This is a genomic window from Mesonia algae (genome assembly GCF_003253545.1).
Taxonomy (GTDB): domain Bacteria; phylum Bacteroidota; class Bacteroidia; order Flavobacteriales; family Flavobacteriaceae; genus Mesonia; species Mesonia algae.
Window position 1 is genome coordinate 288,356 of record NZ_QKYV01000002.1, and the last position, 162,591, is coordinate 450,946.

At 33.1% G+C, this 162,591-nt stretch carries 150 protein-coding genes, 1 tRNA gene, 1 pseudogene and 1 riboswitch (1 of these 153 running past the window's edge); of the genes and pseudogenes, 76 read left to right on the plus strand and 76 right to left on the minus strand.

Annotated elements, in window-relative coordinates:
• Positions 1 to 466 carry the 5' portion of a sigma-70 family RNA polymerase sigma factor gene (locus LX95_RS04510; RefSeq protein WP_111540245.1) on the minus strand. It extends 59 nt beyond the left edge of the window, so 466 of the gene's 525 nt are visible here — the first part of the coding sequence; it begins with the start codon at positions 464 to 466; its stop codon lies beyond the left edge, outside the window.
• A gap of 429 nt (positions 467 to 895) precedes the next feature.
• Between LX95_RS04510 and LX95_RS04515 the strand changes: the two genes are divergently transcribed.
• On the plus strand, positions 896 to 1,213 hold the full coding sequence (locus LX95_RS04515) for a hypothetical protein (RefSeq protein WP_111540246.1): 318 nt from the start codon (positions 896 to 898) through the stop codon (positions 1,211 to 1,213).
• A 144-nt stretch (positions 1,214 to 1,357) separates the two neighbouring features.
• Here LX95_RS04515 and LX95_RS04520 read toward each other — a convergent pair whose 3' ends face one another.
• Entirely contained in the window at positions 1,358 to 1,918 is a 561-nt protein-coding gene (locus tag LX95_RS04520; RefSeq protein WP_111540247.1) for a DUF4494 domain-containing protein, read from the minus strand.
• Positions 1,919 to 2,403: 485 nt separating this feature from the next.
• A riboswitch (TPP riboswitch) is annotated at positions 2,404 to 2,501 on the plus strand.
• Between LX95_RS04520 and thiS the strand changes: the two genes are divergently transcribed.
• From thiS to LX95_RS04555, 7 genes are all read left to right on the plus strand, one after another.
• Positions 2,490 to 2,822: a sulfur carrier protein ThiS gene (thiS, locus tag LX95_RS14720; RefSeq protein ID WP_245924722.1), complete on the plus strand. Its 333-nt coding sequence runs from the start codon at positions 2,490 to 2,492 to the stop codon at positions 2,820 to 2,822. (Overlaps the previous riboswitch by 12 nt.)
• Before the next feature lie 43 nt (positions 2,823 to 2,865).
• Entirely contained in the window at positions 2,866 to 4,725 is a 1,860-nt protein-coding gene (gene thiC, locus LX95_RS04530) for a phosphomethylpyrimidine synthase ThiC (RefSeq protein WP_111540249.1), read from the plus strand.
• 123 nt (positions 4,726 to 4,848) lie between these two features.
• Positions 4,849 to 5,463, plus strand: coding sequence for a thiamine phosphate synthase (locus LX95_RS04535; RefSeq protein WP_111540250.1), 615 nt, complete (start codon positions 4,849 to 4,851; stop codon positions 5,461 to 5,463).
• Positions 5,456 to 6,079, plus strand: a complete 624-nt coding sequence (thiE, locus tag LX95_RS04540) for a thiamine phosphate synthase (RefSeq protein WP_111540251.1) — start codon at positions 5,456 to 5,458, stop codon at positions 6,077 to 6,079. The genes LX95_RS04535 and thiE overlap by 8 nt, the downstream gene beginning before the upstream one ends.
• A gap of 28 nt (positions 6,080 to 6,107) precedes the next feature.
• The gene (locus LX95_RS04545) at positions 6,108 to 6,881 is read left to right on the plus strand and encodes a thiazole synthase (RefSeq protein WP_111540252.1); all 774 of its coding nucleotides are present in this window, start codon (positions 6,108 to 6,110) and stop codon (positions 6,879 to 6,881) included.
• A complete protein-coding gene (gene thiH / locus LX95_RS04550; RefSeq protein ID WP_111540253.1) occupies positions 6,874 to 7,995 on the plus strand; it encodes a 2-iminoacetate synthase ThiH in 1,122 nt (373 codons plus the stop codon). Before LX95_RS04545 ends, thiH begins: the two co-directional genes overlap by 8 nt.
• 1 nt (position 7,996) lies before the next feature.
• On the plus strand, positions 7,997 to 9,061 hold the full coding sequence (locus LX95_RS04555) for a ThiF family adenylyltransferase (RefSeq protein WP_111540254.1): 1,065 nt from the start codon (positions 7,997 to 7,999) through the stop codon (positions 9,059 to 9,061).
• A gap of 91 nt (positions 9,062 to 9,152) precedes the next feature.
• Here LX95_RS04555 and LX95_RS04560 read toward each other — a convergent pair whose 3' ends face one another.
• The 7 genes from LX95_RS04560 to LX95_RS04590 form a co-directional block, all read right to left on the minus strand.
• On the minus strand, positions 9,153 to 10,229 hold the full coding sequence (locus LX95_RS04560) for a ferredoxin--NADP reductase (RefSeq protein WP_111540255.1): 1,077 nt from the start codon (positions 10,227 to 10,229) through the stop codon (positions 9,153 to 9,155).
• A 22-nt stretch (positions 10,230 to 10,251) separates the two neighbouring features.
• On the minus strand, positions 10,252 to 11,445 hold the full coding sequence (locus LX95_RS04565; protein WP_211307637.1) for an aromatic ring-hydroxylating oxygenase subunit alpha: 1,194 nt from the start codon (positions 11,443 to 11,445) through the stop codon (positions 10,252 to 10,254).
• 11 nt (positions 11,446 to 11,456) lie between these two features.
• On the minus strand, positions 11,457 to 11,783 hold the full coding sequence (locus LX95_RS04570; RefSeq protein ID WP_111540256.1) for a DMT family transporter: 327 nt from the start codon (positions 11,781 to 11,783) through the stop codon (positions 11,457 to 11,459).
• Positions 11,784 to 11,806: 23 nt separating this feature from the next.
• Complete coding sequence (locus LX95_RS04575) at positions 11,807 to 12,190, minus strand: DUF2147 domain-containing protein (protein WP_170116580.1); 384 nt, start codon at positions 12,188 to 12,190, stop codon at positions 11,807 to 11,809.
• A gap of 63 nt (positions 12,191 to 12,253) precedes the next feature.
• Positions 12,254 to 12,493, minus strand: a complete 240-nt coding sequence (locus LX95_RS04580; RefSeq protein ID WP_146240737.1) for a hypothetical protein — start codon at positions 12,491 to 12,493, stop codon at positions 12,254 to 12,256.
• Between the two features lies 1 nt (position 12,494).
• Positions 12,495 to 12,758 (minus strand): hypothetical protein, encoded by a 264-nt coding sequence (locus LX95_RS04585; protein ID WP_111540259.1) that lies wholly within the window; start codon positions 12,756 to 12,758, stop codon positions 12,495 to 12,497.
• A 3-nt stretch (positions 12,759 to 12,761) separates the two neighbouring features.
• Positions 12,762 to 13,070 carry a DUF6787 family protein gene (locus LX95_RS04590; RefSeq protein WP_111540260.1) on the minus strand — a complete coding sequence of 103 codons (309 nt, stop codon included), beginning with the start codon at positions 13,068 to 13,070 and terminating at the stop codon, positions 12,762 to 12,764.
• A 158-nt stretch (positions 13,071 to 13,228) separates the two neighbouring features.
• On the opposite strand from LX95_RS04590, the gene LX95_RS04595 reads away from it, so the two are divergent.
• From LX95_RS04595 to LX95_RS04620, 6 genes are read left to right on the plus strand one after another with little or no spacing between them, the layout of a single operon-like run.
• On the plus strand, positions 13,229 to 13,618 hold the full coding sequence (locus tag LX95_RS04595; protein WP_111540261.1) for a hypothetical protein: 390 nt from the start codon (positions 13,229 to 13,231) through the stop codon (positions 13,616 to 13,618).
• 8 nt (positions 13,619 to 13,626) lie between these two features.
• Positions 13,627 to 14,790 carry a hypothetical protein gene (locus LX95_RS04600; protein WP_111540262.1) on the plus strand — a complete coding sequence of 388 codons (1,164 nt, stop codon included), beginning with the start codon at positions 13,627 to 13,629 and terminating at the stop codon, positions 14,788 to 14,790.
• 7 nt (positions 14,791 to 14,797) lie between these two features.
• A complete protein-coding gene (locus LX95_RS04605) occupies positions 14,798 to 15,160 on the plus strand; it encodes a hypothetical protein (protein ID WP_111540263.1) in 363 nt (120 codons plus the stop codon).
• A gap of 17 nt (positions 15,161 to 15,177) precedes the next feature.
• Positions 15,178 to 15,720 (plus strand): YceI family protein, encoded by a 543-nt coding sequence (locus tag LX95_RS04610; protein WP_245924723.1) that lies wholly within the window; start codon positions 15,178 to 15,180, stop codon positions 15,718 to 15,720.
• A 13-nt stretch (positions 15,721 to 15,733) separates the two neighbouring features.
• Complete coding sequence (locus LX95_RS04615; RefSeq protein ID WP_146240738.1) at positions 15,734 to 16,084, plus strand: hypothetical protein; 351 nt, start codon at positions 15,734 to 15,736, stop codon at positions 16,082 to 16,084.
• A gap of 6 nt (positions 16,085 to 16,090) precedes the next feature.
• On the plus strand, positions 16,091 to 16,942 hold the full coding sequence (locus tag LX95_RS04620) for a DUF5777 family beta-barrel protein (RefSeq protein ID WP_111540265.1): 852 nt from the start codon (positions 16,091 to 16,093) through the stop codon (positions 16,940 to 16,942).
• A 51-nt stretch (positions 16,943 to 16,993) separates the two neighbouring features.
• Here the strand turns inward: LX95_RS04620 and LX95_RS04625 are convergent, their stop codons facing one another.
• Positions 16,994 to 17,554, minus strand: coding sequence for a Crp/Fnr family transcriptional regulator (locus LX95_RS04625; protein WP_111540266.1), 561 nt, complete (start codon positions 17,552 to 17,554; stop codon positions 16,994 to 16,996).
• A gap of 344 nt (positions 17,555 to 17,898) precedes the next feature.
• On the opposite strand from LX95_RS04625, the gene LX95_RS04630 reads away from it, so the two are divergent.
• Genes LX95_RS04630 through LX95_RS04645 form a run of 4 tightly spaced genes read left to right on the plus strand, consistent with a single transcriptional unit; the run spans position 17,899 to position 22,437 of the window.
• Positions 17,899 to 19,230: a TolC family protein gene (locus LX95_RS04630; protein WP_111540267.1), complete on the plus strand. Its 1,332-nt coding sequence runs from the start codon at positions 17,899 to 17,901 to the stop codon at positions 19,228 to 19,230.
• Between the two features lie 10 nt (positions 19,231 to 19,240).
• A complete protein-coding gene (locus LX95_RS04635; protein WP_111540268.1) occupies positions 19,241 to 20,467 on the plus strand; it encodes an efflux RND transporter periplasmic adaptor subunit in 1,227 nt (408 codons plus the stop codon).
• Positions 20,468 to 20,470: 3 nt separating this feature from the next.
• The gene (locus tag LX95_RS04640; RefSeq protein ID WP_111540269.1) at positions 20,471 to 21,214 is read left to right on the plus strand and encodes an ABC transporter ATP-binding protein; all 744 of its coding nucleotides are present in this window, start codon (positions 20,471 to 20,473) and stop codon (positions 21,212 to 21,214) included.
• A 2-nt stretch (positions 21,215 to 21,216) separates the two neighbouring features.
• Positions 21,217 to 22,437, plus strand: a complete 1,221-nt coding sequence (locus LX95_RS04645; RefSeq protein WP_111540270.1) for an ABC transporter permease — start codon at positions 21,217 to 21,219, stop codon at positions 22,435 to 22,437.
• 48 nt (positions 22,438 to 22,485) lie between these two features.
• Here LX95_RS04645 and LX95_RS04650 read toward each other — a convergent pair whose 3' ends face one another.
• Complete coding sequence (locus tag LX95_RS04650) at positions 22,486 to 23,379, minus strand: AraC family transcriptional regulator (protein ID WP_111540271.1); 894 nt, start codon at positions 23,377 to 23,379, stop codon at positions 22,486 to 22,488.
• A 137-nt stretch (positions 23,380 to 23,516) separates the two neighbouring features.
• On the opposite strand from LX95_RS04650, the gene LX95_RS04655 reads away from it, so the two are divergent.
• From LX95_RS04655 to LX95_RS04685, 7 genes are all read left to right on the plus strand, one after another.
• Positions 23,517 to 24,929 carry an MATE family efflux transporter gene (locus tag LX95_RS04655; RefSeq protein WP_111540272.1) on the plus strand — a complete coding sequence of 471 codons (1,413 nt, stop codon included), beginning with the start codon at positions 23,517 to 23,519 and terminating at the stop codon, positions 24,927 to 24,929.
• A gap of 139 nt (positions 24,930 to 25,068) precedes the next feature.
• The gene (locus LX95_RS04660) at positions 25,069 to 26,238 is read left to right on the plus strand and encodes an efflux RND transporter periplasmic adaptor subunit (protein ID WP_211307638.1); all 1,170 of its coding nucleotides are present in this window, start codon (positions 25,069 to 25,071) and stop codon (positions 26,236 to 26,238) included.
• A gap of 13 nt (positions 26,239 to 26,251) precedes the next feature.
• Positions 26,252 to 29,413: an efflux RND transporter permease subunit gene (locus LX95_RS04665; RefSeq protein ID WP_111540274.1), complete on the plus strand. Its 3,162-nt coding sequence runs from the start codon at positions 26,252 to 26,254 to the stop codon at positions 29,411 to 29,413.
• A 14-nt stretch (positions 29,414 to 29,427) separates the two neighbouring features.
• Entirely contained in the window at positions 29,428 to 30,840 is a 1,413-nt protein-coding gene (locus tag LX95_RS04670) for an efflux transporter outer membrane subunit (protein ID WP_111540275.1), read from the plus strand.
• A 178-nt stretch (positions 30,841 to 31,018) separates the two neighbouring features.
• Positions 31,019 to 31,411, plus strand: coding sequence for a DoxX family protein (locus tag LX95_RS04675; protein ID WP_245924724.1), 393 nt, complete (start codon positions 31,019 to 31,021; stop codon positions 31,409 to 31,411).
• Positions 31,412 to 31,421: 10 nt separating this feature from the next.
• Positions 31,422 to 32,456 (plus strand): sensor histidine kinase, encoded by a 1,035-nt coding sequence (locus LX95_RS04680; protein ID WP_111540276.1) that lies wholly within the window; start codon positions 31,422 to 31,424, stop codon positions 32,454 to 32,456.
• Positions 32,457 to 32,468: 12 nt separating this feature from the next.
• Complete coding sequence (locus LX95_RS04685) at positions 32,469 to 33,191, plus strand: LytR/AlgR family response regulator transcription factor (protein WP_111540277.1); 723 nt, start codon at positions 32,469 to 32,471, stop codon at positions 33,189 to 33,191.
• 441 nt (positions 33,192 to 33,632) lie between these two features.
• On the opposite strand, the gene LX95_RS04690 is transcribed toward LX95_RS04685, so the two are convergent.
• The 4 genes from LX95_RS04690 to LX95_RS04705 all read right to left on the minus strand — a co-directional run bounded on the left by LX95_RS04690 (position 33,633) and on the right by LX95_RS04705 (position 39,190).
• Positions 33,633 to 34,562: a DUF302 domain-containing protein gene (locus LX95_RS04690; protein WP_111540278.1), complete on the minus strand. Its 930-nt coding sequence runs from the start codon at positions 34,560 to 34,562 to the stop codon at positions 33,633 to 33,635.
• 1,012 nt (positions 34,563 to 35,574) lie between these two features.
• Positions 35,575 to 37,344 carry a hypothetical protein gene (locus LX95_RS04695; RefSeq protein ID WP_111540279.1) on the minus strand — a complete coding sequence of 590 codons (1,770 nt, stop codon included), beginning with the start codon at positions 37,342 to 37,344 and terminating at the stop codon, positions 35,575 to 35,577.
• The gene (locus LX95_RS04700; RefSeq protein ID WP_111540280.1) at positions 37,329 to 38,015 is read right to left on the minus strand and encodes a hypothetical protein; all 687 of its coding nucleotides are present in this window, start codon (positions 38,013 to 38,015) and stop codon (positions 37,329 to 37,331) included. Before LX95_RS04700 ends, LX95_RS04695 begins: the two co-directional genes overlap by 16 nt.
• A 623-nt stretch (positions 38,016 to 38,638) precedes the next feature.
• Complete coding sequence (locus tag LX95_RS04705; RefSeq protein ID WP_111540281.1) at positions 38,639 to 39,190, minus strand: DUF4251 domain-containing protein; 552 nt, start codon at positions 39,188 to 39,190, stop codon at positions 38,639 to 38,641.
• Between the two features lie 248 nt (positions 39,191 to 39,438).
• On the opposite strand from LX95_RS04705, the gene LX95_RS04710 reads away from it, so the two are divergent.
• Positions 39,439 to 40,644, plus strand: coding sequence for a multidrug effflux MFS transporter (locus LX95_RS04710; protein WP_111540282.1), 1,206 nt, complete (start codon positions 39,439 to 39,441; stop codon positions 40,642 to 40,644).
• 67 nt (positions 40,645 to 40,711) lie between these two features.
• Here the strand turns inward: LX95_RS04710 and LX95_RS04715 are convergent, their stop codons facing one another.
• Positions 40,712 to 41,371, minus strand: coding sequence for a hypothetical protein (locus LX95_RS04715; RefSeq protein ID WP_146240739.1), 660 nt, complete (start codon positions 41,369 to 41,371; stop codon positions 40,712 to 40,714).
• Between the two features lie 170 nt (positions 41,372 to 41,541).
• Between LX95_RS04715 and LX95_RS04720 the strand changes: the two genes are divergently transcribed.
• Entirely contained in the window at positions 41,542 to 42,366 is an 825-nt protein-coding gene (locus tag LX95_RS04720) for an OmpA/MotB family protein (RefSeq protein WP_111540284.1), read from the plus strand.
• 83 nt (positions 42,367 to 42,449) lie between these two features.
• On the opposite strand, the gene LX95_RS14570 is transcribed toward LX95_RS04720, so the two are convergent.
• Positions 42,450 to 42,602, minus strand: coding sequence for a hypothetical protein (locus LX95_RS14570; protein WP_170116581.1), 153 nt, complete (start codon positions 42,600 to 42,602; stop codon positions 42,450 to 42,452).
• Positions 42,603 to 42,812: 210 nt separating this feature from the next.
• On the opposite strand from LX95_RS14570, the gene LX95_RS04725 reads away from it, so the two are divergent.
• On the plus strand, positions 42,813 to 43,241 hold the full coding sequence (locus LX95_RS04725; RefSeq protein WP_111540285.1) for an FKBP-type peptidyl-prolyl cis-trans isomerase: 429 nt from the start codon (positions 42,813 to 42,815) through the stop codon (positions 43,239 to 43,241).
• 161 nt (positions 43,242 to 43,402) lie between these two features.
• On the plus strand, positions 43,403 to 44,269 hold the full coding sequence (locus LX95_RS04730; RefSeq protein ID WP_111540286.1) for a sigma-70 family RNA polymerase sigma factor: 867 nt from the start codon (positions 43,403 to 43,405) through the stop codon (positions 44,267 to 44,269).
• Positions 44,270 to 44,405: 136 nt separating this feature from the next.
• Here the strand turns inward: LX95_RS04730 and LX95_RS04735 are convergent, their stop codons facing one another.
• Together LX95_RS04735 and LX95_RS04740 are read right to left on the minus strand one after the other, a co-directional pair.
• Positions 44,406 to 45,356, minus strand: coding sequence for an aldo/keto reductase (locus LX95_RS04735; protein ID WP_111540287.1), 951 nt, complete (start codon positions 45,354 to 45,356; stop codon positions 44,406 to 44,408).
• 4 nt (positions 45,357 to 45,360) lie between these two features.
• Positions 45,361 to 46,089, minus strand: a complete 729-nt coding sequence (locus LX95_RS04740; protein WP_111540398.1) for an SDR family oxidoreductase — start codon at positions 46,087 to 46,089, stop codon at positions 45,361 to 45,363.
• A gap of 178 nt (positions 46,090 to 46,267) precedes the next feature.
• Here LX95_RS04740 and LX95_RS04745 point away from each other — a divergent pair, with 178 nt between their 5' ends.
• Together LX95_RS04745 and LX95_RS04750 are read left to right on the plus strand one after the other, a co-directional pair.
• Positions 46,268 to 47,038, plus strand: coding sequence for a DUF1206 domain-containing protein (locus LX95_RS04745; RefSeq protein WP_111540288.1), 771 nt, complete (start codon positions 46,268 to 46,270; stop codon positions 47,036 to 47,038).
• Between the two features lie 107 nt (positions 47,039 to 47,145).
• A complete protein-coding gene (locus LX95_RS04750) occupies positions 47,146 to 49,464 on the plus strand; it encodes a transglycosylase domain-containing protein (protein ID WP_111540289.1) in 2,319 nt (772 codons plus the stop codon).
• Here LX95_RS04750 and LX95_RS04755 read toward each other — a convergent pair.
• Together LX95_RS04755 and LX95_RS04760 are read right to left on the minus strand one after the other, a co-directional pair.
• Positions 49,461 to 50,363 (minus strand): hypothetical protein, encoded by a 903-nt coding sequence (locus LX95_RS04755; RefSeq protein ID WP_111540290.1) that lies wholly within the window; start codon positions 50,361 to 50,363, stop codon positions 49,461 to 49,463. The two genes, LX95_RS04750 and LX95_RS04755, sit on opposite strands and share 4 nt — an antisense overlap.
• 6 nt (positions 50,364 to 50,369) lie before the next feature.
• Positions 50,370 to 52,589 (minus strand): FUSC family protein, encoded by a 2,220-nt coding sequence (locus LX95_RS04760; protein WP_111540291.1) that lies wholly within the window; start codon positions 52,587 to 52,589, stop codon positions 50,370 to 50,372.
• 149 nt (positions 52,590 to 52,738) lie between these two features.
• Here LX95_RS04760 and LX95_RS04765 point away from each other — a divergent pair, with 149 nt between their 5' ends.
• Entirely contained in the window at positions 52,739 to 54,034 is a 1,296-nt protein-coding gene (locus tag LX95_RS04765) for a mechanosensitive ion channel family protein (protein WP_111540292.1), read from the plus strand.
• 88 nt (positions 54,035 to 54,122) lie between these two features.
• Entirely contained in the window at positions 54,123 to 54,743 is a 621-nt protein-coding gene (locus LX95_RS04770; RefSeq protein ID WP_111540293.1) for a YqaA family protein, read from the plus strand.
• Positions 54,744 to 54,816: 73 nt separating this feature from the next.
• On the opposite strand, the gene LX95_RS04775 is transcribed toward LX95_RS04770, so the two are convergent.
• A complete protein-coding gene (locus LX95_RS04775; protein WP_111540399.1) occupies positions 54,817 to 56,316 on the minus strand; it encodes a DEAD/DEAH box helicase in 1,500 nt (499 codons plus the stop codon).
• A gap of 254 nt (positions 56,317 to 56,570) precedes the next feature.
• On the opposite strand from LX95_RS04775, the gene LX95_RS04780 reads away from it, so the two are divergent.
• Entirely contained in the window at positions 56,571 to 56,936 is a 366-nt protein-coding gene (locus LX95_RS04780) for a hypothetical protein (protein ID WP_111540294.1), read from the plus strand.
• Positions 56,937 to 57,029: 93 nt separating this feature from the next.
• On the plus strand, positions 57,030 to 57,644 hold the full coding sequence (locus tag LX95_RS04785; protein ID WP_111540295.1) for a M15 family metallopeptidase: 615 nt from the start codon (positions 57,030 to 57,032) through the stop codon (positions 57,642 to 57,644).
• Here LX95_RS04785 and galE read toward each other — a convergent pair.
• On the minus strand, positions 57,641 to 58,654 hold the full coding sequence (galE, locus tag LX95_RS04790) for a UDP-glucose 4-epimerase GalE (protein ID WP_111540296.1): 1,014 nt from the start codon (positions 58,652 to 58,654) through the stop codon (positions 57,641 to 57,643). The genes LX95_RS04785 and galE overlap by 4 nt on opposite strands.
• Before the next feature lie 214 nt (positions 58,655 to 58,868).
• On the opposite strand from galE, the gene LX95_RS04795 reads away from it, so the two are divergent.
• Complete coding sequence (locus LX95_RS04795) at positions 58,869 to 59,153, plus strand: DUF3817 domain-containing protein (protein ID WP_111540297.1); 285 nt, start codon at positions 58,869 to 58,871, stop codon at positions 59,151 to 59,153.
• A complete protein-coding gene (locus LX95_RS04800) occupies positions 59,153 to 60,217 on the plus strand; it encodes an endonuclease/exonuclease/phosphatase family protein (protein WP_111540298.1) in 1,065 nt (354 codons plus the stop codon). The genes LX95_RS04795 and LX95_RS04800 overlap by 1 nt, the downstream gene beginning before the upstream one ends.
• On the opposite strand, the gene LX95_RS04805 is transcribed toward LX95_RS04800, so the two are convergent.
• From LX95_RS04805 to LX95_RS04820, 4 genes are all read right to left on the minus strand, one after another.
• Positions 60,214 to 60,603 (minus strand): acyl-CoA thioesterase, encoded by a 390-nt coding sequence (locus LX95_RS04805; protein ID WP_111540299.1) that lies wholly within the window; start codon positions 60,601 to 60,603, stop codon positions 60,214 to 60,216. The two genes, LX95_RS04800 and LX95_RS04805, sit on opposite strands and share 4 nt — an antisense overlap.
• Positions 60,604 to 60,667: 64 nt before the next feature.
• Positions 60,668 to 61,096 carry an NUDIX domain-containing protein gene (locus LX95_RS04810; RefSeq protein WP_111540300.1) on the minus strand — a complete coding sequence of 143 codons (429 nt, stop codon included), beginning with the start codon at positions 61,094 to 61,096 and terminating at the stop codon, positions 60,668 to 60,670.
• Positions 61,096 to 61,965: a DUF72 domain-containing protein gene (locus LX95_RS04815; RefSeq protein ID WP_111540301.1), complete on the minus strand. Its 870-nt coding sequence runs from the start codon at positions 61,963 to 61,965 to the stop codon at positions 61,096 to 61,098. Before LX95_RS04815 ends, LX95_RS04810 begins: the two co-directional genes overlap by 1 nt.
• A gap of 9 nt (positions 61,966 to 61,974) precedes the next feature.
• Positions 61,975 to 64,032 (minus strand): HD family phosphohydrolase, encoded by a 2,058-nt coding sequence (locus LX95_RS04820; RefSeq protein WP_111540302.1) that lies wholly within the window; start codon positions 64,030 to 64,032, stop codon positions 61,975 to 61,977.
• A gap of 113 nt (positions 64,033 to 64,145) precedes the next feature.
• On the opposite strand from LX95_RS04820, the gene LX95_RS04825 reads away from it, so the two are divergent.
• A complete protein-coding gene (locus tag LX95_RS04825; RefSeq protein WP_111540303.1) occupies positions 64,146 to 65,324 on the plus strand; it encodes an acetyl-CoA C-acyltransferase in 1,179 nt (392 codons plus the stop codon).
• Between the two features lie 23 nt (positions 65,325 to 65,347).
• Positions 65,348 to 66,100 carry a C40 family peptidase gene (locus tag LX95_RS04830; protein WP_111540304.1) on the plus strand — a complete coding sequence of 251 codons (753 nt, stop codon included), beginning with the start codon at positions 65,348 to 65,350 and terminating at the stop codon, positions 66,098 to 66,100.
• Positions 66,101 to 66,175: 75 nt separating this feature from the next.
• On the opposite strand, the gene LX95_RS04835 is transcribed toward LX95_RS04830, so the two are convergent.
• Both LX95_RS04835 and gyrA read right to left on the minus strand, forming a co-directional pair.
• On the minus strand, positions 66,176 to 67,426 hold the full coding sequence (locus LX95_RS04835; protein WP_245924725.1) for a tetratricopeptide repeat protein: 1,251 nt from the start codon (positions 67,424 to 67,426) through the stop codon (positions 66,176 to 66,178).
• A gap of 16 nt (positions 67,427 to 67,442) precedes the next feature.
• Positions 67,443 to 69,989 (minus strand): DNA gyrase subunit A, encoded by a 2,547-nt coding sequence (gene gyrA / locus LX95_RS04840; RefSeq protein ID WP_111540306.1) that lies wholly within the window; start codon positions 69,987 to 69,989, stop codon positions 67,443 to 67,445.
• A 242-nt stretch (positions 69,990 to 70,231) separates the two neighbouring features.
• Between gyrA and LX95_RS04845 the strand changes: the two genes are divergently transcribed.
• A complete protein-coding gene (locus LX95_RS04845; protein ID WP_111540307.1) occupies positions 70,232 to 72,796 on the plus strand; it encodes an ATP-dependent Clp protease ATP-binding subunit in 2,565 nt (854 codons plus the stop codon).
• A 71-nt stretch (positions 72,797 to 72,867) separates the two neighbouring features.
• Here the strand turns inward: LX95_RS04845 and hutH are convergent, their stop codons facing one another.
• Positions 72,868 to 74,382 (minus strand): histidine ammonia-lyase, encoded by a 1,515-nt coding sequence (gene hutH / locus LX95_RS04850; protein ID WP_111540308.1) that lies wholly within the window; start codon positions 74,380 to 74,382, stop codon positions 72,868 to 72,870.
• Between the two features lie 35 nt (positions 74,383 to 74,417).
• Positions 74,418 to 75,944 carry an NAD(P)H-hydrate dehydratase gene (locus LX95_RS04855; RefSeq protein WP_111540309.1) on the minus strand — a complete coding sequence of 509 codons (1,527 nt, stop codon included), beginning with the start codon at positions 75,942 to 75,944 and terminating at the stop codon, positions 74,418 to 74,420.
• Between the two features lie 113 nt (positions 75,945 to 76,057).
• Between LX95_RS04855 and gcvT the strand changes: the two genes are divergently transcribed.
• The 4 genes from gcvT to LX95_RS04875 all read left to right on the plus strand — a co-directional run bounded on the left by gcvT (position 76,058) and on the right by LX95_RS04875 (position 79,163).
• Positions 76,058 to 77,140, plus strand: a complete 1,083-nt coding sequence (gene gcvT / locus LX95_RS04860) for a glycine cleavage system aminomethyltransferase GcvT (RefSeq protein ID WP_111540310.1) — start codon at positions 76,058 to 76,060, stop codon at positions 77,138 to 77,140.
• Between the two features lie 121 nt (positions 77,141 to 77,261).
• Complete coding sequence (locus tag LX95_RS04865; protein WP_317047013.1) at positions 77,262 to 78,065, plus strand: sugar nucleotide-binding protein; 804 nt, start codon at positions 77,262 to 77,264, stop codon at positions 78,063 to 78,065.
• 40 nt (positions 78,066 to 78,105) lie between these two features.
• Positions 78,106 to 78,393: a 4a-hydroxytetrahydrobiopterin dehydratase gene (locus LX95_RS04870; RefSeq protein ID WP_111540312.1), complete on the plus strand. Its 288-nt coding sequence runs from the start codon at positions 78,106 to 78,108 to the stop codon at positions 78,391 to 78,393.
• Positions 78,394 to 78,443: 50 nt separating this feature from the next.
• On the plus strand, positions 78,444 to 79,163 hold the full coding sequence (locus LX95_RS04875; RefSeq protein WP_111540313.1) for a YebC/PmpR family DNA-binding transcriptional regulator: 720 nt from the start codon (positions 78,444 to 78,446) through the stop codon (positions 79,161 to 79,163).
• Positions 79,164 to 79,277: 114 nt separating this feature from the next.
• Here LX95_RS04875 and LX95_RS04880 read toward each other — a convergent pair whose 3' ends face one another.
• Positions 79,278 to 79,715 (minus strand): PepSY-like domain-containing protein, encoded by a 438-nt coding sequence (locus tag LX95_RS04880; protein ID WP_111540314.1) that lies wholly within the window; start codon positions 79,713 to 79,715, stop codon positions 79,278 to 79,280.
• Positions 79,716 to 79,884: 169 nt separating this feature from the next.
• Here LX95_RS04880 and LX95_RS04885 point away from each other — a divergent pair, with 169 nt between their 5' ends.
• From LX95_RS04885 to LX95_RS04895, 3 genes are all read left to right on the plus strand, one after another.
• Positions 79,885 to 80,562 (plus strand): response regulator transcription factor, encoded by a 678-nt coding sequence (locus LX95_RS04885; protein ID WP_111540315.1) that lies wholly within the window; start codon positions 79,885 to 79,887, stop codon positions 80,560 to 80,562.
• Positions 80,559 to 81,827: a sensor histidine kinase gene (locus LX95_RS04890; RefSeq protein ID WP_111540316.1), complete on the plus strand. Its 1,269-nt coding sequence runs from the start codon at positions 80,559 to 80,561 to the stop codon at positions 81,825 to 81,827. Before LX95_RS04885 ends, LX95_RS04890 begins: the two co-directional genes overlap by 4 nt.
• A gap of 121 nt (positions 81,828 to 81,948) precedes the next feature.
• A complete protein-coding gene (locus LX95_RS04895) occupies positions 81,949 to 82,806 on the plus strand; it encodes an SdiA-regulated domain-containing protein (RefSeq protein ID WP_111540317.1) in 858 nt (285 codons plus the stop codon).
• A gap of 76 nt (positions 82,807 to 82,882) precedes the next feature.
• Here LX95_RS04895 and LX95_RS04900 read toward each other — a convergent pair whose 3' ends face one another.
• The gene (locus LX95_RS04900; protein WP_111540318.1) at positions 82,883 to 83,362 is read right to left on the minus strand and encodes an Lrp/AsnC family transcriptional regulator; all 480 of its coding nucleotides are present in this window, start codon (positions 83,360 to 83,362) and stop codon (positions 82,883 to 82,885) included.
• A 69-nt stretch (positions 83,363 to 83,431) separates the two neighbouring features.
• Complete coding sequence (locus LX95_RS04905) at positions 83,432 to 84,574, minus strand: M14 family metallopeptidase (RefSeq protein WP_111540319.1); 1,143 nt, start codon at positions 84,572 to 84,574, stop codon at positions 83,432 to 83,434.
• 277 nt (positions 84,575 to 84,851) lie between these two features.
• On the opposite strand from LX95_RS04905, the gene LX95_RS04910 reads away from it, so the two are divergent.
• The 3 genes and pseudogenes from LX95_RS04910 to LX95_RS14730 form a co-directional block, all read left to right on the plus strand.
• The gene (locus LX95_RS04910; protein WP_111540320.1) at positions 84,852 to 85,235 is read left to right on the plus strand and encodes a helix-turn-helix domain-containing protein; all 384 of its coding nucleotides are present in this window, start codon (positions 84,852 to 84,854) and stop codon (positions 85,233 to 85,235) included.
• Positions 85,236 to 85,284: 49 nt separating this feature from the next.
• Positions 85,285 to 85,656 carry a DNA topoisomerase IV gene (locus tag LX95_RS04915; protein ID WP_111540321.1) on the plus strand — a complete coding sequence of 124 codons (372 nt, stop codon included), beginning with the start codon at positions 85,285 to 85,287 and terminating at the stop codon, positions 85,654 to 85,656.
• A gap of 126 nt (positions 85,657 to 85,782) precedes the next feature.
• Positions 85,783 to 85,955 (plus strand): annotated as a pseudogene (locus tag LX95_RS14730) (TerC family protein); the annotation flags it as partial.
• A gap of 20 nt (positions 85,956 to 85,975) precedes the next feature.
• Here LX95_RS14730 and mscL read toward each other — a convergent pair.
• The 5 genes from mscL to ychF form a co-directional block, all read right to left on the minus strand.
• On the minus strand, positions 85,976 to 86,431 hold the full coding sequence (mscL, locus tag LX95_RS04925) for a large conductance mechanosensitive channel protein MscL (protein ID WP_111540322.1): 456 nt from the start codon (positions 86,429 to 86,431) through the stop codon (positions 85,976 to 85,978).
• 3 nt (positions 86,432 to 86,434) lie between these two features.
• Entirely contained in the window at positions 86,435 to 89,059 is a 2,625-nt protein-coding gene (locus LX95_RS04930; RefSeq protein WP_111540323.1) for a DNA gyrase/topoisomerase IV subunit A, read from the minus strand.
• Positions 89,060 to 89,543: 484 nt separating this feature from the next.
• Positions 89,544 to 91,400: a DNA topoisomerase IV subunit B gene (locus tag LX95_RS04940; protein ID WP_111540325.1), complete on the minus strand. Its 1,857-nt coding sequence runs from the start codon at positions 91,398 to 91,400 to the stop codon at positions 89,544 to 89,546.
• A gap of 90 nt (positions 91,401 to 91,490) precedes the next feature.
• Positions 91,491 to 93,617: an ATP-binding protein gene (locus tag LX95_RS04945; protein ID WP_146240740.1), complete on the minus strand. Its 2,127-nt coding sequence runs from the start codon at positions 93,615 to 93,617 to the stop codon at positions 91,491 to 91,493.
• A 420-nt stretch (positions 93,618 to 94,037) separates the two neighbouring features.
• On the minus strand, positions 94,038 to 95,132 hold the full coding sequence (ychF, locus tag LX95_RS04950) for a redox-regulated ATPase YchF (protein WP_111540327.1): 1,095 nt from the start codon (positions 95,130 to 95,132) through the stop codon (positions 94,038 to 94,040).
• 179 nt (positions 95,133 to 95,311) lie between these two features.
• On the opposite strand from ychF, the gene LX95_RS04955 reads away from it, so the two are divergent.
• Positions 95,312 to 95,809 (plus strand): hypothetical protein, encoded by a 498-nt coding sequence (locus LX95_RS04955; protein ID WP_111540328.1) that lies wholly within the window; start codon positions 95,312 to 95,314, stop codon positions 95,807 to 95,809.
• A 52-nt stretch (positions 95,810 to 95,861) separates the two neighbouring features.
• Here LX95_RS04955 and LX95_RS04960 read toward each other — a convergent pair whose 3' ends face one another.
• Positions 95,862 to 96,212 carry a 4Fe-4S dicluster domain-containing protein gene (locus LX95_RS04960; RefSeq protein ID WP_111540329.1) on the minus strand — a complete coding sequence of 117 codons (351 nt, stop codon included), beginning with the start codon at positions 96,210 to 96,212 and terminating at the stop codon, positions 95,862 to 95,864.
• Positions 96,213 to 96,277: 65 nt separating this feature from the next.
• Between LX95_RS04960 and LX95_RS04965 the strand changes: the two genes are divergently transcribed.
• The 6 genes from LX95_RS04965 to LX95_RS04990 are packed head-to-tail and all read left to right on the plus strand — an operon-like array spanning position 96,278 to position 100,869.
• Complete coding sequence (locus LX95_RS04965) at positions 96,278 to 97,327, plus strand: acyl-CoA reductase (RefSeq protein WP_111540330.1); 1,050 nt, start codon at positions 96,278 to 96,280, stop codon at positions 97,325 to 97,327.
• A 17-nt stretch (positions 97,328 to 97,344) separates the two neighbouring features.
• Positions 97,345 to 98,409, plus strand: a complete 1,065-nt coding sequence (serC, locus tag LX95_RS04970; RefSeq protein ID WP_111540331.1) for a 3-phosphoserine/phosphohydroxythreonine transaminase — start codon at positions 97,345 to 97,347, stop codon at positions 98,407 to 98,409.
• Position 98,410: 1 nt separating this feature from the next.
• Complete coding sequence (locus tag LX95_RS04975) at positions 98,411 to 99,367, plus strand: D-2-hydroxyacid dehydrogenase (protein WP_111540332.1); 957 nt, start codon at positions 98,411 to 98,413, stop codon at positions 99,365 to 99,367.
• A 15-nt stretch (positions 99,368 to 99,382) separates the two neighbouring features.
• Complete coding sequence (locus LX95_RS04980; protein WP_111540333.1) at positions 99,383 to 100,114, plus strand: septal ring lytic transglycosylase RlpA family protein; 732 nt, start codon at positions 99,383 to 99,385, stop codon at positions 100,112 to 100,114.
• Between the two features lie 14 nt (positions 100,115 to 100,128).
• On the plus strand, positions 100,129 to 100,536 hold the full coding sequence (locus LX95_RS04985; RefSeq protein ID WP_111540334.1) for a DUF6146 family protein: 408 nt from the start codon (positions 100,129 to 100,131) through the stop codon (positions 100,534 to 100,536).
• 9 nt (positions 100,537 to 100,545) lie between these two features.
• Positions 100,546 to 100,869 carry a DUF6787 family protein gene (locus tag LX95_RS04990; protein WP_111540335.1) on the plus strand — a complete coding sequence of 108 codons (324 nt, stop codon included), beginning with the start codon at positions 100,546 to 100,548 and terminating at the stop codon, positions 100,867 to 100,869.
• 46 nt (positions 100,870 to 100,915) lie between these two features.
• Here LX95_RS04990 and LX95_RS04995 read toward each other — a convergent pair whose 3' ends face one another.
• The 3 genes from LX95_RS04995 to LX95_RS05005 form a co-directional block, all read right to left on the minus strand.
• Positions 100,916 to 101,464, minus strand: coding sequence for a type 1 glutamine amidotransferase domain-containing protein (locus tag LX95_RS04995; RefSeq protein WP_111540336.1), 549 nt, complete (start codon positions 101,462 to 101,464; stop codon positions 100,916 to 100,918).
• A gap of 108 nt (positions 101,465 to 101,572) precedes the next feature.
• Positions 101,573 to 102,520, minus strand: coding sequence for a YihY/virulence factor BrkB family protein (locus LX95_RS05000; RefSeq protein WP_111540337.1), 948 nt, complete (start codon positions 102,518 to 102,520; stop codon positions 101,573 to 101,575).
• Between the two features lie 78 nt (positions 102,521 to 102,598).
• Positions 102,599 to 103,789: a proline dehydrogenase family protein gene (locus tag LX95_RS05005; protein WP_111540338.1), complete on the minus strand. Its 1,191-nt coding sequence runs from the start codon at positions 103,787 to 103,789 to the stop codon at positions 102,599 to 102,601.
• An 89-nt stretch (positions 103,790 to 103,878) separates the two neighbouring features.
• Between LX95_RS05005 and aroB the strand changes: the two genes are divergently transcribed.
• The gene (aroB, locus tag LX95_RS05010; RefSeq protein WP_111540339.1) at positions 103,879 to 104,946 is read left to right on the plus strand and encodes a 3-dehydroquinate synthase; all 1,068 of its coding nucleotides are present in this window, start codon (positions 103,879 to 103,881) and stop codon (positions 104,944 to 104,946) included.
• Here aroB and bcp read toward each other — a convergent pair whose 3' ends face one another.
• Complete coding sequence (gene bcp / locus LX95_RS05015; RefSeq protein ID WP_111540340.1) at positions 104,947 to 105,396, minus strand: thioredoxin-dependent thiol peroxidase; 450 nt, start codon at positions 105,394 to 105,396, stop codon at positions 104,947 to 104,949.
• A gap of 30 nt (positions 105,397 to 105,426) precedes the next feature.
• On the opposite strand from bcp, the gene LX95_RS05020 reads away from it, so the two are divergent.
• Positions 105,427 to 106,095 (plus strand): endonuclease III domain-containing protein, encoded by a 669-nt coding sequence (locus LX95_RS05020; protein ID WP_111540341.1) that lies wholly within the window; start codon positions 105,427 to 105,429, stop codon positions 106,093 to 106,095.
• A gap of 24 nt (positions 106,096 to 106,119) precedes the next feature.
• On the opposite strand, the gene LX95_RS14575 is transcribed toward LX95_RS05020, so the two are convergent.
• Positions 106,120 to 106,272, minus strand: coding sequence for a hypothetical protein (locus tag LX95_RS14575; RefSeq protein WP_170116582.1), 153 nt, complete (start codon positions 106,270 to 106,272; stop codon positions 106,120 to 106,122).
• Positions 106,273 to 106,329: 57 nt separating this feature from the next.
• Positions 106,330 to 106,917: an RNA polymerase sigma factor gene (locus tag LX95_RS05025; RefSeq protein WP_111540342.1), complete on the minus strand. Its 588-nt coding sequence runs from the start codon at positions 106,915 to 106,917 to the stop codon at positions 106,330 to 106,332.
• Between the two features lie 237 nt (positions 106,918 to 107,154).
• On the opposite strand from LX95_RS05025, the gene uvrA reads away from it, so the two are divergent.
• Positions 107,155 to 109,935, plus strand: coding sequence for an excinuclease ABC subunit UvrA (gene uvrA, locus LX95_RS05030; protein WP_111540343.1), 2,781 nt, complete (start codon positions 107,155 to 107,157; stop codon positions 109,933 to 109,935).
• Positions 109,936 to 110,114: 179 nt separating this feature from the next.
• The gene (locus tag LX95_RS05035; protein WP_111540344.1) at positions 110,115 to 111,140 is read left to right on the plus strand and encodes a hypothetical protein; all 1,026 of its coding nucleotides are present in this window, start codon (positions 110,115 to 110,117) and stop codon (positions 111,138 to 111,140) included.
• Positions 111,141 to 111,203: 63 nt separating this feature from the next.
• Here the strand turns inward: LX95_RS05035 and LX95_RS05040 are convergent, their stop codons facing one another.
• From LX95_RS05040 to LX95_RS05055, 4 genes are read right to left on the minus strand one after another with little or no spacing between them, the layout of a single operon-like run.
• The gene (locus LX95_RS05040; RefSeq protein WP_111540345.1) at positions 111,204 to 112,655 is read right to left on the minus strand and encodes an MATE family efflux transporter; all 1,452 of its coding nucleotides are present in this window, start codon (positions 112,653 to 112,655) and stop codon (positions 111,204 to 111,206) included.
• Between the two features lie 4 nt (positions 112,656 to 112,659).
• Positions 112,660 to 113,949 (minus strand): glycosyltransferase family protein, encoded by a 1,290-nt coding sequence (locus tag LX95_RS05045; protein ID WP_111540346.1) that lies wholly within the window; start codon positions 113,947 to 113,949, stop codon positions 112,660 to 112,662.
• On the minus strand, positions 113,950 to 116,376 hold the full coding sequence (locus LX95_RS05050) for a YfhO family protein (RefSeq protein ID WP_111540347.1): 2,427 nt from the start codon (positions 116,374 to 116,376) through the stop codon (positions 113,950 to 113,952). It abuts the gene before it with no gap.
• A gap of 33 nt (positions 116,377 to 116,409) precedes the next feature.
• Entirely contained in the window at positions 116,410 to 116,691 is a 282-nt protein-coding gene (locus tag LX95_RS05055) for a DUF4834 family protein (protein WP_111540348.1), read from the minus strand.
• 102 nt (positions 116,692 to 116,793) lie between these two features.
• On the opposite strand from LX95_RS05055, the gene LX95_RS05060 reads away from it, so the two are divergent.
• On the plus strand, positions 116,794 to 117,762 hold the full coding sequence (locus LX95_RS05060; RefSeq protein ID WP_111540349.1) for a transporter: 969 nt from the start codon (positions 116,794 to 116,796) through the stop codon (positions 117,760 to 117,762).
• 62 nt (positions 117,763 to 117,824) lie between these two features.
• The gene (locus LX95_RS05065; RefSeq protein ID WP_111540350.1) at positions 117,825 to 118,637 is read left to right on the plus strand and encodes an alpha/beta hydrolase; all 813 of its coding nucleotides are present in this window, start codon (positions 117,825 to 117,827) and stop codon (positions 118,635 to 118,637) included.
• A 120-nt stretch (positions 118,638 to 118,757) separates the two neighbouring features.
• Here LX95_RS05065 and LX95_RS05070 read toward each other — a convergent pair whose 3' ends face one another.
• The 3 genes from LX95_RS05070 to LX95_RS05080 form a co-directional block, all read right to left on the minus strand.
• Positions 118,758 to 120,017, minus strand: a complete 1,260-nt coding sequence (locus LX95_RS05070) for an aminotransferase class I/II-fold pyridoxal phosphate-dependent enzyme (RefSeq protein WP_111540351.1) — start codon at positions 120,015 to 120,017, stop codon at positions 118,758 to 118,760.
• Positions 120,018 to 120,160: 143 nt separating this feature from the next.
• A complete protein-coding gene (locus tag LX95_RS05075; protein WP_111540352.1) occupies positions 120,161 to 121,201 on the minus strand; it encodes a PLP-dependent cysteine synthase family protein in 1,041 nt (346 codons plus the stop codon).
• Positions 121,202 to 121,279: 78 nt separating this feature from the next.
• On the minus strand, positions 121,280 to 123,346 hold the full coding sequence (locus LX95_RS05080; RefSeq protein ID WP_111540353.1) for a S9 family peptidase: 2,067 nt from the start codon (positions 123,344 to 123,346) through the stop codon (positions 121,280 to 121,282).
• A gap of 126 nt (positions 123,347 to 123,472) precedes the next feature.
• Between LX95_RS05080 and LX95_RS05085 the strand changes: the two genes are divergently transcribed.
• Complete coding sequence (locus tag LX95_RS05085; protein ID WP_111540354.1) at positions 123,473 to 123,796, plus strand: YbaB/EbfC family nucleoid-associated protein; 324 nt, start codon at positions 123,473 to 123,475, stop codon at positions 123,794 to 123,796.
• 49 nt (positions 123,797 to 123,845) lie between these two features.
• Here the strand turns inward: LX95_RS05085 and LX95_RS05090 are convergent, their stop codons facing one another.
• Positions 123,846 to 124,358 carry a LexA family transcriptional regulator gene (locus tag LX95_RS05090; protein WP_146240741.1) on the minus strand — a complete coding sequence of 171 codons (513 nt, stop codon included), beginning with the start codon at positions 124,356 to 124,358 and terminating at the stop codon, positions 123,846 to 123,848.
• Complete coding sequence (locus LX95_RS05095) at positions 124,355 to 125,581, minus strand: multidrug effflux MFS transporter (protein WP_111540356.1); 1,227 nt, start codon at positions 125,579 to 125,581, stop codon at positions 124,355 to 124,357. The genes LX95_RS05090 and LX95_RS05095 overlap by 4 nt, the downstream gene beginning before the upstream one ends.
• A gap of 203 nt (positions 125,582 to 125,784) precedes the next feature.
• Here LX95_RS05095 and LX95_RS05100 point away from each other — a divergent pair.
• Both LX95_RS05100 and LX95_RS05105 read left to right on the plus strand, forming a co-directional pair.
• Positions 125,785 to 125,859 (plus strand) — tRNA-Pro (locus LX95_RS05100).
• Positions 125,860 to 126,112: 253 nt separating this feature from the next.
• A complete protein-coding gene (locus LX95_RS05105; protein WP_111540357.1) occupies positions 126,113 to 127,339 on the plus strand; it encodes a site-specific integrase in 1,227 nt (408 codons plus the stop codon).
• Positions 127,340 to 127,392: 53 nt separating this feature from the next.
• On the opposite strand, the gene LX95_RS05110 is transcribed toward LX95_RS05105, so the two are convergent.
• From LX95_RS05110 to LX95_RS05170, 13 genes are all read right to left on the minus strand, one after another.
• Positions 127,393 to 128,247, minus strand: a complete 855-nt coding sequence (locus tag LX95_RS05110) for a DUF4138 domain-containing protein (protein WP_111540358.1) — start codon at positions 128,245 to 128,247, stop codon at positions 127,393 to 127,395.
• Positions 128,244 to 129,158 (minus strand): conjugative transposon protein TraM, encoded by a 915-nt coding sequence (traM, locus tag LX95_RS05115; protein WP_111540359.1) that lies wholly within the window; start codon positions 129,156 to 129,158, stop codon positions 128,244 to 128,246. The genes LX95_RS05110 and traM overlap by 4 nt, the downstream gene beginning before the upstream one ends.
• 45 nt (positions 129,159 to 129,203) lie before the next feature.
• The gene (locus LX95_RS05120) at positions 129,204 to 129,821 is read right to left on the minus strand and encodes a conjugal transfer protein TraK (RefSeq protein ID WP_111540360.1); all 618 of its coding nucleotides are present in this window, start codon (positions 129,819 to 129,821) and stop codon (positions 129,204 to 129,206) included.
• A gap of 10 nt (positions 129,822 to 129,831) precedes the next feature.
• Positions 129,832 to 130,674: a hypothetical protein gene (locus LX95_RS05125; protein ID WP_111540361.1), complete on the minus strand. Its 843-nt coding sequence runs from the start codon at positions 130,672 to 130,674 to the stop codon at positions 129,832 to 129,834.
• Entirely contained in the window at positions 130,674 to 131,261 is a 588-nt protein-coding gene (locus tag LX95_RS05130; RefSeq protein WP_211307639.1) for a conjugal transfer protein, read from the minus strand. The genes LX95_RS05125 and LX95_RS05130 overlap by 1 nt, the downstream gene beginning before the upstream one ends.
• An 11-nt stretch (positions 131,262 to 131,272) precedes the next feature.
• Entirely contained in the window at positions 131,273 to 133,669 is a 2,397-nt protein-coding gene (locus tag LX95_RS05135) for a TraG family conjugative transposon ATPase (RefSeq protein WP_111540362.1), read from the minus strand.
• Positions 133,662 to 133,940 (minus strand): hypothetical protein, encoded by a 279-nt coding sequence (locus tag LX95_RS05140; RefSeq protein WP_111540401.1) that lies wholly within the window; start codon positions 133,938 to 133,940, stop codon positions 133,662 to 133,664. The genes LX95_RS05135 and LX95_RS05140 overlap by 8 nt, the downstream gene beginning before the upstream one ends.
• A 32-nt stretch (positions 133,941 to 133,972) precedes the next feature.
• Positions 133,973 to 134,260: a hypothetical protein gene (locus LX95_RS05145; protein ID WP_111540363.1), complete on the minus strand. Its 288-nt coding sequence runs from the start codon at positions 134,258 to 134,260 to the stop codon at positions 133,973 to 133,975.
• A gap of 435 nt (positions 134,261 to 134,695) precedes the next feature.
• Positions 134,696 to 135,358: a P-loop NTPase family protein gene (locus LX95_RS05150; RefSeq protein ID WP_111540364.1), complete on the minus strand. Its 663-nt coding sequence runs from the start codon at positions 135,356 to 135,358 to the stop codon at positions 134,696 to 134,698.
• Complete coding sequence (locus tag LX95_RS05155) at positions 135,342 to 136,094, minus strand: hypothetical protein (protein ID WP_111540365.1); 753 nt, start codon at positions 136,092 to 136,094, stop codon at positions 135,342 to 135,344. Before LX95_RS05155 ends, LX95_RS05150 begins: the two co-directional genes overlap by 17 nt.
• A 2-nt stretch (positions 136,095 to 136,096) precedes the next feature.
• A complete protein-coding gene (locus LX95_RS05160; protein WP_111540366.1) occupies positions 136,097 to 136,381 on the minus strand; it encodes a helix-turn-helix domain-containing protein in 285 nt (94 codons plus the stop codon).
• A 223-nt stretch (positions 136,382 to 136,604) separates the two neighbouring features.
• Positions 136,605 to 137,441 carry an RteC domain-containing protein gene (locus tag LX95_RS05165; RefSeq protein WP_111540402.1) on the minus strand — a complete coding sequence of 279 codons (837 nt, stop codon included), beginning with the start codon at positions 137,439 to 137,441 and terminating at the stop codon, positions 136,605 to 136,607.
• A 20-nt stretch (positions 137,442 to 137,461) separates the two neighbouring features.
• Positions 137,462 to 139,867: an aminotransferase class I/II-fold pyridoxal phosphate-dependent enzyme gene (locus LX95_RS05170; RefSeq protein ID WP_111540367.1), complete on the minus strand. Its 2,406-nt coding sequence runs from the start codon at positions 139,865 to 139,867 to the stop codon at positions 137,462 to 137,464.
• A gap of 241 nt (positions 139,868 to 140,108) precedes the next feature.
• On the opposite strand from LX95_RS05170, the gene LX95_RS05175 reads away from it, so the two are divergent.
• The 4 genes from LX95_RS05175 to LX95_RS05190 all read left to right on the plus strand — a co-directional run bounded on the left by LX95_RS05175 (position 140,109) and on the right by LX95_RS05190 (position 142,287).
• Positions 140,109 to 140,477, plus strand: a complete 369-nt coding sequence (locus tag LX95_RS05175) for a DUF7793 family protein (RefSeq protein WP_111540368.1) — start codon at positions 140,109 to 140,111, stop codon at positions 140,475 to 140,477.
• Position 140,478: 1 nt separating this feature from the next.
• Positions 140,479 to 141,393 carry a helix-turn-helix domain-containing protein gene (locus tag LX95_RS05180; protein WP_111540369.1) on the plus strand — a complete coding sequence of 305 codons (915 nt, stop codon included), beginning with the start codon at positions 140,479 to 140,481 and terminating at the stop codon, positions 141,391 to 141,393.
• A gap of 113 nt (positions 141,394 to 141,506) precedes the next feature.
• Positions 141,507 to 141,935: a MauE/DoxX family redox-associated membrane protein gene (locus LX95_RS14860; protein ID WP_394340389.1), complete on the plus strand. Its 429-nt coding sequence runs from the start codon at positions 141,507 to 141,509 to the stop codon at positions 141,933 to 141,935.
• An 85-nt stretch (positions 141,936 to 142,020) separates the two neighbouring features.
• Complete coding sequence (locus LX95_RS05190; protein WP_111540371.1) at positions 142,021 to 142,287, plus strand: DUF6520 family protein; 267 nt, start codon at positions 142,021 to 142,023, stop codon at positions 142,285 to 142,287.
• Between the two features lie 59 nt (positions 142,288 to 142,346).
• Here the strand turns inward: LX95_RS05190 and LX95_RS05195 are convergent, their stop codons facing one another.
• From LX95_RS05195 to LX95_RS05205, 3 genes are read right to left on the minus strand one after another with little or no spacing between them, the layout of a single operon-like run.
• Positions 142,347 to 145,202 (minus strand): M16 family metallopeptidase, encoded by a 2,856-nt coding sequence (locus LX95_RS05195; protein WP_111540372.1) that lies wholly within the window; start codon positions 145,200 to 145,202, stop codon positions 142,347 to 142,349.
• 23 nt (positions 145,203 to 145,225) lie between these two features.
• Positions 145,226 to 146,629, minus strand: coding sequence for a RagB/SusD family nutrient uptake outer membrane protein (locus LX95_RS05200; RefSeq protein WP_245924726.1), 1,404 nt, complete (start codon positions 146,627 to 146,629; stop codon positions 145,226 to 145,228).
• An 11-nt stretch (positions 146,630 to 146,640) separates the two neighbouring features.
• On the minus strand, positions 146,641 to 149,589 hold the full coding sequence (locus LX95_RS05205) for a SusC/RagA family TonB-linked outer membrane protein (protein ID WP_111540373.1): 2,949 nt from the start codon (positions 149,587 to 149,589) through the stop codon (positions 146,641 to 146,643).
• A 1,165-nt stretch (positions 149,590 to 150,754) separates the two neighbouring features.
• Here LX95_RS05205 and LX95_RS05210 point away from each other — a divergent pair.
• Positions 150,755 to 151,066 (plus strand): hypothetical protein, encoded by a 312-nt coding sequence (locus tag LX95_RS05210; RefSeq protein ID WP_111540374.1) that lies wholly within the window; start codon positions 150,755 to 150,757, stop codon positions 151,064 to 151,066.
• A 344-nt stretch (positions 151,067 to 151,410) separates the two neighbouring features.
• Here the strand turns inward: LX95_RS05210 and LX95_RS05220 are convergent, their stop codons facing one another.
• Positions 151,411 to 151,674, minus strand: coding sequence for a hypothetical protein (locus LX95_RS05220; RefSeq protein ID WP_146240742.1), 264 nt, complete (start codon positions 151,672 to 151,674; stop codon positions 151,411 to 151,413).
• Positions 151,675 to 151,898: 224 nt separating this feature from the next.
• Here LX95_RS05220 and LX95_RS05225 point away from each other — a divergent pair, with 224 nt between their 5' ends.
• Both LX95_RS05225 and LX95_RS05230 read left to right on the plus strand, forming a co-directional pair.
• Positions 151,899 to 155,156, plus strand: coding sequence for a hypothetical protein (locus tag LX95_RS05225; RefSeq protein ID WP_111540377.1), 3,258 nt, complete (start codon positions 151,899 to 151,901; stop codon positions 155,154 to 155,156).
• Positions 155,157 to 155,281: 125 nt separating this feature from the next.
• A complete protein-coding gene (locus tag LX95_RS05230) occupies positions 155,282 to 157,366 on the plus strand; it encodes a M48 family metalloprotease (RefSeq protein ID WP_111540378.1) in 2,085 nt (694 codons plus the stop codon).
• A gap of 161 nt (positions 157,367 to 157,527) precedes the next feature.
• Here the strand turns inward: LX95_RS05230 and LX95_RS05235 are convergent, their stop codons facing one another.
• Together LX95_RS05235 and LX95_RS05240 are read right to left on the minus strand one after the other, a co-directional pair.
• Positions 157,528 to 157,932: a hypothetical protein gene (locus LX95_RS05235; protein WP_111540379.1), complete on the minus strand. Its 405-nt coding sequence runs from the start codon at positions 157,930 to 157,932 to the stop codon at positions 157,528 to 157,530.
• Positions 157,933 to 158,139: 207 nt separating this feature from the next.
• On the minus strand, positions 158,140 to 158,388 hold the full coding sequence (locus LX95_RS05240; protein WP_111540380.1) for a hypothetical protein: 249 nt from the start codon (positions 158,386 to 158,388) through the stop codon (positions 158,140 to 158,142).
• Positions 158,389 to 159,214: 826 nt separating this feature from the next.
• On the opposite strand from LX95_RS05240, the gene LX95_RS05250 reads away from it, so the two are divergent.
• On the plus strand, positions 159,215 to 159,682 hold the full coding sequence (locus LX95_RS05250) for a hypothetical protein (RefSeq protein ID WP_111540382.1): 468 nt from the start codon (positions 159,215 to 159,217) through the stop codon (positions 159,680 to 159,682).
• Positions 159,683 to 159,707: 25 nt separating this feature from the next.
• Positions 159,708 to 160,034, plus strand: coding sequence for a hypothetical protein (locus tag LX95_RS05255; RefSeq protein WP_111540383.1), 327 nt, complete (start codon positions 159,708 to 159,710; stop codon positions 160,032 to 160,034).
• A 263-nt stretch (positions 160,035 to 160,297) separates the two neighbouring features.
• Here the strand turns inward: LX95_RS05255 and LX95_RS05260 are convergent, their stop codons facing one another.
• The gene (locus LX95_RS05260) at positions 160,298 to 160,474 is read right to left on the minus strand and encodes a histone H1 (RefSeq protein ID WP_111540384.1); all 177 of its coding nucleotides are present in this window, start codon (positions 160,472 to 160,474) and stop codon (positions 160,298 to 160,300) included.
• Positions 160,475 to 160,671: 197 nt separating this feature from the next.
• On the opposite strand from LX95_RS05260, the gene LX95_RS05265 reads away from it, so the two are divergent.
• On the plus strand, positions 160,672 to 162,243 hold the full coding sequence (locus LX95_RS05265; RefSeq protein ID WP_111540385.1) for a hypothetical protein: 1,572 nt from the start codon (positions 160,672 to 160,674) through the stop codon (positions 162,241 to 162,243).
• A gap of 52 nt (positions 162,244 to 162,295) precedes the next feature.
• Here LX95_RS05265 and LX95_RS05270 read toward each other — a convergent pair.
• The coding region (locus tag LX95_RS05270; protein ID WP_146240743.1) for a transposase at positions 162,296 to 162,591 on the minus strand (296 nt) is incomplete at its 5' end.

The following is a 162,591-nucleotide window of genomic DNA, read 5'->3' on the forward strand; positions in this document are numbered from 1 at the left end:
CATATTTGCAACATTCTTTAAAATTTTTCTTTAAAATATCTTTTGCCCTCTTAACCCTTGCTTTTACATTTTCAAGGCTAATGCCTAATTCTTTTGCAACATCCTTTTGTTTTAATCCTTTTATATAAATCAGTTCAATTGCTTGTCTATAAATTATAGGTAAATCATTTATAAATTTATCAAAACAGCATATATGTTGATATTTTTGTAAAGGGATATCTTTAGTACTATGTAATTTCTCAACATACATAGATTTATCCTTAAAGTAATTATTCATCTCATTACGAGCAATTTGAAAAACCCAAGCTTTTGCTTTTTCTTCTTTTTCGAGTTGAGATAAATTTTTATGTATTTTTAAGAAAGTATTTTGAAAAATATCGTTTGCAGCATCCTTACTTTTAACTTTTTTAAGAATAAAAAAGTACAGTTGATCATTAAACTTGTTCCATATTTTTATCGTTTCCATAATCAAAATTACAAAAAAAGGCTAGTTTAAAAAACCAGCCTTTTTAAATTTAACAGCAATCACATTTCTTACATTCACATTTAAAACAAGTACAATCATTTTCTAGACAATTTATACAATTGCACTTATTACAGTCACAATTCGTGCATTTACAATTATTCATAATTTTTATATTTTATAGTTTGTCATGTAGACTCATAAACTATAAAAAAGATACAATTATTTTAATATTTTGTATATCTGCCTACAACAATCTATTGTTATAATCCTAGTTTCTTAGTGGAATGCAGATGCTCCTTACCATAGATAATCCCTCAGCCTCACCTTAATGTGCAAACAACCTTAGAACATATTTTACAATTACTCCCTATAGATGAAATGGAAACTCTTGAAGACCTCATTAAAGAAAGTCAAAACAAAAAATAAGATATGAAGAAAAAAAACAAAAAGCTTAGAAAGCTACAGCAATTAGCTACCAGTAAACTGAACGCTTTACGTGAAACCCAAGGAGGTAATTTTAAACCCACCCATTTAAATTTTAAAGGCTATTGGGAATTGTTGGTGACTATAGATTCTTTACTCGCAGTTTGTCTTTTAGCGAGTCAAAATGAGCAATACGATCCGGCTAAATTAGTACCAAAAGAGCATATTGGCAACTGTTTTGACTTGGCTAGAGATCTCTTGCCCTTTGAAGAAGAAGAATTTTTAGATGAAACTCATCAATTTTCTAAAGAGATAGACTCGTAGGTAGTACATAGCAATAACTAACGTTAATAAATTTATAGCTACGCTAATCCTAATTGAATTGAAACAGACTTAAAGTTCCAAAAGCTGTTTTTACACCATTTAAGCTAAGCAAAAACAGCTTTTAGATAGTTCTTTTTATAAAGCTTACTCGGTTTCTGTTACCAGTGAGTCGGCCGTCTCTAATTCTCCATCGGGTTGATTGTCAAAAGGCACCGAATCTTTAAGTCGGGTAAACTCTTCTAAGCGTTCTGTTTCATCTTCATCACCAGAAAAATAAGGAAATACATCTACAATTGGAGATTCAGAAACTGCTGGGATACTATATTCTCCCATACTGTCTTTCATGACGTGGACTGTATTTTCGTAAGCTTCTTTAACATCATTCGCTTGCACCAATAAATATTGATTGGTTTTACGTTCCTTTCCGCTTTCTTCATCAAATGCAATTAAGGCTACTTTAGATTTAAACCAACGATCTGCATTTTCAAACGGGTGAATTTCAGCAAAGTTAGCTACCTTAATATTGGTGATTTTTATTTCCTCACCCTCTAATAAGTAAGCCGACATCTCTTCGGTGATTCTACTTTCAGCTTCAGTATACGAAATCGCATCGACTAAAAAAGGTTCTGTTTTTACTTTCTGTGTCGCCGAAGCTTCATCAAATTTTCTATATTTTACTTTACACTCATACCAAGTTGCACTCATATCTTTTTATTTTAAGGATGCCAAAAGTAAGGTTTAGCTTAGAGGGAACGTGTGTAAAAATAAGATAGATATTCACAATTTAGAGAAGGACTTTATAGCAGTTTTAAAAAGAGGAGGTTAGCGGTTCTAAAATCTATAACCTTTAGAAATTTTAACAATCTCTCACAATTATTTTCAATTCATACTAGAAACCTCTCTCTTTCATATTTCACCCTTCTTTCCCTTATAGCATCCTCCTAGTGAGTCCACACTCAACCCACACCCAATATATAGCCTAGCCACAGTATCGTGGGAAAACGTGGACTCAGTTTAAATTCAACATTTTATAGGTATTCAAAAATGAAAAGGGTGGTATAGCGTATCATGGGTATTTTAGTTAAGTATTTATAAGAACTTTTGTAATCGATCCTCAATTTTAACTGTTTACGTATGTTAAAAAAACAATTAAGATCTTGGTAAGAACTAATATTTTAATAAGTTTGTGGAGTAGACTTTAGGGGTGTTCTAATTTTTTTAGAACTGAGAAAAACCCTTTGAACCTGATCTGGTTAGTACCAGCGAAGGGAAAAGTATGAAACACATCCTAACTTGGGTGTTTACACTCCTTTTCATAAGAGTACCTATTTGCGTACATCTATTTCAAAACAATTTTTTCTCGAAGCCTTTAAAATCTACAGCATATCTAAAAATATACTGTGCTATGATTACTATACAGGTTAATGAAAAAACCTTTGAGGTCCATACTGATTTCAATATTCTACAATTGCTTAAGCAACTAAAATCACGGCAAGATGGCATCGCTGTAGCCGTCAACAATGCCATTATTTCAAAAAATTCATGGGAATCAACAACATTGGTTGAAAACGATTCTGTTTTAATTATTCAAGCCACTCAAGGTGGATAATACCTTCATTTAATTCTCGCTAACTCGCTTAAAACTATACCTTATGAAAAATAAAGACACTGCTCCCAAAAAAGGGACGATCTCAAGAAAACCATTTCCAAATTCTAAAAAAATCTATGTATCTGGTACTATCCATCCGCAAATAAAAGTTGCCATGCGAGAAATAGCCTTAAGCGATACAAAAGACTCGATAACCGGAAAGATAACTTCTAACGAACCTGTTACCGTTTACGATACATCGGGACCCTATACAGATCCTAACAAGGAGATTGATATTCATCAAGGTATTGAAAGAATCCGTGAGCCATGGATTTTAGACAGAAATAATGTCGAACAATTAGATAAATTTTCTTCAGATTATTCCAACCAACGTTTAAACAACAAAGCCTTGGATCATATGCGATTTTCTTTACTAAAAAAGCCTTTTCGTGCTAAAAAGGGTGAAAATGTTACTCAATTGCATTATGCCAAAAAAGGAATCATCACTCCAGAAATGGAATACATCGCCATTCGTGAAAATCAACGAATCGATGAAATGACAGAAATAAGAAAACAACATAAAGGAGAACACTTTGGCGCTTCTATCCCAGATAAAATTACACCCGAATTTGTTCGAGAGGAAGTGGCTAGAGGTCGTGCTGTAATCCCTTCGAATATCAATCATCCAGAAGCTGAACCTATGATTTTAGGGAGAAATTTTTTGGTGAAAATAAATGCAAATATTGGAAACTCTGCCACCACCTCTTCTATAGAAGAGGAAGTAGAAAAAGCCGTGTGGGCTAGCCGTTGGGGAGCCGATAATATAATGGACTTATCTACAGGTCAAAACATTCATGAAACGCGGGAATGGATTATACGCAACTCGCCAGTACCTGTTGGGACGGTGCCTATTTATCAAGCTTTAGAGAAAGTAAATGGAGTTGCTGAAGATTTAACGTGGGAGATTTTTCGTGATACGTTAATAGAACAAGCCGAGCAAGGCGTTGATTACTTTACCATTCATGCTGGAGTATTGTTAAGATATGTGCCGATGACGGCTAACCGAGTAACGGGAATTGTTTCTCGTGGCGGCTCTATCATGGCAAAATGGTGTTTGGCACATCATAAAGAGAGTTTTCTATACACTCATTTTGAAGACATTTGCAAGATCTTAAAACAATATGATGTTGCCTTTTCTCTAGGTGACGGCTTACGTCCAGGTTCTATTGCCGATGCCAATGATAAAGCACAGTTTGCAGAATTGGAAACTTTGGGGGAATTAACGAAAATCGCCCGAAAGCATGAAGTACAATGTTTTATTGAAGGTCCGGGTCACGTACCAATGCATATGATCAAGGAAAATATGGAAAAACAAATTGAGGTGTGTGATGAAGCTCCTTTCTATACCTTAGGCCCCTTGACAACCGATATCGCTCCTGGTTATGACCATATTACTTCTGGTATTGGTGCCGCTATGATTGGTTGGTTTGGCTGTGCGATGTTGTGTTACGTAACGCCAAAAGAACATTTAGGACTGCCCAATAAAGAAGATGTTCGCGTGGGGGTAATCACCTATAAATTAGCTGCACATGCGGCCGATTTAGCTAAAGGTCATCCAGGTGCCCAGCACAGAGACAATGCGTTGAGTATGGCGCGTTTTGAATTCCGTTGGGAAGATCAATTTAACCTAGGGCTAGATCCTGAACGTGCTTTAGAATACCACGATGAAACCCTGCCGGCAGCTGGTGCGAAGTTAGCACACTTCTGTTCTATGTGTGGTCCTAAGTTTTGTTCTATGAAAATATCTCAGGAAGTCCGTGATTTCGCTAAAGAAAATGATATTGTAAATAATGAGGTGATTCAAAAAGGAATGGACGAAAAATCAAAAGAATTTAAAGACAAAGGGTCAGAAGTGTATTTGTAATATAATGCGGAAGTTCCTACGCCTTTTACGATGTAAGGCGTAGGCGGGCTTTTCGTTATATCTTTTGCTAAAAAAAGCAAAAGGATGCCACTGCAATCCCTAACTTAAAAATAAAATAACAAAATGATTGTACTTATAGCACCAGAAGAAGATGTCCCTAATGAAATAGAAATACTCCATGAGTTATTCAAGGCTGGGGTACAATATTATCATTTAAGAAAACCTTTTAAAGATCTAGAACAGCATAAAGACTATCTAAATAAAATAAAGCCAAAATACCACAACCGCATAGTTTTACATAACCATCATGAACTAATAAATAGCTACAACTTAAAAGGTATTCATTTTCAAGAACAAAAACGTAGAGATACTATAGACAATCCTACACGTTATTTTAAAAACTTAAATATGTTTGGCAAAACCATAAGTTCTTCATTCCATGATCCAGAAGAATTAAACCGTTGTTATTTTGAGTTTGATTATCATCTGTTGAGTCCTGTTTTTAATTCTATATCCAAACAAGCTTATAAAGGGCAGGGTTTTAATGTAAATCATATAGACAAAACAATTGTGGGTATGGGAGGTGTTACAGCTAAAAACCTTAGCAAGTTCAATAAATTGGGGTATAAAGGAGTTGGTGTATTAGGAGGCGTTTGGAATAATACAAATCCTTTAGCAGCATTTAAGCAAATAAATGAGGCTTATACTATTTGCCTAAACAACAGAAATAATGATTAGCAAATTACACTATATATCACAAGGTGACAGTCCCGAACAACATCTGGATCACATACAACAAGCCTGCATTTTTGGAGCTAAATTGGTACAGTTGCGTCTTAAAAATAGCGATGATGCCACTATTTTTAAAACGGCAGAAAAAGCGAGGGAGATTACTAAAGTCTATCAAAGTCAATTAATCATTAACGACCATTATAAAATAGCCAAAGCGGTGCAAGCAGATGGCGTACATCTAGGAAAAACCGATGCTTGCCCTTCCGAAGCTAAAAAATTTTTACATGCTTGGCAGCTTATTGGTGGTACCTCAAATAGCTTGGAAGATTGCAACAAGCTTATAGAAAAAAAAGTAGATTATATAGGTTTGGGACCTTTTAGATTTACACCTACCAAACATAATCTAAGTCCTATTTTAGGCTTGCAAAAATATTCAAGCATATTAAATATACTTCATACAGAGATTCCCATTATTGCTATTGGCGGAATTACAATTCAGGATGTGCCCGAGTTAATAGCAACAGGTGTGTATGGGATTGCTGCCTCGGGTACCATTACTAAGGATTTTAATACCATCAATCGGTTTCACCACCTATTGCAAACTGCTACTACACAAGAGTAAAGTTGCAAACCAATTAAAAACGCATAATATGACAGACATACTTAAAATAGCCGATAAAACATTCCATTCCAGATTATTTACTGGAACTGGCAAATTCAATAGCTCGAAAACCATGGAAGAAGCCCTTAATGCTTCAGAAAGCGAATTGGTTACCGTGGCCTTAAAAAGGGTAGAGCTGCATCATGAAAACGATGATATATTAATGCATCTTAAGAAAAAACATATCAATTTACTACCTAATACTTCTGGCGTTCGAACAGCTAAAGAGGCTGTTTTTGCTGCTCAATTGGCTAGAGAAGCCTTAGGTACCCAGTGGATAAAATTAGAGATTCATCCCGATCCTAAATATTTATTACCAGACCCCATAGAAACTCTTAAAGCAGCTGAAATTCTAGTTAAAGAAGGTTTTGTGGTCATGCCTTACATCCACGCAGATCCTGTTTTATGTAAACGATTGGAAGAAGTTGGCGTACCATGCGTGATGCCTTTGGGCGCTCCAATAGGGAGTAATAAAGGAATAAAAACAAAAGATTTTTTAGAAATTATCATTGAACAAAGCAACGTACCCGTAATCGTGGATGCTGGTATTGGAGCACCCTCTCATGCCGCATACGCCATGGAATTAGGAGCTGATGCCGTTTTGGTGAATACGGCTATTGCTGTTTCTCAAAATCCCGTACAAATGGGAATAGCTTTTAAAATGGCTGTAGAAGCTGGTAGAATGGCATACAAAGCAAAATTAGCTTCTGTAAAACATCATGCCGAAGCTAGTAGCCCTTTAACTTCTTTCTTACATGAGTAATTTTATAAACACCTTTAATTTATACGACTGGGACAGTCTGGAACAAGAAATCTATGGATTCTCTTCTCAAGACGTGCAACAAGTTTTACTGAAAGATAAGATCACAATAGACGATTTTAAAGTATTGATTTCTCCTGCTGCCAAACCTTTTATAGAGGAAATGGCACAACGAAGTCATTCGCTTACAAAAAAACGTTTTGGAAATACCATCCAAATGTATGTACCGATGTACCTCTCCAATGAATGCCAGAATATTTGTACCTATTGCGGGTTTAGTTTAACCAATAAAATACCTAGGAAAACACTTACCGATAAGGAGATACTTCAGGAGGTAGCTCATATAAAAAAACTGGGATACGACCATATTCTTTTGGTTACTGGAGAAGCGAACAGTACCGTAGGCGTTTCGTATTTAAAAAACGCCATTTCTTTAATTCAAAAACATTTTTCCAACATTAGTATTGAGGTTCAACCCTTAGACCAAAAAGAGTATGAAATTCTGATTAAAGAAGGTTTATATGCGGTTTTGGTATATCAAGAAACCTACCATAAGGCAACCTATAAAACACACCATCCAAAAGGTAAAAAGTCAAATTTTGAATATCGACTAGACACGCCAGATCGGTTGGGGAAAGCGGGTGTTCATAAAATTGGCATAGGTGCGTTATTTGGTTTGGAAGATTGGCGGATCGATAGTTTTTATACTGCATTGCATTTAAAATACTTGCAAAAGACTTATTGGAAGACAAAATACTCCATTTCATTTCCTAGGCTACGTCCGCATGAGGGCGAAGTACAACCCAAAGTTGAAATGACAGATACCGATCTAGCACAATTAATTTGCGCCTACCGTTTATTAGATGAAGATGTAGAACTGTCCATGTCCACACGAGAGAGCGAAACCTTTAGAAACCATATTATCAATTTAGGAATTACCTCCATAAGTGCTGAATCTAAAACCAACCCAGGTGGATATGCTGTTGCTCCACAGTCTCTGGAGCAGTTTGAGATTTCAGATGAACGGAATACGCAAGAAATTAAACAGATGATACAGTCTCAAGGCTATGAAGTGGTCTGGAAAGACTGGGATAAAGCCTTTTCAAAATTAATTTAAAATGGAATTCACAGTAGAAGAGAAACAGCAATACAGCAGACACCTATTGCTGGAAAAGGTTGGTTTACAAGGTCAGTTAAAACTAAAACGAGCAAAGGTAGTAGTTATAGGAGCTGGTGGACTTAGTTGTCCTGTATTACAATATCTAACGGCTGCAGGAGTGGGTACAATTGGAATTGTGGATGATGATTTGGTAGAACAAACGAACCTGCAACGACAAATACTGTATACTCACGAGGATCTTGGAAAAAGCAAAGTGACAGCTGCTGTTCATCGGTTACAGAAATTAAACCCATTTATCCAATTTAACTCTCATCAAACACGGCTAACAAAAAATAATGCTCTTGAATTATTAGAACCCTACGATATTATTGTAGATGGAACCGATAATTTCCCCACTCGGTATTTACTTAACGATGCTGCGGTATTGTTGCATAAGCCTATTGTATTTGGCTCTATTCATACGTTTACGGGACAGGTATCTGTATTTAATTTTAAAATGGGGCCTACGTATAGGTGTTTATATCCCACGCCGCCAGCACCTCACGAAGTTCCCAATTGTTCAGAAATAGGTGTATTAGGTATCTTACCCGGTATTATTGGAAGCTTGCAGGCCAATGAAGTTTTAAAGATTATTCTAGGTCTAGGATCGATATTATCTGGACAACTATTGACGTTCGATGCACTTTCTATGAAACAGAGCCTTTTTTATTTTGATAGAAATACGACAAGTAGCGTAGACTCCTTAGCGGAAGATTACGAAGTGTTTTGTGGTATTCATAGCACCATAAAGGAAATTAGTTATCAAGAATATATAAAACAAGCATCAAACTTTAACGTACTTGACGTACGAACCCAAGTTGAGCGAGATGCGTTTTATATGGAGAGCATACATATCCCCTTGGATGAATTACCCAAACGCTATACTGAAATCCCAGAAGATAAAGACTTGTTAGTGTTTTGCAAGTCGGGTGCACGAAGTAAATCGGCAATCCACCTACTGCACAAGCATGATTTTAAAAAGGAGTTAATAAACTTGAAGGGTGGATTATTTAACCCAAAATGAAATATTGCCTAAGATTTAAATCTTTATAAATACAGTAATGTTGGTTAATTGAATAGAATGTTGAAAATAATAGAACCTCATTTAAAGCTATTTATGTATAAACTACTTCAACTTGATTTGAAAGAGGAATACTTTGGCAACTTAAAATATAACCTTGTTCCACTTCTTGATCTGTTAGTGCAAGATTAATTTTCATATGTACTTTACCTGATTTTATCTTACACCTGCAAGTAGAACAAACCCCAGCTTCGCAAGAATAGGGTGGTTCTTTTCCAGCATCTATAAGCGTTCTTAAAACAGTTTTACCTTTTGGGATTATAGTATTAATTGTTTCTCCATCAAGTTTTGCTATAAGTTGAGCATTTTCAAAAGCTTCAGTGGTATCTTTTAAGTTACTACCTCCAAAACTTTCTATAAATATACGCTCGTCTGGAACGTCTATACTTTTTAAGGCTTTTGTAGTATTTTCAATCATAGTACCAGGGCCACAAATATAATATTCTGCATTTTGAGCATAAGGTGGATATTCCTCTAGAAACCAATTAATCGCAGCTGTATCTACACGGCCTTTTCTATAAGTTTGTTCTTTAGATGTTTTCCATAAATCACTCCAACTACTTTTAGGTCGGCTTAACGTATATTCCAAGATAAATCGCTCTTTATAATTTTCCTGTAATTTATCTAAGGTATTTTTAAACATGATAGAATCTTCACTTCGGTTTCCATAAATCATGTGCACATAACTGTGTTCTTCTGTAAATAGCACCGTTTTTAATATAGAAAGAATAGGGGTGATACCACTTCCTGCTGAAAATAAATAATAGGTTTTGTAATTTTCTTTTTTTACATCTGCAAAAAAACGACCATCTGGTTTCATAACTTCTACCAAGTCACCTACCTTAATATTGTTGTTGATATGATTAGAGACTAAACCATCTTTAACTCTTTTTACACCAATACATAAAGGTTCACCTATCACTGGAGAACTACAAAGTGAATAAGACCTACGTACATCTTCAGTATTAATCGTAAACCTTAAGGTGAGGTATTGTCCTGGTTTATAATTAAAGGTTTCGTACAGTTCTTGAGGAACCTTAAAAGAAATAGAAGTTGAATCTTCGGTTTCTTTTATTACTTCTAGTACTTTTAGTTGATGAAATTCACTCATTTTTTAGTGATTTTAAAATACATTAGTCTTGATGGTTTTCTATCCATTCTTTAACGACACTTTGAAATTTACTCACGGCAAATTCTCCTTTTTTAGCCTGTGCACCCACACTAAATAATGGAGAACTCAAAGATTTTTGTTGTTGCTCACACGCATAAACATCTTCTAGCATGAAATCTCCTGATGCCATTGGATCGCTAGCCTCTCCTTCATATTTACCTTTATTACCCATGGTTTTCCAAACACTACTAGCCATAGATTTTGTGTATTGTTTGGTATATTCCCATTCGCTCACATTCATAGTTTTAGATCGAATTACCACCAAAGTTCTGTCTGGTGCTAATGGAATGGCGTGAAAGGTATTCCAAGCGCTTTCACTTTCGGTAATACCGATATTAGGAAATAACCACGGTACATAAGCGCCCATTTTATCATCTGGCATTTTATCCATTAAGGGATAAGGAGATGCATTTTTGATGTCAGCCAGATATGCAGGTACTAAAGGTTCATAAAAGTGATAATGCGACCCAGCCCAACCAAATTCCGCTTTAGCGTGATCATACATATTTAAGGTACCTTCATGTAAATGTGCTAAATGATATTGATCGATATAATTTTCAACAATTATTTTCCAATTGGCATTAATCTCTTTGGTATAAAATGGAGCTTGTTTTTTTTCTTTATATTCAATAAGCTCTTCTGGAATATGCGGACCAAGATAGGGGGCAACTTCGCCAAAAAATTCCATAATGTTAGGGGCATTTTTTTCTGGATGAACAAATAACATGCCTTTAAAAATATCTACGGATGCTTCGTGAAGATTTAAGCCACAGTCGTGCAATTCTTTATCACATAAATCTGGAAATTCTTCTTCCTTTTTGGGAATACTTACTAGTTTTCCTTCTAAATTGTACGTCCAATCGTGGTAAGGACAAGTAATTGCTTTTTGTGCTTTACCAACGGCACGTAATAATTGTGTACCTCTATGTCGGCACATATTATGAAAGGCTCGTAACCGGTGATCTCTCCCTTTTACAATAAAAATATTGTTTAAACCTGCTTGCACAGAAACATAATCGCCAGGGTTGGCTACATCTTCTACCAAACCAGCAAATTGCCAAGTTTTGCTAAAAATATGTTTTTGTTCTAAGTCGAACCACTCTTGAGATGTGTAGGCACTAACAGGTAGTTCGTGCATCATGTTTTCTTTTTTCATAATTCTAAAATTTAATGAGCTCCACTCATATTTAATCCGATAATGCCTAGAATAATTAAAGCAATAGAACCAATTTTTAAGGCTGAAAAGCTATCTCCAAACGCAAAATATCCAATAATGGCTAATATAGAAATACCAATTCCAGACCAAATGGCATAAACAGTTCCTAATTCAAAGAATTTCATGGCATATTGCAATAACCCGAAGCAAATAATATAGGCCACCCAAACCGTGATATTCCAAAGCAGGGCATTTTTTCCATTTTGGGAAGCCATTTTCATAGCTGTTGTACCCAGTACTTCAAAAGCAATTGAAGCTAATAAATAAATCCATTTCATAAATAATCGTTTTAATCTGTAGTTTATCTTGTCCAAATTTCGGTATAAGGTTGTTCTTCAACAGTCATTAAAGCCTGTAAAGTATTTTTATCTTTTAGGGTGAAATTTACATTATAAAAGCTACCATTTGGCATGTACATTTTCCCGTTCATATATTTACCGTCTTTATATTCAATATCTGTTAAAAAATAATCTTCTTCTTCATTTTTACCTTCATAAGTTGTGGTTCCATCATTATAATAATGCACTTTCCCGAAGAATTTACTATCCTGTTCTACAATTTCATATACGGCTTCATAGTAATCATTTTTAACCTCCCAAACACCTACAATAGTAGCTTTTTGAGCACAAGAATTAAGTGATAATACACCGAGAAGAATGATAACAACTGATTTAAAATAGTACATAATTGACAAGGTTTTAAGTGTTACAAAGGTGGAAGAACTTTTGAGTTTTAATTTTGACATACATCAAAAAACCGATAAATAATTTAAAATGGAATAAAGCGCCAATATCATCCAAATAAAAACCATAACCCAATAAAGCTTAGGGGTTTCCTTTCTGGTAACGGATTCTACAAAATGAATTTCTCCACTTTTAATAACATTTATTAATCCTAAAACAATAAAAATAGCCCAAAACCAATTCCATTCTAGAATTATAGCAAAAGCCATTAATAAAAGGGCGATAATGGTTTTCCATTTTTTCATATTAATAGTAGAATTGATTATAATCTATAAACAAGGTAGAAATGGAATAGATAGCCATTAAAATCCAGCTTGCGATAATGATCCAGTAGAGTAGTGGGTTTTCCTTTTTTTCTATAGGTTCTATAAAATAGGTGATGCCTGTGTTTATATCTGGTATTACCCAAAGCAAAAATAAAATTCCCCAAGCCCAAGACCAATTCATAATCATGGCTACATACATTAATACCAAGGCTAGAATAGTTCGCCACTTCGTTATTTTTCTCATGAGTTAAGAGTTTACGTTATGAAAGTTAAATCCAAATCTGCGTAACATTTTTTTCTCCATTTTCCAGAAAAAAGCAAACTGACCAAATAACCATCCATAAAATACTAAAAATAGTTGGTAGAAGATAAAACTTGAAATTATAAATAAAGGATAATATAGAAAAGCATTCAAATTTTCTAACGTAATCCCTACAGCTTTTAAAAGCGGTCTACCTAACGCTATAGATGAAGATCCGGTTATAGAAAAGACAAAAAAGATGATTAGCAGTTGCCAAGGATTTTCAATATTCCATCGTCTCATTAATTTATTCATAGTAGAATTTTTTTAGTTACTGCAAATCTATAACCTGCTATAAGATTAAGTTTTGATTTATGTCAAAATCAACACAATGCTGCATTAAAGAAGGATTTTGACTTAAGTCAAAAAAATAAAACAAGCTCCATCATAGATTTGTCCCAAGCAATAAACCAATGAAAAAACAAATTTGTGTTTTACTACTTATCAGCATTTACTCTTGTTCTAAAAACGGAGCAGAATTATTAGGCACGTGGCAAGTAAAAAATAATTACTACAAGGCCACTTATAAAATTATGGAAGAGCATGATTCTATAAAGGCTAAGGTCTTGTATTACCATGACGGCACCACCATTATTAAACCAGAAGATCAAAAAGAATATTATGCTTTTGAAAATTTAAAATATACTAAAAATCAATATGTAGATGCTATTTCTGGAGCTACAAAAACCAAAGAATTACATCCAAATATAGCGCTAAAATTAATCCATAAAGACACGATACACGTGACAAAATATATAAGCAAAAAGCCATTAAAAGAAGTTTGGATAAGAATTAATAAATAACAATGTAAATGAAAAAGACAATTAAATTTTTGAGCCTAAGTGCTGTGCTATCAGTATTTTTAATTAGCTGCACGACCGAAGATGTAAGAAACATCTCTGGACCAAGAGAAGAAGTAACACCACCACCAAAAACTACAGAGGTTATCCCCGTAGATATTAATGTAGACGGGTTTGATTTTATGGAGAAAATGCAAGGCCATTGGGTGGGGAGTAATTTGGTGATTAATGATGAATTTCCATTTTTTGCTTGGGATTATAGAGCCATTTCACCATCGCACACCTTTGGGATTCACGAAGGAGGTTCTGCTGGGAATTTATTAACCTCTTTTTTTGTAACCAATTTTAAAGGGAAACGTACCATTATGGCCAGAAACGGAGGATTGCTTAACGGTATTTATAGATCGAGCTATTTTGTTTTAGATAAAGTTGAAAATAGAGAAAACGGACGTTATTACCGATTAGTAGATGCCATTGGTGGAGATGGTATAATGTATATGGAGCTGCGTTTTCCTAACCATACAGACAGCCTTTATTATAATGCTTATACAAGCGGGTTAGGGAATAGGCTTCCTAATAGACATATGACGTTTAAAAGCAAACGAATGCACACAGAGTTGGCTGAAACTGCGGCAATAGAAACAGGTTACCCACAAAATACTGTAGATACGGATTTAGATTTTGCAAACGGATTTAATAAAGATTATTTGTATGTAAAAGATGGATTAACAGAACCCAATTCGGCAACCTTTTTAGCCGTGCAAGAAACCAATAATATTTTTGATTTGGCACCACTGTCTGGTGATCCATATATCATTACAGATCATCCTAGATTGGGTTATTTACAAGTAAATATAGATCGTGGTATAATTCCCGACCATCAAAACTTACTGTTGTTTCTTTCAAGAGATCCTTTTACAGATGCTAATGGCTATTTCACTTCAAATTTAGATGCTTATAAGACCGCTTTACACTTCCCCATATTATCTGTTGAAGAGAATCAATTTTTAATGACGTATATGCATCCAGATACATATTACATTACCGTGGTAGCAGATATGGATGGTGATTTCGCTATTTCTGAAGGTGATATTACACATCCTCAGCAAATGCTTACCATAGCACCATTAGGACAAGAAGAAATAACTATAGAAAATATAAGCATTCAAAATTAACCCATATATGAATAATAATAAATTTATAATCCTATGCTTTATGCTTGGTTTTACTTTACAAAGTTGTACCACAGCAATTCTAGATGAAGTAGATAAAAACACCTTACCTCCATTAGAGAAAACGGTGACATATGAGTCAGACATCAAATCTATTATGACCAATCATTGTATTACCTGTCACGCTGGCCCCGCTCCAAATGCTGGGTTAGATTTATCTACGTATGCAAATACAAAGTATTCTGCAGAACAAGGGAGTTTAGTTGCCAGAATGAACAATGCAACTAACCCCATGCCGCCGAGTGGAAAGCTATCTCCAGAAACGCTTCAAATTTTAGATAAATGGATAACAGATAATCTACCAGAAAATTAATACTAAAACAACATCTTATGAAATACACATTTTTAGTGATGCTTTTTGTTTCTCAATTAACAATAGCACAAAAACATTTTACAAAAACAGGTATAACCACTTTTATAGCTTCCGTAGATACTTTTGAACCTATAGAAGCTAAAAACGAAAGCACCACAGTAATTTTAAATACAGAAACAGGAGCTATAGCTGCTTTACTTTTTGTGAAAGCCTTTCATTTTGAAATCGCATTAATGGAAGAGCACTTTAATGAAAATTATATGGATTCAAATAAATATCCTAAAGCCACATTTAAAGGAAAGCTGATCAATTTTAATCATGAAAATTTAACTTCTGAAACCAAAACTCTTCAACTTAAAGGTACGCTAAGCATACACGGAAAAGAAAAACAAATTGAAACAGAAGCGCAATTAAAAAAATTGAATCATAAGATCATTTTTACTTCCCACCTAAGTGTAAAACCTGAAGAGTTTGACATTAAAATCCCTGGTATTGTACGTGAGAAAATTGCTAAATCTATCAACCTAAATTTGGATTATGAGCTTATCGAAAAAAAATAAAATTACCTTATTTATGATAATATTAGTTTGTATTGCTGGTTACTCTGCCTACAAATACACCTATAAATCTCATAAATCTATCACAGAAAAAGAAGTCGTATTTTCTGGCAGTACAGCACATTTCTTAGAGAAAGTGAAAACAGGTGGTGCTAAATGGCAAGATGTAGTGGTAGCGTTAAACGGAAAAATCACCTCTATAGGTGAGAAAGGTATTACCCTGGATCATAATACTTATTGTCAATTTAAAAATAGTACAGCACTAACCCATTTAAAGGAAGGTCAACACATTGCCGTTAAAGGAAGAATGATTGGCTACGATGATCTTTTAGAAGAAATAAAATTAGACCAAACCCTTATAAAATAACAATTAATGAAAGCCTATTTATTCAGCATTTCAATTACATTCTTAAGCTTAAATGCGGTATTTGCTCAAGACGATTTATTAAATGAATTAGAACAAAGCACTACAGAAGAAGTTTATGAACAGCCCGCTTTTAAAGCCATGAAAATTGGAAATTTACAATCCACTAAAGTAGCTTCAAAAGGGGATTTATATATGTATGTCTCTCACCGTTTTGGTACATTAAAAGATGGACTAACTACTTTTTTTGGGTTTGATAACGCCAATACTAAAATTCAGTTGGTTTATGGTATTTATGAAGGTATTCAAATAGGTATAGCACGAGAATCTATTAGAAAAACCTATTCGTCTCATATTAAAGCGAAGTTAATGGGACAATCTACCAATTTCCCGTTTAATGTTGCAGCTTATGCCACAGCCAATATTAGAACAGATTTAAGAGAGGAGCAATATCCTTTATTAGAATTTGGAGATAGAATGTCATATGCTACCCAGTTATTAATCTCTAGAAAATTTAGTAACCGTTTTTCTTTTGAAATAGCACCCACTTATGTAAGACAAAATTTGGTTTTAGAATCTTTTCAAAATCACAATCAACTGGCTTTAGGTGCTGGCGGACGTTTAAAAGTAAGTAAGCGAATGTCAATTAATTTAGATTATGTTTATAATTTTAGCAGACATAAAAACTCTATTTACAACGATCCCTTAACCCTTGGGTTGGATATTGAAACGGGCGGACACGTGTTTCAATTGCTTTTTTCTAACGCACAATCTACCAACGAACCTGGATTTATTAGTAATGCCGAAGGAAAATGGTTGGAAGACGTTTTTTTCGGTTTTAATATAGTTAGAGTGTTTTAATTAGTTGTATTAAATACAGCACAAGGCTTTCATCTTGAGATGAAAGCCTTTTTATTTTCCTCTAATTCTACTTAGGGTTTCCTGTGAAATCCCTAACATAGAAGCAATATGTCCTAAATTAGCTCGTTGGGTTATTGTAGGAAAAACGTTGGTTAGCAAAGCGTATTTTTCTTTAGCAGACAAAAAATAATAACCTTTAAAAAAATCATCGATCAAAGCCATTTGTTCTTCTAAAATTAATCTACCAAAGCGTTCTAGAACAGGGTGTTTTAAATACAACTCTTGCCATTGATTATAAGATATTGAAATTAAAACAGCTTCTTCTGTAGTTTCAAGATACTCTGAAGAAGGTTTACGTAACATATAACTGTGCCAAGAAGTGATCATCATGGTATCTGGATAAATCCAATAGGTTATATCTTTACCATTTTGATAATGATAGGTTCTAACCGTGCCTTTTGAAATAAAATATATACGCTCACATATTTCTCCTTCTCTTAGAATCACTTCTCCTTTAGGAGCATTCTGAATAAGAGATAAATTACGAATGTCAGTTTCGGCTTCGCTTGACAGATGAATGTATTGTTGTATAAAAAGTATAAAATCGTTCATACCGGCAAAAATAAGAAATCTATTCCTTACCTATATCTCTTCAAATTTTATACTCTATAGTTTGAAAAATTAAAGAGTAGTTTTCATCTCTTAAGTTGGTTTTATTGAGGTGGACTATTTTGCAACGATCATGGACCTAGCATACATTCTTTTTCTAAAATGATTATTAATTTTAGCTAAAAGCGTGCATATCAACACAACTATTTATTTCTTCCCTTATTCTACCAAAAATCTCATCGATAAGATATAGGCATTGGTATAGATAATATCGCTATACTTCTATTGCAGTTTCATATAGGCTTCAATAGTTTCACTTTTACCATGTTATTTAAAAACATAGTAAAATGAAATTATATATTCTTCTTATAAGTTTTTTGTTTGTTCAATTAACTCGAGCTCAGGAAACGCCTGAATATTTATCTACACAGGTTTGGACTTTACAAGATTGTATTGATTATGCTTTGGCAAATAATATTACAATCAAAAATGCAAAAATAAATAAAAATATAGCTGCAGTAGATTATCAAAAATCAAAATCATCAAGATTACCCGATTTATTTGGGAGTGCTTCACAGAACTTTTCTAGGGGTAATTCTATTGACCCTATAACCAGCAATTATGTTACAGATCAAATACACAGCACCAATGTAGGTCTTAATAGTTCAGTAACTCTATTTCAAGGGAACCAAATCAATAATCAAATCAAACAAAACAAGCTAACCCTAGAACAAAGTGTTTTTGAGGAAGAAGTTGAACAGAATAATATTGTAATAAGCTTGCTTGAAACATATTTGCAGACTTTATATAGCAAAGAAAGTATTGTGATTGCTGAAAATAATTTATCTGCTTCTGGAAAAGAAGAGCTTCGAGCAAAAGCTAGATTAGATGCGGGAAGTATTGCTTTAAAAGATTATACCGAAGCTCAAAGCCAACTAGCGACAAATAAATACCAAGTAATCGCAGCAAAAAATGATTATCAACAATACATTATTCAATTGAAGCAATTATTAGAAATTCCCCTTACGGAAGATTTAGAAATTGTTGCTGTTAATGATAATGAAAGCTCATTACATATAGAATTAGAGAAAACAGAATTATATGATAAAGCTTTAAATTATTTACCAGAAATTAAAGCGAGTAGTTTAAATATTGCAGCAAGTGAGAAAGATTTAGCTATCGCTAAAGGGGCTTATTTACCAACTTTATCATTGCTAGGAAGTATTGGTTCTGGATATACAAGTATCAACAATAGTACATTTTCAGATCAATTTGATGTCAATTTTAATCAAAGAATCGGTTTATCCTTAAGTATTCCAATTTTCAATAGAAATCAAACTAAGGCAGCGGTAAAAACGGCATCTTATAATATAGAAAAGGCAGAGATTCAAAAACAGACGGTAGAAAAAGAGGTCTATAAAAAAGTAGAAACCGCCTATCAAAACGCACTATCGGCTCAAGAGCAAGTATTAGCTTCTGTAGCTTCTAAAACCGCAGCAGAGCAGAGTTATATTCTTGCACAAAAAAAATATGAGCTGGGAGATTTAAGCACCACCGATTTAGTCATTAGTCAGAATACATTTACCAACGCTCAACAAAACTATTTACAAGCGAAGTACCTAAATATTCTATATCATCAATTATTACAATTTTATCAAGGAAACGATATTAAACTTTAATCTATACACCATGAAAATTAAATCAAAAAAAAATATCATTATAAGTGGCTTATTCATATTAATACTAGCTATAACTGCCTATAGCTTTATAAATGCTGAGGATGAAACTCTTATTGAAGCTAAAACCATAACAGTTACTAAGGGAGATATCACTACGATGGTTACCGCTACGGGAACTATAGAACCTATTAATCAAATAGAAGTAGGTACTCAAGTATCTGGAGTGGTAGAAAAAATATATGTTGACTATAATAGTGAAGTAAAAGAAGGACAACTTATAGCCGAGTTAGACAAAACCAACTTAAAAGCTTCTCTTACTCAAGCACAAGCTTCCTATGATAATGCCGTGAGTCAGCGTAACTATATGCAAACTATTTATGACAGACAAAAAACGTTATTTGATAATCAAGTAATTAGTAAATCAGATTTTGATGATGCTACTTATAATTATACTACTGCAAAGGGAACAGTAACCCAGCGATTTTCTGACTTACAGTCCGCACGAACAAATTTAAGTTACGCAGATATTTTTGCACCCATAGATGGGGTTGTACTTTCTAGAGATATTGACGAAGGTCAAACCGTTGCTGCTAGTTTTAGCACTCCAACTTTATTTACTATTGCGCAAGATTTAAAACAAATGCAAGTAGAGGCAGATGTAGACGAAGCAGACATAGGACAAGTAAAAGAAGGTCAAAGGGTGAGCTTTACTGTAGATGCTTATTTAGGAGAAACTTTTGAGGGGGTGGTTACTCAAGTAAGGTTAGACCCAACTGTTACTTCTAATGTAGTTACTTATACGGTTGTGATAAAGGCAGATAATCCTGATTCAAAATTAAAACCAGGACTTACCGCTACCATTTCTATTTATACGTTAGAGCTTGAAAATGTATTAACTGCGGAAGCTAAAGCGATTAATTTTAAACCTACACCGCCTACATTAATGGCTTATAATGAACAGCACCACTTAAATCAAGGTTCAGAAAAAGAACGACCACAACCTATTACCGAAACCAATACCCAACTTTGGGTTCTAAGTGAAGATGGAAAAATCTCTCCTAAAAATGTACAATTAGGTGCTAGTGATGGGGTACACGTTCAAATCTTAAGCGGGGTTACTATAGGAGAAAAATTAGTTTATGATTTAAGTGGTATAAAAAGTACTGAACTGAATAAACAAGGAGAAAACGAAAGCCCATTTATGCCACAACGTCCAGGCGGTAACAGAAAGAAATAAGTTATGAATAAAGAAATTATTAAAATAGAAAACTTAAAGCGTCAGTTTACGATGGGATCTGAAACGGTTCATGCTTTAAAAGGGGTATCGTTTGACATTCAAGAAGGTGAATTTGTGACTATCATGGGTTCAAGTGGTTCTGGTAAAAGTACTATGCTAAATATTTTAGGGTGTTTAGATCAACCAAGTGGAGGTGCTTATGAAATTGATGGTGTAAAAGTAAAAGACCTAAGTAGAAACGAACTCGCTACGATAAGAAATGAAAAAATAGGCTTTATTTTTCAGTCTTATAATTTATTGCCTAGAACTTCGGCTATAGAAAATGCAGAGTTACCTCTTTTGTATAATAGCAAGGTTTCTACAGAAGAGCGCAGAGAACGAGCAATTAATGCCTTGAAATTAGTTGGACTAGGAGAACGCTTAAACCATACCCCTGCACAACTTTCTGGAGGACAACAACAAAGAGTAGCTATCGCTAGAGCTTTGGTAAATAATCCTGTTTTAATCTTAGCAGATGAGGCCACCGGGAATTTAGATACTAGAACCTCTTATGAAATCATGGCGTTGTTCCAAGAGCTTAATAGCAAAGGGATTACGATCGCTTTTGTCACTCACGAACCTGATATTGCCATATTTAGCAATCGAACAATTGTACTTAAAGATGGTCATATTATAAAAGATCAAACCCATGAAAAGGTACAATCTGCCGCAGCATATTTAGAAAAATTACCTAAAGAAGAACATTGATTATGAGAATATTAAATCTATTAAAAATCGCTTTTAAAGCTATTGTTCTTAATAAAATGAGAACCTTGCTTACCATGTTAGGAATTATTATTGGTGTCGCTTCGGTGATTGCCATGTTAGCGATAGGAGAGGGATCAAAAGAAAGTATACGTACCACTATTTCTGCTATGGGTTCTAATATGGTTACCATAAGACCTGGAGCAGATGATAAAGGACCTGCAAGAGGAAGTGGGGGAGACGTACAAACGCTTACGCTTAGTGATTACAATCATATAAAGGAAGAAGCCACCTTATTAAGTTACATTACTCCCGTAGTGAATGGTGGAGGACAAGTGATTAACGGATCTAATAACTGGCCAAGTACTATTTATGGGGTGAACCCCGATTATTTAAATATTAAAGTGGTAGGCTTACAAAGCGGAAGTATGTTTACCGAAGCAGAAGTGACCTCTTCCGCTAAGGTAGTTTTAATTGGACAAACTGTTGTAGATAATGTATTTCCCTCTATAGATGATCCGGTGGGACAAATGATTCGCTTTAATAACATTCCTTTTAAAGTAATTGGTGTGTTAGAAGAAAAAGGAGAAAACACCTTTGGTCAAGATCAAGACGATGTTGTGATAGCACCTTATACTACAGTGCAAAAGCGTATTTTAGCTATAGATTATTTAAATCAAATTATGGCTTCGGCAACTAGTGAAGATGATGCTCCTGAAGCGGTTTTACAAGTAACGAAAATATTACGTACGCGACATCAGTTAATGGCTACTGAAGAAGATGATTTCACCGTACGTTCTATGGAAGAATTAATTTCTACCTTTAGTTCTACCAGCGAAATGTTAACGGTGTTGCTCGTAGCCGTGGCAAGTATATCTTTATTAATTGGCGGAATTGGGATTATGAATATCATGTATGTTTCGGTAAAAGAACGTACCAAAGAAATTGGCTTACGCATGGCAGTAGGAGGAAAGGGGTCAGATATTTTAATGCAGTTTCTCATAGAAGCTATTTTAATAAGTATTACAGGAGGATTATTAGGCGTAATCTTAGGACTCGGAGCAACAATTTTTATTGAAAAATTCTTAAATTGGCCTACGAGTGTGGCGTTATATTCTATTATTATTTCTTTTGCAGTTTGTGCGATCACAGGTATTTTCTTCGGATGGTATCCTGCAAGAAAAGCTTCTGCATTAGATCCTATTACAGCATTACGTTATGAGTAATATTTATAACAAAAAGAGCAAAATATTTTTTTGCTCTCTTTGTTTGCTTTATTTCTTTCTTTTTCTAAACTGAGTAGCTGTTAACCCAGTATTTCTTTTAAAAAATTGATTAAAATTTGCTACTTCTTTAAAATCTAAAGCATAAGCTACATCTGCTACCGAGTTATCTAATTGATGTAAAAGTGTTTTAGCATACATAATTTTGTAATCTATAATCACTCTTTGAGCGCTTTTCCCAGTAGAATTTTTTACGCATTCTGTTAAGTAAATTGGACTAATGTGCAATTTCTTAGCATAGTCGTTCACAGATAAAAAATGATGATCATTAGACAAAATAACGTGCTCAAATTTAGACATTATAGCGTCATACCTGTTAGTGGTAACCATACCTTTATTATTTTGGGTAGAACGTTTTACTTTATAAAGTAAGATGAGAAGAAGCGACCTTACAATTTCAAAAGATTGTATCGCTTTACTTCTAGATTCAGCATATAATTCTTGTGCAATTACTAAAATGCTTTTAAAGTCAATTTCAGATAATTGGTAGATGGGCATGGTATGAATTTTAAAAAACGGAAATTCATTTTGTAATCCATAAGACTGATTCAAATTGGTAAATATAGAAGCATTAAAATAAATAATATAACCATAATCATCATTGGGTGGTACTTTACTATAATTAATGACCTGAAAAGGAGAAACAACCGCCAAACTATTCTTTAATTGTTGAAGTGTTTGATTTCCAATTTTAATATTAGTAGTACTCTTTTGTAAAATAGCGATCTCAAAAAAATCACGCTTATGTGGTTCCCAAAACTCACCATCGGGCTCCACATGCTCCATTTCTTTTGCAATTTTTCTTACAAAAAAACTATTAGCATAATCATTTGCTGGTTGTGTACCATTTAAAAAATAAGAATTGATGTCGCTATATACTTTCATGTAATTAACTATTTCTCCAAAATTAATATTAAAAACCTCTAAAAACTTAAATTATAATCCATTTAACACAAATTATAATACTCATTAAGGTTTTTGGCTGCTATATCTTTGCATTTAAAGAACTTATAACGATTGAAATGAGTACGTTAAAAATAAAATTTCAACAAATAAAACATTTAATAAAAGGAAAAATAGTTTCATATGACGACAAATCTGAAAAAGAAGCATATTCACTCACAGAAGATAGTGTTTTAAAATTATTATTCATTTTTGTTGGCCCTGCAGTTTTAGGGATGCTAATTAACGCCCTTTACAATTTTGTGGATCGTATTTTTGTAGGACAATATGTTGGTGTAGAGGGATTATCTGCGGTAACTATGGTCTTTCCTGTTACGCTTTTGCAATTTGCATTTGTATTATTATTTGGTAGTGGCGCAGGAATTTTAATTGCTAAATATTTAGGAGAATCTCAACCAGAAAAAGCAAGTCATGTTTTAGGAAATGCCATAGCAGGTATTTTTCTAATTACGTTAGTATTTATATTGCTTGGTCTTATATATTACAGACCTTTATTAGAAGTATTTGGAGCTACTGAAACCTTATTAGATTTATCTACGGAGTACTTATTAGTTATAATTTTAGGTTTTCCACTTAGTTTTTTTCTTGCTTTAGAATTTACCTGCAGAGCTGAAGGAAATCCAAAATTACCAGCCAAACTTATTGTGTTTTCTTGTATCATAAATATAGGTTTGGATTACGTATTTATGAAAATATTTAATCTTGGCATTCGTGGTGCTGCCTTAGCCACCATAATAGCACAAGCTACTAATGCCATACTTTTAATGCGATATTATTTGAGCGGAAGAAGTTTGGTAAAATTAAAATGGAAACATATAAGATTACAAAAATCTATTATTTTTCCCATATTATTCATTGGATTAGCTCCCTTTCTAATGGATTTAGCCATTAGTTTTCAAAATGTATTTGCTAATAACTTGTTATTAAATTCTGGAGGAACAGATGGTGTTGCCGCAATGGGAATATTGTTTGGAGTAAACGTCTTTTTTATGATGATCGCTTTAGGTACAGGGGATGGCATGCAACCTATTGTAAGTTATAATTTTGGTGCAAAACGATTTGATAGGACTCGTGAAACATTAGAGATGGCTATAAAAATAGTAAGTGTATTCACTATTTTAGGTCTTTTGATTTTGGAATTATTTCCAACACAAATTACACATATTTTTATAGAAGGTGATGGTAACCAAAATGTAATCACAATTACGAAAAAAGCATTGAAAATTTTCGCGATTTCTATTCCGTTTTATGCTATTCAAATTATAATTACTAGACATTTTCAGGCGCTTCAAAAGAATAAAATAGCTACGTTTTTAGCTTTGCTTAGACCCATCATTTTATTTATACCAATCGCGTATATACTTAATGAGTATTATGGTTTAACCGGTATTTGGATCGCCTTTCCTGTTAGCGATGGTATTGCTGCAATAGTGTCCTTGCTGATCGTAAAAAAATATGCCGTAAATACTTAAGAAACTGACAAATACTAAAAAAAACCATCTATAAAATCATACTATACTTAGATGTGTTTAGCGCATTAGTCTATTCGTATTGGGACTAAAAATAATAATAGATAATTTTCACTAACAAATAAGAATCAATAAAATTCATATGATACATCAAATAAATAATTTAAGGATTCCCTATTTCGTATTTATTATGGCTTTGTTTTTAACATCCTGTAATAGCGAAAAAAAGCAGGAACCTGGTAATGCCATTGCAGACTATGAGGTGCTAACCGTATCACCGAAAAACATTGGGTTATACAGAGAATTTCCTGTGACTATTGAAGGTACCGAAAACATAGAAATTTATCCTAAAGTAGAAGGATTTATAGAAAAAGTACACGTGGATGAAGGCGAATATGTAAAAAAAGGACAAGTCCTTTTTTCTTTAAATGCACCGCAATACAAACAAGAACTTTTAAGTACTAAGGCAGCTATTAGTAGTGCTAAGGCTAATGTGAGTTCTGCTCAAGTTGATGTTGAGAAAGCAAAGCCTTTGGTAGAAAGAGAAATTATTAGCAAGTTTGAGTTAACCTCTGCCGAAAACTCCCTTACCGCCGCAAATGCAGCTTTAGAACAGGCACAAGCTAATTATGTGAATGCACAAACCAATAATAGTTATACAAAAATCATAGCTCCGGTTTCTGGTTATATCGGTTCGCTACCTTATAAATTGGGGAGTTTGGTAAGTAGTAGCATTAGCGACCCCTTAACAACCGTATCTAATATTAAACAGGTATATGCTTATTTTTCAATCAATGAAAAAACGTATTTGGAGTTTGCAAAAGCAGGTTTATTAAAAAATATGGATGAAGTTTCGCTTTTGTTACCTGATTATACGGCTTTTGATCAAAAAGGGAAAATACAAACCGTTAGCGGACAAGTAGATAAAGAAACCGGTTCGTTTAATGTACGTGCTATTTTTGACAATCCAAATAATCTATTGAGAACAGGGAATAGCGCTACCATACAACTTCCTAGAACTATTGAAGAAGCTTTTCTAATCCCTCAATCTGCGACTTACGAAATCCAAGGTGGGGTTTATGTGTATGTAGTAAACGAACAATCACAAGTACAATCTACTAAGATTACGGTAACTGGCACAAATTCGGGTCAAGCTTATATTGTTACCGACGGACTCAAAGATGGAGACCGAGTGGTTCTTGAAGGTATTTCAGGCTTATCGAGTAGTAAAGAAATAAAGCCAGTTGAAGTTAAGGAGAGTGATATTAGTGCTTTACAGCAAATCACCGAAAAAGTAACCTCTACCAAATAAAAAAATAGAAATTATGTTTAATAAATTTATAAAGCGTCCGGTGCTCTCGGCGGTAATTTCTATCATCATATTGATTTTAGGAGTTATTGGAATCACCACATTACCCATCTCTCAATATCCAGATATTGCACCTCCTACGGTTCAAGTATCTGCTTCTTATGATGGCGCCAATGCAGAAGCCGTATTAAATAGTGTTATCGTTCCCTTAGAAGAAGCCATTAATGGTGTAGAGGGAATGACTTATATGACTTCAACAGCAACTAGTGGTTCTGCTAGTATCACTGTATATTTTGAATTGGGTACCGACCCAGATATTGCTGCGGTGAATGTGCAAAATAGTGTTTCTACAGCCTCCAATTTATTACCTTCTGAAGTGGTACAGGCTGGTGTGACTACAAGAAAACAGCAAAGTAGTAATGTATTTATTTTTGGATTGTATAGTGAAAATGATACTTACGACGAGGAATTTATTCTGAATTATGCCGAAATTAATTTAATACCTGTATTAAAGAGGATAGACGGTGTTGGTAGTGCCTCGGCATTTAGTTCTAGAAATTACAGTATGCGTATTTGGTTGAAAGCAAATATTATGGCTAACTATGGTTTAATTCCTGCTGATATTACAACAGCACTTAATGACCAAAACCTGGAAGCCGCGCCAGGTGAATTAGGTTTACAAGGAAATCAAGCCTATCAATATACCTTAAAGTACAAAGGTAAATTACAAAATGCTACCGATTTTGAGGAGATCATTATCAAAACGACAGATGATGGACGAATCCTACGCTTAAAAGACGTAGCAAGAGTCGAATTAGGAGCTCAGTCGTACAGTTCAAAAACGACTATTAATGGTAGGCCAGGTACAGGTGTAGCGATAGCACAATCTGCAGGATCGAATGCGCAAGAGGTCGTTGCGCTATCAATTGCAAGCTTAGAGGAAGCTTCTAAAAACTTTCCTGAAGGATTAGAATATACAGAAATGGTGAATGCCAATGACTTTTTAGATGCGTCTATTGAGAAAGTGATCAGTACATTGATTGAGGCTTTCTTGTTGGTGTTTCTTGTCGTTTTCATCTTTTTACAAGATTGGCGTTCTACCTTAATCCCTGCTATATCAGTTCCCGTAGCTATTGTAGGAACATTCTTTTTCCTAAGCGTATTTGGATTTACCATTAACCTACTAACCCTATTTGCGTTAATGCTCGCCATTGGTATTGTGGTAGATGATGCCATAGTGGTGGTAGAGGCCGTACACGCCAAATTGGATTCTGGTTACAAATCTGCAAGAAAGGCAAGTTTAGATGCCATGAGCGAGATTTCAGGAGCTATTATTTCTATTACTTTGGTGATGTCTGCCGTGTTTATTCCAGTAACGTTTATTAGTGGTTCTTCTGGAGTGTTCTATCAACAGTTTGGTATTACCCTTGCTATTGCCATTATCTTATCGGCTGTAAATGCATTAACCTTGAGTCCTGCTTTATGTGCTTTACTTTTAAAACCACACGAAGAACATAAATCAAAAAGTTATTTGCAACGTTTTTATATGGCGTTTAATGTTGGTTTTGAGAAAACAACTTCAAAATACAAAAAGGCAGTATCATTTCTAATTCGTAAAAAGGCTATTGCCGTTGGCCTTATCGTTATTTTTATTGGGGTGTTTGTCTACTTAATGAATACCACACCAACAGGATTTGTACCCGATGAAGACCAAGGTACTGTTTTCGCCGATGTGAGTTTACCAGCAGCAGCATCATTAGAAAGAACAGAGGAAGTTTTAGATGAATTACAGAAGATTGTCGAAGATATACCGGAAGTAAATGCTTTTTTACGTGCTACCGGTCGTGGATTTATGAGTGGTGAGGGATCTAATTATGGTATGTTTATCTTAAAACTCAAATCTTGGGATGAGCGTAAGGGAGAAGGACAAAGTGTTCAAGACATCATCAATCAGTTATTTGCTAGAACAGCTAATATGAAAGATGCTAAGATGATATTTTTTGCTCCGCCAACGGTTACAGGATTTGGTTTAAGTAACGGATTTGAAGTACAATTACAAGACCAAAGTGGTGGTACTGTAGATGCACTTTATAACGTAAGTCAAGATTTTATACAAGCCTTAAGTAAACGACCAGAAATTCAATATGCAAATACAACCTTCGATCCCACTTTTCCGCAATATGAAGTGGTTGTAGATGTCGCTAAAACCAAACTGGCAGGTTTAGATGTAAAAGCTGTTTTAAGTGTCATGCAAGGTTACTTAAGTGGAGTGTATGCTTCTAATTTTAATAAATTTGGAAAGCAATACCGCGTGATTTATCAAGGGGAACCTAATTTTAGAGCGAATCTTGAAAGTTTAAATGCCATAAAAGTTAAAAAAAGTAATGGAGTTATGGCGCCTATTACCGAGTTTATAAGCTTAGAAAGGGTTTATGGTCCGCAAAGTTTAACCCGTTTTAATCTGTTTACAGCAGCAAAAATAAGTGGAGCGCCTAATGAAGGTTATAGTTCTGGTGATGCTATTGCGGCGGTTGAAGAAGTTGCGGCAGAGGCATTGCCTACCGGTTATGGATATGAATACTCTGGGATCACTAGAGAAGAGATTTCTGCAGGAAGTCAAACGGTGTTTATTTTTATGCTGTGTTTTATATTCGTGTATTTCTTATTGTCTGCACAGTACGAGAGTTTTATACTTCCCATAGCCGTGCTATTATCTGTACCTGCAGGACTGTCTGGAGTGCTCATATTTGCAAATATATTTGATATTAGTAATAATATCTACATACAAATTACCTTGGTAATGTTGATTGGGTTGTTGGCTAAAAATGCCATTTTAATCGTGGAATTTGCCATACAAAGAAGGCGAGAAGGAGAAACCATTGTACAATCGGCAATAGATGGTGCTATAGCGAGGTTTAGACCTATTTTGATGACCTCATTTGCCTTTATTTTTGGTTTGTTTCCGTTGATGATTGCTACAGGTGCTGGTGCTGTAGGAAACAGAGCTATTGGTGCAGGAGCTATTGGTGGTATGTTAGTCGGTACTGTACTAGGTGTATTGTTGATACCAGTGCTTTATATTATTTTCCAATCACTTCAAGAAAAATTAGTGGGAGTTGCGAACCACGATTGGGGAGATGAAGATGTTATGGATGATAAAGACGAACAATTAAATTAGAAACAAATACAGATATGAAATTTAAAAAATTAAAATATATTATTTCCATTACGGTATTCGTTCTAACGTTGAATTCGTGTGGTGTTGTAAATAAAAAATATGTAACACCAGACGTGAAATATGCAGAAAGCTACAGAGATACTATTGTGCAAGACACTATGTCTATTGCCGATTTACCTTTAAAGGAAATTATATCTGATACTATATTGCAAAACTTAATTAAAGAAGGTCTGCAGAATAACCTAGACTTAAAGGTCGCTATTGAAAATATAAATCAGGCAAAAGCAAGTTTGGTAGAAGCTAAATTACAGTTTCTACCAAGTTTAGAAGGTAGTGCCAATGTAACACGTTCTAAAACATCGGAAGCAGCTTTAAATTTAGGAGGTGTTAATGGTATTAATTTAAATACTACCTCTTATTTAGGGCAACTTAGTAGTAGTTGGGAACTCGATGTTTGGGGAAAATTACGCAGTAACAAGCGCTCTGTACTGGCTTCTTTTTTAAAGACGGAAGCTGCAACCAGAGCTGTACAAACACAATTAATTTCTGATATTGCCACAGCGTATTATAATTTATTGGCATTAGATGAACAATTGGCTATTACTCAAGAAACTTTAGAAAACAGGATTGGCGATCAAGAAACCATGAAGTACTTAAAAGAATCGGCTGTGGTTGATGGTGCTGCTGTGGTACAAAGTGAAGCAAGCAGGTATGAGATAGAAACCTCTATACCAGATATAGAAATATCTATTTTAGAACAAGAAAATGCCCTCGCTATTTTGTTGGGAAGATTACCTGGTGTCATAGAAAGATCGTCTTTAAAAAAACAAGTAGCTTTCGCTGATTTAAAAATAGGAATACCATCTTCACTATTAAGAAACAGACCAGACATACAAGAGGCAGAAATGGCTTTTAGAAGTGCTTTTGAAGATGTAAATCTGGCAAAAACCTATTTCTACCCGTCATTGACTATTACGGCAAGCGGAGGTTTATCTTCTTTAAGCTTATCTGATTTTTTTGATAATTCTATTTTCTATAATTTAATAAGAGGATTAACACAGCCCATTTTTGCTAACGGAGAAAATAAAGCGAGACTGAAAATAAATAAATCGGTTCAGCAACAATCTTTCTACGATTATAAATCAGCTTGGCTAAATGCAGGTTCCGAAATTTCTAATGCTTTATATGCATACAATAAAACCAAGGAGAAACAAGAATCTAGAACGCATCAAATAGATGCTCTTAAAAAATCTGTAGAATTTACAGAGGCTCTTTTAGAGTATTCATCTACCACTAATTATATCGATGTGCTTACCACAAAAAACAGTTTGTTATTGGCACAATTAGATGGGGTAGAAGATAAAAAAGAAGAATTACAAGTTATTATAGAGTTGTACCGCGCTTTGGGTGGTGGTTGGAAAAACTAGAAAATGAACAAATAAATTAAAAGTCTTAAATTAAGTTTTAAGGCTTTTTTATTGAGCAGCATTCTATTCAATAGATAAAATGTCGGTTTTGATCTAGTAAATAAGTCAAAACATCTATTATACTAAAAAATAGTCATTAATTAAATTTACATTTGAGAGAAGAAGTAAAACAATTAAAATGAACATAGACATAGGATTATTAATCTTAAGCATAACAGTTGCAGGATTAATGTTATTTTACGGAATAGCTAAATTAAATGCCTTAGACAGAATTAAAAGCCTGCTTTCTGCCAATGGATTTCCAGAGTTTATGGCCTATGGTGTTTTTATAACAGAAATCATAGCCCCCCTCCTTATTGGTTTTAGAGCTAAATTTGCTTCCTTGGTATTTTTCTTCGGAATGTTATCTGCCATGTTTTTAACTCACGCTGGAGAGTTATTCTCTATCACAAAAACTGGTGGAGTAGAAATAGAGCTTATTTTGTTATATGCACTTGGAGCAGTAGTTTTTGTTCTTTACAGAATCAGGAAAATTCGCGGTATCAAAGTCAAATACTTGAGATTAATTTAAAAATAGTACAATGTATAGAAATAAGAAAATAACAATCTTTTCTCATGTATTTGCATGGCTTGTATTCTTGTCTATGCCTTATTTGTTGTCTTATGGACAAGAGCAAGATATAAATAGAATTATTGGACATTTTTGGATACCTATTGCCTTTTATGCTGTTAATTTCTATACCAATTATTTTATTTTAATTGATAAGTTCTTATTTGCAAACAAAATAGTTCTGTTTATTGTAATAAACATAGCATTAATAGCATTAAGCGTATCATTAAAAGAATTTTTTGAATATTTATTTTTTGAAGATACTTTAAAAAGATCCATTAAGAATAAAGAAAGTGGACCTCCAATTAATATGTTTATCTATGTACAAATGCTATCGTATATGGTGCCACTTTTATTTTCAATAACAATAAAGACTACCAAAAGATGGGTAAAAACAGAATCGGAACGTAAAGAAGCTATCAACTTTAAATTACAATCGGAGTTGCAACATTTACATTATCAATTACAACCACATTTCTTTTTTAATTCCTTAAATAATATATATGCCTTGGTAGATATTTCACCAGATCAGGCAAAATCGTCAATCCATAGTTTAAGTAAGTTGATGCGTTATATGTTGTATGATACTAGTGAAGAAACGGTTTCTCTTTCTAAAGAAATTGATTTTATGAAAAAGTATATCGAATTAATGAAGCTTCGAGTTTCAGATAAAACAAAAATAACCTATACTTTTCCTTCAGAAGAAACAGAAATAAGAATAGCGCCATTATTGTTTATATCTTTAATAGAAAATGCTTTTAAGCACGGAGTTTCAGCAAACAAAGAAAGTGAGATTAATTTACAAATGAGTGTGGAAGAAAAAATTGTAAAATTTACCATTGAAAATAACAACCTCCCTAAAAAGACCGATGATAAAAGTGGTTCTGGAATTGGATTACCAAATATTGAAAAAAGGATAGCATTGCTATATCCAGATAAAAGTAAATTTAAAACCTTTGTCAAAGAAAAACGATTTATAGCCACACTAGAAATTGAAACTACTTAAAAAATGAGCAACATGAAAATTACCTGTGTTATTGTAGACGATGAACCTATGGCGCTTAATTTGGTAGAAAGTTATGTTGAAAAAACTCCTTTTTTAGTATTGAAACAAAAATGTAGTAGTGCTATTGAAGCTATGGAGTTTATTAAAAATGAACCTGTAGATCTATTATTTTTAGATATACAAATGCCAGATTTAACAGGTATTGAGTTTTCTAAAATGTTACCAAAAAATACGCGAGTGATTTTCACCACGGCTTTTGATCAATATGCGCTAGAAGGTTTTAAAGTAGAAGCCTTAGATTATTTACTAAAACCTTTTGATTATGCGGAATTTTTAGGAGCTGCCAATAAAGCCCATGCTTGGTTCGAATTAGTAAATGACCAACAAGAACAAAAGCTTTCTAAAAAGAAAGAATTTTTATTTGTAAAATCTGAATACAAACAATTACGAATTAAATTAGCTGATGTTTTATATTTTGAAGGCCTAAAAGATTACATTAAAATTTGGTTAAAAGACCAACCTAAACCCATCTTAACCTTGATGAGTTTAAAATCTTTAGAAGAAGATTTACCTAAATCTCAATTTATGAGAGTTCATCGTTCTTTTATTGTTTCTTTAGCTAATATTGAAGTTATCGAGCGCAGTCAAATTATCATCAACCAACAACGTATCACCATTTCTGAACATTATAAAGCTAATTTTTTTAATTATATCAATTCAAATTCTTTTAAGTAGGTTTTATTTTCGCTTTGGCAATCGCCTTTCCTTCATTTTTTATCGATGGTAACTTTGCTTTTGGTAAAACGGTAGTGGTTACTAAAGCTCATTGAAAAATCTATTCTAAAAGTTTCTTCTACAATATTAATGAAACCGCTTGCTGTTTACGAGCATCTATTTAATAAAATAATTAGGGCGAGTAAAGACTTTTTATGCGAAGCCGTAGGAGGGAAGCGCAAGATGTGTATAACGGGTTACTAATATTAAAAACTCTGTTTTACCTAACCCTGCTGTCAGGTTGCACTTATACATTATTTTAAGGATGCCAAAAGAAATGGGTAAGTAAAAATAAAAGTTTAAAAAATAAAAAAAGTATCCACAATTTCTAGAATGACTTTATTGTCGTTTCAAAAATTATGGATACTTTTTTTTAAACGTGTTCTGTGAACTATATATCTATTATTCTTCGCTGGCTCCAGCGGCAGAAATATTTTGTAAAGCTTCAGAAATGTTAACTAAAGAAGGATTATCACTACTAATATGGTGTCTTGTTGCAATATAAACCGGATCGTTATATAAAATTTTCACCTCTCCATTTACATCTTGATAGACAAGCATTTTTTGTGGTAAATCTAATGCGGTAATTTTAGATTCCGACATTAACGGGGTTCCTAAAGCAGGGTTTCCAAAGATGATAAGCTTTGTAGGCATTAAATTCATCTCCACCGTTTGCGCATTGGCTTGATGATCTAACTCAGCTACAATAGAAATGTTTTCTATACCCTCTAATGTACTAACAATGTTATTATAGGTGGTAACAAAATCATTATTGCTTGAAACGGAGATTACACCACGTGAATCTAAACTACCTTCGGCATTTAAAATAACGTCTTCTCCAGTGGCTGAATTTACTAGATTAGAAAGTGCGTTAGCAATTCCATCTGTAGTAGATACAGTCCCTAATTGATGTCTATTAATTATATATTCTATAGAATTATAAGCCACAACGGTATCTCCATCTTCATCTACATACACACTTATACGCTGAGGCAGATCTAAACCTGCTTCTATATTATCTTGCATTAATGGTGTTCCTAAGGCAGGATTACCAAAATAAACAGTGCGAGTGAAGCTTAATGATGACCCCGCGTTCTGCGCATTAGCCGCATGATCTACTTCTGCCACAATACTTATATTTTCATTGGCGTTTAGGGAAGATACAATGCTATTATATACCGATAACGGAGTTTTATTAGTTTCTACATAACCAATATTTTCTGTTTGAGGAGAGTTGTTTTCTTGGTTTTTATTCTTGGTATCATCACTATCACAAGCAGAACAAAATAATACTGCAATCAATAAGAACGAATAAAAGCTGAGCGTTTTCATAATATTTAATTTTTAGGTCAATTTAAAAAATATATATCCGCTTCTTTCGCTTATAACAAGATTTTAAGAAATGGAGTAGGGCGTAGTCACTTAGATTTAAAACGCTTAACAACTTTTCTAAAATTTTATTCTTATGAATTGATCCTGCTATAAAAGTTGATCATACTTTAACACGTTGGTAGAAATAAGGTTGAATAGAATACACAATGTTTTTAATCCTAAAGGGACTATAATCGCATGATATTAAATAGTACCAATTTGTATGATAATGTTTGGCGTGTTTCAAGTCTATGTTTTTTGTATTGAAAGGTAACTTTGCTTTGATAAAAGTGAAGTCATTAGGCTTAACCGTTATTTTTTTCTCCTAACTAATTCTTTTTTAAAAAAAATGCAATGGAATACTCATTTTACGAAGCGACGATAGGAGAATTTTAGCTAAACAGGAAAGATCGTAAATAAAAGGTCTTGAAGATCTTTTTAGCTAAGGAGGTAGTTGGCAAAATGGTGTTTACCTAAGAGCAATCTTAAAAAGATAAAACAACTAGAGTAGGGGGTATTAAAGATTACAATGGATCCTAAAATTTAAAAATCGCCCCGTATGTTGTTTCTAAAATTAACTGTAAGTGTTTAGTTTATGTTTAGTTCATGCATTAATATTTTTTTTGAGTGTAGTTCGTTAATCTCTTTAACTTGGTCTCTTGAAACTCCTATTCTCAAAATTTATACTCTTGTATCAAGTTTACAAAAAATCTGAAGCATTCTTGAGTTCCAATAATAATATAAAGTCTCGAAAAATCGTCTAGATTTTTTAAAACGTACATTTTATCGAATACGTGATTTTTATTAATATTAAAAAGGCTAGCTTTTATTTTAGCGTTAGCACGAAATGGATACTTACTCCTTAGATGTATATGAAGCTATCAAGTTTATATCAATTAAAAGTTATAACAAAAATGCTAATGATTTAGTATAAGGAATTTAATCCTGACTAAGAAGAAAGTTAAGGTAATCATTAATAATTAAATTTTAAGATAGTTCCAATACCAAATGTAACTGTGTATAAATCAGATAATTTATTTTCAAGGAAGGTTCCATACGAATAACTAACTTTTAACTCCATCGAAGTTTTATTTGAGTTATAGAGGTGATATTTAGCTCCTATTAATCCCTCTAGTGAAATTGTATTCATATTTTCACCTTCATTTTGTTTAAACTTGTAATTTCTCATAATAGTACTAACAAATGGATCGAATTTACCACCTGTAATTATAGTATAACTTAACCAACTTTTAAAATTTGAAGATAAGTTTATTATAAAATCCTTGTAGTACGCTTTATTAGAATTCAAAATACCATATGAAGCTCCAATTTCCAAATTTTTACTTATTAATAATCCCATTCCTATGTCAATAGACAGGAATAATTCTCCGGAATTAGCTTCACTATGATTTTGGTACAAGGCAACCCCCTCCTTTGTTTTAAGGGGTTGACCTTTACTCATCAAAGAAATTGGCCCAGAATCTAAATGAAGATTAAGTAAGCTTTGTCTTATTAAATTATGTGTGATTATTGTTGGCTTACTAACAACATTTTCTTCCCCAAGACTATATAAATAAATTTGATTTTTATTATTGATTTCTGAAAATGGAAACTTAGACTCAATTTCTATTTGAAATATACCATTTTCATTATATTTTTTTAAGAAAGCAAAGTTTATTTCATTTGGATTAATAAATCTTTCATTAATTTTTTCTTGCCTTGTAAATACAGTATTAAAATCTTGATATTCGTTTTTATTATTATTTAAAAAAGCTGTTCCTTTTTGTGTTAAGCTTGAATTATAATTTAATACACTCTGTATATGAATAGTACGAACTATGGAATCCAAAAGTTGAATCTTTTTTGGTCTATCAATAGTTAAGATTTTAAACAAAATTTCTTCTGAATAACTAACTCCATCATAAACTTTAAAGCCAATATTATATGATCCTGGATTATTAATTAATATTGATTGTTTGTCTTTACCATCTAAGAACTTTAATTTTTCAAATGTTTGGAAGGTTTTTTTTGAATCTGGTATATTTCTCCATTCGTACGTAATGAATTCACTATCATAATCACCTGAATTAGAACCATCAAATAGAATTTTTTCGTTCAAAGGTAATTTAACAATATCGCCATCGTTGATATATTTATTATAAATTTTTAGCCTAGCTTCAGGAGATTTATTTGAATGCAAAAAAAGTCTTTCTATTCCATTTTTTATTTTTTCTAAGTAATCATTTGACTTTGGGTTAACGAAAAAATTTTCTACCCCTATGACTTTATCTGTAACGTTAAATGAAACACTATTATTAGTGTTAACAGTTTTATATAACTGAAATTGAAATTCTATGAGTTCTCCTAAAGTATTAGTTTTAACAGATAAAAAATACTCATATTCCATAAGTATATTAAAAATTCTTTTCCTAATTATTTTTTCATGTATTGTATATTTTGAGTTTAAAGTTCTGTTTTCAGGTGTTATTGTTCTAATTAAATCACTCAATTCTGCTTGGTATTTATTATCTGATACAAAACGATTAAATGAATTAACCTTAAAAAAATATTTTTTATTACTCTCTTTATTAGTTAAGTCTTTAATGGTTGTTTCAATGAAAGGTTGTAAAAACATATCTCCCTCAGAATAAATCAATATTGAAATAGAATCATTAATAGTTTGACTAATTGTTATGTTACTAATAAATAAAATAACAATATATAATATTAGTTTTTTATGCATTGAATAATTCGATTAGAAAATATATAGATATTCTCATTGACAATTTTATTAATAATTTTTTGTATCTCATTGGAAATTGCCTTTTTTGAGTTTGGTCTCAATTTAGGAATTTTATAGTCATTATTTATATTACAAATAGTACCATTTATTAAAACTTCGATATTTCCACCAGTAAAAATGTATGAATCAATTCCTTCTGATAATATTAATATTTCACCAGTATGTGTTACTTCAATAGAATTATCTGAATTATTGGTAATTTTTATATTACTACCGCTTTCAATTTTCTTTTTTAATTCTTGACTGTTTTTTCCAATTAATTTATATGTTATAACTTTATTATCAATTACTTTTTGTTTACTTGTTTTGTCTATATAAATATTAGTAGTAGATAAGTCATTATTATTAATAGTAGTTGAGGAGGCATCTATAACATTATTATTTTTAGATGAGTCATTCACAATACGTGAATAATCATTCATTACTGTTGTAGTCTCTATTTTATCATTACTTTCTTTATCTTCTTCACCAGTAATTAAGCTAATTATGTCACTTAAATAAGTAAAAATTAATAGAAGCGACGCAATAGAACCAATAAGTACTTTCTTTTTTATTAAGATGTCTTCACCTATTTTAAACCATCTAGAAATAACTACTATTATTTTTTTCATAAAAAATTATTAGAATACTAAATTATAACATTTAGTAGAAATGACCTTATGGAACTTTTGTAAAACAACATTGCGTACATTTTCTTAACATTTGCCCGTATGTAACTTGAAATCGCAGATTAAGAAATTCATCTAAAAATATTAATTCATCTAAAAATATTATGGTCGTAAGAAATCGTTTAAATTTTTTACAACGGATATCTTATCGAATACGCGAATTTTAAACAAATTTAAATGGCTAGTTTTATAATGGTGGTAGCTATGCGGTTGGAATTTATTCGCTTGATTTATATTATGATACTAGGTTAGACTATAATGAAAAGATTAACCCATATTTAGGTTAAAATAGCTATGACATAATCACTAGTTATAGACCTAAAGGCGCTATTCACTATTTTATTTATAATTTATATTTGTACTATAATGAAACTCAAGTCGGAAAACGGCTGTTACATAAATGCTGATGATATAGAGCTAAAGGCGCTATATCTGCATCTATGTAAAATAGAACAGAAAAAGTTCTATTCACCGTTTTACTCGTATATTATATTTGTACTATAATTTATATTATGTAAAATAGAATATTTTAAAACTAACTTGTCTTTATCAATTATCACCCACTATTATTTTTCTTTGACAAATGCAGAAATTCTCCCATCATAACTAATAGTACTTCGTTGAGAACTGTAAACGTTTATGGTTGTGCTTTGGTTATCAAAAATCGCCAGCGTAAAATCTAAAACCTCATTGGCATTTTTTGCTTCAAACTTTATGGTGGTTCTGTTTTTAGCTTTTTGATAAACCGATGAATAATTTTTCATTTCCGCATTAACTTGAATCCCTCCAGATTGTGAACTTCTATGGCTAATCATATGTCGGGTTCCGTAATATGGTAAATGCACAAAAACACTATCGTTTTGAATACGTAAAAAATTAGGATTACTTATTAAATTAATACTACTGGCATTATTTCCAGCCCCAAAGATTGAAGAATCCAATTGATTGAGTCCGTTTGAAACTTGAGGATTAGCTCTATGAGATTCAATTTCAAATGCTTTGTTTTCGATCCAAGTATGCAGTTCTTTCCTTTGTTCTTTAGAAACCACGATTGAATCTGAGCTTTTACAATTCATTAAAAACAGCGTCATAAAGACTAAAAGGATAAAATTTTTCATTTTCTTTCTTTCAATTATTTTAGATATACTACTTCAAAAACCATTCTTAAAATAACATCAGTAAAATAAATTTATTTCTAAAGATAACATTATCAAAGCTTAAGAACGATTTATCTTGGGTAAATGTGAAGGTCTTTTTAACATGATCTCCTATATAAGTTACTTAGTTTCCAAAATATAAATGATAAAATGCCTAAAATCTATGATACTGGCTTAAGTATGAGGATGGGAAAACCTATTTTTGCCGAATGCAATTTACAAAAACCAAAATTTCCCAATTCGAATTTGTTGCGCTAATGGCAGCATTAATGTCGGTTACCGCTATTTCTATAGACGCATTATTACCTGCCTTAGATGTGATTGGTAAAGACATCAACACTCAGAATGCGGCAGACAATCAGTTATTGATTACCATGATATTTTTAGGTTTAGGGGTTGGTCCTCTCCTATTTGGTCCCTTATCTGATGCTTTAGGCCGAAAACCTTCGGTATATATTGGTTTGGTGCTTTTTACTATTGCTAGTTTTATGTGTGTAAATGCACAAAGTTTAGAGTTAATGATAGCGGGTAGAATCTTGCAAGGTATTGGTTTGGCAGCACCTAGAACAATTGTCGTGGCTATCATTCGAGATTTATATGAAGGAGATTATATGGCGCGTATTATGTCTTTTGTGACCGTGGTTTTTCTTTTGGTGCCTATTATTGCTCCAGCTTCGGGACAGCTCATTTTAGATCGCTATGAATGGGAAGTTATCTTTTATGTACAAATAGTAATAAGTGCAATAATTGCTCTTTGGTTTGCTCTACGACAGCGAGAAACCTTACTTCCGCCAAAGCGAATTCCGTTATCCGCTACTCGCATACTTGATGGTTTTAAAGAAACTTTAGGCTATAAAAAAACTTTGGGTTTTACTTTAATTTCGGGGTTTGTAGTAGGTTCATTTTTAGTTTATCTAAGCGCTTCTCAGCAAATCTTCCAAAATCAATATGGCTTAGAAGATGAGTTTCCCTATATATTTGCAGGTCTGGCTATCACCATTGGTATTTCAATCTTTTTAAATGCAACCTTTGTGGTACGCTTTGGGATGGAAAAATTGGTGACCGCTTCCCTACTCGGTTTTTTTGGTGTTTCCCTAGTATACCTTCTGTTATTTTACGGAACTCCGCAGCCCAATATTTTTATCTTGTTAGGATTTATATCCCTTCAATTTTTCTTTATAGGTTTTCTTTTCGGAAATATTAGAGCTTTAGCTATGGAACCTGTAGGACATATTGCAGGAATCGCCGCCGCTATCACGGGACTTATCTCTACTTTAATGGCGGTACCTATTAGTACTTTTATAGGTAGGTTTGTGGTGAATAGTACTCTACCTCTATTTATTGGTTTTTCTATTTGCGGAGCTTTATCGCTACTTATTTTACTCTACTTAAAAAAGAATCATCACTTAAAATAAATTTCTAAGACACGATAAATAATAGAGAGTTTTTATAAAGTTTGCTTACAGAAGCAGCTTAGAGGTTTTAGTCTTCCTTTTCTTTAACGATGATCATAGAAGCCTTAAAGCCTGTCGCTAAATTCCATATGTTTTTAGAAATAAGTCCGCCTAACTCATCATAGACTTTAAACTCTGCCGTGTTGGGGCCAGACATACCTTGATTAAGAGCCAGGATTTCGATCTTATTAAATCCTACTTCTAGATCTATATATACGTTGGTATAACTACCTAAAAGCGATATTTTTTCTACTTGTACTTTATCATTTACAATAATCTGAACCATATCACCATCTACCGCCATATGGTCTCTACAGACAATTTTTACAAACTTTCCGTTGTTTTTGAAGTCTCCAAAATATTGGTTTTTCTTAAACTCTTCAGGGGTCTTATCGCCTTCTTTTTTTGCTAAATATTTAGGATCAAACTTTTTAGTAGGATCTAAAAATTCTTCTTGATCGGTGATATCTAAACCTTCCTTATCGGAAGTAAGTCGGTCTTTCCTCCCCGAATAAAAAGAATTATTAGGTTTGCTAAGTCCGGGCGTAGATCTTGTAAAGCCTCCGCTATTGATGGTACTTCCGCCAAGGCGACCTCCAGTAGTACTGGTATTAGAATTATCTAACTGGGCATGAGAAATTCCGCAAAAGGCTAAAATTCCCAAAAGGCTGCATATATATTTTATCATTTCTTGATTTTTTTCTATTCTGATAAAGGTATTGTAAGTATTTGTAATACAAGAATCAAACCAAAATATTAAGATTTTCTAAACTCTTTTTAACAAAACAATAGGAACACTCATAAAACAAAACCTATTTCATGTGGTTAATATTGTCGTAACCAAAAATAAAGAAAACCATGAAAAGATTATTGACATTAACCGTAATTTCTGCGTCTTTATTGACGTCTTGTGTTTCGAAAAAGAAATACACAGAGTTAGAGACCGAATTAGACGACACTAAGAGTGTATTGATGAAGACTCGAGTGGACAAAGAAGATTGCGAAGAAAAGTATGCGAAAATTGAAGAACGCGTTTCTAATTATTACGCAAAAATCAACTCTCTACAAGATGAGAATGATGAAAAATTAGAAATGGTAGATAATATTGCTGCTATGTCTAACAAGAACAAAGAAGCTATGCGCAAGACGCTAAAAAATGTAGATCCTAGTTTATTAGCAGGTGCAAAAACATTAGGAGATTCTATTGATCTTGCGGTATCGCACAACTTAAAGAAATCTTTATCTGATGGAGATGAAGGTATTGAGATTGATGTCAACCAGACGGTGGTACAAATTACTGTATCTGACAAACTATTATTTAAAAGTGGTAGCTATTGGGTAAGCCCTAAAGCTCACAAATTATTAGGTAGAATTGCTGAAGTAGTGAACTCTGAGCCTGCTATGGAAGTGATGGTAGAAGGACATACCGATGCTCAAACACTTAAAAAAGAATCTTACATTGAAGATAACTGGGATTTAAGTGTAAGAAGAGCTACCTCTATTGTTCGTTTATTACAAGATAAGTTTGATGTAGATGGTAAAAAATTAATCGCAGCAGGTAGAAGTAGTTTTGTACCTCTTGCAGAAAATGATACTGCCGAAGGACGTGAAAGCAATCGTAGAACAAGAATTATAATTCTACCTAACTTAGACAAATTTTTAGCTATGCTAGAAGAGTCTTAAAAACTTATAGAGTAACCAACCACCTCTAACCAAAAAAAGGAGCTGAATTTTTCAGCTCCTTTTTTTTTGAATGCGTTTCTATATTAAAACCACTCAAAATAAATTCCAGAAATCGCTACCGCAGTAATCAATAAAATAAGGACCACAATGATAAATCCTGCTCCAAATTTGGTTTTCTTATTATCTTGTAAAATATAATCTTCTTTATTTTGACTTTTATTGGTCTCTGTACTCATATAAATTATTTGTTTAGTTAGTTATGTACAATATAAAGAAAGATTTGAAAGCAGTTTCTACAATTTTTGTTAAGATTTCTTTAAAGACTTGGGATTAATGCTGTAATATCTTGGTATTCAATAGAATTCTCATAGCTTTGCAAGCTTTAAGAGAAGATGAGTCTAAAAACTTCATTTTCAATAATCTATAAATTAGTAAAAAACAAATTTATGAGTCAAGTTAAAACGAACGACACGGTAAAAGTACATTACACAGGAAAGTTACAAGACGGTCAGGTATTTGATAGTTCTTTAGAAAGAGAGCCTATCGAATTTACTATCGGACAAGGACAAATTATACCTGGGTTTGAAAATGGACTTATCGATATGCAAGTGAACGAAAAAAAGACCATTGAAATTCCACATACAGAAGCTTACGGAGAAGTACAAAAAGAGCTTTTTCAAGAAGTACCTAAAAGCCAACTTCCTCAAGAAATTGAGCCACAAGTAGGAATGGGACTTGTTTCTAAAAATCCTGACGGAAGCGAAAGACAATTAAGAGTTGCTGAAGTTAAAGAAGAGTCTATTATCATTGATGCTAATCACCCATTAGCAGGAAAAGATCTTACTTTTGAATTAGAAGTTATGGAGATCAAGTAATTTCTTACTAAGTATTACGACTAAAACGCAGGTTATTGTTTTTAATAGCCTGCGTTTTATATTATTACATAAAATGTATTTATATTGAAAATAATTTGTTTTATTGATTTTTTTATCGTATAATAAAACTTATTAGAAATCACAAACATAAGTAGAGATATATGAGGCAACTTAAAATTACCAAACAGGTTACTAATCGTGAATCAAAATCGTTAGATAAATACCTACAAGACATCAGTAAAGTAGATTTAATTACTGCTGAAGAAGAGGTAGAATTAGCACAGCGTATTAGAGAAGGTGACCAACGAGCATTAGAAAAACTAACTAATGCCAATTTAAGGTTTGTTGTTTCGGTAGCAAAACAATATCAAAATCAAGGTTTAAAACTACCCGATTTAATTAATGAAGGGAATGTAGGTTTAGTAAAAGCTGCAAAACGTTTTGATGAAACCAGAGGTTTTAAATTTATTTCTTATGCTGTTTGGTGGATTAGACAATCTATTTTACAAGCCTTAGCAGAACAGTCTCGTGTAGTTCGCTTACCGCTGAATAAAATTGGAGTGATTAATAAAATCAATAAAACTTTTTCTCATCTAGAACAGAGTTTACAGCGCCCTCCTTCGGCTGAAGAAATTGCAAAAGAATTAGATATGCCTACGGGACAAGTGAAAACAGCATTGAAAAATTCTGGAAGACACTTATCTATGGATGCACCATTTAAAGAAGGAGAAAATGACTCTAATTTATATGATGTTTTAAGTTCGGGAGAATCCCCTACTCCAGATGATAACTTAATGCAAGATTCTTTAAGCATTGAGATTAATAGAGCTTTAGATACACTTTCTACAAGAGAAGCCGATGTTATTCGCCTTAATTACGGAATAGGAAATCAACCTGCGATGACCTTACAAGAAATTGGGGATACTTTCGATTTAAGTAGAGAACGTGTAAGACAAATTAGAGAAAAAGGAATTAGAAGATTGAAACATCAATCTAAAAATAAAATTCTCAAAAAATATTTAGGTTAAACATAACCTACTTAGTAAAGAAAAAGGCTGCTTAGAATTATCTAGCAGCCTTTTTTTAATTCATAATTTTAAATTCCAAAGCAATAACGTCTCATAAATATTTAAAATATCTTAGATTAACTCTATTGGCTTTAGTTTACATTTTACTTACTTCATCTAATTTTCCCATTTCCTCAAAAGAAAGTTTCATCTCTATTGCCTCTGTAAAATTTGCTAGATGTTTAGATTTCGTAGCACTTGCGATGGGAGCGGTTACAATATCTTTTTGCATTAACCAACGCAAAGCAACTGCAGCATTATCTACTTGGTGTTCTTCAGAAATTTGATCTAATACATTTAAAATTTCTAATCCCCTCCTATTTAGATAGTCTTTTACGAAACCCTTTCGAGAAGAATCTTCCATATCTTTCTCACTTCGGTATTTACCCGTTAAAAAGCCGCTTGCTAAAGAAAAGTAAGGCGTAACTCCCAACTCATAAGTTTTACAAAGAGGAGCTAAATCTTCTTCAAATTGCTTTCGAGACATTAAATTATATTCGGGTTGAAAAACTTGATATTTGGGCAGATTTTTTTCCGCGGAAGCGTCTAAAGATTCTTTTAAACGATTCGCCGATAAGTTAGATGCACCAATTACTCTCACTTTTCCCTCTTTTATAAGTTGTTGATAAGCCTCAAGCGTTTCCTCTACTGGCGTTTTATCATCATCCCAATGGGTAAAATACAAATCTATATAGTCGGTTTGCAGTCTTTTTAAAGAATCTTCTACCTTATCTAAAATGTAATTTTTAGAAATATTGCGAGATCCTTTCCCCATATCGGCGCCTACCTTAGTGGCCAGAGTTATTTTATCTCTATTTTTTCTTTCTTTTAGCCACTTTCCTATAACACGTTCAGACTCTCCGCCTTCATTACCGTCTACCCAACGAGAATATACATCGGCCGTGTCGATCATCGTAATTCCGCGATCTAACATTTCATCTAAAATTCTAAACGATTCCTTTTCATCGAGTGTCCACCCAAAGACATTACCTCCAAAAATAATAGGAGAAGCTTTTAGGTTAGACGTTCCTAATTGTAAAGATTTCATATTTTTATTTTTGTGGAGGTCTAGAAGGTCTAATTTCTACTTTACTAGGTAAACTCCTCTTATTCATTTTAAACAAATCAACTACCAATTCCCCAATGTCTTCTTTTTGTATCTTCCAAGCTTCATCACTTTCTTCTTGATGTGGATCGTGCCCATTAAAATGAGTAGAAACAGATCCTGGCATTATGGTAGATACACTTACCCCATCGTTTCTTAAATCGAGCATCATAGCTTGTGTAAAACCAGTAACTCCAAATTTACTCGCATTATAAGCAGCTCCGCCAGCAAAGAAATTGGTTCCTGCCAAACTAGAAATGCTAATAAAATATCCTTGGGTATCTTTTAAAGCTTCTACGCTCGCTTTCGCGGAATAAAAAACTCCCGTTAAATTGGTATCAATAGTTTCTCTCCAATCGTGATCTGTTAAACTGGTAATGCTACCAAAATGTCCGATTCCCGCATTGGCAATCACATAATCCAACTGGCCGAATTTTTCGATTGTATGGCGTACTGCTTCCTCTTGATCAACTAGATTTCTAACATCTGCTTTGATACCTAAAGCCTTTGCGTTAGTATTTTTTTCTAATTCTGCAGCAGCGCTTTCAGCATTGGTTAATGACCTACTTGTTATGGCTACATTAACTCCAGCTTTCATTAATGCTTCGGCTACACCGTAACCAATTCCTTTACTTCCACCCGTAATGAGTGCAGTTTTATTGTTTAAGTTTTGCATGATTTTGTTTTTTGAAAAATAAAGATAAAAAGAAGTATGCATAATTTTAAAGGATTGAAGGGCTTTTACATCACTTTAACGCATAAAATAACTTCTTGTTAATCTTACTATAAATAACTTCATTTTTATTTAGGATGACTTTATATTTATTTCAAATTAAAGATAATCAACCTAGTATATGGACAAAAAATACAAAACTATCGCTAAATTAGGAATGTTTTCTAAAGGTCTAATTTACTTTTTAAGTGGTATTCTTACTTTAATGACTGCCCTTAATTTGGGAGGTTCAACCTCAGGAAAAAGTCAAGTGTTTGATTTTATAAAAAAACAACCTTTTGCTATGGCGCTATTGGTAGTGATTGCCGCCGGGCTAGTATGTTACGCTGTTTGGAGGTTTATTCAAAGTATTAAAAATCCTGAACATATTGAAGATGATTGGAAAGGGAAAACCAAGCGAGTGGCATATTTCCTTAGCGGAATTATCTATTTAGTTTTTTCATTTTTAGCTGTTAGACATTTATGGAGTTCATCCTCAGGAGGTGGAGGAAAAAGTATTTTAAGTAGTTTAAGTCCGACTCTCTTCACCATTTTATTTTTGCTTATTGGTGTAATTTTAATTATTAAAGCGGGTTATCATATTAAACAAGCCTATCAAAAAGAGTTTATGAAACGTTTCAGCATTAGCGATAGAAAGTGGCATAAAGCTGCTAAAAATGCAGGATATTTTGGATTTTATGCGCGTGGGTTTGTAATTTTAATAATTGCTTATTTCTTCTTAAGAGCCGGTTTATATTCTAAAGAAAATGAGGTTAAAGGTACTAAAGAAGCTTTTTCATTCTTGCAAGAATCTGATTATGGTACTATTTTAATGGCCACTGCTGCTGCAGGGTTAGCAGCCTATGGTTTGTTTATTATTCTTTTATCTAGATATAGAAGATTTGACGCTTAGAGATTGATTTACAGTTTTTAGATAAGGTAAAACGTTATAAAAATTTTAAAATCAGTATTCTTCGAAGAACTTATTCGTTAATTTGTGCTCCTTATTGAAACCAAGTTATGAGTTACAAATCTTTTTTTAAGAAAAAGTGGGTGAAATTTTTACTTTACGGAAGTCTTTCTATTATAGTCTTATTGATCGCTTTTTATGCCAGTATTTATACGGGAATGTGGGGAGAAGTACCCACAAAAAAAGAACTCGCTAGCTTAAAACAAAGTCAGGCTACACAAGTATTAGATAAAAATGCCGACTTGATTGGGAAATTCTACATTTACGATCGTCAATCTATAAAGTTTGAAAGCTTTCCAAAACATTTACTTCATGCTTTAATCGCAACTGAAGATGCTCGTTTTTATGAACATGATGGTGTGGACAATAAAAGCTTGCTAAGAGTCTTTTTTAAAACCATCTTAATGTCTGATGATTCTTCTGGAGGTGGAAGCACCATCACGCTACAACTAGCTAAAAATCTCTACGGAAGAAACGATTACGGGTATTTAAGTATTGTTGTAAATAAAGTAAGAGAAAGCATTGTAGCTCAAAGAATTGAAGATATTTATTCTAAACAAGAAATATTAACACTTTACCTGAATACTGTTCCCTTTCCCGATAACACTTATGGTATAGAAAGTGCCGCTCAAAAATTCTTTAATACAGAAACTCGTCATTTAAATTTACCTCAATCTGCCACCTTAATTGGTTCTTTAAAAGCCAATCATAGCTACAACCCGAGACTTTTCCCAGAGCGTTCTCAACTAAGAAGAGATGTGGTGATTAATCAAATGCTTAAAAATGATTATCTCACTTTAGATGAAGCCAATCTTGCCAAACAACAAAAGATAGAATTAGATTATCAATACTATGCTCCTAACCAAGGTTTAGCTCCGTATTTTAGAGCACACATTAAAAAACAATTAGATACTTTACTTCAGCAAAGGAAATTTAAAAAACCCAATGGCGAATTCTATGATGTTTACCACGATGGTTTAAAAGTTTACACCACTTTAGATAACACGTTACAAACGTATGCAGAGGAAGCCATGCAAGAACATATGAGTAATCTGCAACGTCAGTTTGAAAAAGCTTACGGACAGCGTGCTCCATGGTTAAAAGGCAAAAAAGCTTTTCTCGCCGCCAAGCAGAGGCTTAAAATTTATAAAAAGTATGCTTCGCAAGGTTTATCCGCGAAAGCGATAGAAGATTCTTTAAGTAAGAAGAAAGAAACTGAACTTTTCTCGTGGGATAAAACTGAAATTAAATCTATGTCTGTTTTAGACAGTTTAGAGTACTATTCAAAATTCTTAAATGCAGGAATGGTTTCCTTAGAACCGTCGAGCGGAAATGTCTTAGCCTATGTAGGTGGTATTGATTACAGGTTTTTTCAATATGACCACGTTTCACAAAGCAAGCGCCAAGTAGGATCTACCTTTAAACCTATTGTTTATACCGCAGCTTTAGAAAATGGCATGGAAGCTTGTACTTATTTTCCATTAAAAGCAGTTACCTATACTGATGTGGATGATTGGAAGCCTACCAATGCTTCTACCGTTGAGGGTAGTGAAAATTTAAATTATTCTTTAAAAAAGGCGTTAAGCAACTCGGTAAACACCATTGCAGTAAAAGTATTGTATGAAACAGGAATAGAAAGTGTAATTGAACAAGCGCGCGCTATGGGGATTACTAGTGACATTGAAGAAGTTCCCTCTATAGCATTAGGTTCTTCTAACCTTAAACTCATTGAAATGGCACAAGCTTATACGAGCTTTGTCAATAAAAGTATTCCCTCCTCTCCTATTTTTATTACGAAAATCGAAGATAAAAATGGAAATACTATTGCTTCTTTTGAAGATTTACATCCCCAATCTCGAAATGAGAAACAACAAGCCTATAGTGACGATACACGCCAGATAATGTTAGATTTTTTAAAGGCTACGGTAAATGAAGGAACTGCCACAAGATTGCGTTCTACCTATGGTTTAACCAATGAAATTGCTGGAAAAACTGGAACAACACAAGACAATAAAGATGGTTGGTTCGTAGGAATTACACCTCAATTAGTTACCCTTACTTGGGTAGGAAATGACAACCAGCAAATAGGATTTAGTAATACTAGAATTGGACAAGGGGCGAATTCTGCTTTACCTCTTTTTGCTAAATACTACCAGAAAATAGACGCCGATAATAAGTATAATTCTATTGCTAACGCACAATTTGAGAAACCATCAGATCATGTGATAGAAATGTTAGATTGTGAAGATAGCAAAGAGGATGGCTTTTTCAAACGCCTGTTTGGAGGGAATGAAGACGAAAAAGAGTTTGAAAAGAAGAAAAAGAAAAAAGGAATCTTTGGTTGGTTGAAAAAAGATAAAGAAAATTAATTCTTTACTTTTTTCTCTGTACCCCCTGTGTTTTTTTCATTTAAACTTACTTGTAAGATATTAGCAGATTGTAAATCTCCTTCATTAGAGATGAACATTTCCCCATTCGAATTAAAACTTAGACCCTCTGGTTGTTGAAACGCATCGGGATCTAAAACGAGTAACTTTTTAGCTTCCCATTTATTATTAAAGATCAAAATTTTTGGAATAACTCCGTCAAGCATATAGATATCATTAGTGGTAGGATGTACGCCTATCTCTGAAGTTCTAAATAATTTTTCATCTCTATCATCTTCAAAATCTTGAAAGATAGGATTATCATACATAAGTTTAAAAACCGGTGTTTTTAATAACTCCTTAGTCGGTAAATTAAATGCGTAAACCGATTTGAAATTACCTCGATGATCTTCATTCTCCTTACAAGCTAATAAAAGTCTATTATTCTTTTTATCGTAGCATAAACCTTCAATATCATAATCTTTAGTCAAGAAATTATTATGCGTAATCACCTCAAAATCAGTTTTCATAAAGTTTTTCACTTCGTATAAGGTTCCGTTGCTTTTTACTACAAAAGCATTATTATCCACGATGCTAATACCTTCATAATCGCCTTGTTCTCCAAAATTGACAGTTTTTTCTATCGATTTTGTTTCTAGATTATAAATAAAGATTTTACCCTCTTCATCTTGTACACAGGCTATTCGTTGATCATCTATATGAACAATACCCGAAACCTCTTCTAGAACACTAGGTAGTTCCCATTTTTTCTTTACGACTACCTCTAAAGGATTATCATAATTTGTAACATACTTATCTTTAAAATTAAAATACATAAAGGTCACAAAAGCCATGATGATAAGGGTGATAAAAAAAGGAGGACTTTTAAAGTATGAATTCATGTTTTTTTATTTTTTTGGTATCTTTTTTAAATTTAAAGAAATCTCATAAAGCCATTTTAATTGCTCTGTGATGAGTTGAGCTTCCTTTCTGTGGGATTGTAGCTCCTCTCTATGTTTTAAATTTTCTTTTTTTAAATATTGCGAATTTAATCGAATTGTTTCATTTTCTAAAAAAGCAGAAGCCTTTTTTAAATCTTCCGTAGAAGTAATTTTTTTCTGAGGATTTTTGTGCTCAATTCTATTAATCGTTTGTCTTAAATTACTCTCTATATGATTGATATAAGTTTCAAAGGAGTGAGAAGCTTGGGTGGTTTTATGGTTTCTTATAAAAGTTCCCAAACTCGCTAAAGAAGATAAAAAAGTGTAGTTAAAAACATTGTATTTATAGAGTCTTCTATACGCCGTCCTCTTAGATTTTGGTTCTTGTGCCATACGTTGAAAGGTTGCACTTAGATTACCCATAGCAATAAATGCCTTTTTTCTAGCTACTTTATAACTGTTGGGTAAGTTTACTTTGGTATGATAAAAGTGATCTATTTCTCTTAAATAATTAATATTGGCTTCTAAAGCATCTACTACATTCTTTTTATAAAAAGAAGATTCCCAAGAAGGCCATAGAATAAAATTACCAAAAAATGCCAGTCCTGAGCCGATGATGGTATCAATAACACGATATTGAATCACATTTAAAACATTGGGCTGTAAAAGCGCATAAATAAACACCACATTGAGCGTAATAAATGCTGCTGCACCCACATAATTTTTTTGAATCATGGAGAAAGCAAGAATCAAACAAATTACTCCTAGTATCATATAAACCAATGGATTCTGTACAAATAAAATGATAATAAAAGCAACTGCTCCTCCAATAAAAGTCCCTATAATTCTGTGTTTTGATCTTTGTTTGGTCAGACCATAACTTGGTCTTAAAATCACAATGAGCGTGAGTAAAATCCAATAAGAGTTTTGTACCTGAAAATAAGAACCTATTAATACACCAATGATCATTAGTAATGCCAATCTTAATGCATGTCTAAAAATGGGGGAATTTAAACTTAGCTGCTGAATTAAGTTTCTAAAACTATAATCTATTGGGGTTATAAATTGTTGAATTTCAGCTTTTGGTTGAATTTTGATTTTATTTCTCTGGTGTATATTTTTTAAAACCCGCTCTATTGAATTAATTTTTTCGATCTGTTTCATTTCAAAATCAAACATATTTTGTAAAAACAAAAAACGATTTGAGTTGAGCGTAGATGATTTTTCCTCTTGTAAAAAAGATTCTATCTCTTTAAAAGATTGGTACACATTAGAGGAAGATGTGATTTTTGAATTATCTATAAATACTTCAGAAATATGAAATAACTGCTGACTCATTTCAAAAATGAGTTCTTGGTACTTGGTAATCATCGAAGGCTCCTCCTCCTCTATTTCGTCGATGTATTGGTAATTGATAGGATGGGCAACCACTAATTCTAGCAAGTCTACCAAATCGATAAAAATTAATAGTTTTCTACGGGAGGAATTAGAAACCCCAGATTCTTTTCTCGAACTTAGAAGCGCTTCCCGTAAATCTTCATGTTTTTCATTGATGCTTACTTGTAACTTAAACTGTTCTTCTTTGAGTTGCTCTCTGTTATTTTTTTTTGAGAGTAATTTCCCTCTTAATATTAAAAAATCTCCTGTAAGCTTAGCGGTTTCACCTAATAGCAATTCGGTATGTTTATTGGGCCTCAAGTAAAGAAATAAAGAACTTAATCCTATATACCAAAGACTCCCTAAACCTATGTATACCGCATGTAGCCAAACCGCTACTTCTCCTAAATTAGCATAGGATAACACTATAGCTATCAAACCTGTAAAAGTGACCAAGGAAGCTCTAAATCCGTACACGGAAAGTAAAGAAACCGCAAATACAAAAATAAAAACCACCAATAAATTGAGCCAAAGAAATTCTTGAGAATATCCTCCTAAAAGCGTTCCTAAAATTCCTAATAGAGCTGCACAAAGCATACCTAATAATCGATGTCTTAAATTTCCCGCCACGTCGCTAGGCGCAACCATTAAAACTCCCAGAGCCATCGCCACTCCAATAGGTAATAAATTAAAAAGATTAGTAACATATAAGGGTACGACCATAGCTAAGGCTAAAACATAGCCTTTCGCAAAATCTAATCCGGTTACATAACGAACCGCATTTTTCTTAATTTTTTGTAGGTTGTACACAATTATAATTTCGGATGGTATGCAAATATATATCTTCCGTAAAGCTTAGCTTCCGCTTTAAGAATAGTTTTGTATTTTAAAACTAAAAATAGCGTTAAGATTTTGCTTAAGCTGTGAATCCACGTTACTTTTGTAGAAAACTGCAATTAATGACTCCATCAAAATTAACACGTTCTTTTTATCATCTATTTAAAGATTGGGGATGGCAAGATTCCCTAGCTGTGTACGGTAATTTAATCATCAATTTTACGGTGTTGATTATTGTAGTTTATATTTTCAATTTTATTCTTAGAACCATTTTAAGAAAATTTATGGTTCAGCTTTCTAAAAGAACCAAGACAGAGTTTGATGATTTTCTCTTTAAAAACAAAACCATTTATCACTTCTCACATTTGCTTACATTGTTCTTGGTGAGATGGCTTACGCCTTTAGCATTAATAGATTTTGAGCATTATAGTGATGATGCGAAAATACTTATTGATGTGGTTACGGTTATTATTGTTATTATGGTAATAAGGAGTGTTATCCTCACTTTTAGAGATTTTCTTAAAACCTTAAGTAGTTTTAAGGACAAACCAATTGATAGTTATATACAAGTGTTTATGATTTTCACTTGGTTCTGCGGATTCTTAATTATTTTCTCTCACATAACAGGAAAAGATATTTGGACCTTCCTAACGGCTTTGGGTGCACTCTCTGCTGTAATACTGCTAATTTTTAAAGACACTATATTAGGTTTTGTAGCCAGCATACAAGTTTCTGTAAATGATACTGTACGTATAGGTGATTGGATTACTATGGAAAAATATGCAGCAGACGGAGATGTGATTGAAATTAATTTAGCCTCTGTGAAAGTGCGTAATTTTGATAATACCATTACCACCATTCCCACTTATTACTTAATTTCCGATTCTTTTAAAAACTGGCGCGGGATGAGTGTTTCGGGAGGTAGAAGAATAAAAAGATCGATTTTAATTAAATCATCAAGCATCCATTTTCTTTCGGATGCTGAAATTGATCAACTTAAAGAAATTCACCTTATAAAAGACTATTTAACTACTCGTCAAACTGAAATTAATAATTACAATATAGAGAATCAAATAGAGAAATCTACTTTGCTTAACGGAAGAAATCAAACCAATTTTGGTGTATTTAGAAAGTATGTAGATACTTATCTTAAACAACATTCGGCGATTAATAAAGAAATGATGACGATGATTAGGCAGTTAGAGCCTACATCTCAAGGAATTCCGTTAGAAATATATGCTTTTAGTAAAGATAAAGTGTGGCAGAATTATGAATATATTATTGCCGATATTTTTGATCACGTTTTAGCTGCTGTTCCTTATTTTAATTTAGAGGTTTTTGAACTTCCTTCTGGAAAGAACTTTCAAGTCTCTTTAAAAAATGAAGAAGCTTCTCAACCATCAGATAAGGATGCCTGAAGCTTATAAAAAGAAATACTAATTCTTACTCAAATAGACTTGTAAACCGCTGTAGAAGCTATTACATTTGCAGCTTTTAATACTAAAGATGACACAAAAAAATAAACCAAATAAAAAACCTAGGTGGAAATTACTTCACCAATATTACTCGTATACAGGATTCTATTCGTTTGTAGGTAAGAGTTTAATAAAGGCAGCATTACCCATAATTCTATTTATCATAGCTCTAATTTGTGTACATTTTTTTGTTATTGATATTAACGATATTCTGACGTATGTAACCGATAATTTTCATCCTATTGGTGTTTTAGCGGTATTTTTTGCCTCAGAATCTATTTTAGGACTTATTCCGCCAGAGATATTTATCGCTTGGTCTGGGAAGTCTGCCCATCCTAACCTATACCTTACCGCTATTGCTTTTCTTTCTTATTTTGGAGGAATTGTCTCTTATTTTGCTGGGAGAGGAATTGCAAGTATTCCTTCTGTCTTTGTGTACCTAGAAGTAAAAATGGCAAAACACATTAAAAATATGCGTAAATGGGGTGGATTTTTAATTGTGGTAGGAGCTCTTCTACCAATTCCTTTTGCTATCTCTAGTATTGCTGCAGGAGTCATTAAATTTCCTTTTAAAAGTTACCTTTTATTTGGGTTACTAAGATTTGTACGCTTCTTACTTTACGGAATTATGATCTTTGGAGCGTTAAATTAAAACGTTTCCTTCTATAAAATAAAAAAAGCCCGATGTGAATTCTCACATCGGGCTTTTTAATTTATCAATTTCTCTACTCTTGAAATAGATCGTTAATTCTAGATCGTAATTTTCGATTATAATCTTCAAATAACCAATCTCGGTAGTTTTTAGTATTATTGATGATACAGTAAGAATATCTCTTTACACGATCTCTAATATCATCTTTTAACTCTCTAGCTAAGATTCTTGCATCAAAAACATCTTCACTATTTTCAGCACACATTTGCGCATGTTGATTCACAGATTCTTCTAATACAGCCTTAGATTTTTGTCCGTTGTTAACTGCTTCATTATAAGCTTTCTTAATATCGAACTCTATATTTTCAGAATTTTTGAAGAGTTCTCTCACCTCTTCAGGCATTTTGTATTTAAATTCTCGTTCAATTTCCTCATCTCCAGTAATATTTTCTAAGAAATAATCTGGATTCTTGAAGATTTGCTGCCAATCTACAGGAGCATCCCACATTCCAAAACGAGCGGCATTATTTCCTAAATCAATTACGTTAAAAATATCTTTATGTGGAAGTTTTCTTGATCCACGACCGATCATTTGGTAATAAAGGGTTAATGATTTGGTGGCACGGTTAAGAATAATATTTTCAACTGTAGGTTCATCAAAACCTGTGGTTAATATACTTACTGAAGTTAAAATAGCATCAGGCTTATGCTTAAACCATTTTAAAATTTCTTTTCTCTCCTTTTTACTGTGCGTATTATCTAAGTGCCTTACTTCATATCCTGCATCTTTAAAAGTCTGGTAAACGTACCAAGAAGTATTAATACCGTTATTGAAAATAAGGGTTTTCTTACCTTTACAACGCTCTTCATAAGCTTGTACCAACTTTTCTTGCATAGACATATTGGTGTACAAATCTTCAGAAGATTTTACGGTATAATCTCCGTTAATTCCTACTTGTAAAGAAGTTAATCCCACATCATAGCTATAGGTTTCCGCTTTAGCGAGAAAACCTTTTTCAATAAGTGAAGGAATAGAGTTTCCTACAATAAGTTCTTTATAGTTATCCTTCATAGGTAACTTAATATTAGAACTTAAAGGAGTAGCGGTTACCCCAAGGATAAAAGAATCTTCAAAGTATTTAAATAATTTTGTAAATGAGTTGTAGTGAGCTTCATCAATAATCACCAAACCTACATTATCTACCTCTAATTTTTCATCGTTAAGACGGTTATTAAGGGTTTCTACCATCGCAACGAAACATTGGTATTCATCTTGGTCTGGCAACTCTTTTACCTTACTATTGATAATTTTGTTGCGCACCCCAAATCCGTTAAGCATTTTAGAAGTTTGCTTACACAATTCAATTCGGTGCGTTAAGATCACTACTTTTTTGTTGGTCTGCTCAATATACCTTCTCACAATTTCAGAGAAAACTACTGTCTTTCCTCCTCCAGTAGGTAATTGATACAACAAATTAAAATTATCTGGTGCGTCGTTTAAATAGGTAAAGATTTTTTGTAAATCTCTTTCTTGATAGTCATATAATTCTTTTTCAACTATTTTCTCTCTCATAAAGCTAATTTCCTCCTTCTTATTTTTCTTATAAAACCCTGCAAAATTACGCAGTTTTAAAGGTTTATTGAAATTATTTAGCATAAAATAGATAAATAATTTTATCGGCTTGTGCGTCAATCCTTTAAAAATATTAGAACTAACGGCGTTTTGTATATAATTGTTTTCTAATGAAATTTTTTAAAATATGTAGGTATATTTAGGATTGAAAAAATTATTTTTGCAGTAATGTCAAATAAATAAACCCGTCCATTTTGAATAACTCGAAGGCCCAAAAAATTATAAAAAAGATACTAGATGATTTAGAACATGCTGGTATTATCACGAATACACTTGTTGCCGATCTTAAAGAATTAAGACCTTATGCTGTAGAAGAGAAAAGACCTGTTATTGCAAAGGCACTTAGGCTTGCTACCGAGCATATAGAGGAGCACTATACATTTGATATTCCTATTCCTGAAGATGATCCTATTGAAGATGAAGAAGAAATAGTGAAAAGTGAATTTAATGCCGATGAGAGTTTAATGTACCTTATCAATTTAATTAAAGACAGCGAAAACAAACACAATATTGAAGAAATAAGAGAGTACAATAGAGCTTTAAATGAGTATGAGTTCTAAAAAGTTACTCGATTTTATCTAATCTTAAAGAGGAGTTTTTTATAAAAGCTCCTCTTTTTTTTATATTTTAAATTAATAATTGAGCACGTATTTATGTATAAGTGGTATCTAATTTTATTTTTTTTACTGAATTACAAGGGTTATTCTCAAGCTCAAGAAATAGCTCATTTAACTAATCTAGAAGAAGTCTCTAAAAATTTTACGTTCGATATTAAATACGCTACCGAAAATAATTTTCTAGAGAAAAAAATATATGACTGCTCTAAATGCTTGTTACTTCCAAAAGTAGCCGATGCTTTAATTGCCGCTAATAACTATTTTTGTGAATTTGGTTATCAAATTAAGTTGTATGATTGTTACAGACCCCTTTCTGCACAAAAAGTGATGTGGGAAATTTTCCCTAATGCCATGTATGTAGCAAATCCTTACAGAAATAAATCGGTTCACAACAGAGCGGCAGCTGTAGATCTAACTTTGGTCGATTTTGACGGTTGTGAATTAGATATGGGAACTACGTATGATTTCTTCGGAAAAGAAGCTCATCAAGATAATTTTAATCTACCTGAAGCGGTACTTCAAAATAGAAAGCTCTTAAGGGAAGGAATGAAAAAATTCGGGTTTAACCCTATAAGAACCGAATGGTGGCATTACGATTTCACCAATGCTTACAGTTTTCCCGTACTCAATTCCTTATTTGATTGTGACTAATCTTGTTTAAGTTGCCATTCCCAAGCGCTTTTTAAAGCTTCTTCTATTCCCAATTCTGCTTTCCAGCCCAAATCATTATTAGCCTTAGTAGTATCGGCGTAAGCGGCTATAATATCTCCTTCTCTTCTGTCTACAATTTTATAAGGTAGTTTTTGTTGGGTTACTTTTTCAAAGGCATGAATCACTTCTAGAACACTGTTCCCTTTTCCTGTTCCTAAATTAAAGACCTCATAATTTTTCTTATTCTTTTTCTGAATAAGACGCTCTAAAGCTACAATATGTGCTTTGGCTAAATCTACCACATGAATATAGTCTCTTATTGCAGTACCATCTTGTGTAGGATAATCATCGCCAAATACTGATAGTTCTTTTCTTTCCCCTGCTGCTGTTTGAGTAATAAAGGGAATAAGGTTTTGTGGAACGCCAATAGGTAACTCTCCTATTTGAGTAGATTTATGAGCTCCAATAGGATTAAAGTAACGCAAAGAAATACCACTAAATTCTGAATTAACCTTTGCATATTCTTGAATGATCTCCTCTCCTATTTGCTTGGTATTGCCATAAGGAGATTCTGCTTTTTTTACAGGAGCTTCTTCTGTAATTGGTAACTCATCGGCCTGACCGTAAACTGTACAAGACGAGCTAAATATAAAATTGCTAAGCTCTTTTCTTCTCATTTCCTGTAATACCAACACAAGAGTATTGATATTATTTTCATAATACATTAAAGGTTTCTCTACACTTTCACCCACCGCTTTTGAGGCTGCAAAATGAATAATTCCGTCAAGGTCTTGGTGCTCTTCAAAAAACTCGCTTAATTCTAGTTTATCCTTTAAATCTAGTTTATAAAATTGTGGTGATTTTTGTGTAATAGAAGTGATTCCTTCCAATACAGATATACTAGAATTAGAAAGGTTATCGATGATAACCACTTCATAATTTTTTTGAAGCAATTCTACCACGGTATGCGAACCTATAAACCCAAGTCCGCCTGTAACTAATATTTTCATTTACAGAATGTTAAAATTAAACACCTAATTATAGGCATTGATTTCTTTTAAAATAGAATGCTTTTAAAAGATTAAAAATAATTTTAAACCAATTTATGTATAAGATTTTAAAAATAAATGGAAAATTGAAAAGAATATTATTAATTTAATAATCCAGATAGAATTTCTTTATAGTATTCTTCAAATGGCCTAAATTTGTATAAAATTTTACTCCATGGATAATTCAATTAAAGCTTTTAAATTCATCAGCATATTAGAAGCAATTTCTTTTCTAGTTTTGTTACTTATTGCTATGCCTCTAAAATACATTTGGGAAATGCCAGAAATGGTAAGAATTGTAGGAATGGCACATGGTATTCTATTTGTATTATATGTAATGGGAGCTTATTGGATGTACGAAAAACTTAATTGGTCTTTTAAAACATTAATGATTGTAGTTTTGTGTTCTATTCTACCATTCGGACCTTTCTACGCAGACAAAAAATATCTTCCTGCATAGTGAAACTTAAAAACTTTCTTATCGCTTTTGGAGCATTGGCAGTTTTACTAACTGTTACCCCTCTAATTACAGCGAATTATTGGTGGATAAGAATGTTTGATTACCCGCACGTTCAATTAACTATATTGACATTTACAGCATTTGTATGTTATTTTATGCGGTTTGATTTAAAAAATTATAAGGATTATTTATTTGCTTTTAGCATTGGAGCTTGTCTCTTTTTTCAGTTTTATAAAATTTACCCTTATACTCCGTTTGCAAGACATCAAGTAAAAAATGTATCTTCTTTTGATGCTTCTAAAAACCTAAAAGTTTTTATTGCTAACGTATTACAGACCAACAAGAAAACTGATTTATTATTAGCTGAAATTGAAAGCTTTGATCCAGATGTTATCGTTCTTTTAGAAACGGATAAGAAATGGGCTAAGGCCGTAAAATCATTAGAAAAAAAATTTTCATATACTTTAAAGAAACCTTTACCAAATACTTATGGAATGCTTATGTATTCTAAAAAAGAATTGATAAACCCCAAAGTTAATTTTTTAGTATCAGATTCTATACCTTCTATTGCTACCAAGATGAAATTGAATGCTAAAGATACCATTCAAGTATATGTAATACACCCAACACCCCCAATGCCACAGCATAATCCTAAATCTACCGATAGAGACGGAGAAATGATGATGGTTGGAAAAATGGCTAAAGATTCCAAATTACCAACAATTGTGATGGGTGATTTTAATGATGTCGCTTGGTCTGAAACTACCAAAGAGTTTCAGCAACTCAGTCAGTTATTAGATCCTAGAATTGGAAGAGGATTTTACACTACTTTTAATGCTAACAATATCTTGTTAAGGTGGCCTCTAGACCATGTATTTATGTCTAAAGATTTCCTTATCGATAAAATTGACAAAGGAGGGAACATTCACTCCGATCATTTTCCAATCTTCGCTAGTATCGTTCTTCAAAAGGAAAATAATAATGAAGACGTAACCCCTCTTACTCCAGAGGAAAAGAAAAGAATTAATAACACTATTAAAAAAAGTAAAGAGAGAAGAAATTAACTTTCTAATCTATTCTTTACATATTCTATTTCGGTTTTGCCATGAGGTTTTGCTTTTCCATTTTCATCTAAGCTTACCATGACAATCTTTTCTATACTAATAATGGTTTCGTGAGTCATTTTATTTCTCACCTCGCATTTTAATGTAAGAGATGCAGTTCCAAATTTTGTTACCTCCAAACCTATTTCTACAATATCGCCTTGTTTAGCTGAGCTTTTAAAATCAATCTCACTCATAAATTTGGTCACCGTTTTGGGGTTTTCCAGTTGAATGATCGCATATAAAGCCGCTTCTTCATCTATCCATTCTAGTAATCGTCCTCCAAATAAAGTTCCGTTAGGATTTAAATCTTGTGGTTTTATCCATTTTCTAGTGTGAAATCTCATAGTTTTTTGTTTTACTGAAATATAGAATAAACTAGTTAAAATTCCGGCAAGATATCATCACTGTTTATGATAATGGTATTTGTAAAATCTTGGCTGCATCTGCTATTATTCTTTGATGATCAAATGCTAATGCCGGTAAATTTAATACTGAAAACCAATCGGCTTTCTCTGCATCGTCATTTGCTATCACTTTCGTGGAATTTTTTACACAACCCGTAAATGCAACAGAAATCATCCTACCACGAGGATCTCTCTCTATCTCATCATACACCCCTACTCTTTGTAGATCGTTGATCATCAAGGAAGTTTCTTCTTCTAATTCTCTTTTGCAACCTTCAATTAACAATTCATCATCTTCTAAAAAACCACCAGGTAAAGCCCACTGACCTTTAAACGGTTCATTTTTTCTCTGAATAAGCAGTACTTGATATTTAATTTCAGTTAACTGAAAAATAACAGCATCGGTAGTAATTGAAATTTGAGGTCTTGACATTACAGTGTTTTAGGAATAGAAATTTTTGTAGAAAAACGCTCATTAAATTTTTCAATAAAATAAGCAGATAATAAGGGAGAAGATTCTTCAACATTTTGATGAATAAAAAAATAAAGGTTTTTTAAACCATGCGTATACCAATCTTCAATCCTATCTAACCAATCATCTAAACGTGTATAATCTGAAGGATGATTTGCTCCGTTATAACGGATAAAAGCAGTAGGTGTGGTTAACCGCATGTGAAGTAAATCTCTTCTTCCTGCACTATCAGTAATTAAATTGGTGATGTTATATTTTAAAAGAATGGCATTAAAGTCGTCTTCTATCTTTTTATCTTTAAACCAATTTTCATTTCTTACCTCAATCGACAATGGTATTTCTTTAGGCCATTTTTCGAAAAACGGCGCGAGCCTATCCATATCTTTTGGTAGAAAGTTATCTGGCATTTGTAAAAAAACCATCCCTAACTTATGATGAAGCCCCATAAGATTAGCCGTAAAATCGGTTACGAGTTCGTCACAATCTTGCAGTCGTTTTAAATGACTTATAAGCCTGGGAACTTTTGGAAAGAATTTAAAATTTTCTATTGTTTTTTCTTCCCATTTCTGAAACTGCTCATTGGGCCACATTCTATAAAAGGAAGCATTTAACTCTATGCTATTAAATTGAGTAGAGTAATAAGTAAGTTCTTCTTTTGTACCCCTTGGGTAAAAGTTTTTTAGGTCTTTCTTGTTCCATTTAGCACAACCAATACGTACATCCTCCCAGGTTTCAGGTTCAACTTTATGTAAGATATTATGCGTTTGCTCTTGATTAGGAGGTAAACTAAAATCTATCTGCTCAGGGTGTTCTACTTTTCCAAATTTCATAGTAAAAGTTTATTCTGGATATTCGATTCTTAAATGGTAAATATTCTTAAGCTTTCTCTTTAAAATCTTTTTGATGGCTTGTATTTCTTTAAATGTAATATTTGCATTTAAAAACTGGCCTTCGTCCATTTGTTTATTAATAATTTTTTCTACAAAGTCGTCAATTAAAGGTGCTGTGGGTTCTTTTAAACTTTTACTTGCCGCTTCCACACTATCACTCATCATTAAAATTGCTGTTTCCTTACTAAAAGGTGTTGGTCCAGGATATCTATAATCATCTTCATTAATATCTTCGCCATTTTCATAAGCTAGATCTTTTGCCTTTTTATAAAAATAAAAGACCAAGCTAGTCCCGTGATGGGTTCTAATAAAATCTATTAAACGATCTGGTAAATTATTCCTTTTAGCCATTTCGATACCATAAACGACGTGATTAATGATAATCTCTGCACTTTCTTGAGGGTCTAATTCGTCATGAGGATTAACCGATGTGGTTTGATTTTCAGTAAAAAAGGTAGGATTAGCCATTTTACCTATATCATGGTATAGAGCTCCAACTCTTACCAGCATGGCATTACCACCAATCTCATTTGCTGCAGCTTCAGCCAAATTAGCTACATTTAAGCTGTGGTGAAAAGTACCTGGTGCTTTATTAGAAAGCTCTTTTAGAAGTTTTGAATTGGTATCAGAAAGTTCTAATAAGGACATATCTGAAACTAAACCAAACAGTTTCTCATAAGCGTAAATAAGAGGCTGTACAAATAGCGTAGCAAATCCGCCAAGGAGAAACATAAGTAAGGTTTCGTAATCAATTTTACTTACATCACCTTCTTGAATAATTGTAAATGAAAAATAAGCAAAAATGTAAACTGCCGTAATTTGACCTACAGAAATGAATAGATTGGCTCTTTTATAAAGTTCTGAAATAGTTAATATGGTTACTATTCCCGCTATAATTTGCAAAAACATATACTCATAACTATTGGGAACAATAAAACCGATGATTAACACCGTGATCACATGAGTAAAAAGCCCTAGCCTAGCGTCAAAAAAAGCTTTCAGCGTAAGCGGAAGAATACAAAGTGGCACCACATAAACATAATTCACATTAATTTTCATTACCGTTGTGGTTAAGAAAACAGTGAGTAAAATATTAAAGAAGATAAAGGTAACCTTAGTGTTATTTTCAAATATATCTGGTCTGTATTTATGAATAAATAGAAAAAGCATTAATAAGGCCAGAGAAACTAATAACAAATAACCAACTACCACCACGTAATAGCTAGAGTCTGTCCAAACCTTGGTTTCATATTCTGTCTTTAAGGAGATGAGGATTCGGTATTTATTGTTGTCTATTACTTCTCCCCTTTCTATAATTCTGCTTCCTTTAGAAATACTACCTCTGGTATAAGAAATAGCTCCGAGTTTAATTTGTAAATCTTTTTCGGTTAATTCTTCATTGAGTCTAACATTAGGCTTTAAAATATTAAAGAAGAGTTCTTTTAATTGATTTTGATATTTAGCAAGTCTTGTATTGGTAATCTTTTTATCAAGGTAAGTCCCGAGATTATCTTGATGAATAATATTGTTATAAACTACTTCTTGAGCTTCATTCCCCTTCTTTAAATAAACGATGCTATTTTCATTAAAGCGGTTAACCTCAATTAAGATTCCGTTTTTGTAAATATCATCTAAAGTATTTTGAGAGAATTTTATTAACCTCACTCCATCAATAGCCATAATACTATCACCAAATACCAATCTAGCTTGTTTATCTAGATTAGATTTTATTTGTTTAGGGATGGCTGTATTGTAATTATAATAAGGGGTATGATTTTCTCTTATTTGCTCCTTTTCATCTGCTAACTCTTCATTGGTTTTTAAAATAGCAAAATCAAAAGGCGCATAGAGATTTTCATACTGCCAAGGCTTCCCTTTAGAGATATCATACTTAAATTTACTTCCTTTCGGAAAAAGATAAACAATTATAGCCGTGGTAAGTAGATATAAAAATATCTTATAGATTAAGGCCTGGTTTTTATAAATTCCGTTTACAAAATTGCTCATACGTGTAACTTAACTTTCAAATGTACTAAAAAAACAATCGTAAGTTCACAAAGCATTGGTCTGTTCTTTAGAAATTAGTTAAATTCGCAGAAATTGATTTAAAATAAAAAACCATGAATAAAGAAGTAGTTATAGTTAGTGCAGCAAGAACTCCTATTGGAAGTTTTTTAGGAAGTTTATCGAGTGTACCCGCTCCTAAATTAGGATCAATTGCAATTAAAGGAGCTTTAGAAAAAATAAATTTAGATCCTAAACTAGTACAAGAAGTATTGATGGGTAATGTGGTTCAGGCAGGTGTAGGACAAGCTCCAGCTAGACAAGCAGCCCTAGCTGCAGGTATTCCTGAAACGGTTCCTTGCACAACGATTAATAAAGTTTGTGCCAGTGGAATGAAAGCGGTTATGCAAGGAGCTCAAGCTATTGCTTTAGGTGATGCCGATATTATTGTTGCTGGTGGTATGGAGAATATGAGTTTAATCCCTCATTATATGCATTTAAGAAACGGACAAAAATTTGGACCTAAACAAATGGAAGACGGAATGCAACGTGACGGATTAGTAGATGCGTATGACCAGAATGCTATGGGTGTTTGTGCAGATTTATGTGCTAAAGAATATGAGTTTTCTAGAGAAGATCAAGATGCTTTTGCTATAAAATCTTACGAGCGTTCTAAAAAAGCATGGGATGAAGGAAGGTTTGATAATGAGGTAGTTCCTGTAGAAGTTCCACAACGAAGAGGAGAACCTGTAATTGTAAAAGAAGACGAAGAGTTTAAAAATGTGAGAATGGATAAAATTTCTTCTCTACGTGCTGCTTTTAGTAAAGAAGGTACAGTAACTGCTGCGAATGCCTCTACGATTAATGATGGTGCTGGTGCAGTAGTTTTAATGAGCAAAGAAAAAGCAGAGGAGTTAGGTTTAACTCCATTAGCTACTATAAAGAGCTTTGCGGATGCAGCGCAAGAACCAAAATGGTTTACAACTTCACCGGCTAAAGCTTTACCAAAAGCAATTGAAAAAGCAGGGATTACACAAGATGATATCGATTTCTTTGAGTTTAACGAAGCTTTTTCTGTAGTAGGTTTAGCTAATATGAAAATTTTAGGTTTATCTGATGAAAATGTAAACGTTAACGGAGGTGCTGTATCTTTAGGTCACCCACTTGGATGTTCGGGAGTAAGAATTATCATCACCCTTTTAAACGTATTGAAGCAAAATGATGCCAAATTGGGAGCTGCTGCAATTTGCAATGGTGGTGGTGGTGCTTCTGCAATGGTAATAGAAAGAAATTAATATTTTCATATATAGAGATTAGAATGCAATACGGATTTTGCAACCTTAATATTGTTCCTGTAAGGCTGGAACCTGCTGATGCAAGTGAAATGGTAACCCAACTTTTATTTGGGGATCATTTTAAAGTTTTAGAAAAAAGAAAAAAATGGAGCAAAATCCGTATCGCTTTTGATAAGTATGAAGGATGGGTAGATAATAAACAGTTTCTTGAAATTACGGAAGATCAATATCATAAGATAAATCAAACTCCTAGCGAATTGGTTGCTGATGTAATAGATTTTCTTCAAGATGATAAAAATCAGCTTATTCCTATTTCCTTAGGTGCTAATATTAATAAAATAGTAGAGTTTGGGAATTATACTTATGAAGGTCGTAAATTACAGGGGAAAAACACTAAGGAACAATTTTTAGAAACCGCATTTCTCTATCTTCATGCACCTTACTTATGGGGAGGAAAAACTCCGTTTGGAATTGATTGCAGTGGATTTACACAAATGGTTTATAAACTTAATGGTTACCAATTATTTAGGGATGCTTCTCAACAAGCAAAACAAGGTGAGGCTTTAAGCTTTATAGAAGAAAGTGAACCAGGAGATTTAGCTTTTTTTGATAACCAAGACGGAGATATTATTCACGTAGGCATAATTATGAGAGATAACTACATTATTCATGCACACGGAAAAGTTAGAATAGATCGCCTTGATCATAGCGGTATATTTAATGTAGATAATAATCAATATTCACATAATCTTAGAGTAATTAAAAAAATTGTATAATACTTATTACGTATAAAAAATAAAAAAGCTTCCAAAATTTGGAAGCTTTTTTATTTAAATATTATAGAAATACACTTAGTTCTTTAAAGCATTAGCTTTTTCAGTTTCTCCGAGTACCCCATAAATTTGAGTCAAAATCTGAACAGATTGCTTATATTCTGCTGATTCTTTAGGTTCTTTTTCAATCACTTTTTCTAAATAAGGAGCAGCATCTTTATAAAGCTTACTTCTTTCTTTTTGTAACTCTTCATAACGCTTGTTATCAGCGTTAGACATTCCCAAGCCGTTCATTTCTTCAATAATCGCTTTTTCCTTATTTAATATAGCTGAAGCAATATTAATATTGGCATTTACCATTTCTGGATCTAATTCTATCGCTCTTTTATAATAAGTAATCGCTTTTTCTTGATCACCCATTTTTCCAGTAGTTACCCCTAGGTTATAATAAAGAGTAGCATTGTTAGGATCTTTTTCTATTACCTTTTCTACTAAAGCAGAATATTTATCCATTTTCCCTAGATTGTAATAAATGTCAGCTTCTGTCAACATAAGTCCCGTATCTTCTGGACTTTCCTTTCTAGCTTGTTGAATAGCTTCCATTGCCTTATCCTTTTGGTCTTTTTGTAGATAAATAAGAGCTATATTTTTCACAATATCTGGCCTTTTAGAATCTTCTTTAATTGTTGAAGGTTTAATGTGACTTCCAGCCTTTAAATAAATATCTCTTTTATTTTCAGTATCAAAATTTTCTACTTCACCAGTTTCTTTATTCACTGCTGTAAAAATAGTTCCTCTTCCAGTATAATTCAAATCTCTTAACTCTTCGAAATATTTAAGAGCGTTATCATAATCCTTTCCTGTTGTCGCACTAGAGGCTGCATGAAAAAGATAAACGGTATCTTTCTTACTTAAAGTATAAGCAGCGTAGAGTTTATCTGCAGAGTCAGAAAATTTTTCACCTTTTTGATCTTCGATTGCAGAATTAATTAATGCATTTTTTACTTCTACTAAACCTTTTTCTCCTTCTCCTTTTTCTCCAAGTTCAATAGCACGCTCAAAAGATTTACCCGCAATTACCAAATCTTCAGTTTTTACCGCGGCTTGATTTTTTGCAGCTAAAAAAGCATTTCCTTTAGTAAGGTAATATTCTGCTTGTACTTTTTCTTTTTCATTAGAAACGGCTCCTTCAACAGAATTTAAAAGAGTTTTAGCCTCTTTATAGTTACCACTCTCAACAGCTTTACCTGCATTTCTAATTTCTTTTTTTTGTGCAATAGCTACTATTCCGATAAGGGAAATACCAATAGTTAGAGCTTTAGTTTTCATAGTCATTTGTTTTTGTTTATTCTTCTTCGTCGTTGGTGTTTTCAATAGTTGTGCCATCTTCATTTACGGTAGCATCTAAAATATCCTCATTTTCATCATCATCTTCATTAGCAACCTTAGCAACTGCAGCAATAGAATCATTTCCTTTTAAATTAATTAAACGAACTCCTTGCGTTGCACGCCCCATGGTACGTAAGCTTTCTACCGCAATTCTAATAGCTATTCCTGATTTATTAATGATCATTAAATCATCATTATCAGTTACACTTTTGATAGTTACCAGCTCTCCTGTTTTTTCGGTTATGGAAATGGTTTTTACTCCTTTACCTCCACGGTTGGTGATTCTATAAATCTCCTCTCCCGTTTCAGGGTCATTGATGAATGTACGTTTACCATAACCATTTTCAGAAACTACTAAAACGGTTTCTTCTTCTGGTTTCTCTACAGCAATCATTCCTACCACTTCATCTTTATCATGAGCCAAAGTAATACCTCTTACACCAGAAGCATTTCTACCCATTGGACGTGTTTTACTCTCTTCAAAACGGATACATTTTCCACTTTTAAGCGCTAACATTACTTGACTATCTCCTGTTGTAAGTTTAGCAGAAAGTAATTCGTCACCTTCTTTAATTGTAATGGCATTAATACCATTTGTTCTCGGACGAGAATATTGCTCTAGGGATGTTTTTTTAACCTGCCCTTTTTTAGTAGCCATAATCACATAATGACTATTAATATATTCTTCGTCTTTTAAATCTTGAGTACAAATAAAAGCGTTTACTCTATCTTCAGGATCTATATTAATCAAATTTTGAATCGCTCTCCCTTTAGAAGACTTACTTCCTTCCGGGATTTCGTAGACACGCATCCAATAACATTTTCCTTGTTGTGTAAAGAAAATCATGTATTGGTGATTGGTTCCCACAAAAAGATACTCTAAGAAATCTTCATTTCTAGTAGTCGTGGCTTTAGAACCTACTCCTCCTCTATTTTGTTTCTTATATTCTGAAAGTGGAGTCCTTTTAATATATCCTGCGTGAGAGATAGAAATTACTACCTGTTCATCTGGGATCATATCTTCTATACTAAGATCTCCTCCTGCGTGGTTAATTTCAGACCGTCTTTCATCACCATATTTTTCTTTTATCTCTAAAAGTTCTTCTTTGATGATAGACATTCTTCTTTCTTTACTTGCAAGAATATCTTTTAAGTCCTCAATCGTTTTCATTAACTCTTCATACTCAGCACGTAGTTTGTCTTGCTCAAGACCTGTTAATTGTCTTAAACGCATTTCTACGATGGCTTTCGCTTGAATTTCTGTTAACTCAAATCTATCTATTAATTTTTGACGAGCTTCTTCTGTATTACTAGATGCACGAATTAAGGCTATTACTTCATCAATATTATCAGAAGCAATAATTAAACCTTCTAAGATGTGTGCGCGATCTTCTGCTTTCTTTAATTCAAATTCAGTTCTTCTAACTACAACTTCGTGACGGTGTTCTACAAAATATTGAATCATGTCTTTTAGATTCAACATTTGAGGTCTTCCTTTTACTAGTGCAATATTATTTACACTAAACGAAGATTGTAGCGCCGTATGCTTATATAAAGTATTTAGAACAATGTTTGGGATAGCATCTCTTTTAAGAATATAAACGATACGCATACCGTTTCTATCAGACTCATCTCTAATAAGGGAAATACCTTCAATTTTCTTATCGTTTACTAGGTCAGCCGTTTTCTTAATCATATCGGCTTTATTCACCTGATATGGAATTTCAGTAACCACGATGCATTCTTTTCCTCTTACCTCTTCCATGGTGGCTTTAGCTCTCATGACAACTCTACCTCGACCAGTCTTAAAAGCTTCACGAACACCATCATAACCGTAAATAATTCCTCCAGTAGGAAAATCTGGAGCTTTTACATGTTCTATAAGTTCATCAATTTCAATATCATGGTTATCGATATAAGCCATGGTACCATCAACTACTTCCGATAAGTTGTGAGGGGGCATATTAGTAGCCATACCTACCGCAATACCACTAGCTCCATTTACCAAAAGGTTAGGAACTCGTGTAGGTAAAACCGTTGGTTCTTTTAAAGTATCATCAAAGTTAAGAGAATGATCTACCGTATCTTTATCGATATCGGCAAGCATATCTTCACTAATTTTACGCATTCTAGCCTCGGTATATCGCATTGCTGCAGGGCTATCGCCATCTACAGATCCAAAGTTACCTTGACCATCTACCAACATATAGCGAAGACTCCATTCTTGTGCCATCCTTACCATGGCATCATATACAGATGTATCTCCGTGGGGGTGGTATTTACCAAGAACTTCTCCTACAATTCTTGCTGATTTTTTATGTGCTCGGTTGGAAAGTACGCCTAATTCATACATTCCAAATAATACTCTACGGTGAACTGGTTTTAAACCATCACGTACATCTGGCAGAGCACGTGACACAATGACTGACATTGAGTAGTCAATGTAAGCCGATTTCATTTCATCTTCAATGTTGATAGGAATTAACTTCTCTCCTTCAGCCATAAAAATTTATTTAGTTAATTTAATATTCTAACGTGGCAATTTAAGCATTTCAGCTATTCTTTAAAGCCATTATGCAAGATTTTACGTATATTTTATTAACAAATATTTATCAGCCGTTCGTTAATAATTAAATGCTACTATTCTTTGATTTTACGCGGATATTTTGTCTATTAGCATAGTGTCTTTATTGAGGTACGGTTTTTGAACTTATGAGTTGAATTTAATTTAGAGAGAAGACAAAAATGGACGATAATTTTTCACCCAGAGTAAAAGATGTTATAACATACAGCAAAGAAGAGGCTCTTCGTTTAGGTCACGATTTTATTGGGACAGAACATTTAGTCTTAGGATTACTTAGAGATGGTAATGGGAAAGCCATAGATATACTAGAGTCTTTAAATATAGATTTAGATCATTTAAGAAGGAAAGTAGAAATTTTAAGTCCGCTTAACGCGGATAGCTCTACGCTTTCTAATGAGAAAAAGAATTTACATTTAACAAGACAGGCAGAAAGAGCTTTAAAAACCACCTTTCTAGAAGCTAAACTTTTTCAAAGTTCGTCGATCAATACGGCACACCTTTTATTATGTATTTTAAGAAATGAGAATGATCCTACCACCAAGCTTTTCAATAAGCTTAAAGTAGATTATGACAATGTTAAAGACGAATTTAAATCTATGATCACACAAGATAATGATTATTTAGAAAGCCCTACCTCAGAGTCTTTTCCAGATGATGATACAGCTTCTAGCGAAACCCCAAAAAACAACCCTTTTGGAGGAACAAACCCAAAGGCAGGGAAAGCTAATAAAAAGTCTAAGACTCCTGTTTTAGATAATTTCGGTAGAGATTTAACCGAAATGGCCGACGATGGAAAATTAGATCCTGTGGTAGGTCGTGAAAAGGAAATTGAAAGAGTTTCTCAAATATTAAGCAGAAGAAAGAAAAACAACCCTTTACTTATTGGAGAACCTGGAGTTGGTAAAAGTGCTATCGCTGAAGGTTTAGCTTTAAGAATCGTTCAGAGAAAAGTGTCTAGAATTCTTTTTGACAAACGTGTAGTTACTTTAGATTTAGCCAGCTTAGTAGCAGGCACCAAATACAGAGGTCAGTTTGAAGAGCGAATGAAGGCGGTAATGAATGAATTAGAAAAGAATGATGATATTATTCTTTTTATAGATGAAATTCATACTATTGTAGGTGCTGGCGGTGCTACTGGAAGTTTAGATGCTAGCAATATGTTTAAACCTGCTTTAGCACGAGGTGAGCTGCAATGTATTGGCGCTACAACTTTAGATGAGTACAGACAACATATTGAAAAAGACGGAGCTTTAGAAAGAAGATTTCAAAAAGTAATTATAGAACCTACAACCGTAGATGAAACTATAGAAATTCTTAACAATATTAAGTCGAAGTATGAATCTCATCACAATGTAAATTATACAGATGAAGCTATTGAGGCTTGTGTAAAGCTAACCAATAGATATATGACCGATCGTTTTCTTCCAGACAAAGCTATTGATGCTTTAGATGAAGCTGGATCTCGTGTTCATATTACCAATATTGAAGTTCCTAAGAAAATATTAGACTTAGAACGTCAATTAGATGAAGTTCGAGAAACTAAAAATACGGTTGTTAAGAAGCAAAAGTATGAAGAAGCAGCCAAACTTAGAGATGACGAAAAGAAAATTGAAAAGGAACTAGAAGTAGCTCAAGAACGTTGGGAAGAGGAATCTAAACAACACAAAGAAACCGTAACAGATGAGCATGTAGCCGATGTTGTTTCTATGATGACCAGTATTCCTGTAAACAGAATCGCACAAACTGAAAGTAACAAATTAGCCGAATTGCCTAATCTAATTAAAGGAAAAGTAATCGGTCAAGATGAAGCTGTTAATAAAGTAGTAAAAGCGATTCAGCGAAATAGAGCCGGACTTAAAGACCCTAATAAACCCATTGGTTCATTTATATTCTTAGGCCAAACAGGAGTCGGTAAAACTCAGTTAGCCAAAGTATTAGCAAAAGAATTATTTGACAACGAAGACACACTTATACGCATCGATATGAGTGAATATATGGAGAAATTTGCCGTTTCTAGATTAATAGGAGCACCTCCAGGATATGTAGGTTATGAAGAAGGGGGACAGTTAACTGAGAAAGTAAGACGTAAACCCTATGCGGTTGTTTTATTAGACGAGGTTGAAAAAGCGCATCCAGATGTATTTAATATGATGCTTCAGGTCTTAGATGATGGTTATTTAACCGATAGCTTAGGTCGAAAAATAGACTTTAGAAATACGATTATCATTATGACCTCTAATATTGGGGCACGTAAGTTAAAAGATTTTGGACAAGGAGTTGGTTTTGGAACGCAAGCGAGAAAAACTCAAGCCGATGAAAATACTAGAAGTATTATAGAAAATGCACTTAAAAAAGCATTTGCACCAGAATTCTTAAATAGAATTGATGACGTAGTTATTTTCAACTCTTTAGAAAGAGAGCACATTCATAAAATTATTGATATTGAATTGGCCAAGCTGTTCTTTAGAATTGAAGATTTAGGCTACAACCTAGAATTAACCGATGATGCAAAAGATTTCATTGCTGAAAAAGGATTTGATCAACAATATGGTGCAAGACCTTTAAACCGAGCGATTCAGAAATATGTAGAAGACGCTTTAGCGGAAGAAATTATTACTTCAAAAATGGCAGAAGGTGATCACGTAAAAATGGATTTAGATAAGGAGAAAAAGGAACTTACCATTGAGATAAAGAAAGCTGAAAAAAAGAAAGAAGAATCAGAATAAATTATTGATTTTATATCACAAAAAAAGCCTTCTGTAACAGAAGGCTTTTTTTATTTTTTAAGTTAACCTAATTAACTACAAAACATTAAATCTTTATCTATACTAAATTGATGCAAAAAGCGCTTAGCATTAGCAATTTCGGTAGCCATAACTTTGTCTTGTTTAACTACTGGGACCTCTTCCCTAAAACCACTCACAAGTTGTTCTATAAAAGGTGAAGATTTTAAAGGTTCTCTATAATATAATGCTTGTGATGCATTAAATAATTCAATAGCTAAAACCGAGTTTAAGTTTTCTACCACTTTAATTAGTTTGGTAGCTGAATTTGCTCCCATACTTACGTGATCTTCTTGTCCGTTTGAAGAAACAATAGAATCTATACTCGCTGGAGTACACAATTGTTTATTTTGACTTACAATACTCGCTGCTGTATATTGTGGTATCATAAACCCGTTATTTAAACCTGGGTCATCAACTAAAAACATGGGTAAACCTCGCAGACCAGAAACGAGTTGATAAATTCTTCTTTCAGAAATATTAGCTAATTCCGCGACAGCGATAGCCAAATAATCCATGGCTAAAGCTAAAGGCTGACCGTGAAAATTACCTCCTGAAATTATTTTATCCTCCTCTACAAAAAGATTAGGATTATCGGTAACGCTATTGATTTCGGTTTTAACGGTCTGATGAACAAAACGAATGGTGTCTTTTGAAGCACCGTGAACCTGAGGAATACATCTAAAAGAATACGGATCTTGTACACTTTCTTTCGTTTTTGCGGCAATCTCACTTCCTTCTAAGAAACTCAAAATTCGCTCCGCAGTTTTTACTTGTCCTCGATGTGGTCTTACTTCGTGTACCAATGGATCAAAAGGTGATAGATTGCAATCAAAACCTTCTACCGAAACCGCTCCAATAGCATCTGCCAAATAAGAATGTTTATAAACTTCTATCAATGAAAATACAGCGTGAGCACTCATAAATTGAGTTCCGTTAAGCAAAGCTAAACCTTCTTTAGATCTTAACGCTAAAGGTTCCCATTTTTTAGATTTTAATACTTTCGCGGATGTTTCTACTTTTCCTTTGTACACCACTTCTCCTCTACCTAATAATGGCAAAGACATATGTGCTAAAGGTGACAAATCCCCAGAAGCTCCAAGAGAGCCTTGTTCATAAACTACTGGTAAAATGTCGTTATTAAAAAACTCAATTAAACGCTCTACCGTTTGTAAAGCGATCCCTGAATGTCCGTAACTAAGAGATTGAATTTTTAACAACAACATGATCTTTACAATCTTGTCATTAACCTTATCCCCTGTTCCACAAGCATGAGAGATAACCAAGTTTTCTTGTAATTGAACGAGTTTATCTTTAGAGATTTTTACATTACACAAAGAACCAAATCCTGTATTTATTCCATAAAAAGGCTCAACTGAATTATCTATTTTTTGATCTAAATAATTTCTCGATTTTTGAATATATAATTTAGCTTCTTCACTTAAAGCTAATTGAATATTTTCATCAATTATTTTTTGAATATGGTGAATATCTAATATATCTCTACTTATATAATGGGTTTCTCTCATAGTTAATTTCTAAATAGGTTAATCAATTCGCAAAATTAAGCTTTTGTTTCAGGTTTTTCAAACAAACTGCGAATCGCTTTTCCTAAATATTCTATGATGTCTCCAGCGATTAATGCATCTGGAACAGAATCAGCTATTACCATATCTCCTGCTTGCGCATGAATGTAAACTCCAAATACTGCAGCAATGGCTGGATCATAGCCTTGTGCCAATAATCCTGTGATTACCCCAGATAACACATCTCCACTTCCGGCCGTTGCCATACCAGGATTACCGGTGGTATTTATATAAATATTATCGCTAGAAATAGTCATGGTATAAGAACCTTTAACCACTATGGTTACTTTATATTTTTTAGAAAACTCTTGTACCTTATCGAGCTTTTCAAAATCATTGTTCCAACTACCAATTAAACGTTCTAACTCTTTAGGATGAGGAGTTAAAACAGACTTTTCTGGTATTAACTCTAATAATTCTGGATGCTTACTCAGCATGTTAAGTCCGTCTGCATCAATAAGCATAGGCGTTTTAACTTGGTGAAGCAAACTGGTTAATAGTTCAATCGATTTTTCGTGAGTTCCTGCTCCCATTCCAAAACCAATAATATCACCTTCTTTTAATTCTAATTGGGTTTCAACTAAATGAATGTCGTGAGGTACAACATTTACCATAGCTTCGGGTAAACTAGTTTGTAAAATATCATACCCACATTGCGGAATTACCGATGTCAACTTCCCTACTCCTGTTCTTAATGCTGCTTTACTAGAAAGAACAACGCTACCCATCATACCATAACTTCCACCAACAATGTATGCATGCCCATAATCTCCTTTATGAGTAAACTTAGACCTTGGTTGGTATAAACTTACCGCTTGCTCCTTTCCTATTAATATCGCTTTCGCGGATGTTTCAGCTAAATACTTTCTATCGATACCTATATCAATAATTTGAACGTTTCCAGCATAAGAAGCTGTTTCTGGTAAGAAAAAAGCCAATTTTGGAGCCTGAAAAGTCAAAGTATAATTTGCTTCTATAATAGGTTGATCTTTAATTACACCATCTGCCAGCATACCTGAAGGCATATCAATAGCAACTTTAAAAGCTTTTGAATCGTTGATACGAGTAATTAATTTTTGCACCCAACCTACCAGTGGTCTGTTTAAACCAATTCCAAATATGGCATCAATCACAAAATCGTTAGATTTAATTTCAGGAAAATCTTCTTCAGATTTCAAAAGAACAGGCCTACTTTTAGTTTCTTCTTTAACCACTCTATAATTTGCCAAAAAACCATCGGACCTTTTATCACTGTAATTAACCACATAAACATCTACGTGATAACCTTGTTCCATTAACTTTCTAGCCACCACCAGGCCATCTCCTCCATTATTCCCTATTCCACAGAAAACTTTAATTTTTATTTCAGCTCCATTTAGTCTGTTATTGATTTCCTCAAAAATTTTAGTGGACGCTCTTTCCATAAGCTCCAAAGAAGTAATTTGTTGATTTTTTTGAGTAATTTGATCAGCTTCGTGCAATTGTTGAGCAGTAAATATTTTCATTGTTTTCTGTTTTACACAAATATAACATTCTTTAAAAACTTGATGTAAATAAACTCCAATTTGATTGTTGGTAGAATAAATGCAATACTTTACATTTGCAAAAATTTTATCCTATGAAAAACACACAACTTACCCATATACATGAACAATTAGGAGCCAAAATGGTTCCGTTTGCAGGTTATAACATGCCTGTTTCTTATGAAGGCGTAAACGCTGAACACGAAACAGTTCGTAAGAATTTAGGTGTTTTTGATGTTTCTCACATGGGAGAATTTTTGGTTTCTGGACCTCAAGCGTTAGAGCTTATTCAAAAAATAACTACGAATGACGCTTCTAAATTAGTAGATGGGAAAGCACAATATACGTGTATGCCCAACCATGATGGTGGAATTGTAGATGATTTGATTATCTACAGAATGAATGAAGAAAAATATCTTCTTGTAGTAAATGCATCTAATATCGATAAAGATTGGAACTGGATTGCGGAAAACAATACGATGGAGGCCGATATTAAAGACCTTTCTGAAGAATATTGTTTACTAGCTGTTCAAGGACCAAAAGCTATTGAAGCAATGCAGTCTTTAACACCTATTGATCTGGCTGCGATTAAATTCTACAATTTTGAAATTGGTGAATTTGCAGGAGAAGAGCACATCATCATCTCTGCTACAGGTTATACTGGAAGTGGCGGATTTGAAATTTATTGCAAAAACCAAAATGCAGAGGCTATCTGGGCTGCTATTTTAAAAGCAGGAGAAGATTACGGAATTAAGCCTATAGGACTTGCAGCAAGAGATACCTTAAGATTAGAAATGGGGTTTTGTCTTTACGGAAATGATATAGACGATACTACATCTCCTATCGAAGCAGGTTTAGGATGGATTACTAAATTCAGTAAAGATTTTATTAGTTCAGAAAAATTTAAAAAAGAAAAAGAGGAAGGTCCTACACGAAGATTAGTAGGTTTTGAAATGCAAGAGAGAGGAATCCCTAGAAAAGATTACCCTATTGTAGATAAAGATGGTAATGAGATTGGCTATGTAACCTCTGGGACGCAATCTCCTTCAACAGGTAAAGCTATTGGAATGGGATATGTAAAAACCGAATTTAAAGCAGTAGATACTCCTATTTTTATTCAAATTAGAAAGAAAACCATTCCGGCAACGGTAGTAAAATTGCCTTTTTATAAGGCTTAAATTTACTTTTCATTTATAAAAAACTAGTGTTCAAGAAAATTTAAGACCTTCTTAGCACTAGTTTTTCATTTTTACACGTTTTAAAAGAAAAACACTTATTAAAAACATAAAAAAAATATTAATCCTTGGCGGAAGCGGTTTTTTAGGTCAGGCTCTTTACAAAGAACTCCTGCCCTACTTTAACACCCACGGCACCTATCGAACTCCGCATAGTACTTGGGATAACAACCAACAATTTCATTGGTGGGATGCAGAAACAGAAAGTGTAAGCTTTTTATTAGAGTCGTTACAACCAGATCTTATTATTTGCGCTTTACGCGGAAATTTTAACGCACAAATTTACGCACATTTTGAAGCCATTGAATATGTAATGAAAACCGATAACAAAATCATTTTTCTATCTTCTTCTAATGTGTTTGACGCCTTCTCCAATTACCCCTCTTACGAATACGACAAAACCTTATCAATAAGCGTATACGGGCGTTTTAAAATTAAAATTGAAAATGCTTTACTGCGTTTGCCAGTAAAAAATTATGCTATCGCCAGAATTCCTATGATATACGGAGCTAATTCTCCGCGTTTAGAAGAATTAAAAACCTTTCATAAAATAGAAGAATCTATAGAGGTTTTTCCCAATGTAGTAATGAATGCTACTAGCATAACCCGATTTACCCAGCAAATTCATTATATAATTAATCACAATTTAGGAGGAGTTTTTCATTTAGGAAGTAAAGATTTAATTCATCATAAAGATTTGGTGATGGAAATATGCAAGAAAATAGACCTTCATGATCTTACGTTTAAAAATGTTTACGACTCTAATGAAGATCGTTTTATAGCCGTTTTACCCAAAGACAATTTGCTACCCGATAATTTACAGTTTACCGTAGAAGATGTTGTAGAAGATTCAATAGTGTTTCATTAGACTTTATTACCTTTAAGCTTAAACAAAATTGAAATCAAAAATGGAAAAATTAAGCGAAAAAGAAATCAGCGATAAGCTACAAGAATTTGAAGGTTGGGAATTTCATGAAAACTCTATTCAAACTAAATTTGAATTTGAAGATTTTAAAGAAACTTTCTCTATTATGACGCGTATTGCTTTTGAAGCAGAAGCCCAACAACACCATCCAGAATGGACCAATGTGTACAATACCCTAAGCATTTCTCTTTCCACTCATGATGCTGGCGGTGTTACCGAAAAAGACTTTAAATTGGCTGCGACCATAGAAAAGATAATCGAGGTAGAATAACAAAGGTATTTTTATTAAATTTGCTACCATTCAAATCAATATAGAATATTATGGGAAGAGCTTTTGAATTTAGAAAAGCACGAAAAATGAAACGTTGGGCAGCTATGTCTAAAGCGTTTACGAGAATAGGAAAAGATATTGTGATGGCCGTTAAAGAAGGTGGTCCAGATCCCGATGCTAATTCTAGACTTAGAGCGGTGATACAAAACGCCAAATCGGTTAACATGCCCAAAGATAATATTGAGCGTGCGATAAAAAGAGCTAGTGATAAAAGCCAAGGAGATTATAAAGAAGTATTATTTGAAGGTTACGCTCCACATGGGATTGCCATCTTGGTAGAAACCGCTACAGATAACAATACAAGAACCGTTGCTAACATTCGTTCTTATTTTAATAAATGCGATGGTAGCTTAGGTACGTCAGGATCGGTAGAATTTATGTTTGACCATACCTGTAACTTTAAAATACCTTCAGAAGGTCTAGATGCAGAAGAATTAGAATTAGAGTTTATAGATTTTGGCGCCGAAGAGGTTTTTGATGATGAAGATGGAATTTTAATTTACGCCCCTTTTGAAAGTTTTGGAGCTATTCAAAAAGAATTAGAAGATCGCGAAATTGAAATTATATCGTCAGGATTTGAGCGTATTCCTACCGTAACTAAGAAACTTACTAAAGAAGAACAAGAAGATGTAGAGAAGCTCTTAGAAAAAATTGAAGAAGATGATGATGTACAAAACGTATATCATACCATGGAAGAAAGTGAAGATTAATATCTCACACTATCTATAAAAATGTCATTTTGAGCGTTGTCTAAAAATTTTTACGTTAATGAAAAGATTTTGACGCCGCTCAAGATGACAATATGATAATTTTTTTTTAAAAGATTAATCTAATCTTTCAGACAAAACTTTTCCGTTTTTATCTAAAGTCAATACCATTTCTTTATTAGAATTTTCAACCTCTACTTCATAAGTAACCTCATTGTTAATTGTTGTCATTTCAATATCTTCTATTTCAAATGAAGCAAACTTATTTTTTAAGGTAGACAAAATACTGTTAGGCAATTGAGAAGACATTATTTCTACTTCTCTTTTAACTTCTTTTCCATTTGGTGCGTACCAAACTTCTTGTTCTTGACGGTCTAAATCAAATTCAACTTTGTAATTATCCATATCTTTTTCCCATTCTACGTCGCTAACATTGGTAAATTCTTTTTCAAATGAAGAAATTAAATTTGCAGGCACTTCTTCTTTTTTTAAATCTTGTGCGTGCATTGCAAAACTTGCAAAAAGAAATAATAAACTTGTTTTTAAGATTTTCATAGCTTTTATTTTTAAATTATACTACAAATTAAAGACCTAAAACTGTAATCAATTTGGAATTTTTATATCCGTCAAGCGGAATTATCCCAATTTCTTATAGAATTCAATTGTACATTTATAATTTCAAATTCTAAACAGATAAATAAATCCTTGCTTTAAAAGAAATATTATGAAAATATTGATTATTGAAGATGAAATAGACATGCTCGAAAACATGAAACAATCTTTAGAAAAAGAAGGTTTTTTGGTAGAAACCGCACCAAATAAACAATCTGCATTTTCGAAAATAGGGATTTATAATTACGATTGTATTTTATTAGATATAGGTTTACCCGATGGCAACGGACTTGATATTTTAAAGGAACTTAAAAATAATGGAATTAATGACGGTGTAATCATTGTTTCGGCCAAAGATTCTTTAGACGATAAATTAAAAGGGTTAAATTTAGGAGCCGATGATTACTTACCTAAACCTTTTCATATGGCCGAATTAAATGCACGGGTTAAAGCCGTTTTAAGAAGAAAGAACTTTGAAGGTAATAAGAATATTGAAATTGGTAATCTTATAGCTAATCCTGAAGAAAGAACGGTAATGGTAAATAATATTAAGGTTGATTTAAACAGAAAAGAGTTAGACATTTTACTCTACCTTATTGCTAATAAAAATAGACTTGTAAACAAGACAGCTTTAGCAGAACACGTGTGGGGAGATCATATAGACCAAGCCGATAATTTTGAATTTATATATTCTCAAATAAAAAACCTTCGTAAAAAACTAACTATCCATAAGTCAGATATTGAAATTAAATCAGTTTACGGAATAGGTTATAGATTAGACATTTTATGAAACTTCTAAATTATACCAGTAAATACTTTGTAATTATTTTGTTGTTCATCATTTTTATATGGGCAACATTCTTCTATTATTCTATGCTCGATGAAATTTATGATAGTATGGATGATGGTTTAGAAAACCAAAAAGGTTTAGTGCTACAAAAAGCAAAAAAAAATCCTTCTATACTTGAGCAAAAACAATTTGAAGATGGATATTATATGATTCATAAGTTATCTCAAAGACCAAAAAAATTAGGAATAGATCATTATAGAGATACTCTAATGTTTATGCAAAACGAGGAAGACTTTGAGCCCGTTAGGTTACTCGAAACTTCTTTTTTAATGGAAGACAATTACTACAAATTAAAGGTAATTACTTCAATGGTTGAAGAAGACGACCTTATAGCAGATCTTTTCTATTCTATTTTATGGCTCTATCTGGGCTTAATTTTGAGTATCTTAATTCTCAATAATTTTTTATTAAAAAACACCTGGAAGCCTTTTTACAATCTATTAGACAAGCTCAAGAATTTTAATATTGAAACTGAAGAGAAAATTTCTTTTGAAACCACTAAAATTGAAGAATTTTCTCTTTTAAACAAAAATATAGAACAATTACTATATAAATCTCAAGAGAGTTTTAAACAACAAAAACAGTTTATAGAAAATGCTTCCCATGAACTGCAAACTCCTATTGCTATTAGCATTAACAAATTAGAACTTATTTTAGAAAAAAATAATTTAAACGAAGAACAAGCCAAAACCTTTAGCAGCGTTTTGCAGCATCTAGAAAGATTAAAACGCTTTAATAAATCACTGTTATTATTAACTAAAATTGAAAACAATCAATTTATTGTTGAAGAAAATATTAATATAAATACATTACTTAAACAGTTAGTAGAGGATTTTTATGATTTTTCTAATTATAAAAATTTAACAATTCAACTCATCTCACAAGAAGATCTCAACTATTATATGAATAAAGATTTGGCAGTCATTTTATTTACCAATCTCATTCAAAATGCTGTAAAACACGGAAAAAAAGATTCTCAAATTGAAATACTTATTAGTAAAAACACTGTAATTATTAAAAATGAATCTGAAAAAAATATTCCGCTTGACGGAGAAAAAATATTTAATCGCTTTTATAAACAAACCGGTTTACAAAATTCTACAGGCTTAGGCTTATCTATTGCTAAAGCGATTAGCAACAAATATTCTTGTGGTTTAAGATATTATTATAAAGACCAACATTGCTTTGAAATTAACTTTTTATAAATTATAAGCTAATTGTATAAAAATTTTAAACTTGTTAAAGTCTTATAAAAATAAGTCGATTTTCCAGTTTCATTACAGATTCTAGTTTTAATTTAATTTTTGAAATTTTAAATTAAAAATCATGTTTTTTAAAAAAATAGAGTTAGCGATAATTATAGGAGTTTTAATAGTCGTTTCAGGAATTGGCTTTGCTTTTAATTATTCTCCCAAAAAAGAAGCTTTAAGTAATAAAAATTATTCTATTATAGAAAAATGGGATTTACCTAAAGAATTGCAAGAAGTTTCTGGGATTAGTTGGTTAGGAGATAATAAAATTGCTTGTATAGAAGATGAAAGTGCTGTTATTTATATTTTTAACTTAGAAACTTCTGAAGTAGAGAAAGAAATAAAATTTGGTGCTCCTGGCGACTTTGAAGGTTTAGTTATATCTAAAAACAAGGCATATGCTTTGCGAAGTGATGGGACAATTTTTGTGATTGAAAATTATAATAGTAAGGATCTCCAAACCAAGAAATATGATACTTTTTTAAACAGTAAAAACAATACAGAAAGTTTGACTTTAGATGATAAAAACAATCGCTTATTAATTTCTGTTAAAGATAATGATCCGTTTACTAAGGAAAGTAAGGGAATTTATGCATTCGATTTAAATAGCAAGAAATTAAAGAAAGAGCCCACCTATGAGTTAGACTTTAATAAAGATTTTTTCAAAAATTACAAAGAGAAGAAAATAGAAAAAACATTTAGACCTTCTGAGCTCGCAATACACCCACAAACACGAGATATTTACGTTTTAGAAGGTGTAAACCCAAAGTTACTAATATTGGATGCAAAGGGTAGGTTTAAAAGTATAATTAGGTTAGACAAAGATGATTTTAATCAAGCTGAAGGTTTAACGTTCTCCCCCAATGGTGATTTATATATCTCTAATGAAGGAAAAAAAGAATCTGGAAATATTTTAAAAGTCCACCTTAACTAAAGAGAAGACATTGAATTGGAAAAATAAAAAAAGCTGCATAAAATATTATGCAGCTTTTTTTTTAGATAACGTTTTATTATAATTCTTTGAAAATAGAATGCATTAAACGCTTTTTATCGTTTAAGCTCTCTTCTAAAGAAATCATAGTTTCAGTTCTATAAACACCTTCAATATCATCTAATTCAAAGATAATTTGTTTTGCGTGTTCTGTATCTTTTGCTCTAATCTTACAAAAGATATTAAACTTACCTGTAGTTACGTGTGCTACCGTTACAAAAGGAATTTCATTTATACGCTCTAAAACAAACTTTGTTTGAGATGTTTTTTGTAAAAATACACCTACATAAGCAATAAAAGCATAACCTAGTTTCTTATAATCTAAGGTTAAAGATGATCCAACAATAATTCCCGCTTCCTCCATTTTCTTAACACGAACGTGAACAGTACCTGCAGATATTTTCAATTTTTTTGCAATATCTGTAAAAGGAGTTCTCGTGTTGTCGATTAAAATATCTAAAATTTGATGATCAACTTCATCTAATCTAAACTTTGCCATTTATTTAATTTTGTTTTTTAAAGATTATGCAAAAATAATACAATTTTATTGATATATAATTAGTTAAATTTAAGTTTTTGTTAAATTTAGTGAAAATTTCTTACCATCTAAGCTTATTTCTTGAATTTCAGTAATTTTGCTAAAGTCTAAAATACTATTAATCGTTAGTATTGCTCCTTTAGCATCAATTTCATGATGACCATAGGTAAATTTCTTCCCAATTTCTTTTACTAAAAACGGTAAAAAGATCAACTTATTATCTTTTAAGACTTCTTTATACTGTATCGCTAAAGAGTCTTCTCTATTTCCTATATTCTTTATTAGTATATCGTAGAAACATTTTTCATTTTCAGGAATTTTGAAATAATCACGGTAATCGACGTCTTCATATTTGTTTTTGATAATTCCCCAAATCCCTTTTAGTAAAGAAATAAAGATAAATTTTCTCGTTTCCGCTCTTTGGTAATCATTTTGAAAATGTCCCGCTTCAAATAATATTGTAGGGAATCCTAGATTTTGCAATGTATCTCCCACACAGTTTAAATTAAACCCGTCATCATACCTTCCTACTTGATTAGGAATAGTTTCCTGCAAACTTTGATTCATATATACTATAAGCTTCATGGCTTTCTCTCTAGTGTCATTTAAAGCTCTAGAATCATTAAATGCAGGAGATAAAAATGAAACCGTAGCAGGTTTTGCAGGTTTTCCAACTCCAAAAATGGTTCTTTGATCATGTAGATTAAAACAAAAGTGAGGCTGAAGCTCTTTATACACCTTTTTAAAAGCTCTACTTTCTGGTTGAGTGCAATCTTGAGCATCTCTATTTAAATCGACAGCGTTTTTATTTACTCGTGTATAAGCCTTAGCTCCATCAGGATTTAATTGCGGTATAATTGTGAATGATATTTGTGACAATATTTCTTTCGCTTCCGCGGAATTACTTTGCAAAAAACCTATAAAGTCAATTAATGCCTTTGTGGTAGTCGTTTCATTTCCATGCATCTGTGACCACATAAGAACTTTAATTGATCCTTCTCCTAGTTTTAACTGAGTGATAGGACGTTTTTCAACCGATGTTCCTATTATACTTTTATGAGTTTCTGGGAAAGTATTTATAAAACTATCTATAGTTTCTTGTGATATATACCTACCTAAAAAAGAGGTATTCCTATACGTCCCTGCGATATCTAATAATTTGTTTATTTCCATAGTTTACAAAAGTAAACATTCTCTTTTTTACATTTGTAAACAAGCTAAATTCATTTAGAGGTTACATTTGTAAACAATTGCACATCTATTTAGATTTCCGCTCTTGGAAAAGCTCCAATTTACATATTTTACCGCAAATAAACACTCATTTTCAATTAGTTAGAACCTGCAGTTTAAAGTTTTAATTTATGTATTATTCTTTAAATCAAGAATCCTTGTGTGATGTATTTATTTAGTTTACATTTGTAATGTTACATATTGATTAAAAAAGTTTACAATGGTAAACAGTGAAGATTTTACAAAAAGAATAGAAAAGATAATGGGCTTTTACGAGCTTAGCGCCACTTCTTTTGCCGATAAAATTCAGGTGGGACGTTCCTCTATTTCACATATTATTTCTGGTAGAAATAAACCTAGTTTAGATTTTGTAATGAAAATAGTTCAAACTTTTCCTGAAGTAGAATTGTATTGGTTACTTAATGGAAAAGGAAACTTCCCTCCTGTTGAGGAGCAAAAAATTTCTAAAAATGAAAATGCGCCTTCTGCTCCCATTTTAGAAGAAAAAGTAATTCCTAAAAAGATAAAAAGTCAGCAACACAAAGAAATTGAAAAAGTAATTGTTTTTTACACCGATGGTACATTTGATGCTTATCATTCATAATTAATAAGGGTTTATTTTCTATTTTTGTACAACTAAAATCTCCTCATTAATGAAACCATTTATTGTAATCATTTTTAGCTTATTATTATGCAGTTGTTACAACCCAGAAAGAAATTGTAAAGACTTTAAAACGGGAACGTTTGAGTTTGAGTCTTATCTAAACGGAGAACTAAAAAAGACTCGTTTTGTAAGAAATGATACTTTAGAGATTGATTACTTTGATAATAAAGTGGATTCTTCTTCTATTCGTTGGATCAATGACTGTGAATATGTGTTGACCAATCTCAACCCAAAGAGTATGGCCGAAGAAAAGCCCTTACATATGAAAATTCTAACGACAGAAGGTGATACTTATACTTTTGAATTTTCTATCGTTGGAGAGGATAAAAAACAAAAAGGGACGGCGAGAAAGATTAAATAATATTCGATATTTTCACTTCACCAAATGTTTGGGTTGCTTTGCTAACCTTAATTTTTTTTGAAATTATTTTAGGAATAGATAATATTGTTTTTATCTCTATTACTACGAATAAGCTTCCAAAAGACCATATTAGCTTTATCTTTTCTTATTCTAATAGGATTATTTATGCTTATTACAGAAGCTGCTCACTTATCGGAGACCGTAGTGTTTAATCAGCCGGTGGGGCTATACCCAAAGGTTACTTATATTTTGTTATTACTTTTTCTTTACTTGTTGAGTTTTTGAATATGAAGTTTTGAAAAAGAAAAGCAAGTGCTAATTAGTTTTTACTAGCTTTATCTTTTAGCAATTTATTTTGCTCTAACATAATTTCTTTGAGGTCGGTTAAAAGCTCAATATCTTTAGGTGTGGTTACTTTCTTGTTCTGTGTATCTTCTGCTTTATTTCGCAACCTATTGAATAGCTTTACTACAATAAATACCGTGCAGGAGATAATAAAAAAATTGATTAAAACAGTGATAAGCTCGCCATAACCAATAGCGACTTCCTCTTTTATTACTTTTCCGTTAGCCGATAGGGCTTCTCGAAGAATTAATTTTCGGTTTTCAAAATTAAAGTCGTCTGTTAATAAAGACAATGGTGGTGTAATCACCTTTTTTACGAGAACATCGATTACTTTATTAAATGCAGCTCCAATAATTACACCTATGGCAATATCTATCATATTACCCTTAATGGCGAACTCTTTAAATTCTTTAAAAAAATTCTTTATCATTGTTTAATCGTCAAATAGTTTGGTTTGAGACTTTTCATCAGGCTTCTGAATGTTTTGTGTAAAATCATCTATAACATTATCTGGCTCATTAATTTCTTCTGGCTCGTCTTCCGCGGAAGCGATAGGCTCTAAAAGATTTAGTTGAGTAACAGACTCTGTAGTTAATTGATTCCCTTGGGCTTTTATACCTTTTATACTAATAAACTCTTCTAGATTTATTTCTTCATTAGGTTTTTGTTCTTTGCCTCGAGCTTTTCTATACACAATTTCTAAAACCGGAATATGATCTGTAGAAACTAATTCTAACTGTGATTTAGGATGATCTGAAATTATATTTTCCTCTTTGTCTTTATTTTCTACTAAGAAACGTTTTACGTAGTATCTTTCTTTTTCACCCTCCCAATATATCGCTGTAACAGGTTTTTTGGGTTTCCACTTTTCCATAACGATATAAGGCATATCGAATCGAGTAGTAAGTTCTGGTATGATGGTAGAGAGTAAACCATCTTGTGTAACTAGTAATATCCTATCTTCTCCCTTAAACTCTCCCAATAACTCTCCGCGTTCTTCTACATTTAAACGCTTGACTGTTTCATCAAACCAAATTTTTCTAGGTTTTAATGTAGAAACACCTTCTTCTTTTAATTCTACTTTTTTTATAGGATGCTTACTAGCTATATTTCCTTTAGAATTTCTTCCTTTAATTAAAATTTCGGCAAAATCTATTTCGAATCTTAACTTTTTAATACTCCCCATTTGACGAAGGTAAACCATTACCACTTCTGCCTCCCCATTCACATTCGCAGAAAAATAGTGAATCTTTGTACCTGGTTTAGCTTTACCTACACTATATTCTCTATCTCTGGTAATAGAAGTAACCGCAAAACGTTTAACATACGAGTTACCAGCTTTACCATCTTTATAAATTACGTTATAAATTGTTCTTTTATCTTTCTTCTTAAATACAGCAACATGAATAATGTTTTTACCAATGTAGGTTTTATCATCTACTTTGGTTACCTTCATTGTTCCATCTTCCGTAAAGCAAATAATGTCATCAATATCACTACAATCGGTCACATATTCATCTCTTTTTAAAGCTGTTCCTACAAAACCTTCTTTTCTATTCACATAGAGTTTAGTGTTTCTAATCACTACTTTTGTAGCTTCTATATCTTCAAAAAGTCGGATATCTGTTTTTCTTTCTCTTCCTTCGCCGTGGTTTTTCTTAAGGTTATCAAAGTAACTTATAGCATAGTCTATAAGATGTTCTAAATGATGTCTTATTTTTGCAATTTCATCTTCTAAAGCATCAATTTTTTGTTGTGCTTTATCGATATCAAATTTGGAAATCCTTTTGATTTTTATTTCGGTTAACCGAACAATATCATCTTCGGTTATAGCTCTTTTTAAGTGTGAAATATGAGGTTGTAAGCCTCTATCTATAGCTTTAATTACTCCTTCCCAAGTTTCTTCTTCCTCAATATCTCGGTAAATTCTATTTTCAATGAAAATTCTTTCTAAAGAAGCAAAATGCCATTGTTCCTGGAATTCTTCGAGCTTTATTTCCAGTTCACTTTTAAGAAGCTGTACGGTGTGATCTGTACTTAATCTAAGAATTTCTGAAACTCCTATAAAATGAGGTTTATGATCAATGATAATACAACTCAACGGAGAAATTGAAATTTCACAATTTGTAAATGCATATAAAGCATCTATCGTTTTATCTGGAGAAATATTATTGGGTAAATGAATAAGGATTTCTACATTTTCGGCTGTATTATCTTCAATATGCTTAACCTTAATCTTTCCTTTTTCATTGGCTTTAATGATAGATTCTATTAAAGTACTAGTTGTAGTACTGTAAGGTATCTCATTTATAACCAGTGTGTTTTTATCTCTCTGACTTATCTTTGCACGTACACGTAACTTCCCTCCTCTTAAACCATCATTATAATTACTAACATCCATAATCCCCGCTGTAGGAAAATCTGGAAATAGTTTAAATCGTTTACCTTGTAAATGTTTTATAGAAGCTTCAATAAGTTCTATAAAGTTGTGCGGAAGTATTTTTGTGCTTAACCCCACCGCAATTCCTTCTGCCCCTTGAGCTAAAAGTAGAGGAAACATTACTGGTAACGTAATAGGTTCTTTACGACGTCCGTCATAGGAAGCTTGCCAATCTGTAATTTTTGGATTATAAACAACGTCCATAGCAAACTTAGACAAACGTGCCTCGATATATCGAGAAGCAGCTGCTCTATCGCCTGTTAATATGTTTCCCCAGTTACCCTGAGTATCAATTAAAAGGTCTTTTTGTCCCAGTTGTACCATCGCATCTCCAATACTTGCATCCCCGTGGGGGTGATATTGCATGGTGTGACCTACAATATTAGCCACTTTATTATAACGACCATCATCTAAATCTTTCATAGACTGCATGATACGTCGATGAACAGGCTTAAAACCGTCTTCTAGTGCTGGTACTGCTCTTTCTAATATCACATAAGAAGCATAATCTAAAAACCAGTCTTTATACATGCCCGTAATTTTTGTAATTACTTCTTTAGCCTGTTGTTCTTCTGGTTGATTATTCGCCTCTAGGTTATTTTCATTTTCTATATCCATGTAATCAACGATGCTTATTTTGGTGCACTATTTTTTGTAAAGATTTTTGTAAAACTTTGATCTTATTATTACTAATAAAAGTAATATTAAATTTTATTTTTTTAACTGAATTAGAATTTTTCGATAATACTTTTACACTCAAATATTTGAAAAAAAAGTAATTAGAAACCTTATAGCTTTTTAATTTATACTTCGGAAATTCAGCTTTTTGCTCTCTATAATTATATTTTTCTGAAATTAAAACACCTCTATTTGTTAAACATAGAGTTTCTCCATCACTATCATACTCAAAATACTTACCAGATTTATATAAGTATATAATTATTAAAAGTAAAATGAATGTGAGAAGAAAAAAAACAACTTCTCCTTTATATATGTGTTGCAACTCTACACTTAAGAAAAGAAACAAGCCCATACTCACTATTATAAAGAAATAAACTATAGGTATAAGTTTAATATTTTTTGAATTATTAAACCTCATAAATTAGTTTTCCTCTATTATATCTAATTCTACTTTTAAATTTTCAATGATAAATTCTTGGCGGTGTGAAGTATTTTTCCCCATATAAAAACTTAGCAAATCTTCAATACCAGTTTCCTTATCTAACATAACAGGGTCTAATCTTATATCTTCCCCTATAAAATGTTTAAATTCATCTGGAGAAATTTCACCAAGTCCTTTAAATCGTGTTATTTCTTGTTTACCAGAAAGTTTTTCAATGGCATTTCTCTTTTCAGTTTCAGAATAGCAATAAATGGTTTCTTTTTTATTTCTAACCCTAAATAATGGTGTTTGAAGAATATATAAATGTCCTTCTTTAATCAATTCAGGAAAAAACTGTAAGAAAAAGGTAATAAGTAATAAACGAATGTGCATACCATCAACATCGGCATCAGTCGCTATTACAATATTATTATACCTTAAATCCTCCATCGAGTCCTCTATATTCAGTGCGGCTTGAAGTAAATTGAATTCTTCGTTTTCGTAAACAATTTTTTTGGTAAGACCGTAACTATTCAAAGGTTTACCTTTTAGACTAAATACCGCTTGTGTATTTACATCTCTAGATTTTGTAATACTACCACTCGCCGAATCTCCCTCGGTAATAAAAAGAGTACTTTCTAGATTACGTTCTTTTTTTACGTCTCCCAAGTGTATTCTACAATCTCTCAATTTTTTATTGTGAAGACTAGCTTTTTTAGCTCTTTCTTTAGCTAATTTTCTAATACCAGATAAATCTTTTCTTTCTTTTTCTGCTTGCAGAATTTTTCTCTGGATTTTATCTGCCGTTTCCGGATTTCTATGCAGGTAATTATCTAACTGTCGTTTTACAAAGTCTAGAATATAAGTCCTTACCGTTGGAAGGTTACCACCCATATCAGTAGAACCTAATTTAGTTTTAGTTTGACTTTCAAAAACCGGCTCCATTACTTTTATGCTTATCGCAGATACGATGGATTTTCTAATATCACTAGCTTCGTAATTTTTACCGAAGAACTCCCTTACTGTTTTTACGATTGCTTCTCTAAAAGCCGATTGATGAGTTCCTCCTTGTGTAGTATGTTGCCCATTCACAAAAGAGTGATATTCTTCACTGTATTGAGCTTTACTATAAGTAATTGCTACTTCTATATCATCTCCTCTTAAATGAATTATAGGAAACAAACGATCTTCCTCATTAATACTTTCTGAAAGTAAATCTTTTAAACCTTCTTCTGAGTAAAATTTCTCACCGTTAAAAGTAATGGTTAATCCCGTATTAAGATATACGTAATTTTTGAGCATTTTCTCTACGTACTCTGCCCTATACTTATAATTTTTAAAAATAGTTTCATCTGGAATAAAGGAAACCTTAGTTCCTTTTCTACGTGAAGTCTCTTCTAAAAACTCTTCGTTTTTAAGTTCTCCTTTTTCAAATTCCGCAGAAGCTGACTTTCCTTCTCTAGTCGATTCTACTCTAAAAAATCCTGAAAGTGCATTCACCGCTTTGGTACCAACTCCATTAAGACCTACAGATTTCTTAAAGGCTTTAGAATCATACTTTCCTCCCGTATTCATCTTAGATACTACATCTACAACTTTACCTAGAGGTATACCTCTACCATAATCTCGAACTATTACTTTTTGACCTTGTATAGAGACGTCTATAGTTTTTCCAGCCCCCATAACGTACTCGTCTATAGAGTTGTCGAGAACTTCTTTAAGCAAAATATAAATTCCGTCATCTGCACTAGAGCCATCCCCTAGCTTACCAATATACATCCCAGGACGCATTCTAATATGTTCTTTCCAATCTAAAGAACGTATGTTTTCCTCGGTATACTTTGTTTCTTCTGTCATAGATAATGTTGGTGTGAAGCTAAGATAGTACGAATTAAGAAAAAATAAAACTCGCACAAGGGAAAATAATCAACAATAAATAAAAATTTATTATTGCAAGTATTTAGAGATGGTATTTATTAAAGTTTCTTTACTAAAAGGTTTGATTAAAACATCTGTTATTCCCGCTTTTATAGCTCTTTCTTTAATTTCGCTCAACTCTGATGCGGTTACGGCTATAATGGGTTTTGTAGGATGAATTTTTCTTACAGAGGTTACAATCTCATAACCATTTAAAGTTGGAATATTTATATCTACTAAAGCAATGTCCCATTCTTTTTCAATTAATGCTTCTAACCCATCTTGACCATCACCAAATGTATTAAGATCAACATCATAATCTTTTAAAAACTTTTCAACCACTAAACGGTTGATTTGATTATCTTCTACTTGAATTATTTTTTTCTCTTTTAATGGATTAATTTTAAAAGATTGGTCTTGCACTACATTTTGTTTAAGAGGATTATCACATTCAATTTCAAAAGAGAAAATTGACCCTTGATCTACTTTACTATTCAATTTAATCTCACTATTCATAAGCAATAATAACTTTCTTACTATAGATAAACCTATACCTGTACCTTCCATAATACTTTTATCTATAGAAATTTGTGAAAAGTTATCGAAAATTATATTTTGCTTGTCTTTAGGTATGCCTACACCATCATCTATAACTTTAAATTCTATGATAGATTTATCTTGGGTATGATTAATTTGATTTACTTCTACCCTTACCTTTCCTTTACTAAATTTAATGGCGTTATCTGTTAAATTTAGTAGAACCTCATAGAGTATATTAGAATCAGAAATTATTTGGCTGGGTAATTTTGGATCAATTTTATATACCACCTCACAATTGTATTTTTCTTTATGAAATTGAACCGCATTAGAGATGTTATTAAGAAAGGTATGCAACGTAATAACCTCTGGTTTTACTTTTATTTTATTTTTATCAATTTTATTGAGAAAAAGAATATTATTAATTAAATTAAGTAAGTAATTACCTGAAAATTTTAAAGAGTTGAGAAGCTTTTTATTTGTATTGGAGGTATCATCACTTTCTAACAATAAAGATGCTATTCCTATTACTCCGTGTAATGGAGTTCTAATTTCATGGCTAATATTTGAAATAAATTGTGATTTAGCTTCTGCAGCAATTTCAGCATCTTTTTTTGCTTTTTTTAATTGTTTATTACGCTTATTTAAAGTGATAATCAATTTGTTCTTTATTTTATTTTCTCTATAAATAAGTAAGAGTATAGCAAATAAGAAAATTGATATTATAGCATACAACCAAGAAGTTCTCGATTTAGATTTGGCTAAATCTTGCATAAGTACTTTCTCTCGTTTAGAGCTCACTAAAGCTCTCTCATATTCTTTTAAATCATATCGTGCATTTTCTACAGCTAAGCGCTTTTTTAGATCTTCATTAATAAAGTTATTTTTGTTAGAAATATGTTTTTCTAAATAAAAAAATGCTTTATCAAACTTACCAATACTTTTTTCATAGCTACTTCTATAGAGGTAAATTTCACTTAATTGTTCATATAAAGGATGAGTTTCAAGCACTTCAATAGATTTATCGAAATTTATTTCTGCAAGTTCATGTTGATTAATTTGTGCATAATAACGTGCTAATAACAAATATGCTGAAGAAATTAAAGTACTATTATATCTACTGAATTCTTTATCTACATTTGTCGTTATTTTTTTTAGTTCTCCAATATAATCAGCTGTTTTTTGAGGTTGATTATTATCTAATCGATTCCATACTATATTGATAAGCACATCATTTTTAAAACTATGATTTAAAGAATCTGCTATGTGAAGTGCTTTTTTATAGTATATTTCTGAAACCTTATAATTCTTTTCTTCAAGCACCCAAACATTCCCCAACCCATTGTAATTAACCATTAAAAGCCTAGGGTAATTATGAAGTAGAGAAAGATCTTTGGATTTTGTATACTTTTCTTTTGCTGAAGAATAATTCTCCACCGCTTCATCATTTAAAGCTAATAAATTGTAGGCACTAGCTGTATAGTAAGTAGCTTGTTCTTTATAAGATTCTTCTAAAAGTTGAAGAGCAATTTTTTTTGAATCTGTAAAATTTGAAATATCATATTTAGCCAAGCTAGCTTTCTCAAGTTCTTCTAAGTGAGATATCTTTTCTTGAGCCAAAGAAAAAAAACAAACAAGGCAGAAAAAAAAGGAGGTAAAAAATTTTATCAAAAAAAATGATTTATTGAGATCGTAAATTTAAAGTATTAATGTCATTTTTTAAATAAAAAAACACTGATTTTAAACAATTTAATAAATCTTATCTAATATTGAATTGATGTATATTAAAAAAGAAGGTGACTTAATGGTAAAAAAAACGTTTAAATAAAAACGATGTAATGCAAATAAACTAGATAAAATATAGATTTAAAAAAGATTTAGGCCGACATAAATAAAGCTATTCGTACTTAAAATTATTAAAATAAAATTTTATTTCGGTTGGATGATCTATATGTATCTGCTATTAATTTAATGTGAAAAAGGCTCAAAATCTAAATTTGATTTTGAGCCTTTTTTTATATTACTGAAAATAACAATCAGTTAAACATTAAATCTAAAATGCATTACGTCCCCATCTTGAACCACATATTCTTTTCCTTCAACACTTAATTTACCTGCATCTTTTACTTTTGCTTCGCTTCCTAAAGAAACATAATCATCATATTTAATTACTTCGGCACGAATAAAACCTTTCTCAAAATCTGTATGAATAACTCCTGCTGCTTGTGGAGCTGTAGCTCCTACAGGAATTGTCCAAGCTCTTACTTCTTTTACTCCTGCAGTAAAATAGGTTTGCTGGTTTAATAATTTATAAGCCGATCTAATTAATTTAGCTGAACCTGCTTCATCTAGACCTATATCATTTAAAAACATTTTTCGTTCTTCAAAGTCATCTAGCTCTGTGATGTCTGCTTCAGTACCTACTGCTAATACTAAAACCTCTGCATGTTCGTCTTTTACCGCCTCTTTTACTTTTTCTACGTATTCATTTCCGTTAACGGCAGCATCTTCATCTACATTACAAACATAGAGAACAGGCTTATCGGTAATAAACTGTAATGGCGCTACAAGTTCTTTACGGTCATCTTCTGCAATATCAATTGCTCTTACAGATATTCCTGCTTCCAATCCTTCTTTTAATTTCAAAAGGACTTCTTGCTCTTTTATAGCTTCTTTATTTCCCGTTTTTGCTGCTCTTTTTACTTTTTCGAGTTTCTTATCTACAGTTTCTAGATCTTTTAACTGAAGTTCAATATCAATAGTTTCCTTATCTCTAATAGGATTTACATTTCCGTCAACGTGAACAACATTATCGTTATCAAAACATCTTAATACGTGTAGAATAGCATCAGTTTCTCTAATATTTCCTAAAAACTGATTTCCCAGTCCTTCTCCTTTACTTGCACCCTTAACCAATCCTGCTATATCAACGATTTCTACGGTTGCAGGTAAAACTCTTTCAGGCTTTACTAACTCCTCCAACTTCTCTAGCCTCATATCGGGCACATTCACGATTCCTATATTAGGTTCTATCGTACAGAAAGGGAAATTAGCACTTTGTGCTTTTGCGTTAGACAAACAATTAAATAATGTTGATTTCCCAACATTTGGTAATCCTACAATACCTGCTTTCATAGTTTTTCTTAATACTTTTTGAACCGCAAATATACAGAATGATTTGGTTTAATAAAGCATTATTAATGAAGTGATACTATATTATTTCTTGAGTTCTTTTAAGTAAATTTTACCGTTGCCTTATTAAAAATTAACACAATATAAATTTACCTTTAAGCTAACTAAAAAAAACAATTAAAATGAAAAAATTAATGATTACTGCTTTGTGCTTAACTTTTGGTTTTACCAATTACGCACAAACTGAAGACAAAATGAAGAAAACAGTTACTACAAAAACCATTACCAAAGATAATAAAGGCGAAAATGTAGCTGTTGAAAAGAGAACCATTAAAGCCCAACAAGAGTTAGGGGTTGAAAATAATGATAAGACCAATCAAGCGGTTAGAAGACATCAACCTCAAATTTCTACTTCCACCTCATTTATGGTAGATCAAAATAGCTATATGATATCTCCAGATAGAAAAGGGTATGTTGTTCATAAAATGAATGGGAAGGAAAGAACAGAGTATGGTGTTATTAGACAGATGCCTGATAGGGATACTTACATACTACACACCAAGGAATATGACTCTTTTGGATATTTTGACGAAGATGGAAACTTTGTAGTTGGAAATTATGATCCAAAAACAGATGATATCATCTTAAAAAAATATATGATGAAAAGGCCTACTAGATAATAGTAGTAAATAAAATAGATAAAAAAACCACTCATTCGAGTGGTTTTTTGTTTTATTGGTTATGCATAAAAGCTTGTTTCTCTAATAGTTTGTCGTCGGTTTCGACATGATCATCATCGGGCACACAACAATCTACAGGACAAACTGCCGCGCATTGAGGTTCATCGTGAAAACCTTTACATTCGGTACACTTATCTGGCACTATATAGTAAAACTCATCACTTACAGGCTCTTGAGCCTCTTCGGCGTTTGCTTCTTTTCCGTTAGGCAAAACAATATCTCCATCAAGATCGGTTCCATCGGCGTAACGCCAATCATCGGCTCCTTCGTAAATTGCAGTATTAGGACACTCAGGTTCACAAGCTCCGCAATTAATACACTCGTCTGTTATAATTATAGCCATTTTTTTCTTTTTATATATGTAACTTTGCACAAAAATAAAGCCATTCGGGTAGATAACCAAATAATATGAATGTAGAAGCACGCATCAAACCTTTTTCTTTATTAGGAAACTCATTAAAACGATTTTTAAACCACGCAGAAGCTACTTCCGATAAGGAAAATAATTTTTTCACTATTTTAAATGAAAAAATAGATAATGCTATTCATTATAATGGGTGGTTTACGAAAGAAAATATTCTTTTTTCTTTAAAACAATGGAGTCTTGCTTTAGAGGAAAAAAAATTAGAAAATTGGATTTCTAATTATTCTATTGATGAAGAGAAAAACCTTACTGTAGCTATAATTATGGCTGGGAATATTCCTTTAGTAGGTTTTCATGATTTTCTTTGTGTTCTCCTTAGCGGAAATAAAGTATTGATAAAACAATCCTCGAATGATAATCAATTACTGCCAGTAATCACTCAATATATAACGGAATTAGAATCACATTTTAAAGAAAGAATTGCGTTTTCTAAAGATCGCTTAGATAATTTTGATGCTGTAATCGCTACAGGTAGTAACAATACAGCTCGTTATTTTGAATATTACTTCTCAAAAAAACCTCACATTATTAGAAAAAACAGAAATTCTGTTGCCATTCTTACCGGAAACGAAACTAAAGAGGAACTACAACCTTTAGGAGAAGATATTTTTCGTTATTACGGGTTAGGATGCCGAAATGTCTCAAAACTATATGTTCCTAAAGAACAAAAATTAGATTACTTTTTTGAAGCTATTTATGACTGGCACCCTATAATCGATTCTAACAAGTATGCTAATAATTATGATTACAACAAGGCGGTGTATTTAATGAGTGAATATAAAATTTTAGATAACGGCTTTTTAGTGCTTAAAAAAGACGAATCTTTCTCCTCTCCTATCGCCTCTGTTTTTTATGAGGAATATGAAGATCTAGAACAATTAAAGTTAAAACTAAAAAAAGAAGAAGAAAACATACAATGTATAGTTTCTAATGGATTGGAAAACCATCACATTCCTTTTGGCAAAACTCAACAACCACAATTAGCCGATTATGCCGATAATGTAGATACCATGAAATTTTTAACTCACTTATAGTTTTTAAAATAGAATTTATGAAAAAACACAATTTTAGCGCAGGGCCTTGTATTTTACCTCACTCGGTATTTAAAGAAGCTTCTGCAGCCGTATTAGATTTTAATAATTCTGGCTTATCTATTTTAGAAATCTCACACCGTAGTAAAGATTTTGTGAATGTAATGGAAGAAGCTAGATCATTAGTTTTGGACTTATTGCAATTAAAAAATAAGGGTTATCAAGCTTTATTTTTACACGGTGGTGCGAGCACTCAATTTTTAAGTGTTGCCTACAATTTATTAGAAAAAAAGGCAGCCTATTTAAATACAGGAACTTGGTCTTCTAAAGCGATAAAAGAAGCTAAAATGTTTGGAGAAATAGTTGAAGTGGGTTCATTTAAAGACAAATCATTCAGCTACATACCTAAAAAATATTCTATAGATCGTTCTTATGATTATTTTCATTGCACAAGTAATAATACCATTTATGGAACTCAAATTAAAAAATTTCCTCAAATAGAAATTCCTCTGGTTTGCGATATGAGTAGCGATATTTTTTCGAGACAATTAGATTTTAGTCAATTTGATTTAATCTATGCTGGAGCTCAAAAAAATATGGGTCCGGCAGGAACTACTTTAGTGGTTGTAAAAGAATCAATTTTAGGAAAAGTTACTAGAAAAATCCCTTCTCTCCTTAATTATCAAATTCAAATTGAGAAAGAAAGCATGTTTAACACCCCTGCGGTTTATGCGGTTTATGTTTCTTTACTTAATTTGAGATGGCTACAATCTCTTGGTGGCATAAAAGCTATAGAAGAGATCAATGAAAAGAAAGCACAATTATTTTATTCAGAAATTGATATTAATCCTTTGTTTAAAGGTTATGCGGCCAAAGAAGATCGATCTACAATGAACGCTACTTTTAACCTAGAAGACAACAAGTTAGAGCCTTTATTTAATCAATTACTAGAAGAAGCAAATATCAATGGTCTTAATGGACATCGTAGCGTGGGTGGCTATAGAGCTTCTATGTATAACGCACTCCCGTTATCTAGTGTAGAGACTTTGGTGGAAGTAATGAGTGAATTAGAAAGAAAAGCATAATATGAATATATTAATAAATGACGGACTTTCCGTTAACGGAATAAAAGCCTTAGAAGAAGCTAAATTTAAAGTTTTCAACACTAAAGTTGCTCCATCTCAATTGGCCGATTATATCAATAAAAATAACATTGAAATCATTTTAGTTCGTAGTACCACAAAAATTAGTGAAGAACTTATAGATCAATGCCCAAAACTTCAACTTATTGGACGTGCTGGTGTTGGTTTAGATAATATAAATGTCGCTTACGCGGAAAAAAAAGGTATTAAAGTAATTCATACTCCAAATGCATCTTCCCGAAGCGTAGCCGAAATGGTTTTTGCTCATATTTTTAGTAACGTACGCTTTCTGAAAAACACAAATCAAGATATGCCTTTAGAAGGGGATTCTAGATTTAAGGAGTTAAAAAAAACATACAGTAATGCTAGCGAACTTTACGGAAAAACATTAGGGATTATAGGTTTTGGTAGAATTGGTAAAGAAGTCGCTAAAATAGCATTAGGTTTAGGAATGAAAGTTATCGCTCGTGATAACAAATTGGGGAAAGCCGAAATTAAGATTGATTTTTTTGACGGTCAAGAAGTTACTCTTTCGGTTGCTACAGCACCACTAAATGAAGTTTTAGAAAATTCAGATATCGTAACCATTCACGTTCCTACACAAGATAATTACCTTATCGGAAAGGAAGAACTTGAGCTTATGAAACCAAATGCTGGAATTATCAACACTTCTAGAGGTGGAATTGTAGATGAAGTAGCTTTAGTAAATGCTTTAAATGACAAAAAAATAGCATTTGCAGGTTTAGATGTGTTTGATAGAGAGCCCACTCCAGAAATTCAGATTTTAATGCACCCTGCCATTTCTTTAAGTCCGCATATTGCAGGATCTACGGTAGAAGCTCAAGAAAAAATAGGTGTCGAGCTTGCTAATCAAATAATTAATATATTCGCAAAGAACTAACAAAATACAAAACCAATGCAAAAAATTATTTTCATCTGTACTTTTCTCTTGCTTTCTACTTTTAGTTTCGCACAAGTTCAAACTGGGAAAGCTTCTTTTTATGCCGATAAATTTGAAGGAAGAAGAACCGCAAGCGGAGTAAAATATTACCATAACAAACCTACAGCTGCACACCGCCACTTGCCTTTTGGAACAAAAGTGAGAGTAACTAACTTAGCAAATAACAAAACTACAGTTGTTGAAATTAATGATAGAGGTCCTTTTGTGAGTGGAAGAATAATAGATCTTTCTAAATCTTCTGCACAAAAATTAGAATATATAGGAATGGGAGTTACCGATGTGGCCATTGAAGTGATTGGAGATGGCAGCGATGAAATTGCAGATGTTTCTACTCCTGCAGATAATGGAGAGACCTCTACCTCTACTCCTACTAATCCAGATGCTCCAGTAGCCAACGTAGAGCCTTTGGAGTTTTATGAGTTAAATATAAATAGAATTGAGCCAGATTGGTTTGGTGTACAAATAGGAAGCTTTCAAGAACTTGCTAACTTAATTCGTTTGGCAGATAACTTAAAAGCAAGTTACCAAAGAGATGTTACCGTGCAAGTTAAAGTAATTCAAGACATTAAAGTGTACACTCTTGTGGTTGGTAAATTTAATTCTAGAGAAAAAGCAGAAAAGTTTAGAGATGAAGTTTCAAATAGATACCCAGGAAGCTTTATAATAGATTTTTCTAAGTTTCAATAAGACTTATTAATACTATGAAAAATTTTATTCTTTTTTGCATTGTACTTTTTGGAGTCTATAGTTGCAGTAGTACTAAAAGCATTGATAAATCTGGAAAGGAAAATTCTACATCGGTTAGTAACGATACCATAAGAATTGCCAATGATAATCTAGAATATGAAATTATTATTGTAGAACCTGGTTTTAACTCTTGGCTTGCTACACAACGATCAAAGGAACATTATAGTTTAAGTTTGCTAGAAAATAAAAATTCCTTTATGGTCTCTTCCTATAATAGTAGAGTGACCACAGGTGATTACAATAGAGACTTGTATTCTTGGGAGATTAACTATGATTCGACCCTTAAGTATGGCTTAGAAGTAAATTATTTACTTTACCAATATCTTCAATATTTTCAAGAAAAATACAATCAAAAACTTTAGGAGAAATATATGGAAAAATTGAAAGAGCGCTGGGGAATTGAATCTAACTGGCAAATCATTATCATTTTTATTGTCTTTGGGATAACAGGTTCATCATCTGTCTATGTTGCAAAACCTCTTCTTGCTTGGTTAAATTTAGATAGAGGTCATTTTTCTGAAGGATTTTGGTTTGGAGGATTTATATATTATTTCCTAAGAATTATTCTTGTCTTTCCTATTTACCAAGTATTATTAGTAAGTTTTGGTTGGCTTTTTGGTCAGTTTAAATTCTTTTGGGAGTTCGAAAAGAAAATGTTAAGTCGAATTGGATTAAAATTTTTATTTAAATCATAAAAAAAGTCCGCGTAAAGCGGACTTTTTAGATTTTATTAAGCTTAAATTAAGCATGTTGTAAATCGTGCTTACCTTCTTTAATCTCTTCAATTAGTTTACTATTAAATGCAGGTAAATCATCTGGATTTCTACTTGTAACTAAGCCTTCATCTACCACTACTTCTTTATCTTCCCAATTTGCTCCAGCATTTATTAAATCCTTTTTAATAGAAGGATAAGAAGTCATGGTTCTTCCTTTTACAACATCTGCGTTGATAAGTGACCAAGGACCGTGACATATAGAAGCTACAGGTTTACTTTGTTTAAAGAAGTCTTTAATAAAAGTAATTGCATCTTTCTCTATTCTTAATTTATCTGGATTAATAACCCCACCTGGTAAAACAAGAGCATTATAGTCATTTGCAGATACACTATCTAAGGTTTTATCTACCTTGTATTCATTACTCCAATTCCCTTGATCCCAGGCTTTAATACTTCCAGATTTTAAACTCACAATATCAACTTGAAAGCCTTCATTCTCCATCGCTTCTTTAGGTGATTTTAATTCACTTTCTTCAAATCCGTCGGTTGCTAAAATGGCAATTCTCTTTTTCATAGTTCTAGTTTTTTTTAGTTTAATTTTCTTTTCGGTAAAGATAAAATACTCATTACCAAGACTCTATTAAAAAAAATGTAAACCTCGTTTTAAAAACGTTAAACTTTATTAAGTAGAGAGTTTATCTATCTGTTTTTTCTTTTTTTTTATACGGTTTTTTTCTTCTTCTAACTCTTCCATCTCTTGATAATAAGCAGGCTCGGCAAAACTATTAGGAGTGATGGTTTCATTTCTAAAAAGAGCATATTGAACGGTAAATTCTGCTCCAAAAAACATAATCAAGCAAGAATAGAAAACCCAAAGTAAAATAAGAATGACAGAAGAAGCTCCTCCGTAAACAGATGCAGGATCACTCTCGCTAAAGTAAAAGCCTAATAAATATTTACCTAACAAAAATAAAACGGTAGTAAGTGAGGCTCCTATAAAAGTAATTTTCCATCTTATTTTAATGTCAGGTAAAAGTTTAAAGATTCCTGCAAAGAGAGTTCCTATAAAAATGTAACTTAATAGAAAATTGAAAACCTCTAACGAGTAAGAAGTGATTTGTGGAGCATAAGTACTTATATATTCGCTTAAAGCGGAAACTACCGTAGAGATGACCAATGAAATTAATAACATAAAACCAATTACGATAATCATTCCAAAAGAAATGGCCCTATCTAAAATCATCCGCATTAGATTATCTTTTTTAGCTCTTACACTCCATATTCTATTCATCGCTTTTTTCAATTGAAAAAAAGCTCCTGTTGCACCAAAAATGAGCATTAAAACACTTACCGTAATATTAAGAAAGTTTTCTCCTTTTATACGAGCATTGGTAATCATCGTTTCTATAGTTAGAGCCGTTTCTTCCCCAGTGAATGAAGCAACTTCAGAAATAATTTTCCCTTGAACATCTGATGTTTCAAAGAAATATCCCGCTATGGTAATAATGATAATGAGCAAAGAAGGTAATGAAAACAAAGTATAATATGCAATTACGGCACTTTGCTCAAACGGACTATTACTCATCCATTGCTCATAGGTCTTCTTAATAAACTGAAATGTCTTTTTCATAGATTAACAATTACTTCTGTAAAATAAAAAATCCATCTGAAGCAGATGGATTTTATTTCGTTAAAAAAGCTGTAAAATTTACGCAATACGTTTGGTAAATTGTCCTTCTCTTCTTTGCTTTTCTTCTAGCAGTAAAGCATATTCCCTTCCCGTTTGACCTTTCACTGATGAGTTTTCTTGCGCTCTTCTCATTAAATAAGGGATTACATCTCTAATAGGCCCAAAAGGAACCAATTTAGCTGCATTGTATCCATTTAAACCTAAATTGAAAGAGATATGGTCACTCATTCCAAAAAGCTGACTAAACCATATACGATCATCATCTTTGCTAATGTCTTTTTCTTCCATTAACTGCATGGTTAAATAAGTACTTACCTCATTATGGGTTCCTATATAAAGAGCTATTTCATCTAGATTTTGCATTGCATAATAAATAACCGCATTAAAATTCACATCGGTAGCTTCTTTATCTTCACATATAGGAGTTGGATAACCCATTTTATCTGCTCTAGCATTTTCCTTTTCCATGTAAGCGCCACGTACAACTTTGGCTCCTATTTTAAACCCTCTATTTTTAGCTCTCTTATGTAAATCTTTAATATATTGTAGTCTATCCCAACGGTAACACTGTAAAGTATTATAAACAATTACTTTTTCTTGGTTATATTTAGACATCATTTCTTCTAGAAGATCGTCTGCAGCATCTTGCATCCAAGACTCTTCAGCATCAGCTAAAATTCTCATATCTAATTTGTAAGCCAACTCACAAATTTCATCGACACGGTCTACAATTCTATCCCACTCTTCTTGATCTTCTTTGGTAAGCTCTTCTTTGGCAGATACTTTTTCCCAAATTGCAAACCTTCCTATTCCTGTAGGTTTAAATACCGTAAACGGAATTTCTTTCCTGCGGTTAGCAAAGGTCACAATTCCTGTTTTAGTGTTTAATGCTTTATCAAATTCAGCTTCTTCTTCTTTTCCTTCAGAAGAATAATCTAATACACTATGTACATGCATTTCATGCATTTTCTTAATTACAGGTAAGCAATCTTCTTTAGAAGTTCCGCCACAAAACATCTTAAAAATAGTCTTCTTAATAATACCTTCTACGGGTAAATGAAGTTTTAGGGCTAAATTTGTAACTTTGGTTCCTATGCTAACCAAAACGCCTTTATTCATCATACTAAAAATAAATAGTGATTTTTTTAACTCACTATCGCTTTTTAAAGCAAAGGCTCTCTTTGTATTATTAAAAATCTTTGTAACCATTAACGCTATTTTTTTGCAAATATAAGTCGTGAAGTAACAATATTTTATTTTTTCTAATTAATTTCGACGTTCATTTAACATCAATTTTAATGAAGTCAATAGCATCTGTTAAAAATTTTATACATTTTGGCGAAACAGCTTACCAATACTTGAATAACTACCTTAACGACAATAATCCTTCTAAACTTTTTATACTAGTAGATTCACATACTAAGGAGCTTTGTTTGCCTAGTTTTTTACAAAATTTAGCTACCTCCATAGAAATCGAAATTATTGAAATTGAGCCAGGCGAATCAGAAAAAAATATTACTACTTGCAATGGCGTATGGGAAGCTTTAACAGAATTAGATGCCGATAGAAAATCTCTGTGTATTAATCTTGGTGGCGGTGTGGTTACAGACCTTGGCGGATTTGTTGCCTCTACCTTTAAAAGAGGAATAGCTTATATAAATATACCTACTACTCTATTAGGGATGGTTGATGCTGCCGTTGGAGGGAAAACCGGAGTTGATTTAGGTAAATTAAAAAATCAAATAGGTGTAATAAGTAATGCAGAAATGGTTCTTATAGACACTTCTTTTTTAACCACTTTAAGCGCTAACGAAATGCGAAGTGGATTAGCCGAAATGCTAAAACACGGTCTAATTGCAGATTCTTCCTACTGGAATAAAATGAGTGATTTATCTCAACTTACTTTAGAAGATTTAGATGAATTGATTTATGAATCCATCCTCATTAAAAATAATATTGTTACCCAAGATTTAAATGAAGACGGAATTAGAAAAACCTTGAATTTTGGACACACTTTAGGGCATGCTATTGAAAGTTATTTTCTAGAAAGCAATGAAAAAGAAACACTACTACATGGTGAAGCCGTTGCTGTTGGAATGATTTTAGCAGCATACCTTTCTAATCAATTACAGAACTTAGATAGCAATCAAACTCAAGAGATAAAACAAACTATTTTAAAAACTTTTCCTAAAGTAGATTTTGCTAAAGAAGACTTAGCACCTATTATAGATCTTATGAAATATGATAAAAAGAACAGTCATGGGATTATTAATTTTGTTCTCTTATCATCTATAGGTAAACCTATTATAGATTGCCAAGTCTCTAATGATTTAATTGAGAAAAGCTTTCAATTTTATAGTGAATAACTATAAAATCTGCTCTGCGTGAGCTTTGGTTTTTACTTTAGAGATTACATTAGAAATTTTCCCATTTTCATCGATTACAAAAGTAGTCCGATGAATTCCTTCGTATTCTTTACCCATAAATTTTTTAGGTCCCCAAACTCCAAAGGCATTGATTACCTCTTTTTCTTCATCTGCTAGTAATGGAAAAGGTAATTCGTGTTTATTTTTAAAATTTTGTTGACGTTTAGGAGTATCGGCACTTACGCCTAAAATGTCGTACCCTTCTTTTTGAAAAGTCTCCCAATTATCTCTTAAGTTACAAGCTTCGGCTGTGCAACCCGGCGTACTTGCTTTTGGATAGAAAAAAACGACTAATTTCTTTCCTTTATAATCTTTAAGTTGATGAGTTTTCCCATCTTGATCTTGCACCGAAAAATCTGGAGCATTATCTCCTACTTGTAATGTGGTCATAATTGTTATTTTTGTTTAAAAATACACAAAATGAACAAGCAAGAAAAAGTAAGCTTTGTTATAAATACGTTAAAGGAACTCTACCCAACGATACCGGTTCCTTTAGATCATAAAGATCCTTATACATTGTTAATTGCTGTATTGCTTTCCGCGCAAAGCACAGATAAAAAAGTAAACCAAATTACTCCTATTCTTTTCGCTAAAGCGGATAATCCTTTTGATATGGTTAAACTCTCTGTAGAAGAAATTAGAGAGATTATTAAACCTGTGGGCTTATCTCCCATGAAATCTAAAGGCATCTATGGTTTATCAAAGATTTTAATTGAAGAGCATCACGGTATAGTGCCAGAAAGTATTGAGGTTTTAGAAACTTTTCCCGCTGTAGGACATAAAACAGCAAGTGTAGTGGTAGCTCAAGCATTTGGAATTCCTGCGTTTCCAGTAGATACGCACATACATAGACTTATGTATCGATGGAATTTAAGTAATGGTAAAAATGTAAAACAGACAGAAAAAGATGCCAAAAGATTATTTCCTAAAAATTTATGGAATGAGTTACATCTTCAAATTATTTGGTATGGAAGAGAGTACTCCCCTGCCAGAGGCTGGGATTTAGAGAAAGATATTATCACAAATACTATAGGAAGAAAAAGCATTATACAAGAATATCATACTAAAGCAAAAAAAAGAACTCGCTAGCTAACAACGAGTTCTCTTCAAAGTTTAGTTAAGAAGTGCTTCAAACTTCATTTTTTTATAATCTATAACACTTAAAGCCTTAGAGTAATTTAGCAAAAAGCTTATAGTCTCTTTGCTTGGTTTCAGGTTTCCCACTTCATCTTCTTTAGAAGGTTTATTTAAGTAAAGTTTTGCCATCTATATTCATTTTCATTAGTTGTTTAAAAATAACGAAAAAAAATTGGACTTATTGTATTAATTTGTCAAAACAATATTGTGCTTATCAATAACCTTTCTTAAATTAATCAACGCATAACGCATTCTTCCTAGAGCAGTATTGATGCTAACATCGGTACGTTCTGCAATTTCTTTAAAACTCATGTCTTTATAAATACGCATGACCAACACTTCTTTTTGATCTTCAGGAAGTTCTTCAATTAGATTTTTAACGTCATTTTCAATTTGATCTTTCACCATGAGACGTTCTGCATCTAAATTGTCATCTCCTAAGACATCAAAAATGTCAAAATCTCCGCTACAATCAAATTTAGGCATACGATTGTTTTTTCTAAAATAATCGATTACAAGATTATGAGCAATTCTCATCACCCAAGGCAGAAATTTACCTTCTTCATTATATTTTCCTCGTTTTAATGTTCTAATGACTTTAATAAAAGTATCCTGAAAGATATCTTCGGTAACATCACGATCAAAAACCTTAGAATAAATAAAGTTATATAAGCGTTGTTGATGTCTATTAATTAATGTAGATAATGCATTCTCGTCACCTTTTATATAGCAACTAACAAGATGGGCATCTGTAGAAGTTTGGATTTTTTTCATACAAGTTACTTAGTTAACACATAAGAATTGCTTCTTGTGTGTAAAAATTAAAAATTTTGGTTTTTTAAAAGTAACAGTATGCTATAGGCAGAATTTTGTTTTTCTTCGTGGTAAATATATAAATATATTTAAGACAATCACAAAAAAGTTAAATATTTTAACACTTTTTCTGCTAAATCAATCCTTTTATACCGTGTGTTTATTATTTACCTTTGCTCATTAGCATTAGAAACAGTGATGATTAAAGATATTTCAAAAATAAACCCCAAAGAAAATATAATAATAAAAGGAGCTAAACTTCACAATCTAAACAATATAGATGTAGTTATCCCTCGTAATAAATTAGTGGTTATAACTGGTTTATCTGGTTCAGGGAAATCTAGTTTAGCTTTTGATACGCTTTACGCAGAAGGTCAGCGTCGCTATGTGGAGAGTTTATCTTCTTATGCAAGGCAATTTTTAGGAAGGTTGGATAAACCGAAAGTTGATTATATAAAAGGGATCGCTCCTGCCATTGCCATAGAGCAAAAAGTAAATTCTACCAATCCTCGATCTACCGTAGGAACTTCTACGGAAATTTATGATTACTTAAAATTATTATATGCGCGTATAGGAAAAACTTTTTCTCCTATTTCTGGAAATCAGGTTAAAAAGGACACGGTAACCGATGTAGTTTTATATTTTAAATCTTTACCCGAAAAAGAAAAGCTCCTTCTCCTCGCTCCTATTCATATTGAGAAAGGAAGAGATTTATTAGAAAAAATAAAAATTTTACAACAACAAGGTTTCAGTAGGATTAAATGGAAAGATAAAGTTCTGCGTATTGAAGAAACTCCGGAAGATATTAAAGGAGAAGCTTTTTTAGTTGTAGATCGTATCGTCACTAAGAATGATGAAGATTTTTACAATCGTTTGGCAGATGCTATTCAAACTGCTTTTTACGAAGGAAAAGGAGAACTTTTTGTCGAAAATTTAACACAAGGTAAAACCCAGCAGTTTAGTAATAAATTTGAGCTGGACGACATGAAATTTTTAGAACCTAACGTGCATTTGTTTAGTTTTAATAATCCTTACGGCTCCTGCCCTAAATGTGAAGGTTATGGAGATGTGATTGGGTTAGATGAAGATTTGATTTTCCCTAACACCTCGCTTTCTATATATGAAAACGCCATATTCCCTTGGCGTGGAGAAAGTATGAGCTTTTATAGAGATCAACTGGTCAATAATTCTCATAAATTTGACTTCCCTATCCACAAACCTTATTATGACCTTACGGAAGAGCAAAAAGAACTACTTTGGACAGGTAACTCCTATTTTGAAGGTTTAACAAGTTTCTTTGATCATCTAGAAGCAAAAGCCTATAAAATTCAAAATCGAGTGATGCTTTCTCGCTACCGCGGAAAAACAAAATGTTCTTCCTGTAAAGGTAAAAGGTTGAGAACTGAAGCTGAGTATGTAAAAATAGACGGAAAGGCTATTACGCAATTGGTAGAACTTCCTTTACAGGAACTAAGTGATTTTTTTAAAAATCTCAGCCTAAATGAGCAAGATAAGGCTATAGCGAAACGTCTTTTAAAGGAGATCAATAGTAGATTACAATTTCTTTCTAATGTAGGTTTAGATTACTTGACCCTCAATAGAAAATCTAATAGTCTTTCTGGTGGAGAGTCGCAGCGTATAAACCTAGCTACTTCTTTAGGTTCTAGTTTGGTAGGTTCTATGTATATTTTAGATGAGCCTTCTATCGGACTTCATCCTAGAGATACCGAAAAACTTATTCAGGTTTTAAAAGACCTAAGAGATCTGGGTAATACGGTCATTGTGGTAGAACATGATGAAGATATGATGAAAGCTGCCGATGAAATTATAGATATTGGTCCAGAAGCAGGAACCCTTGGCGGAAATGTAGTCGCGACAGGAAAATATAAAGAAATATTAAAAGCAGATTCTCTTACGGCTAAATACCTTAATGGAGAATACACGATAGAAATTCCGCGAAAGCGTAGAGATTACAAATATTATATTGATATCATTGGAGCTCGAGCTAACAACCTTAAAAATATTGATGTTAGATTCCCATTAGGTGTTTTTACTGCTGTGACAGGAGTTTCAGGAAGTGGTAAAAGTACACTGGTTAGAAAGTTACTCTATCCTTCTATTTTAAAAGAAACTGGTGGTTACGGAGCCAAAGTAGGTGAAATGACCAAAATTGAGGGCAAGTTTGAAAATGTAAAACACGTAGAGTTCGTAGATCAAAATCCTATAGGGAGATCTTCTCGTTCTAATCCTGTGACTTATATTAAAGCCTATGATGTTATAAGATCTCTTTTTGCTGCTCAAAAGTTGGCACAAGTTAGAAATTTCAAAACCAAACACTTTAGTTTTAACGTCGATGGCGGGCGCTGTGAAACCTGTAAAGGTGAAGGAGAAGTTACTATAGAAATGCAGTTTATGGCCGATGTTCATTTAATTTGTGAAACTTGCCAAGGTAAACGCTTTAAAAAAGAAGTATTAGAAATAAAGTTTGAAGGGAAGAATATCGATGATATTTTAACGATGACAATTGATGATGCAATTTCATTTTTTCAGAAAGAAAAACAGTCTAAAATTGTAAAGAAATTACAACCCTTACAAGATGTTGGTTTAGGCTATGTAACATTAGGGCAAAGCTCTTCTACTCTTTCTGGTGGAGAAGCACAACGTATTAAACTTGCTTCATTCTTAGGAAAAGCAACCACTAAAGATAAAGCCTTATTTATCTTTGATGAACCTACTACAGGTTTGCATTTTCATGATATTAAGAAACTGCTTCAATCATTTCAAGCACTTATTGAAAAAGGACATTCGGTAGTGGTTATTGAACATAATATGGATTTGGTGAAATGTGCTGATTATATTATTGATCTAGGATTAGAGGGTGGAAAAAATGGAGGTTACTTGATCTCAAATGGTACGCCTGAGGCAGTAGCAAAAGATAAAAAATCTTTTACTGCTAAATATTTAGCAGAAAAGCTATAATGGTATAATTATTGATTTTCTTAAAACATATTATATATTCATAATAATATAATTTTTGGTTGGTTAGTTAAAAGGGTTCTATTCATGGAACCCTTTTTTTAGATTTTGAAAATCAAGTGTTTATAACTTTGGCACATTAATTGATTTTTAGTTGATGAATAACAATAAAATCCATAACCATGAAAAAGTTATTAAATCTCGTACTAGGCGTATTTATAGTAACTAGTGCAATCGCAAAAGAAGAAAAAGTAGCTACGACTACTAATTTTGGCTATGGTAATTCTATTATTTTTACTGAAAACAATATAGAGTTTGCTATATATCCAGATGGTCAATTTGACTTTTACTATCAACCTGCAACTACTCATATTAATCTACAAAGCACTAATGTAAATATTAGTTTTAATAGTGGTTATAATTATGACCCCTACGTTCAATATGACGATTATGGTGCTATCATTCAAATAGAAAATGTACCTATTTATTATGATTATTATGGACGTATAGTACAAGCTGGGAATATTATTGTTAATTATAATAATTATGGAAGGCTGGTAAATGTAGGTGGACTTTATGTATTTTATGATGGATATGGTCAGTTTTCACACTTTAGAGGTTATATTAATCCTTACAACAGAGGTTATGTGGTTAGACCTTGGCACAGGTTTTACAGAAGACCATTATCGAACTATCGTATAGTTTACACTAGACCTTACCGAACTTATTATCATCCTCGCAGAGTAAGTTATAATATTTATAAAAGCAACTATCGTCCTCATACGCGAAGAAGTTATTATAGACCCAACGAAAGCGTTGCAGTATATAGAAGAGGAACAAAAAGTAATACCAGAAGAAGTATTGCTAACACCTCTACGAGGAGAGATATTAATCGTTCTGTTAATACCAATACTAGAAATTCTAGTGTGAATGTTAGAACGCAGAATAGAAGTAATTCTCGAGCTAATAACAGTAGAACAAGTAGTAATACGAGAGAGCTTTCACAGTCTAATAATAGAAGTTTGAGTACCACAAGTAGAACTCCAACAAGAACAACTACTTCTACAAGAAGTCGAAAGAACTCAAGTGCAACTCCTACTAATAATCAAAGAGTTTCAACAAGAACCAATAGTTCGAGAACAAATCCGAAAACGACTAATACTCGTACATATAATAGTCAAGACACTTCTGCTTCACGCAGAAGATAAAAGTAGTTTTGGTTGGTTAGTTTTTTTCCCCTTTTTAAATAGCTTTAGCTTTTAGAAAGGGGTTTATTTTTTTAAATAATTCTTAATAAGACTATTGATATCATTAGAGAATTTAAAATAATAAGCACCTGCCAGATAAAATAAACCTATTACAGAGGATCTTATAAGAATATCTAACACTGGATTAAAATCGAGGGGAATAAAATAAAATAAAATCCCTAAAGTGAAAATGAAGCCTAAAATTTTAAACGTATTTAAAGTTATGGGTTGCATCTTAAATTTCCAGTAAACAATAATCAGTTTAGTGGTATTGTATAAGGCAAAAGATAAAAATGTGGCAATGGCAGCTCCATAAATTCCGTAGACAGGTATCAACCAAATATTGAGTAAAATGGCCACTATAACTACCAATATTCCCGATATTAATACAATTTTATAATAATCTGAATTAAATAAAATGCTGTTACTGTTTCCTAAAACATTATCGTAAAGTTTTATAAGCGATAGTAAAACAACAATTGAAAATTCAATTTGATAATCATTAGGGATCATCTCATAAAGATTTTTCACATTAGATACAATGAGCAAAAAAATGAGTCCGCTTACTACCAGCAAATTAATAGAACTTTTTTGATATAAGTCTTTTAGCTTATCCCATTCTTTATGGTTGAGGTATTGCGCAGTAATAGGTAAAGTAATTTGATGCATAGCCCTAGAAGGAACTGCTATTACAGATGCTATGTAAACCGCAATTCCGTATACGGAAACTTTTTCTATAGGTAAATAATGTTCAATCATCACTTTATCTAAATCCAATAAAGCTGTAGCAACAGAACCTGCGATTAGAATTAACAAAGAATAATTAAATACCTGCTTTTTATTGCTAGGAAATTCAAACCTCAATTTAGGGGGTAACAAGCCAAAAGCATAAATTTTAATGATAAAGGTTCGCAAGAGATAAGCTGCAGTCAATAAATAAATGAATTGATGAACTTCAATTAAATCATAATAAAATAAGATAAGAAGAAAAGTAACACATAACCGGTGAAAAACTTCTTTCATAAAATTACCAAAGACGCTTTTCAGTTTTAATTTACTCCACGCAAAGAAAACTTCAAAATAAGCTACTGCTATAGATATCACTACAATAAGCCAAACATAAGGTTTGACTAAAGCATTCTCATCAAAATAGTTTAAGATTTGTTTTTGAAAAATTAAACTTAAAACTCCTATAAAGATCCCAACTATTAAGGGCAAAAAAATTGCTAAGGTGAGTAGTCTATTTTTATCTTTATTTCTCTTATAAGATGTATAAAACTTAATCAAGGTATTATGAACTCCAAATCCCATAATAGGCCAAACTAATGTACTTGCCGAAAGTAAATAAGTGATTAAACCATAATATTTAGGCTCTAAAAAATGAGGATATAATAGAAGAACATTTATTGCACCAATAGCAAAACCTATATAAGTAACAATAATGTTTTTAAAAGACTGATTTAATATGATCCCCATAAATTTATTTCTCCTTTAAAATAGAAGCCAATTGCGATGTTAATGCTTGCCGGTGATAAGTTGAAATTGACGCAGTTTTAACCTCTAGCCTATTTTCTAAATAAAAATTAAAGTATGCGAGTATTCTCTTTTTTAAACCCTCATAGTCGTCGTGTAAGAAATAGGTCTCCCTTTCCACCGATTTTAAAATTACCCCTACATCCCAATTTTTAGGACCCAATGCTAAAATAGGACGGTTACTTTTTAAATACTCAAACAACTTTCCAGGGACGATTCCTTGAGTAATTTCACTATCAATCTCAACCAAAAGTAATACTTGAGATGATTCTTGGTAAGATTTTATTTTTGAGTGATTTAAATATCCTAAATATTTAAAATTATCTTTCAAGTAAGAGGTTGCTAGGTCGTTTAAAACTTCTTCGCTTACTTTGCCTATAAGCTGTATATGTAAAGCTTTTTTAAAAGCTTCATTTTCCCTACAAAGGTCGTTCAATACTTTCCACAGCACCGTTGGGTTTCTTTTTGAAAGCAAAGAACCAATGTGAGAAATAGTGAATTTTTCATCTAATTCTACATCCGCTTTAGCGATCTCTCCATCAAAACCATTCGTTATAGTTACGACAGGTTGGTTGGTTTTTGATGCAAATTCTTTATGCGTAGTAAAACTGGTGACTAAAATTGTATCGGCTTGTTGCAGCACCTCCTTTTCTAAGGCAATATGCTTTTTTTTGTTCTTTTGAGTAAGCTTTAACTCTTGATGATACCCTATCGTAGTCCAAGGATCTCTAAAATCTGTAATCCATTTTATACCTAACTCTTGCTTTAATTGTAAACCAATGAGGTGCAAACTATGAGGCGGACCTGTAGTTATAACGGTTTCAATTCCTTCTTTTTGTATAAAATTTTTCAGAAACTTGACGGAAGGTTTTACCCAAAATTTTCTAGCATCGGGCACAAAAAAATTACCTCGTATAAACAACAGCATTTTTTCTAAAAATGATTGCTTTTTCTTCTTCTGAATAATTCCAGAACTTATAGTTTCAGTTTTGTTTTTAGAAAAAATTTTAGCAAAACCATAAGGCTCAAAAATGGGTTGTTTAACTATTTTTATGTTTGTTGGGATCTCTTTTAGTAGAGATTCATCTACAATAGGATAATTAGGATTTTTAGGAGCGTAAATAATAGGCTCTATGCCAAATTCTGGTAAATATTTTGCAAACTTTAGCCAACGTTGTACTCCTGGACCACCTGCAGGAGGCCAGTAATAAAGAACAATAAGTACTTTTTTTGGCATTTAAGCAGTTTTTTTTCTGTATTTGAAAAAGAAACCTAATAAAATAAGAACTAATAATATAACTCCACTAGCCAATGTGATGATACTTCCTTTTTGAACTACTTCCGGCTCAAATTTAAATACCAGTTCATGTTCTCCTTTAGGTAAAACCGCTGCACGCAGTACATAATTTGCTTTGAAATGTTCTATTTCTTGATCATCTACATATGCTTTCCATCCATAAGGATAATAAATTTCAGAAAATACCGCTACCCTATCTTCAGCAACATTGTAATCATATGCTAATTCATTAGGCTTATAACTTTTCAGCTTGATGGTATCATCATAATTTTCCTCAAAACGCTTCCGCGGAAGCTTATCAGCAAACTCTTGCTCTACAATTGCATGTTTCTTACTTTGAAGTGAGTCTAAGGCTAAAATCGCCTCATTCGCATCGTTTACTACATCTACTGAGTTTACAAACCAAGCATTTCCATTCGCATCAGGATTGAGTTGTGACATCACCTTTCCTTGATTAGAAATAATCACGTATTTGGTATTGAGCATATTCAACACTTCCTGATTTCCTGTAGCAATATGAAAATCAAATAAATCCTGAATTCTACCTGGTTTTGCAGCGTGGTAACCACCTATAGATTTGTGAAAATAGGACGCTCTAGCCGAATTAAACGGACTCCCAGAAACATCTAAGACACGGTAATGACCTTCATCTTGTAAGATTTGAGCATCGGCTTCATTTTGCTGAAAAGGCTGTTCCATTGCGATTTTAGAAACGAAATCATCGTTATTAACATACCTTCTATCAACAGCAATTAAATCAACTAAAATTAAAACACCTATTCCTACGATAGCTATGTTTTTAGTAAATTTTTCTTTTACAAAGGCCCAAAGCATTCCGGCGCAAGCCAACACAAAAAACAAAGAACGTAGAGTATCTTCCGTAAAGATAGATTTACGATCTTCTCGTAAGCTACGAACAAAATCGGGTCCCATTTGTTCAATCAACATACGGTCTCTGTTTCCTGTAAAATCAAATAACATCGATTTAAACAGTAAAAATACCAATGCTAAACCTCCAGCGACCATCGTACTTTTTTTAAGAGCATCTAGCACTTTTTCTTTAGAATGCTTTTGACTAAAGACTTGTGATAAAGCATAAACCCCTAAGATAGGCACACATAATTCAATGATGACTTGTATAGAGGATACTGCTCTAAATTTGTTATATAGAGGTACATAATTAATGAAAAATTTGGTAAGGAATGCAAAGTTATCTCCCCAAGAAAGTATCAATGCTAAAATAGAACCGCCAACAATCCACCATTTTAATCTCCCCCTGATTAAGAATAAGGCAAAAATAAACAAGAAGACAAGACTTGCTCCAATATAAGCAGGAGCGCCTATATAGGTTTGGTCTCCCCAATAAGTTGGCGCACCATCAACAAAATCTTTTGCTTGCTGAGGATTTGCTCCAATTTTCAAAAGAGCTTGGTAAGACTCTGAGTCTTCATCCAACTTTTCTGAACTAGATCCTCCCATAAAACGAGGAATAAATAAGTTGAAAGATTCAGCTATTCCATAACTATATTCTGTAATGTAATTATAATCTAAACCTGCTTTTTGTTCTTTTTCTGTTCCATCTGTATTTATAGTCAGGCCTGTTTTTCCACGTGTACTAAACTCTCCATATTCCTGCGTCGCCATTAAGCTTGTAGCATTTACACCCACAGCTATAAGGACTCCAATGACCATAAAACCTAATCTCTTAAAAAATTGCGGAATATTCTTTTTCTTATAAAAATCGATTAAATAAACCAGACCTAAAACCAAGACCAAAAGCAGTAAGTAGTAAGTCATTTGTGGGTGGTTGGCATTGATCTCTAATGCCATGGCAATGGTAAATAAGAGCGAACCGCTAAAATAGTTTCCTTTAAAGGTGTGAATGATTCCAGCTAGCACCATGGGCATATAGGCAATCGCATGGGCTTTTGCATTATGGCCAACTCCTAATATAATAATTAAATAAGTACTAAAACCAAAAGCTAAAGCACCTAAAAAAGCAATTTTGTAGTCTATTTTCAAGACTAAAAAGAGAATATAAATGCCTATAAAATAGAGAAATAAATAATCTGCAGGTCTCGGTAAAAACCGAATAGTTCTATCTATTTCTTTCACGAAATTGTAAGGATAATTTGCTCCCAATTGATACGTGGGCATTCCACCAAAAGCAGCATCGGTCCAATAAGGTTCTTGGTTTTCGCTTTCGCGGAAATCATTTTGTTGTTTGGCCATTCCTACATACTGAGCTATATCACTTTGATAAATCACTTTTCCTTGTAAAACCGGACTAAAATAAGCTAAGGCTACAGCAATAAAAGCTATCACCACAAAAAGATGCGGGAGTAATTTTTTAAAATTGAAATTCATTCAAAAGAATTTTAAGAAGTAAAAGTGTGAAATTTAGTCAATTTCTTCGTATTCAATATACTCTCCCACAGGTTTCTTCTTATTTCTTGAATTTTTAGGAGTACTGTTTATTTCAGAATTAGATTCTTGCTTATTTTGATAATTTGGAGGTCGAAATCCTTGCTGAAAACTTTGTCCTACCTTCTCTCCCATTTTTTTCATGATATATTTTAAAATCAATGGCTTAAATAGCTTAAACAAAAATTTTACCCCAAAGTAAACAAGAACTATTATAAGTACGGTTTTTATAAATCCCGTAAAAGATGCTAAGTACATAAATCTATTTTTATACAAAATTATTAATTGTCTTGCTTAAAAACAGGTTTTAAATGATAAAAAATAGTAAAAATCTATATATTTGGTTGAAACAATTTCCTTATGAAAAGATTTTTTATTGCGTCACTATTCTCAATCGCTTGCTTTAGTGCTCAAGCCCAATATACTGAAACCATTAACTCCAATCGTCCTGGAGGTTCTCAAGGCGCATTTGCTGTAGGAAACCAAGTTTTGCAGTTTGAAACTGGTGCACGAATAGGAAATGATGATCATAATAGAAAAAAAATAGAAAAAGATCTGTTTGGGATAGATTATGAAGTTAGATATGGTTTTTTAATGGAGCAGTTAGAGGTCAGCTTAAGTGGTTCTTATTTACAAACTAATCAGTACACAAATACTGGAGGAGAAACTTTAGAAGAGAAGTACAGTAATTTTCAAAGTAATACACTTGGATTAAAATACCTCGTATATGATCCTTATAAGAAAAGAAGTTTAGAAAAACCCAATATTTATAGTTGGAAAGCGAATAACGGTTTTAAATGGAGAGATCTAATTCCTGCAGTGTCTATTTATGGTGGAGCCAATTTATTATTTGGAGATAATCCTTATTTATTGGAGGAAGAATCAGCTTTAAGTCCGCGTGCGGCCTTGATTACTCAAAATAATTGGGGAAGATTTGTTTTTGTCATGAATTTTATTGCTGATAAAATTGGAGGAGAATATCCTTCTTATTCTGGAATATTTACAATGACGCATTCCGTTAACGAAAAAGTTTCGGTATTTGGAGAATATCAAGCCATTAAAAGTGATCTATATGCCGACGATATAGCTAGAGCTGGGGGAGCTTATTTAATAACTAAAGATTTACAAGTAGATATTTCGGGGTTAGTTAACTTTAAAGACACTCCTTCTAAATGGCAAGTAGCCCTTGGTGTTTCCTATAGAATTGATATGCACGCCGAAGATGAAATCATCATGGATGAAAAAACAAAAAAAGCTGAAGAAAAGGAATCAAAAAAGGAAAAGCGTAATAGCGAGTTAGTAAACCCTGATGGGACTATGAACGAATAATTAGCAGTTAACAATCATAGAATAGTGTAAACACTTAAAAACATAAAAGTAAAGTCTAAAAAATGAAAAATACTGCATTCTACCTAATTCTATCTTTTTTCATTTTTAGCTGTGGCGTTAAGCAAACCTACAATGACTCTATTCCAAAACATGATAATTTCACTATAGAATCAAAATATGTAAATGAAACCAGGATCATTAATGTATGGCTACCTCCTAATTATGAAAATACCAATTCTTTTCCGGTGCTTTATATGCCCGATGGCGGAATAAAAGAAGATTTTCCTCATATAGCAAATACTATTTCACAACTTGTAAAAAGTGAAAAAATACCACCTATTATCCTTGTCGGAATTGAAAACACGGAAAGAGGAAGAGATTTAACGGGTTTTTCTGAAATCGAGGATGACGAAAAATATTGTCCATTAACCGATGGGGCTAAAAATTTTCGAAACTTTATCACCGAAGAGTTAATGACAAAAATTAGCAAGGAATACAAAGTTTCGGCTAAAAAAGGAATTATTGGAGAGTCATTAGCAGGACTTTTTGTTATGGAAACATTTTTTCTAGAACCAGAAGCATTTGATTTTTATATTGCTATAGATCCATCGCTTTGGTGGAATAATCATTATTTAGAAAGAAAAGCCATAGATTATCTTCATAACTTTCCTCAGAAATCAAAAAAATTATGGTTTGCTGGTTCTAGTGCTAAAGATATTTCTATACACACTAATAATCTTGCAAAATCTTTAGAAGAGGATGCTCCAAGTAAATTGACTTGGAAGTATTCTGATGAACCCAACGAAAAACATCATACCATTTTTAGAGCTACAAAAGAGAAAGCTATAATCTGGTCTTTGAATGAAAATAACTAGCCTGGAGAAATATTAAAGTTAATTTAAAAAATCCGCGAAAGCACAAACTTTATAAAAACAAAAAAGGTCATCTAAAACAATATTTTAGATGACCTTTTATATATTTGAAAGAACGTTATTTTATTCTCCCATAGCTGCTGCAACTGCGGCAGACATTCTTTTATATGTTCCGTTTTCTAATCTTTCTCTAATTGCACCAAAAGCATCTAAAGTTTCCTCTACATCTTTCAACGTATGAGACGCTGTTGGAATCATTCTTAAAAGAATTAATCCTTTAGGAATTACTGGATAAACTACGATTGAGCAAAACACTCCGTGATTCTCTCTCAAATCTTTCACTAAAGCCATAGCTTCAGGAATACTTCCTTTTAAATAAACTGGTGTTACACAACTTTGCGTGGTACCAATATCAAAACCACGGTCTTTAAGACCATTTTGTAATGCGTTTACATTTTCCCAAAGTTTTTCTTTTAACTCTGGCATGGTTCTTAACATATCCAAACGTTTTAAAGCGCCTTCTACCAATTGCATTTGCAATGACTTGGCAAACATTTGAGATCTTAAATTGTATTTTAGGTAATCAATCACTTCTTGATCGGCTGCTATAAAAGCTCCTGTACTTGCCATAGATTTAGCAAAAGTCGCAAAGTAAACATCTATATCATCTTGTACTCCTTGCTCCTCTCCTGCTCCTGCTCCAGTTTTCCCTAAAGTTCCAAAACCGTGAGCATCATCTACAAACAATCTAAAGTTATATTTCTTTTTAAGCTCTACAATCTCTTTTAGCTTTCCTTGCTCTCCTCTCATTCCAAAAACACCTTCAGAAATTAAAAGAATACCACCACCTGTTTGCTCAGCTATCTTTTCGGCTCTTTGCAGGTTTTTTTCGATACTTGCTACATCGTTATGCTTGTAAGTAAATCTTTTTCCTAAATGCAACCTCACTCCATCAATAATACAAGCGTGTGCATCTACATCATAGACAATAACATCATCTTTACCTACTAATGCATCGATAGTAGAAACCATCCCTTGATAACCGAAATTCAATAAATAAGAAGCTTCTTTATTTACAAATTCCGCTAACTCATTTTGCAATTGTTCGTGTAAATGAGTGTGACCACTCATCATACGAGCTCCCATTGGGTAAGCCGAACCGTATTTAGCACCAGCTTCTGCATCTACCTTTCTTACTTCTGGGTGATTAGCAAGTCCTAAATAATCATTTACACTCCAAGTAATTACTTCTTTTCCTTGAAATTTCATTCGGTTACTAATTTCTCCTTCTAATTTAGGAAAAACAAAATACCCTTCTGCTTGTTCTGCCCATTTTCCTAATGGTCCTTTGTCTCTATATATTTTATCGAATAAATCTTTCATAAAAAATTTTTAATACAACTTAACGCGCAAAAATAATGAATAAAATGTAATGATACAGCTTACTTCCATTATTTCAATTCACTAAGTTATAAACAAAACAAAAGCATCCTTTTGGGATGCTTTTATTTTATAAGGTTATTATATTATTTAATAAATTCTATTTTTTCGGCATCGACATTGTTTTCACTATCTGAAAAGCCTTGATCGTGCATCCATTGATCACTATATATCTTACTCATATAACGCGATCCGTGATCTGGGAAAATAATCACCACTCTAGAGTTTTCATCAAACTCTCCTTCTTCTGCTAATTGTTTAACTCCTTGAAATGCTGCTCCACTAGTATAACCAACAAACATTCCTTCAGTTTTAGCTATATACCTTGCGGTATGTGCACTTTCTTCATCAGAAACTTTAATAAAACGATCTATCGTATCAAAATCTGTTGCGGTAGGGATTAAATTTTTTCCTAAACCTTCAATTCGGTATGGGTAAATTTCATCTGCATCAAATTCTCTTGTTTCGTGATATTTTTTTAGAACCGAGCCATAAGCATCAATTCCTATCACTTTAACTTGAGGGTTTTGTTCTTTTAAATAACGTGCAGTTCCAGAAATGGTTCCTCCAGTTCCGCTACAAGCGATTAAATGCGTAATTTTCCCTTCAGTTTGTTTCCAAATTTCTGGCCCTGTAGTTTTAAAATGAGCATCCATGTTCAACTCATTAAAATACTGATTGATATAAACCGAACCTTTTATTTCTTGATGTAATCTTTTTGCTACTTGATAGTATGAACGCGGATCATCTGCCGATACATTTGCAGGACAAACATATACTTTTGCTCCCATCGTTTTTAACATATCTATCTTATCGGAAGAAGACTTTGAACTAACGGCTAAAATACAGTCATAACCTTTAATTACAGAAACCATAGCAATACTAAAACCCGTATTTCCTGAAGTAGTTTCTATGATTGTATCACCTGGTTTTAAAATTCCTTTCCTCTCTGCCTCTTCAATTATATATAACGCAATCCTATCTTTGGTAGAATGTCCTGGATTAAAAGCTTCCACTTTTGCAAAAAATTCTCCTTTAATGTCTTGTGTTATACGGTTTAATTTAACTAGAGGGGTGTCTCCTATTAATTCTAAGACGTTATTATAAACCTGTAAGTCTTCTTTCATATAATGAAATTCTTATTAAAAAATGCGTTATTTACTTTTAACAAATAAGCAAAACACCGCAAATTTACATTATTTTTTTTAATTATGAATTTTTCCTTCCAAGTCTAATAAAAAAGCATAGTCTTCAGCTACTTCTTTTAAAGCTTCAAATCGCCCTGAAGCACCGCCGTGACCTGCATCCATATTGGTATGGAATAATAAAATATTTTTATCTGTTTTTAATTCTCTCAGCTTGGCAGTCCATTTTGAAGGTTCCCAATATTGAACTTGGGAATCATGAAAACCTGTAGTGATAAGAATGTTAGGATAATCTTGAGCTTTTACATTATCATATGGAGAATAAGATTTCATATAATCATAATATTCTTTCTCATTAGGATTCCCCCATTCATCATATTCTCCAGTGGTTAAAGGTATGCTATCATCTAACATTGTAGATACGACATCTACAAACGGTACAGCTGCTATAACGCCATTATATAAATGCGGAGCTTCATTAAGCACAACTCCCATTAATAAACCTCCTGCAGAACCACCCATAGCATACATATGTTGAGGTGAACTCCATTTTTGATCTATTAGATACTGTGTACAATCAATAAAATCTGTAAAAGTATTTTTCTTTTGAAGCATCTTTCCATCTTCATACCAATTTCTACCTAAATACTCTCCTCCTCTAATGTGAGCAATAGCAAAAACAAAACCTCTATTAAGTAAACTCAATCTTGTAGTAGAAAAAGAAGGATCTACTGTATGTCCGTAACTTCCGTAAGCATATTGCAAAACTGGATTGCTGCCATCTCGTTGTATACCTTTCTTATAGACTAAAGAGATAGGTATTTGAGTTCCGTCTTTTGCGGTAGCCCAAATTCGCTCTGAAATATAATTTTCTTTACGGAAAGTTTTATCTAACACACTCTGTTCTTTTTTAACCTCACTCTCTTTCGTTTTCATATTAAAATCTATGATCGATGTTGGAGTGGTTAATGAGTTATAACCATATCTTAAGATGTGAGTGTCAAAATCTGGATTAGTACCTGTTCCTGTAGTATAAGTTTCATTATCAAAAGGCAGATAATAATCTTCGGTTTCATCCCAACGCATGATTCTAATATGATTTAAACCATTTGAGCGTTCACTGACCACTAAATATTCTTTAAATATTTCTATATCTTCCAATAAAACATCTTCCCGGTGAGGCAATACATCTTCCCAATTTTCCTTTGCAAGCTTATTTATTGACGTTTTCATCAATTTGAAGTTAACAGCTTCATCTTTATTGGTTAAAATATAAAAATGATCTTCAAAGTGAGAAATACTGTATTCTAATCCGCGGCAGCGTTCTTGAAACAATTGAAACTCTCCTCTAGGCTCATCTGCATCTAAAATTCTATACTCATCACTTAGAGTACTACTCGATCCTATAATTACGTATTTATCTGACTTAGTTTTATAAACATAAGCATTATAGGTTTCATCATCTTCTTGATAAACCAGCATATCTTTTTCGGGATCGTCTCCAAGAACGTGTTGAAAAATTTGATTAGAACGTAAAGTTTCTTCATCTTTTCTGGTATAGAAAAGAGTTTTATTATCATTTGCCCAAGTAGAACTTCCTGTAGTGGTCTCGATTTTAAGTGGTAAAATAGCACCTGTTTCTAAATTCTTAATTTGAATGGTGTACTTTCTTCTACTTACATTATCTACACCAAAGGCAACTAATTTATTATCTGGACTTACATTGACTCCTGTAAGTTTATAATAACTATGACCCTCGGCCATTTCATTTACATTGAATAAAATTTCTTCAGGAGATTCTAAAGTTTCTTTTTTTCGGGCATAAATGGGATAATCTTTCCCAGTTTCAAACCTAACATAATACCAATAACCGTTATGTTTATAAGGAACAGAAGCATCATCTTCCTTTATCCTGCTCTTCATCTCATCAAACAATTCTTGTTGAAATTGTTTGGTATGAGCAGTCATTTGTTCGTTATAACCATTTTCCTCTTCTAGATATTTAATAACTTCTGGATCATCCCTATCCTTCATCCAAAAATAATCATCGACTCTTATTTCATTATGAATATTTAATTCTTTTGCTATTTTTTTCGCTCTAGGCGGAATTATTTGGGTTTTCAACATCTAATATCTTTTTTAACGACCGCAAAGGTAAAATTTAGTTTAAAAGAAAGTCTTATAGCTACTTAATAATTCTTTTAAAAATCACTTATTTTAATAAATTTGCAATTCACAAAAAATATAAAGAATATGTTTGGAGATATGATGGGTATGATGAATAAAATTAAAGAAACCCAAGCCAAAGTTGAAGAAACCAAAAAAAGATTAGATACAGTTACTTTAGAAGAAAAGTCTAGCGACGACTTACTTAAAATTACACTAACTGCTAATAGAGAAATTAAAGCTATAGAAGTGGCTGATGAACTTTTGCAGGATAAGGAGCAATTGGAAGATTATTTAGTGCTTACCTTAAATAAAGCTATAAAAAAAGCTACCGATGTTCACGAAGCAGAGTTGGGAGCTGTAGCTAAAGAAGGAATGCCAAGTATACCTGGGATGGATGCTTTTAAATAATATTTAATTTAACCATACTATTTAAGGCAGTTATTTAAATGGTATGGTTTTACAGATTTCTTTCTTTCAATTTTAAAAATTCCTGTTCTAAAAAACTTAACTTATCTTCTAAGTTATGGGAGACATTTAACTCTGGAACTCTCCTGAAAAAAACATAACGTATTTTCCAAATTTCTTTAATTTCATTAAGTTTAAAGAAAAGATCATCAATACCTTTATGATCTGCTCTTAAAGTAATTTTATTTTTTGTTACATAAAGTCTTCTTAATACAAGTTGATTGCCAACATAAGCTAAGACTATATTTCCGTTATTAAGCTTACTGTAAACTTCTTGAGGAATAAATTCACCTACTACTACATCCTTGGGGTAAAGCCCACGATCATGATCTGTCATCTCTAAATTGTTTACTGTATAAGCTCTAAATATCTTGTCAGAATTTATAGGTAATTGCAATAATGGAAGCTCTTCTACAAAATGAGGGTTTTTGTAATTAACCAAATAATCATCTAGATTTTCCTCAGTTATACAAGGGATTTTACAAATTAGAAAATATATCTTCACCTACCTATAGTCACTAAAGCTCTTTTCTCTTTCACTTGAAATCTAAAAATTAATAGGCTACTTATAAGTAAGCAAGAAAAAATAACTATAGACATAGGAAGCATACTTTTAGTATTAAAAATACTTATAATAAATGAAGCTATAGCTCCTAACGCCATTTTTAAACTCCCCACTAAAGCCGAAGCTCTACCGGCTCTTTTAGTAAATGGGTATAGTGATAAGGCCGTCGTATTTGGATTTTGAAAACCGAGAAGAAAGAGAATGAAGAAGAGATTTATAATTGTTAGGTAAAAATCATTCCACCATAAACTATTTAAAATAAGGAAAATCGATAGACCTATTAAAACTACACTTATGATTTTCGTTACCTTAAATGTAGAGTTTTTCTTTAAAACTAATCGGTTAAGTTGAGAACCTACAATAAGTCCCGCAGCGTTTAGTCCAAAAAGCCAACCAAATTCAGTTTCAGATAAATTAAAGTTATCCATAAAAAGTATAGGTGCATTTGAGATATAGGCAAATAAAGCTCCAATAGTAAAACTACCTGCTAAAGAAAAAGTGAGGAAAATTTTATCAGTAAATATTCCGTAGTATTTTTTAATGACCTTACTTAGTTTAAGCTCTACGGTTTTGTCTGGCTCTATACTTTCTGGTAAGAATTTAAATACACTAAAAAACATAAGGAGAGCAAATATGGATAAAATAATGAAAATGATATGCCAAGTAAAATAGGTGATCACAATTCCACCAATTGTAGGTGCTATAATTGGAGCTCCTCCCATGATAAGCATGAGAAATGAAATTGCTCTAGCAACTTCTTCTGGCGGAAAAATATCTCTTACTACTGCTTTTGCAGCCACCATTCCTGCAGAAGCCCCAACCGCAAGAAAAAATCTAGAGATGACTAACCACATTAGCGTAGGTGAATATGCACAACTTATGGCTGCCAAAAAATATATAAGTAATCCAAACAACAAAGGTTTTTTTCTACCATATTTATCCATAATAGGTCCATACATTAATTGCCCCAGTGCTATTCCTATAAAATAGCTAGTTAGTGACAGTCCTACATCTGTTTTGCTAATTGAAAACTCTTTGGCTATGCTCCCAAAACTGGGTAAGTACATATCTATAGAAAATGGCCCCAAGGCTATGAGTGTTCCTAAAACGAATAGAATTATTCTCTCGCGTTTATGATCTCTAACAGTAAAATCTTCTTGCATTTTGCAAATTTCGTCCAATCATAATTGCTACAATACCTATAAATTTCATTTAACATTTAATTAGTATTCTAAAGAATTTCTACTCCCTTTATACGCATTATCATTAGTTATTAAGGATGATTATCGTTTAATAAAATCTACTAAAAAAATACTGTGCGTTGCATAATGCACTTCCATTTTATTATATTCGCAAACGAAATTTACGGGATGTAGCTTAGTCCGGTTAAAGTGCGCGTCTGGGGGGCGCGAGAGCGGAGGTTCGAATCCTCTCATCCCGACTTTTAAAACCTAGGTTTTAACACAAATCAAGAGTAATTATATGAATATCATATAGTTACTCTTTTTTTTTACTATAAACTCAAGCAAATGATCTCATTCAAAACGTGAGTAAATCGTGAGTTTTTTGGTCATTGCCTGAGTTAATCGTGAGTTCATTTTTTGTATCTTTACGATCTTAAATTACTTATTTATAGCATTTTGTAATAGTTTGACTTTCGTACAGCAACTATTGTTTCATTAAAGAAAGACCAAATGCGTACAAATCAAACCTATTCCGTATCATTTTTTATCCGTAAAAAGAAAAAACAACCCCAATTAGCCGCCCTGTATTCCAGGATAACCGTCAATGGCAGATCATTGGAACTAAGTTTAAAAAGAACAATTCCGTCAGAAAAATGGGATTCCGTAAAAAACCGCTACAAAGGCAATTCCGAGGAGGCAAAAATTATTAATGCTAAGATTCAGGGTAACCATTCCAAATTGCTTTCCATTTATGACGAATTAATCAAAGAAGATAAAATTATTACTGCCCAACTTGTCAAAGCCCGGTATTTGGGCACGGACCAAAAACACAAATCCTTAACCGATCTGCTGACCTACCACAATACTAATATGGTAAATGTATTAAGCCACGGTACTTTAAAAAATTATTTTACGACTACTAAATATCTGCTTTCATTTTTAAGCACACAATACAAGACTTCCAATATTTTTTTGAAACAAATAGATTATAAGTTTTTAATTGATTTTGAAACGTATTTGAGAAGCCAACCCGACCTTCACAACAATGGGGTAATGAAACATATTGAAAGGTTCAAGAAAGTTATGCGCTTGGCCATGGATCTGGAATGGATAGACAAAAACCCAACCAGTAGGTTCAAGTTAAGGTTTGAACCTGTGGATATGGTCTACCTTACCCAAGGAGAATTGGAAAAAATTCAACTGTCAACCTTTGAAAAAAAAGGAATTGAGCTGACCAAGGATATTTTTGTTTTCGCCTGTTATACGGGACTATCCTATATGGATGTCAAAAAACTTACTTGGAACCATATTCACTCTCCAGATCAAAAGCAACAATGGATCTACACCAAACGGCAAAAAACAAATACCAGCGTAAGAATCCCTTTATTGCCAGAAGCAGAAGCCATTATTCTTAAGTATCAACAAGGTGCTAAAAATAGTATTACTGAAAATCTATTGCCTATTTATTCCAATCAAAAAACCAATCAATATCTAAAAGTAATTGCAAAGAAACTAAAGATCCGTAAAAAATTAAGTTTTCATACGGCACGACATACCTTCGCCACAAGTGTAACCCTAGAAAATGGGGTACCCATAGAGACCGTGTCAAAGCTATTGGGGCACCACAAAATTGCAACCACACAGATATATGCACGTGTAGTGGACAAAAAGATTGCAAATGACATGGAAGCCTTAAAAAATAAATTGGGTCGTAAAAAAGAAACAACCTTGACGTAATTGATCAAGGTTGTTTATTCTAGTAATTAAATTAAGTTTCTCTGTTATAATATTTAGTCTGGGTTGTTGATATGTTTGTTTTTGATTTTAAGTTGAACATTCCGTTCTCCATATTTTTCATGAAGTTCAACCTTTAGCCTTTTGTCATTGGCTAAGGAAAATTTGGGCAATACGTACACTAATTGATGGGTTTGACCTTTTCTAATTTTTTGGGGCATATGATACGTGTATATTGGTGATTTTAGAAGTTTCTGCAGAGACTTCTTTTTTCCTTTTTTTCGTGTCTCAACGTAAAAATCTAGGAAATTCACGTCATAGTCTAATGAAGACTTGTTTTCAATTTCTATTACAAAGTATAGCTCATTGTTTTCAAAAATAATGTTCTTTACTTGAAGTTTTATTCCGTAAGATCGGTTCCTCACTCCTATGGTTCTTCGTTCTTGCTTCATCAAATAGGCACAAAAACGTGGGTAATACAAAGCATCCGTAAATTTTTGTACACTTTTCTCTTGAAACGGAGCTTGCTTTATGCTAGGTATCTGGTTTCCTATACTTTGGGTTTTGGATATAAAATAATTGAGTTGATCTAACTTTTCCTTGTATTTTAAAATAAAGGAATACACGGATCCGTCGGTATTTACCACAAGCAAGTTACTCTCTTCCCCACGTTTGGCTTGAAGTAAACCTAAATATTGCTCTTTATCCCGATTATAGGTGAAGATATAATTCTCTGTGCCCGTGACCCCTTGTTGGATAGCACTTGGAAAAAATAGGGCAACGCTCTTTTTTTCATTGGCATAAAGGGTATCTAATTGAATGTTGTCTGTATGTTCTACTTCATTCTGAGCCTGGGTATTCAATATTGAACATACCGTAATTAAAATGGTAAAAAATTGATAAGTTTTCATAATTGAGGTTTTAATAAAAGTTGATAATTATTGGTTATGGTAACCTTTACATTGCGATTGCTTTGACGGAAAATTTTAGTGATACCGCTCACTTGGGGAATAGTTGGAATATTTATATCGCCTACCACATCATCTAGGACTTCTTGGCTAGCATCGGCCTGAAAACTATTCTCCACGTAAATGCCTTCATTCCCATCTTGTAAATCAAAGGCCAAGAGTTCTACGGGTTGATGGTCAATGTTGTTGATTTCCACCATAGCACGGTTCGGTTGGAATTTTATAAAACCAAAAACAGGGGTATTTTTTGGAAATATTTTCCCTGCTATTTTAGCTTTTCTCATCAGTCGCATGCGTAAACGGTAATCCTTTTTTACTACCTGCTTTCCATCTACAGCTGCGTATATATGGGCATCTGTTTCTGCTGCAAGGGAAAGCTCACCTTTAGCGGGTTCAGAGGCAAAGAAAAGTTGATGCTCCAAGCTTATCTCTTTAGCCGATAGCGTTTCTTTTTTATCGGCATCAACCCTTGTGCTATCTATATTGGTCAACGCATTGGTTTTACTTTCATAACGATTTTCGTTATAAGAGATCCTGTTGGCTAAAACTATACTATCTACGACCCTCTTCTTTTCCTTTCTTACATAATCAAGATCATAATATCCTAGGGAGTCCAATAAATTTTCATCATATGGACTTGGCGCATTGTTTTCTCTTTCTTCCTTGAGGTCATTAATAGCTTCTAATTTAGAACCATAGGTTTCCTTTTCTTCTTTTAATTTAGGAACAGTCGTCTGTTTTAGCTCTTCTGTATTTTTTTCATCCCCCAACATTAAAATGGAATAACTAATGATAAAAAGGAGAATAGTAGCGAGTACAGAAATAAAAACAATTTTATTTTTTTTTATTTTCATAATATATTTTTTATGGCAACCCATGGGGTTTACATGTTAAGTTGATTATGGGTTATCGTTGTTTATTTTTTTTAACGAATTTTCAAAGTAATTTGTGATCAATAGACCATGGGTATTGTGGGGGTAGCTTCTATCTACATGCACTAGATCGCCAGAAGAAACCAGCTGGTACTTATCGGTTACTTTCCCTCTATTGATTTCAAAAATAGTAGTGGTCCTAAATCGATAAGGCTCTTGAGACAGATCCACTTTAGAATCTATGCTAATAACTTTTTGTATAAGGGAGAATTGTAAGATTCGGTTATAGACACCATTTGATTTTTTTTGTTGATAGACATTATCAACAGAACTGTTACCTAACCAAAGTGCCTTTTCAAGATTTTTTTTAAAATTAGTAGCATTGATCTGATAAAAGTAGGTATGAAATAAACGCAGGTGATCCAAAGCTTCTACCTTTAAGTTATCTTTTTGATCTACCCATTGCAAAGGAATCACAGCACCATTAGTATTGATGGCGAACGCATGATTGAGTGCTTTTTTATTTATATCATAAACGATCCAGCCAGAGTAGATAAGGGATCCCAATGCCATGGAAACCACAAAAACGACAATGAACCGGTTGGTTTTCAAAACGGTATAAATATTTTTATAAGGTGTCTTCATTTTATCTGTTTTAATTGCTAAATAATCGAAACGTGAATGAGGTTGCCCTTTTGTATAACTTGAATTTTAAAAACACGATAAAGGCTATTGAGCCAGCCTCTACAATAATTTTGATCATCTCGTTTCCTGCGGATGACCCCAAAAGGTTCGACCAAAAATTGGTATTGATCTCCGTATAGATTTGATTGACAAAAACATTCACCAGAAAGAAAGCCGGGACCAACATATAGACCGCTGCATAAAGTTTGAAAAAGTTATAAGCCAAAGACCTAAACTTTTCAAAAACGGAGAGGCTGATTACCAAGGGGAAAAAGGCTTGCATAATTCCCAAGAGAAAATAGCGTTCCGCCAAGAAAAGTGGATAGAGAAATAAATCCAGTACCCAAAGAAACAGTCCGATTACAAAAGAGAAAACCTTAACGGGGTAAAGTGGGGTTACTAGGGCATCATAGAGTAAAGACATCGCTTTTGTAGCCGCATCCCAGCCCCCAATGTCTTTTTCCAATTCAATATCTTGTAATTGAAGCGGTAAAAGTGCCGGTGCCGTCAACCGATATTGAGACTCAATGGCCACCAAAATACCGTCAAAAAATCCAAGTACTTGAGTTGAAAAAATAACCAGCAAGACAATAACAAAGTTTTTAGCTAATTCCCCAGGACTCAATCCCCAAGTGTAACCCTCTTTATCGGTTACCCCTTCGCTATATTTTTTTAGGATATTGATCAAGAAAAAGAGTACCGCCAAAACCTTCATTCCAGCAATGGTATATTGTGAAAAATCACTGTTTTTAATCACTTGAAAGACGGAATCTATATATTCCAACCCAATTCCTAAAAAAAACATGGCAGTCATTAGAATCCGTTTTCTCGATTATTGATTTTATCCTGCATTTCGCGGAAGGAGATGATATCCCGATAACGTTTGGTTTTTTGAGTGATTTCAAAGACCATTTCCTCGGACTGGCGTTCCTTCTCTTTCAACACTTTTGCTCTTTCCCCATCACTCATTTTTAAATAATCGCTGGAGAGTATCTCATCAATAAAGTCTAGGTCATCAAGGCTCCTTTCAATAATTTTATTAAAGGAATTGGAAACCTTGGTTACCTCGTTGGCATGGATGTAGGGAGAGTTCAGTATATCCTGAAGATCATGTTGAACCGTTGAAAATAGCTGCTGGTTATTCTCATTAATCCTTTGCACCGCATTTAATTGCTTCACTACATTGTTTACTTTCTCTAAATTTTCTTTTTGTTGCTTTAGAAATTTGACGGTCTTTAACAATTGAGAGGTTTGCTTTGCAGACTCTATCAGTGATTTTGCCAAACTGATAAAGTTGGTGTTGTCATAAACAGGCATTCCTTGAGCGGTAGCAGCACTGGGCAACAAAAGCACTCCAGTAAGAACTAGTCCAATTAAAGTAGTTTTGATTTTTGTTTTCATCATAAGTGTATTTAATTAATAAATTTTAAAATTGCTTTTTCCATATTTCCGTATTGCTCATACAGTTTCATGATTTCTTCATTTTCTTCCCCATCGGTGAGGTAAGCAGCATATACTTCTCTGGGTACCTCTAATCTAAAAATGTTACTTTCCTTACCGATTTTAATGAACATTTCGGTGTACTTAAAGGTTCCCGACAAATTGTTTTTGATGGATTTTAACTGGTTCAAGTCGTGACTGGATAAATGAAGTCTTTTTATGAGTTCATCATATCCTTTCTCATTATTAAGGCTATAAATAACTTGGGTGTTTTCTAGAATACTAGCCGATGTAGAGTTGTTAGGAAGTTGATTAATAGATTGTAGAATAATACCAATAGCTCCGTTTTGTTTACGAATGGCTTGATAATAGAATTCAACACTTTCAAGTACGTTTTCAAACTTGAGTTGTTTGGCAAACTCATCGAAAAGAATAATACCCTTTTCAGCTTTGTTCTTCCAAATCGTTCGTTGTATGGCTGATTTTATCAGCTTCAACATAACAGACAGAATTTCTTTATTGTCCTTGACTTCATCCAGTTCAAAAACAATCAATCGCTTATCTTCAATTTTATAGGTCTGATCTTCGCTAACTTCAAAAAGAAAACTATATAAGCCCTCCCCAACATATTCTGACATCACATGTAAAAAACTGGTCGTGTTAAAGTAATCGGGGTGAATTTTAAGATCCTCTAGCAAACTTTCTTGGTTCTTTTCAATAAAATGATAAAAGCCGTCCAGTGAATGGTTTTCAGCGGTTTGTAGATAGTAATAACGGAGGATTTTCTTTACGGATACCGATTGTGCTTTGCTTACTTTCATATCCGAAGCGAATAATTCGAACAAGAAAATGGATAAGTCCTCTAAACGCTCTGGTGTAATATCTGTAGTGTCGCTAATATAAAATGGGTTGATCCCTAAGTTCTTTCCACTTTCATATCGTAATACCGTATATTTTTCAGGATAAAGCTTGGCAAACTTGGTGTAGGAGCCTCCCAAATCTATGATGACTAGGCGAACGCCATTTTCAAAATACTGACGTAAAATATTATTGGCTAAAAAAGATTTACCCTCTCCCGTAGGAGCAAATATGGCAAAGTTCCTAGCTTTGATGCGTTTCTTTTTTTCATCCCAAACATCTTTTAAAACTGGAATATTATGTTCTCGGTCATTGAAAATGATCCCGGTGTCGTCTGATTGATAATTGGTATTGTTAATAAAGAGACAAAGTGCATGTTTAAGATCTGTTACATATAAATCATAATTGGAATAATTAGGGGAAAAACAACAGTAACTATTCAAAATATAATTTTTGCGTTCTTCTCCCTTGGGGTAATATGGAATGATATCCAGCTCTTTAAATTCTGTTTTGATCTTGGAAGCTATTCTTTTTAAGTTTTGCTTTTGTTGATCCCAAAAAATGACATTGAGGTGTCCCCGAATAATTCTTGCATTATCATCTGCGTTAATTTGAGTAAGTATATGCTGTATTTTTTCCAGTACTACCTTGTTCTGCGAACCAAAATTGGAGCTCTTCTGGAGTTCTTCCACTTTTTTATCGAGTAGCTTTCGCCATTTGTGTTTATCGTCCAAATACAGGATTTGGTTAACCAGATGGTTCTCCTTTAAATTGAGCCCTATACCATCAATAAACCCTTGATGAAACACAAAATCATCGGATGTGAATCGTTCATTGGTCTTGCTACTCTGTACACTTTCGCCAAAGCACAGTTCGCTATTGATGGCTAGGGCATCAAAATAATTTTCTCCCATTTGGATGTGCTGTTTTTCCAACAAAATATCCGTATCAAAACCTTCATTAAATCCGTTAAAATATGCTTGTGTTAATTGTTCTATCTCCTTAGAGAGCACTGAGTTTATCTGAATTTTTCGACTATTATTGATAAAAGAAATCGAATCCCTTACCGCACTTATAAAACTTTTTACCACATCATCCATTTCCCTTACCATGCTTTTAGAAACCTTTTTAAATGGGTTTACATATTTAGAATTGTTGAGTGCTTTGTTCTTGGTCAGGATAAAAAAGAGATAGCATCGATGTTCCATATATTCCCTTCCTTTAAAATGATCATGGGTGGCTTTTTCTAAAAAAGTATGATCGGGCAATTCGTCCGAGGTATATTCTTTTTTCAGGTAGACATCCTGTTTATGTACCACGGTTCCAATAGGTAGAGATTTGAGTGCTTGGAACCAAGCCCCATGGATGTCACTGAAGTCCTTTTCAGAAAGGGAATAGATTTCGGGTAACTTAACTTCATAGCATAGGATTACGTTACCATTATTGGCAAATAGGATATTGTTCTGAATATCTATAATTGGGTTAAATGAGGTGAAGTTAATTTTATTCATAGTCGAGTCCAGAATTTCTTTTATTGCTAATCATTTTTGGAAAGGTTTTCTGCCATGTAAAAAAATGGGGATTGCCTGTTATGCGTATCAATGTCACATACAGGCCAACATTCATAGAAATTACTCCTATAATAACTCCAAAACTAAAAGAGAAGATGATGACCAAGAGAGAGGTCACTATAGAAATCATCATCAGGGCAAATAAGGAAATGGGCAGCCCAAAAATGACGGCTCTTTTCCTGATATCTTTGTATACTATAAATTTTTTCATACCTAAAATTTGAACTTTAAAATTCTTGATCATTAAACCACAATACCAATGAGATAGGTAAAGATGCCTACTACCGCTCCCGCAATTAATACGAATACGAGCACTCGGGTGATCCCTTTTTTTAGGTCAGCGTTCTCACCGAAGAAGTGACCCGCATTAAAAAGAAATCCTACTAGAAAAATCACTCCGAGAATAATGGGAAAAACAGTACGTATGGTATCGGAAACATCATTAACAGAATTTTCAATACCTCCAATTTGAGCGAAAACTGATGGGGTAAACAACGAAAGAAACGTTGCCAAGCATATTGATTTTTTCATAAAGTAATGGTTTTAATATTGTATTGTTTTGCTATGATAAAACTACATATATTAGAACTCAAATATTTGAATATCAATTATTTGTGAATAAAATAATTATACACTTTTATTGTTGTATTTTAATTTCATTTGATAGTAAATATTATGAATAGATAGAGGGAAGGTGTTGATATCTCAAAAACGGAAAATGAAAGAAGTGCTTAAAAACGTCAGTTTTGTATTTTTGCTGAGTAAGGGATGGGTTTAATTCATCTTTGGAATTTCAATTTAAGATATAATAAGACTTCCAACTTTTGTATTGATTCCCAAAAGTACGCTTCAAAAAAAAACAAATCAGTATCACCTTATACTTTGAATTATGAAAGAACTATTTATGGCCGTAATGGAAATCATTAAAGAAATCATCACCTCCTTATTTAAAAGCATCTAGATATTCTATTTTCTTTTATCCTTAGTGTTTTTTTCAAAAGCTATCAAATTAAACAGTTCTCGCATTCTACTGCGAACACGATTGCCATAGCGCTCTTCCAATTCCTCCGCATTAAGGTTGGTAGTGGCGTGGGTTTTGATTTTACGTTTCGTTTTTAAGTATAGTTCATACCGGGATAACAGCACCTCCCCTAGCACATTACAATCCTTACCATAAAACCTACCTGCAGGTTCCACTCCCAGATCGTCAAAACAAAAAGATTTAGAATCGCCATAATCTTCAATTGCTTTATAACCGATATGGTTAAAACTAAAAGTTACATTTCTACTAGGGATCATCTCGTAAGCTGGTTGAGAAGGGACGATACAAGGTATAAGTTTCATTAAACTTGTTTTCCCACAGCCCACAGGTCCCGATAGTAGAATACCTTTATGAGGATCAATCCCGTAACGTTTACAATTTTCTTTATCCTTTATAAAATAATAACAAAGTTTCAAGAGAACCTTCTTGTCTTTTTCATAGATTTTAAACTTATTTCCAAAAAGAATTTTTCCTTTGGCATTTAAGTAAATTAGAATTTTCGGAAAATTATAATGCACACATTTCCCATCAAATTTTCCCAACGAATATTCTACGCCGCCTTCAATAATTCTAGAGGGGTTGTCCATAATCCTTGTTTTTGGTGGTTCGTAAGTTGTCCTTAATTTGAGAACCTTGCTTTTTGTTTAATTTATTTTCTTGGTTGAACAGTTCGGCTCTATCCATCCAATGGATGGCCAAAGCCCGCCAATCTCTAATCGGTTTGCCATCACCCGTTTTCCAATCTCGGTCTTGGTAAAGATCAAAGAACTTATTTGCTTCGTCTGCATTAAATTTATTTTCAATAAAAAAATCAATAACAGCCTGCCTGCCCTTTGGTTGTTTTATAAGGTTTACCTGTTTGTTATTGTTTATAGTAGATACCAATGCTTGTTCATTGCTGGGACGGTGCGAGTGTAAAACCTGTCCATTTTTGAGATGCTGCTGTCCCACAATTGGTTCACGAATGGGATGGTAGTGTTCAGCTAGTTGTTCCAATTCGGGATCGTAGTGTCCCGAAATCCGTTCCCTACTTATCCCTAAAGGGGACATCTTTATTTTACTTCCTTTATAAGGATTATTAGAGGGGCAATAGGTAAGGTAATTCCATCCATCCAAATCCCTTATACAACGGTGATAGGTGGATTTCGACCCAATTTTTGAGGCCCGCATCAAATCGCGACGGTTCACGTAAAATTCACGTAAAAAACGGTTACTGTTCCATTCTTGAAATAAAGCCATGTACAAACTGATATGTGTTGGGTTCAACCGGTCATCAAAATAGAATTTTTCAAAGGCCGCATTGAGGAGTTTGATATAATTCATCTCTACAAATCCATTTTATGGTGGATACGGTTTTTATCCATCACGTGTTGAATATCTTCTGCATCGTAAAAAATAATTCCTCCAATTTTGGTGTAGGGTAAGGTTCCATTGATACGAAGGTTTTGTAAAGTACCTGGACTTACTTGAAGGAGATCCATCACTTCAGAAGACTTCAAATATTTTTTAATGGTTCCTGAAGATTGCTGGCTAAGAAGATTTTTAATATCATCGAGCAATTCCATTTTGAAATCTCTAAGATCATCGGTGGTAATAATGTTTGTCGGCATAATAAAGTGATTTTAAAAAGAGATGGGGCTATATCATTTCTTATTTATGAAAAGCCCCTCCCTAAGTTTGACTTTCGTATAACAAATCTCTCCAATCATTACCTTACTCTTTCCCTATACATATCGTAATACCGATAAAAATTAACATTTGTTTTCCCTAAAAAAGAGATTAAACCTTACGATTTAACCCCTTTTATGATAACCTGAATAAAGAATGTAATTCTCAATGGTCTTCTTTATCCATCTTATGTTTTAAATGCATACTTAACTCATCCAAAAACTTGGTTTGACTACCCCTACGCTCTTTCATTTCTGAATAAGTTTTATAAACTTGATTTAACTTGACATTAAATAAATCTTCAAAACTTGAAGTAATCATCCTAAGGTCTGCGCCTCCATGGTTGATCGAATTCACAGAGTAAAGGGCATAAATAAGTTCGATCAAAGCTGTTTTAGGAGCTGTCCATTCCAATATTTTATTTTTATTGTTTTCCCTTACTTTAGGCTTTTCTGGTTGAATCCTTTCTATGGTCTTTCTTATATAATGAATCAGTTTATTCATTCCTTTTACTTTGGACCATAGCAAATCATGAGAAGTTGAAAAATCAGGAAACTGATAATAATTACCCAAAGGACTGACAGGGAAATCAGGACTATTCTTTCGAGCAAAAAATTGATGATCTAAATAAGTATGTCCCAATTCCATATAATAAACGAAATCAGAATTTCTATAGAAAAATTTATTGATTTTCTTTAACTCTTTTTCAAGGAAATTGATTTGATATCGAAAACCAGCTTTGGGTTTTTGTAATTCACAAGTCCGTAACTCTGTAAAATAAATTAAATAACTCATCGGAATACTTTTAATGGTTTTAAAAAAATGAATTTCCGATGCCAGACTTTTAAACTCTTGATTTTCAACCGTATTTTTTAACTGGAATAGGGTCTTACTGCATAAGGCTATCCCTTGATTGGCACTTTTTAAGGGTTCGTCATTCTTTTCATTTAGGGAATCCATTTGATTGGTAAACTTTTCAATAATTTCTTCGGCTAATTTCATCACATCAAACATTTAATTAATTACTGTTGAGCTTCTAAATAATCCATTTTAAAATTGGAACTACTTTGAATATAGGCAAGTTTAGGGATTACCCTTGCCCCTAACTTTCTTTTCTCAAAGTTGGCGCTTACCCCAAAATCTATTTTTTGATAACCGCTTTTATTTGCTCGCCAAATACTTTCAAATAATAATTGTCTATAGGTTTGATATTCTTGATTGTAAGTATAATCCAAGCCTATCAAACTAGGAACATACGTAATTTCCCCATTTTTATAACAAAACATCACGCCTATCGCTTTGCTATCTTTGGTAGGAGTATTTTTAATAGAGATGCTCATAAACTCCCAAGATTTCGATCGGTTCATTTCTTGAAAAACCGATTTAGGGTAGGTAAACATATTCAATCCAAGGTTTCTATCTTTTACGTTTTTATACAACTCATAAAAGTGATCCAACTCTTCTTCGGTTACCTGCTGTAGTATTTCTACTTCTACCCGAGAACGAAAAGGTGCAATGTCTTTCTCAAAATGTTTTTTAGACCTTTTAGATAAAGTATTTAAATAACCTTCTAAGCTGTTCCAGTCCATCTCCTCTATTTGACATACCTCTGGCATAGATATTGGTACAAAACCTTGAGATTGAAAAACCTTATCATAAGGTGATGAAAGATTAAAATCCCTTAATACGATTTGAGAGGCTTTGTTTTTAGAGGCTATATCTTCTATGGTTCTAAAGAATAGGTTGAGTACTTTATGATCTTTTACAATAGCTTTATTGATATACAAGGGAAGTCCGTCAGAAAATAAAGAGCCTAGACTTAATACCTTGGAGGTAAATTCATATTTATTGTCCTTTCTTTTTAATTCGATGTCTTTTGAGACCAAGGGTTTTGCTAAGAGATCATCCTTCCATAGGCATAATGTAAATACACCCATCACCAATAAGTTCTCTTGGAGATCAAAAATTTGGATGTAAAAGAACTTCCATTGGTGTTCTTTGTCGACCTGATCCAGAAAACAATTTTCAATGAACCTAAAACCTTCCCAATCTAAAATTCCTTTTCCTAAAAAATAAGTATTCCATAACTTCTTATCGATCTGTTCTATACTGCTTTTCTCTACGAGTTTATACTTCAGCCCTTCGGATGTCTCCTCTTGAAAAGAAAAATCTTTTTTAAAGGCTTTGCTTAATCTTTGTAAGGTATTTCCTGTTTTCTCCATTACTTTAGGATATAATTGGGCTAAGGTTTGGGTCAATTGAAGAATATCTGTTTTTTGATTATGCCTAGAGATGGTAATCCTCAATCCCGTCTGGGTGGAAGGTACGGCTGGAAATAAGCCCATATTCACGTAATATCCGTGATCTAATAATTGACGTGTGAGTTGATAGCCGGTTTCAGGTATTCCAGTAGCAATAAAAAATACGGGAGATTCATTTTTTTCTACCAAAGGAATCTGATATTCTTCCAAGAGTCCATTGAAGTAATCTATTCTTTCCTTTAGTTCATTTTGAATGGTGGTTATTTCATCGGACAAGTGAATTTTTGCCGAGGCTATGGCGGCACCCACCGAAGCGGGGTCTAACTGTGCAGAAAAAGTAAGTGGTCCCCCAAAGGTTTTGATTTTTTGCTGCATCTTTTCATCCCCGCAAATAATAAAAGAACCATTGGCACCAAAGGTTTTACTTAAGGTTCCTATAACCACCACTTGAGGGGGGATCGTTTCAATTTGTTCACATACATAGCCCCGTCCATTTTTCCCCGACCAGCTCATGCCATGAACATCATCAAAATACAAACATAATTGTTTATACTTCTTAGATAAGTCTAAGAGGTCATTTACGGGAGAAAAATCTCCATACATGGAGTAAACCCCATCCGCCATATACCATATTTTATCCACCGTAGAACTTATCTCTTGAATCTTTTTTTCTAATAAGTCTAAACGGTTATGGCGTACCAACTCCACTTTTACCCCTCTTAATTTTAAACGTTTGGCAGCATCCTGAACACTCCAATGTACTTGATGATCGAGTAGTATAGCGTCACGATCTCCTGCAATTACAGGTATAGCCGCCATATGTGCCAAGGTGGCGTTTTTGGCTACCACCACGGGCTGACCGTATAGCTTGTGCAGTAATTGCTCTAATTTTTCATATAGTGGGTGCGCTATATATGATTTTGATAATGGAAACTGGGTTCCAAAATCATCAATTGCTTTCTTTGCCGCTTCCTTTAGGCGAATATCTTGCTCTAACCCTAAATATCCCGTAGTACCAAAATGAAATACTTCTTTCTTATCGATTTGGAGGGTTCTTCCATTAAAAGTGTCCCCTTCCATATTCAAATGAAGAATTTTCATTGCTTTTGCATAGTTGAAAACTTGATCTACCGTATCCAAAAAATGATTGTGTGTTACTTGTGCCATCTCAATTTATTTTAAGTTAAACATCCACCCGATCCATTCAGGTTATAAAATTTTAACCCTATATCTATGAGGGTATTGTGAAGAGGATTTAAGAAATCCCTTACAGGTAACATATTCTCCCTTATAAGTAATAATATGGTGATGAAATGCAATTTTAGAGGCTCAAATCAAGGCAAATAGGAGTAAATAAAATCTCGAGATCATATTATTTATTAATTTAAGGGTAAAATTACCAGTACATATGAACTTTTTAAAAACGGATTATGCCGAAATCCTGATCAAGGATGGCATCTTATTTTTCACCTATCTTCCCATTCCTACCTTTGACATTCAGTTGGCAGAGCAAATTGTATCAGATCGCCTGCATATCCAACGTGAGCAAGCTTACCCTGTACTTTGTGATATTCGAAAATTTAGTTTACCCGATATTAAGGCGAGAAAATACTTGGCTATCGAAGGTTCTCTCTTAACCACAGCAGTCGCCTATTTAGTAGCTCCAGCATTAAGCGTTCAATTGACTCAATTCTTTATTCGGGTCAACAAACCTTTGGTTCCTACTCAAGTTTTTACCGATAAAAGCGAAGCTATTCACTACTTAAAACAATTTTAAAATGGATCCTTTAAAACGAGAACAACGATTAGAACAACTTAGAACCATGATTCACGAACTAGCTAATGGCAATTTTTCTCATCGCATTCCACTCGGTAACCAAAGTGATGACATCGAATCCTTTGGACTAATGCTTAATCTACTTGCTGAAGAATTAGGAAGTTTCTTTGTTCATCCTGGTTCATTTGGAGAAAGAGACATAGAAGATCCTTACTCCTTAATTTTATATACTGATCTCAACATCACTGCCGTAAATTCTGTTTTCCTTAAGCTCTTAAATCATCCTAAGGAAACAACAATAGGTCAACCCATAAAACAGTTTCTTCATAGCTCCTCTTTTCATAATTTAAAAAAGCAATTTAAAAATCCTTATAAACGCAAGAAAAAGCCTTTAGTAGTCAAACTCTTAATTACTTTAACACCTCATTACTCATTACCAATAGATTGTTGGGGATATTGTCATATCCTCCAAACAAGTGAGACCTCCTTATATTTTATCAGAGGTCTACCTATTGTAATTCATAGTCCGCAATCAGTACACACGACTTCTACTGCCCATCCTTCTTTTCGTTCAGATACCGTCCTTCAATATCAAGCAGATATTCAAAAAATTAGAGCTGTTCATCAATACATATTAGAGCACCTTCACGAATCTCTTCCTAATACCTTAGCATTATCTAGACTATTTCATATTAACGAAAACAAATTAAAAAAAGGATTTAAGGAACTCTATCAAATCACCATTTTTAAACTTCACTTAGAAAAACGATTAGATCAGGCGATGGTTATGATTAAAAACACCCCCACTTCTTTAAAAGTAGTAGCCCATTCTTTAGGATTTAAAAGTTTTCCGCATTTTTCAAAAGTGTTTAAAGATAAATTTGAATACCCCCCAAGCCATTTTAGAAATCGTTAACCATAAAATATTTGTTTTCCATACCTCCATTTAAAATACGTGACAGGTAATCTTTACTCCCTTAAAAATAAATAGAATCATGCACCTTTATGATATCTATTAAAACAAAGGTTATGATTAGTAAAAGAAATAGCTTGGTTATCTTAATTTCTATCTTGGTTCTCTTATTTACGTATATAGGGATTAACCAATTGATTTTTAGAGAGGATTTTGAACTCAATTTATTGAATTCACCTCTTTTACCTATTCCCGAGACTGGAATCTTTCTATTGTCGTGGTTCATTCCAATATTGGAATTGCTAGCTGTTTTCTTATTACTATGGTCTCGTACGTATCTCCTAGGATTATATCTGGGTATATTCCTATTCATTATGTATACATCTTACAGCTTGGGAATCCTTTATTTCGCATCTTATATTCCATGCTCGTGTGGAGGGATGCTAAAATTCCTTTCCTGGAAACAACAATTATGGGTAAGTCTAGGTGGTTTGATGATTGCGATTCTGACATTTTATTTTAACAAAACCGTAAAAAAAGTATAAAAATTTTTGTTGCGCAACAACACAGGAGTAAGCCGAAAACCTGTAGAAAAGAGTAGGCATAATAGAAACATTAAATTTATACATTATGAAAAGTAAATTTTTAATTCCCGTATTGGCGATGATTTTCGCTACCGGAATGTCGTTCACTACGGCAGAACTAGGAAAAGAACAAGCCGTGGATTATATCCGCGTTGACAACCAATGGATGGCCATTCCTGAAATTGATTGTGGACAAGTGGGGCCAAACAATTGTAGGGCAAAACTACAAGACGGATCTGTACATCCGATCTATGATATTCAGAATTTGAGCTCTCTCAAAAAAACAACGAGTACGGTTCCTTTTCCATTATAATTTTTTATTCATCCTTTAAAATGAAAAGAAGCACACTGATCGTGTGCTTCTTTGTTTCTTTATAAAGCTTCATCGCTCATGATCACTTCTATTTTGTTTTTTTCTTTCAAATACTTTTTGGATAGCCTCACCATATCTTCCATCTCGATGTTATCGATAAAGGTTTCATATTTTTCCAAGGGTACCCAAGCTTCTTCATAGCGTAGGTGTTGAAAAAGCAATTCGTGTAACTGCCGATGTTGCTTCAGGTAAGAGACATTGTACCTTCTTTTCATGTTTTGCTTGGCTTGTTTCAAATATTCCTTGGGGATTTCTCCCGCTCTTAACTCTTTAACTATGAATTGGATTTCCTTTTGGATAGGATATAATTCTTTTGGATGACAAGCGACTTGAAAATAAAGCCGATAACGTTTTACCTCCGGATCGTACCTCCCATAGCCTCCGAAGTTATATACAGAAAATCCTTTCTCATAGCGTAAACGGTTCAATTTTCGTTGTATAACTTGCCCCAGCACCCTTAATTCCAAGGTCTCTTTCCAAGAATTTTTCCCCTTTTGCTCTTGGTAGTAACTTGCGTCATACATCCCGTTTTCCATGGGGATATTGGAAAGGATTTCTTTTTTAACGGGCCCTGATGCTTTAAAGGTCTTTTGACGAGTTGGGGTACACCTTAATTTTTGTACGGTTGGTTTAATATTCCCCAAGTATCGTTGTAAAAGTGGGATGACGTCCTCTGTTTTAAAATTTCCAGTTATCAAAAATGTCCACTGTTCTGGTTTTCCAAATACGTGTTGGTAGATCTCCAAACTACGTTTTTCTTCAGTTTTACCTATACTCAAAATAGCCTGCTCCCCTTTAAGGTAGCGAAAATTAAAACTAGGGGGGATAGCACTATCTTGTACGACTTTTCGAATAACATTTCTAAAATCTTCCTGTATGTTTTTCTGAGATTTTCGAGTTTCTAAGGCTTCTTTTTGCCAAGCGTCAAAATCAATATCTTGAGGATTCACAGGTTGAAAATAAAGACTCAGCAGCTGTAATATTTCTTCGGTATGCTTTAAATTACCTTCCGCTTGTAGGCTAGACTCCTTATAATCAATATAGGAGCGACAATTCATAATTTCCGCATAATCCATCAAGCTTTGGATCTCTTTAGCGTTTATACCCCCCACTCCTTGGTGAGTAACAAGATCGGTGGCATTGAGTGCCGAGTAATAATCCGAAGAAGAATAACACGCCGCCCCACGCAAGCTGAATCCTGAGATTTTAATGGATTGCTCCCCTACTCCCGGGGTCGGTTGATACGGCTTTAGTACCACCCGTACCCCATTGCTCAAAACGATTTCTTGGGTTTCCGGAATTGCTGGTGCCTTAGTGGTATAAGCTACCAAGGGAAGTTCTTCTTTTTGAATTTCATTATATAAACTCTTCACCACTTTTGGAGGTTGGTACATGGGTACAGGCCCACGGTAAGCCTCTTCTACCCAAGCTCGAATCTCTTCTTCTGTAAAGTTTAATGCCTTATTGCCTTGAGGAGCAATAATACCTATATCTTTTGGTGGAGAAGATAAAAACTGTGGGAGATAAGCATTCATCTTTTCGATGGAGAGCTCTTGCACCCATTGGTGAAATACTTTTTGTTTATTTGGGAAAAGAACTTCGTTTTTTAACCAATAGTCTCGTAACTCTTCATTCCAATAAAATACCTCCGATTGCAAACTTTCTTTGAGATAATCTTCTTTTATCTTTTTCCATTCCTGCTCCTTCACTCCCTGTTCTTTCAATTGCAAAAGGGGCATTGCGATCTGCTGAAAAGCTTCCTTGCTCTTGCTAGGAAAAGTGGTAAAATAAAGAGCCAAAGAAAAAGGGTTCCCCCCATAGCTATAGGTATCTTTATTTTTAGCAGAACCAATAAGGGCTGGGGCATTCGCTTCTTTCAACCGTTGGTGTAACACACGAGACAGTAACTGAAAAGCAATATACCGCTTATAGCCTTCTCGTGTGTGCAAGCTATTGACCAATTCTGGCTGACGAATATACCAATGGTACTCCACCTCTTCTTTTTTTTCGGGATCAAAGCCCTTCTCCCAAACCTGTGTTTTAAATTGTGGGGAGCGTTTCTGTTGTGCGCTGTGGATATCGATATGCGGATAAGAAGCTTGAGGCGTAGGGATGTCAGAAAAAGTATCTTGGATAAGTTTCTCGGTTTCTTGCATATCGTTAAGATTCCCTACCACGACGATCGCCATCAAATCGGGTCGGTACCAGTCTTTGTAGAAACGCCTTAACTCCTTGTGGGAAAAGTTTTGGATGTGTTGGGATAACTGGTCATACGATTGGCGAAAAGGAAATAGTTGTGCTTCCAAATTGCGCTCCGCCTTATAGTAATCTTGGTAATCTTGGTTCCCAGAGATCAATTCTTGCCATACGGAACCTTTCTCTTGATTGATATGCTCGCTGGTCAGCGGTAACCGCATCGCAATATCTTTAAACCAAGCCAATCCTGTCTGAAATGCTTTGGGATGATTGGGTGGGGCATCAAATAAATAACGGGTATGCAGGTTGGAGGTGGTTCCCCCTATATCCCGAAAGTTCATCCCCAATCGGTCTAAAAAAGCTTCATCTTTGATACTGGTGGGCGTGTGGAGAGTGGGCTTAAAGGCCAAATGTTCTATTAAATGTGACATTTGCTGTTGCAAGGAGTCCTCGTGATCAAAACCAGCTTTTATATAGAGACGCATGGTGGTTTTAGCCACAGGGTTCTCCACATCTTTTATAAAATATTGAAAGCCGTTAGGCAGGGTACCAGAACGAAGGGACTCGATCTCTTTTATTCCTTCTTGAGCTTGAACTATGGAACTGATAAAAAGGAGGACCCAAATCAAACTGGGTAGTCTTTTCTTTAATTGTATCATCTTATCTTTTTTTTATCCCTCGTTTAATATCCAGGATTCTGGTAAAGGTTTGGGTTACTTAAAAGTTCCTCAGCAGGGATAGGATATTTTATATCGGTCGCTTCCCAGTCTGGACTTGCGGGTGCCAATGCGCCTTGTGCCCGATCCGTTCTTTTTAGGTCTAGCCAACGGTGCCCCCATTCCGTAAAGAGTTCTTTTCGGCGTTCGATAAAAAGCTCTTCCAGTAAAGCTTCTTGGCTAATTCCCGGGTTGGATACCGATAATAAAGGGAGTCCTGCCCTAGCTTTGATGTGATCGAGGTCAGCGATCCCACCCGTCAGGTTATTTTGCCTTATTCTAGCTTCCGAGCGAATCAAGTATTGTTCTGCCAACCGCAAGACCATGGAATATTCAGCAGCTTCCCCTGTTGCGTTTTGAATTTTGTATTTGTAAGCGTGATGTACCCCGAGACCTTCGTGGTAGCCTATCCAATTTATCTTTCTCAGGTCTTGGGCTTCCATACTGTTCAATAAGCCTTCCGAAAGTTTTACATAAGACAAAGAAGGAAGGATAGGATTGATGATAAATACCGAACCTTCATTGGTATGGGTGGTCGTGGTCCCCGCTCCTAGGGGAGAAAGTTGCCAAATGGCTTCTTGGCTATTGGCTAGGAACACCTCGTTAAGATCGGTGGACAGGCTGTAGGTTCCGCTTGCAGCGATAACCTCTGCGCTATACTGTTCGGCTAATTCCCAGTTTTCTAAATAGAGGTGTACCCGTGCCAATAAAGCTTTGGCCGTATAGGCATTGATTTGTGTTCGTTCTCCAGTGAGATAAGAACCTCCCAGTTGGCTGGTTGCCACCACTAGATCGGCCAAGATCTGTTCCTCGATGGCTGTGGTTGAACTGACTTCGATTGTGGCGTTATGCTCATAATCGGTGGTCAGTACCAACGGCACCTCCCCATATAAATTCTGTAAATAGAAATAGGTAAAAGCCCTGACAAATTTGGCTTCCCCTTCCAACCGTTGAGCTATTTCGGGTGTAATTTTGGTGGAGTTTTCCAGTCCATCCAATAAAGAGTTGACCATATAGATCATATTATAGGCACTTCCCCACAGGGTTTCGTTATAGGGGTTATCGGGTTGTAAATTATGTTGCTGAAATTGCAACAAATCCAAGGTCGTGGTGTTGATCAATTCCAAGTTATCGGAAGACAATCCCCCTAACACAGTAGTGCTTCCCAACCAGCCAGCACTAAAGCCGGCTTGGTAGAGTTGGTTGTATATGCCCTGCATGGCAGCTTTTGCGGTTTCTTCCGTGTCAAACACTTCACTGCTCACCAGTTTATGATCGGGTTCTTCAATGTCTAGCCAGTCTTGGCAAGAAGTAAGGAACAATAACATCACCATGATGCCCAGTCCTTGTATATATTTCTTATTTTTCATCTGTTTTCTTTTTAAAAATTAACTTGTAGTCCTGTGGTAAAAGTGCGCAAACCTGAAAAAGCAAGCCCGCCTATGGGCGTATCGGGATCTATCCCCCTATAATCGGTGAGCGTCCACAGGTTTTGTCCGGTCATAAAAAACTTTGCCTGATTAATACCCAAAGGGCTTATCCAATCCGCGGGAAGGCTATAACTTAGGTTGAGCGTTTTCAATCGGATAAAAGAGGCGTCGTCGATTACTAGATCTGATTCCACCACCCGTGAATAAGCTAAAGAAGCTTCTGGAGTCTGGGATATTTGATGATCGGTAGCAGAAGTACTGCTAAATTCTTGGAGTTGATTTTCAGGGAAACCTGAATTGAACAAGGAAGTGAAGCTTCCTTCCTGTTTAACAAATTGAACTAAAAACTGCAAGGAAATTCCCTTGTAGCTAAGACTATTGTTGATGCCCCCAAAATACTCCCGGGTGCGGTCCTGGATAACCACCTGGTCTTCTTGGTTCAGCACTCCGTCTTCGTTTTGATCCTTAACGCTATAATAACCTGTCTCGGGATCTATTCCCGTATATTCATATAAGAGGGCAATGTTTAAAGGATGCCCTTCTCGATAGGTGTTGGCATAGGGAGATTGTTCTAGCCCCGGGTAACGGATGAGTTCATTTTTGGGAAAACTGATGTTAAAGGAAGTCTGCCAACGAAAGTTTCCTTTGCGGATATTATCACTAGAAAACTCCACTTCCCATCCCCTATTTTCTACCGTAGCAGCTAAGTTGGCCTGTACACTATTAAAACCGGTAGTCGCTGGCAAAGGATAGCCCACCAATTGGTTGGAAGAACGGTTGCGGTAAGCACTTGCCCCTAAACTAATTCTGTCTTTTAGAAAGCCCAACTGTAGGGCGATTTCTCCTTTTTTGTTTACCTCCCAAGAATATTGGGGATTGGCCAAAGCCGTGGGATAGAGACCGCCCGGTCCTTGGGTGGCTTCATAGGCGTCTAAATAGCCATAATCTGGAATCTGATCGCTCCCCGTGGTTCCATAACTTCCACGAAATTTCCCAAAAGATAACCACTCCATATTTTCTTCAAAAAAAGATGCTTCGGTAAAAATCCATGCAGCTCCTATGGCTCCGAAATTAGCAAAGCGATTCCCTTGGGCAAAACGGGAAGAACCGTCCCTTCTCCCCGTAAGGTTCAGGTAATATTTTTGATCCCAGTCAAGTCCCAACCTTGCAAATACGGCCTGGTAGCGGTATTGTGTATTTCTGGCTACCCCATTGATCAAGCTTTCTGCGGCACCTAGATTCCCAATTAAAGCTTCGGCCACATAATTTTCCCCTTGCACGCTAAAGGTATCGTATTGGTTTTCTTGCAGGGTACTTCCTACTAAAGCATTCAAGTTTAGCTTTCCCCATTGGTGTTGGTAGTTCAATTGAGGTTCTATAATCCACGATTGGCGTTGACTTTGGGTATTCAATGACCGGTGCAGGGGCATTCCTGCAGGATTATACGAGCGCTGAGGCATTTTTACGACTTCATCGCTATTGAAATCGGTAAAACCGAAGTTGGTTTTGACTTCCAATCCCTTGGCGATCTCATAAGAAAGGTTGAGGCTCGTGATTAAATTGTGAGTTCTGGTGGTACTGGTATTGAATATCCCTTCTAAGGGATTATTAAGTCCGGCTTCTCCCCACTCCTCCCAATTGAGGCTACCGTCATCTAAATAAAGTGCTGGGGCATTGGGAGAAAGTGTAAAGGCGTTAGTATTAAAGTCCACCCCATCGCCCAAAAGTTCGTTTTGGTCTACGCCATAATTAATCGCTAGACCCAGTTGAAATTTTTCATCCTTGGAACGATGATCCAAGTGTGCACCTCCCGTAATCTTTTGGTATTGTAAATCTGCTGGATAAATGGTTCCTTGTTGGTGAAAAGCGCCATTCAACCGAAAGTGTGTTCGGTCATTTCCGCCTTGAGCGGAAATACTGACATCGGTAATGTTGGCCGTACCCCCCAAAAATTCCTCCTGCCAATCGGTTTCTCGGGTTTGATCCCATAACAATAGATCGTAGGCATTAAATTCATCGGGTTCTACACCATCGTTGTTAAATGCCTGTCTTCTTACCTTGAGGTACTGTTGAGTATTTAGAAGGTCTAACTTGTTGGGTACGGTGGAAATTCCGCTATAAAGTCGCGCTTGAATTCCTTTTTGTCCCTCCCCCTTTTTGGTGCTGATCAAAATAACACCATTAGCTCCCCTAGAACCATATATCGCCGTGGCATCGGCATCTTTGAGTACTTCGATGTTTTCAATATTACTGAGGTTCATCGTACTTAAGGGATCAATCCCTGCAAAACTCAGACTCGTATTGCTTTCCACGGGAGTCGAATTGATGGGCACGCCATCGATAATGTACAAAGGGTAGTTCCCTTCGGTTCGTAAACTATTTTGTCCGCGGATGCGAATGGTAGGTGCTGCCCCCGGGGTATCGGTTCCTGAACTAATCTCTACTCCTGCCATTCTTCCTTGCAGGGCTTGTAGCGGACTTACCAAAGGTTGCAGCTCGATCTCCTCGGCAGTAATTTTAGCAATATTCCCCGTGCGTTCACGGTCTTTTACTTGGTAATACCCCGCATTGATCACCAAATCGCCCAAAGAGTTCTCGTTTTCTTGAAGCTGTATGTTAATTTGCGTCTGCTCATCTACGGCTACTTTTTGTGGGGCGTAGCCCATATAGGTAAACACTAAGGTGTCTTGCTTTCTTGCCACCAATTGGTATTCCCCCTCAAAATTTGAGGTAGTTCCTCGATTGGCGCCTTGTATTTGAATGTTGACCCCGGGAATAGGTAAATCTTGAGGACCGGTAACCTGTCCCTTGATGATTTGTTGGCAAAACCCGCTTAAGGGAAATACTCCTAATAAAAAAAGAGTTGCCCTTAACAGGTGCTGCCTGTAAGAAAATTTCATAAATTTGTTGTGTTATTAGTTAATACGTTTTAGTTAATAATGGCCTTCTCCTGTACCGTGTAAAGTTTGGAGGGGGCTTTTTTGTTTTAATTTTTAGCGTTTAGTTATTAGCTTTTAGCTGCTAGCCTTTAGCTATTTGCCTTTAGCATTCAACGTTTGCTGTCATGCTGAACCTGTATGTACGTCATGCTGAACTCGTTTCAGCATCGCATCCTGTTTATCGTCATGCTAAACCTGCCCGAATTAAATAATCATTTAGGCGGGCTTGACTCAGTATCTCATCCTCTTTAGTCTTTCTCATCCTTCTCATTTCGAGCGAAGTCGAGAAATCTCAGTATTGTTTCTTTTTATTTCATAGGCACGGATCAAATAATCAATTACTTTTTATTTATATTCTTTACTTTTTCCCATCGACGGAAAAAGTAACAAAAAGGTCTAGGCTTATGAATCTTACTCTAAATTGTAGGTTTACAAGCTAAATTTTAGGAACACACCCGATTACCATCGGTCTCAGACAGCCTAAAATTTTACACTTACTGCACTGCCAATTTTGCGAGCAATTTTCAATAGACCACATTTTACTATACTTGAATATTTAAAATTAAATTCAGCATTTAATCCATTCTAACGTCATGCTGAACCTGTACGTACGTCATGCTGAACTCGTTTCAGCATCTCATACAGTTTATCGTCATGCTGAGCTTGACTCAGCATCCCATCCTATTAAGTTTAACTCACCCTGTCATTTCAACCAAAGTCGAGAAACCTTTCATTTATTTGTTGTTTTATCCCATAAGCATTTAGTTATTAAGTTGGTCTTGATACAATAGCGAAACCTTTTAAAAAAAAAGAAATGCTTTGAAAATGTAGAAGAGAAAAGCTATATACAAAAAGGCGTGGAAACTCAACTTATCGGACAGAGGTACTGGTATACCATGCAACAATAAGAGAGCCCACGCCCCGGGTCGTGAGCATCTTGCTTATTCTCTCGTTGCATAAAAATTACCAGTTTTCTGACCGAGATTCAAAGCAATGCTTCTAATATTTTATTTTAAGAAGTATCGCAAATATAATATCTATATAAATAGATACTCAAATATATGAAAAAAATATCGGTACGCCATAGAGTACCGAAAAATATTTTTTTAAATGCTTAATTGCATTAGTGAAGAAGAATATAGAAAATAATATCAAATTAAAAATTGCTATAGCGTTAAATAGACTCTTGGAAATACGTAGAAATAACGAGAAAAGCACAAACGATATAGCTGAAAGTTTTAATAAAATTGCTATAAATGCGGATATCCGGAAAGCTACAGTATCGGATACATTTAATGCAATCACATTACCAAGTACCGCAACATTAATATTAATACTTGATGCAATGCAATTTGACTTATGTATTTTTTCAGAACATTATAAATCTATAACTGAAAAAGACATATATCAATTTTCTAATAGAAGTAAAAACTCTTGATAAACATAAATGTTTATATATTTCTATAAAACTCCCCTTTCTACAAAACTTTTTAAGCTTTCAATACCATCTCTAAAAAAATTTATATAAAACATACAGAGCAGAGCGTATATTAATTTGTAAACAATTTTCTATAAATACTCCATCCCTAAGAAGGTTAGCATACTGCTCATCTTTAATTAATAATTTAAATGCGTAGAGGGGCATTCTAATATAATTAAAATTTAATTTTTTGACGTACCAAGCCAAATAGCTTAAAATAAGCTGTATACGAAAGCTATACAGGAGCCTCTCTACGATCGCTATCATGGCCTTTCCATACTTCCATTTTTACTTTACTGTCTTTATAGACCAAATACACTATCTTCTATAAATGGAAGTAAATAGTCTTTTTTATTGGGGTTTTTGAAGAGTGTAAATATCGCTTTTTTAAAAGCTAAAAAGCCAACATTAATAGTGGAAGTATTTTGAATGTAAAAAGAAGAAAATTTACCTTCCTTGGTTTTAAATATAACTTCGTAATGTTCTTTACTTTTTGAAATCTCTGCATATTGGATTTCACCCATTAGCTTTTGCCCGTGGGTAGCGAAACTTAGTAAAAATAGCAAAGGAAAAATTCTGTACACACCTTAAATCTTGTATTTAAATATAGCTAGTTCTTATGAAATCTAGGCTTTATATTATAATTTAAGATAAATTAACAAAAAAAAGTATACTATCCCGTTATGTATATATGATTACAGCTATATTTGTTAGGATATAACTAGTTGTGCTTCATTAAAAAAACAGAATTACTCACTGAAAAAGTAAACCCAAACTAAGAGCATTATAAATGAAAAAGAAAAGTATTAGAAAGGGTACTCCTTCTGAATTCTACAAAATGAGAAGACCTGAATACTTTTCAGACTCTGAAACTATATATGAATCTCAATTACTACGTGAACATTTAGCATATGAATTGAATCAAATCACTACTAATCAAAAACAGGATGAGTTTGAAACTTTATGTCGAAGGTTAGCCGAAAAGTTCGTCACCCCAAATTTAATTCCGCAAGTTGGCCCAACAGGAGGAGGAGATGGAAAAACAGATTCAGAAACCTATCCCGTTTCGGAATCCATTTCTAACAGGTGGTTCGTTCCAGAAAATGGTTGGAGCAAAGATGAGAAATGGGCTTTTGCAATTAGTGCTAAAGCGACATGGAAAAGTAAAGCTAAAGGAGATGTAAAAAAGATAGTCGAAACTGGAAGAGAGTATACCAAAGCATACTTTATGACTAACCAAACTCCATCCAGTAAAAAGAAAAAAGAAGCGCAAGATGAATTTGAAAAAGAGTTTAATATAGAAGTAGTTATATTAGATGGAGAGTGGATACTTGAAAAAATCTACACTAATGATTTAGTTGATTTGGCAGTAGACTCTTTAAACCTATCGAGTACTTTTAAAAACAAAAGAACTTCTGTTGGACAAAACGATGCTTATCGTATAAAGAAACTTGATGAATTAGAAGAAAAAATAAGTAATTCTCAACGATATTTCGAATATGACTTTCAGCTAGTTGAAGACGCTATTGAATCTGCAATTTTATCTCGAATGCTAGAAAAATCAAAAGATGAGATTGAAGGAAAGTTTGATAGAGCCATTAGGTTATGTAAAAAAACTAATAACACGAAACAATGGCTAAGGATTCATTACCAAAAGGCTTGGACATATATGAATTGGTATGATGACTACTCCTCTTTCATCAAAGAATATAAATCTCTTAAAGAATACATTTCTGAAGACTCAAGTTTTTCAGAGGTCGAATTATACAACAACCTATTCAATTTATTAAGAGGTTTAGATGCTTCAGGTAATTGTGATTTATTGAAATTTAATATAATCATAGAAGAAGAAAAGACGCAATTTATCAATCTTCTTAACAGATTAGAAAAGAACAAACAAAAACCATCTACTTCTTTAATTGCAGGAACTTACAGGTCTATACAGAACCTAATAGATTCTATTTCAGAAGGAATTGACCCAAAAGAGCAACTTGTTGACCTATCACAGTATTTATCTAAGAGTAAAGGTCACATAGATTTTCCTTTTGATAGTTTTAAAACAATCGTTGAAGAACTAGGTAGTCATTTTCCTAATCATCAAGAATTTGATAATTTAATTGATTGTATTGCTTCACTTTCCGAAAAACGAAATTCCGAACTATCTGCAGGTGAAACTTTCTTGAAAAGAGGAGGACAAAAATTATTTGCAGGTTACAACAAGGAAAGTATAATATACTTTGGCAAAGCGGTAATGAAACTTGCGAAAGAAGAAAGTCAGAACGGTATGTATCTTTCCTTAATAGGATTATCGCAAGCTTATAGTGCAATAGGTCTAATTTGGGCTTCAAATAATTGCTTGATTTCAGCAAGTTCAATTGCTTTTAAATCATGGTATGAAAAAGGTGTCATTAATGAAAGAATTTATAGTTGCGTAAAACAATTAGCAATTAATGAACTTTATATAGGTAGGCTTCCATCCTTCTTAATTTGGCACGAGTTATTTCAAGTTATCTCTAAACAAATAGAAATAAATGAAGACGACAATGACATACCTTTATATGAGTTAATGGATGGCTGTTTTGCTGTTAGATTCCTCAATACAGATAGTAAAAAAGATGATTTACTAGCCTATCTACCAGATATTCTTGAAAACCAAACCTTATGGTTAACTCAAAATGCTTGTCTGTACAAGTTAGGTCATATAGATTTAATACTCAGTGATTTCAAAGGTATTGATATTATTGATGAAACAGGGCTTGATACTCATTTCGAATTAGTAGCGAATCAGCCGTTTGTAAATCAAATGATACACGAGACGAACTTTTTATCCGGAAGTGAAATAAAAATTTCTTCCATAATTTTAGGTTGTAAATTCAATATTAAATTTAAAAAAGACAATGAATTACTTTTGGCTTCTGAAACGTTTTTAGCATTCTTTGAAAGCTTCTTAGCAACCTCTCTAACTGATGTTTGCCCAAATACGGAGAGTATTAATATTAAACTTATTAAAAATCCTAATGTTGAATTCATCAATTTTTCCAACAAAGAGTCTTCATCTGAATATATTGTTAAAATAAATGAATTTAATTTTTCGCAGAAATCAAATGATGGAATATGGAATTCAATGCTAGAATTTGCTAGTAATCTTCTTGCGACAAATTTTGTGATGCAAGACCCCAAAAAATATCTAAAAAAACTCTTCGCCAAAGAAGAAATTCATGAACGCCTTTCTTTAATATTCGAACATAGAAATTTCACAGTTAATATTCTTGGAGATAAATCAAAATATTTCTTTGGTGATTGGGTAGATAATACATCCTTGAAAGAATATCCTTTTAAAAGGAAGAAGCCTATCTCATTCGACTTAAAAGAACAAGAAGTAAAAACGGAGAATAAGGAAACTAAATTTGATCCAAGTAATGTGGCTCATAATAAAAGAACAGTCTTTTCAATTATAGACACAACAGTTTGGGACAATGCAAAATGGAAGGGGTTTGGTTTTTTTGGTGATTCTTCAGGATTAGGAATTTTCCTTGCTTATGAAGATGAAAATGCTGGAAAGAAAATATTTGACAATTGGATAAAAAGAGTTGGCAAAGTAGATAAAGATGAACAAATTAAAATCACAATAATAAAAGGAGTAGATAAGGCCAATCCTTTTTGGTATAGAGTCCACATAAGCAGTAACATTGCCGATACAGAATTTAAATCAGGAAACTTATTTATTTCAGCATCAAGATTCCATGAAATGAATGCTAATAGTTCCACCAATCTTGATAACTTAATAAATGGCTATAAGACACTAAAACAATATCGTTTATGTCCTGCAAAAATAATTGATATCAAAACAGGAAAAATTGAACCCTATTTTGATAAGGCTATTTTAAAAAAAGAATTACATATTAAAAATGCGTGGGAAATTGGTGAAAATGATTTAGACAATGTCGTCATTTTAAAAGGGGACTCCCCTATTATTCCTAAAAGTGAAAAAGATGCACCCGTTTTAAAAGTATTACAATCAAAAAATAGTTCCTATAAAGATTTCTAAAAAAGTAAGAATAAAAACGAAAGTACAACAATATGTATAATTTACATAGCACCTGAGGGATGCTACGAACGATATACAATATATTATGAGAAATTTAATAGGATGAAAAACTACCACTAGAGACCATGAGAGAAATTAAAGTTTCCCCTGAGTTTAAAACTCAAACCGCCAAAGCAATAACCTCTATAGGCCTATTTTTATTGGTTTATATTTTAATGTTAAGCTTGGCAGTGGGTTTAACCCTTTTATGTATTTATGGTGCTGGAATGCTGATTGAAGCTTTCCCTAAGTTTATTACCCTAGCTTTAGGCATAGGGCTTATAAGTTTAGGAGTGTTGGTTTTATTTTTTCTTCTTAAATTCATATTTAAATCGCACAAAGTAGATCGCTCCCACCTCACTGAAATTAAAATTACAGATGAGCCACAGCTTTTTGAGCTTATAGACGAGATTGTAATCAAAGTAGGCACAAGCTTTCCTAAAAAAGTTTATTTATCTAACGATGTAAATGCAGCGGTATTTTACAATTCTAGCTTTTGGAGTATGTTCTTTCCCATAAAAAAGAATCTTCAAATAGGTTTAGGGCTGGTAAATACGGTTTCAGAATCTGAACTTACCGCTATTTTAAGCCACGAGTTTGGTCATTTTTCTCAGAAAACAATGAAGGTAGGAAGCTATGTGTATTATGTGAATCAAGTCATCTACAATCTTTTATATGACAACGAATCTTATGACAATTTAATTCAAAAATGGGCTAACGCCAGTAGTTATTTTTCATTCTTTGGAATTATTGCCATTAAAATTATTGAAGGTATAAAGTGGGTGCTTAAACAAATGTATGAGGTAGTCAACAAAAGTTATTTGGCTTTATCTAGAGAGATGGAATTTCATGCCGATGAGATCGCTGCAAATGTTACAGGATACGAACCCTTAAAAAGTTCATTACTCCGATTGTCGTTAGCAGATCATTCTTTTGGAAGCGTTTTATCGTTTTATGAAAAGAAAGTTTCTAATCATTTAAAAGCAGAAAATATCTTTAAAGATCAAATTTTTGCCATGAATTTTCTTGCTAAAGAGAGTGACCTAAGCATTAAAAATTATTTTCCTCAAGTATCTGTACAAGAATTAAATAAATTCAATAAATCGAAACTGGTGATTAAAGACCAGTGGGCTTCACACCCAAGTACGGAAGACCGAATAGCCATGTTGGAAAAAACAGGATTAACAGCAAAGGGAATTAATAACCAACCTGCCAACTTAATATTTAGTGATATTGAAAAAACACAAAAAGAGTTTACCGAAAAAATGTTTAAGGAGGTTGTATACGAAGGAGAGGTCTCTACCATGACAGAAGAAGCATTTCAGCAAGAATTTAAAAACGAGTTTTTAGAAAATTCTTTTCCTAGCCTGTATAATGATTACTATGACAATAAAAACCCACTACTTTTTGATCTACAAAAAATTGACAATGATGTAAAAAACATCCAACTAGCTGACCTATTTTCTGAAGACAAAATTGATATGGTGTATACCTCTATAGCACTAGAGAATGATATAGAAACCATTAAACAAATTTCAGATAAAAAAATTAAGCTTAAAACATTTGACTATGATGGTGTAAAGTATAGTCAAATAAACAGCAAGAAACTTCTTCGACAACTAAAAATAGAACAGGAAGAGCTTAACGAACAAATAAGATTTAACGACATCAAAATTTTTATGTTTTTTAAGGCCTGTGAAAAGGAAAGCAAAAGTGAGCATCAATTGGAAGGTTTATATACACAGTTTTTTGATTATGATAAAAATTTTGATTCTAAATATGAAGTGTATACCGTACTTTCTGATGCACTACAGTTTATTAATTATACCACTCCCATAGAGCAAATTGAATCTAATTTAATTGGTGTGAAGAAAATTGAAAAGCAACTGAAGAGCGAAATCCATATCTTATTGGATAACGACCTATATCAAGCAGCAATGAGTAAGGAGATAAAAGATAATTTTGATTTATATCTTTCTAGAGATTGGAAGTATTTTGGTAATGAGAGGTATTATGATGATCATTTAGAAACACTCTTTACAGCAATGAGTAATTATGCCTTTCTATTATCCCAAAGGTATTTTTTATTAAAAAAGCATTTGTTGAATTATCAAGCGCAATTGATTCAAATCACATCCATTATTCAACACGTTCAAAATACAACTTTCTAAAAACCACGCCCACTACCTCCTCCTCTACAAGAGGTGCCTGTTTTATAATAAAGGGATGGTTTTAACTACAAAAGAAAATAGCTTTTCAAAAAGTGTTTTTTTAGGTCTTAACCCATTGAAAATTTAAGACCATAAAAATGGTGCTTTAAGCACCATTTTTATTATAAATTAAGAACCAGTTTATATGGATTATTGACTGATGTTATTCCAAAAAGCTCTAAGAGCTTTACCTTGTTATTTCGGTCTGATGGATGAGTTTCTAAATATGCCTGTACCTTAGGTTGTTTTATTGAAGGTATTCGACTTTCAAAAAATGGCCATAACTCTACTGATTTATAAACCTTTTCTTTTGCTGGAAACTCAAACAATGGTTGTAGATCATCCTGATTTTTAAACCATTCAGAATAATCAAAAGACCATACAGAACCATCATAATTTAAGTACCCTATAATATCATCCTGATATTTTAATTTAAAGTTAGGATTATGATTTACTTGCTCATAAGTACAAGGCAAATCTTTTGCCTTACGTTGAGACTTGATATATTTTTTAAATTGCTTTAACATAATTATTGAATAATGCTTTTAAGCGTTTGAAACCTCAAATTAAGTATTTTCTCTATTATTAAACCCCTTTCGGGTGTGAAAAGTTTCACAAAGTCATTATTTAGAATACCTAACGTTTGTTCTAAACTTTGAATATTTGTCCATCTATCGACATGCTTTTTTTTAATATAATTATTTTCTTTGAGATATGCTATAAGCTGAAAATGATTACATTTTTTTATTGTGGGGTATACTTATCTTAGGGACTGAATTTTTAACGTATTTACCTATACTTGTAAAAAAATGTTCCGTTATGCTTTCATTGGGATACCATTTATGTCCAATTTTCGCAATATATTTAGGCCAACTTTTTGAATTTGCTATTTTACCTTTTCCATATTGATAAAACCTAATCACATCTTTTGGGGCATCTCCACCTACAGATTCAGTAAGGACTTTGTAATACTTTTTACGCATACGCTTAATCACTCCTTGTGATGGATTAGTGCCTGCTTTATGTATTAATTTTTCTTATGTTAGTGGTATAGACATAGATAATTATTTTTAAAAGGCTCACTAAAGCATTACAAAGCCTGCTAATTTGAGTTTAAAATAAATACTACATTCTCTATAAGTTTAACTACATACTTTTAAACTATTACTAATAAGGAATATGCCTTATGGAAGAAACTGTATTATTATTAATTATGTATAAAAATATAAACTTTAATTATTACCACTAATAAACTTAGCTATAAAGTCTTGTGTTTTATTGGTGAATTGAGTTATTTAGATCGTAAAGAGGTTTACGATACTGTACATTCGAATGGAGTTAAAAATCAAGTTGCCATAAAACAACTACACCACTATCCTCCCCCACAAGAGTTAGCCTGTTATAATAAAGAGGTGGTTTTGCCCACAAAAGAAAATAGCTTTTCAAGAAGGTTTAAGACCGACTTTATTTTAAAATAACACCTACTCCATCCTCTTCTAATTCCCTTAGAATAGATACCTAACTTAGTCTTACTCCACTATGCTCCCACTTTACAGTGGAATATTGTAGTTAGGGAGTATGAGCATTGTGGACTTAGTGTAGATTGGATAGAGCTTATCTAGGGGGTTCCTATTGGTTATATAGGTTATTAATACCTAGTGAGGAGATGTTTTTAATTCATTTTAAATTTGATTGTTAATTCCACTAACCTTAAAAATTAGCCCTCTCATAAAATTATACCCGCTAATGGGTATTCCATATCCCTTTGAATACCATTAATTTTAAGTATAATATTAAAACGCATTTCCTATGGTAACTTCTAAACTTATTTTAACAAGTAAGACTAAAATTATCCTATTCTGTTTTTCTTTGGTATTCGTACTTTCTTCTTGTAGAGTAACATTCGTACCCAGCTACGATGAAGAAGTAGCAGCGCAAATAGAGGACACGGCAAAGCAAATCGATAAATTCTATTTACAAATGTTAGAAAATCAAAATGAAAGGAAGTATGAGCATTATGCAAATGAATATGTAAATATTCAGGTAGAGATCAATTCTTTATATAATAAGAATAAAGTTAAGTCTTTAAATAAAAACTCTACTCGAATTTGTGAAATCACTCTACAATTATGGAAAAAGTATAAAGAAGAACATAAAAATGATGAAACGCTGAGCGATGGGATTATAAAATTAAATAGAAAAACATTTGAAGATTTATTCTACGCTATGCAAGTGGCCGAAAAAGGGAAAGAAATTATAAACAACCCAGCAAATTAAGATTAATAACTAAAACACATATAAAATGAATTTTGATATCAATGAAGTTTTAGCGGATATGCTCACTAAAATCAAAAACAATGTAGATGAAAACTGGGATCAAGTAAAAGACACTTCCAATCAATTCTTACAAAATAAAAAAGAACGATTAGAATTGCTCGCTGAATTAAGGATAAGCGGTGAATTAAGTGAAGAAAAGTTCCAATCAAGGTTAAAAGATGAGAAATTGGTCTTAGAAGCTGAATTACACGCTATAGCTGTTATTTCTAAAGCCATAGCTCAAAGAGCTACTAATGGAGCCATTGAAGTACTTGAAAAGGCAATTAGGACAGCCATTTCTACCATCTTATAAAAGAATTGTTTCTTCTCAACTACAAAATAAATTAAAACAATAACTATCTAAAACAAACATTATGGGAATTAAACCAGGACCAAAAAGAAAAGCGGATTCAACAGGTAAACCCGATCGACGCCAACGGGATAATAAAAGTACACCAGGGAATACACCATCACTTAAGCCTCATAAGCATAAGAAAGGAGATTAGATAAATAATTTCTTCAGTAATTATATAAAAAAGGCTGTCTGAAAAATTCTCATATCAGACAGCCTTTTACTTATTTTTTAGATTCTGCCACAGAAACTTTACGGAATTCTTTTAACAATTTTTCTAAAGCTAATGAAGATTTTCTTGCTCTAGTACCTGCTGCTTTATTACCACTTTCTAATTGTGCATTGGCATCGCTCTCAAAAGATTCGTAAGTGCTTTTAATGTTTTCAATCAATTCTTTCATAATTATTGCTTTTAATTTTTGCTAAAATATAATTATTCCTGATAATTTTTTATTCCGTGCTTCATTTAATTTATGAAAACAATAAACAATACAAAAAAGTGTTGTTATCCGGCAAAATATAGCTATAAACGACTATATTTGAGTTGATATAACCAGTTGTGCGTCAGCTGAAAAACAAACTCACGACAAACAAGAAAATGAAAGGAACTTTTGCAATACTAATTTTATCATTGACACTTTTTGCTTGTAATGGTCAACAAAATTCCAACGTGATAAATTTTGAGAGTGGTTTTTCTCTTATTCAAGACACAATTTCAATAAGTGTAAATGGTAGAATGACTCACGCATTAGAATATAAGGACAAATATTATGTGCTTTTTGAACAACGATTAATGAAATACGGTGGCTACGGAAAAAAATGGCTTTATATTTTTTCAAACAATCAATTAGAAAAAGTGATTGACTGCCCCGAAGAAATGAAAACAGTCTACTTGGATTTTTATGTGCAAAACGATAGCATTATTATGAAGCCGTATATGGACAAGCAAAGCTATTATCTTGATAATACAACCTTAAAATGGAACAAGGTTGATAAAACGAACGACTTAATATGGGAAGATTCAGACTTTTATGTCTACTCTTTAGATTTTGGCGAATGGGGTGGAAAAACGTGGTTTAAAGACAAGAAAACAGACAGTCAATATGTTTTAGAATCCACAACACCACTGATTAATAAGATTGACAACACCTATTATTTGACTAATTCATTTCAAGTTCTCAAAATTGACAATCCAAAGGAGCTTACAAAATGTGATAGTGATGTGACTTATGAAAACATAGAAAAGACAGGTAAGAATTACTCTTGGTACAGTCAATCAAAAGGCTACGAAGTGATTTATGAAGATGAAAATGTGGACTATTTTGACTTTTCCTATCACCCAAGGATTGTCAGCTCTTTTGTTTTTAACAATGAACTTCTTCACATTTATGAAACAGACACAGCTTCGTATCTTTCACGAATAGAAAACAACAAGATTCAACCATTTGAAAAGATACTTGATGAAGTCAGTTTTTTCAATTGGTACTACTCGTATCGTTGTAAAAACTTAAATGGCTCTAACGAATTGCTCAAATTCAACACAAGAAATGACCAAATTTATGGTCTAACAACAATCAAGGGTAACAAAATTTATGTAACCTATTTAGTCAATGATGTTGAATTAAAGCCGAAAACATTAGGAAAAAAAAGATCAAACGAAATTTTTGAAAATAGGCTTAATTCAATAATTGCTGATTTTTCAAAACTGACCCTGACGGAAATAGAAGCGAAAGAAAAGGAATGGAAATCTTTTGACATTACCCCAAATCACAAAATTGGCATTGGAGAAAGTTGGAATCCTAATAATTATGCTATTGACATTAACAAATCTTATCTCGTTGTTGAAGATTCTATTATCTCGAACTCAATTATGTATTATGCTACCAAAAAGACTGATTTGGTTCGAGCCATAACAATTAATTGGGAAAAAACGCAGACGGATAGAATAGAATTTGGAAACGAAAAGTCAGCAAGTGAAGTTTTCTTGAAAAGATTTAAAGACATTGTTTTGATTCTAACTAATGAACTTGGCGAACCTAATTCGAAAAATGAAGAAAAGAAAAATCAATCATTTGTTTGGACAACACAGAACAACATAAACGTTGAAATAAAGCTTTCAAGACAGGACAATTATAATAACATAAGAATGGTGGTATATGAGAGAAAATAAAAAAAGCCGAACGCACAACAAAGTACTGTGGTAAAAAACAAGTAAAAACTCACTAATTTTTAGCCAACGTACTTCTGTAAGAATCATCATATACTAGTCCTGATTTTGCAATAGCAAAAGCCTGTTTTAGTAACTTATTACACACAGCAATTAAAGCTAGTTTTTTACTCTTCCCTTTTGCTACTATACGGTCATAAATATCTTGGCAAGCCTTATTATATTTACAAGCATTAAAACTGCACATAAATAGTAAATTACGGAGTTTTTGATTTCCTATTTTACTTATTCGACTACGTCCATTTACACTGCTTCCACTCTTGCGAATCATAGGAGTTAATCCTGCATAAC

What these genes read in the sequence shown, in the direction of transcription:
- LX95_RS04515 (WP_111540246.1), top strand. Translation starts at nt 896, where the DNA reads ATGAAGAAAAAAAACAAAAAGCTTAGAAAGCTACAGCAATTAGCTACC.
- LX95_RS04520 (WP_111540247.1), bottom strand. Translation starts at nt 1,918, where the DNA reads ATGAGTGCAACTTGGTATGAGTGTAAAGTAAAATATAGAAAATTTGAT.
- thiS (WP_245924722.1), top strand. Translation starts at nt 2,490, where the DNA reads ATGAAACACATCCTAACTTGGGTGTTTACACTCCTTTTCATAAGAGTA.
- thiC (WP_111540249.1), top strand. Translation starts at nt 2,866, where the DNA reads ATGAAAAATAAAGACACTGCTCCCAAAAAAGGGACGATCTCAAGAAAA.
- LX95_RS04535 (WP_111540250.1), top strand. Translation starts at nt 4,849, where the DNA reads ATGATTGTACTTATAGCACCAGAAGAAGATGTCCCTAATGAAATAGAA.
- thiE (WP_111540251.1), top strand. Translation starts at nt 5,456, where the DNA reads ATGATTAGCAAATTACACTATATATCACAAGGTGACAGTCCCGAACAA.
- LX95_RS04545 (WP_111540252.1), top strand. Translation starts at nt 6,108, where the DNA reads ATGACAGACATACTTAAAATAGCCGATAAAACATTCCATTCCAGATTA.
- thiH (WP_111540253.1), top strand. Translation starts at nt 6,874, where the DNA reads ATGAGTAATTTTATAAACACCTTTAATTTATACGACTGGGACAGTCTG.
- LX95_RS04555 (WP_111540254.1), top strand. Translation starts at nt 7,997, where the DNA reads ATGGAATTCACAGTAGAAGAGAAACAGCAATACAGCAGACACCTATTG.
- LX95_RS04560 (WP_111540255.1), bottom strand. Translation starts at nt 10,229, where the DNA reads ATGAGTGAATTTCATCAACTAAAAGTACTAGAAGTAATAAAAGAAACC.
- LX95_RS04565 (WP_211307637.1), bottom strand. Translation starts at nt 11,445, where the DNA reads ATGAAAAAAGAAAACATGATGCACGAACTACCTGTTAGTGCCTACACA.
- LX95_RS04570 (WP_111540256.1), bottom strand. Translation starts at nt 11,783, where the DNA reads ATGAAATGGATTTATTTATTAGCTTCAATTGCTTTTGAAGTACTGGGT.
- LX95_RS04575 (WP_170116580.1), bottom strand. Translation starts at nt 12,190, where the DNA reads ATGTACTATTTTAAATCAGTTGTTATCATTCTTCTCGGTGTATTATCA.
- LX95_RS04580 (WP_146240737.1), bottom strand. Translation starts at nt 12,493, where the DNA reads ATGAAAAAATGGAAAACCATTATCGCCCTTTTATTAATGGCTTTTGCT.
- LX95_RS04585 (WP_111540259.1), bottom strand. Translation starts at nt 12,758, where the DNA reads ATGAGAAAAATAACGAAGTGGCGAACTATTCTAGCCTTGGTATTAATG.
- LX95_RS04590 (WP_111540260.1), bottom strand. Translation starts at nt 13,070, where the DNA reads ATGAATAAATTAATGAGACGATGGAATATTGAAAATCCTTGGCAACTG.
- LX95_RS04595 (WP_111540261.1), top strand. Translation starts at nt 13,229, where the DNA reads ATGAAAAAACAAATTTGTGTTTTACTACTTATCAGCATTTACTCTTGT.
- LX95_RS04600 (WP_111540262.1), top strand. Translation starts at nt 13,627, where the DNA reads ATGAAAAAGACAATTAAATTTTTGAGCCTAAGTGCTGTGCTATCAGTA.
- LX95_RS04605 (WP_111540263.1), top strand. Translation starts at nt 14,798, where the DNA reads ATGAATAATAATAAATTTATAATCCTATGCTTTATGCTTGGTTTTACT.
- LX95_RS04610 (WP_245924723.1), top strand. Translation starts at nt 15,178, where the DNA reads ATGAAATACACATTTTTAGTGATGCTTTTTGTTTCTCAATTAACAATA.
- LX95_RS04615 (WP_146240738.1), top strand. Translation starts at nt 15,734, where the DNA reads ATGATAATATTAGTTTGTATTGCTGGTTACTCTGCCTACAAATACACC.
- LX95_RS04620 (WP_111540265.1), top strand. Translation starts at nt 16,091, where the DNA reads ATGAAAGCCTATTTATTCAGCATTTCAATTACATTCTTAAGCTTAAAT.
- LX95_RS04625 (WP_111540266.1), bottom strand. Translation starts at nt 17,554, where the DNA reads ATGAACGATTTTATACTTTTTATACAACAATACATTCATCTGTCAAGC.
- LX95_RS04630 (WP_111540267.1), top strand. Translation starts at nt 17,899, where the DNA reads ATGAAATTATATATTCTTCTTATAAGTTTTTTGTTTGTTCAATTAACT.
- LX95_RS04635 (WP_111540268.1), top strand. Translation starts at nt 19,241, where the DNA reads ATGAAAATTAAATCAAAAAAAAATATCATTATAAGTGGCTTATTCATA.
- LX95_RS04640 (WP_111540269.1), top strand. Translation starts at nt 20,471, where the DNA reads ATGAATAAAGAAATTATTAAAATAGAAAACTTAAAGCGTCAGTTTACG.
- LX95_RS04645 (WP_111540270.1), top strand. Translation starts at nt 21,217, where the DNA reads ATGAGAATATTAAATCTATTAAAAATCGCTTTTAAAGCTATTGTTCTT.
- LX95_RS04650 (WP_111540271.1), bottom strand. Translation starts at nt 23,379, where the DNA reads ATGAAAGTATATAGCGACATCAATTCTTATTTTTTAAATGGTACACAA.
- LX95_RS04655 (WP_111540272.1), top strand. Translation starts at nt 23,517, where the DNA reads ATGAGTACGTTAAAAATAAAATTTCAACAAATAAAACATTTAATAAAA.
- LX95_RS04660 (WP_211307638.1), top strand. Translation starts at nt 25,069, where the DNA reads ATGATACATCAAATAAATAATTTAAGGATTCCCTATTTCGTATTTATT.
- LX95_RS04665 (WP_111540274.1), top strand. Translation starts at nt 26,252, where the DNA reads ATGTTTAATAAATTTATAAAGCGTCCGGTGCTCTCGGCGGTAATTTCT.
- LX95_RS04670 (WP_111540275.1), top strand. Translation starts at nt 29,428, where the DNA reads ATGAAATTTAAAAAATTAAAATATATTATTTCCATTACGGTATTCGTT.
- LX95_RS04675 (WP_245924724.1), top strand. Translation starts at nt 31,019, where the DNA reads ATGAACATAGACATAGGATTATTAATCTTAAGCATAACAGTTGCAGGA.
- LX95_RS04680 (WP_111540276.1), top strand. Translation starts at nt 31,422, where the DNA reads ATGTATAGAAATAAGAAAATAACAATCTTTTCTCATGTATTTGCATGG.
- LX95_RS04685 (WP_111540277.1), top strand. Translation starts at nt 32,469, where the DNA reads ATGAAAATTACCTGTGTTATTGTAGACGATGAACCTATGGCGCTTAAT.
- LX95_RS04690 (WP_111540278.1), bottom strand. Translation starts at nt 34,562, where the DNA reads ATGAAAACGCTCAGCTTTTATTCGTTCTTATTGATTGCAGTATTATTT.
- LX95_RS04695 (WP_111540279.1), bottom strand. Translation starts at nt 37,344, where the DNA reads ATGCATAAAAAACTAATATTATATATTGTTATTTTATTTATTAGTAAC.
- LX95_RS04700 (WP_111540280.1), bottom strand. Translation starts at nt 38,015, where the DNA reads ATGAAAAAAATAATAGTAGTTATTTCTAGATGGTTTAAAATAGGTGAA.
- LX95_RS04705 (WP_111540281.1), bottom strand. Translation starts at nt 39,190, where the DNA reads ATGAAAAATTTTATCCTTTTAGTCTTTATGACGCTGTTTTTAATGAAT.
- LX95_RS04710 (WP_111540282.1), top strand. Translation starts at nt 39,439, where the DNA reads ATGCAATTTACAAAAACCAAAATTTCCCAATTCGAATTTGTTGCGCTA.
- LX95_RS04715 (WP_146240739.1), bottom strand. Translation starts at nt 41,371, where the DNA reads ATGATAAAATATATATGCAGCCTTTTGGGAATTTTAGCCTTTTGCGGA.
- LX95_RS04720 (WP_111540284.1), top strand. Translation starts at nt 41,542, where the DNA reads ATGAAAAGATTATTGACATTAACCGTAATTTCTGCGTCTTTATTGACG.
- LX95_RS14570 (WP_170116581.1), bottom strand. Translation starts at nt 42,602, where the DNA reads ATGAGTACAGAGACCAATAAAAGTCAAAATAAAGAAGATTATATTTTA.
- LX95_RS04725 (WP_111540285.1), top strand. Translation starts at nt 42,813, where the DNA reads ATGAGTCAAGTTAAAACGAACGACACGGTAAAAGTACATTACACAGGA.
- LX95_RS04730 (WP_111540286.1), top strand. Translation starts at nt 43,403, where the DNA reads ATGAGGCAACTTAAAATTACCAAACAGGTTACTAATCGTGAATCAAAA.
- LX95_RS04735 (WP_111540287.1), bottom strand. Translation starts at nt 45,356, where the DNA reads ATGAAATCTTTACAATTAGGAACGTCTAACCTAAAAGCTTCTCCTATT.
- LX95_RS04740 (WP_111540398.1), bottom strand. Translation starts at nt 46,089, where the DNA reads ATGCAAAACTTAAACAATAAAACTGCACTCATTACGGGTGGAAGTAAA.
- LX95_RS04745 (WP_111540288.1), top strand. Translation starts at nt 46,268, where the DNA reads ATGGACAAAAAATACAAAACTATCGCTAAATTAGGAATGTTTTCTAAA.
- LX95_RS04750 (WP_111540289.1), top strand. Translation starts at nt 47,146, where the DNA reads ATGAGTTACAAATCTTTTTTTAAGAAAAAGTGGGTGAAATTTTTACTT.
- LX95_RS04755 (WP_111540290.1), bottom strand. Translation starts at nt 50,363, where the DNA reads ATGAATTCATACTTTAAAAGTCCTCCTTTTTTTATCACCCTTATCATC.
- LX95_RS04765 (WP_111540292.1), top strand. Translation starts at nt 52,739, where the DNA reads ATGACTCCATCAAAATTAACACGTTCTTTTTATCATCTATTTAAAGAT.
- LX95_RS04770 (WP_111540293.1), top strand. Translation starts at nt 54,123, where the DNA reads ATGACACAAAAAAATAAACCAAATAAAAAACCTAGGTGGAAATTACTT.
- LX95_RS04775 (WP_111540399.1), bottom strand. Translation starts at nt 56,316, where the DNA reads ATGAGAGAGAAAATAGTTGAAAAAGAATTATATGACTATCAAGAAAGA.
- LX95_RS04785 (WP_111540295.1), top strand. Translation starts at nt 57,030, where the DNA reads ATGTATAAGTGGTATCTAATTTTATTTTTTTTACTGAATTACAAGGGT.
- galE (WP_111540296.1), bottom strand. Translation starts at nt 58,654, where the DNA reads ATGAAAATATTAGTTACAGGCGGACTTGGGTTTATAGGTTCGCATACC.
- LX95_RS04795 (WP_111540297.1), top strand. Translation starts at nt 58,869, where the DNA reads ATGGATAATTCAATTAAAGCTTTTAAATTCATCAGCATATTAGAAGCA.
- LX95_RS04805 (WP_111540299.1), bottom strand. Translation starts at nt 60,603, where the DNA reads ATGAGATTTCACACTAGAAAATGGATAAAACCACAAGATTTAAATCCT.
- LX95_RS04810 (WP_111540300.1), bottom strand. Translation starts at nt 61,096, where the DNA reads ATGTCAAGACCTCAAATTTCAATTACTACCGATGCTGTTATTTTTCAG.
- LX95_RS04815 (WP_111540301.1), bottom strand. Translation starts at nt 61,965, where the DNA reads ATGAAATTTGGAAAAGTAGAACACCCTGAGCAGATAGATTTTAGTTTA.
- LX95_RS04820 (WP_111540302.1), bottom strand. Translation starts at nt 64,032, where the DNA reads ATGAGCAATTTTGTAAACGGAATTTATAAAAACCAGGCCTTAATCTAT.
- LX95_RS04825 (WP_111540303.1), top strand. Translation starts at nt 64,146, where the DNA reads ATGAATAAAGAAGTAGTTATAGTTAGTGCAGCAAGAACTCCTATTGGA.
- LX95_RS04830 (WP_111540304.1), top strand. Translation starts at nt 65,348, where the DNA reads ATGCAATACGGATTTTGCAACCTTAATATTGTTCCTGTAAGGCTGGAA.
- LX95_RS04835 (WP_245924725.1), bottom strand. Translation starts at nt 67,426, where the DNA reads ATGAAAACTAAAGCTCTAACTATTGGTATTTCCCTTATCGGAATAGTA.
- gyrA (WP_111540306.1), bottom strand. Translation starts at nt 69,989, where the DNA reads ATGGCTGAAGGAGAGAAGTTAATTCCTATCAACATTGAAGATGAAATG.
- LX95_RS04845 (WP_111540307.1), top strand. Translation starts at nt 70,232, where the DNA reads ATGGACGATAATTTTTCACCCAGAGTAAAAGATGTTATAACATACAGC.
- hutH (WP_111540308.1), bottom strand. Translation starts at nt 74,382, where the DNA reads ATGAGAGAAACCCATTATATAAGTAGAGATATATTAGATATTCACCAT.
- LX95_RS04855 (WP_111540309.1), bottom strand. Translation starts at nt 75,944, where the DNA reads ATGAAAATATTTACTGCTCAACAATTGCACGAAGCTGATCAAATTACT.
- gcvT (WP_111540310.1), top strand. Translation starts at nt 76,058, where the DNA reads ATGAAAAACACACAACTTACCCATATACATGAACAATTAGGAGCCAAA.
- LX95_RS04870 (WP_111540312.1), top strand. Translation starts at nt 78,106, where the DNA reads ATGGAAAAATTAAGCGAAAAAGAAATCAGCGATAAGCTACAAGAATTT.
- LX95_RS04875 (WP_111540313.1), top strand. Translation starts at nt 78,444, where the DNA reads ATGGGAAGAGCTTTTGAATTTAGAAAAGCACGAAAAATGAAACGTTGG.
- LX95_RS04880 (WP_111540314.1), bottom strand. Translation starts at nt 79,715, where the DNA reads ATGAAAATCTTAAAAACAAGTTTATTATTTCTTTTTGCAAGTTTTGCA.
- LX95_RS04885 (WP_111540315.1), top strand. Translation starts at nt 79,885, where the DNA reads ATGAAAATATTGATTATTGAAGATGAAATAGACATGCTCGAAAACATG.
- LX95_RS04890 (WP_111540316.1), top strand. Translation starts at nt 80,559, where the DNA reads ATGAAACTTCTAAATTATACCAGTAAATACTTTGTAATTATTTTGTTG.
- LX95_RS04895 (WP_111540317.1), top strand. Translation starts at nt 81,949, where the DNA reads ATGTTTTTTAAAAAAATAGAGTTAGCGATAATTATAGGAGTTTTAATA.
- LX95_RS04900 (WP_111540318.1), bottom strand. Translation starts at nt 83,362, where the DNA reads ATGGCAAAGTTTAGATTAGATGAAGTTGATCATCAAATTTTAGATATT.
- LX95_RS04905 (WP_111540319.1), bottom strand. Translation starts at nt 84,574, where the DNA reads ATGGAAATAAACAAATTATTAGATATCGCAGGGACGTATAGGAATACC.
- LX95_RS04910 (WP_111540320.1), top strand. Translation starts at nt 84,852, where the DNA reads ATGGTAAACAGTGAAGATTTTACAAAAAGAATAGAAAAGATAATGGGC.
- LX95_RS04915 (WP_111540321.1), top strand. Translation starts at nt 85,285, where the DNA reads ATGAAACCATTTATTGTAATCATTTTTAGCTTATTATTATGCAGTTGT.
- mscL (WP_111540322.1), bottom strand. Translation starts at nt 86,431, where the DNA reads ATGATAAAGAATTTTTTTAAAGAATTTAAAGAGTTCGCCATTAAGGGT.
- LX95_RS04930 (WP_111540323.1), bottom strand. Translation starts at nt 89,059, where the DNA reads ATGGATATAGAAAATGAAAATAACCTAGAGGCGAATAATCAACCAGAA.
- LX95_RS04940 (WP_111540325.1), bottom strand. Translation starts at nt 91,400, where the DNA reads ATGACAGAAGAAACAAAGTATACCGAGGAAAACATACGTTCTTTAGAT.
- ychF (WP_111540327.1), bottom strand. Translation starts at nt 95,132, where the DNA reads ATGAAAGCAGGTATTGTAGGATTACCAAATGTTGGGAAATCAACATTA.
- LX95_RS04955 (WP_111540328.1), top strand. Translation starts at nt 95,312, where the DNA reads ATGAAAAAATTAATGATTACTGCTTTGTGCTTAACTTTTGGTTTTACC.
- LX95_RS04960 (WP_111540329.1), bottom strand. Translation starts at nt 96,212, where the DNA reads ATGGCTATAATTATAACAGACGAGTGTATTAATTGCGGAGCTTGTGAA.
- LX95_RS04965 (WP_111540330.1), top strand. Translation starts at nt 96,278, where the DNA reads ATGAATGTAGAAGCACGCATCAAACCTTTTTCTTTATTAGGAAACTCA.
- serC (WP_111540331.1), top strand. Translation starts at nt 97,345, where the DNA reads ATGAAAAAACACAATTTTAGCGCAGGGCCTTGTATTTTACCTCACTCG.
- LX95_RS04975 (WP_111540332.1), top strand. Translation starts at nt 98,411, where the DNA reads ATGAATATATTAATAAATGACGGACTTTCCGTTAACGGAATAAAAGCC.
- LX95_RS04980 (WP_111540333.1), top strand. Translation starts at nt 99,383, where the DNA reads ATGCAAAAAATTATTTTCATCTGTACTTTTCTCTTGCTTTCTACTTTT.
- LX95_RS04985 (WP_111540334.1), top strand. Translation starts at nt 100,129, where the DNA reads ATGAAAAATTTTATTCTTTTTTGCATTGTACTTTTTGGAGTCTATAGT.
- LX95_RS04990 (WP_111540335.1), top strand. Translation starts at nt 100,546, where the DNA reads ATGGAAAAATTGAAAGAGCGCTGGGGAATTGAATCTAACTGGCAAATC.
- LX95_RS04995 (WP_111540336.1), bottom strand. Translation starts at nt 101,464, where the DNA reads ATGAAAAAGAGAATTGCCATTTTAGCAACCGACGGATTTGAAGAAAGT.
- LX95_RS05000 (WP_111540337.1), bottom strand. Translation starts at nt 102,520, where the DNA reads ATGAAAAAGACATTTCAGTTTATTAAGAAGACCTATGAGCAATGGATG.
- LX95_RS05005 (WP_111540338.1), bottom strand. Translation starts at nt 103,789, where the DNA reads ATGGTTACAAAGATTTTTAATAATACAAAGAGAGCCTTTGCTTTAAAA.
- aroB (WP_111540339.1), top strand. Translation starts at nt 103,879, where the DNA reads ATGAAGTCAATAGCATCTGTTAAAAATTTTATACATTTTGGCGAAACA.
- bcp (WP_111540340.1), bottom strand. Translation starts at nt 105,396, where the DNA reads ATGACCACATTACAAGTAGGAGATAATGCTCCAGATTTTTCGGTGCAA.
- LX95_RS05020 (WP_111540341.1), top strand. Translation starts at nt 105,427, where the DNA reads ATGAACAAGCAAGAAAAAGTAAGCTTTGTTATAAATACGTTAAAGGAA.
- LX95_RS14575 (WP_170116582.1), bottom strand. Translation starts at nt 106,272, where the DNA reads ATGGCAAAACTTTACTTAAATAAACCTTCTAAAGAAGATGAAGTGGGA.
- LX95_RS05025 (WP_111540342.1), bottom strand. Translation starts at nt 106,917, where the DNA reads ATGAAAAAAATCCAAACTTCTACAGATGCCCATCTTGTTAGTTGCTAT.
- uvrA (WP_111540343.1), top strand. Translation starts at nt 107,155, where the DNA reads ATGATTAAAGATATTTCAAAAATAAACCCCAAAGAAAATATAATAATA.
- LX95_RS05035 (WP_111540344.1), top strand. Translation starts at nt 110,115, where the DNA reads ATGAAAAAGTTATTAAATCTCGTACTAGGCGTATTTATAGTAACTAGT.
- LX95_RS05040 (WP_111540345.1), bottom strand. Translation starts at nt 112,655, where the DNA reads ATGGGGATCATATTAAATCAGTCTTTTAAAAACATTATTGTTACTTAT.
- LX95_RS05045 (WP_111540346.1), bottom strand. Translation starts at nt 113,949, where the DNA reads ATGCCAAAAAAAGTACTTATTGTTCTTTATTACTGGCCTCCTGCAGGT.
- LX95_RS05050 (WP_111540347.1), bottom strand. Translation starts at nt 116,376, where the DNA reads ATGAATTTCAATTTTAAAAAATTACTCCCGCATCTTTTTGTGGTGATA.
- LX95_RS05055 (WP_111540348.1), bottom strand. Translation starts at nt 116,691, where the DNA reads ATGTACTTAGCATCTTTTACGGGATTTATAAAAACCGTACTTATAATA.
- LX95_RS05060 (WP_111540349.1), top strand. Translation starts at nt 116,794, where the DNA reads ATGAAAAGATTTTTTATTGCGTCACTATTCTCAATCGCTTGCTTTAGT.
- LX95_RS05065 (WP_111540350.1), top strand. Translation starts at nt 117,825, where the DNA reads ATGAAAAATACTGCATTCTACCTAATTCTATCTTTTTTCATTTTTAGC.
- LX95_RS05070 (WP_111540351.1), bottom strand. Translation starts at nt 120,017, where the DNA reads ATGAAAGATTTATTCGATAAAATATATAGAGACAAAGGACCATTAGGA.
- LX95_RS05075 (WP_111540352.1), bottom strand. Translation starts at nt 121,201, where the DNA reads ATGAAAGAAGACTTACAGGTTTATAATAACGTCTTAGAATTAATAGGA.
- LX95_RS05080 (WP_111540353.1), bottom strand. Translation starts at nt 123,346, where the DNA reads ATGTTGAAAACCCAAATAATTCCGCCTAGAGCGAAAAAAATAGCAAAA.
- LX95_RS05085 (WP_111540354.1), top strand. Translation starts at nt 123,473, where the DNA reads ATGTTTGGAGATATGATGGGTATGATGAATAAAATTAAAGAAACCCAA.
- LX95_RS05095 (WP_111540356.1), bottom strand. Translation starts at nt 125,581, where the DNA reads ATGCAAGAAGATTTTACTGTTAGAGATCATAAACGCGAGAGAATAATT.
- LX95_RS05105 (WP_111540357.1), top strand. Translation starts at nt 126,113, where the DNA reads ATGCGTACAAATCAAACCTATTCCGTATCATTTTTTATCCGTAAAAAG.
- LX95_RS05110 (WP_111540358.1), bottom strand. Translation starts at nt 128,247, where the DNA reads ATGAAAACTTATCAATTTTTTACCATTTTAATTACGGTATGTTCAATA.
- traM (WP_111540359.1), bottom strand. Translation starts at nt 129,158, where the DNA reads ATGAAAATAAAAAAAAATAAAATTGTTTTTATTTCTGTACTCGCTACT.
- LX95_RS05120 (WP_111540360.1), bottom strand. Translation starts at nt 129,821, where the DNA reads ATGAAGACACCTTATAAAAATATTTATACCGTTTTGAAAACCAACCGG.
- LX95_RS05125 (WP_111540361.1), bottom strand. Translation starts at nt 130,674, where the DNA reads ATGACTGCCATGTTTTTTTTAGGAATTGGGTTGGAATATATAGATTCC.
- LX95_RS05130 (WP_211307639.1), bottom strand. Translation starts at nt 131,261, where the DNA reads ATGAAAACAAAAATCAAAACTACTTTAATTGGACTAGTTCTTACTGGA.
- LX95_RS05135 (WP_111540362.1), bottom strand. Translation starts at nt 133,669, where the DNA reads ATGAATAAAATTAACTTCACCTCATTTAACCCAATTATAGATATTCAG.
- LX95_RS05140 (WP_111540401.1), bottom strand. Translation starts at nt 133,940, where the DNA reads ATGAAAAAATTTATAGTATACAAAGATATCAGGAAAAGAGCCGTCATT.
- LX95_RS05145 (WP_111540363.1), bottom strand. Translation starts at nt 134,260, where the DNA reads ATGAAAAAATCAATATGCTTGGCAACGTTTCTTTCGTTGTTTACCCCA.
- LX95_RS05150 (WP_111540364.1), bottom strand. Translation starts at nt 135,358, where the DNA reads ATGGACAACCCCTCTAGAATTATTGAAGGCGGCGTAGAATATTCGTTG.
- LX95_RS05155 (WP_111540365.1), bottom strand. Translation starts at nt 136,094, where the DNA reads ATGAATTATATCAAACTCCTCAATGCGGCCTTTGAAAAATTCTATTTT.
- LX95_RS05160 (WP_111540366.1), bottom strand. Translation starts at nt 136,381, where the DNA reads ATGCCGACAAACATTATTACCACCGATGATCTTAGAGATTTCAAAATG.
- LX95_RS05165 (WP_111540402.1), bottom strand. Translation starts at nt 137,441, where the DNA reads ATGAAATTAGCCGAAGAAATTATTGAAAAGTTTACCAATCAAATGGAT.
- LX95_RS05170 (WP_111540367.1), bottom strand. Translation starts at nt 139,867, where the DNA reads ATGGCACAAGTAACACACAATCATTTTTTGGATACGGTAGATCAAGTT.
- LX95_RS05175 (WP_111540368.1), top strand. Translation starts at nt 140,109, where the DNA reads ATGAACTTTTTAAAAACGGATTATGCCGAAATCCTGATCAAGGATGGC.
- LX95_RS05180 (WP_111540369.1), top strand. Translation starts at nt 140,479, where the DNA reads ATGGATCCTTTAAAACGAGAACAACGATTAGAACAACTTAGAACCATG.
- LX95_RS14860 (WP_394340389.1), top strand. Translation starts at nt 141,507, where the DNA reads ATGATTAGTAAAAGAAATAGCTTGGTTATCTTAATTTCTATCTTGGTT.
- LX95_RS05190 (WP_111540371.1), top strand. Translation starts at nt 142,021, where the DNA reads ATGAAAAGTAAATTTTTAATTCCCGTATTGGCGATGATTTTCGCTACC.
- LX95_RS05195 (WP_111540372.1), bottom strand. Translation starts at nt 145,202, where the DNA reads ATGATACAATTAAAGAAAAGACTACCCAGTTTGATTTGGGTCCTCCTT.
- LX95_RS05200 (WP_245924726.1), bottom strand. Translation starts at nt 146,629, where the DNA reads ATGAAAAATAAGAAATATATACAAGGACTGGGCATCATGGTGATGTTA.
- LX95_RS05205 (WP_111540373.1), bottom strand. Translation starts at nt 149,589, where the DNA reads ATGAAATTTTCTTACAGGCAGCACCTGTTAAGGGCAACTCTTTTTTTA.
- LX95_RS05225 (WP_111540377.1), top strand. Translation starts at nt 151,899, where the DNA reads ATGAAAAAGAAAAGTATTAGAAAGGGTACTCCTTCTGAATTCTACAAA.
- LX95_RS05230 (WP_111540378.1), top strand. Translation starts at nt 155,282, where the DNA reads ATGAGAGAAATTAAAGTTTCCCCTGAGTTTAAAACTCAAACCGCCAAA.
- LX95_RS05235 (WP_111540379.1), bottom strand. Translation starts at nt 157,932, where the DNA reads ATGTTAAAGCAATTTAAAAAATATATCAAGTCTCAACGTAAGGCAAAA.
- LX95_RS05240 (WP_111540380.1), bottom strand. Translation starts at nt 158,388, where the DNA reads ATGCGTAAAAAGTATTACAAAGTCCTTACTGAATCTGTAGGTGGAGAT.
- LX95_RS05250 (WP_111540382.1), top strand. Translation starts at nt 159,215, where the DNA reads ATGGTAACTTCTAAACTTATTTTAACAAGTAAGACTAAAATTATCCTA.
- LX95_RS05255 (WP_111540383.1), top strand. Translation starts at nt 159,708, where the DNA reads ATGAATTTTGATATCAATGAAGTTTTAGCGGATATGCTCACTAAAATC.
- LX95_RS05260 (WP_111540384.1), bottom strand. Translation starts at nt 160,474, where the DNA reads ATGAAAGAATTGATTGAAAACATTAAAAGCACTTACGAATCTTTTGAG.
- LX95_RS05265 (WP_111540385.1), top strand. Translation starts at nt 160,672, where the DNA reads ATGAAAGGAACTTTTGCAATACTAATTTTATCATTGACACTTTTTGCT.